Annotated in this window: 203 protein-coding genes, 1 tRNA gene and 1 riboswitch (2 of these 205 running past the window's edge); of the genes, 116 read left to right on the top strand and 88 right to left on the bottom strand. The window is 65.8% G+C overall.

Going from position 1 to position 228,329, the window contains the following annotated elements:
- The 7 genes from ACEN98_RS03585 to ACEN98_RS03615 form a co-directional block, all read left to right on the top strand.
- A protein-coding gene (locus ACEN98_RS03585; RefSeq protein ID WP_413381459.1) for a glutathione S-transferase family protein crosses the window boundary here: on the top strand, positions 1–540 show its 3' portion. The gene continues 69 nt to the left of window position 1, outside the view; 540 of the gene's 609 nt are visible here — the last part of the coding sequence; its start codon lies beyond the left edge, outside the window; it ends in the stop codon at positions 538–540.
- A gap of 4 nt (positions 541–544) precedes the next feature.
- A complete protein-coding gene (locus ACEN98_RS03590) occupies positions 545–1,558 on the top strand; it encodes a LacI family DNA-binding transcriptional regulator (RefSeq protein WP_413381461.1) in 1,014 nt (337 codons plus the stop codon).
- Between the two features lie 259 nt (positions 1,559–1,817).
- Positions 1,818–4,097 carry a TonB-dependent receptor domain-containing protein gene (locus ACEN98_RS03595; protein WP_413381463.1) on the top strand — a complete coding sequence of 760 codons (2,280 nt, stop codon included), beginning with the start codon at positions 1,818–1,820 and terminating at the stop codon, positions 4,095–4,097.
- Positions 4,098–4,103: 6 nt separating this feature from the next.
- A complete protein-coding gene (locus tag ACEN98_RS03600) occupies positions 4,104–5,879 on the top strand; it encodes an alpha-amylase family glycosyl hydrolase (RefSeq protein WP_413381465.1) in 1,776 nt (591 codons plus the stop codon).
- Complete coding sequence (locus tag ACEN98_RS03605; RefSeq protein ID WP_413381467.1) at positions 5,876–6,820, top strand: PfkB family carbohydrate kinase; 945 nt, start codon at positions 5,876–5,878, stop codon at positions 6,818–6,820. Before ACEN98_RS03600 ends, ACEN98_RS03605 begins: the two co-directional genes overlap by 4 nt.
- Entirely contained in the window at positions 6,817–8,193 is a 1,377-nt protein-coding gene (locus ACEN98_RS03610; protein ID WP_413381469.1) for an MFS transporter, read from the top strand. Before ACEN98_RS03605 ends, ACEN98_RS03610 begins: the two co-directional genes overlap by 4 nt.
- Positions 8,144–9,103, top strand: a complete 960-nt coding sequence (locus ACEN98_RS03615; protein WP_413381471.1) for a PfkB family carbohydrate kinase — start codon at positions 8,144–8,146, stop codon at positions 9,101–9,103. The genes ACEN98_RS03610 and ACEN98_RS03615 overlap by 50 nt, the downstream gene beginning before the upstream one ends.
- Positions 9,104–9,169: 66 nt before the next feature.
- Here the strand turns inward: ACEN98_RS03615 and bfr are convergent, their stop codons facing one another.
- The 3 genes from bfr to ACEN98_RS03630 form a co-directional block, all read right to left on the bottom strand.
- Positions 9,170–9,640, bottom strand: a complete 471-nt coding sequence (gene bfr / locus ACEN98_RS03620) for a bacterioferritin (protein WP_413340699.1) — start codon at positions 9,638–9,640, stop codon at positions 9,170–9,172.
- A gap of 81 nt (positions 9,641–9,721) precedes the next feature.
- Complete coding sequence (locus ACEN98_RS03625; protein WP_413340700.1) at positions 9,722–10,402, bottom strand: PepSY-associated TM helix domain-containing protein; 681 nt, start codon at positions 10,400–10,402, stop codon at positions 9,722–9,724.
- A gap of 128 nt (positions 10,403–10,530) precedes the next feature.
- Positions 10,531–10,749, bottom strand: a complete 219-nt coding sequence (locus ACEN98_RS03630; protein WP_036234554.1) for a bacterioferritin-associated ferredoxin — start codon at positions 10,747–10,749, stop codon at positions 10,531–10,533.
- Positions 10,750–10,993: 244 nt separating this feature from the next.
- Here ACEN98_RS03630 and ACEN98_RS03635 point away from each other — a divergent pair, with 244 nt between their 5' ends.
- From ACEN98_RS03635 to ACEN98_RS03645, 3 genes are read left to right on the top strand one after another with little or no spacing between them, the layout of a single operon-like run.
- Complete coding sequence (locus ACEN98_RS03635; protein WP_413340702.1) at positions 10,994–11,263, top strand: FeoA family protein; 270 nt, start codon at positions 10,994–10,996, stop codon at positions 11,261–11,263.
- A 10-nt stretch (positions 11,264–11,273) separates the two neighbouring features.
- The gene (gene feoB / locus ACEN98_RS03640) at positions 11,274–13,166 is read left to right on the top strand and encodes a ferrous iron transporter B (protein WP_413381473.1); all 1,893 of its coding nucleotides are present in this window, start codon (positions 11,274–11,276) and stop codon (positions 13,164–13,166) included.
- A gap of 2 nt (positions 13,167–13,168) precedes the next feature.
- Complete coding sequence (locus tag ACEN98_RS03645; protein ID WP_413381475.1) at positions 13,169–13,423, top strand: DUF6587 family protein; 255 nt, start codon at positions 13,169–13,171, stop codon at positions 13,421–13,423.
- A gap of 30 nt (positions 13,424–13,453) precedes the next feature.
- Here ACEN98_RS03645 and ACEN98_RS03650 read toward each other — a convergent pair whose 3' ends face one another.
- The 4 genes from ACEN98_RS03650 to ACEN98_RS03665 form a co-directional block, all read right to left on the bottom strand.
- Entirely contained in the window at positions 13,454–14,281 is an 828-nt protein-coding gene (locus ACEN98_RS03650; protein ID WP_413381477.1) for a DUF72 domain-containing protein, read from the bottom strand.
- Between the two features lie 28 nt (positions 14,282–14,309).
- Positions 14,310–14,882 (bottom strand): PEP-CTERM sorting domain-containing protein, encoded by a 573-nt coding sequence (locus tag ACEN98_RS03655; protein ID WP_413381479.1) that lies wholly within the window; start codon positions 14,880–14,882, stop codon positions 14,310–14,312.
- A gap of 109 nt (positions 14,883–14,991) precedes the next feature.
- A complete protein-coding gene (locus ACEN98_RS03660; protein ID WP_413381481.1) occupies positions 14,992–16,917 on the bottom strand; it encodes a CocE/NonD family hydrolase in 1,926 nt (641 codons plus the stop codon).
- 194 nt (positions 16,918–17,111) lie between these two features.
- Positions 17,112–19,028, bottom strand: coding sequence for a methyl-accepting chemotaxis protein (locus ACEN98_RS03665; protein ID WP_413381483.1), 1,917 nt, complete (start codon positions 19,026–19,028; stop codon positions 17,112–17,114).
- Positions 19,029–19,287: 259 nt separating this feature from the next.
- Here ACEN98_RS03665 and ACEN98_RS03670 point away from each other — a divergent pair, with 259 nt between their 5' ends.
- The 3 genes from ACEN98_RS03670 to ACEN98_RS03680 are packed head-to-tail and all read left to right on the top strand — an operon-like array spanning position 19,288 to position 21,137.
- Positions 19,288–19,956, top strand: a complete 669-nt coding sequence (locus ACEN98_RS03670; RefSeq protein WP_413381485.1) for a glutathione S-transferase family protein — start codon at positions 19,288–19,290, stop codon at positions 19,954–19,956.
- 7 nt (positions 19,957–19,963) lie between these two features.
- Positions 19,964–20,740, top strand: coding sequence for a 5'-3' exonuclease (locus ACEN98_RS03675; RefSeq protein ID WP_413381487.1), 777 nt, complete (start codon positions 19,964–19,966; stop codon positions 20,738–20,740).
- A gap of 13 nt (positions 20,741–20,753) precedes the next feature.
- Complete coding sequence (locus tag ACEN98_RS03680) at positions 20,754–21,137, top strand: response regulator (RefSeq protein WP_413381489.1); 384 nt, start codon at positions 20,754–20,756, stop codon at positions 21,135–21,137.
- A 3-nt stretch (positions 21,138–21,140) separates the two neighbouring features.
- Here the strand turns inward: ACEN98_RS03680 and ACEN98_RS03685 are convergent, their stop codons facing one another.
- Entirely contained in the window at positions 21,141–21,329 is a 189-nt protein-coding gene (locus tag ACEN98_RS03685; protein WP_413381491.1) for a hypothetical protein, read from the bottom strand.
- Between the two features lie 208 nt (positions 21,330–21,537).
- Between ACEN98_RS03685 and ACEN98_RS03690 the strand changes: the two genes are divergently transcribed.
- Positions 21,538–23,277, top strand: coding sequence for a putative bifunctional diguanylate cyclase/phosphodiesterase (locus ACEN98_RS03690; protein ID WP_413381493.1), 1,740 nt, complete (start codon positions 21,538–21,540; stop codon positions 23,275–23,277).
- Positions 23,278–23,373: 96 nt separating this feature from the next.
- On the opposite strand, the gene ACEN98_RS03695 is transcribed toward ACEN98_RS03690, so the two are convergent.
- From ACEN98_RS03695 to ACEN98_RS03705, 3 genes are all read right to left on the bottom strand, one after another.
- Complete coding sequence (locus ACEN98_RS03695) at positions 23,374–23,850, bottom strand: chemotaxis protein CheW (RefSeq protein WP_413338047.1); 477 nt, start codon at positions 23,848–23,850, stop codon at positions 23,374–23,376.
- Between the two features lie 122 nt (positions 23,851–23,972).
- The gene (gene mnmA, locus ACEN98_RS03700) at positions 23,973–25,082 is read right to left on the bottom strand and encodes a tRNA 2-thiouridine(34) synthase MnmA (RefSeq protein WP_413381495.1); all 1,110 of its coding nucleotides are present in this window, start codon (positions 25,080–25,082) and stop codon (positions 23,973–23,975) included.
- A gap of 4 nt (positions 25,083–25,086) precedes the next feature.
- The gene (locus tag ACEN98_RS03705) at positions 25,087–25,590 is read right to left on the bottom strand and encodes an NUDIX hydrolase (RefSeq protein WP_413338043.1); all 504 of its coding nucleotides are present in this window, start codon (positions 25,588–25,590) and stop codon (positions 25,087–25,089) included.
- Between the two features lie 246 nt (positions 25,591–25,836).
- On the opposite strand from ACEN98_RS03705, the gene ACEN98_RS03710 reads away from it, so the two are divergent.
- Genes ACEN98_RS03710 through ACEN98_RS03720 form a run of 3 tightly spaced genes read left to right on the top strand, consistent with a single transcriptional unit; the run spans position 25,837 to position 28,771 of the window.
- On the top strand, positions 25,837–26,949 hold the full coding sequence (locus ACEN98_RS03710) for a Re/Si-specific NAD(P)(+) transhydrogenase subunit alpha (RefSeq protein WP_413381497.1): 1,113 nt from the start codon (positions 25,837–25,839) through the stop codon (positions 26,947–26,949).
- Positions 26,950–26,963: 14 nt separating this feature from the next.
- Positions 26,964–27,317 carry an NAD(P) transhydrogenase subunit alpha gene (locus ACEN98_RS03715; RefSeq protein WP_413338040.1) on the top strand — a complete coding sequence of 118 codons (354 nt, stop codon included), beginning with the start codon at positions 26,964–26,966 and terminating at the stop codon, positions 27,315–27,317.
- Positions 27,314–28,771 carry an NAD(P)(+) transhydrogenase (Re/Si-specific) subunit beta gene (locus tag ACEN98_RS03720; protein WP_413381499.1) on the top strand — a complete coding sequence of 486 codons (1,458 nt, stop codon included), beginning with the start codon at positions 27,314–27,316 and terminating at the stop codon, positions 28,769–28,771. The genes ACEN98_RS03715 and ACEN98_RS03720 overlap by 4 nt, the downstream gene beginning before the upstream one ends.
- Before the next feature lie 71 nt (positions 28,772–28,842).
- On the opposite strand, the gene ACEN98_RS03725 is transcribed toward ACEN98_RS03720, so the two are convergent.
- The 4 genes from ACEN98_RS03725 to ACEN98_RS03740 are packed head-to-tail and all read right to left on the bottom strand — an operon-like array spanning position 28,843 to position 33,160.
- Entirely contained in the window at positions 28,843–30,027 is a 1,185-nt protein-coding gene (locus tag ACEN98_RS03725; RefSeq protein WP_413381501.1) for an FAD-dependent monooxygenase, read from the bottom strand.
- Entirely contained in the window at positions 30,020–31,369 is a 1,350-nt protein-coding gene (gene pepP, locus ACEN98_RS03730; protein WP_413381503.1) for a Xaa-Pro aminopeptidase, read from the bottom strand. The genes ACEN98_RS03725 and pepP overlap by 8 nt, the downstream gene beginning before the upstream one ends.
- Entirely contained in the window at positions 31,366–32,091 is a 726-nt protein-coding gene (murU, locus tag ACEN98_RS03735; RefSeq protein WP_413381505.1) for an N-acetylmuramate alpha-1-phosphate uridylyltransferase MurU, read from the bottom strand. The genes pepP and murU overlap by 4 nt, the downstream gene beginning before the upstream one ends.
- A 10-nt stretch (positions 32,092–32,101) precedes the next feature.
- Positions 32,102–33,160, bottom strand: coding sequence for an aminoglycoside phosphotransferase family protein (locus tag ACEN98_RS03740; protein WP_413381507.1), 1,059 nt, complete (start codon positions 33,158–33,160; stop codon positions 32,102–32,104).
- A gap of 312 nt (positions 33,161–33,472) precedes the next feature.
- Between ACEN98_RS03740 and ACEN98_RS03745 the strand changes: the two genes are divergently transcribed.
- From ACEN98_RS03745 to rsmA, 4 genes are read left to right on the top strand one after another with little or no spacing between them, the layout of a single operon-like run.
- On the top strand, positions 33,473–35,734 hold the full coding sequence (locus tag ACEN98_RS03745; protein WP_413381509.1) for an LPS-assembly protein LptD: 2,262 nt from the start codon (positions 33,473–33,475) through the stop codon (positions 35,732–35,734).
- A 46-nt stretch (positions 35,735–35,780) separates the two neighbouring features.
- On the top strand, positions 35,781–37,190 hold the full coding sequence (locus tag ACEN98_RS03750; RefSeq protein ID WP_413381511.1) for a peptidylprolyl isomerase: 1,410 nt from the start codon (positions 35,781–35,783) through the stop codon (positions 37,188–37,190).
- Positions 37,191–38,237: a 4-hydroxythreonine-4-phosphate dehydrogenase PdxA gene (pdxA, locus tag ACEN98_RS03755; RefSeq protein ID WP_413381513.1), complete on the top strand. Its 1,047-nt coding sequence runs from the start codon at positions 37,191–37,193 to the stop codon at positions 38,235–38,237.
- A 4-nt stretch (positions 38,238–38,241) separates the two neighbouring features.
- Positions 38,242–39,021 (top strand): 16S rRNA (adenine(1518)-N(6)/adenine(1519)-N(6))-dimethyltransferase RsmA, encoded by a 780-nt coding sequence (gene rsmA / locus ACEN98_RS03760; RefSeq protein ID WP_413381515.1) that lies wholly within the window; start codon positions 38,242–38,244, stop codon positions 39,019–39,021.
- 3 nt (positions 39,022–39,024) lie between these two features.
- Here the strand turns inward: rsmA and ACEN98_RS03765 are convergent, their stop codons facing one another.
- Positions 39,025–39,723 (bottom strand): anti-sigma factor family protein, encoded by a 699-nt coding sequence (locus ACEN98_RS03765; RefSeq protein ID WP_413381517.1) that lies wholly within the window; start codon positions 39,721–39,723, stop codon positions 39,025–39,027.
- Positions 39,720–40,208, bottom strand: coding sequence for an RNA polymerase sigma factor (locus tag ACEN98_RS03770; protein ID WP_413381518.1), 489 nt, complete (start codon positions 40,206–40,208; stop codon positions 39,720–39,722). The genes ACEN98_RS03765 and ACEN98_RS03770 overlap by 4 nt, the downstream gene beginning before the upstream one ends.
- A gap of 89 nt (positions 40,209–40,297) precedes the next feature.
- Between ACEN98_RS03770 and ACEN98_RS03775 the strand changes: the two genes are divergently transcribed.
- Both ACEN98_RS03775 and ACEN98_RS03780 read left to right on the top strand, forming a co-directional pair.
- Positions 40,298–41,572 (top strand): S8 family serine peptidase, encoded by a 1,275-nt coding sequence (locus tag ACEN98_RS03775; RefSeq protein ID WP_413381520.1) that lies wholly within the window; start codon positions 40,298–40,300, stop codon positions 41,570–41,572.
- Positions 41,573–41,666: 94 nt separating this feature from the next.
- The gene (locus ACEN98_RS03780; RefSeq protein ID WP_413381522.1) at positions 41,667–42,236 is read left to right on the top strand and encodes a hypothetical protein; all 570 of its coding nucleotides are present in this window, start codon (positions 41,667–41,669) and stop codon (positions 42,234–42,236) included.
- A 6-nt stretch (positions 42,237–42,242) separates the two neighbouring features.
- Here the strand turns inward: ACEN98_RS03780 and ACEN98_RS03785 are convergent, their stop codons facing one another.
- Positions 42,243–43,019 (bottom strand): hypothetical protein, encoded by a 777-nt coding sequence (locus ACEN98_RS03785; RefSeq protein WP_413381523.1) that lies wholly within the window; start codon positions 43,017–43,019, stop codon positions 42,243–42,245.
- 226 nt (positions 43,020–43,245) lie between these two features.
- Between ACEN98_RS03785 and ACEN98_RS03790 the strand changes: the two genes are divergently transcribed.
- Both ACEN98_RS03790 and ACEN98_RS03795 read left to right on the top strand, forming a co-directional pair.
- Positions 43,246–43,440 carry a hypothetical protein gene (locus ACEN98_RS03790; protein WP_413381525.1) on the top strand — a complete coding sequence of 65 codons (195 nt, stop codon included), beginning with the start codon at positions 43,246–43,248 and terminating at the stop codon, positions 43,438–43,440.
- A 20-nt stretch (positions 43,441–43,460) separates the two neighbouring features.
- Positions 43,461–43,631, top strand: coding sequence for a hypothetical protein (locus ACEN98_RS03795; RefSeq protein WP_413381527.1), 171 nt, complete (start codon positions 43,461–43,463; stop codon positions 43,629–43,631).
- A gap of 344 nt (positions 43,632–43,975) precedes the next feature.
- Here ACEN98_RS03795 and ACEN98_RS03800 read toward each other — a convergent pair whose 3' ends face one another.
- Together ACEN98_RS03800 and ACEN98_RS03805 are read right to left on the bottom strand one after the other, a co-directional pair.
- Positions 43,976–44,683 carry a hypothetical protein gene (locus ACEN98_RS03800; protein WP_413381529.1) on the bottom strand — a complete coding sequence of 236 codons (708 nt, stop codon included), beginning with the start codon at positions 44,681–44,683 and terminating at the stop codon, positions 43,976–43,978.
- Between the two features lie 23 nt (positions 44,684–44,706).
- On the bottom strand, positions 44,707–45,306 hold the full coding sequence (locus tag ACEN98_RS03805; protein WP_413381531.1) for a hypothetical protein: 600 nt from the start codon (positions 45,304–45,306) through the stop codon (positions 44,707–44,709).
- Positions 45,307–45,538: 232 nt separating this feature from the next.
- On the opposite strand from ACEN98_RS03805, the gene ACEN98_RS03810 reads away from it, so the two are divergent.
- Together ACEN98_RS03810 and hrcA are read left to right on the top strand one after the other, a co-directional pair.
- Positions 45,539–46,261 carry an HAD family hydrolase gene (locus tag ACEN98_RS03810; protein WP_413381533.1) on the top strand — a complete coding sequence of 241 codons (723 nt, stop codon included), beginning with the start codon at positions 45,539–45,541 and terminating at the stop codon, positions 46,259–46,261.
- Positions 46,262–46,321: 60 nt separating this feature from the next.
- Positions 46,322–47,335: a heat-inducible transcriptional repressor HrcA gene (gene hrcA / locus ACEN98_RS03815; protein WP_413381535.1), complete on the top strand. Its 1,014-nt coding sequence runs from the start codon at positions 46,322–46,324 to the stop codon at positions 47,333–47,335.
- A gap of 44 nt (positions 47,336–47,379) precedes the next feature.
- Here the strand turns inward: hrcA and fur are convergent, their stop codons facing one another.
- Positions 47,380–47,808, bottom strand: a complete 429-nt coding sequence (fur, locus tag ACEN98_RS03820; protein WP_036234473.1) for a ferric iron uptake transcriptional regulator — start codon at positions 47,806–47,808, stop codon at positions 47,380–47,382.
- 81 nt (positions 47,809–47,889) lie between these two features.
- Between fur and ACEN98_RS03825 the strand changes: the two genes are divergently transcribed.
- The 13 genes from ACEN98_RS03825 (at position 47,890) to ACEN98_RS03885 (ending at position 64,963) form a co-directional block, all read left to right on the top strand.
- Positions 47,890–48,507, top strand: coding sequence for an outer membrane protein assembly factor BamE (locus ACEN98_RS03825; RefSeq protein WP_082577466.1), 618 nt, complete (start codon positions 47,890–47,892; stop codon positions 48,505–48,507).
- A gap of 1 nt (position 48,508) precedes the next feature.
- A complete protein-coding gene (gene dapB / locus ACEN98_RS03830) occupies positions 48,509–49,318 on the top strand; it encodes a 4-hydroxy-tetrahydrodipicolinate reductase (protein WP_056123985.1) in 810 nt (269 codons plus the stop codon).
- A gap of 173 nt (positions 49,319–49,491) precedes the next feature.
- Positions 49,492–49,818, top strand: coding sequence for a barstar family protein (locus ACEN98_RS03835; RefSeq protein ID WP_056123988.1), 327 nt, complete (start codon positions 49,492–49,494; stop codon positions 49,816–49,818).
- 133 nt (positions 49,819–49,951) lie between these two features.
- On the top strand, positions 49,952–52,597 hold the full coding sequence (gene leuS / locus ACEN98_RS03840) for a leucine--tRNA ligase (protein ID WP_413381538.1): 2,646 nt from the start codon (positions 49,952–49,954) through the stop codon (positions 52,595–52,597).
- Between the two features lie 60 nt (positions 52,598–52,657).
- Entirely contained in the window at positions 52,658–53,128 is a 471-nt protein-coding gene (lptE, locus tag ACEN98_RS03845) for an LPS assembly lipoprotein LptE (RefSeq protein WP_413381540.1), read from the top strand.
- 15 nt (positions 53,129–53,143) lie between these two features.
- Complete coding sequence (gene holA / locus ACEN98_RS03850) at positions 53,144–54,160, top strand: DNA polymerase III subunit delta (protein ID WP_413381542.1); 1,017 nt, start codon at positions 53,144–53,146, stop codon at positions 54,158–54,160.
- A gap of 22 nt (positions 54,161–54,182) precedes the next feature.
- The gene (locus tag ACEN98_RS03855; RefSeq protein ID WP_413381544.1) at positions 54,183–55,448 is read left to right on the top strand and encodes a glutamate-5-semialdehyde dehydrogenase; all 1,266 of its coding nucleotides are present in this window, start codon (positions 54,183–54,185) and stop codon (positions 55,446–55,448) included.
- Between the two features lie 88 nt (positions 55,449–55,536).
- Complete coding sequence (locus tag ACEN98_RS03860; RefSeq protein ID WP_413338935.1) at positions 55,537–55,950, top strand: CopD family protein; 414 nt, start codon at positions 55,537–55,539, stop codon at positions 55,948–55,950.
- Between the two features lie 262 nt (positions 55,951–56,212).
- Entirely contained in the window at positions 56,213–57,421 is a 1,209-nt protein-coding gene (locus ACEN98_RS03865; RefSeq protein ID WP_413381546.1) for a THUMP domain-containing class I SAM-dependent RNA methyltransferase, read from the top strand.
- Between the two features lie 3 nt (positions 57,422–57,424).
- Positions 57,425–58,699, top strand: coding sequence for a multidrug effflux MFS transporter (locus tag ACEN98_RS03870; protein WP_413381548.1), 1,275 nt, complete (start codon positions 57,425–57,427; stop codon positions 58,697–58,699).
- A gap of 347 nt (positions 58,700–59,046) precedes the next feature.
- On the top strand, positions 59,047–61,158 hold the full coding sequence (locus ACEN98_RS03875) for an HDOD domain-containing protein (RefSeq protein ID WP_413385944.1): 2,112 nt from the start codon (positions 59,047–59,049) through the stop codon (positions 61,156–61,158).
- Between the two features lie 7 nt (positions 61,159–61,165).
- Positions 61,166–63,388, top strand: coding sequence for a putative bifunctional diguanylate cyclase/phosphodiesterase (locus tag ACEN98_RS03880; RefSeq protein ID WP_413381550.1), 2,223 nt, complete (start codon positions 61,166–61,168; stop codon positions 63,386–63,388).
- A gap of 6 nt (positions 63,389–63,394) precedes the next feature.
- The gene (locus ACEN98_RS03885; protein WP_413381552.1) at positions 63,395–64,963 is read left to right on the top strand and encodes a tetratricopeptide repeat protein; all 1,569 of its coding nucleotides are present in this window, start codon (positions 63,395–63,397) and stop codon (positions 64,961–64,963) included.
- 3 nt (positions 64,964–64,966) lie between these two features.
- Here ACEN98_RS03885 and ACEN98_RS03890 read toward each other — a convergent pair whose 3' ends face one another.
- From ACEN98_RS03890 to ACEN98_RS03900, 3 genes are all read right to left on the bottom strand, one after another.
- Positions 64,967–65,953, bottom strand: coding sequence for a bestrophin family protein (locus ACEN98_RS03890; RefSeq protein WP_413381554.1), 987 nt, complete (start codon positions 65,951–65,953; stop codon positions 64,967–64,969).
- A gap of 10 nt (positions 65,954–65,963) precedes the next feature.
- Complete coding sequence (locus tag ACEN98_RS03895) at positions 65,964–66,572, bottom strand: glutathione S-transferase family protein (protein WP_413381556.1); 609 nt, start codon at positions 66,570–66,572, stop codon at positions 65,964–65,966.
- A 90-nt stretch (positions 66,573–66,662) separates the two neighbouring features.
- Positions 66,663–67,499 (bottom strand): alpha/beta fold hydrolase, encoded by an 837-nt coding sequence (locus ACEN98_RS03900; protein WP_413381558.1) that lies wholly within the window; start codon positions 67,497–67,499, stop codon positions 66,663–66,665.
- Between the two features lie 168 nt (positions 67,500–67,667).
- Here ACEN98_RS03900 and ACEN98_RS03905 point away from each other — a divergent pair, with 168 nt between their 5' ends.
- From ACEN98_RS03905 to ACEN98_RS03920, 4 genes are all read left to right on the top strand, one after another.
- Positions 67,668–68,897, top strand: coding sequence for a putative DNA modification/repair radical SAM protein (locus ACEN98_RS03905; RefSeq protein WP_413381560.1), 1,230 nt, complete (start codon positions 67,668–67,670; stop codon positions 68,895–68,897).
- The gene (locus ACEN98_RS03910; protein ID WP_413385945.1) at positions 68,897–70,408 is read left to right on the top strand and encodes a UdgX family uracil-DNA binding protein; all 1,512 of its coding nucleotides are present in this window, start codon (positions 68,897–68,899) and stop codon (positions 70,406–70,408) included. Before ACEN98_RS03905 ends, ACEN98_RS03910 begins: the two co-directional genes overlap by 1 nt.
- A 115-nt stretch (positions 70,409–70,523) precedes the next feature.
- Entirely contained in the window at positions 70,524–71,543 is a 1,020-nt protein-coding gene (locus ACEN98_RS03915; protein WP_413381562.1) for a TraB/GumN family protein, read from the top strand.
- Between the two features lie 10 nt (positions 71,544–71,553).
- Positions 71,554–72,573 carry a TraB/GumN family protein gene (locus ACEN98_RS03920; protein ID WP_413381564.1) on the top strand — a complete coding sequence of 340 codons (1,020 nt, stop codon included), beginning with the start codon at positions 71,554–71,556 and terminating at the stop codon, positions 72,571–72,573.
- On the opposite strand, the gene epsC is transcribed toward ACEN98_RS03920, so the two are convergent.
- Positions 72,574–73,506 (bottom strand): serine O-acetyltransferase EpsC, encoded by a 933-nt coding sequence (gene epsC, locus ACEN98_RS03925; protein ID WP_413342610.1) that lies wholly within the window; start codon positions 73,504–73,506, stop codon positions 72,574–72,576.
- Between the two features lie 188 nt (positions 73,507–73,694).
- Between epsC and ACEN98_RS03930 the strand changes: the two genes are divergently transcribed.
- The 3 genes from ACEN98_RS03930 (at position 73,695) to ACEN98_RS03940 (ending at position 75,508) form a co-directional block, all read left to right on the top strand.
- Positions 73,695–73,768: transfer RNA gene (locus ACEN98_RS03930), tRNA-Gly, on the top strand.
- Between the two features lie 169 nt (positions 73,769–73,937).
- A complete protein-coding gene (locus tag ACEN98_RS03935; protein WP_413381566.1) occupies positions 73,938–75,092 on the top strand; it encodes a hypothetical protein in 1,155 nt (384 codons plus the stop codon).
- Positions 75,089–75,508 (top strand): hypothetical protein, encoded by a 420-nt coding sequence (locus ACEN98_RS03940; protein WP_413381568.1) that lies wholly within the window; start codon positions 75,089–75,091, stop codon positions 75,506–75,508. Before ACEN98_RS03935 ends, ACEN98_RS03940 begins: the two co-directional genes overlap by 4 nt.
- On the opposite strand, the gene ACEN98_RS03945 is transcribed toward ACEN98_RS03940, so the two are convergent.
- Together ACEN98_RS03945 and ACEN98_RS03950 are read right to left on the bottom strand one after the other, a co-directional pair.
- Entirely contained in the window at positions 75,509–76,171 is a 663-nt protein-coding gene (locus ACEN98_RS03945; RefSeq protein ID WP_413381570.1) for a tyrosine-type recombinase/integrase, read from the bottom strand.
- Between the two features lie 200 nt (positions 76,172–76,371).
- Positions 76,372–76,881, bottom strand: coding sequence for a hypothetical protein (locus tag ACEN98_RS03950; RefSeq protein ID WP_413381572.1), 510 nt, complete (start codon positions 76,879–76,881; stop codon positions 76,372–76,374).
- Between the two features lie 473 nt (positions 76,882–77,354).
- On the opposite strand from ACEN98_RS03950, the gene ACEN98_RS03955 reads away from it, so the two are divergent.
- The 3 genes from ACEN98_RS03955 to ACEN98_RS03965 all read left to right on the top strand — a co-directional run bounded on the left by ACEN98_RS03955 (position 77,355) and on the right by ACEN98_RS03965 (position 82,858).
- A complete protein-coding gene (locus tag ACEN98_RS03955; RefSeq protein ID WP_413381574.1) occupies positions 77,355–79,394 on the top strand; it encodes an ATP-binding protein in 2,040 nt (679 codons plus the stop codon).
- 134 nt (positions 79,395–79,528) lie between these two features.
- On the top strand, positions 79,529–80,071 hold the full coding sequence (locus ACEN98_RS03960) for a response regulator (protein WP_413381576.1): 543 nt from the start codon (positions 79,529–79,531) through the stop codon (positions 80,069–80,071).
- Between the two features lie 102 nt (positions 80,072–80,173).
- Positions 80,174–82,858, top strand: a complete 2,685-nt coding sequence (locus ACEN98_RS03965; RefSeq protein ID WP_413381578.1) for an EAL domain-containing protein — start codon at positions 80,174–80,176, stop codon at positions 82,856–82,858.
- A gap of 119 nt (positions 82,859–82,977) precedes the next feature.
- Here the strand turns inward: ACEN98_RS03965 and ACEN98_RS03970 are convergent, their stop codons facing one another.
- Positions 82,978–84,096 carry a succinylglutamate desuccinylase/aspartoacylase family protein gene (locus tag ACEN98_RS03970; protein ID WP_413381580.1) on the bottom strand — a complete coding sequence of 373 codons (1,119 nt, stop codon included), beginning with the start codon at positions 84,094–84,096 and terminating at the stop codon, positions 82,978–82,980.
- Between the two features lie 139 nt (positions 84,097–84,235).
- Between ACEN98_RS03970 and trmB the strand changes: the two genes are divergently transcribed.
- A complete protein-coding gene (gene trmB / locus ACEN98_RS03975; RefSeq protein ID WP_413385946.1) occupies positions 84,236–84,916 on the top strand; it encodes a tRNA (guanosine(46)-N7)-methyltransferase TrmB in 681 nt (226 codons plus the stop codon).
- 82 nt (positions 84,917–84,998) lie between these two features.
- Here trmB and recQ read toward each other — a convergent pair whose 3' ends face one another.
- The 3 genes from recQ to ACEN98_RS03990 all read right to left on the bottom strand — a co-directional run bounded on the left by recQ (position 84,999) and on the right by ACEN98_RS03990 (position 88,056).
- Entirely contained in the window at positions 84,999–86,819 is a 1,821-nt protein-coding gene (gene recQ / locus ACEN98_RS03980) for a DNA helicase RecQ (RefSeq protein ID WP_413381582.1), read from the bottom strand.
- Between the two features lie 22 nt (positions 86,820–86,841).
- Positions 86,842–87,675, bottom strand: coding sequence for an undecaprenyl-diphosphate phosphatase (locus tag ACEN98_RS03985; protein WP_413381584.1), 834 nt, complete (start codon positions 87,673–87,675; stop codon positions 86,842–86,844).
- A gap of 108 nt (positions 87,676–87,783) precedes the next feature.
- Positions 87,784–88,056: a YkgJ family cysteine cluster protein gene (locus ACEN98_RS03990; protein ID WP_413381586.1), complete on the bottom strand. Its 273-nt coding sequence runs from the start codon at positions 88,054–88,056 to the stop codon at positions 87,784–87,786.
- Between the two features lie 116 nt (positions 88,057–88,172).
- On the opposite strand from ACEN98_RS03990, the gene ACEN98_RS03995 reads away from it, so the two are divergent.
- The 6 genes from ACEN98_RS03995 (at position 88,173) to ACEN98_RS04020 (ending at position 94,161) form a co-directional block, all read left to right on the top strand.
- Positions 88,173–88,820, top strand: coding sequence for a TetR/AcrR family transcriptional regulator (locus ACEN98_RS03995; protein WP_413381589.1), 648 nt, complete (start codon positions 88,173–88,175; stop codon positions 88,818–88,820).
- Positions 88,821–88,984: 164 nt separating this feature from the next.
- Complete coding sequence (locus tag ACEN98_RS04000) at positions 88,985–89,638, top strand: protein-L-isoaspartate O-methyltransferase family protein (protein WP_413336964.1); 654 nt, start codon at positions 88,985–88,987, stop codon at positions 89,636–89,638.
- A 14-nt stretch (positions 89,639–89,652) separates the two neighbouring features.
- Positions 89,653–89,976, top strand: coding sequence for a rhodanese-like domain-containing protein (locus ACEN98_RS04005; RefSeq protein ID WP_413381592.1), 324 nt, complete (start codon positions 89,653–89,655; stop codon positions 89,974–89,976).
- A 41-nt stretch (positions 89,977–90,017) separates the two neighbouring features.
- Positions 90,018–91,337: a TolC family outer membrane protein gene (locus tag ACEN98_RS04010; protein WP_413336962.1), complete on the top strand. Its 1,320-nt coding sequence runs from the start codon at positions 90,018–90,020 to the stop codon at positions 91,335–91,337.
- Positions 91,338–91,499: 162 nt separating this feature from the next.
- Positions 91,500–92,825 (top strand): IS4 family transposase, encoded by a 1,326-nt coding sequence (locus tag ACEN98_RS04015; RefSeq protein ID WP_413380582.1) that lies wholly within the window; start codon positions 91,500–91,502, stop codon positions 92,823–92,825.
- 145 nt (positions 92,826–92,970) lie between these two features.
- On the top strand, positions 92,971–94,161 hold the full coding sequence (locus ACEN98_RS04020) for a hypothetical protein (RefSeq protein ID WP_413381595.1): 1,191 nt from the start codon (positions 92,971–92,973) through the stop codon (positions 94,159–94,161).
- Between the two features lie 6 nt (positions 94,162–94,167).
- On the opposite strand, the gene ribB is transcribed toward ACEN98_RS04020, so the two are convergent.
- The 5 genes from ribB to ACEN98_RS04045 form a co-directional block, all read right to left on the bottom strand.
- A complete protein-coding gene (gene ribB / locus ACEN98_RS04025) occupies positions 94,168–94,824 on the bottom strand; it encodes a 3,4-dihydroxy-2-butanone-4-phosphate synthase (RefSeq protein ID WP_413381598.1) in 657 nt (218 codons plus the stop codon).
- A gap of 114 nt (positions 94,825–94,938) precedes the next feature.
- Positions 94,939–95,082: riboswitch (FMN riboswitch) on the bottom strand.
- A 52-nt stretch (positions 95,083–95,134) separates the two neighbouring features.
- Positions 95,135–95,548: a lactoylglutathione lyase gene (gene gloA, locus ACEN98_RS04030; RefSeq protein WP_056124069.1), complete on the bottom strand. Its 414-nt coding sequence runs from the start codon at positions 95,546–95,548 to the stop codon at positions 95,135–95,137.
- A gap of 141 nt (positions 95,549–95,689) precedes the next feature.
- Positions 95,690–96,118 carry an OsmC family protein gene (locus ACEN98_RS04035; RefSeq protein ID WP_413381601.1) on the bottom strand — a complete coding sequence of 143 codons (429 nt, stop codon included), beginning with the start codon at positions 96,116–96,118 and terminating at the stop codon, positions 95,690–95,692.
- Entirely contained in the window at positions 96,115–97,437 is a 1,323-nt protein-coding gene (locus ACEN98_RS04040) for a PQQ-dependent sugar dehydrogenase (protein WP_413381604.1), read from the bottom strand. The genes ACEN98_RS04035 and ACEN98_RS04040 overlap by 4 nt, the downstream gene beginning before the upstream one ends.
- Positions 97,434–97,745, bottom strand: coding sequence for a hypothetical protein (locus ACEN98_RS04045; protein ID WP_413336958.1), 312 nt, complete (start codon positions 97,743–97,745; stop codon positions 97,434–97,436). Before ACEN98_RS04045 ends, ACEN98_RS04040 begins: the two co-directional genes overlap by 4 nt.
- A 108-nt stretch (positions 97,746–97,853) precedes the next feature.
- Here ACEN98_RS04045 and ACEN98_RS04050 point away from each other — a divergent pair, with 108 nt between their 5' ends.
- The 9 genes from ACEN98_RS04050 (at position 97,854) to ACEN98_RS04090 (ending at position 108,238) form a co-directional block, all read left to right on the top strand.
- Positions 97,854–98,750 (top strand): DUF3667 domain-containing protein, encoded by an 897-nt coding sequence (locus tag ACEN98_RS04050; protein ID WP_413381607.1) that lies wholly within the window; start codon positions 97,854–97,856, stop codon positions 98,748–98,750.
- Positions 98,751–98,894: 144 nt separating this feature from the next.
- Positions 98,895–99,797 carry an NAD kinase gene (locus tag ACEN98_RS04055; protein WP_413381610.1) on the top strand — a complete coding sequence of 301 codons (903 nt, stop codon included), beginning with the start codon at positions 98,895–98,897 and terminating at the stop codon, positions 99,795–99,797.
- 31 nt (positions 99,798–99,828) lie between these two features.
- Positions 99,829–101,493, top strand: coding sequence for a DNA repair protein RecN (recN, locus tag ACEN98_RS04060; protein WP_413336955.1), 1,665 nt, complete (start codon positions 99,829–99,831; stop codon positions 101,491–101,493).
- A 3-nt stretch (positions 101,494–101,496) separates the two neighbouring features.
- The gene (hemH, locus tag ACEN98_RS04065; RefSeq protein WP_413381617.1) at positions 101,497–102,600 is read left to right on the top strand and encodes a ferrochelatase; all 1,104 of its coding nucleotides are present in this window, start codon (positions 101,497–101,499) and stop codon (positions 102,598–102,600) included.
- 428 nt (positions 102,601–103,028) lie between these two features.
- Positions 103,029–103,580 carry a nucleotide exchange factor GrpE gene (gene grpE / locus ACEN98_RS04070; RefSeq protein WP_413381620.1) on the top strand — a complete coding sequence of 184 codons (552 nt, stop codon included), beginning with the start codon at positions 103,029–103,031 and terminating at the stop codon, positions 103,578–103,580.
- A gap of 92 nt (positions 103,581–103,672) precedes the next feature.
- On the top strand, positions 103,673–105,613 hold the full coding sequence (gene dnaK, locus ACEN98_RS04075; RefSeq protein ID WP_413381623.1) for a molecular chaperone DnaK: 1,941 nt from the start codon (positions 103,673–103,675) through the stop codon (positions 105,611–105,613).
- A gap of 259 nt (positions 105,614–105,872) precedes the next feature.
- Positions 105,873–106,994 carry a molecular chaperone DnaJ gene (dnaJ, locus tag ACEN98_RS04080; RefSeq protein ID WP_413336951.1) on the top strand — a complete coding sequence of 374 codons (1,122 nt, stop codon included), beginning with the start codon at positions 105,873–105,875 and terminating at the stop codon, positions 106,992–106,994.
- Between the two features lie 94 nt (positions 106,995–107,088).
- On the top strand, positions 107,089–107,751 hold the full coding sequence (gene can, locus ACEN98_RS04085; protein WP_413336950.1) for a carbonate dehydratase: 663 nt from the start codon (positions 107,089–107,091) through the stop codon (positions 107,749–107,751).
- A gap of 124 nt (positions 107,752–107,875) precedes the next feature.
- Complete coding sequence (locus ACEN98_RS04090; protein ID WP_413381626.1) at positions 107,876–108,238, top strand: nucleotide pyrophosphohydrolase; 363 nt, start codon at positions 107,876–107,878, stop codon at positions 108,236–108,238.
- Between the two features lie 10 nt (positions 108,239–108,248).
- On the opposite strand, the gene ACEN98_RS04095 is transcribed toward ACEN98_RS04090, so the two are convergent.
- The 3 genes from ACEN98_RS04095 to ACEN98_RS04105 form a co-directional block, all read right to left on the bottom strand.
- A complete protein-coding gene (locus ACEN98_RS04095; protein WP_413381629.1) occupies positions 108,249–109,868 on the bottom strand; it encodes a methyl-accepting chemotaxis protein in 1,620 nt (539 codons plus the stop codon).
- A 241-nt stretch (positions 109,869–110,109) separates the two neighbouring features.
- Entirely contained in the window at positions 110,110–110,469 is a 360-nt protein-coding gene (locus ACEN98_RS04100; protein ID WP_413381632.1) for a hypothetical protein, read from the bottom strand.
- Positions 110,470–111,924, bottom strand: a complete 1,455-nt coding sequence (locus ACEN98_RS04105; RefSeq protein WP_413381635.1) for an NAD-dependent succinate-semialdehyde dehydrogenase — start codon at positions 111,922–111,924, stop codon at positions 110,470–110,472.
- 257 nt (positions 111,925–112,181) lie between these two features.
- Here ACEN98_RS04105 and ACEN98_RS04110 point away from each other — a divergent pair, with 257 nt between their 5' ends.
- From ACEN98_RS04110 to ACEN98_RS04125, 4 genes are all read left to right on the top strand, one after another.
- Entirely contained in the window at positions 112,182–112,940 is a 759-nt protein-coding gene (locus ACEN98_RS04110) for a gamma-glutamyl-gamma-aminobutyrate hydrolase family protein (RefSeq protein ID WP_413381638.1), read from the top strand.
- A gap of 125 nt (positions 112,941–113,065) precedes the next feature.
- The gene (locus ACEN98_RS04115; protein WP_056124109.1) at positions 113,066–114,436 is read left to right on the top strand and encodes a glutamine synthetase family protein; all 1,371 of its coding nucleotides are present in this window, start codon (positions 113,066–113,068) and stop codon (positions 114,434–114,436) included.
- Positions 114,437–114,466: 30 nt separating this feature from the next.
- Complete coding sequence (locus tag ACEN98_RS04120; RefSeq protein ID WP_413381641.1) at positions 114,467–115,906, top strand: aspartate aminotransferase family protein; 1,440 nt, start codon at positions 114,467–114,469, stop codon at positions 115,904–115,906.
- A gap of 233 nt (positions 115,907–116,139) precedes the next feature.
- Positions 116,140–117,105 (top strand): IS110 family transposase, encoded by a 966-nt coding sequence (locus tag ACEN98_RS04125; RefSeq protein ID WP_413381644.1) that lies wholly within the window; start codon positions 116,140–116,142, stop codon positions 117,103–117,105.
- A 64-nt stretch (positions 117,106–117,169) separates the two neighbouring features.
- On the opposite strand, the gene ACEN98_RS04130 is transcribed toward ACEN98_RS04125, so the two are convergent.
- Positions 117,170–118,627 carry a sodium:solute symporter family protein gene (locus tag ACEN98_RS04130; RefSeq protein ID WP_413381647.1) on the bottom strand — a complete coding sequence of 486 codons (1,458 nt, stop codon included), beginning with the start codon at positions 118,625–118,627 and terminating at the stop codon, positions 117,170–117,172.
- A 138-nt stretch (positions 118,628–118,765) separates the two neighbouring features.
- Between ACEN98_RS04130 and ACEN98_RS04135 the strand changes: the two genes are divergently transcribed.
- A complete protein-coding gene (locus ACEN98_RS04135) occupies positions 118,766–120,250 on the top strand; it encodes an aldehyde dehydrogenase (protein WP_413381650.1) in 1,485 nt (494 codons plus the stop codon).
- A gap of 89 nt (positions 120,251–120,339) precedes the next feature.
- Here ACEN98_RS04135 and ACEN98_RS04140 read toward each other — a convergent pair whose 3' ends face one another.
- Positions 120,340–121,092, bottom strand: coding sequence for a LytR/AlgR family response regulator transcription factor (locus ACEN98_RS04140; RefSeq protein ID WP_413381653.1), 753 nt, complete (start codon positions 121,090–121,092; stop codon positions 120,340–120,342).
- A complete protein-coding gene (locus ACEN98_RS04145; protein WP_413381656.1) occupies positions 121,089–122,129 on the bottom strand; it encodes a sensor histidine kinase in 1,041 nt (346 codons plus the stop codon). The genes ACEN98_RS04140 and ACEN98_RS04145 overlap by 4 nt, the downstream gene beginning before the upstream one ends.
- A 233-nt stretch (positions 122,130–122,362) precedes the next feature.
- Between ACEN98_RS04145 and ACEN98_RS04150 the strand changes: the two genes are divergently transcribed.
- Positions 122,363–123,685 (top strand): glutamine synthetase family protein, encoded by a 1,323-nt coding sequence (locus tag ACEN98_RS04150; RefSeq protein ID WP_413381659.1) that lies wholly within the window; start codon positions 122,363–122,365, stop codon positions 123,683–123,685.
- 254 nt (positions 123,686–123,939) lie between these two features.
- Here ACEN98_RS04150 and ACEN98_RS04155 read toward each other — a convergent pair whose 3' ends face one another.
- Positions 123,940–125,508 (bottom strand): response regulator, encoded by a 1,569-nt coding sequence (locus tag ACEN98_RS04155; RefSeq protein WP_413336939.1) that lies wholly within the window; start codon positions 125,506–125,508, stop codon positions 123,940–123,942.
- 150 nt (positions 125,509–125,658) lie between these two features.
- On the opposite strand from ACEN98_RS04155, the gene ACEN98_RS04160 reads away from it, so the two are divergent.
- Positions 125,659–126,438, top strand: coding sequence for a DeoR/GlpR family DNA-binding transcription regulator (locus ACEN98_RS04160; protein WP_413381662.1), 780 nt, complete (start codon positions 125,659–125,661; stop codon positions 126,436–126,438).
- Positions 126,435–127,601 carry an MFS transporter gene (locus tag ACEN98_RS04165; protein ID WP_413381665.1) on the top strand — a complete coding sequence of 389 codons (1,167 nt, stop codon included), beginning with the start codon at positions 126,435–126,437 and terminating at the stop codon, positions 127,599–127,601. The genes ACEN98_RS04160 and ACEN98_RS04165 overlap by 4 nt, the downstream gene beginning before the upstream one ends.
- A gap of 44 nt (positions 127,602–127,645) precedes the next feature.
- Here ACEN98_RS04165 and thpR read toward each other — a convergent pair whose 3' ends face one another.
- Both thpR and panB read right to left on the bottom strand, forming a co-directional pair.
- Entirely contained in the window at positions 127,646–128,155 is a 510-nt protein-coding gene (thpR, locus tag ACEN98_RS04170; protein WP_413381668.1) for an RNA 2',3'-cyclic phosphodiesterase, read from the bottom strand.
- A gap of 1 nt (position 128,156) precedes the next feature.
- Positions 128,157–128,993 carry a 3-methyl-2-oxobutanoate hydroxymethyltransferase gene (panB, locus tag ACEN98_RS04175; protein ID WP_413336935.1) on the bottom strand — a complete coding sequence of 279 codons (837 nt, stop codon included), beginning with the start codon at positions 128,991–128,993 and terminating at the stop codon, positions 128,157–128,159.
- A 151-nt stretch (positions 128,994–129,144) separates the two neighbouring features.
- Here panB and ACEN98_RS04180 point away from each other — a divergent pair, with 151 nt between their 5' ends.
- Positions 129,145–130,362 (top strand): anion transporter, encoded by a 1,218-nt coding sequence (locus ACEN98_RS04180; RefSeq protein WP_413381671.1) that lies wholly within the window; start codon positions 129,145–129,147, stop codon positions 130,360–130,362.
- Positions 130,363–130,545: 183 nt separating this feature from the next.
- Here ACEN98_RS04180 and folK read toward each other — a convergent pair whose 3' ends face one another.
- From folK to ACEN98_RS04205, 5 genes are read right to left on the bottom strand one after another with little or no spacing between them, the layout of a single operon-like run.
- Positions 130,546–131,022 carry a 2-amino-4-hydroxy-6-hydroxymethyldihydropteridine diphosphokinase gene (folK, locus tag ACEN98_RS04185; protein ID WP_413381674.1) on the bottom strand — a complete coding sequence of 159 codons (477 nt, stop codon included), beginning with the start codon at positions 131,020–131,022 and terminating at the stop codon, positions 130,546–130,548.
- Positions 131,019–132,407, bottom strand: coding sequence for a polynucleotide adenylyltransferase PcnB (pcnB, locus tag ACEN98_RS04190; RefSeq protein WP_413336931.1), 1,389 nt, complete (start codon positions 132,405–132,407; stop codon positions 131,019–131,021). Before pcnB ends, folK begins: the two co-directional genes overlap by 4 nt.
- Entirely contained in the window at positions 132,400–133,074 is a 675-nt protein-coding gene (locus ACEN98_RS04195; protein ID WP_413381678.1) for an HAD family hydrolase, read from the bottom strand. The genes pcnB and ACEN98_RS04195 overlap by 8 nt, the downstream gene beginning before the upstream one ends.
- The gene (hda, locus tag ACEN98_RS04200; protein WP_413336929.1) at positions 133,071–133,763 is read right to left on the bottom strand and encodes a DnaA regulatory inactivator Hda; all 693 of its coding nucleotides are present in this window, start codon (positions 133,761–133,763) and stop codon (positions 133,071–133,073) included. The genes ACEN98_RS04195 and hda overlap by 4 nt, the downstream gene beginning before the upstream one ends.
- 33 nt (positions 133,764–133,796) lie before the next feature.
- On the bottom strand, positions 133,797–134,879 hold the full coding sequence (locus tag ACEN98_RS04205) for an AI-2E family transporter (protein WP_413336928.1): 1,083 nt from the start codon (positions 134,877–134,879) through the stop codon (positions 133,797–133,799).
- Between the two features lie 148 nt (positions 134,880–135,027).
- Between ACEN98_RS04205 and purM the strand changes: the two genes are divergently transcribed.
- The 4 genes from purM (at position 135,028) to ACEN98_RS04225 (ending at position 146,616) form a co-directional block, all read left to right on the top strand.
- Complete coding sequence (gene purM / locus ACEN98_RS04210) at positions 135,028–136,071, top strand: phosphoribosylformylglycinamidine cyclo-ligase (RefSeq protein ID WP_371767265.1); 1,044 nt, start codon at positions 135,028–135,030, stop codon at positions 136,069–136,071.
- A 7-nt stretch (positions 136,072–136,078) separates the two neighbouring features.
- Positions 136,079–136,672 (top strand): adenylyl-sulfate kinase, encoded by a 594-nt coding sequence (cysC, locus tag ACEN98_RS04215; RefSeq protein WP_413381682.1) that lies wholly within the window; start codon positions 136,079–136,081, stop codon positions 136,670–136,672.
- Positions 136,673–136,747: 75 nt separating this feature from the next.
- Positions 136,748–137,593, top strand: coding sequence for a sulfotransferase family protein (locus ACEN98_RS04220; RefSeq protein ID WP_413381685.1), 846 nt, complete (start codon positions 136,748–136,750; stop codon positions 137,591–137,593).
- Positions 137,590–146,616, top strand: a complete 9,027-nt coding sequence (locus ACEN98_RS04225; RefSeq protein ID WP_413381688.1) for an Ig-like domain-containing protein — start codon at positions 137,590–137,592, stop codon at positions 146,614–146,616. The genes ACEN98_RS04220 and ACEN98_RS04225 overlap by 4 nt, the downstream gene beginning before the upstream one ends.
- Before the next feature lie 70 nt (positions 146,617–146,686).
- Here the strand turns inward: ACEN98_RS04225 and ACEN98_RS04230 are convergent, their stop codons facing one another.
- The 4 genes from ACEN98_RS04230 to ACEN98_RS04245 are packed head-to-tail and all read right to left on the bottom strand — an operon-like array spanning position 146,687 to position 151,326.
- Entirely contained in the window at positions 146,687–148,750 is a 2,064-nt protein-coding gene (locus ACEN98_RS04230; protein ID WP_413381691.1) for a sodium:solute symporter family protein, read from the bottom strand.
- The gene (locus ACEN98_RS04235) at positions 148,747–149,058 is read right to left on the bottom strand and encodes a DUF4212 domain-containing protein (protein ID WP_413381694.1); all 312 of its coding nucleotides are present in this window, start codon (positions 149,056–149,058) and stop codon (positions 148,747–148,749) included. Before ACEN98_RS04235 ends, ACEN98_RS04230 begins: the two co-directional genes overlap by 4 nt.
- A complete protein-coding gene (locus ACEN98_RS04240) occupies positions 149,030–150,595 on the bottom strand; it encodes a sensor histidine kinase N-terminal domain-containing protein (protein ID WP_413381697.1) in 1,566 nt (521 codons plus the stop codon). The genes ACEN98_RS04235 and ACEN98_RS04240 overlap by 29 nt, the downstream gene beginning before the upstream one ends.
- The gene (locus tag ACEN98_RS04245) at positions 150,592–151,326 is read right to left on the bottom strand and encodes a response regulator (RefSeq protein WP_413381700.1); all 735 of its coding nucleotides are present in this window, start codon (positions 151,324–151,326) and stop codon (positions 150,592–150,594) included. Before ACEN98_RS04245 ends, ACEN98_RS04240 begins: the two co-directional genes overlap by 4 nt.
- A 189-nt stretch (positions 151,327–151,515) precedes the next feature.
- Between ACEN98_RS04245 and recA the strand changes: the two genes are divergently transcribed.
- From recA to ACEN98_RS04280, 7 genes are all read left to right on the top strand, one after another.
- Complete coding sequence (gene recA, locus ACEN98_RS04250) at positions 151,516–152,595, top strand: recombinase RecA (RefSeq protein ID WP_413381703.1); 1,080 nt, start codon at positions 151,516–151,518, stop codon at positions 152,593–152,595.
- Positions 152,596–152,603: 8 nt separating this feature from the next.
- On the top strand, positions 152,604–153,062 hold the full coding sequence (gene recX / locus ACEN98_RS04255) for a recombination regulator RecX (protein ID WP_413381706.1): 459 nt from the start codon (positions 152,604–152,606) through the stop codon (positions 153,060–153,062).
- 263 nt (positions 153,063–153,325) lie between these two features.
- Positions 153,326–153,883, top strand: coding sequence for a DUF2889 domain-containing protein (locus ACEN98_RS04260; RefSeq protein WP_413381709.1), 558 nt, complete (start codon positions 153,326–153,328; stop codon positions 153,881–153,883).
- Positions 153,884–153,970: 87 nt separating this feature from the next.
- Positions 153,971–155,140 carry an ADP-forming succinate--CoA ligase subunit beta gene (sucC, locus tag ACEN98_RS04265; RefSeq protein WP_056124707.1) on the top strand — a complete coding sequence of 390 codons (1,170 nt, stop codon included), beginning with the start codon at positions 153,971–153,973 and terminating at the stop codon, positions 155,138–155,140.
- 17 nt (positions 155,141–155,157) lie between these two features.
- Positions 155,158–156,039 carry a succinate--CoA ligase subunit alpha gene (gene sucD / locus ACEN98_RS04270; protein ID WP_056124704.1) on the top strand — a complete coding sequence of 294 codons (882 nt, stop codon included), beginning with the start codon at positions 155,158–155,160 and terminating at the stop codon, positions 156,037–156,039.
- 301 nt (positions 156,040–156,340) lie between these two features.
- Positions 156,341–156,778 carry a pilin gene (locus ACEN98_RS04275; protein WP_413381713.1) on the top strand — a complete coding sequence of 146 codons (438 nt, stop codon included), beginning with the start codon at positions 156,341–156,343 and terminating at the stop codon, positions 156,776–156,778.
- 89 nt (positions 156,779–156,867) lie between these two features.
- Positions 156,868–158,307: an O-antigen ligase family protein gene (locus ACEN98_RS04280; RefSeq protein WP_413381716.1), complete on the top strand. Its 1,440-nt coding sequence runs from the start codon at positions 156,868–156,870 to the stop codon at positions 158,305–158,307.
- Here ACEN98_RS04280 and ACEN98_RS04285 read toward each other — a convergent pair whose 3' ends face one another.
- The 8 genes from ACEN98_RS04285 to pqqA form a co-directional block, all read right to left on the bottom strand.
- Positions 158,308–159,024 (bottom strand): flagellar brake domain-containing protein, encoded by a 717-nt coding sequence (locus ACEN98_RS04285; RefSeq protein WP_413381719.1) that lies wholly within the window; start codon positions 159,022–159,024, stop codon positions 158,308–158,310. It abuts the gene before it with no gap.
- Between the two features lie 118 nt (positions 159,025–159,142).
- Positions 159,143–161,188: a prolyl oligopeptidase family serine peptidase gene (locus tag ACEN98_RS04290; protein WP_413385947.1), complete on the bottom strand. Its 2,046-nt coding sequence runs from the start codon at positions 161,186–161,188 to the stop codon at positions 159,143–159,145.
- 115 nt (positions 161,189–161,303) lie between these two features.
- On the bottom strand, positions 161,304–163,034 hold the full coding sequence (locus tag ACEN98_RS04295) for a methyl-accepting chemotaxis protein (RefSeq protein WP_413381722.1): 1,731 nt from the start codon (positions 163,032–163,034) through the stop codon (positions 161,304–161,306).
- A gap of 162 nt (positions 163,035–163,196) precedes the next feature.
- A complete protein-coding gene (pqqE, locus tag ACEN98_RS04300; protein WP_413381725.1) occupies positions 163,197–164,324 on the bottom strand; it encodes a pyrroloquinoline quinone biosynthesis protein PqqE in 1,128 nt (375 codons plus the stop codon).
- Positions 164,325–164,331: 7 nt separating this feature from the next.
- Positions 164,332–164,595 (bottom strand): pyrroloquinoline quinone biosynthesis peptide chaperone PqqD, encoded by a 264-nt coding sequence (gene pqqD, locus ACEN98_RS04305; RefSeq protein WP_413337305.1) that lies wholly within the window; start codon positions 164,593–164,595, stop codon positions 164,332–164,334.
- A gap of 11 nt (positions 164,596–164,606) precedes the next feature.
- The gene (gene pqqC, locus ACEN98_RS04310) at positions 164,607–165,296 is read right to left on the bottom strand and encodes a pyrroloquinoline-quinone synthase PqqC (RefSeq protein WP_413381728.1); all 690 of its coding nucleotides are present in this window, start codon (positions 165,294–165,296) and stop codon (positions 164,607–164,609) included.
- Positions 165,293–166,201 (bottom strand): pyrroloquinoline quinone biosynthesis protein PqqB, encoded by a 909-nt coding sequence (gene pqqB / locus ACEN98_RS04315; protein WP_413381731.1) that lies wholly within the window; start codon positions 166,199–166,201, stop codon positions 165,293–165,295. Before pqqB ends, pqqC begins: the two co-directional genes overlap by 4 nt.
- Before the next feature lie 47 nt (positions 166,202–166,248).
- Positions 166,249–166,323 (bottom strand): pyrroloquinoline quinone precursor peptide PqqA, encoded by a 75-nt coding sequence (pqqA, locus tag ACEN98_RS04320; protein ID WP_081984033.1) that lies wholly within the window; start codon positions 166,321–166,323, stop codon positions 166,249–166,251.
- Between the two features lie 191 nt (positions 166,324–166,514).
- Here pqqA and ACEN98_RS04325 point away from each other — a divergent pair, with 191 nt between their 5' ends.
- Entirely contained in the window at positions 166,515–166,907 is a 393-nt protein-coding gene (locus ACEN98_RS04325) for a VOC family protein (RefSeq protein WP_413381734.1), read from the top strand.
- On the opposite strand, the gene ACEN98_RS04330 is transcribed toward ACEN98_RS04325, so the two are convergent.
- From ACEN98_RS04330 to moaC, 4 genes are all read right to left on the bottom strand, one after another.
- Positions 166,904–167,308, bottom strand: a complete 405-nt coding sequence (locus ACEN98_RS04330) for a hypothetical protein (protein ID WP_413337301.1) — start codon at positions 167,306–167,308, stop codon at positions 166,904–166,906. The two genes, ACEN98_RS04325 and ACEN98_RS04330, sit on opposite strands and share 4 nt — an antisense overlap.
- 1 nt (position 167,309) lies before the next feature.
- Positions 167,310–167,834 carry a penicillin-insensitive murein endopeptidase gene (locus ACEN98_RS04335; protein ID WP_413381737.1) on the bottom strand — a complete coding sequence of 175 codons (525 nt, stop codon included), beginning with the start codon at positions 167,832–167,834 and terminating at the stop codon, positions 167,310–167,312.
- A gap of 13 nt (positions 167,835–167,847) precedes the next feature.
- Positions 167,848–168,339, bottom strand: a complete 492-nt coding sequence (locus ACEN98_RS04340) for an Hcp family type VI secretion system effector (RefSeq protein WP_413337299.1) — start codon at positions 168,337–168,339, stop codon at positions 167,848–167,850.
- A gap of 237 nt (positions 168,340–168,576) precedes the next feature.
- Positions 168,577–169,062 carry a cyclic pyranopterin monophosphate synthase MoaC gene (gene moaC, locus ACEN98_RS04345; RefSeq protein WP_413381740.1) on the bottom strand — a complete coding sequence of 162 codons (486 nt, stop codon included), beginning with the start codon at positions 169,060–169,062 and terminating at the stop codon, positions 168,577–168,579.
- Between the two features lie 96 nt (positions 169,063–169,158).
- Between moaC and ACEN98_RS04350 the strand changes: the two genes are divergently transcribed.
- Complete coding sequence (locus tag ACEN98_RS04350) at positions 169,159–170,754, top strand: M48 family metalloprotease (RefSeq protein ID WP_413381743.1); 1,596 nt, start codon at positions 169,159–169,161, stop codon at positions 170,752–170,754.
- A gap of 104 nt (positions 170,755–170,858) precedes the next feature.
- On the opposite strand, the gene ACEN98_RS04355 is transcribed toward ACEN98_RS04350, so the two are convergent.
- From ACEN98_RS04355 to ACEN98_RS04365, 3 genes are read right to left on the bottom strand one after another with little or no spacing between them, the layout of a single operon-like run.
- Positions 170,859–171,461, bottom strand: a complete 603-nt coding sequence (locus tag ACEN98_RS04355) for a DUF2946 family protein (RefSeq protein WP_413381746.1) — start codon at positions 171,459–171,461, stop codon at positions 170,859–170,861.
- Positions 171,462–171,464: 3 nt separating this feature from the next.
- Positions 171,465–172,466, bottom strand: a complete 1,002-nt coding sequence (locus tag ACEN98_RS04360; protein ID WP_413381748.1) for a YheT family hydrolase — start codon at positions 172,464–172,466, stop codon at positions 171,465–171,467.
- Positions 172,467–172,490: 24 nt separating this feature from the next.
- Positions 172,491–172,685: a zinc-finger domain-containing protein gene (locus ACEN98_RS04365; RefSeq protein WP_036236204.1), complete on the bottom strand. Its 195-nt coding sequence runs from the start codon at positions 172,683–172,685 to the stop codon at positions 172,491–172,493.
- A gap of 223 nt (positions 172,686–172,908) precedes the next feature.
- Here ACEN98_RS04365 and ACEN98_RS04370 point away from each other — a divergent pair, with 223 nt between their 5' ends.
- From ACEN98_RS04370 to ACEN98_RS04425, 12 genes are all read left to right on the top strand, one after another.
- Complete coding sequence (locus ACEN98_RS04370; RefSeq protein ID WP_413381751.1) at positions 172,909–173,652, top strand: AzlC family ABC transporter permease; 744 nt, start codon at positions 172,909–172,911, stop codon at positions 173,650–173,652.
- Complete coding sequence (locus tag ACEN98_RS04375) at positions 173,645–173,989, top strand: AzlD domain-containing protein (protein WP_413381754.1); 345 nt, start codon at positions 173,645–173,647, stop codon at positions 173,987–173,989. The genes ACEN98_RS04370 and ACEN98_RS04375 overlap by 8 nt, the downstream gene beginning before the upstream one ends.
- 40 nt (positions 173,990–174,029) lie before the next feature.
- Positions 174,030–175,235 (top strand): phosphoglycerate kinase, encoded by a 1,206-nt coding sequence (locus tag ACEN98_RS04380; protein WP_413381757.1) that lies wholly within the window; start codon positions 174,030–174,032, stop codon positions 175,233–175,235.
- A gap of 58 nt (positions 175,236–175,293) precedes the next feature.
- Entirely contained in the window at positions 175,294–176,742 is a 1,449-nt protein-coding gene (gene pyk, locus ACEN98_RS04385; protein ID WP_413337291.1) for a pyruvate kinase, read from the top strand.
- 160 nt (positions 176,743–176,902) lie between these two features.
- Positions 176,903–177,967 (top strand): class II fructose-bisphosphate aldolase, encoded by a 1,065-nt coding sequence (gene fba, locus ACEN98_RS04390; RefSeq protein WP_056124652.1) that lies wholly within the window; start codon positions 176,903–176,905, stop codon positions 177,965–177,967.
- A gap of 223 nt (positions 177,968–178,190) precedes the next feature.
- Entirely contained in the window at positions 178,191–179,087 is an 897-nt protein-coding gene (locus ACEN98_RS04395; protein ID WP_413337288.1) for a phosphoribosylaminoimidazolesuccinocarboxamide synthase, read from the top strand.
- Positions 179,087–179,593: a 5-(carboxyamino)imidazole ribonucleotide mutase gene (gene purE / locus ACEN98_RS04400; RefSeq protein ID WP_371767239.1), complete on the top strand. Its 507-nt coding sequence runs from the start codon at positions 179,087–179,089 to the stop codon at positions 179,591–179,593. Before ACEN98_RS04395 ends, purE begins: the two co-directional genes overlap by 1 nt.
- Positions 179,593–180,783, top strand: coding sequence for a 5-(carboxyamino)imidazole ribonucleotide synthase (locus ACEN98_RS04405; RefSeq protein ID WP_413381761.1), 1,191 nt, complete (start codon positions 179,593–179,595; stop codon positions 180,781–180,783). Before purE ends, ACEN98_RS04405 begins: the two co-directional genes overlap by 1 nt.
- A complete protein-coding gene (locus tag ACEN98_RS04410) occupies positions 180,780–181,805 on the top strand; it encodes an L-threonylcarbamoyladenylate synthase (protein ID WP_413381764.1) in 1,026 nt (341 codons plus the stop codon). Before ACEN98_RS04405 ends, ACEN98_RS04410 begins: the two co-directional genes overlap by 4 nt.
- Positions 181,806–181,914: 109 nt before the next feature.
- Positions 181,915–183,426 carry an alpha/beta hydrolase family protein gene (locus ACEN98_RS04415; protein ID WP_413381767.1) on the top strand — a complete coding sequence of 504 codons (1,512 nt, stop codon included), beginning with the start codon at positions 181,915–181,917 and terminating at the stop codon, positions 183,424–183,426.
- 196 nt (positions 183,427–183,622) lie between these two features.
- Positions 183,623–184,993 (top strand): SGNH/GDSL hydrolase family protein, encoded by a 1,371-nt coding sequence (locus tag ACEN98_RS04420; RefSeq protein ID WP_413381770.1) that lies wholly within the window; start codon positions 183,623–183,625, stop codon positions 184,991–184,993.
- Between the two features lie 178 nt (positions 184,994–185,171).
- Complete coding sequence (locus ACEN98_RS04425; RefSeq protein ID WP_413381773.1) at positions 185,172–185,849, top strand: OmpW/AlkL family protein; 678 nt, start codon at positions 185,172–185,174, stop codon at positions 185,847–185,849.
- Positions 185,850–185,912: 63 nt separating this feature from the next.
- Here the strand turns inward: ACEN98_RS04425 and ACEN98_RS04430 are convergent, their stop codons facing one another.
- Both ACEN98_RS04430 and ACEN98_RS04435 read right to left on the bottom strand, forming a co-directional pair.
- On the bottom strand, positions 185,913–187,106 hold the full coding sequence (locus ACEN98_RS04430; RefSeq protein WP_413381776.1) for an acyl-CoA dehydrogenase: 1,194 nt from the start codon (positions 187,104–187,106) through the stop codon (positions 185,913–185,915).
- A gap of 132 nt (positions 187,107–187,238) precedes the next feature.
- Complete coding sequence (locus tag ACEN98_RS04435) at positions 187,239–187,739, bottom strand: flavin reductase family protein (RefSeq protein ID WP_413337281.1); 501 nt, start codon at positions 187,737–187,739, stop codon at positions 187,239–187,241.
- A 106-nt stretch (positions 187,740–187,845) separates the two neighbouring features.
- Here ACEN98_RS04435 and msrA point away from each other — a divergent pair, with 106 nt between their 5' ends.
- Positions 187,846–188,385 (top strand): peptide-methionine (S)-S-oxide reductase MsrA, encoded by a 540-nt coding sequence (gene msrA / locus ACEN98_RS04440; protein ID WP_413381779.1) that lies wholly within the window; start codon positions 187,846–187,848, stop codon positions 188,383–188,385.
- Between the two features lie 25 nt (positions 188,386–188,410).
- Here msrA and ACEN98_RS04445 read toward each other — a convergent pair whose 3' ends face one another.
- Both ACEN98_RS04445 and pdxH read right to left on the bottom strand, forming a co-directional pair.
- A complete protein-coding gene (locus ACEN98_RS04445) occupies positions 188,411–189,625 on the bottom strand; it encodes a class I SAM-dependent methyltransferase (protein WP_413381782.1) in 1,215 nt (404 codons plus the stop codon).
- 38 nt (positions 189,626–189,663) lie between these two features.
- Positions 189,664–190,860 (bottom strand): pyridoxamine 5'-phosphate oxidase, encoded by a 1,197-nt coding sequence (gene pdxH, locus ACEN98_RS04450; RefSeq protein WP_413381785.1) that lies wholly within the window; start codon positions 190,858–190,860, stop codon positions 189,664–189,666.
- A gap of 100 nt (positions 190,861–190,960) precedes the next feature.
- On the opposite strand from pdxH, the gene tcdA reads away from it, so the two are divergent.
- From tcdA to cysK, 3 genes are all read left to right on the top strand, one after another.
- Positions 190,961–191,839, top strand: a complete 879-nt coding sequence (gene tcdA / locus ACEN98_RS04455) for a tRNA cyclic N6-threonylcarbamoyladenosine(37) synthase TcdA (RefSeq protein ID WP_413337277.1) — start codon at positions 190,961–190,963, stop codon at positions 191,837–191,839.
- A gap of 35 nt (positions 191,840–191,874) precedes the next feature.
- Positions 191,875–192,417, top strand: a complete 543-nt coding sequence (locus ACEN98_RS04460; protein WP_413337276.1) for an FKBP-type peptidyl-prolyl cis-trans isomerase — start codon at positions 191,875–191,877, stop codon at positions 192,415–192,417.
- A 151-nt stretch (positions 192,418–192,568) separates the two neighbouring features.
- Positions 192,569–193,501 carry a cysteine synthase A gene (gene cysK, locus ACEN98_RS04465; protein WP_413337275.1) on the top strand — a complete coding sequence of 311 codons (933 nt, stop codon included), beginning with the start codon at positions 192,569–192,571 and terminating at the stop codon, positions 193,499–193,501.
- 48 nt (positions 193,502–193,549) lie between these two features.
- Here cysK and ACEN98_RS04470 read toward each other — a convergent pair whose 3' ends face one another.
- From ACEN98_RS04470 to ACEN98_RS04490, 5 genes are all read right to left on the bottom strand, one after another.
- A complete protein-coding gene (locus ACEN98_RS04470) occupies positions 193,550–194,551 on the bottom strand; it encodes a cation diffusion facilitator family transporter (RefSeq protein ID WP_413381788.1) in 1,002 nt (333 codons plus the stop codon).
- Positions 194,548–194,865, bottom strand: a complete 318-nt coding sequence (locus tag ACEN98_RS04475; RefSeq protein WP_036236165.1) for an ArsR/SmtB family transcription factor — start codon at positions 194,863–194,865, stop codon at positions 194,548–194,550. Before ACEN98_RS04475 ends, ACEN98_RS04470 begins: the two co-directional genes overlap by 4 nt.
- 194 nt (positions 194,866–195,059) lie before the next feature.
- Positions 195,060–197,846 (bottom strand): M16 family metallopeptidase, encoded by a 2,787-nt coding sequence (locus ACEN98_RS04480; RefSeq protein WP_413381791.1) that lies wholly within the window; start codon positions 197,844–197,846, stop codon positions 195,060–195,062.
- Between the two features lie 15 nt (positions 197,847–197,861).
- Complete coding sequence (locus ACEN98_RS04485; protein ID WP_413381794.1) at positions 197,862–198,752, bottom strand: metallophosphoesterase family protein; 891 nt, start codon at positions 198,750–198,752, stop codon at positions 197,862–197,864.
- 2 nt (positions 198,753–198,754) lie between these two features.
- On the bottom strand, positions 198,755–199,237 hold the full coding sequence (locus ACEN98_RS04490) for a CinA family protein (protein WP_036236278.1): 483 nt from the start codon (positions 199,235–199,237) through the stop codon (positions 198,755–198,757).
- Positions 199,238–199,607: 370 nt separating this feature from the next.
- Here ACEN98_RS04490 and ACEN98_RS04495 point away from each other — a divergent pair, with 370 nt between their 5' ends.
- The 3 genes from ACEN98_RS04495 to ACEN98_RS04505 are packed head-to-tail and all read left to right on the top strand — an operon-like array spanning position 199,608 to position 204,740.
- A complete protein-coding gene (locus ACEN98_RS04495) occupies positions 199,608–200,150 on the top strand; it encodes a YfiR family protein (protein WP_413381797.1) in 543 nt (180 codons plus the stop codon).
- 4 nt (positions 200,151–200,154) lie between these two features.
- Positions 200,155–202,161: an ATP-binding protein gene (locus ACEN98_RS04500; protein ID WP_413381800.1), complete on the top strand. Its 2,007-nt coding sequence runs from the start codon at positions 200,155–200,157 to the stop codon at positions 202,159–202,161.
- Positions 202,158–204,740: an EAL domain-containing protein gene (locus ACEN98_RS04505; RefSeq protein WP_413381803.1), complete on the top strand. Its 2,583-nt coding sequence runs from the start codon at positions 202,158–202,160 to the stop codon at positions 204,738–204,740. The genes ACEN98_RS04500 and ACEN98_RS04505 overlap by 4 nt, the downstream gene beginning before the upstream one ends.
- 118 nt (positions 204,741–204,858) lie before the next feature.
- Here ACEN98_RS04505 and thiL read toward each other — a convergent pair whose 3' ends face one another.
- Complete coding sequence (gene thiL, locus ACEN98_RS04510) at positions 204,859–205,833, bottom strand: thiamine-phosphate kinase (protein WP_413381806.1); 975 nt, start codon at positions 205,831–205,833, stop codon at positions 204,859–204,861.
- A 9-nt stretch (positions 205,834–205,842) separates the two neighbouring features.
- Positions 205,843–206,778 carry an AraC family transcriptional regulator gene (locus tag ACEN98_RS04515; protein WP_413381809.1) on the bottom strand — a complete coding sequence of 312 codons (936 nt, stop codon included), beginning with the start codon at positions 206,776–206,778 and terminating at the stop codon, positions 205,843–205,845.
- Between the two features lie 112 nt (positions 206,779–206,890).
- On the opposite strand from ACEN98_RS04515, the gene ACEN98_RS04520 reads away from it, so the two are divergent.
- The 6 genes from ACEN98_RS04520 to ACEN98_RS04545 all read left to right on the top strand — a co-directional run bounded on the left by ACEN98_RS04520 (position 206,891) and on the right by ACEN98_RS04545 (position 214,685).
- Positions 206,891–207,439 carry a carboxymuconolactone decarboxylase family protein gene (locus ACEN98_RS04520; RefSeq protein ID WP_413381812.1) on the top strand — a complete coding sequence of 183 codons (549 nt, stop codon included), beginning with the start codon at positions 206,891–206,893 and terminating at the stop codon, positions 207,437–207,439.
- Positions 207,440–207,583: 144 nt separating this feature from the next.
- Positions 207,584–209,896, top strand: coding sequence for an NADP-dependent malic enzyme (locus ACEN98_RS04525; RefSeq protein ID WP_413381815.1), 2,313 nt, complete (start codon positions 207,584–207,586; stop codon positions 209,894–209,896).
- A gap of 363 nt (positions 209,897–210,259) precedes the next feature.
- Positions 210,260–211,303, top strand: coding sequence for a GDP-mannose 4,6-dehydratase (gene gmd, locus ACEN98_RS04530; RefSeq protein WP_413342770.1), 1,044 nt, complete (start codon positions 210,260–210,262; stop codon positions 211,301–211,303).
- Between the two features lie 10 nt (positions 211,304–211,313).
- Positions 211,314–212,246 (top strand): GDP-mannose 4,6-dehydratase, encoded by a 933-nt coding sequence (locus ACEN98_RS04535; protein ID WP_413385948.1) that lies wholly within the window; start codon positions 211,314–211,316, stop codon positions 212,244–212,246.
- A complete protein-coding gene (locus ACEN98_RS04540; RefSeq protein WP_413381818.1) occupies positions 212,243–213,508 on the top strand; it encodes a glycosyltransferase family 4 protein in 1,266 nt (421 codons plus the stop codon). Before ACEN98_RS04535 ends, ACEN98_RS04540 begins: the two co-directional genes overlap by 4 nt.
- A gap of 25 nt (positions 213,509–213,533) precedes the next feature.
- A complete protein-coding gene (locus ACEN98_RS04545) occupies positions 213,534–214,685 on the top strand; it encodes a glycosyltransferase family 4 protein (RefSeq protein WP_413345295.1) in 1,152 nt (383 codons plus the stop codon).
- Positions 214,686–214,763: 78 nt separating this feature from the next.
- Here ACEN98_RS04545 and ACEN98_RS04550 read toward each other — a convergent pair whose 3' ends face one another.
- The gene (locus ACEN98_RS04550) at positions 214,764–215,792 is read right to left on the bottom strand and encodes a two-component system response regulator (RefSeq protein WP_413381821.1); all 1,029 of its coding nucleotides are present in this window, start codon (positions 215,790–215,792) and stop codon (positions 214,764–214,766) included.
- Positions 215,789–219,145 (bottom strand): MHYT domain-containing protein, encoded by a 3,357-nt coding sequence (locus tag ACEN98_RS04555; protein ID WP_413381824.1) that lies wholly within the window; start codon positions 219,143–219,145, stop codon positions 215,789–215,791. The genes ACEN98_RS04550 and ACEN98_RS04555 overlap by 4 nt, the downstream gene beginning before the upstream one ends.
- A gap of 222 nt (positions 219,146–219,367) precedes the next feature.
- On the opposite strand from ACEN98_RS04555, the gene ACEN98_RS04560 reads away from it, so the two are divergent.
- Positions 219,368–220,108 carry a substrate-binding periplasmic protein gene (locus ACEN98_RS04560; protein WP_413381827.1) on the top strand — a complete coding sequence of 247 codons (741 nt, stop codon included), beginning with the start codon at positions 219,368–219,370 and terminating at the stop codon, positions 220,106–220,108.
- A 64-nt stretch (positions 220,109–220,172) separates the two neighbouring features.
- Here the strand turns inward: ACEN98_RS04560 and ACEN98_RS04565 are convergent, their stop codons facing one another.
- Positions 220,173–221,282, bottom strand: a complete 1,110-nt coding sequence (locus tag ACEN98_RS04565; protein WP_413381830.1) for a helix-turn-helix transcriptional regulator — start codon at positions 221,280–221,282, stop codon at positions 220,173–220,175.
- A gap of 95 nt (positions 221,283–221,377) precedes the next feature.
- On the opposite strand from ACEN98_RS04565, the gene ACEN98_RS04570 reads away from it, so the two are divergent.
- Both ACEN98_RS04570 and ACEN98_RS04575 read left to right on the top strand, forming a co-directional pair.
- Positions 221,378–222,427 (top strand): hypothetical protein, encoded by a 1,050-nt coding sequence (locus ACEN98_RS04570; RefSeq protein ID WP_413381833.1) that lies wholly within the window; start codon positions 221,378–221,380, stop codon positions 222,425–222,427.
- On the top strand, positions 222,402–223,796 hold the full coding sequence (locus ACEN98_RS04575; RefSeq protein ID WP_413381836.1) for a hypothetical protein: 1,395 nt from the start codon (positions 222,402–222,404) through the stop codon (positions 223,794–223,796). The genes ACEN98_RS04570 and ACEN98_RS04575 overlap by 26 nt, the downstream gene beginning before the upstream one ends.
- A 392-nt stretch (positions 223,797–224,188) precedes the next feature.
- On the opposite strand, the gene ACEN98_RS04580 is transcribed toward ACEN98_RS04575, so the two are convergent.
- From ACEN98_RS04580 to ACEN98_RS04600, 5 genes are all read right to left on the bottom strand, one after another.
- Positions 224,189–225,106: an XAC2610-related protein gene (locus ACEN98_RS04580; RefSeq protein WP_413381839.1), complete on the bottom strand. Its 918-nt coding sequence runs from the start codon at positions 225,104–225,106 to the stop codon at positions 224,189–224,191.
- 56 nt (positions 225,107–225,162) lie between these two features.
- Positions 225,163–225,774: a GAD-like domain-containing protein gene (locus ACEN98_RS04585; protein ID WP_413381842.1), complete on the bottom strand. Its 612-nt coding sequence runs from the start codon at positions 225,772–225,774 to the stop codon at positions 225,163–225,165.
- An 83-nt stretch (positions 225,775–225,857) separates the two neighbouring features.
- Entirely contained in the window at positions 225,858–226,463 is a 606-nt protein-coding gene (locus ACEN98_RS04590) for a GAD-like domain-containing protein (protein ID WP_413381845.1), read from the bottom strand.
- A gap of 84 nt (positions 226,464–226,547) precedes the next feature.
- Complete coding sequence (locus tag ACEN98_RS04595) at positions 226,548–227,153, bottom strand: GAD-like domain-containing protein (RefSeq protein ID WP_413381848.1); 606 nt, start codon at positions 227,151–227,153, stop codon at positions 226,548–226,550.
- A 14-nt stretch (positions 227,154–227,167) separates the two neighbouring features.
- Positions 227,168–228,329, bottom strand: the 3' portion of a protein-coding gene (locus tag ACEN98_RS04600) for a DUF6861 domain-containing protein (RefSeq protein WP_413381851.1). The gene runs 263 nt beyond the window's last position; the window shows 1,162 of its 1,425 coding nt (coding positions 264–1,425); its start codon lies off the right edge, out of view; it ends in the stop codon at positions 227,168–227,170.

The raw sequence follows: 228,329 nt of genomic DNA on the forward strand, positions 1-228,329 counted from the left end.
CTCGACTATCAGTTCGAGCTGGAAAACGTCTGGGCGCCGGAAACGAAGATCGCTGCGTCGAACCCGCTGGGCAAGGTGCCGTGCCTCGTGATGGAAGACGGCAGCACGATGTACGACTCGCGCGTGATCGCGGAATATCTCGATACGCTGACGCCCGTGTGCAAGCTGCTCCCCCCGAACAGCCGCGACCGCGCCAACGTCAAGGTGTGGGAAGCGCTCGCGGACGGCGTGCTGGACGCGGCCGTGCTGGCCTACCTGGAGCGCACGTGGCGCCCGGGCGAGCAGCAGAGCCAGGCCTGGTTCGACCGCCAGATGGGCAAGGTGCGCGGCGGTCTTGCCGTGATGTCCGAGAACCTCGGCGAACAGCCGTTCTGCATGGGGATCCATTACACGCTGGCCGACGTCGCCGTCGGCTGCACGCTCGGCTGGCTGTCGTTCCGCTTCCCGGACATCGACTGGCGCAGCGCGTATCCGAACCTGGCGCGCCTGTTCGACAAGCTGTCGGAACGGCCGTCGTTCAAGGACACCGTCCCGCACTGATACGATGTCCTCGTCGTCCCGGCGGTTGCAAATGGTCGACATCGCGCGCCTCGCGGGCGTGTCGACGTCGACCGTCTCGCGCGCGCTCAGCCACAGCCCCCTCGTCAACCAGGAAACGCGCGACCGCATCCTCGACCTCGCGCGTTCGCTGAATTACACGATCAACATCGGCGCGCAAAACCTGCGGCTGCAGCAGAACCGCACGGTGGCCGTCGTCATCCCGATCGACCAGTCCTCGCGCCAGCAACTGACCGACCCGTTCTTCCTGTCGATGCTGGGCGGCCTCGCGGACGCGCTCAGCGAACAGGGTTTCGACACGCTCGTTTCGCGCGTGGACGCCGACCAGGTCGACGCCGCCGCCGCCCCATTCGACGGCGGCCGCGCCATCGGCGTGATCCTGATCGGCCAGGGCCGCCACCACGCTGAACTCAACAAGATGGCCGCGCGCGGCGTGCCGTTCGTCGTCTGGGGCGCGCAGCTGCCGCAGCAGTTGTACACGACGGTCGGCGGCGACAACGTCACGGGCGGCCGTCTCGCGACGGAACGCCTGCTGGCGCAGGGCCGACGCCGCATCGCCTTCTTCGGCGACACCAGCTTGCCCGAAGTCGAGCAGCGCCACCGCGGCTACGTGGAGGCGCTGGCCGCGCACGGCCTCTCTCCCGATCCGCAACTGCACGTGGCCTCGTCGTTCCTGCCCGAGAGCGGCGGCCAGGCCGTGGCGGAACTGGCCCGGCGCGGCGTCGCGTACGATGCCCTGTTCGCCAGCAGCGACCTGCTCGCGATGAAATCCATCCACGCCATGCGCGAACTGGGCAAGGACGTGCCGGTCGACGTGGCCGTCGTCGGCTACGACGACATCGAGTTGTCCAGTTATTTCCACCCGCCGCTCACCACCGTCGCCCAGCCGCGCGACGTGGCCGCGCGCGCGCTCGTCGATGCGCTGCTCGTCCTCGTCGACGGCCGCAGCGCACCTTCCGTCCAGCTTCCCACCGAACTGATCGTCCGCGCCAGCGCCTGACCGGGCGCCGCCGCGACCTGCGTTGCATCCCCTTTTTTTTTGCAAACGATTGCAATCGAAGCGTAGGGTGGGCGCCCCCGTGCCCACGTAACGCCAAAGCGTCGCACAAGAGCGCGTGGACACGGGGTGCCCACCCTACGTTGATCTGTTGCAGCGTTTTTGCAACGTTATTGCAATCGTTTGCATTTTTCCAAAAATAGGGAAATAATGGCCGCGTGCCTGACAAGGTGCCAACAAATCGAATACAAACGGAGGAGACATGGAAGTTCGCATGAAGCACACGGCGCGTGCCGTGGCGCTGGCTTTGCTGCACCTGGGTGCGGCGTCCGCGCAGGAAGCCGCCGCGCCGGCATCGGCTACCGATGGCCTGAAGATGGAACGCGTCGTCGTCACCGGCACGCCGATCGGTTCGAGCAAGATGAAGTCGAGCGTCTCGGTCAGCACGCTGGAAGCGGACGCCATCCAGAACCTCGCGCCGACCAGCGCCGCCGAAGTGCTGCGCTCGATCCCGGGCGTGCGCTCGGAGTCGTCGGGCGGCGAAGGCAATGCCAACATCACCGTGCGCGGCGTGCCCATCTCCGCGGGCGGCGCGCGCTACGTGCAGATGCAGGAAGATGGCCTGCCGGTGCTGCAGTTCGGCGACTTCAACTTCATCACCCCCGACAGCTACATCAAGATCGACGGCACCCTCGACCACGTGGAAGCCGTGCGCGGCGGCTCGGCCTCGACCCTGGCCACCAACTCGCCCGGCGGCATCATCAATTTCATCTCCAAGGACGGTGCGCAGCAGGGCGGCAGCATCGGCCTGTCGCGCGGCCTCGATTACGACAGCACGCGCGTCGACTTCGACTACGGCGCGCCGGTCTCGGAGCGCGACCGCTTCTTCGTCGGCGGCTTCTACCGCCGCGGCGAAGGCATCCGCAACGCGGCCGGCAAGGACGAGCGGGGCGGCCAGCTGCGCGCGAACTTCACGCACGACTTCGACGGCGGCTACGTGCGCGTCTCGCTCAAGCACCTCGACGACCAGAGCCCGACGGCGCTGCCCGTGCCGGTCCTGGTGGGCAACGGCCACATCTCGGAAATCGCCGGCATCGACCCGCGCTATGCCTCGTTCTATTCGCCGTACTGGGTGCAGGACGTCTCCCTCACCAAGGGCAACGGCCGCGTCGCGAGCGACGTCAACGACGGCCTGTCCGTGAAGAGCAATGCGATCGGCCTGGAAGGCTCGTTCGACCTGGGCAATGGCTGGACCGTGACGGACAAGTTCCGCAAGGCGTCCAACAGCGGCCGCTTCGTGGGCGTCTTCCCGGCCGACAGCGGCACGGTGGGCAGCTATACCTTCGCGACGGGCCCCAGCGCCGGCCAGGCCTACAACGGCCGCGCCTTTAATGCCGTCGTCTTCAACACGTCGATCGACGACGCGGGCAACACGCTGAACGATGCGCGCCTGACCAAGACGTTTAAAATCGACGGCGCGAAGCTGAACGTGACGGCGGGCTGGTACTCGTCGCTGCAGAAGCTGGGCCTGACCTGGAACTTCAACCAGTACCTGATGCAGGCGACCGGCGACGACCCCGCGCTGCTGAAGACCGCGAGCACGACGCCGGGCTACGTGGGGCCGGCATTCGGCGGCTGCTGCTCGCGCGCCGTCGACGTCGAATACCGCACCAACTCGCCGTACGCGAACATCGGCTGGGAGCAGGGCACCGTCAATGTGGACGCCAGCGTGCGCCGCGACCGCCAGCATGCCGGGGGCAGCGCCAACATCGCCACCAATGCCGCGGCGTACCAGCCGGGTACCGTGCAGCATGTCGACTACGACATCGGCCACACCTCGTATTCGGTGGGCGGCAACTGGAGAATCACGCCGTCGCTGGCGCTGTTCGCCCGCACGAGCGAAGGCGTGGCGTTCAACGCCGACCGCATCCTGTTCGGCACCCCGCTGGACGGCAGCGCGCCGATCAGCATCAACACCGTGAAACAGCTGGAAGGCGGCGTGAAATGGCGCAGTGGCGGCCTGTCCACGTTCCTGACGCTGTTCCATGCCAGGACCCGCGAGAGCAACTACGAAGCGACGACGCAGCTGTCGACCGCGAACAGCTACGACGCGAAAGGCGCCGAACTGGAAGCGGCCTATCGCGTGGGCGACTTCCGCGTCAACGGCGGGCTCACCTTGACCAATGCGAAGATCACCGCGACGGCACCGGGCGGCGAAGCCACGATCGGCCACACGCCGCGCCGCCAGGCGCATGCCGTGTACCAGCTCACGCCGAGCTACGACCTGGGCGCGGCCAACTTCGGCCTGGCCGTCGTCGGCACCGGTAAAAGCTGGGGCGACGATGCGAACACGCTCGTCCTGCCCGGCTACACGGTCGTGCATGCGTTCCTGAATTACCAGCTGACGCCGAAGGTGCAGCTGTCCCTGAACGCCAACAACCTGTTCAACCGCATCGGCTACACCGAGATCGAAGGCGACGGCCATGCCGCCCGTTCGATCACGGGGCGCGCCGTGAAGGCCAGCGTCAAGTACGCGTTTTAAGGATCCATGAGCACGATGTCCCACTCCCTGCGCCGCCTGCTCGACGGGCTGCCTCTGGGTCGCCACGCCGACGCGCAGCGCCGTTTCACGCGCCACGAGGCCGTGCTGGCCGATCGCCTGCAACGCCTGTACGGCCACCTGCCCGGCCACGCCGGCTGGTTCGACAACCTGATGGCCGGGATCGGGCGCCTGATGGCCGCGCGCCCGGCCGCGCTGCAGGCGCTCGACGCCGCCCGCGAAGACGATCCGCGCTGGTTCTGCGCGCCGACGATGCTCGGCTACAGCGCGTACGTCGACCAGTTCGGCGGCAACCTGCGCGGCGTGAAGGAACGCATCCCGCACCTGCGCGACCTCGGCGTCACGTACCTGCACCTGCTGCCGTTCCTGCGTCCGCGCGCGGGCGAGAGCGACGGCGGGTTTGCCGTCGCGAGCTTCGACGAGGTCGACCCGCGCTTCGGCACGATGGCCGACCTGGAAGACCTGACGGCGGCGCTGCGCGAAGCGGGCATCAGCCTGTGCTCGGACCTGATCCTGAACCACGTGGCCGACGACCATCCGTGGGCGCTGGGCGCCCTGACCGGCGACACCGCCATGCGCGCCTTCTTCCACGTGCTGGACGAAGACAGGGCGCAGGCGTATGAACGTACGCTGGGCCAGGTGTTCCCGCAGGCGGCGCCCGGCAATTTCACGCATGTCCCGGCGCTGGGCGGCTGGGTGTGGACGACGTTCTACCCGTTCCAGTGGGACCTGAACTACGCCAACCCGGCCGTGTTCGAAGCGGTCGCGGCGGCGCTGCTGCGCCTCGCGAACCGCGGCGTCGACGTGTTCCGCCTCGACTCGACGGCCTTCCTGTGGAAGCGCCTCGGCACGGATTGCATGAACCAGCCGGAAGCGCACCTGCTGCTGCAGGCACTGCGCGCCATCGTCGACATCGCCGCACCCGGCGTGCTGCTGAAGGCCGAAGCGATCGTGCCCACGCGCGAACTGCCCGCGTACTTCGGTGACGCCGCAGCGCCCGAATGCCACCTCGCGTACCACAGCACCCTCATGACGGCCGGCTGGGCCGCGCTGGCCGAGGAAGACGCGGGCCTCGTGCGCGCGGTCGCCGCCGCCACGCCGCCGCTGCCGTCGGGCGCGAGCTGGCTGACCTATGTGCGCTGCCACGACGACATCGGCTGGAAGCACCTGCTGGCCGAAGCGGGCAATCTCGACCGCCTGGCCAAAGTCGCGCGCTTTTATAACGACGAGGTGAGCTATGCCGCAGGCGTCGGCTTCCAGGGCGGCCTCGCGACCAACGGCACGGCCGCGGCGCTGTCCGGCGCGGACGGATCCGAGGAAGGCTTGCGGCGCCTGCTGCTCGTGCACGGCCTCGCGCTGTGCTTCGGCGGGCTGCCCGTGCTGTACATGGGCGACGAGCTGGCGATGGCCAACGACGACAGTTATCTTGCCGACCCGGCGAAAGCGCACGACAGCCGCTGGATCCAGCGTGCGCCGTTCGACGAAGCGCGTCACGCGGCGCGTGACGACATCACGACGCCGGCCGGCCGCGCGTACGCGGGCCTGCGCCGGCTGATCCGGCAGCGCCGCGCGACGCCGGACCTTGCGGCCGGGACGCCGTGCACGGTGCTGCCCGCCGGCGATCCGGCCCTGCTGGCGCTGGCGCGCGGCGAGCGCTTCCTAAGTCTCTTCAATTTTTCCGGCCGCGCGCTGACCGTCGACCTGGCCGCGTACGGCCGCGCCGGCGCGGTGACGCTGGCGCCGTGGGATCAGGTGTGGCTATGATGACGCAACGTGTCAATGGAACCGTCGCCGTGTTCGGCGAAGCGCTGGTGGACGACTTCGGCGACCGCCAGGTGATCGGCGGCGCGCCGTTCAATGTCGCGCGCCACCTGGCCGCGCTGGGACAGGACGCCCTGATGCTCACCCGCGTGGGCCTGGACGAGAATGGTGCCCGCATGCGCGCGGAGTTCGAGCGCTTCGGCCTGCCGATGGCCGGGCTGCAGGTGGATGCGGCCTTGCCGACCGGCCGGGTGAGTGTGGAACGCCACAGCGACGGCGGCCACCGCTTCACGATCCTGCCGCACCAGGCTTATGATGCCATCGAGGCGGAGCCCGCGATGACGGCCATGACGGCCGCCGCGCCCGCGACGCTGTATTTCGGCACGCTGGCCCAGCGCGAGCCGGCATCGCGCGATGCGCTGGCGCGGCTCTTGGGCGCGACCGATGCCTGCCGCTACCTGGACCTGAACGTGCGGGAAGGGCAGGTGACGGAGCGGTGCGTGTTCGCGTCGCTGCACGCGGCCGACATCGTCAAGGTCAACGAAGAGGAGTTGCAGGATTTGTTCGGCTGGTACACCCACATGCGGCTCCCGACTGACGACATGGCATGCGCCGACGTGCGCCACGCGTGCGCGACCTTGCTGCGCGTGTTCAACCTGACGGGCCTGATCGTGACGCTGGGGCCGCGCGGTGCCGTGTATCTCGGTGCCGATGGCGCTTATCACTCAACCCCGGCGCCGGGAGTCCCCGTGCAGCTGGCCGATACGGTCGGCGCCGGCGACGCCTTCTCCGCCGTGTTCCTGCTGGGCCGCGCCCGCGGCTGGGCGCTTGATGCCACGCTTGCCCGCGCCAACGAATTCGCCGGCGCCGTGTGCGGCATCGTCGGCGCCGTCCCGGACGATCATGCGTTCTACCGTCCATTCATCGACCGCTGGGAGCCATGATGGCCAAGCCGCGCATGACGTTCTGGCAGATCGTCAACATGAACATCGGATTCTTCGGCATCCAGTTCAGCTTCGGGCTGCAGCAGAGCAGCATGAGCCCCATCTACAAATACCTCGGCGCCGACGAGGCGAGCCTGCCCTACCTGTGGCTGGCCGGTCCCGTCACGGGCCTGCTCGTGCAGCCGCTGATCGGCGCGATGAGCGACCGCACCGTCAGCCGCTGGGGCAGACGTACGCCATACTTCCTGATCGGCGCGATCCTGTGCAGCCTCGGCCTGCTGGCAATGCCGTACAGCCCGACGCTGTGGATGGCCGCGAGCCTGCTGTGGATCCTCGACTCCGCGAACAACGTGACGATGGAACCGTACCGCGCGTTCGTCAGCGACAAGCTGCCCGCGAGCCAGCACTCGCTCGGCTTCCTCACGCAGAGCGCATTCACGGGCCTGGGCCAGACGCTGGCCTACCTGACGCCGTCGCTGCTGGTGTGGATCGGGATGGACAAGGATGCCGTCAACGGCAGCCATATCCCGCAGGTCGTCGTCGCGGCATTCCTGATCGGCGCCGTGTGCTCGCTCGTGTCCGTGCTGTGGTCCGTGAAGACGACGCCGGAAGACCCGCTGCCGCCGCACGCGCTTGCCGCGCTGCGCGCCACGCCAGGCGGCTGGAAGCATACGCTGGCGGAGATCGGCGCCGCCGTGCGCGACATGCCGGTGACGATGAAGCAGCTGGCCCTCGTGAAGCTCTTCCAGTGGTACGCGATGTTCTGCTACTGGCAATTCATCACGCTGTCGCTGGCGCGCACCCTGTTCGGCACGAGCGACGCGGCCTCGCCGGGCTTTCGCGACGCGGGCCTGCTCAACGGCCAGATCGGCGCGTTCTACAACTTCATCGCGTTCCTCGCCGCGTTCGCGCTGGTGCCGTTCGCGCGGCGTCACGGGCCGCACGTCGTGCACGCCGTGTGCCTGCTGCTGGCCGGCGCCGGCATGCTCGCGATCCCCCACATCCACACGCCGGTGCTGCTGCTCGTGCCGATGGTCGGCATCGGCCTCGCGTGGGCCAGCATCATGGGCAATCCGTACGTGATCCTCGCGTCCAGCCTGCCGCCGGAACGCACGGGGGTCTACATGGGCATCTTCAACATGTTCATCGTGATCCCGATGATCATCCAGATCTTCACCCTGCCGCTGTACTACCACAGCTGGCTGGGCGGGAACCCGGAAAACGTGATCCGCCTGGCCGGCGCGCTGCTCGTTTGCGCCGCTTTCGCGATGCGCCTGGTGCGCTACAATGCCCCGGGTACGGTCGAACGGACGGAGATGGCGTATGGTGAAGTGGAACGGGATGGCGGTGGTGTTCGGCGAAGTGCTCGTTGAGGAAGGCGCGGGAGGGACTCTGGTCGTGGGCGGCGCCCCGTTCAACGTGGCGCGCCACCTGGCCGCCTTCATGGCACCGCCCCTCCTGATCACCCGCATCGGCGACGACCGCAACGGCGCCGCCGTGCGCGCCGAGTTCGAGCGCTTCGTGATCCCGGAAACGGGTCTGCAGATCGATACGATGGAAGAGACGGGCCGCGCCGTCGTCGAGCGCCAGGGGACGAGCCAGCGCCTCACCTTGCTGCCGCGCCAGGCCTACGATTTCATCGACCCCGCCTCCGCCGCAGCGAGTGTTTCCGGCGAGGTGGGAAGCAATGAGTACGACACCGTGTATTTCGGCACGCTGGCCCAGCGCGAAGAACGCTCGCGCCTCGCGCTGGCGGCCGTGCTGGACGCGACGCCGGCGGCCAAGCGCTTCCTCGACCTCAACCTGCGCATGGGCCACGCGACCGAACCGATCGTCACGAAGGCGCTGACGGCGGCCGACATCGTCAAGGTCAACGAGGAGGAATTGCAGGCGCTGTTCCAGTGGTATTTCCAGATCGGCCCGAACGACGCGGCGCTGTCGACGGAAGAGGTGCACGCGGCCTGCCGCGCGCTGATGGACCGGTTTGCGCTGGAGGCGCTGATCGTGACGCTGGGCCACCGCGGCTCCGTGTACTTCGGCGCGGACGGCAGCTACATCGCCACCCGCGACAACCCGGTGCCGCCGTTCGTGATCGACACGACGGGCGCGGGCGACGCTTTCGCCGCCATCTTCATGCTGGGCCGCGCGCGCGGCTGGCCGCTGGAGCTCATACTGGCGCGCGCCAACGAATTCGCCGGCGCGATCTGTGCGGTCAGCGGGGCGGTGCCCGGCGATATCGGCTTCTATGACAAGTGGGTCGCGCGCTGGCGCGACGCGGCCTGATTCAATCTGCCGGTCGACGCATGGCGGGCACGGGGTGCCCACCATTGCACGCGAATTGCCGACGTATTATTCGCCCATTTGCGATTGCAGGTAGTTCTGGATGCCGACCTTGACGATGAGGTCGAGCTGCGTCTCCAGCCACTCGATGTGTTCCTCGGTGTCCTCGAGAATCTCCAGCAGCAGGTCGCGCGACACGTAGTCGTGCGCCACCTCGGCGGCGGCGATGCCCTCCTTGACCGTGACCTGGGCCGCGCGTTCCAGCTTCAGGTCGCATTCCAGCATCTCCTGTACCGATTCGCCGATCAGCAGCTTGTGCAGCGCCTGCAGGTTCGGCAGGCCGTCCAGCATCAGGATGCGGTCGATCAGGCGGTCGGCGTGTTTCATTTCGCCGATCGACTCGTCGTATTCCTTCTTGCCCAGTTTCGCGAAGCCCCAGTGCCTGTACATGCGTGCATGCAGGAAATACTGGTTGACTGCGGTGAGCTCATTGGTCAGCTGTGCGTTGAGCAGCCGGATGATGTTGGGATCGCCCTTCATGGATTGCCTTTTCGTGCGGTTGTCGTCATAGCATCATAGCAAACCACGAGGCAGGCGGGCAGGGCATACGATGGAGGAGGGTCATATCGCCGCCAGTGCCAGGCCGCCCGCCGCCAGCAGCGACATAGCCCCGATCACGATGCCGACGGTGCGCCGCCGGTTGGTCAGCGACCACAGCACGACGCCGGACAGCGACAGCAGGATGATGGAGCCGGCAAGCGTGTCCACGAGCAGGATCCACGCGGCACTCATGCCTACGCCCTTGTGCAGGTTGACCAAGGTGCCGAAGACATTATTCTCGGCACGCTTGACGGTCACATAGCTGTTGCCGACCCAATATTCGGCTTGGACATTGCCCGACGGTGAAGTAAAACTGGCGCTCCAGCGCGCGGGTTGGATCAGCGACTTCTCGCCCCACGCGACGGGCCGCGCGGCCTCGGCTTTTACGCGCCCGGGTTCCGGCTCCAGCCGCAGCGAGCGCTTGAGCCAGGTCGCCAGCGCCTGTGGACTGCCGGGTGCCGGACTCGGCAAGGGAACCTGGACCGTGGACTCCTGCGCCTGGACGGCAGGAATTTTCATGACGGCACGGTGGTTGAGGAGGATGCCGGTGCTGCCGAACAGCAAGCCGAGCACGGCGCCCCAGAGACCGATCCAGCCATGCGTCTTGCGCAGCCATTTGACGATGACGGCGCGGCGCGTGGGCTGCGGAGGCGGCTGGACCGTAAAGGGCGCTTTCGGTGGGCGGAACGGGATTACGGGCATGGGAGTGAAATCCGGATGCGTCGGAAGTCACATATTACCAAGACCGGGTCGTGCATGGTCGGGTGCACGTACCGATTTTGGATAGCAATATCGGGCACCGCGGCGGCCCGCGCGGGAAGGTGTGTGGATCAGGCCACGATCCCGTCGGCGGGCGCGCGGCGCAGCTCGGTGACGACGGTCTTGCTTTCCAGGTGTTCGTGCATCACTTCGCGCGCATAGCTGACGCATTTGCCGCAGCAGGTGCCGACGCCCAGTTCCTTGTACAGGTCGGCCATCGACGTGAGGCCGAGGTCGACCGCCTGGCGGATTTCGCGGTCGGAGATGTTATTGCAGACACAGACGATCATGGGACGGTTCCGGTGGTGGATGCATCACAGGCCGTTGTTACTTGGTCTATAATGCGAATCATTCTCATTACCCTTCGTATTCTGCTCAAGTTGGATCGCGAATGCAAGCGTTTTTGTTGCGTTGTTGCGTTAAATGAAGGCTGAGAGAGCGGAAGTAGACAAACCGCAAATAGAAATAATTCGCATTTAGGTTTATGATGTACCCAACCGTAAAAGCATCGCCCCTTACTCCGGAAGCGACACCATGACTCTTGCTCCTACCCTGACCACGCTCGACAGCCTCAAGGCCGGCCAGAGCGGCACCGTGATCCATCTCGCGCCGAACGCGATCGGCAGCCGCGACGGCGGCATCGACGTGTCGCGCCGCCTGATGGAACTGGGTTTCGTGCCGGGCGAGCGCATCCGCATGCTCAAGCGCGGCCTGCCCGGCGGTCCGCTGGCGGTCAAGGTCGGCCAGTCGACGTTCGCCCTGCGCCGCTTCGAGGCAGCGCTGGTCTCGATCCAGCCGGAGTAATGGAACCGACATGGGAGCAGTAGATCAGCAGGTCCAGGCGGCCGCAAAAACGCCGCTCATCGCCCTGCTGGGTAATCCGAACTGTGGCAAGACCGCCCTGTTCAACCGCCTGACCGGCGCGCGCCAGAAGGTCGCGAACTACGCCGGCGTCACCATCGAACGCAAGGAAGGCAGCTTCACGCTGCCGGGCGGCCGCGCATTGCGCGTGCTCGACCTGCCGGGTGCCTACAGCCTGAACGCCCACACGCCCGACGAAGCGATCACGCGCGACGTCGTCGCCGGCCTGCGCGCCGGCGAGCAGACGCCGGACGCCGTCGTCTGCGTCGTCAACGCGACGAATCTGCGCCTGAACCTGCGCCTCGTCCTCGAGATCAAGCGCCTCGGCCTGCCGATGGTGCTGGCGCTGAACATGGTCGACGTGGCGAAGAAGCGCGGCATCGAGATCGACACGGCGCGCCTGTCGAACGAGCTGGGCATGCCCGTCATCGAGACCGTGGCCGTGCAGGCCGGCGGCGAGAAGGGCCTGCTGGCGGCGCTGGAAGCCATGCCGCTCGAGCTGCACGTCAAACCGAATCCGCTGTCCGCCATCGACGCCGTCCCGGTCGAGGAGACCCAGCGCGAGGTGCGCCGCATCATCGACGCGACGGTCAGCTTCGACAACGACAAGGGCAACCTGAGCGAGCAGATCGACCACGTCGTGCTGCACCCGGTGATCGGCCCGGTCATCCTCGCGGCCACGATGTTCCTGATTTTCCAGGCCGTGTTCAGTTGGGCCGCCGTGCCGATGGACCTGATCAAGAACGGGGTCGACGCCATCGGCCAGTGGGTCGGCGGTGCCATGGCCGATGGCCCGCTGCGCAGCCTGATCGTCGAGGGTATCCTGGGCGGCGTCGGCAGCGTGCTCGTGTTCCTGCCGCAGATTTTGATCCTGTTCCTGTTCATCCTCGTGCTGGAGGATTGCGGCTACCTGCCGCGCGCCGCGTTCCTGCTCGATCGCATGATGGGCGGCGTCGGCCTCTCGGGCCGCGCGTTCATCCCGCTGCTGTCGTCGTTCGCCTGCGCGATTCCCGGTGTGATGGCCGCGCGCACGATCCAGAATCCGCGCGACCGCCTCGTCACGATCATGATCGCGCCGTTGATGACGTGTTCCGCGCGCCTGCCCGTGTATGCGCTCGTGATCGCCGCGTTCATCCCGAACCGCGAACTGGCCGGCGGCATCAACCTGCAGGGCATGGTGCTGTTCCTGCTGTACGCTGCCGGCATCATCAGCGCGATGGCCGTCGCCTGGGTGTTCAAGCGCACGATGGGCGCCAAGGGCCACCAGCCGCTGATGCTGGAACTGCCGGCCTACCACTGGCCGCACCTGCACAACCTGGCGCTGGGGCTGTGGGAACGCGCGCGCATCTTCATCACCCGCGTCGGCACCGTGATCCTCACCCTGATGGTGCTCGTCTGGTTCCTGTCCAGCTTCCCGGGCGCACCGGAAGGCGCGACGCACCCGCCGATCTACTACAGCATCGCGGGCATGCTGGGCCGCGCATTGGCCGTCGTGTTCGAACCGATCGGCTTCGGCTGGCAGATCTGCATCGCGCTCGTGCCGGGCATGGCCGCGCGCGAAGTGGCCGTCGGCGCGCTGGGCACGGTGTACGCGCTGTCGGGCGGCGGCGAGGACGTGGCCAGCTCGCTGACGCCGATCATCGCCGCGTCGTGGGGCCTGCCGACCGCGCTGTCGCTGCTCGCGTGGTACGTGTTCGCGCCGCAGTGCCTGTCGACCCTGTCCGTCGTGCGCCGCGAAACGGGCAGCGTGCGTTACGCATTCCTGATGGCCGGCTACATGTTCGCGCTCGCGTACACGGCCTCGTTCCTGACTTTCCACATCGCACGGGCCGTGCTGGGGAGCTGATCATGATCCAGTACCTGGTCGTCGCAGTCATCGTCGCCGTCGCCGCGCTGTATGCGGCGGTCAAGTACCTGCCCAAGGCGTGGCGCGAAAAGCTCGTCTACAAGCTGTCGGGCGGCACCGGCAAGGGGCGTTTCGTGAAGTGGCTCGGCACGGATTCCAGCTGCGGCAGCGGGTGCGATACCTGCGGCACGTGCGAGACCGAGCCGCTGCCGGAGAAGGATGCAAAAGGGCGCAAGATCATCAAGATCCATTCGTAGGGTGGGCGGCCCTCCGCCCACGCGTTACGCCTACGATTCGCGCCAGCGCAGGTCCAGCATTTCCATCAACCGCTTCGCATCGAACGGCGCCCTGACCTTGATGTCGTTGTCGAAGTAGCAGTACACATCCCCATCCTGCGCCCAAGCGCGGATGCGCGCGGCCCAGCGTTCCAGCGATTCGTCCTCGTACCCGCTCGCATACAGTTCGTGCTCGCCGTGCAGGCGGATGTAGACGAAGTCCGCCGTCACGTCATCCACTTCCAGCCATTTGCCGGCCGTATCGGCCACCACCAGCGCCACGTTGTACTTGCGCAGCAGCGCGAGGAAGGCCGGGTCGCGGAAGCTCTCGTGCCGCACTTCGACGGCGTGGCGCAGCGGGCGCACGGCGTCGATGTCGAGCAGCGCGCGGCCAGCGAGCTTCTCGTCGTGGGCGCGCGCGATGGCAAGCGCATGGCCCGTGTCGTGCGGGAGCAGGGACAGGAAGTGTTCGACCTTGTCGGCATCGAAGCGCAGCTGCGGCGGGAACTGCCACAGGAACGGCCCGAGTTTTTCGCGCAGCGCGAACACGCCGGACGCGAGCACGTTGGCGAGCGGCGTCTCGATGCCGCGCAGCTTGAGCATGTGGGTGAGGAAGCGGTTGCCCTTCACGGCGAACATGAAGCCGGGCGGGGTCGCGTCGTACCACGCCGCATAGCTGGATGGGCGCTGCAGCGAGTAGAACGAGCCGTTAATCTCGATGGTGGGCAGGAAGCGCGACGCATATTCCAGCTCGCGCGCCTGCGCGAGGCCGGGCGGATAAAACACCCCGCGCCATGGTTCGTAACGCCAGCCCGAGATGCCGATGTAGATTGCGCCCATGCCCCCAGTCTAGGGCAAACCGCGGAAATCAGGCGCGCCGGCGGCGCCACAGTCCGATGCCGCTCAGGCCCGCCAGCAGCATCGCCCACGTGGGCGCTTCCGGCACGGCCGGCACCGATTCCGTGCCGGGCAGGGCGGCCGACATCGTGAATGTCGTGCCGTCCGTCCAGAGCAGGTGGTGTTCCGAACCGCCGTACGGGTTGAACTGGTAGTCGTAGACCATCTGCCCGGTCGTGACGAAGTGGCCGCCGCCGTTCAGGCCTTCCGGATCGCTGGAATATTCGCTGATGCCGAACGACAGGCCGCTCTCCGCGGAGAAGCGGAAGCTGTCGGCGTCGCAGTGGTAATAGGTATTGCTGCCCGCCGCGCAGGCCACGTAGTCCTTCGCGTCGACCAGCAGCGACGTCAGCTCGCCCCGTTCGAGGACACCGTCGCCGTTGGCGTCGACGCCGGTGAACGACCCGTCGATGCGCAGGTCGGGCAGGAAGGCGGCGGCTTCCTGGTCGTGGAAGCCGGTGTAGCTGAAGGCCCAGTGGGATGTCTGGGCGTGGGCGATTGTGCTGGCCAGCAGCAGGGCGCCGGCGGTGACGGGGAACTTCATGGGCAGGACCTCGGGAATCAACAAGCGCGACAGACGACAGCCTACCTTGCCGTCCACGAAAGTCCTATGGATTTAACATATGTGTCGCCGCTCAGCCACAGTGCATGAATTACTTCCCTGCCTGCACCACCGGCAGCTCGATCGCGCTCTCCAGCCCCGGCGCGTGATAGATGCGCTGCGTCGCCTTGCGATAATCGCCCGGCTTGGCGTAGAAGATGTTCGGCACGAACGTCTGCGGGTTGCGGTCGTACAGCGGGAACCAGCTGGACTGGATCTGCACCATGATGCGGTGGCCCGGCAGGAACACGTGGTCGACGTTCGGCAGCGCGAAGCGATAGCGCTCGGCCTTGTTCGCGGGGATCGCGGCCGGCTTGTCCAGGCCCTGGTAGTAGCGGCCGCGGAAGATGTCCATCGCGATCGGCAGCTGGTAGCCGCCCATCTCGGGCTGCGCCGCGACTTCGTCCGGGTACACGTCGATCAGCTTGACGACCCAGTCGCTGTCCGTGCCCGACGTCGACGCGTACAGGTCGACCATCGGCTGGCCGGCCAGCTGCAGCGGCGCGGTGAGCGGGGCGGTCGTGTAGGTCAGCACGTCCGGGCGGTCCGAATAGCTGCGCTGGTCCGTCACGAGCCACGGCTTCCACACGCTGGCGTCGGTCATGTGCACGGGACGGGGCACGAACGGCACCGGTTTCGCCGGGTCGGACACGTATTCGTCGAACGCGGCCGTCTTGTCGGCCTTGCCCTGCGCCTTCTCGAAGGCGAGGCCGAAGCCCGGCTTCAGGTACAGCGGCGTAGAGGCCGGCACGAGCGGCCACTGGTCGAGACGGCGCCAGCGATTGACGCCGGTCTGGTACGACCACACGGGCGGCGTGTCGAACGCGGGCGCGCCATCCTTCAGGTACTGGTTGAAGAACGGGAGCATGACTTCACGGCGGAATTCGCGCGCGGTGTCGCCCGTGAATTTCAGCGCGCCCAGCGTCGAGCCTTCGTAGTTGACGCCACTGTGGCGCCACGGGCCCACCACCAGCGAATTCAGTTTATCCTGCGGCTCGACGGCGGCATAGGTCGCATAGGCGCCGTAGATGTCTTCCTGGTCCCAGCGGCCGACGACGGTCATCGTCGGCACGGCCAGCGGACGCCTGGCGAGGATCTTGTCCAGTGCCTGCTCCTGCCAGTAGCTGTCGTAGGCCGGATGCTCGAACAGCTTCTTCGTGAAGTTCAGCTGGTCGACGCCGTAGAGGTGCGCGAAGTCGGACGTGGAGCCCGCGCGCAGCCAGGCGTCGTAGTCGTCGTTGATGCCGGTGACGATCTTCTCGCCTTCGCCGCGCGCCGCGTTCTGGCTGGCGATGTAGGCGAGGTTCGGGTTGCGGAACGCGCCGTTGTGGAACCAGTCGTCGCCGCGCCAGCCGTCGACCATGGGGCTCATCGGCACGGCGGCCTTCAGCGCGGGGTGCGGGTCGACGAGGGCCATCAGCACGGTAAAACCTTCGTAGGACGAGCCGACCATGCCGACCTTGCCGTTCGATTGCGGGATGTTCTTGATCAGCCAGTCGATCGTGTCGTAGGCATCGGTCGTGTGGTCGACTTGCGTGTTGTTCAGCGGGCCGCGCACCGGGCGCGTCATCACGTAGTCGCCTTCGGAACCGTACTTGCCGCGCACGTCCTGGAACACGCGGATATAGCCGTTCTCGATGAAGGCATCGTCGCCGTCGCCGAGAATCGACGTGATGTGCGGGCTCTTCATGCGGCCCGCGCGGCCCGACGCGTTGTACGGCGTGCGCGTCAGCATGATCGGCGCCTTGCCTTCCGCGATGCTCTTCGGGATCACGATCACGGTATGCAGCTTGACGCCGTCGCGCATCGGGATCATGACGTCCTGCTTGACGTAGTCGGCGTTCGGGACCGTCGTCTCGAATTTTCCGGCCGGGATATCCGGCGCCATCGGTGACGTCTGGGCGTGCGCGGCGCTGGCGAAGGCGGCGGCAAGCACGAGGGAAAGGACGGACAGGGACGGCAGGCGGTAACGCGGCATCGGATTGGTCTCCACGGGACGGTTGAGTGAGCAACCTTGGATAAAGATTGCAACAGAGCATGGTACCGAACCGTGGAAAAGTCTGCAAACGCGCCACCAAAACACCGGGGTCAGAGCCCTGTTTTTGGAAATTTCCCAAAAACGGGCTCTGACCCCGGTTTGAAGAAATGGCCGGTGGGAACCGGCCGGGAGGATCAGGCAGACAGGAGCTTGCGGCCTGCCGGTGCGGCGAGCGCGGGCGTGCTTGCGGCCAGCTTGAACGTGCTGACGACGGCATCCAGCTCGCGCGCCTGTTCCTGCAGCGCGGCCGCGGCGGCGGCGGCTTCTTCGACGAGGGCCGCGTTCTGCTGCGTCGCGTCGTCCATCTGCGCGATCGCCTGGTTGACCTGCGCGATGCCCGTACTCTGTTCCTGGCTGGACGCCGCGATGTCGCGCATCAGCACTTCCGCGCGGCGCACCGACGTGACGATCGCTTCCATCGCCTGGCCCGCGCCGTCCGCCAGCGCGCTGCCCGCGTCGACCTTGGCGACGGAGTCGAGGATCAGCTGGCGGATCTCTTTCGATGCCGCCGCCGAGCGCTGCGCCAGGGTGCGCACCTCGCCCGCGACGACGGCGAAGCCGCGGCCCTGTTCGCCCGCGCGCGCGGCTTCCACGGCTGCGTTCAGCGCGAGGATATTGGTCTGGAAGGCGATGCCGTCGATGACGCCGATGATCTCGGAAATCTTGCGCGAGCTTTGCGTGATGGCGCCCATCGTGCGCACGACTTCCGCCACGACGGCGCCGCCTTTCTCGGCCGACTGCGCCGTCTCGGACACGAGGCGGTTCGCTTCCATCGCATGCTCGGCGTTGTGGCGCACGGTGGTCGTCAATTCTTCCATCGCGGCCGCCGTCTCTTCGATGCTCGACGCCTGCGCTTCCGTGCGCGCCGACAGGTCCAGGTTGCCGCGTGCGATTTCCTCGGTCGCGCCGGCGATCACATGGCTGCTGTCGCGCACCTTGCCGATCGTGCCGCTCAGCGAGCCGACGAAGCGGTTGAACGCCTGCGCCAGCTTGCCGACTTCGTCCTCGCCGTCCGCCTGCAGACGGCGGCTCAGGTCACCTTCACCGTCGGCGATCTCGCCCAGCATGCCGGCCGCGCCCATCACCGGCGCCGAGATGGCGCCCGCGACGAACCAGATCGCGGCGAGACCGACGGCACCGCCGACGAGGGCCGCAACGATGGCGGACACCGCCGCCGTCTGTCCGATGTTGCCGAGCACTTCGGCCTCCGGCACCTCGGCCACGACGTACAGGTTCAGCTCCGGCACATACGACGAGGCGACGAACTGGCGGCCCGCCGGCGCGTCGTAGCGGCTCGACGCGAATGCCTGCTTGCCCAGCAGCGAACGTACGAGTGCGGGCGTGAAGCCGGGCTGCTTGTCGAGGGTGTGGTGGCCGTCGAGCAGGCTGCGGTCGCGGTGGACCAGCAGCGTGCCGTCGTTGCTCACCAGGTAGACGTAGCCGGATTTGCCGAGACGGTAGTTGCGGATGCTGTTCGCCAGCGCTTCGGCGGACAGGCCCAGGCCGGCGATCGCCAGCTTGCCGCCCGGCGTCTGCACGCGCGAGTCGATGAACAGCGTGTAGACGCCCGTGGTGCCATCCTTGTCGAGGTTGAGCGAATAGGACACACCGCTGTCGAGGAATTTCTTGAACCACGCATCCTTGTCCGACTTCTTGTCGATCGCGCGGTCGAACCCTTTTTCGGTGAAGTATTTCGACGTCGTGTCCGACACCCAGAACACGGAGGCCGCGTGGTTGGCCTCGAACAGGCGCTTGGACTGCGCGGTCCACGCGGCGAGGCCGTCGTCCGGATTGCCGGCGTCTTCCCACGCCTGCAGGAAGGTGTTGTTCGCCAGCGTCTGCGAGATCGCGGCGGGTTCCGCGATCTGGCGCTGGATGTCGTTGCGGATGGCGCTGACCTGGGCCGGCAATTCATTGTCGACGACGCGCTCGCGCATCTGCGCGCTCGTCATCGAAATGGACAAGGTGGAGGAAATGGCGATGAAGACGAGCAGGCACACGCCCATGCTGAGCACGAGCTTGCTGCGGATGCCGAGTTGACGAAAGTTCATGAGCGTGAATTGATTTGTGGAAAGTCACATGGAGTGTAATCAGGGAAGCGTTGGATGAAGCCCGTAATTCGTGAACTTCGTCAAATTTCATGCATTGACGCGGCATCGCTACAACGTTCTTTTATAGTCTTGCAAATGGTCTGGGAGCTGATCTTTCCAGACATATATGGGCTATCTTCCCTCGAGTATGTTGTCGGTTTGCTTCTTGTCGGCACGCAAGAATGCTAAGCTACCGCCTTTCCCATCCTGGTACACGCTGATGATCGTCGTCCATCACCTGAACAACTCGCGCTCCCAGCGCATCCTGTGGCTGCTGGAAGAACTGGGCCTGGACTACGAGATCAGGAAATACCAGCGCGATCCGAAGACGATGCTGGCGCCGCCCGAGCTGCGCGCCGTGCACCCGCTCGGCAAGTCGCCCGTGATCCAGGACGGCGACACGATCGTGGCCGAATCGGGCGCGATCGTCGAATACCTCGTCGACCGCTACGCCCCCGCATTGGCACCGCAGCCCGGCACGCCCGAGCGGCTGCGCTACACGTACTTCCTGCACTACGCGGAAGGCTCGGCGATGCCGCCGCTGCTGTTGAAACTCGTGTTCGACGAAGTGGAGAAGAGCCCGGCGCCGTTCTTCGTGCGCCCGATCGCCAAGGCCATCTCGAACAAGGTCAAGAGCAGCTACGTGCTGCCGCAGATCCGCCAGCACCTGGCGTACCTGGAGGGAGAATTAAGCAAGCGCACGTGGTTCGCGGGCGACGGGTTTTCCGCCGCCGACATCCAGATCAGCTTTCCGCTGGAAGCCGCAGCCGCGCGCGGAGGATTGGATGCACAATATCCGAACCTCGTCGCCTTCCTCGACAAGATCCACGCGCGCCCGGCCTACAAGCGCGCGCTCGAACGCGGCGGGCAATACGACTTTGTAAAGTAAGAGATACATGGCGAAGCTGCTGGCCATCGACGGCCTGAACATCGTGCGGCGCGTGTACGAGGCGAGTCCCGAGCCGGACTCCGACCTCAAGGCGAGCATCGCCCTGCGCCACGCGTTCTCGTCGTTCCGCAACCTGCTGGAAGCGCACGCGCCCACGCACGTGCTGGCCGCGTTCGACTACGGCGGCGCCACATGGCGGCACGCGCTGTATCCGCGCTACCGGGAAGGTCGGGCGCCCATGCCGGGCGTGCTGCGCGAGGCGCTGCCGGCATTCCACGACCGCCTGCGCAGTGTCGGGCTGCACGTGCTGATACTGCCCGAGGTCGAGGCCGACGACGTGATCGGCACGGGCGTGATGCGCTGGCTGGCGGAAGGGCGCGGCGACGCCGTCGTCGCCACCACCGACAAGGACCTGCACCCGCTGATCGCACACGGCGCGCTCGTGTGGGATCATTTCAAGGGCGAGTGGCACGACGACGCCTGGGTGCGCAACAAGTTCGGCGTCGCGCCCGAGCGCCTGCACGACCTGCTGGCGCTGATGGGCGACCCGACCGACGGCGTGCCGGGCGTGTCGAAGATCGGCATGAAGACGGCGGCGCGGCTGCTGAATGCGTACGGCGACCTGGACGCCGTCATGGCCGGCGCCGGCATCCTCAAGACGCCGCTGGGCGAACGCCTGCGCGCGGAGCGCGAGATCCTCGAGGTGTCGCGCAAGCTGGTACAACTGAAGACCGACGTGCGGCTGGGCGTCACGTGGAACATGCTGGCCTACGAGTCAGGCTGAAGAAAGGAAATCGATGCTCAAGGCGATCATCGTCGACGGCAGCGCGGTGGCGCGCGGCCTCCTCAACACGGTGCTGACGGATGGCGGCTACGACGTGGCCGGCCAGGCCCATACGGCGGCGGCCGGGTTCGCGCTCGCGCTCAAGCACCAGCCGCACATCTTCTGCATCGCGCGCGACCAGTTCGAGGATGGCCGGGACGCCGTCGACCAGCTGCGCGCGCAACTGCCCAAGACGCTGATCTTCATGGTCTCCGGCTCGCTCGACGCACCCGCCATCCAGGCCGCGGTCGCGGCCGGCGTGCACGGCTTCATCGTCAAGCCGTTCAAGGCCGACACGGTGCTGCGCACGATCCGCAATACCGTCATCTCCATCGTCAAGAAGCACCGCGGGCCTTGACCTTCAGGTGCGGCGCCGCAGCTCCTCCGCGGCGCTGGCCGCCGGTTCCTGCAATGCCCTGACTGCGCGCGCGCGCAGGCGGCGCGGCTCGCGGTCCAGCTCGCACAGCGTGCCGAGCGCATGGCCGCCCGCATCGGCCAGCGGCACGCCGGCGTAGAAGCGCACGTGCAGCTCACGGCATTCTCCTTGCATGTGTGTCACTCATCAATAAAATTGACGGATTTGATTTGTTGCTTTCCCGTGTATTCGGCAAGTATTTGATTATATGACTGAATTATTTGTTGACCGTAGGGAATTTGCCGATCAGAATCCAATGAATTAGTCAAATCCGTCAAATCACTGAAGGCAACCATGCCCCTGACCCCACCTCCGCCCGCGTGGCGAAGCCGCCCGTCTCGATGTGTTGCGCAAGCTGAACCTGCTCGACACGCCCCCGAGCGAGGCCTTCGACCGCATCACCCGCATGGCCGCCCAGTTGTTCGGGCTGCCCATCGCGGCCGTGTCGCTGACGGACAGCAACCGCCAGTGGTTCAAGTCGCGCGTGGGCGTCGAGCGCGACTCGATCCCGCGCATGAAGGCGCCGTGCGGGCAGGTGGCCGACGAGCGCGCGCTGCTGGTCATCGAGGACCTGCAGCTGGAAGCGTGCTATCACGACAGCGTGCTGACCGCGTCGGGCGTGCGTTTCTACGCGGGCGCGCCGCTCGTCACGCGCGACGGCTGGTGCCTGGGCGCGATGTGCGTGCTGGGCCCGAGCCCGCGCACGATCACGGACGCCGAGCGCGTGGCGCTGATCGACCTCGCGGCGATGGTGATGGAACAGATCGAGCTGCAGCATGCGCTGGGCCGCGTCGACGCCGTCAGCGGCCTGCCGAACCGCACGCAGTTCCTCGACGATTTCAAGGACCTCAACATGGACAGCCCGCGTGGCGAACACCGTCTCGCCGCGCTCGTGAACCTGGCGAGCCCGGAGCAGCTGGGCAACGCGATGCGCGCGATGGGGGCGTCCTACCAGGACGAGATCGTCGGCGAGGCCGTGCGCATGCTGGACTCGACGATCGGAAAAACGGGTACCGTGTACCACATCGGCGCGACGGAATTCGCCTTCGTCGCGCCGGCCGGCACCGAGCTGGATGGGTTCTGCGCGGACCTGGAAGATTGGCTGCGCCAGCGCGCGCAATCGGTGACGTCGCGCTTCGTGACGACGGCGACGGTGGGCATCGTGCCGTTCCAGATCGGCCCCACCGCGTGCGCGGACCTGCTGCGCAACCTGCACTCGGCGGCGCACCACGCGTTCGAGATGGACCGCGGCGTGTCCGTGTTCTCGCGGGAGCAGGACGCCGTGTACCGGCGCCGCTTCTGGCTCATCAACGAATTCGGCGCGGCGCTCGAGAACAGCGGCCAGCTGCGGCTCGTGTACCAGCCCAAGGTCGACCTGGACAGCGGTGCGTGCATCGGCGCGGAAGCGCTGCTGCGCTGGACGCATCCGACGTTCGGCGACGTGTCGCCGGCCGAGTTCATTCCCATCGTCGAGCAGACGTCGATGGTGCGCGCGACCACGCGCTGGGTCGTGGAGACGGCGCTGCGCCAGCTGGCGGCGTGGTGGGAAGCGGGTATCGAACTGCAGGTGGCCGTCAACGTGTCGGCCGTGAACCTGCTGGAGCCGGACTTCTGCGAGCGCATCGTCGACGGCCTGCGCCGCCACGGCCTGCCGGCATCGAGCCTCGCGCTGGAGATCACGGAGAGTGCGCTGATGAAGAACCCGCGGCTGGCCGAGGCCACCCTGCAGGCGCTGGATGCGGCCGGCGTGCGGCTCGCGATCGACGATTTCGGCACGGGCTACAGCAGCCTGGCCTATCTGCAAAGCCTGCCGGCGCAGGTGGTCAAGATCGACCAGTCGTTCGTGCGCGGTATCGAACGGGACGAGCGCAAGCGCTCACTGGTGGCGGCGATGATCAAGCTGTCGCACGACCTGGGGCACCGCGTGGTGGCGGAAGGCGTGGAGACGGCGGATGTCGTGGATGTGCTGAAGGAGGTGGATTGCGACGAAGCGCAGGGCTATCTGTATGCGCGGCCGCTGGCGCCGCAGGCGTTTGTGCAGTGGGTTGAGCGACGGGGGCAAGCTAACGCAATGCCAGCTTAAACCAACGTCGTCCCCGCGCAGGCGGGGACCCAATTTTGCATGCGTTTCGATACGCTTAAAACTTGGCCCCCCGCCTTCGCGGGGGCGACGGCATTTTTACGCCGCGTCCTTCGCAGCGGCCAGCAACCCCATCTCTTCCGACCCGAGCAGCTTGTCGATATCGAGCAGGATGAGCATGCGCTCGTCGACGGTGCCCAGCCCGCGCAGGTATTCGCCCGACACGGTGGCGCCCAGGTCCGGGGCCGGCTTGATCTGGTCCGGCGTCAGCGTGACGACGTCCGAGACGCTGTCCACCACCATGCCGATCGTGTGCTTGTTGATGTTCAGGACGATCACGACGGTGAACGCGTCATAGGTCGGCGCGCCCACGTTGAACTTGATGCGCATGTCGACGATCGGCACGATGCTGCCGCGCAGGTTGACGACGCCCTTCAGGTATTCGGGCGCGTTGGCGATGCGCGTGACGGCGTCGTAGCCGCGGATTTCCTGGACCTTCAGGATGCTGATGGCGTATTCCTCGCCGCCCAGGCGGAACGACAGCACTTCGGTCGCGTTGTTGATGTCTTCAGCCATGATATCTCTCGTTAATTTCCATGTGGCAATATAACGAGAGATTACGACATTTTTGTGTCAGATACGATGGACAAATGACAATCGCGCACAAAAATGCCGCAACTGCGGGATGAACGCAACAATCAGACGGCGCTCGCCGTATCGATGATGCCGCCGCCCAGGCAGACGTCGCCGTCGTACAGCACGGCCGACTGGCCCGGCGTCACGGCCCATTGCGGGTCGGTGAAGTCGAGCGCGAAGCGATCGAGGCCTTCCGGCGTCACCGTGCACGGCACGTCGGTCTGGCGGTAGCGCGTCTTGGCCGACAGTGGACGGGGCTCCGGAGGTTCGCCCGCGATCCAGCTGGCCTGGCCCGCGCCGAGACGCTCCGACAGCAGCCACGGGTGATCGTGGCCCTGCACGATGTACAGCGTGTTGGTGGCGATGTCCTTGCGCGCCACGAACCACGGCTCGCTCGTGCCGTCCGCATTCTTGTGCGACTTCAGGCCGCCGATGCCGATGCCCTTGCGCTGGCCCAGCGTGTAGAACGACAGGCCCACGTGCTCGCCCACGGTCTGGCCGTTATCGAGTTTCATCGGGCCCGGCTTGTGCTGCAGGTAGCGCCCGAGGAATTCGCGGAACGGGCGCTCGCCGATGAAGCAGATGCCGGTCGAATCCTTTTTCGCCGCGTTCGGCAGGTTCAGCTTTTCCGCGATCTTGCGCACTTCCGTCTTGGCGATCTCGCCCAGCGGGAACAGCGATTTCGACAACTGCGCCTGGTTCAGGCGGTGCAGGAAGTAGCTCTGGTCCTTGGTCGAATCGAGCGCTTTCAACAGCTCGAACTTGCCGGTCGAGACGTTCTGGCGCACGCGCGCATAGTGCCCGGTCGCGATCAAATCGGCGCCCAGCTTCATCGCGTGGTCGAGGAAGGCCTTGAACTTGATCTCGGCGTTGCACAGCACGTCCGGGTTCGGCGTGCGGCCGGCCTGGTACTCGCGCAGGAATTCCGCGAACACGCGGTCCTTGTATTCGGCGGCGAAATTGACCGCCTCGATGTCCACGCCGACGACGTCGGCCACGCTGGCCGCGTCGATCCAGTCCTGGCGCGTGGAACAGTATTCGGAATCGTCGTCGTCTTCCCAGTTCTTCATGAACAGGCCGACGACTTCATAGCCCTGTTCCTTCAACATCCAGGCCGCGACCGAGGAGTCGACGCCGCCCGACATCCCGATCACGACTTTCTTTTTGTGCATAGCTTCAGGTTACGTCCGGTTTGATGGTTAGCCCGCTGTTATACACCGAGTGGTCCGTGTACAGCAGGTCCAGCGGGGTGCGCTTGCCCGCCAGGTAATCGTCCACGCAGCGCAGTACGATGGGGCTGCGGTGGCGCTCCTGGCACGCGGCCAGTTCGTCGCGCGTGAGCCACAGCGTGCGCAGGATGCCGTGGTCCAGTGCCTGGTCGTACTGCCTGCCGGCCTTGCCGCAGAACGTGAAGCGCAAATACGTCACGTCGTGCCCGCGCGATTTCGAGTGGTAACGCGACAGATACATGCCGACGAGGGCTTCCGGGATGAACTCGTGCGCCGTCTCTTCCATCGCCTCGCGGATCACCGCCTGTTCAAGCGATTCGTGGGGGTCGAGGTGGCCGGCGGGCTGGTTCAGGCGGATGCCGTCGCTGGTTTCTTCTTCGATCAACAGAAAGCGGCCATCGCGCTCGATGATCGCGGCGACGGTGACTGACGGTCTGAAGGTATGGGTCATGCGCGTCCTTGTAGTGAGCCGACATTCTACCTTGATGGAACGTGCGTTGCTCGGGCGCACGCTGCGCCGCAACAGTTCGAGTCAAGGAAACTTATTGATATACGACAAAACGAGGCGAGATTTGTCTAGGTTGCAATGGTATGCGCTATGAAAATCGCTTATCTGTTTCTGAAAAACCACTATCTGTATTGATCGGGTGTATTACATGCTAGATTGTAGACAGTTAATTAACTACACGGAGGCATCATGAGAATTGGTGTGCCGGCCGAATCGAGGCCGGGCGAAACGCGTGTCGCAGCAACTCCCGAAACCGTCAAGAAGCTGGCCGCCCAGCACGAAGTCATCGTGCAGTCGGGCGCCGGCCTTCACGCTGCCGCGATCGACGATGCCTATGTCGCCGCCGGCGCCCGCATCGGTACGGCGGAAGACGCCCTCGGGGCCGACCTCGTCCTCAAAGTGCGCAGCCCGGATGCCCAGGAACGCGCGCTGATGAAACCGGGCGCCGCCCTCGTCGGCATGCTGAACCCGTTCGATACCGACAACCTGGCCGCGCTGGCCCAGCAGCGCTTGACGGCGTTCGCGCTCGAAGCGGCGCCCCGGATCACGCGCGCCCAGTCGATGGACGTGCTGTCGTCGCAGGCCAACATCGCCGGCTACAAGGCGGTGATGATGGCCGCCAACGCGTACCAGCGCTTCATGCCGATGCTCATGACTGCCGCCGGCACCGTGAAGGCGGCGCGCGTGCTGATCATGGGCGTGGGCGTCGCCGGCCTGCAGGCCATCGCGACCGCGAAGCGCCTGGGCGCCGTCATCGAGGCGTCCGACGTGCGTCCGCCCGTGAAGGAGCAGGTGGAATCGCTGGGCGCCAAGTTCATCGACGTCCCGTTCCTCACGGACGAGGAACGCGAGATCGCGAAAGGTGTCGGTGGCTATGCGCGCCCGATGCCGGCCGACTGGATGCGCCGCCAGGCGGAACTCGTGCACGAGCGCGCGAAGCTGGCGGACATCGTCATCACGACTGCGCTGATCCCGGGCCGCAAGGCGCCCGTGCTCATCGCGGAAGAGACGGTGCGCGCGATGAAACCGGGCTCCGTGATCGTCGACATGGCCATCGAACAGGGCGGCAACTGCCCGCTGACGGAACTCGGCAAGACGGTCGTCAAGCACGGCGTGACGATCATCGGCGAGCCGAACCTGCCGGCGCTGGTCGCGGCCGACGCGTCGGCCCTGTACGCGCGCAACGTGCTGGACTTCCTGAAGCTCGTGATCGACAAGGACGGGAAGCTCGTCATCGACCGCGAGGACGAGATCGTGCGCGCGGTGCTGGTCGCCATCGATGGCGACGTGTTACGCAAATAGAAGGGGGAGACGCCATGGAAATCAGCCATACCATCATCAACCTGATCATCTTCGTGCTGGCGATCTACGTCGGCTACCACGTCGTGTGGACCGTCACGCCCGCGCTGCACACGCCGCTGATGGCGGTGACGAACGCCGTATCGGCCATCATCATCGTCGGCGCCATGCTGGCGGCCGGCCTGACGGAAGGCCTGACGGGGCAAGTCGCCGGCACCATCGCCGTCGCGCTGGCCGCCGTGAACGTGTTCGGCGGCTTCCTCGTCACCCAGCGCATGCTGGAGATGTTCAAGAAGAAGGAACCGAAAGCGAAGGGGCTGCCTGCCGCGAAGGATGCCGCCGGCGCCGTCCATGCCAAGGAGGCCGCATGAACATGATCAGCATGAACGTCGTGACGCTCTTGTACCTCGTGGCGTCCGTGTGCTTCATCCAGGCCTTGAAGGGTTTGTCCTCGCCGTCGACCGCGCGCATGGGCAACGCGTTCGGCATGACGGGCATGGGCATCGCCGTCATCACGACCATCGCCCTGATGTTCAAGCTGAAGGAGCAGATGCAGACGGGCGGCATGGGCTTCGGCCTCGTGCTGCTGGGCGTCGTGGTCGGCGGCGCGATCGGTGCCGTGGCCGCGAAGCGCGTCGAGATGACCAAGATGCCGGAGCTGGTCGCCGCGATGCACTCGCTGATCGGCCTTGCCGCGGTGTGCATCGCCATCGCGGCCGTGTCGGAGCCGTGGGCTTTCAACATCGCCGCGCGCGGCGAAGGGCTCCCGTTCGGCAACCGGTTGGAACTCTTCATCGGCACGTTCGTCGGCGCCGTCACGTTCTCCGGTTCCGTGATCGCGTTCGGCAAGCTGGCCGGTAAATACAAATTCCGGCTGTTCCAGGGCGCGCCCGTGCGCTACCCGGGCCAGCACATGATCAACCTGGTCGTCGCCCTCGCCATCGTCGGCCTGGGCCTCGCGTTCTGCTTTTCGGACGGCGCCGCACCGGCATGGACGCCTTACATCGTGATGGCCGTGCTGTCGTTCATCCTGGGCGTGCTGATCATCATCCCGATCGGCGGCGCGGACATGCCCGTCGTCGTGTCGATGCTGAACTCGTACTCCGGCTGGGCGGCGGCCGGCATCGGCTTCTCGCTGAACAACTCGATGCTGATCATCGCGGGCTCGCTGGTGGGCTCGTCGGGCGCGATCCTGTCGTACATCATGTGCAAGGCGATGAACCGCTCGTTCTTCAACGTGATCCTGGGCGGCTTCGGCGGCGAGGCGGCTGCCAGCGACAGCGGCGGCGCGAAGGAACAGCGCCCCGTCAAATCGGGCTCGCCGGAAGACGCGGCGTTCATCCTGCAGAACGCGGAATCCGTCATCATCGTGCCGGGCTACGGCCTCGCCGTGGCGCGCGCCCAGCACACGGTGAAGGAACTGGTCGACAAGCTGACGGAACACGGCGTGCAGGTGCGCTACGCGATCCACCCGGTGGCGGGCCGCATGCCGGGCCACATGAACGTGCTGCTGGCCGAAGCGGAAGTCCCGTACGACCAGGTCGCGGAGATGGAAGACATCAACGGCGAATTCGGCCAGACGGACGTGGTGCTCGTGCTGGGTGCGAACGACGTCGTGAACCCGGCCGCGAAGGACCCGAAATCGCCGATCGCGGGGATGCCGATCCTCGAGGCCTACAAGGCCAAGAGCATCATCGTCAACAAGCGGTCGATGGCGTCCGGGTATGCGGGGCTGGACAACGATCTGTTCTACCAGCCGAACACGATGATGGTGTTCGGCGATGCGAAGAAGGTGATCGAGTCGATGGTGAAAGCCGTCGAGTAGGGTGGGCACCCTGTGCCCACGCGTGACGCATGCGTCCAAGTCGGCCGTCGCGTGGGCTCGGGGAGCCCACCCTACCGCCGCCCGAACATCATCAGTTCGGCCAGCAGCATCCGCGCTGGTTTGACGGTATCTAAAGCGGCCAATGCGAGCCCGAACAGCGGCTGCAGCGGCCCCGTGTTCGCGAACACGCGCGCCATCGCATCCGTCGTGCGGATGATGGCGCCGCGGTCGCGCGCACGTTCCTCGGCGAAGCGGAACAACGCGTCCGCGATGCCTCCGTCGTGCTCGATCCCGTGCGCCAGGGATCGAGCCAATAAGCGCGCGAGCACGGCCGCATCGCGCAGGCCGAGATTCAGTCCCTGGCCCGCGACCGGATGCAGCGTTTGCGCCGCGTTGCCGATCGCGACCGTGCGCGCCGAGAAGCGCGGATCCGCATTCAGCCCGAGCGGAAACGCCGCCCGTTCCGATGCGCGCGTAAAGGTGCCGAGACGTTCGCCGAACGCGTCGCCCAGCTGGCGCAGGAATTCAGGCTCGCCCAGGTCCAGCAACTGCTGCGCGCGTTGCGGCCGCACGCACCACACGAGCGCATATTGGTGGCCATCGGGGCCGTCCTGCGGCAGCAGCGCGAGCGGTCCTTCGTCCGTGAAGCGCTCGAAGGCGCGGTGCGGTATGCCCTGGCTGCACGACACGCGCGCGATGACCGCGGTCTGCACGTAGTCGCGCCGCCGGGTGCGTTCCGCCTGTTCGCCGAACACGCCGCCTTCGGCCTGCACGGCCACCTGCGCTTGGAGCTTGCGGCCATCGTCCAGGTCGAGCACGACGCCGTCGCGGTCTTCGACGAGCGCCGTCACGCGCACGGGGCGCAAGGTCTGCACGCCCGCGCGGTCGCAGGCGCGCACCAGCGCGTCGACGACGTCGCCGTAGCGCGCCACATAGCCCAGCGCGTCGACATCGTGTTCGGCGCGGTCCATCATGCTGCGGCCCAGGTGGCCGCGGCGCGACACGTGGATCTGGTGGATCGGCGTCGCGTGCGGCTGCACGTTGGCCCACGCGCCCACGTCGACGAGCAGCTGGCGGCTGCCCCACGACAGCGCGATCGAGCGCGGATCGGAGATCGCCTGGCCCAACGCCTTCGCATCGACGAGCGCGATGCGCTTCGGGTCGACCCCGCGGCGCGCCATCAATGCGGCCAGCGCGAGGCCGACCGGGCCGGCGCCGCAGATCGCGACATCGACGGACAGCGTGTCTTCAGCCATGCGTGGTCCCCACGATCGCTTCGATCTCGGCCACCGTCTTCGGCGCGGACGCCGTCAGCAAACGATAGCCGTCCCTGGTCACGACGACGTCGTCCTCGATGCGGATGCCGATGTGCCAGAAGCGTTCCGGCACGCCGTCGGCCGGGCGCACGTAGATGCCCGGTTCCACCGTCACGACCATGCCTTCCTGCAGCGGCCGCGAGGGCTTGTCGGCCTGCGTCACGTCGCGGTAGGCGCCCACGTCGTGCACGTCCATGCCGAGCCAGTGGCCCGTGCCGTGCATGTAGAACGGGACGTGGGCCTTGTCGGCAATGGCGTCGTCGACGGTGGCGTATTTCGTCTTGTCGATGAGGCCCAGGTCCAGCATGCCCTGCGCGAGCACGCGCAGCGCCGCTTCGTGGAAGGCGCCGTACGGCCGGCCCGGCGCGATGGCCTTGAACGCCGCGTCCTGCGCCGCCAGTACGAGCTCGTAGAGTGTCCTCTGGGCGTCCGTGAAGCGGCCATTCACCGGGAACGTGCGGGTGATGTCGGATGCGTAGCCATCCAGCTCGCAGCCGGCGTCGATCAGCACGAGATCGCCGTCCTGCATCTGCCGGTCATTGACGTTGTAATGCAGGATGCAGGCGTTCGGACCGGATGCCACGATGGGCGTGTAGGCCGGGAACTGGGCGCCCTGCTTGCGGAAGGCGTACAGCAGTTCCGCTTCCAGTTCGTATTCGAACATGCCGGGCTGCGCCGCGCGCATCGCGCGCGCGTGCGCGCCGCCCGAGATCTCTCCGGCGCGCAGCATCAGCGCCTGTTCGTCGGCGTCCTTGATCAACCGCATTTCGTCCAGCAGCGGCAGCAGGTTGACGACCGTGTCGGGCGCCGTCGTGCCGGTGCGGCCTTGCGCGCGCACGGCCTTGATCCAGCCGGCCACCTGCGCATCGAGCGCCGCGTTCGACGCCACCGCGTAGTACAGCGCGGGCGCGTTGGCGAGGATGCGCGCCATGTGCGTATCGAGTTCGCCGATGGGATAGGCGTCGTCGAAACCGAACGCCGTGCGCGCCGCTTCCGGGCCGTGGCGGTAGCCGTCCCAGATCTCGCGTTCGACGTTCTTCTCGCGGCAGAACAGGATGGCGCGGGCCGGCTTGTCGCCGTGCGCGGCGACGAGTACCAGCACGCTTTCCGGCTCCGCGAAGCCGGTCAGGTAGTAGAACGAACTGTCGTGGCGGTAGGGATAGTCGCTGTCGCCGTTGCGCAGGACTTCCGGCGCGGTGGGCAGCACGGCCACGCTGCCGGGCTGCATCTGCGCGGCCAGGCGCGCTCGCCGTTTCCCGTACTGTGCCGCGTAATCCATCATGCCCCGGCCTTCGCCACGGAGCCCGGTGGCGCGTTGAGTTCTTCGAGCTGGCGCACGGTGCCCACGTTGACCCATTGGCCATCGTAGATCTCGCCGCCCACGCGACCCTGGTCAATGAACTTGCGCATCAGCGGGCCGAATTTCAGGAACTCGCCCGCCTTGATCCCGTCAAACATTTCAGGACGATAGACGCCGATGCCGGCGAAATTCCACTTCGGGTTGCCGTCGTTGGACAAGGTGTACATCGTGAGGCCGAAGTCGCCGTCCGGGTTGTGCCACGGGTTCGGCGTCAGGTACAGCCAGGCGATGTCGCGCTTCTCGGTCGGAATGAGCTGGCCGACGGCGTCGTGGTCCTTCAGCACGTCCAGGACTTGCTCGAAGTCGAAGTAGGGCGCGTAGATGTCGCCGGAGACGGCCAGGAACGGTTCGTCGCCGAGCAGGTGCAGGGCGTTGGCGATGCCGCCGGCCGTTTCCAGCGGCGTCGGCTCGTGCGAGTAGACGATGCGCGCGCCGTAGCGGCTGCCGTCACCCAGTTCTTCCTCGATCATGTGGCCGAGGTGGGAATGGTTGATGACGATGTCCTTGATGCCGGCGCGCACGAGGTTCAGCACGTGCCAGGTGATGAGGGGACGGCCCCGCACCTTGAGCAGGGGCTTGGGGCAGGTGTCGGTCAGCGGACGCATCCGCTCGCCGCGGCCCGCGGCGAAGATCATGGCTTTCATCGGCTTGTCTTCAGAAGGTGTAGCCGACCTGCGGCGCCTTGTCCTCGAGCGCGTCGAGCAGGCGCAGGAGCGGCTTGAGTTCGGTGTAGCGGTTGGCGGTCTTGCGCACGTAATCGATTACCGTGGGCAGGTCGCCCAGGTAGTGGGATTTGCCGTCGCGGTAGTTCAGGCGGCAGAAGATGCCGAGGATTTTCAGGTGGCGCTGCAGGGCCATGTATTCGAAGTCGCGGTAGAACGCGTCGATGTCCGGATTGACGGGCAGGCCGACCTGCTTCGCGCTTTGCCAGTAACGCACGACCCAGTCCAGCACGAATTCCTCGTCCCACTGGATGTAGGCGTCGCGCAGCAGCGAGGCCAGGTCGTAGGTGACGGGGCCGTAGACGGCGTCCTGGAAATCCAGCACGCCCGGGTTGCCCTGGTCGAGGAACATCAGGTTGCGCGAATGGAAATCGCGGTGCATGTAGACCTGCTGTTGCGCCAGCACGTTCGCCGTGATCGCCTCGAACACTTTATCCAGCTGGGCGCGCTGGACGTCGTTCAGCCTGGCGCCCAGGTGGCGTTCGATGAACCACTCGGGGAACAGGTTCAGCTCGCGCAGGACGAACGCGCGGTCGAATTCCGGCAGCACGCCGGCCTGGCTGGTCATCTGGAACTTGATCAGGGCGTCGATGGCGTCCGAATACATGAACGGCGCGTTGTCGACGTCCAGGCGCTGCAAATAGGTCGTCGTGCCGAGGTCGGACAGCAGCAGGAAGCCGGCTTCCACACTGCGGGCCACGATGGCGGGCACGGTGACGCCGGCGTCGCGCAGCAGGCCGTCGACGTGGATGAACGCGGGCACGTTTTCGCGCTCCGGCGGGGCGTCCATGGCGATGAGCGTATCACCCAGCTTGTCGCGTAGCGCCGGCACAACATCGAGACGGAAGTAGCGGCGGAAACTCGCGTCGGCCGCCGCGGGGCGCAGGCTGGCGACGTCGACCAGGTCGAGCGGGACGAGCCATTCGGTCAGCTGGGCGAGGCGGGCATCCTTGTCGGAGGCGGAGGGAGCGTGTTGAGGCGAAGAAGACATGAAGCGTCCCGGTGAACGGGTTCGTGACTGGTTGGTAAGTTTGCCCATGCGCGGGCAGGGCGGTTCGGGTGTAATGATACGTCATTTGCACCCGCATCGGACCATCCGGGGCTAAGGAGGGAAAGATCCCATTGTTAAAATTGTATCTATCGGTAAAAATCATTTCCCTTTGAAAATCAAAGGGTTATGGTCCACCGTCGCGCTTCCAAAGTATTACCGTTGGGCCGACTAACGCGACCGTGCCGCACGAATTCCCCTATAATAAGGGATTCAATCCAAACAATCGCCCTCCATGGTGCAACGCGATCTTTCATGAGCTGGATGACGGCCCTACCATTCCCGCGGCGGCGAACTGCCGCCGCTGTGTCCGCCCTCGTGGCCGTGGCCGCGGGACCGCTGTATGCGCAAACGGCGACACCGGCTGCCCCCCGCACCGACGAGCAGGGTCTGCCGATCACGATGCGCGCCGAGTCGTTCAGCGGCCGCCCGGACCGCATCCTGAACATGGAGCGCAACGTCGAGATCACGCGCGGCGCCACCGGCGTCACGGCGGACACGGCGTGCTACCGCCGCGTCGAGGACGAGGTCACGGCCGAGGGTCACATCACGATGTGGCGCTTCGGCGACCGCTACAAGGGCGACGCCCTGCAGCTGAACCTGGAAACGGGTAAAGGCTGGGTGCTGCATCCCGAATACCGGCTGGTGATGAACAATGCGCAGGGCAAGGCGCAGCGCATCAACTTCCTGGGCGAGGACCAGGCCGTCGTCGTCGACGGCACGTACAGCACGTGCGAAGGCCCCGATCCGGACTGGTATCTTAAATCCAGCACGCTGCGCCTGGACCAGGGCCGCGACGTCGGCACGGCCGGCAAGACGATCATCTATTTCAAGGACGTGCCCATCATCGGCACGCCCGCGCTGTCGTTCTCGCTGTCGGGCGCGCGCCGCTCCGGCTGGCTGCCGCCGACGATCGGCGTCGGCTCCAAGGGTTCGGCCGAGCTGATGGTGCCGTATTACGTCAACATCGCGCCCAACCGCGACCTGACGCTGTTCCCGCGCTACATCTTCGCGCGCGGCCTGCAACTGGGCGCGACGGGGCGCTACATGGGCGAGACCGACCGCGGTCCGTACCACGGCGAGACGCACGTCGAATACCTCGCGAACGACCGCCTGGCGCACCGCAATCGCTGGTGGGTCGACACGCTGCACAACCAGTACCTGGACTCCAACTGGACGTTCGGCTGGAACGCGCACGCGGCGTCCGACAACGAATACCCGTCCGACTTCTCGCGCACCGTGGCCGCCAGCGCCGAGCGCCAGCTGCTGCGCGAACTGCGCACGGACTACTACGGCCAGTACTGGAACCTGACGGCGCGCGTGCAGAGCTACCAGGTGCTGCAGGACCCGGGCGCCGTCGCGAATCCGGACCTGACCGTGGCCACGCCGTACAACCGCCTGCCGACGATTAACTTCCACGCCGGCCGCTACGACGTGCTGGGCGGATTCGACTGGGCGGTGGACGCGGAGGCGACGCGCTTCACGCACCCGGACGACAAGCAGGTGCAGGGCGACCGCGCCAACATGGTGGCGCAGGTAAGCTATCCGTGGGTGCATCCGGGCTGGTTCGTCACGCCCAAGCTGATGCTGCACGCGACGCAGTACAACCTGACGCACAACGCAGTCGGCGCGGACGACAAGATCTCGCGCGTGCTGCCCACGTTCTCGCTGGACAGCGGCCTCGTATTCGAGCGCAAGACGTCGCTGTTCGGGCCGGACGGCACGCAGACGCTGGAGCCGCGCCTGTTCTACGTGCGCACGCCGTACAAGAACCAGGACGACATCCCCAACTTCGACACGGGCGTCGCCGGTTTCAACTACGCCCAGCTGTTCACGGAAAACCGCTTCGTCGGCGCCGACAAGGTGTCGGATGCGAATCAGCTGACGGCGGCGATCGTGTCGCGCTTCATCGAGTCCAACGGCGCCGAGCGCCTGCGCCTCGCGGTCGGCAGCCGCTATTACTTCAGCGATCCGCGCGTGCGCCTGAATTCGAACGAGCAAAGCAACCAGACCCGCTCGGACGCGCTGGTCGCGGCGTCGGGCCGCATTTCGGAATCGTGGACCTTCGACAGCGGCGTACAATACGATGCACAGGCGCGCAGCCTGTACAGCTCGAATGTCGGGGTGCAGTGGCAGCCGGCCCCGATGAAGGTGTTGAACCTCGAATACCGCTACCAGCGCGACACCTTCGGCATCGCCAACGGCTTCCGCAACGCCGACGTCTCGGGCCAGTGGCCGCTGTCGCAGCGGTGGTATGGTGTGACCCGGGTCAGCTACTCGGTGCGCGACCGCAAGCTGCTCGAGAGCCTCGTCGGGCTCGAGTACAAGGCGGATTGCTGGGTGTTCCGCATGGGCGCACAGCGCTTCGTGACCGCCGCGCAGAACGTCTCGACGACGAGCTTCTTCCAGCTCGAACTGAACGGCCTGTCGCACCTGGGCTTCGGTAATCCGCTGGAGACTTTCAACAAGAGCATTCCCGGCTACACCCGGCTGAACACCAACGTCGGCCGCCCCTGACCGGGCCATGGACAACTAGATACCTGAAATGAGTGCTTTCCTGAATATGCGTACTACCCGTCTGTCTCCGCTCCGCCCGCACCAGATCAAGCTCGCGGCGGTGCTGCTGTGCGCCCTCGCCACGGGCGATGTCCTGGCCCAGGCCAAGCCTGCAGCTCCGGCTGCGGCCCCTTCCACCAAGCCGGGCTCCGGCTTCCTGCCGCCGGCGTCCAGCAACGCCCACGTCATCGATTCCGTGTACGTGATCGTCAACGACGAAGTCATCACCAAGCGCGAAGTCGACCAGCGCATGGCCGAGATCGCGCAGCGCCTGAAGGCGCAGGGCGCCCAGATGCCGGCCGAGGAAGACCTGCGCCGCCAGGTCGTCGAAGCCATGATCACCGAGCGCGCCCAGCTGCAGCTGGCCAAGGAAATGGGCGTGCGCGTCGACGACACGACGCTCGACCGCGCCATCGGCCGCATCGCCGAAAACCAGAAGATGACCGTGCAGGACATGCGCAACGCGATGGAGAAGGACGGCCTGCCGTTCTCCCAGTTCCGCGAGCAGATCCGCAACGAGATCATGATGCAGCGCCTGATCGAGCACGAAGTCGACAGCAAGATCCAGGTCACCGACGCCGAGATCGACACGTACATGGCCGCCGAGAAGGCCGCCGCCGCCGACCGCGTGGAGATGGACATCTCGCAGATCCTCGTGCGCATCCCGGAAAACGCGTCGCCCGAACAGATCGCCGCCCGCAAGGCGCGCGCCGACGAAGTGGCGCGCCAGCTGCGCACGGGCGCCGACTTCGCCAAGATGGCCGCGACGTATTCCGATTCGCCGGACGCGCTGAAAGGCGGCTCCGTCGGCTGGCGCGACCCGGACCGCCTGCCTCCGATCTTCGCGAGCGAGCTGCACAAGCTGAAGCCGGGCCAGGTGACGCCGGTGATCCGCACCAACGTCGGCTTCCACATCATCAAGCTCGTCAACCAGCGCAAGCTGGCGGATGCGCAGAAGGCCGACCAGGCCGTCGTGCAGCAGACGCACGCGCGCCACATCCTGCTGAAGATCACGCCGACGCAGAGCGAGGACGACGCCCGCAAGAAGCTCACCGAGATCAAGCAGAAGATCGACAGCAAGCAGGCGACCTTCGAAGACATGGCGCGCCAGTACTCGAACGACGGTTCGGCCTCGAAGGGCGGCGACCTGGGCTGGCTGTTCCCGGGCGACGCGATGCCGGAATTCGAGAACCCGATGAACGCGCTGAAGCCGGGTGAAGTGTCGGACGTCATCAAGACCCCGCTGGGCCTGCACCTGGTCCAGGTCATCGAGCGCAAGTCGGAAGACGTGTCGAAGGAGAAGGAACGCGCGGCCGCGCGCCAGGTCCTCACCGACCGCAAGCGCCAGGAAGCGCTGGAAGACTGGAGCCGCCAGGTCCGCGACCGCGCGTACGTCGAGTTCCGCGAGGACAAGTAATTGGCCTCGAGTCCACGTCCCACGCTGGCGATCACGGTCGGCGAGCCGGCCGGCATCGGTCCGGAGATCTCGATCCGGGCCGCGTGGGCGCTGCGCGCCGACGCGCGCTGCGTGCTCGTGGGCGATGCCGCCTTCCTGTCCCTCACGGCGAGCCTGATCGACCCAGGCATCCGCCTGTCCGCGATCTCCACGCTGGCGCTGCGCCACAGCGGCCTGCCGCACTTCGGCCCGGACATCATCCCCGTCGTCGACGTGCCGCTCGACGCGCACGTCGTCCCGGGCAAGCTGGACGCCGCCAACGGCCGCGCCGTGCTGGCCACGCTCGATCTCGCGATCGAGGGTACGCAGGCCGGCTGGTGGGACGCCATCGTCACGGCGCCGCTGCAGAAAAGCACCATCAACGATGCGGGCGTCGCGTTTTCCGGCCACACGGAATACCTGGCCGAGAAGACGGAGACGCCCAGGGTCGTCATGATGCTCGCGGGCTCGCCCGGAGGCGATCAGCCTTACCTGCGCGTGGCGCTGGCCACGACGCACCTCCCTTTGAAAGACGTGCCGGCGGCGCTCACGCGTGACACCCTCACGCAGGTGCTGGACATCCTGCACGCGGACCTCGTGCGCAAGTTCGGCATCGCGGCGCCACGCATCCTCGTGACGGGCCTGAACCCGCACGCGGGCGAAAACGGCTATCTGGGCCGCGAAGAGATAGCCGTGATCACGCCCGTGCTGGAAGACGCCCGCACGCGCGGCATCGACGCGCGCGGCCCGTATCCGGCCGACACGCTGTTCCAGCCGAAGTACCTGCGGGACGCCGACGCGGTACTGGCGATGTACCACGACCAGGGCCTGCCCGTGCTCAAGTACGCGACGTTCGGCCGCGGCGTCAACATCACCCTCGGCCTGCCGCTGATCCGCACGTCCGTCGACCACGGCACGGCGCTCGACCTGGCCGCCAAAGGCCTCGGCGAGGCCGATTGCGGCAGCATGGAAGAGGCGATCCGCGTCGCCGTTTCGATGGTGCGCGCGCAACAGCAACAACCCGCATAAGACCATGAAACATGTAGCCCGCAAGCGCTTCGGCCAGAACTTTCTGACCGACGACCACGTCCTTCACGACATCATCGAAGGCATCAACCCCCGCCGCGGCGACGCCATGGTCGAAATCGGCCCGGGCCTGGCCGCGATGACGGCGCTGCTGCTCAAGGAGCTCGACCACATGCACGTGGTCGAACTGGACCGCGACCTCGTCGCGCGCCTGGAAAAAGCGTATCCGCGCGAGCGGCTGACCATTCACTCGGGCGACGCGCTGAAATTCGATTTCGGCAGCATCCCCGTCCCGGAAGGGAAGAAGCTGCGCGTGGTGGGCAACCTGCCGTACAACATCTCCAGCCCCCTGTTGTTCCACCTGGCCGATTTCGCCCACCTCGTCGAGGACCAGCACTTCATGCTGCAGAAGGAAGTCGTCGAGCGCATGGTGGCGGAGCCGGGCACGAAAGCCTACAGCCGCCTGTCCGTGATGCTGCAGTGGCGCTACGACATGGCCATGCTGTTCGTCGTGCCGCCGACGGCATTCGATCCGCCGCCGCAAGTGGATTCCGCCATCGTGCGCATGGTGCCGACGAAGCGCCAGCTGCCGGCCGACGCGGACACGCTGAGTGCCGTCGTGCAGAAGGCGTTCTCGCAGCGCCGCAAGGTGATCCGCAACTGCGTGGCCGGCATGTTCACCGAACAGCAGCTCGTCGACGCCGGCATCGATCCGGGCGCGCGTCCGGAGGCCGTGGGGCTCGAGCAGTACGTGGCGCTCGCCAACATCCTCAAGCCGCAGGCCTGACGCTTATCGGCCGGGCCGCCATCCGCGCGCCCGAGCCGCTTCTTCTCCCGCCGCGTCGAGCGGCTTGTCGGCGATGCGCGCGTCGATCGCGTCCAGCACGGCCGGCGGCAACGCACTGCCGGCCTGGCGGTAGCCGCCCGCCGCTTCCTTCTCCGCCTCGGCCAGCACGGGAATCTTCCACTGTCCGCCTTCCCGGCACGCGAGGCCGGCCGCCGCGCCCATGACGAAGCCGCGGCAATAGGCGCCGTCGCGGGCGGCGAAGCTGACGCCGACTTTCACCGCGCCCTCCGCCTTGCCGCCGACCTGGCGGTCCAGCGCGGCCGCGAGTTCTCCCTGCGCCACCACCTGGTTGCCGTTGCCGGCGATGGCCGGACCGCCGCCGCCGGGGATCATCCGGCCTGCCAGGACGCCGACGACGAGCGTGGCCGCCAGCGCGGCCCATTCCGGCCACGACCAGCGCCGCCGCTTGTCGCGCTCCACAGCCAGCGACACGACGGGTGCCGGCGGCTGCAACCGCGCGGGCACGGGTTCGTCGAGGATGCCGGCAAACGCGGCGGCCACGTCCGCGCGCAGGGCGCGGTGGCGCTCCACGGTGGCGGCGATGGCGGGATCGGTGCGCATCGCCTGTTCGATGGCGGCCCGTTCGGCGGGTTCGAGCTCGCCGTCGGCATAGGCCATCAGGGTGTCGTCGGAATACGTCATGGTGTCCTTCGTGTTGGGTCGGCGAGCAGTTGCTGCAGGGCGTCGCGGGCGCGCGCGAGGCGGCTCGTAAGCGTCCCGACGGGGATCTCGAGCACGTCGGCCGCTTCCTTGTACGGCAGGCCGTCGACAAGCACGAGGCCGACGACGAGCCGGTGTTCCTCGGACAGCAGACTGATCGCCTTCTGCAGCGCGAGCCGCTGCTGGTGCGCCTGCGCGGTGTCGTCGCCCACGTGTTCGCCTTCCTCCTCGGGCGCGAACAACTCGGCGCGCCGCGTCCGGCTGCGCACTTCGTCGATCCACGCGTTCTTGATGATCCGGAACAGCCAGCTGTCGAGCCGCGTGCCCGGTTCCCACTGCTCGCTGCGGCCAAGCGCACGCTCCATCGCGATCTGGACGAGGTCGTCCGCGTCTTCGCGATGATAGGTCAGCGCCCGCGCGAAGCGGCGCATGCGGGGCAGCAGGGCGGCGATGTCGTCGGCAAGCATGGTCTCTATGAGGTAAACGATCCGGGCGGGGATTTTCTTCCCGGCGCCGTTCGTTATTGGGGTATCGGCCAATCATATATGATCCACTCATGAGTCCCTTCGTAAATATGCGTGTTCTCGTGGCCCTGGCGCTCCTGTGCGGCACGGTCTCCGCGCACGCGCAGCTGGGCCTGCCCTCGCTGCCGCTGCCCAGCCGCATCGGCCCGCTGGGGCTGGACGGCGTGCGCCGCCCGGTCGACCGGTTGCTCGACCGCGCGCCGTTGCCGGATCTCGGCCACCTGCGCGTCGACACCGTCCGGCGCCTGCTGCGCGACCATCCGGACCAGTTGGAGGCCGACCCGCGCGGCGAGCCGGCATTGCGCGGCGAGGTGCTGGCCGGGGCGCCGTCCGAGGCGGCCTTGCAGGCGGCGCGTGACGCGGGCGCGGCGGTCGTGCGCGACGAGGTGTTGCCCGGGCTGGGCGAACGCATGGTGGTGCTGCGCCTGCCGGCCGGTGCGTCGACCGCGGCCATGGTCGAGCGCCTGCGCGCCATCGATCCCGGCGGCAGCTACGATTTCAATCATGTCTACACGGGCAGCGGGGCGCCGGGCGGCGTTCGCGCCGGAGCGGGAGACGCCGTGCGCATCGGCCTCGTCGACAGCGGCGTCGACGGCGCCCACCCCGTGTTCGAGGATGCCGCGATCACGCGCTGGGGCTGCGGCGGCCAGGTGATTCCCGCGCCGCACGGCACGGCGGTGGCGGCGCTGATGGTCGGGCGTTCCGACTACCTGCGCGGCGCGGCGCCGGGCGCGCGCCTGTACGCGGCCGACGTGTATTGCGGCAGCCCGGTGGGCGGTGCGGCCGACCGCATCGCCGCCGCGCTGGGCTGGCTCGACCAGCAGGAGGTCGGCGTCGTGAACATCAGCCTCGTCGGCCCCGCCAAATCGCTGCTGGCGCGGGCCGTCGCCGCGATGCAGGCGCGGGGGCACCTGCTCGTGGCCGCCGTCGGCAACGACGGGCCGGCGGCACAGCCGCTGTATCCGGCCAGTTATCCCGGCGTCGTCGGCGTGACGGGCGTCGACCGGCGCGGCCGGCCGCTGCCGGAAGCGGCACGGGGGCCGCAGGTGAAATTCGCCGCGCCGGGCAGCCAGATGGTCAGCGCCGCGCCGGGCACGCCGCCGTATCGCCAGGTGCGCGGCACGTCGTTCGCGGCACCCATCGTCGCGGCCCTGCTGGCGCAGCGGCTGCCCCGGCCGGACCGGGCCGGCGCCGCGCGCGCCGTGGACGCACTCGCGCGTGAGGCCGGCGCTGCCGTCGCGAACGACGAGACCGGGTACGGCATCGTCGGCGCGAGCCTGCGCACGGACCCGGCGGACCTGCGCTGAAAAATTTTTTGAAGGGATGGAAGAAATCGACGAGCCCATCCGTTTTCCCTGTATCGGCGGTGAGAGACACCGCCTCATCACAAGGAGAACAGTCATGAAAGCCAAGTCCATTACCCTCGTCCTCGCCCTCGGTCTCGCCACCCAGGCCCACGCGCAGCTGCTCGGCGGCCGGCTCGGCGGCTCATTGGGCGGCTCGCTGGGCGGCTCGCTGGGCGGCTCCATCGGCGGTATCAGCAGGATGAGCGGGATGAACGACATGGGCCGCGTGCACACGATGGGCGGCACGCTGCGCGACGAGACCGCTGGCCGCGCGAGCCGTGCCACTCCCCAGCCGGCAGCCGGGAGCGCACCTGCGCAGCGACCGGGCGTGCTGGCGGGCGCCGGCAGCCTGGCAGGAAATGCGGGCGCCGGAAGCTCGGCCCGCGCGGACGGCTCCGGCTCGGCCAGCGTGGATGCGAGTGCCGTCACCGGGGCACTCGGCGGTGCCGCCGGCGCGGCCCGTGGCGCGGCAGGCACCGCCCGCGGCGCCGTCGGCTCGGTGCGCGACACGGCATCGACCATGAACGGCAGCGTGGCCGTCGAAGGCAGCGCGGGCGGTTCAGCGGCGGGCAGCACGGGCGGCTCGGGTGCGAGCCAGGCATCCGGTACCGCGTCGCGCCAGTAAGACGCGTTACATGTCCCCTTGCCAGTACCGGCGCGCCTTGTCGAACACGCGCGCGCCGACCTTTCTTCCCATGTCCTGACCGGGCCCCGGTCCCGCCTGCGCCGCCAGGTCCGTGAATGTGGCGTCGTCCAGGATGTCGCTGCCCGTGAAGCGGCGCAGCGCCTCGGCGGCGGCAAAGGCGGCGCATACGCCGTCGCGCGCGGCGTCGTCCGCGTCGGCCAGCGCATTGGCCAGCACCAAGAACAGCAGCACGTCGCGGTCGTCGTCATGCCCGTCGCGGACGGACACGCGCTGCGCCACGTCGCACCACACCGCGACGAGCGCCAGCGGCCGTGCGGCGGCGGCCGGGCGGACCTCGGCCGGCATCAGCGCGAACGGCTGGTCGCGGTGGCGGACGTCGAGCAGCGCGGCCGCCTGCATGCGCCCGATGCCCTCGGGCGTGAACAGACCGTCATCCGTGCCCGCATCCGTGCCAGACCGGGCGTCCAGGCCGGCGAGTACGGCGTGGGCCGCATGCCCCATCGCGGCGGCCTGGCTGGCGGCGTCGCGTTCGGCCCGCGGCAGGCGCACGGCCACGCCATGCGCGGTCTGGCGGGCGTTATCGTCGTACGCCGCCCACGCGTTGTACATGCAGGTATGCACGAGGGCGAGCGCACGCGCGGGCTCATGTGCGAGTGCCACGGTGCCGATCGTTCCGAGTGCCAGCGCATTCCAGGCCCGCACCGTCGCCAGGGGCGTAGCCGCCCCGTTCGCCTCGAGTTCCAGGATGTTTTGCCGATCCATGTCGCCCCCTTTGTGCCCTCGAGAAGTATCGCCAGCGAATCCGGCCCGGCTGTTGAGCGTTCTCATGCGTCGGCTGCTCATGCGGCAACGCACCATCCGCTTTTTGGGCGCGCTTTTGATCCTTCCATCCCGTGTTTTTTGCGTTTCGTCGCACGCCGGTGGAAGGGGAGGGGGCGGTCGCCTACAGTGACACCATCGACGAAACAAACACACAAGGAGAGCCAAAATGAACGTCCTCAAACACATGGAAGCCATCTTCCTCGCAGCCGCCGTCCTCGTGGGCGTGACGAGCGCCGCGCACGCCGCCAGCGTCGCCAAACACGAGCGCTACGATGCGCAGGTAACGATCGAAGGCCAGCAGATGGCCGTCGTCAAAGTGACCGCGAAACGCCTCGCCGCCATCGACAAAGCCGCCAATTGAACACGTCAAGGATAGCCCCAATGAACATCCTGAAAAACATGGAAGCCATCTTCCTCGCGGCCGCCGTCCTCGTGGGTGTGACGAGCGCCGCGCACGCCGCCAGCGTCGCCAAACATGAGCGCTACGACGCGCAGGTAACGATCGAAGGCCAGCAGATGGCCGTCGTCAAAGTGACCGCGAAGCGCCCGTAACACCCGTAGTGGAAGCAGCTGCCGCCCGGCAGTGAAGACGCAGAACGCGCAGCTCGAGAGCGCCGTTCGGACCCGGCCCCGAGGCCAATCGCACCAGACAATACCGGCACCTCCGCCGGCACCCCGCAGACCTTGACCAGCCGCGACGGCATGCCGCCGCAGGGACGCTTGTTGCCGTATGGGCGAAAAAAAAGCCCGCTGTTGAGGCGGGCTTAAATCCAATTCTTTCTGAGGAGAGTTGGAGGAGACAGGTGCAATTATGCTGCGCTACAGCATATCAGTCCAATTTTTGTTTCGCATATTCGTTATAAGAATTTGCGATATCTCATCCATGCTCTCCGGGTTTAGTTATTGACGCAGGTCACGACCAGGTTGCCCACGCCGCCTGCCGCTTCCGCCGCATCGTCCATCGTGCCGCCGCCGAAGCCGTTCGCGCCGCCGGTAACGGTGCAGGTCTGGGCCGGGTTGGTGGGCTGGGTCAGGACGGTCACGCCATAAGTCGTGTTGTACGGAACCGAGTTCATGACGAGGGCCACGTCCGCGCCGGTCGGTTTCTGGTTGGCGTCCAGCGCGGGGTTGACGCCGATGGTGCCGGTCGTGCTGCCGTTCGCCAGGACGAGGCCGGTACCGGTCAGGCCCTTGACCGTGCCGCCGAGCGGGTAGGTGTTGATGGCGCAGACGAAGCGGATGTCGATCCTGGCCAGTTGGCCGGCCGTGCCGTATGGCAGGTATGGCGACGCCGCGCATTGCTGGTGTTTCGGCTGGGTGCCGCCCACCGGGGTGTGATTGGTGACGACCGCGCCTTTCGGGATCACTTCATAGACCTGGCCGTATTCGATCTGGTTCGGGAAGACGGCCGTGACGTCCTGGCCGGCCGTGGCCGGCGGATTGATGGGCAGGTCCTGGCCGTTCGTGCTCAGGACCAGGCCCGGGTATTGCAGGCCGCTGACCGTGATGTTGATCGGGAACGTGGCCTTGCCGCCACCGCCGCAGGCGGCCAGCGTGGCCAGGACCGCGAGGGCGAAGGCCGGACGCGCGAGGGAAAACTTCATGTGGGTCTCTCCAGATTCCAGATTTAAGCGCAGGTGACGGTGACGGTCGTGTCTTCGGTCGCGCCCATGGTGCCCGCACCCTTGCCGTTGCCGCCGCCGCTGACGGTGCAGGTCTGGCCGGCCGGCTGCTGCAGGACGGTGACGCCGTAGGCGCCGTCTTCGTTCACGCCGGCCATCGGCACGGTTGCGGTGCCCGCCGCGACCTCCTTGCGGTCGGCGCCATTGATGATCACGAGGCCGCTGGTCGTCAGGTTGACGATGCTCGCGGTCAATTTACGCTGGCGGATCTTGCAGTCCACGCGGATCTGCGCGATCGTGTAGTAGTTGGCGCGCGCCTTGCCGTTGGTGACGACGCAATCCGAGATCTTCTCGACGTTCGACGGGACGCTCTTGACCGTGATGTTGAACTGGTCGTCGGTCGAGATGCGGTTGTTGAACTGGAACGACTGGTAGGGCGTCGTCACGGCCAGGTCTTCGCCGTTATTCGTCAGCACCAGACCGTCCTTGGTGACGTTATAGACCGCGCCGGTCAGGTACAGGTCGCCGCTCCCGCCGCCGCAGGCGGACAGGCCCAGCGCGCATGCCAGCGCTACAACGCCGGCACGCAGGATCGAGCTCTTCATAAAATCTCCACAGTGGAATGGGTGGCGCGCGGACGCTGCGCCGGTACGGCCGAATAGAAAAATGCCCATCATTTTAGTGCATTTGGCAAGCGGCGGCCCTATTTGGCTTTGTATCACGGTGTAACCATGAGCCCGTGTCCGGCGCGCCATTGCTTTTCGGCGCTGCCCTCGTTATGCTTGGACCGCTCCTTTCCACTCTCCAAGCTTCGTTTCCGGAGCCGCAATCCCGACCATGAACACGCGCCGCGCCTGGCCCAAGGCCATCCTGTTCGACCTCGACGACACGTTGTGGCCCATCGCCCCCGTGATCCTGCAGGCCGAAGAGAAGCTGTTCGCGTGGCTGCGCGAGCACGCGCCGCGCGTGGCCGAGCGCTTCACCATCGACACCCTGCGCCAGGCGCGCCTGGAGCTGCTGGCGAAGAAGCCCGAATTTCACCTCGACCTCGGCAAGCTGCGCCATGCCGGCCTCGTCGACGCCTTCCAGCAGGCCGGCGAGGATGCCGCCAAGGTCGAGCACGCGATGGCGCAGTTCTTCGCCGCGCGCAATGCCGTGATCCCGTACGACGACGTGCTGCCGGGCTTGCTGAAACTGAAGAACCGCGTACTGATCGGGTCGATCTCGAACGGCAACGCCGACCTGCGCACGATCGGCCTGTCGCACCATTTCAAGGTGTCGGTGGCGGCGTCGGCGTTCGGCGTCGCCAAGCCGGATGCGGCGATCTTCCTGGCCGCCTGCAAGGAGCTGGGCGTGGCGCCCGAGGATGCGGTCTACGTCGGCGACGACGTGCTGCTCGACGTGCGGGGCGCCCAGCGCGCCGGCCTGCGCGCCGTCTGGATGAACCGCACGGGCTCGACGAAGCACATGGAGCACGAAGTGGTGCCGGATGCGATCGTGCGCGACTTCGACGAGTTGCTGGACTGGCTCACGCGCGAACACGAACAACAGCGCGGATAAAGCACAAGCACGCATCGAACGTGCATAATGACATAAATGAAACGAAATCCTGGCTAGACCATGCAACTCGATAACCGTGCACAAACCCTGTTGAAAGCCCTGGTCGAGCGCTACATCGCCGACGGCCAGCCGGTCGGTTCGCGCGCGCTGTCGAAGATCTCCGGCCTCGACCTCTCCCCGGCCACGATCCGCAACATCATGGCCGACCTCGAGGAAATGGGCTACGTCGCCAGTCCGCACACGTCGGCCGGCCGCATTCCCACACCGCGCGGCTACCGCCTGTTCGTCGACACGCTGCTCACCGTGCAGCAGATCGACGAGAACGCGGTCGAAGCCGGCATGCGCCTGCCCGCGCACCAGCCGCAGAAGGTGATCGCGAACGCGGCGCAGATGCTGTCGTCGCTGTCGCAGTTCGCCGGCGTCGTGCAGAGCCCGCGGCGCGAATCGGCGTTCCAGCAGATCGAATTCCTGCGCCTGTCGGAAAAGCGCATCCTGCTCGTCATCGTCGACCCGCGCGGCGACGTGCAGAACCGGCTGCTGCTGACCGATGTGGATTATTCGCCGTCCCAGCTGATCCAGTCCGCGAATTACCTGAACCAGCATTTCGCCGGCCTGTCGTTCGACCAGGTGCGCGCGCGCCTGACGGGAGAATTGCGCCAGCTGCGCGACGACATGGGCCGCCTGATGCAGGCCGCGGTGGAGGCGGGCAGCGAGGCGCTGGCCGAGACGGACGACATGATCATCGCGGGCGAGCGCAACCTGCTCTCGGTGGCCGATCTGTCGTCCAACATGAGCTCGCTACGCCAGATGTTCGAGATGTTCGAGCAGAAGACGGGCCTGATGCAGCTGCTCGATGTGTCCAGCAAGGCCGGCGGCGTGCAGATCTTCATCGGCGGCGAATCGAAGCTCGTGCCGATGGACGAGATGAGCGTCGTGACCGCGCCGTACGAAGTGAACGGCAAGATCGTCGGCACCCTCGGCGTGATCGGACCCACGCGCATGGCCTATGAGCGCGTGATCCCGATCGTCGACATCACGGCCAAGCTGCTGTCGAGCGCGCTGAGCCATTCATGAAGGTAGGGTGGGCACAGGGGTGCCCACCCTACCAGGTCGCGCTCTTAGTGCCGGTGCGGGCAATCCGTCTTCTGGCAGTGGCCGTAGATGGCCAGGGCGTGCTCGGCGATCTTGAAGCCGCGTTCGCTGGCGATCTTCTGCTGGCGGCTTTCGATCTCGTCGTCGTAGAACTCTTCCACGTGGCCGCAGTCAAGGCACACGAGGTGGTCGTGGTGCGAGCCGGCATTCAGCTCGTAGATCGCCTTGCCGGTTTCAAAGTGATTGCGGTTCAGGAGGCCGGCCTGTTCGAACTGGGTCAGCACCCGGTAGACGGTCGCCAGGCCCACGTCCATGTTTTCGTTCAGCAGGGTCTTGTAGACGTCTTCCGCCGTCAGGTGCCGCACCGCGCTGTTCTGGAAAATTTCCAGGATTTTTAGCCGAGGCAAGGTCGCTTTCAGGCCGCTGGCTTTCAGGTCGGTTGGATTGTTGCTCATGTTTTGTTACTCGGATATGGGCGGAGTGCTTTATGATATAGCGTTTTACAAGCTCCCGCCTCATCGATTTTAAGGTCAGATATGCGCACTAAAGCCGTTTTCCATCGTTCCCACGCACGGGCAGCGCTCGTGGCCGGCCTCGCCTGCATGACGCTGGCGCTGTCCGGCTGCGCGGCCTGGCGTAACCAGACCAAGCCGGCGGCGCCGGTGAGCACCGCCCCCGACGCGGTCGCCGCCGATGCCGGCAAGTCCGCGGCAATCGCGAATTCGGGCGCGCAGACGACGACCGTCACCAAGCTGCAGAAATTCCTCTGGATCTTCTCGCCGTACCGGCCGGACATCCAGCAGGGCAATTTCGTGTCGCAGGAAATGCTGAACCAGCTGAAGGTCGGCCAGACCCGCGACCAGGTGAGATTCATCCTCGGCAGCCCGCTGCTGCAGGACGCCTTCCACAAGGACCGCTGGGATTACCCGTTCTACCTTGCGCGCGGTAACGGCGAGCTGACCACCAGCCGCGTCACCGTCTACTTCAAGGACGACAAGGTCGACCACTTCGACGGCGGCAACCTGCCGACGGAACGCGAATACATCAATCGCCTGATCGGCATCTCGAAATACGAAACCAAGACCGAGCAGGAATCGCTGGACGAGCTCAAGCGCAAGCGCGACGAGGCTGCGAAAGGCGGCGGAGGACAATAACATGACCCAACTGAAAATCGCCGTTGCCGGCGCCAGCGGCCGCATGGGCCGCATGCTGATCGAAGCCATCGCCGCCGCGCCGGACGCCGTCCTCGCCGGCGCCCTCGACCGCGAAGGCAACCCGTTCATCAATTCGGACGCCGGCGCGTTTTCCGGCCAGCTGACCGGCGTCGTGATCCAGTCCGACCTGGCCAAGGGCCTGGCGGACGCCGACTTCCTGATCGATTTCACGCGCCCCGAAGGCACGCTGCAGCACCTGGAATACTGCGCCGCGCACGGCATCAAGATGATCATCGGCACCACCGGTTTCGATGACGCCGGCAAGGCCGCCATCCGCGCCGCCGCCGAGAAGACCGCGATCGTCTTCGCCCCGAACATGAGCATCGGCGTGAACGTCACGCTGAAGCTGCTGGAAATGGCGGCCAAGAATTTCTCGGAGGGCTATGACATCGAGATCATCGAGGCCCACCACCGCCACAAGGTCGACGCCCCGTCCGGCACCGCGCTCAAGATGGGCGAAGTGATCGCCGACGCGCTGGGCCGCGACCTGAAGGAATGTGCGGTCTACGGCCGCGAAGGCGTGACGGGCGAGCGCGACCCGTCGACGATCGGCTTCGCCACCGTGCGCGGCGGCGACATCGTGGGCGACCACACCGTGCTGTTCGCCGGCATCGGCGAGCGCATCGAGATCAGCCACAAATCCAGCAGCCGCGTCAGCTACGCCCAGGGCTCGCTGCGCGCCGCGCGTTATATTGCCGACAAAGCAACGGGACTGTACGACATGCAGGACGTGCTGGGTCTCAAGGCCTGATCCGAACTGGACGGCCCGGCTAGCGATCTGCTGGCATACTGACACCTACCTCCGTCGTTCCCGGACTGGCCGTCCGCCTTGGCGGGAACCTAAGTTGCGTGAGCGCGTGCAAACTTGGGCCCCTGCCTGCGCAGGGGCGACGTTGTTTTACGTTACCTGACAGGAGATTCCCCATGGCCACCGTCGAGCTCAACGGCGCCGCGATCACCGATGCGGAAAGCTTCCACGTCGAGAGCCAGCGTGCGTTCGGCTTCCCCGATTCGTACGCGCACACGATGGATTCCTGGGTCGATTGCCTGAGCTACCTGCGCGACGAGGACGGCATGAGCAGCGTCCGCCTGAAGAAGGACGAGGTGCTGCACATCGTCGTGACGCACTCGGAAGCCCTGCGCGAACGGGCGCCGGACGTGCTGGAAGAGATGGCGTTCTGCATCATCGGCATCAACGAGCGCTACGAGGACTATGGCGAGAAGGCGGCGCTGGAGCTCGAACTCCGGTAATTGCACGTCACGCGTGGGCACGGGGTGCCCACCTTACGGCAATGTGCGGATATCGTAGGGTGGGCACCCCGTGCCCACCACGCCGAACGACCGGTATAATGTTCTGCTCACCTCCTTCAGTCCGCAGAACATCATGCAAGAAAAATATAGTCCAGCCGAAGTCGAACAGGCCGCGCAGGCCTACTGGAAGTCGATCGACGCGTATAAAGCCGTCGAGAACGACCCACGTTTCCCGAAAGGCAAGTATTACGCCTGCTCGATGCTGCCCTATCCGTCGGGCAAGCTGCACATGGGTCACGTGCGCAACTATACGATCAACGACGTGATGTACCGCTATCTGCGGATGAACGGCTACAACGTGCTGATGCCGATGGGCTGGGACGCCTTCGGCATGCCCGCCGAGAACGCGGCGATGGCCAACAACGTGCCGCCGGCCCAGTGGACCTATTCGAACATCGCCCACATGCGCGGCCAGATGGAGTCGATGGGTCTCGCGATCGACTGGTCGCGCGAAATGACCGCGTGCAAGCCGGAATACTACAAGTGGAACCAGTGGATGTTCCTCAAGATGCTCGAAAAGGGCATCATCTACCAGAAGACCGGCACCGTGAACTGGGACCCGGTCGACCAGACCGTGCTCGCGAACGAGCAGGTCATCGACGGCAAGGGCTGGCGCTCGGGCGCGGTCGTGGAAAAGCGCGAAATCCCGATGTACTACGTGCGCATCACGGACTACGCCGACGAACTGCTGGACCACGTCGAGAACAAGCTGCCGGGCTGGCCGGAACGCGTGCGCATCATGCAGGCCAACTGGATCGGCAAGTCGACCGGCGTGCGCTTCGCATTCCCGCACGTGATCATGGACGAGCAGGGTGAGCTCATCAACGATGGCAAGCTGTACGTCTTCACGACGCGCGCCGACACGATCATGGGCGTGACCTTCTGCGCCGTCGCGCCGGAACACGCGCTCGCGCAGCACGCGGCCAAGGACAACCCGGAACTGCAGGCGTTCATCGCCGAGTGCAAGCAGGGTTCCGTCATCGAAGCCGACATGGCGACGATGGAAAAGAAGGGCATGCCCACGGGCCTGTTCGTCACGCACCCGATCTCCGGCGAGCAGGTGCCGGTCTGGGTCGGCAACTACGTGCTGATCACGTACGGCGACGGCGCCGTGATGGGCGTGCCGGCCCACGACGAGCGCGACTTCGGCTTCGCGCAAAAATACGACCTGCCGATCAAGCAGGTGGTGGCCGTGGAAGGCGAGACGTTCTCGCTGGACGGCTGGCAGGAGTGGTACGGCGACAAGGAGCGCGGCGTCGTCATCAATTCGGGCAAGTACGACGGCCTCGATTACACGTCGGCCGTCAACGCCGTCGCGGGCGACCTCGCGAACCTGGAGCTGGGCGACAAGAAGGTCACGTTCCGCCTGCGCGACTGGGGCATCTCGCGCCAGCGCTACTGGGGCACGCCGATCCCGATGATCCACTGCGAGAAGTGCGGCACGGTGCCGGTCCCCGAGAAGGACCTGCCGGTCGTGCTGCCGGAAGACTGCGTCCCGGACGGCTCCGGCAACCCGCTGAAGAAACACGAAGCGTTCCTGAAAGTCGACTGCCCGTGCTGCGGCGCGCCCGCACGCCGCGAGACGGACACGATGGACACGTTCATCGACTCGTCCTGGTACTACATGCGCTATACGTCGCCGGGTTCGAACGACGCGATGGTCGACCCGGCCCGCAACGATTACTGGATGCCGATGGACCAGTACATCGGCGGCATCGAACACGCCGTGCTGCACCTGCTGTACGCGCGCTTCTGGACGAAGGTCATGCGCGACTTCGGCCTCGTGAAATTCGACGAGCCGTTCGTCAACCTGCTCACGCAGGGCATGGTGCTGAACGAGACCTATTATCGCGAAGACGGCGCCGGCAAGAAGACGTGGTATAACCCGGCCGACGTGAGCCTCACGTTCGATGAGCGTGGTCGTCCGCAATCGGCGGTGCTGAAGGAAGACGGCCAGCCGGTCGTCATCGGCGGCACCGAGAAGATGTCGAAGTCGAAGAACAACGGCATCGACCCGCAGGCGCAGATCGAGCAGTACGGCGCGGATACCGCCCGCCTGTTCACGATGTTCGCCGCGCCGCCGGAGCAGACGCTCGAGTGGTCGGAATCCGGCGTGGAAGGCGCGAGCCGCTTCCTGCGCCGCGTCTGGGCCTTCGCTTATGCCCAGCGCGAGCGCGTGGCCGCCGCGCTGGCCGGCCAACAGGCTGGGACGCTGGACGACGCGCAGAAAACGCTGCGCCGCGAAGTGCACAAGGTGCTGCAGCAGGCGGACTATGACTTCAAGCGCATCCAGTACAACACGGTCGTCTCGGCCTGCATGAAGATGCTGAATACGCTGGAGTCAAGCAAGCTGGCCGAAGGTGCAGCGTCGGACGCGGTGATCACGGAAGGCCTGTCGATCTTCCTGCGCATGCTGAACCCGGTCGCGCCGCACATCACGCACGCGCTGTGGCAGGAACTCGGCTATGCCGGCAAATACGGCGACATCCTGAACGTGGCCTGGCCGGAAGTGGATCCGGCCGCGCTGGAGCAGGCCGAGATCGAGCTGATGATCCAGGTGAACGGCAAGCTGCGCGGTTCGGTGAAGGTGCCGAAGGAGGCCGACAAGGCCGCCATCGAAGCCGCCGCGCTGGCGTCGGAAGCCGCACAGAAGTTCGTCGAAGGCCTGCCTAAGAAGGTCATCGTCGTCCCCGGCAAACTGATCAACATCGTGGTGTAAGCCATGCGCGCCCTGACTAGGAAGTTGACGGTGCGTGCGGTTACGGTTGCGGCTCTGCTGGTGGCCAGTAGCCTAGCAGGCTGCGGCTTCCAGCTGCGCGGTTCGAACGGCAGCTACACGATGCCGTTCCACAGCATCTATCTCGGCTTCCCGGACACGTCCGCGCTGGGCACGGAACTCAAGCGCAACCTGCGCGCGACGGACCAGGTGGTCATCGCGGACAAGGCGGCGGATGCCGAAGCGCAGTTCGTGCTGCTGGGCGAGTCGCGCAACAAGTCCATCCTGTCGCTGAACAGCCTGGGCCGCGTGCGCGAATACCTGCTGACGTACACGATGTCGTTCACGGTGCGCGACGCGAAGGGTGCGGAACTGGTGCCGCCCACGCAGATCTCGCTGCGCCGGAACATGGCGTTCGACGAGACCCAGGTGCTGGCCAAGGAATCGGAAGAAGCGCTGCTGTACCGCGACATGCAGGCGGACCTCGTGCAGCAGATCATCCGCCGCCTCGCGTCGATCAAACCAGCCACTTGATTAAAAAGGAACACCATGCAGTTGCGGCCTGAGGCGCTCGACGGGCACCTCGCCAAGGGGCTCGCGCCCCTGTACGTGATCACCAGCGACGAGCACCTGCTCGCGCTGGAAGCGGCGGACAAGATCCGCCGTGCCGCGCGCGCGCAAGGGTATTCCGAGCGCGACGTGCTCACGGTCGAGCGCAACTTCAAATGGGGCGAGCTGCTCGCCGCCAACCAGGCCATGTCGCTGTTCGGCGACAAGAAGCTGATCGAGCTGCGCATTCCCGGCGGCAAGCCCGGCAAGGACGGCAGCGCCGCGCTGCAGAACTATGCGAAAGACCTGAATCCCGACAACCTCACGCTGGTCACCCTGCCGAAGCTGGACTGGCAGACGGCCAAGGCGTCGTGGGTGGCGGCGCTGCAGCAGGCCGCGGTCTACGTCGAGGTCCCGAACGTGGAACGCGCGCAGCTGCCGGGCTGGATCGGCACACGTCTGGCCGCGCAGAACCAGAGCGTGGACCGCCAGGGCCTGGACTTCATCGCCGACCGCGTCGAGGGCAACCTGCTGGCGGCGCACCAGGAAATCCAGAAGCTCGGCCTGCTGTACGAGCCGGGCAAGCTGACGTACGAGCAGGTGCATGACGCCGTCCTGAACGTGGCGCGCTACGACGTCTTCAAACTGTCGGAAGCGATGCTGGCCGGCGACCCGGCCCGCCTCGTGCGCATGCTGGAAGGCTTGAAAGGCGAGGGCGAGGCGCTGCCGCTGGTATTGTGGGCCGTCTCCGAAGAAATCCGTACGCTGCTAAAATTAAAGGCAGGGATGGCGCAGGGACGCCCGCTGGGCGCCCTGCTGAAGGAATACCGCATCTGGGGCCCGCGCGAGCGCATGATGGAACCGGCGCTGCGCCGGATCTCCCTGCCGACGCTGGAAGCGGCGCTGCAGCAGGCGGCGCAGGTCGACAGGATGGTCAAGGGCCTGCGCGCGAAGCAGTTCGCGGGCGATGCGTGGGATGCGATGCTGCAGCTGGCGTTGAAAGTCGCGTCGACATAACGAAATCACAGGAAGAAGCACGATGGATATCACCGAGACCATGCACACAATGGGCCGCCAGGCACGCGCGGCGTCGCGCGGCATGGCGCGCGCGGACAGCGCGACCCGCAACCAGGCCTTGCTGCTGATCGCCGCCGCCATCGAGCGCGACGCCGACCAGCTCCGCGCCGCCAACGCGCGCGACATGGAAGCGGCGGCCGCCGCCGGCCTGGAGCCGGCGCTGCTGGACCGCCTCGCGCTGTCCGACAAGGCGATCGCCACGATGGTCGACGGCCTGCGCCAGATCGTCGCGCTGCCCGACCCGATCGGCGAGATCACCGACCTGAAATTCCGCCCGACGGGCATCCAGGTGGGCCGCATGCGCGTGCCGCTGGGCGTCATCGGCATCATCTACGAAGCGCGCCCGAACGTGACGGTCGACGCGGCCGGCCTGTGCATCAAGAGCGGCAACGCCGCCATCCTGCGCGGCGGCTCGGAAGCCATCCACTGCAACCGCGCGCTGGCGGCCCTCGTCGCCGAAGGCCTGCGCGGCGCGGGCCTGCCGGAGCACGGCGTGCAGGTCGTCGAGACGACGGACCGCGCGGCCGTCGGCGCCCTCATCACGATGCCGGAATTCGTGGACGTCATCGTCCCGCGCGGCGGCAAGGGCCTGATCGCGCGCCTGATGAAGGAATCCACCGTCCCGATGATCAAGCACCTGGACGGCATCTGCCACGTCTACATCGACGCGAAGGCGGACATCGCGAAAGCGCTGCCGATCGCGATGAACGCGAAAACGCACCGCTACGGCACGTGCAACACGATGGAGACCTTGCTCGTCGCCCGCGCCATCGCGCCGACCGTGCTGCCGCAACTGGCGGAGCTGTACGCGACGAAGGAAGTGGAACTGCGCGCCGATCCGGAAGCGCTGGCGATCCTGCAGGGCTATCCGCATCTGACGCCCGCGACGGAAGAGGACTGGAGCACGGAATACCTGGCGCCGATCCTCGCCGTGAAGATCGTGGACGGCATCGACGCGGCCATCGAGCACATCAACACGTATTCCTCGAAGCACACGGACGCCATCGTCACCGAGGATTACACGGACGCGATGCGCTTCCTGCGCGAAGTCGATTCGGCCTCCGTGATGATCAACGCGTCGACGCGCTTCGCGGACGGCTTCGAATACGGCCTGGGCGCGGAGATCGGCATCTCGAACGACAAGCTGCACGCGCGCGGGCCGGTCGGGCTGGAGGGTCTTACGTCGCTGAAGTACGTGGTGTTCGGCCACGGAGAGATCCGCAAGTAGGGTGGGCTCCCCGAGCCCACGTGTAACGCCAACATACCGCAAACTTCACGCGTGGGCACAGGGTGCCCACCCTACGTAAAGGATCTGCATGTACCTCTGGATCAAAGCGCTGCACATCGTCTTCGTCGCCTCGTGGTTCGCCGGCCTGTTCTACTTGCCGCGCATCTACGTGAACCTGGCCCAGGAAAGCAACCCGGCCGTCGTCGAGCGCCTGCTCGGCATGGGGCGCCGCCTGTACCGTTTCACGACGATCCTGATGGTGCCGGCGCTGTTGCTGGGCCTGTGGCTGTGGCTGGGCTTCGGCATCAAGGGCGGCTGGCTGCATGCAAAACTGGCGCTCGTGATCCTCGTGATCGGCTACCATCATGCGTGTGGTTCGCTGCTGAAAAAGTTCGAACGCGGCGCCAATACGCGCAGCCATAAGTGGTTCCGCGTGTTCAACGAAGTGCCGGTTTTACTGTTGCTGGCAATCGTGATCCTGGTCGTCGTCAAACCGTTCTGACCTGAAGATTCAACCAGATTGATTGGCGGCCGGGCCTACATCCCCGGCCGCTTCGTTTTAGTCAGTCGGGGTCAGAGCCCACCCGTGAAAACCGGGCGCTGACCCCGAATGTTCTTTTTTAGTCAGTCGGGGTCAGAGCCCACCCGTGAAAACCGGGCGCTGACCCCGAATGTTCTTGTTTTAGTCAGTCGGGGTCAGAGCCCACCCGTGAAAACCGGGCTCTGACCCCGAATGTTTTTCAACTACGGATAAAGGGTACCCCATGACTTCCTATTTTTGCCCCTGCCCGCGCGGCATGGAACAGGCGCTGGCCGACGAGCTGGCCGAGATCGCACAGACCACCGGCAGCACGTCGCTGAAGGTGCACAACCAGGTGCCGGGCGGCGTCCACTGCTCGGGCACGGACACGGACGCGTACCGCATCAACCTGCATTCGCGCATCGCGTCGCGCGTGCTGCTGCGCATCGCCAACCGCACGTACGCCAACGAGAACGACATCTACGACCTCGTGCTGGAACAGCCGTGGGAAGACTGGTTCAGCGTCGACCACACGATCCGCGTCGACATCACCGCGATCAAGTCGCCGCTGACGAGCCTCGAGTTCACCACGCTGAAGATCAAGGACGCCGTCTGTGACCGCTTCCGCGACCAGTTCGGCCGCCGCCCGTCCGTCGACACGCGCACGCCGGACATGCGCATCATGGGCTTCCTCGACCAGCGCAACTTCACGATCTACCTCGACACGTCCGGCGAAGCGCTGTTCAAGCGCGGCTGGCGCGAGGAGACGGGCGACGCGCCGCTGCGCGAAAACCTGGCCGCCGGCCTGCTGCGCGTGGCCGGATGGAAGCCGGGCATGACGTTGTTCGATCCGATGTGCGGCTCGGGCACGATCCTGATCGAGGCCGCGCAGATGGTGCAGGGCATCCCGCCCGGCGCGCGCCGCCGCTTCGCGTTCGAGAAATTCAGGAACTTCAATGCCAGGGCCTGGCAGGAGATGAAGACGGCGATCAAGCCGAACCCGCTGCCGGCAGAGCCCACGATCTTCGGCTCCGACATCTCCGGCGACATGGTCGCGATGACGCGCCACAACCTGCGCTCGGCCGGCATCCTGTTCGAGGTGCCGCTGAAGCAGATCGAGGCGCAGCAGGTGCAGCCGCCCACCAGCCAGCCCGGCCTGCTGGTGACGAATCCCCCGTACGGCGAGCGGATCGGCGTGCGCGGCGATTCCACCATCCCGCAGGACGAGATGGCCGTCGGCTTCTACCAGCAGCTCTCCGCCACCCTGAAGCAGCGCTTCGCCGGCTGGACGGTATATCTGTTCACGGCCGACCTGGGCCTGCCGAAGATGCTGCGCCTGAAGGAATCGCGCAAGACCCCGTTCTTCAACGGCGCCCTCGAATGCCGCCTGTTCCGCTTCGACATGGTGGCAGGTTTCAACCGCCGCGACGCCGCAAAACCGAAAGAAGAATAATCAATGCTGCCCGAACCCGAACCGGACAATCTACCGAAAGACCCCGTCACCCCCATCCCGCTGCCGGCACCGCACAAGATCGCGATGCTGTCGGCGGGCGGCCTCGCCACCCTGCTGGCCGCGCTGTCGATGCTCGGCCCGTTCTCCGTCGACGCCTACCTGCCCGCGTTCCCCGCGATCCAGGCGTCGCTGCATGCGACCGGGCTGGAAGTGCAGCAGACGCTGACGGCGTACATGCTGGCCTTCGCCGCGATGTCGCTGTGGCATGGCGCGCTGTCGGACGCGTTCGGGCGGCGCAACGTGGTCCTCGTCGGATTGATCGTGTTCGCGGTCGGGACGCTCGGCTGCGCGTCCGCGCATTCCGTGCACTACCTGTGGATCTTCCGGATCATGCAGGGCGTATCGGCCGGTGCCGGCGTCGTCGTGGGCCGGGCGATCATCCGCGACCTGTATTCGGACGCGCCGGCCGCGCGGCTGCTGTCGATGGTGACGATGATCTTCTCGATCGCGCCGGCCATCGCGCCCGTGCTGGGCGGCTGGGTCGTGTCCGCGTTCGACTGGCGCTCGATCTTCCTCGGCCTGCTCGCGTTTTCCGTCGTGCTGTGGTGGGTGTGCTGGCAGCACCTGCCCGAGACGATGCCGGTGGAACGCCGCCAGCCGTTCAACCCGCGCTTCCTCGCGCGCAGCTACTGGGACATCTTCAGCTCGGTGCTGTTCCAGATGAAGTCCGGGATCGTCGCGTTCAACTTCGGCGGCATGTTTCTGTTCATCGCGGGCGCGCCGGTGCTGCTGCCCGTGCACCTGCACCTGGGGCCGTCGGATTTCGCGTGGCTGTTCGTGCCGGCCGTGAGCGGCATCTTCCTGGGCGCGCTGGTCGCCAACCGGCTGGCGGGCAAGATGACGTTCTCGCGCCAGATCGCGATCGGCTATATGTTGATGCTGGCGGCCGTCACCGGCTCCGTCGCCTACCACGCCGTGCTGCCGCCGGCGCTGCCGTGGACCGTGCTGCCGATGTTCTTCTATAACTTCGGCAGCTCGATCATCAACCCCAGCGCCACCCTGCTCGCGCTCGACCTGTTCCCGCACATCCGCGGCACGGTGGCGTCATGCCAGTCGTTCGTGACCACGTTGATGGGCGCGCTGGTCGCCGGCCTCATCGCGCCGGCGCTGACCCATTCCGTGCTGGCGATGGCGCTCGGCCAGGCCGCGTTTGCGCTGGCGTCGCTGGCATGCTGGATGACGTCGCGCCAATACCGCCGGTACAAGGCTCTCGCTTAAAAAGTAGTGGCGGTAATGATGGTGATCGTAAATAAATGCTAAATTTCGGGGACTTCTCTGTGCATTGTCAATACATTTCAGTTGAAATTTGATTCTAAAACGCGTCAAATTTCTTGGAAAGTATTGTTCCCGGTCAGAAATGTATATATGCTAAGATAAGTTTTTCATGCTTGGGATAACGATGTAAACATCGTGCTGTTCCAGGGACCGCAAGAACGAACACTGTGGCAGCCCCCGCAGGGGAGAGCGGCCATCACCCAAAAACCAAGTTGGCGGCCGTGCTTGAATCCATACATCAACCTGACCAGGACATCCGCAATCGCCTGCTGATCGCGCGCTTGCCGGCCATGCCCCAGATCCTCATCAAGCTGCTTGCACACCTGCAGGCGGACGATCTGGGCATGCCCGAACTGGCCGCGCTGGTTGCGAAGGATGCCGGCATGACCGGCAAGATCCTCACCGTCGCCAACAGCTCCGCCTACCACCGCAACAGCCGCCAGCCGAACCTCGAGCAGGCGATGGTGGCGCTGGGCACGGACATGATCAAGACGCTGGTCATCAGCGACTCCGTCTTCCAGACCTTCAACAGCTTCCCGAATTCCAGCGCCACCGACCTGCGCGCGTTCTGGAAGAACTCGTTGACGGCCGCCGTGCTGGCGCGCGAAACCGCACGCCGCATGAATTACGCGCAGCCGGAAGAAGCGTATCTCGCCGGCCTGCTGCACAACGTCGGCCGCCTGGCGCTGCTCGCGACGGCGCCGAAGGAATATGCCTTCAACTTCACGGCGCGCGACGACGAAGACCTGTGCGCCGTCGAACAGCGCACCCTGCAGATCACGCATGCGGAAGCGGGCGCCTGGCTGATCGAACGCTGGCAGCTCGATTCCTTCCTCGCCGATTCCGTGCTGTACCACCATGAGCCGAGCGAGCGCCTGGAAGCGGCGCATCCCCTGATCCGCATCGTGCGCGTGGCCCACGTGCTGGCCTGCCATGCGCACGACGATGCCCTCGTGGACGAGGCGCGCGCGCTGTGCGGTCTCGGTCCGGAAGCGCCGGACGAATTGCTGGGCCTCGCCGCGCGCCAGGTCGAGAAGGCCGCGATCCACCTCGGCATCGATCTCGCCGGCGCCGACGACCTGCCCGTGCCGGCCGCGTTCGCGCCGCCGCCGCCCGTCGATCCCGTGCAGCAGCGCCTGTCCGAGGAAGTGCGCAACCTGGTGCTCGTGTCCGAAGTGGGCCAGGCGTTCGCGCGCCAGCAGGGTGAATCGGGCCTGCTGGAAGCGATGACGCGCTCGGCGCGCATCCTGTTCGATTTCGAGAACGCCGTCGTCCTGCTGGAGAACCCGACCGGCCAGGCCCTCGTCGGCGCGCCGACCGCGAACCAGCAGCGCATCGCCGAATTCACGGTACCGCTGGCGAAGGGCGGCGCCGTCGCGCAGGCCGCGCTGGACCGCCGCCTCGGCTTCATCCGCCGCGATGGCCGTCCGCTCGGCCTCGCCGAAGAACAGCTGCTGCGCATGCTGGGCACGGAATCGCTCGTGTGCCTGCCGCTCGTCGCGGGCGCGCGCTGCCTCGGCGTGATGATCGGCGGCGTCGCGACGTGGCAGCTGCCGGCGTGCCAGAAGCGCGAGCGCTTCCTGCACGCGTTCGGTGCGCAGGCCGCCGGCGCGCTGGAGACGGCGATGTCGGAACGGGGCCACGCGCGCCGCCAGCTCGCCCACGTGGCGGAGGAATACCGCGAAGCGTCGCGGCGCGTCGTGCACGAAGTGAACAATCCGCTGGCTATCATCAAGAACTATTTGTCGGTCCTGGACAGCAAGCTCGAACGCCAGGAACCCGTCAGCGCCGAGCTGTCGATCCTGAACGAGGAGATCGACCGCGTCGGCCAGCTGGTGGGCAGCCTGACCGAGATCCAGCTGGGCGCCGCTACGTCGAAGGTCGACAGTGCGCCGGCGGCGGACGTCGCCCGCGTCGTGGACGACGTGCTGCGCCTGTTCCGCACGACGAATTTCATCCCGGCGAACGTGGAAATCGTCGTCAGCATGTCGGACGCCGAGAGCCGCATCGAGGGCGATCCGGACATCCTCAAGCAGATCCTCGTGAACCTCGTCAAGAACGCGATCGAGGCGCTGTCCGGCAGCGGCGGCCGCATCGAGATCGCCAACCGCGGCCACGTGAACCGCGAGCGCAGGCTGTACCTGGAACTGGTCGTCTCCGACACCGGTCCGGGCCTGTCGCGCGAGGTGCTGGCCAACCTGTTCTCGGCCGTGAAGAGCACCAAGGAGGGACCGCACCACGGTCTCGGCCTGTCGATCGTGCACAGCCTGGTCAAGAAGCTGAACGGGCATATCGCCTGCCGCAGCGGCACGACCGGCACCAGTTTTGAAATCCTGCTGCCGGCCCATGCCGGCGCCGGCGCCCCGGCCATACCGCCGGTGCGCGCGCTTGGATCCGTATAAGGTAACAATGAATCCATTCTCCGCCAGCGCCACGTCGTCCAGCCCCCACGACACGCAATCCTCGCTCGGCATCGACCAGCCCCGACTCCTGCTCGTCGACGATGAACCGCGCCTGCTCACCTCCCTGTACGAACTGCTGCAGGGCCGCGGCTACCAGCTCGTCACGGCCGCCACCGGAGGAGAAGCCCTCGCACACCTGGCGCGCCTGCGCTTCGATCTCGTGCTGCTCGACCTGCGCCTGCCCGACATCGGCGGCCACGAGATCATGGACTTCATCAACGAGAAGGGCATCGACGCCGACGTGATCGTGATGAGCGGCGAGGTCGGCATCGACGCCGCCATCGGCGCGCTGAAACGCGGCGCCTACGATTACCTGCGCAAGCCGTACAGCCGCGAGGAACTGCTCAAGACCGTCGCGAACGCCCTGAAGCAGCGCCGCCTGGAACAGGCCAACGCGCGCATCGCGAGCCAGCTGGAAAACTCGGAAAAGATGTACCGCTACCTGGTGGATTCGTCGCCGGACATCATCTACACGCTGAACCACGAAGGCAAGTTCACCTTCATCAACGACCGCGCCTACCAGCTGCTCGGCTACAAGCGCGAAGAACTCATCGGCCAGCATTACTCCATCCTCGTGCACGACGAAGACCTGGAGCGCGCGCGCTACGTCTTCAACGAGCGCCGGGTCGACGAGCGGGCCTCGCGCAACGTCGAGCTGCGCCTGAAGTGCCATGCGGGTGCCAACCAGGACCGCACCTTCAACAACACCTTGATGACGATCTCGCTGAACGCGATCGGCATGCACGTGCCCGACCAGGAAGTGAAACGGCTCGAGTTCTACGGCACGTACGGCGTCGCGCGCGACATCACGGACCGCAAGCGCGCCGAGGAAGTCATCTCGTACCAGGCCTACCACGACATCCTGACCGACCTGCCGAACCGCATCCTGTTCAAGGACCGCCTCGGCCTCGCCGTCATCCAGGCCAAGCGCAAACAGACGGAACTCGCCGTCATGTTCATCGACCTCGATCGCTTCAAGCTCGTGAACGATACGCTCGGCCACGTCAAGGGCGACGAGCTGCTGCAGCAGGCCGCGGGCCGTTTGAAAGAATGCCTGCGCAAGGGCGACACGCTGGCGCGCCAGGGCGGCGACGAATTCACGATCGTGCTGCCGGAACTGCGCGACCGCGACGACGCGCGCATGGTGGCCGACAAATTCCTCGAGGTGCTGCAGGAGCCGTTCGACCTGGACGGCCACGCCGTGCACATCTCGGCCTCGATCGGCATCGCGGTCTATCCGGTCCACGGCGAATCGATCGACGAGCTGCTGCGCCACGCCGACATCGCCATGTACCAGATCAAGGGGCAGGGCAAGAACGGCCACGCGTTCTACGACCCGTCGATGCAGGACGTGTCGCACCAGAAGATCGCGCTGGAACAGAGCCTGCGCCGCGCGCTCGAGAACAACGAGCTGGAGATGTACTACCAGCCGCAGATCGACGCCATCAGCGGCCGCATCGTCGGCGCCGAGGCACTGATGCGCTGGAACCATCCGACGCGCGGCATCGTGTCGCCGGGCGAATTCCTGCCGTTCGCCGAAGAGAACGGCCTGATGCTGCCGATCTCGGACTGGATGATCGGCGCGCTGTGCCGCGACATGCTGCAGTGGAAGAACATCGGCGGCAACCAGGTGCGGCTGTCGCTGAACCTGTCGCCGCAATACCTCGACCGCGGCGATTTCTACGAAAAGATGCGCAATGCGCTGCTGCGCTACGGGATCGCGCCGAGCCAGATCGAAGTCGAAATCACCGAGAACATCTGCATCCGCAACCCGCAGCACGCGATCGAGCAGCTCAACAAACTCGGCCAGCTGGGCGTGTCCGTCGCGATCGACGACTTCGGCACCGGCTATTCGTCGCTGGCCTACCTGCACCGCTTCCCGGTCCACACGATCAAGATCGACCAGTCGTTCGTCAAGGAGATCCACGACGAGCACGGGCACTATCCGGTCGTCCTGGCGATCATCTCGATCGCGCGCGGCCTGGGCCTGAACCTGATCGCGGAAGGCGTCGAGACGGACTCGCAGGCCCGCTACCTGCGCGCGAACGGCTGCCTGACGATGCAGGGCTATTTGTACCACCGCCCGATGCCGCTCGGCCGCTTCATCGACGTGCTGCGCGGGCAGACACTGCCGGCGGGCGTGTCGAACGTGCTCGCCTTCCAGGCCTGATGCGTCATGACCCCCAGCGAGACCGACGCTCGCCATACCGCTGAGTTCTTGCGGGTCAAGGCGCTCGCGGAGCGTGGCGTCGCCACGGCCCAGCACAGCCTGGGCTTCATGTACGTGAACGGCCAGGGCGTGCCGCGCAACTACGAGCAGGCCGTCGCGTGGTATCGCATGGCGGCGAGCAGCGGCCTCGAACAGGCGCAGTACAACCTCGGCGTGATGTACCAGAAGGGGCAGGGCGTGGCGCAGGACCTGGGCCAGGCGCTGTACTGGTACCGGCAGGCCGCGGAGCAGGGCTACGTGCAGGCCCAGTACAACCTGGGCTGGTTGTATGCGAAGGGACAGGGCACGCCGGCCGACGTGCATGAGGCGCTGCACTGGTTTAACAAGGCCGCCGAACAGGGCGATCCCGGCGCCCAGCACAATCTCGGCATGATGTACGAGGGCGGCAAGGGCGTCGCCCAGGACGTCGCGCTGGCCATCGAGTGGTACCGCAAGGCGGCCGAACAGAATTACGCGCGCTCGCAGTTCAATCTCGCACTCAGATACGACAGTGGCCAGGGCATCGCACGCGACGTGCAGCAGGCCATCCACTGGTTCCGCAAGGCCGCGGAGCAGGGCTATGCGCCCGCGCAGTTCAACCTGGGCCTCCGCTACGACAAGGGCCAGGACCTGCCGCAGGACAGCGAGAAGGCGGTCCTGTGGTACGGCCGCGCGGGCGAGCAGGGCCACGCCAGCTCGCAGTTCAACCTCGCGCTGATCCACGATGCCGGCCATGGCGTCGCGCGCGATCCGGAGCTGGCGCTCGCGTGGTTCCGGCGCGCGGCCGAGCAGGGACACGCGGGCGCGCAGGACAACCTCGGCCTGCGTTATGAACACGGCCAGGGCGTCGAGCAGGATTACGCGCAGGCCGCGCACTGGTATGTCCTCGCCGCGGAGCAGGGCTTCGCCGGCGCGCAATACCACCTCGGCCAGTTTTACGATGCGGGCCATGGCGTGGCGCAGGATCCTTCCATCGCACTGGACTGGTATCGCAAGGCTGCGGAACAGGGCCACCTGCGCGCGCAGTTCGATCTCGCCTTGCGCTACGAGAGCGGCAATGGCGTCACGCAGGACGAACGCGAAGCCGCGTACTGGTACCGCAAGGCGGCCGACCAGGACTACGCGCCCGCGCAGTACGCGCTGGGCCAACTCCTCGACCGCGACGACACGGGTACGGTCGATCCGCGCCAGGCGACGCTGTGGTACCGCAAGGCGGCCGAGCAGGGCCACGCGCTCGCGCAGTTCGCGCTGGGCCTGCGCCACGACAGCGGCCACGGCGCCGAGCGCGATTACGAGGCCGCGCACTTCTGGTACCTGTGCGCCGCGCGCCAGGGCCATGCGCGCGCCCAGTTCAACCTCGGCGTGATGTATGCGGCGGGGCAGGGCGTGCCGCTCGATCTCGTCGAAGCCTATGCATGGCTGCACCGCGCGGGTGCCGCGGGCATCGCGCCGGCCGCAAACTATATCCGGCGCATCGCCGCGCGCATGGAACCGGCACTGCTGGCGCAGGCCAACGGCTATATCGGCGCGGCGTAGATCCTAGAGCACGATGTGGCCGGCCGGCGGGGCGGGCGGCCGGTCGTGGGGCAGGCCATGGAGCACGCTCAACTCGGCTTCGATCGCCCGCGACAGGGACGTGATCGGCACATCGTTGGCGCTGCCTTCGAACGGATTCTCGGTGCTGGCGCCGACCTGGTCGAGTGCCAGGTACATCCATCCGATCAGCACGCTGAACGGCACGGCCAGCCACGCCATCTGCCCGTCCAGGCGCGCGAATTCCCGCACCGTACCCAGTGGCAGCAGCAGCGCGAACAGCCAGACGAACAGCGAATTGACGATCGCGTACTGGCGCGGATAAGGAAAATCCTTGAGGCGTTGTGCCCGCGCGTGCTGATCGATCAGGTCCTTCAGGGTCTTTTGCATCTCGGCGTATTGCAGCATCTGCAGCGCCTGGCCGTGGAACAGGTCGCGGATGGCGCGGCTCTGCAGGGACATGAGCGCGGCGGGAACGTCGGCGACGGTCAGGAGGTGCGCGACGGTGTCCGGCGGCAGATAGCGGGCCAGTTCGGCCTCGAGCGGCACGCTGCGTTCCGCCACGTCGAACATGCGCTCCCGGTATTCGGCATTCGGCGCGGCCGCGGCGGCCTCCCACACGCGCGGCGCGCGCAACTGGTAGCGGACGGTGGTCAGCCAGGCCAGGTGGCGGGTGACCAGCGCGGGGATCGCGCGCTCGTCGGTCGGAAAATCGCGGCAGATCAGGCCGCAGTGGCGGCTGGCGGCCGCGAGGGACGACCAGATCTGCTGGGCTTCGACCGTGCGGCCATAGCTCTGCGCATTCTTGAACCCGACGATGAAGGACGCGGCGGTACCCAGCAGCGCGAGCACGGGCCACGGCAGGGAAAGCCAATGCCAGCCGCCCAGCTGGTACAGGGCCACGACCGTGCCGGCGCACGCGGCGAGCGGGTAGACGTGGCGCCGGGTCCAGTGCGCGAACTCGAACAGCCCGTAGGACTTCCCGATGTGCATGGACGTCCGGTCAGGCTTCCTCGGCGCGCAGCGCGTCGCGCACCGCCGGATCGCGCGACATCCGCTCGTGGAACGCGGCCAGCGCATCCAGGCCCGCCATGTCGACGCCTTTCGCTTGTGCCCAGCGCAGCACGACGTAGAGGTAGGGATCGGCGATCGAACGCTGCCCCGTGAGCCAGTCGCGGTCCGCGAGTGCGCCGTCGAGGCGTTCGAGGTACGCCCGGACATGGCGGCGCGCGTTGGCCGCCAGCTGCTCGTCCAGGTCGCGTTCGTCGAGGAAGCGCTCCGGCGCGAACAGGGGTTTGAATGCCTTGTGGACGTCCGAATTGAGGAACGCCAGCCAGCGCATGACTTCGGCCCGGCCGCGCGGGCTGCCGTCGCCCGCCAGCCGCGCATGCGGATGGAGGTCGGCCAGGTAGCCGAGGATGGCGACGTTTTCCGTGAGGGCGAGGTCGTCGTGCACGAGCAGCGGCACGTTGCCGCCGGGGTTGCGCGCCAGGTAGGCGGGCGCCTTGATCGAGTCGAGCGTCATCGGCACGATCTCGTGCGGCACGCCGAGCCAGCAGAGAACGATCAGGTCGGCCAGCGAACAGGCGCCGCGCATGTGGTAGAGCTGCATGGTGTCTCCGGTGGTGTCGATAGCGGCGCCACTATCGCACGGGTCCATGCCGCGCATTGGTGCATTTTCGGCACCGGATTGCGTCCTGTCTTACACTGCCGGATTCAAGGCGAGCCGTCCGTCCTCGCGCAGCGTCCGTGCGAGGAAGGTATCGATCGCGACCGAGCTGGCCGTCGGCGCGCTCAGGTGCGGGCAGTGGCCCACGTTGTCGATGACCTTCAGCGTGCTGTGCGCCAGGTGCTCGTGCAGCCATTCGCCCACTTCGCGCGGCACGATCAGGTCGTCGCTGCATTGCAGGATCAGGGCGGGGACGGTGGAGCGTTCGACTTCGGCGCGGATGTCGGCCTGGAAGGTCACGCGCGCGAAATGCTTGGCGATGGCGGGATCGTTGCGGCAGAAGTTGCGCGTCAGTTCCGCGCCCAGTTCCGGACGATTGGGCGCGCCCATGATCGCGGGCGCCATCTTGCGCGACCAGTCGAGGAAGTTCGTCTCCATCGCCTGCAGCAGGCCGTCGATGTCCTCGCGGTTGAAGCCGCCGATGTAATCGCCGTCGTTGATGTAGCAGGGCGACGGGCCGACGAGAACCTGGGCGAGGAAACGCTCCGGCGCCGCCACCGACGCCAGCAGCCCGATCGACGCGCCGACCGAGTGCCCGACGACGACGGTCGGACCGGCCGCGCAGGCGTCGAGGATGTCCAGCAGGTCCGTCACGTGGCCCTGCAGGCTGGCGTACTTCGCGCGGTCGTAGGCTTCCCAGTCGGAGCGGCCGCTGCCCGTGAGGTCGTACAGCACGACGCGGAAGCGCTCCGCGAACGCCGGCGCCAGGAAGCGCCACATGGTCTGGTCGCAACCGAAACCGTGCACGAACACCATGGTGACAGGTCCAGAGCCGGTGACGTGGACGTTGTTGCGAAACTGTACAGACATGGTGAATCCTGGCCGAAGCATGTAACAATCCACTGATATTACCACTGTGAAACCACCGTCAGCGGCACACACATTGATCTAGCGCAAACCGCGCAACAGTGCGTTCGCGCACGGCACGGCCGGAGCGATTCGCGATATACTGTTTATATATACAGTATTTATTCCGCGATGGAACTCAAAGACAAGCTGGAGATCCTGGCCGACGCGGCCAAGTACGACGCCTCCTGCGCCAGCAGCGGCGCGCCCAGGCGCGATTCCGTCGACAAGGACGGGCTGGGTGCGACGAACGGCATGGGCATCTGCCACAGCTATACGCCGGACGGACGCTGCGTGTCGCTGCTGAAGATCCTGCTGACGAACTTCTGCGTCTACGATTGCCAGTACTGCGTGAACCGGCGCACGTCGAACGTGCCGCGCGCCCGCTTTTCCGTCGACGAGGTCGTGAAGCTCACGCGCGATTTTTATCTGCGCAACTACATCGACGGCCTGTTCCTCAGCTCCGGCATCATCCAGTCGAGCGACTACACGATGGAGCAACTGGTCGAGGTCGCGCGCCGCCTGCGCGAAGAGCACCAGTTCCGCGGCTACATCCACCTCAAGACGATTCCCGATGCCGACCCGCGCCTCATCGAACTGGCGGGCCGCTATGCCGACCGGCTGTCGGTGAACATCGAGCTGCCCACGCAGGACAGCGTGACGAAGCTCGCGCCGGAAAAGAGCGTCCACACGATCAAGCTGGCGATGGGTTCCATCCGCACGAAACTGGACGAAAAGGACGACCACCCCAAGGCGCCCACGTTCGCGCCGGCGGGGCAGAGCACGCAGATGATCGTCGGCGCGGACGCCAGCGACGACCAGACGATCCTGAATACCGCGCAGACGCTGTACGGCAGCTATAAACTGAAACGCGTGTACTACTCGGCGTTCAGCCCGATCCCGCACAGCCCGTCCAGCGTGCCGTCCGCGCCGCCGCCGCTGCTGCGCGAGCACCGGCTGTACCAGGCCGACTTCCTGCTGCGCGGCTACGGTTTCACGGCGAAGGAACTGATGCCCACGGCCGGCAACCTGGCGCTGGACATCGACCCGAAGCTGGGCTGGGCGCTCGCGAACCGCGACCACTTCCCGCTCGACCTGAACCGCGCGGACGAGACCATGATCGCGCGCGTGCCGGGCATCGGACTGCGCACGGCCAAGCGCCTGATCGACCTGCGGCGGCTGCGGCGCATCCGCTGGGAAGACCTGTCGCGCCTGCGCTGCAGCCTGAAAAAGCTGGCGCCCTTCGTGATCACGGCGGACTACAAGCCGGCGCAAGGCACCGCGTCGTCCGACCTGCTGCGGCGTAACCTGGCCGACGCCCCCCAGCAGATGAATTTGTGGCCGGAACTGCAGGCGGCGTGATGGCGGCGGATGCGCTGGTCCGGACAGGGCAGCCGGTGCAGGTCGAGACGTTCGCGGAGTGGCGCGAGGCCGCGCGCGAGTTGCTCGTCCACGGCATCCCGCCCGACCAGGTGACGTGGGGCGTGCCGCACATGGGCGACCTGCTGGCCGGCGGCGACCTGTTCACGGGTGCGCCGGCCCCCGCCGAGGCACCGCATAATCCCGTCATACCGCCGGACGAGCCAAGGAATGAGCCGCTGCGCCCCGCGCCGCACATCCCGCGTTCGCTGATGGAGATGCTGCAGTCGGCCGCCTGCTGCCGCGTGCCGGACCGCTGGGCCTTCCTGTACCGCGTGATCTGGCGCTGGCAGCAGGGCGAGCACGACGTGCAGTCGCCGGCCGACGAGGATGGCGCCCGGCTGCACGCGATGGTGAAGGCGGTCCGCCGCGAGGAACACGACATGCATGCCTACATCCGCTTCCGCGAACGTCCGGAAGAAGCCGGCCCGCCGCGCTTCGTCGCCTGGTACGAGCCGCGCCACGACGTGCTGCCCCAGGTGGCCGACCATTTCGTCTCGCGCATGGGCAAGGTCAGCTGGATGATCGCCACGCCGGAGGCGAGCGTCCTGTGGGATGGCCATACGCTGCACAACACGGGACCGCTCGTGCGCGATGCGGCCGACCTGGAAGACACGGGCGAAGCCCTGTGGCTGACCTACTACCGCAGCGTGTTCAACCCGGCCCGCCTGAACACGAACGTGATGCACCAGCATATCCAGTCGGACCGGTGGAAGAACCTGCCGGAGGCGAAGATCGTGCCGCACATGGTCAGCGAGGCGGCGCTGGGTGCGCGCAAGGTGGGCCAGTACGAGGCCGTCGGCCAACGCAAGGGCACGACGATCCCGATCGCCCCCGAGGATGCGCAACCGGAACGCCAGCAGCCGTCGAAACTGGACGAATGCCGGCGCTGCGAGCTGTGGCAGTTCGCGACGCAGGCCGTGGGCGGCGAGGGACCCAAGCGGGCGAAGATCATGTTCGTCGGCGAGCAGCCGGGCGACCAGGAAGACCTGGCGGGGCAGCCGTTCGTCGGCCCGGCCGGCAAGCTGCTGGACCGCGTGTGCGAGGCGGCCGGCGTCGACCGCGACACGATCTACGTCACCAACGCCGTCAAGCATTTCAAGTGGGAGCCGCGCGGCAAGCGGCGCCTGCACAAGACGCCGGTCCAGCGCGAGATCGAGGCCTGCCACTACTGGCTCGACAAGGAACTGGCGAGCGTCAAGCCGACCGTCATCGTGGCCCTCGGCGCCACCGCGCTGAAGTCGGTGCTGCGCACGGCCAACGTCACGCTCAAGAATTCGCTCGGCAAACCGCTGCGCCACGAAGGGCACTGGGTCGTCACGACGTACCACCCGTCGTATGTGCTGCGCGTGCCGGGCGAGGACGCGAAGCGCGAGGCCTTCGACGCGATGGTCGAGGGCATCAGGCTGGCGCACGAGCTCCTGGACCGCCCGGTCGACGTACCGGACGCGTGAACGTTGCTGTTGCGATATATGCATGTCAAAGATGTAACACTTCGTTGCCTCGATAGGCTAAGCTCATCGGTGGCGCTAAGCTTTTGCGCACACAACAACAACGATGGGATGCCCGATGAGCAAACGGTATGCATGTGCGCTTTACCTGAGTTTCCTGACCCTGCCGGTCCTGGCCCAGACCACGCCCGAGCCTGAACCCGCGCCCACCGCCGCCGAGGCCTTTGACACCGTCCCCGCGACGGTCGTGGTCGAAGGCCGCCGGCCTGGTCCCGGCGTCTGGAAAGTATCGAAGGGCGACCACGTGATGTGGGTGTTCGGCGTGTATTCCCCGCTGCCGCAGAAGATGGAGTGGGATGCGGCGCGCGTGGAACGTCTTGTCGGCAAGTCGCAGGAAGTGCTGACGCGGCCGGGTGCCCGCATGGAGGTCGGCTTTTTCAAGGGCCTGACGCTGCTGCCGACCGCGATCGGCATCGACAAGAATCCGGACGGCGCCACGCTGCACGACGTGCTCCCGGCGGACGTGTATGCGCGCTGGCAGGTATTGAAGGGCAAGTATATCGGCGATGACGACGGCATCGAGCGGCGCCGCCCGATCTTCGTCGCCGACACGCTGCTGAGCAAGGGCTTGTCGAAAAGCGGCCTGACCCAGAATACCGGCGTGGAAGAGCAGATCGAAAAGGCGGCCAGGCACAACAAGGTCAAGATCACGTCGACCACGCTCAGCATGGACGTCGACGATCCCCGCGCGCTGATGAAGGAATTCAAGAAGTCGCAAGTGGAAGACGTGGCGTGCTTCACCAAGACCCTGGAACGCCTGGAAGGCGATATCGACGCCATGCGCGTGCGCGCGAACGCCTGGGCCAATGGCAATATCGCCGAGATGTCGAGCCTCGATTACGCCGAGCGCGACAAGGCGTGCAACGACGCCATCTTCAACAGCCAGTTCGCCAAAAATTCTCCCGCATTCCAGCATCTTCCCGAGCGCATCCGTGCCAACTGGATGAAGGCGGCCGAGAAAGCATTGGCCGACAACACGTCGACGTTTGCGCTCCTGCCGATGAAGAACGTCATCGGTCCGCAGAGCTATCTGGCCGACCTGCAGGCGCAAGGCTATACGGTCGAGAGCCCGAAATAAGGAACACGCCATGACGAAGACAATCAACGGGTATGTGTTCTCGTTGGCTCTGCTGGTCCCGCCGGCGTTCGCGCAGAGCGTGGACCAGACCGCGCAACCCGCCGCCGCCGAGGCCGCCGGCGCCGTTCCCGCGACGGTCGTCATCGAAGGCCGCCGGCCCGGCCCCGGCGTGTGGAAGGTGTCGAAGGGAACGCACGTGATGTGGGTCTTCGGCACCTATTCTCCGCTGCCGCGGAACATGGAGTGGGATGCGTCGCGCGTCGAGCGCCTCGTGGCGAAGTCGCAGGAAGTCTTGATGCCGCCCGTCGCGAAAGCCCACATCGGTTTCTTCAGCGGGTTGACGGCGTTGCCCAGCCTCATCGGCATCAAGCGCAATCCGGACGATGCGGTGCTGCATGACGTGGTCCCGGCCGACGTCTACGCGCACTGGACGGTGCTGAAGGCCAAGTACATCGGCGAAGACGACGGCATCGAGCATTACCGGCCCGTCTTCGCCGGCGAGGAACTGCTGCTCGCCGGCCTCAAGAAAAGCGGCCTGAGCTATGGCAGCGAAGTGCTCGGCAAGATCGAGGACGTCGCGAAAAAGAACAAGGTCAAAATGACCGACTCGGGCTACGACGTCATGGTCGACGATCCGCGCAAGCTCGTGCGCGACTTCAAGAATTCGCAGGTGGCCGACCTCGTCTGCTTCACGAAGACGCTCGACACCCTGGACACCGATCTCGAAACGATGCGCGTGCGCGCGAATGCCTGGGCCAACGGCGATATCGCGGAGATCCGCGGCCTGAACTTCGCGGAGCGGCGGGATGCATGCCTGGACGCCGTCATGAACAGCTCGATCGCGAAGGACGCCGCGGCCCTGCGCCAGGTGCGCCAGCGCCTGCGCACGTCGTGGCTGAAGGCGGCGGAGAATGCGCTGGCCAGCAATGCCGCCACCTTCGCCGTGCTGGAGATCCAGGACATCCTCGGCCCGACGAGCTACCTGGCCGGCCTGCAGGCCAGGGGTTACGTCGTCGAAAGTCCGAGGTAACTACACCGGCTCGCCCGATATGTCCGATGCGCCCAGGTCGTCCTCGCGCGATGCGGCCTGGGCCACGCGGGCACCCGGCGGCACGTCATGCGTCAGCCAGACATTGCCGCCGATGACGGCGCCCTTGCCGATCGTGATGCGGCCCAGTACGGTGGCGCCCGCATAGATGACGACGTCGTCCTCGACGACGGGATGGCGCGGCAAGCCCTTCTGCAGGGTGCCGTCGACATTCGCGGGAAAGCGCTTCGCGCCCAGCGTGACGGCCTGGTACAGGCGCACGCGCTGGCCGATGACGGCCGTCTCGCCGATCACGACGCCCGTGCCATGGTCGATGAAGAAGCCGGCACCGATCGTCGCGCCCGGGTGGATGTCGATGCCCGTTTCCGCATGCGCCTGCTCGGCGATGATCCGTGCGAGCAGCGGCAGGCCGAGCCCGTACAGGCAATGCGCGAGGCGGTAATGGATCATCGCGTGGATGCCCGGATAGCACAGCAGCACTTCGTCGACGCTGCGTGCGGCCGGGTCGCCCTGGAAGGCGGCGATCACGTCGCTGTCGAGCAGGGTGCGGATGCCGGGCAGCGCGGCGCCGAACGCGCGGGTGGCCTCGAGCGCCTGCGGTTCGATGTCGGTATGGGTCAGGTGGCGCAGCGCGGCGCTGTAGCGCAGCTCGATGCGGACCTGGCGCAGCAGCGCGTGCAGGGCGGTGTCCAGCGCGTGCGCGACGTGGAAATCCTCGCTTTCCTGGCGCAGGTCGGGCGGGCCCAGGCGCAGCGGAAACAGCACGCCTTTCAGCTGCCCGACGATGGTCGCCAGCGCGTCGCGCGACGGAAACTCGATGCCGCGCACCTCGCCGGCCGGACGATGCGCCTGGCGCCATTGGCGGCGCGCCTCGTTCAGGTCGCGCACGATCGCGCCGATGTCGAAGTCGGCCATCAGTCGTGCTCCCGGAGGCGGTGTTGGTCGGAAAGAATTGGCCTCACGGTGCCTCCGCTGTGCTGATGGACGAGTGTTCAATATACGAGCCCATCCATGGGTGGCTCAACGAATTTTTCGACACAAGCTCATGTCGAAAAATGTCTAAGGTGACAAAGGAACGTGAACCCGCGTAGAATGCGGGCAACGCGGGTGTAGCTCAATGGTAGAGCAGAAGCTTCCCAAGCTTACGACGAGGGTTCGATTCCCTTCACCCGCTCCACTGAGAAACGGCCAAAAATCTGCTCTGGTCGCTCCACAAAATCCGCAGCGCTCCACAAAACGTTCGCAACCTTATTAAAACTTTGCGTAGACGAGCACACTTGGCAGTGTGATAATCGCAAGAAAGAACGCCACGGTTGACTTACGGCGACAATAGGGTAGGGGCAAAAATGAGCGAAAATCCGGTTCCAGACAACGTAAACGACTTTCAACTTAGGTATGTCGGTCCTAGGTTCGAAGGCACGCGTCTGCCGGTAGATGTGCTGAGCGACTTGCCTGCCTTCCGCGATCTGATTGTTTCTTTTGTGAAAAAGGGATGGCATGCGCAGCATGCCGACAAAGTCCGCCTACCGAAAGGGTTTGATCGAAGTCTGACATTCGATCTGGTTCGTCTGACTGATGGTAGCGCCGTTCCAAACTTAAACTGGAACCGGAGCCGCGCCCAAGCTTACCTTCCCGGCATGGTTGACCAGCTCGATGATTTGATGGCATCGTCTTTCAGCCAGTTTATACATCTCGTTGACGGGGCCGAGGACGGGGGTACAGCACCTGCACTAACGGCACAGCAAATACGAGCACTTAATAAACTGGGGTCGGGACTGCGCGATGATGAACGCATCGAGTTTTTAAACACCACTGGCTCAACAGGTACAGTGGTGTACCTAAACAACGAGAGACGTAAGCGTTTGATCACTCGTATAAAAGGTACATATGAAACGAGGGTCGAAGGGATTGGCATTCTCGTCCAAGCCAAAATTGTGCCTACATCATCTCAGGGAAATATTGTAGTTTCCATCGATAAATATGGCGATGTGGAAGTTTCCCGAGAAAAAAGCACGGTAACGGAGGAATTTGCTCCTTACCTCGGTTCAGAGGTGCAATACGACTTACAGATTGAAGTAGACCACAACGATGTCGTGCGCGGCGTGGTTTACGTGCATGATATCGGAGTTATTGATCCTAGTCAGAGTGCTGAGTTATTACGATGCCGTGAAAGGATAAAACAACTTGGAGAATTACCCGCTGGCTGGAACGATGGTGATGGGATAAAGATTTCCCAGTTGGCGCTGGATAATGCACAGCGTTTTCTTGCGAAACGCTCAAGTTGGTGCCACCTCTTTAAGGTTTTTCCAACTGATGAAGGCGGAATATCGTTTGAGTTGGAAAGTGCTGGCTGGGACTATACCATTGAGTTCATGCGCGACGGAAAAATCGAAATGTTTGGTATCGAACTAGATGGGGACGATACTCTTACACCTGTCGAGTACACAGAAATCGACCCGAATTTCCTCGAGGATTTCGATAAAAGAATCGGTGCACAATGAGCGATTACCTTAACGATCCTGACGAAGTTTTGTATCGTCATATTCATCCAGATTTTTTCCAAAAAGGTGAGCCTTCGGACAGTCGTTTTCGCCCGTCGAAACAAGATGCGAACAAGTTGTCTGTAGATCGCTCATCAGTGCATGATGAAGCTGCCTCGCATTACATTTATACGTATGGAGGAAGGAAGTCTGAGGCAATATTTGGGGTCAGCGTATCAGAGTTTAAGGCGCATAACATTTCATGCGTATCTGATCCTACGAAAGCGAAAGCAGCGACCGACACTTCCAAGGCGGAATTGGAAAATAAGGCTCATGCGTTGGCAGACTATAGTGCACATACCGAAGCCGAACAGAAATTGATCTCCAAAAAGCTTAAGCAACTAGCTTTAGCCAGAGGGAAGCTTTATCCTAAATAGCTATTTGGTTGGCGTCACTATCTTGCCCCGTCGCAGATAGTGGCGTTGAGTCGTTTTTACGCTCTCGTGACCCAGCAAGTCACGCGCAGCTTCCTCCCCGCAGCCATCCGCCGTGTCATCCGCCGCCTTTGCGCGTAGATCGTAGAACCGGAACTTCTTGATGTCCTTTGCCAGCTTCGGCTCGGCTTTGGCTGCGGCATCCTTGGCCCTGTCGAACTGCGAGCGCAGCGCCGGCGCGGTAAGGCGCTTCCCATGTTGATTCACGAGCAGCGCGGCTGTCTTTACCTTGTGTCCCGCCTTACGCGCCTCGATGCGCGTCAGCAGCGTCTCCAGCTCGCCGACGATCCTGATGCGTAACGGCTGCTTGGTCTTTTCCTGGGTGACGATGAGGTGCCCCTCGGCGATGTCATACTCAGTCATCTTAAGCGCGTCCGCTGGCCGTTGGCCCGTGAGGTACGCCAGATCCAATGCATCGCGCAGCGGGGCGCTGCCATTGGCCCATACGGCCTTGTACACGGCATCGCTGATATAAACGGTCCGCTTCTCCAGCGAATAGCCCTGTATGCCTTCGCACGGGTTCGGCAGGTCGGTATAGCCCCAGCCGCGGGCATGGTTCCACATCGTCGAGAACACGCGCTTGCATCGGTTTGCTGTGGTCTGCATGGTCGTCCAAGAACTGGCGGATGTGCATCGGCTTGATCTGGCTCAGCGGAGCTTCTGCGTCCGTTGGAAAATTCCTGATTTCGTTGGAAATTTCGCTATCCGAAAAATTTAGATTCGCATAAGTCTTTGAATCTAAATGAATTCTTGGGGTGGCTGATGGGACTCGAACCCACGACAACAGGAATCACAATCCAGTCCTCCTAATGCGCGAAGTCGTATAGCAGCGAAAGAGCATAGGCTGCAAAACCGACCGGCATTAGAAACTCGAACGCGGCCCGCGCGCGTGCAATCCAGTACGCGAACCAATAATTCCTCACGCCTCGATAATTCACTCTGGCCTCCGCGCGGGCGCCGTATATTCTTACCTTTTCCTCTTCCGTTTTTGCTGCTTCCCACTCTGCCTGCTGTGTATGGTAGTCGTGAAGCGTAAGTACCTCTTTACGCCGCCATGCCACATAATCGCTAAGTGCATACAACGAGAACGCGCAAACGTAGTAAATGACGACCAGAGCGTACATTTTCACGAACTCGGCCTGATGAATGTCTGAAAAATCAATTCCCAACACGCTTAATTTTTTTGGAACCAACGGCACGCGGACCAGAGCTACGCCGAGCATGGAGACCCCAAGGAGGGAGGTCCGCTCTTTCCTGGTGGTCTCTGTTAGCGGGTCGTAAGTGATCAGGTCTTTGTACAGCACCTCGTACGCCATCGGGCTTCTCCAGTGTGGTTGAAATCGCAAATTCGTTTCCGCAACCACTCTAACGGCCGTTGATTAAAAACGCAAAAATCTTGCTTTAGGAAAGCTTTACGCGGAAGGGACGTTCGTTATCTTATTGATTCGCAAAGAAATATCCCTAGACTTGAAAACTACCGACAGGAATTGAAGTGGGCTTCCGGTCGGGCAGAAAATCGCTCCACAAAGCAAACTAGGGCCTCGTGAATACTGTGGTTTAGAGCAGCAGTTTCCGGTATTTTGTGGAGCAGAAAAAGGGAGCAAGCCCGCATGGTTGAGCCATTTTTTAGGCGGCTTCCCAAGCTTACGACGAGGGTTCGATTCCCTTCACCCGCTCCATCCCTCGACATTCCCCTCACATGCACGCCTGCACGCGGCCGTCCCGCCGTGCGCGCCCTGCCGCAAGCCCTTATGGCACACTGGCGTTGTTGCTTCAACCAGTGTCAATCATGCAAGAAAACAGACAACTGTCTGACGAAAACCATGCCGGCGCCCTGATGTTCCTGAGCGGCGGCGGCGAAGTGGGCGCGATGATGCGTGCGCACGACTGGTCCACGTCGCCGCTGGGCCATCCGCGCACGTGGCCGCAGGCGCTGCGCACGGTCGTCGGGCTGATGCTGAACTCGAAATTCCCCATGTTCGTCGCCTGGGGGAAGGAACTCGCCTTCCTGTACAACGATCCGTATCGCGAGATCCTCGGCGACAAGCATCCGGCCGCGCTGGGCGGGCGCTTCCACGACATCTGGGCCGAAATCTGGCACGACATCCACCCGCTGATCGAACGCGCACTGCGCGGCGAGGCGACGTATGCCGACCGCCTGTATCTCGTGATGAACCGCCACGGCTACGACGAGCCGACCTGGTTCACGTTCTCGTATTCGCCGGTGCGCGACGAGAACGGGGCCATCGCCGGCATGTATTGCGCGTGCGTCGAGGTCACCGAGCAGGTGCTGGCCGAGAAATACCGCAACGAGGAAAACGAGCGGCTGCGCGGCCTGTTCTCGCAGGCGCCCGGGATCATGGCCGTGCTGCGCGGCCCCGAGCATGTGTTCGAGCTGACGAACCAGTCGTACATGCAGCTGGTCGGCCACCGCCCGATCGTCGGCAAGCGCGCGCGCGAGGCGCTGCCGGAAATCGTCGGCCAGGGCTTCCTCGAACTGCTCGACCGCGTGTACGCGACGGGCGAGCCGTTCGTCGGCCATGCGCTGCCCGTGCGCCTGCAGCGCGAGCCGGAAGGGCCGCTGGAAGAGCGCTACATCGACTTCGTCTACCAGCCGATCCGCGACGAGAACGGGGCCGTCAGCGGCATCTTCGTGGAAGGCAGCGACGTCACCGACCGCAAGCTCGTCGAGGACGAGCTGCGCGCCGCCAACCGCCAGAAGGACCAGTTCCTCGCGATGCTGGCGCACGAGCTGCGCAATCCGCTCGCGCCCATCATGACGGCGGCCCAGCTGCTGAAGCTCGGCCGGCTTGACGCCAGGAGCGTGGCCAACGCCAGCGAGATCATCGTGCGCCAGGCCGAGCACATGACGGACCTCGTCAACGACCTGCTGGACGTCTCGCGCGTCACGCGCGGCCTCGTCACGCTGGAGATGGAAGCGCTGGACCTGAACGTGATCGTGTCCGCCGCCGTCGAGCAGGTGCGGCCGCTGATGGACGCGCGCCGCCATGCGCTGACCCTGCAGCTGTCGGGCCAGCCGGCGCACGTGACGGGCGACCGCACGCGCCTCGTGCAGGTCATCTCGAACATCCTCAACAACGCCGCCAAGTACACGGCGCCGGGCGGCCGCATCGTGCTGGCCGTGACCGTGGACGACGAGCAGGTGACCGTGGCCGTGCGCGACAACGGCGTCGGCATCGCGCCGGAAGTCCTGCCGTACATCTTCGACCTGTTCACGCAGGCCGAACGCACGCCCGACCGGTCGCAGGGCGGGCTCGGGATCGGCCTGGCGCTGGTGAAAAGCCTCGTCGCGCTGCACGGCGGCACCGTGCATGCCCGCAGCGACGGCCTGGGACAAGGCAGCGAGTTCTCGATCTGCTTGCCGTGCGCGGCGCGCGCGCCGGCGGCGGCGGCCAACGATGGCGGCGGGGCCGCGGCGGGCGCGGCGCCGGACAATGGCAACCTGCGCGTGCTGGTCGTCGACGACAATGCCGACGCGGCCCAGATGCTGGCCGCGCTGCTCGAAGTGCAGGGCCACGCGGTCAGCGTCGAATACGATGCGCGCGGCGCGCTGGCGCGGGCGAGAAGCGAGCATCCGGACGTCCTGCTGCTCGACATCGGCCTGCCCGACATGGACGGCTACGAACTGGCGCGGCGCCTGCGCGCACAGCCCGAGAGCGCGGGCGCCACGCTCGTCGCCCTGACCGGCTACGGCCAGAATCAGGACCGCGAGGAGGCCCAGCAGGCCGGCTTCGACCATTACCTCGTCAAGCCGGCCGACCTGAACGAGGTCAACGAGGTGCTGGCCCGGGCGGAAGCGCGGCGCTGAACGTTCTTGCGTGCGCGTATTGCCGCGCGGAACAAGGAGCGCTATCCTAGGTGCATGCCCCCCTGCGTAGGTTGCGCGCCGGGGCGGCGTATTTTCGTACCATAGTCAACGCGGGCGAAAACGGGGACGAGCATATGTACGACACCATCGAAAAACGGCAGGAGATCAGCCTCCTCGAACGGCACGGCGGACAGGCCGCCACGCAGGGCGTGGGACCGGACAAGGGTGCCGCGTCGACGGCCAGGCCGCCGCATGCGGGGCCGGGGGCCGTGGCCGTCGACGCGGCCGGCGGCGCCGCGGCGCAGCCGGGCGTGCGGCGCGTGCTCGTCGTCGACGACAACGCCGACGCCGCCCAGACGGTGGCGATGCTGCTGGAGGTGCTGGGCCACGAGGCGTCCATCGAATACGACCCGCTGCAGGCGCTCGCCTGCGCGCGCGAACGGTCCTTCGACGCGTTCGTCCTCGACATCGGCCTGCCGGGCATGGACGGCCACGAACTGGCGCGCCAGATCCGCGCGCTGCCGCGTGCGGCCGGGGCGCTGTTCATCGCGCTCACGGGCTATGGCCAGCAGCAGGACCGCGACGCGTCGAAGGCCGCGGGTTTCCATTACCATTTCGTGAAGCCGGCCGACGTGGATGCGCTGGCGCAGGCGCTGGCGAAGGGCACGCCGGCCTGACGCGCGGCCGTGTCATCATCCCGTCACTTTCTTTTCTTACACTGCGAGTTGCTGAACAGTAACTGAGCGTGCATCCCCGCACGTCTTTCTGACGGAACCCGCATGTCCAAGTCCAGTGCGCACACCGCCCCGCGCACCCACCGATTCCTCGCGCTGCTGTGGCCCGCGCTGGCCCTGCTCGCCTGTGCCGCCCTCTGGACCGCCGCCATCCTGCACGCCGGCGCGGAACGCCGGCGCGCCGAGGAGCAGGCGTTCAAGGAGGCCGACGCGTATGCCGAAGCCTACGAGCAGTACGTCACCCGCTCGGTCGCCCAGGTCGACCAGATCACCATGCAGCTCAAGCACAGCTGGGAGCACGCGCGCGACCGCAGCCTGATCGAGAACATGCGCCGCGACGGCATGTTCACCGACGCCGCCTTCGTCAACGTGAGCGTGATCGGGCCGGACGGCGCGGTCCGCTCCTCGAGCCGCATCCACGCGCGCGGGCTGAATCTGTCCCGGGCCGATTTCTTCATCCAGCACCGCAACGCCATCTCGACCGCGCTGCGCATCGGCACGCCGCCGCCGGAACTGGACGAAGCGCGTGGCACCATCCTCTTCACGCGCCGGCTCGACACGCCCGACGACGGCTTCGACGGCGTGCTGCTGATGGCCGTCGACGCCGCGTATTTCACGTCGTTCGTCAGCTCGCCCACGCTGGGGCCCGGCAGCCTGCTGGCGCTCGTCGGCACCGACAACGCCTTGCGCGTCGAGCAGGACGCCAGCGGCATCGTGCGGACCATGGGCGCCGCCTCGCTGCTGCCCGCGAACGCCGACCGCTGGCCGGTGGCGCGCGGCGTGCAGCTGGTCGGCGGGCAGGGCGGCTTTGCCGACGGCGAGCCGCGCGTGCTGGGCTGGCGCCGCTCCGGCGCGTATCCGCTCGTGGCCCTCGTCGCGCTGTCGCATACGGCCGTGCTGGAAGCAGCCGACGCCTACTGGACGGACAGCCGCAACCACACGCTGGTGGCCACCGCCGTGCTGACCCTGCTGGCGCTGGGTGCGAGCATGCTGTCGCTGCGCGCGGCGGCGCGGGCGCGCGAGCGGGCCGAGATCCAGCGCGCCTACCGCACGGCCACCGACAGCGGCAACGACGGTTTCTACATGATCGCGCCGGTGCGCGACCGCAAGGGGCAGACGGTCGACTTCCGCATCGTCGACTGCAACGAGCGCGGCGCCTTCTTCTACGGCACGACGCACGCGCAACTCGTCGGCAGCCTGATTTCGCAGCTCCACCACGGCAAGTCCTTCGACGACCTGACCGCCAATTACCGTACGGCGCTGGCCGTCGGCTTCCACCAGGAAGACCGGCGCATGCCCGACAACAACCGGCTGAACATCCGCTGGGGCCATCGCCGCATCGTGCGCGTGGGCGACAACCTCGCCGTCACCCTGCAGGACATCAGCGAGCGCAAGGAACACGAATCCCAGCTCGCGCGCCTGGCCAACGAGGACAGCCTCACCGGCCTGCCGAACCGCCACTGGTTCCTGAACTTCGTGCCCGTGGCGCTGGCGCGCGCGGACGACGGCGACCACGGCGCGGCGCTGCTGTTCATCGACCTCGACGAATTCAAGCAGGTCAACGATACGCACGGCCACGCCGTCGGCGACCGCCTGCTCCAGCTGGCGGCCGAGCGCCTGCTGTCGCAACTGCGTCCGGGCGACAGCGTGGCGCGTTTCGGCGGCGATGAATTCGTCGTCTTGCTGAGCCCCTTCGACAGCGACCAGCAGGTGGCCATCGTCGCCACGCGCATCGTCGAAGCCTTCAGCAAACCGTTCCCGATCGCCGACGACCAGCACATGATCGGCGCCTCGGTCGGCATCGCCGTGTACCCGCGTGACGGTCTCGATGCGGCCACCCTGATCCGCCACGGCGACATCGCCATGTACGCGGGCAAGGCCGAGGGCAAGGGCCAGTACCGCTTCTTCGACCCCGCGCAGTCGAACATCCTCAAGACGCGCACCCAGCTGCGCCAGCGCCTGCTGGAAGCGATCGACAAGCGCCAGTTCGTGCTGCACTACCAGCCCCGCGTGGACACGCGCACGGGCGAGCTCCTGAGCATGGAAGCGCTGCTGCGCTGGGAGCATCCGCAGCTGGGCATGATCCGCCCGGACGAATTCATCCCGCTGGCCGAATCCAGCGGCCTGATCGTGCCGATCGGCGCCATCGTGATCGACCAGGCCTGCGCCCAGCTGGCGGCCTGGCGCGCGCACGGCGCCGTGCCGGTGCCGGTGTCGATCAACGTCTCGCCGAAGCAGTTCCTGCGCGGCAGCGTGCAGCGCGAGCTCGAAGACGCGCTGGCCCGCCACGCCGTGCCGGCCGGCCTGCTCGAAGTGGAGATCACGGAGTCCGCGATGATGGGCGACCAGGCCGAGATCCTCGCCGAGCTGGCCGCGATCCGCGCGCTGGGCGTCAAGCTGCACGTCGACGATTTCGGCACCGGCTACTCGTCGCTGTCGCAGCTGCAGCGCATGAAGATGGACGTGCTGAAGGTCGACCGCTCATTCACGGCCGAACTGGGACGCTCGCGCGAAGGCACCGTGTTCTTCCAGGCCATCGTGTCGATGGCGCACGCGCTCGGGATGGAAGTCGTGGCGGAAGGCGTCGAGAACGAGGAGCAGCTGCAGATCCTGCGGGCGCTGAAGTGCAACGAGGTGCAGGGGTATTTCGTTGCGAGGCCGCTGCCGGCGGCGGGCATCGGTCCGTTGCTGGCGCAGCGCTATCTGTTCAAGGAAGAGTTGGCAGCGTAGGACACGCGACGCTCGCTACGTCGTCCCCGCGAAGGCGGGGACCCAATTTTGCATGCCCCGCCACTGCGCATGAAACTTGGGCCCCTGCCTTCGCAGGGGCGACGGTGCATACGTTCCGGTCAGGCGCCCAGCAGACTGCCCGTCCGCGACGCCTCCGCCCCCGCGATCTTACAAACGTGCATCCCGCGCAGCAGGTGACGATGCGCCGTGCTCGCGAACAGCACCCCGGACTGCGTGCACCGCAAGGCCGTCGTCCTGCCGCTGACCGGATCGACGATGTCGGCCACGGCATCGCCGGCCCGCACCTGGTCGCCCAGTTTTTTCAGGAACACGAGCACCCCCGCATGTGGCGCGTGCAGCGGTTCCACGCCTTCCAGTGGCGTCGGTTCGCACAGCGGCGCCGGCAGCGGCGCGACGGGCAGGTCGACGACGCCCTCGCGCGCCAGGTATTGCAGTAGCGCGTGCGCGTCCCGTTCGGCCAGGTCGTAGCGCACGTCGTTCTCGCCGCGCAGCTCGACCGTCACGCCCACGCAGCCGGACGGGATCGGGAAGCGGTCGCCGAAGTGTTCCGCCAGTTCCCACCACACGCGGCTGCACGCTTCGTCGAACGGCTCGCCGCCGGATTCCGTCGCCAGCAGCACGGCGTGCGCGCCCATCAGCGCGGCCAGCGGTTGTACCCGCCCGGCGAGCGGCGTGCCCGTGTACATGTGCAGCACGGCCTCGTTGTCGCAGTGGAGGTCGAGCATGATGTCGGCGTCGATCGCCATGCCCAGCAGCGTCTTCTTGAGCTCTTCCGTCGCGCTCGATGGCAGCCATGCGGCCACTTCGCGGCGCGCGTGCTCGCGCACGAGGGCCGCGTTGGCGGCGGGATCCGCGCCGAGCTTGTCCTGCAGCGACGCCTTCAACGCCGCGGCCACGTGCCGGTACGAGCGGTTGAAATTGGTGCCGGTAGCGAGGTCGAAACGCCCGAACGGCGCGCCGTGGATCACCTGCGACAGCCCGATCGGATTCGCGGCCGGCACCAGGATGATCTCGCCGGTGACCTTGTTCTCCGCATCCAGCCGGTCGAGCTCACGGCGCAGCACGTGCGCGACGAGCATCGCGGGCACCTCGTCCGCGTGCAGCGAGGCCTGGATGTAGACCTTCCTGCCGCTGCCCGGCGTACCGTAGTGGAAGGAGGTCAGGCGGTAGGCGGCGACGTTGTCTTCGGTGGCGATCGGGTGGGTCTGCTGGCGCATCGGTGGCTCCTGGTTGCAACAGATGCATTATGTCCGAGATCGCGGCCGGAAAGCGCCGGGTTATAATGGCGCCCGTTTTTTCCTCATTCTTTCATTCCCCATGTCCGCCGATACGCCTACCAACGAGCAGGGCCGCCCGATGCTCTACGACCCGACCGACCGCCGCATCCGCAGTTTCGTCACCCGCGCCGGCCGCCTGTCGACCGGCCAGGCGCGCGCGCTGGAAGCGTATGGTCCGCATTACCTGATCGAGTACCGCAAGGCCCAATTCGATTTCCACGCCCCGTTCGGCCGCACCGCGCCGCTGATCCTGGAGATCGGCTTCGGCATGGGCGACACGACGGCGCACATCGCGAAGGCGATGCCGGACAAGGATTTCGTCGGCGTCGAAGTGCACACGCCGGGCGTGGGCAGCCTGCTGAAACTGGCCGGCGAACAGGACATCCAGAACCTGCGCCTCATCCAGCACGATGCCGTCGAGGTGCTGAACAACATGATCGCCGACGGTTCGCTGGCGGGCGTGCACATCTTCTTCCCCGACCCATGGCACAAGGCGCGCCACAACAAGCGCCGCCTGATCCAGCCGCCGTTCGTGCAACTGCTGTGCCAGAAGCTGGCGCAGGGCGGCTATATTCACTGCGCGACGGACTGGGAAGATTACGCGGTGCAGATGCTGGAAGTCCTGGGCGCGGAGCCGGCGCTGCGGAACACGGCCGAGGGCTATGCGGAGAAGCCGTCGTACCGGCCGCTGACCAAGTTCGAGAACCGCGGCCTCAAACTCGGCCACGGCGTGTGGGACCTCGTCTTCACGAAACGATAACGCGTGCATTTGGTGGGCACGGGGTGCCCACCCTACGGCACCGAGATATCGTAGGGTGGGCGCCCCGCGCCCACGCGTAACGTCAAACCATCTCGCTGATGATCCCGACGATCTCGTCGCCGTAGGACGTCAGCTTCTTCTCGCCGACGCCCGAGACGCCGCGCAACTGGTCGAGCGACACCGGCTTGACCTTGGCGATCTCGCGCAGGGTGGCGTCCTGGAACACGACGTAGGCGGGCACGCCGTGCGCGCGCGCCGTCTCGACGCGCCACCAGCGCAGCTTGTCGAAGATCGCCTGCTCGGACTTCGACAGCTCGACCTCCTCGTAGCTGCCGCGCGGCGTCGACGTGCGCTTGGGTTTCACGGGCTTCTGGTACTGGCGCAGCTGCACTTTCTGCTCGCCTTTCAGCACCGGCCGCGCCGCTTCCGTCAGCTTGAGTGAACTGAACGCGTCGTGGTCGACGGTGACGAGGCCCAGGGCGATCGTCTGGCGCACGATGGCGCGCCATTCCTGCTCGCCGCGCTCGGCGCCCACGCCGAACACGGTCAGCTTGTCGTGGTGCCACTGGACGATGCGCTCGGAGCTCACGCCGCGCAGCACGTCGATCACGTGGCCGGCCGCGAAGCGCTGGTCGACGCGGTAAATGGCCGACAGCAGCTTTTGCACGGGCACCGTCGCGTCGAACGACGTCGGCGGAATGAGGCACGTGCCGCAATTGCCGCATGGGCCGGAGCGCTCGCCGAAGTATTCGAGCAGGCGCATGCGCCGGCAGCTGAGCGTCTCGCACAGGCCCAGCATCGCGTCGAGCTTCGACGACAGCACGCGCTTGAAATTCTCGTCGGCCTCGGACTCGTCGATCATCCGGCGCTGCAGCACGACGTCCTGCAAACCGTAGGCCATCCACGCATTGGACGGCAGCCCGTCGCGGCCCGCGCGGCCCGTCTCCTGGTAATAGCCCTCGAGCGATTTCGGCAGGTCGAGGTGGCAGACGAAGCGCACGTCCGGCTTGTCGATGCCCATGCCGAACGCGATGGTGGCCACCATCACGATGTTGTCTTCACGCAGGAAGCGCGCCTGGTTGTCGGCCCGCAGCGAATACTCCATGCCCGCGTGATAGGGCAGGGCGCGGATGCCGTTCTCGTTCAGGAATTCCGCCGTCTCCTCGACCTTCTTTCTCGACAGGCAGTAGACGATGCCCGAGTCGCCCGGGTGTTCCGCCGTGATGAAGTCGAGCAGCTGCTTGCGGCCGTTCGTTTTTTCGACGATGGAATAGCGGATGTTCGGGCGGTCGAACGACGACACGAATTGCCGCGCCTCTTCCAGCTGCAGGCGCTGGGCGATTTCCGCGCGCGTGAGCTGGTCGGCGGTTGCCGTCAGCGCGATGCGCGGCACGTGCGGGAAGCGCTCGTGCAGGATCGACAGGCGGATGTATTCGGGCCGGAAGTCGTGGCCCCATTGCGACACGCAGTGCGCCTCGTCGATGGCGAACAGCGAGATGTGCGCGGACTCGAACAGTTCCAGGCAGCGCGGCGTCATCAGGCGTTCGGGTGCCACGTAGACGAGGTCCAGTTCGCCGGTGCGCACCATCCGTTCGATGCGCAGGGTCTCTTCGAACGTCTGCGTCGAGTTCAGGAACGCGGCGCGCACGCCCACTTCGGCCAGCGCGTCGACCTGGTCCTGCATCAGCGCGATCAGCGGGGAGACGACGACGCCGACGCCGTCGCGCAGCAGCGCGGGAATCTGGTAGCACAGCGACTTGCCGCCGCCGGTGGGCATCAGCACGAGCGCATCGCCGCCGGACGCCACATGCTCGACGATGTCGGCCTGCTGTCCGCGGAAGGCGGGATAGCCGAAGACCGTCTGCAGGACCTGCAGCGCGCGTTGCTCGATGTCGCTCGTCATGATGGTACTTGCTGCTCTCGAATTATTCGGCCCAGACCACCCAGCCGAAATGGGCGGTGATCAACACGACCACACCGAACACGATACGGTACCAGGCGAAGCCCGTGAAGTCGTGCGTGCTGATGAAGCGCAACAGCCAACGGACGCACAGGAAGGCGGAAATGAACGCCGCCACGCCGCCGATCAGGAACAGCGGCAGGTCGGACGCGTGCAGGTCGTGGCGCGCCTTGAAGACGGAATACACGGTCGCGGCCAGCAGCGTGGGAATCGCGAGGAAGAACGAGAACTCCGTCGCGGCCGTGCGCGACAGGCCGAACAGCATGCCGCCGATGATCGTCGCACCCGACCGGCTCGTGCCCGGGATCAGCGCGAAGCACTGGGCGCAGCCGACCTTGAACGCGTCGACGACGGTCATGTCGTCCACGGTCTGGACGCGGTGCGCGCCCGGCAGCACCTTGTGGCGGCGCTCCGCCCACAGGATCACGAACGCGCCGACGATGAACGCGAGGGCCACGGGCACCGGCGCGAACAAATGCGCCTTGATCGCCTTGCTGAACAGGAAGCCCAGCACGGCCGCCGGCAGGAACGCGACGATCAGGTTGATGACGAGCTTTTGCTGGCGCGGATCGGACGTGATGCCACCCAGCACGGCGCCGATGCGCGCACGGTATTCCCACATCACGGCCAGGATCGCGCCGGCCTGGATGGCGATTTCGAACACTTGGGCCACTTCGCCCGTGAAATTGATCAGACTACCGGCCAGGATCAGGTGTCCGGTGGACGAGATCGGCAGGAATTCGGTGAAGCCCTCGACGAGGCCCATGATGATCGCTTTCAGGGCGAGAATGATATCCATTGGTGTGTGCGGTTCGGTAGGGTTGGGGACGCGTGCGCGGCAGATATTGCGCGGGCCGCAAGCTTACCATGAGGAAGGGGACTGCCGTCGAGTTACCGTGTCGCCATGTCAGGCTGTCAAGCGCTCCAGTTCGGCCAGGAAGAACATCGCGTGCTCGCGCGTGTCGCCGCACATCTCGCCCGACGGCGGCAGGCTGCCGCACACGCGCGGGCGGCCCGGCTGCCCGAAAATCTTGCAGCCGTCGTGCTCGTCCAGCTGCACGCAACGCACGCCCGCAGGCTTGCCGTTTGGCATGCCTGGAATCGGGGACGTGATCGACGGCGCGATGCAGCAGGCGCCGCAGCCGGGGCGGCAGGAAACGGGAGAAGGCGGGATATGCATGTAAAGACCGGGGACAGGCAAGCAGACAGTATACTACGGTGAAGGCGGCCGTTCTTGACTGGCCCTATCCCCAGGTCTATATTTGCTGACTCAATAGTTAGTTGTCGGACAGAAGCATGCCATGCCCTTTTGACACCAAGCCGCGCTGGGAGCGCCGTAAGGACGCGCGGCCCCAGGAGTTGCTGGAGGCGGCCATCGACCTGTTCGTCGAGCGTGGCTACGCCGCCACACGCCTGGAAGACGTCGCGCGCCGCGCCGGCGTGTCCAAGGGCACCTTGTACCTGTATTACGAGAACAAGGAAGAGCTGTTCAAGGCCGTCGTGCGCAGCAATATCGTGCCCGTGATCGGTGAGGCGGAGGCGTCCGTCGCCGAGTTCGACGGCCACAGTGCCGACCTTCTGCGCCAGCTGATCCACTCCTGGTGGCAGCGGCTGGGCGCGACCAAGGCCTCCGGCATCATCAAGCTCGTCATGGCCGAAGCGGACAATTTCCCGGAACTGGCCCGCTTCTACCAGGAAGAAGTGATCACCCGCGGCACCAATGCCATGGCGTCGATGCTCGAACGGGGCATCGCGCGCGGCGAATTCCGCAAGATCGACGTCAACACGATGACCCAGGTGCTCGTCGCCCCGATGCTCACCCTGATCATCTGGAAGCATTCGGTCGGCCCGTGCCCGCGTGCGGAGCTGGAGCCGCTGGCCTTCCTCGACACCTTCCTCGACATGGCGCTGCACGGCCTGCTGCCGGCCGCCCCCGCTGTTTGACCCCGTTTTCCTACGTCAAGACGCCGTTTTCCGGGGTTCATGCCCCGGAAACTGCAGACTGTCGCAATTTCCCCTGGCTACCAGCGGCATGTCGCTAAGATATGTTTGCTGAAGCCGTTCAACGATAAAATATCGGATTATTTATTTTCCCACCGAGTCTAAAGATGAATATCGAACAAGCCCGCTTCAACATGATCGAACAGCAGATCCGTCCGTGGAACGTGCTGGACCAGGATGTGCTCGACCTGCTGCACGTCGTCAAGCGCGAACAGTTCGTGCCGGCGGCGTACCAGAACCTGGCGTTCGCCGACGTCGAGATCCCGCTGCCGGGCGGTGACGCCATGCTGGCGCCGAAGTTCGAGGCACGCATCCTGCAGGAAACAGGTGTGAAGAAGCACGAGACCGTGCTGGAAATCGGTACGGGTTCGGGCTACATGGCCGCCCTGCTGGCGCACCGCGCCGCCAAGGTGACCACCGTGGAAATCAATCCGGAAACGGCGGAACAGGCCAAGAAGAACCTGGCCAATGCCGGCGTCCACAACGTGACCGTCGAAGTCGGCAACGGCGCCCAGGGCTGGGAAAAAGGTGCGCCGTACGACGTGATCGTGATCTCGGGCGCGCTGGAAGTGCTGCCGGAAGCGATCCTGAAGCAGGTGAAGGTGGGTGGCCGCATCGCCGCCATCGTCGGCCAGGCACCGGTGATGGAAGCCTCGATCATCACCCGTACCGGCGACAACGCCTACAGCACGGTCAAGGTGTTCGAGACCAACGTGCGCTACCTGACGGGCGCCCCGGTGCCGTCGCACTTCCAGTTCTGAGAGGCGAACGACGCATGCAGCACATTACCGCCCCCGAGTTGGCCGCCTGGCTGGCCGACTCGTCGCGTCCGCAGCCGCTGCTGCTCGACGTTCGGGAAAACTGGGAATTCGAGACCTGCCATATCGAAGGCTCGACCCAGATCCCGATGAACCTGATTCCAATCCGCGTGAGCGAGCTGGACGACGGCCAGGACATCGTCTGCGTGTGCCACCACGGCGCACGCAGCATGCAGGTGGCCGCCTTCCTGGAGCGCAACGGATTCAGCAACATTACCAACCTTACAGGCGGGATACACGCCTGGGCCGTGCAGGTCGACTCTTCGATGCCGAAGTATTGACTCTGCGTCCTTAACTATTGATGACTCCGACGGAGAAAGTAATGCAGAAGCCCCTCATCGCCGTACTGTTGGCCAGCGCGTTTTCGCTCAATGCCCAGGCGGCCGATCTGATCCAGGTGTACCAGCAGGCATTGGCGAACGACGCCACGTATGCCAGCGCCCGCGCGTCCGCCGCGGCGGGTCGCGAACGTATCACCCAGGGGCGAGCCGGCCTGCTGCCGACCGTCGGCATCAATGGCGACATCACCAAGAACAACAGCAGCACCGACCCGTGGAACAACGTACCGAGCCCCGGCAGCAACCTGCGCACCAACGAGATCCAGGTGACCCTGCAGCAGCCGCTGTTCCACTGGGACCGCTGGCAAACCTACCAGCAGAGCAAGCTGTCGCAAGCCATTTCCGAAGCACAGTTCGCCCAGGCCCAGCAGGACCTGATCACGCGCGTCGCGCAAGCGTATTTCGACGTGCTGGCCGCCCAGGACACGCTGGAATCCACGCGCGCGCAAAAAGTCGCCGTGACCGAGCAGCTGGCTTCCGCCAAGCGCAACTTCGAAGTCGGCACGCAGACCATCACCGACACCCATGAAGCCCAGGCCGCATATGACCTCGTGGTGTCGCAGGAAATTGCTGCCGTCAACGATCTGGAAACCAAGAAGACAGCGTTGCAAGCCATCATCGGCACGCCGCCGTCCACGCTGGCGACCTTGCGCACGGGCGTGTCCCTGACGGCGCCGCAGCCGATCAACGTCGACCAGTGGGTGTCCGCCGCCGAGAACCAGAACTACGCCGTGACCGTGGCCCAGCTGCAATTGGAATCGGCCAAGCGCGACATCTCGAAGAACCGCGCCGGCCACTATCCGACCGTGGACCTCGTCGCATCGTCGCTGCACCGCGACGTCAATGGCCAGACGATCCAGTCGGGCAAGACCACGAGCAACTCCATCGGCATCCAGTACAGCATCCCGATCTTCAACGGTTTCGCCGTGACGAGCAAGGTGCGCGAATCGATCGCGCTGGAAGACAAGGCCCGCAACGACCTGGAAGCGAACCGCCGCAACGCCGCGCTGGTGGCGCGCCAATCGTTCCTCGGCGTGAACAGCGGCCTCGCGCAGGTGAAGGCGCTGGAAGCGGCCGAAGTGTCGAGCAATTCCGCGCTGGAATCGAACAAGCTCGGTTACCAGGTCGGCGTGCGTATCAACATCGACGTGCTGAACGCGCAGCGCCAGCTGTACCAGACCCGCACCGACCTGGCGCGGGCGCGCTACAACACGATCCTGGCTGGCCTGAAGCTGAAGGCCGCGGCGGGTTCGCTGCGCGAGGAAGACCTGCAGCCGATCAACGCGTTGCTGCAGCAGCCTTGAACACCGGGGTCAGAGCCCGATTTTTGGCAATTTCCTGAAAACGGGCTCTGACCCCGGTTTGAAAAGACGGCGCTCGATGCGCTAATGCCGTTCAGTTAAGACTGAACGGCATTTTTATTTAATCGTTGTAAACGCCGGGCATCGCTGTTAACCTTCGTCGCCATGTTCGACGACACTCTGCATTTTCTGGCAAATCATCTTGAGGCTCCCGACTGGGCAAGGTTGGGGGAGCATTTGCCATACGAATGGATCGAGCAGGCCGTCATGAGCACGGAAGCGACGAGTATCCGACATCGTCGCCTGCCTGCCGAGCAGGTTGTATGGCTGATGGTGGCACTGGCTTTGTATCGGCACAAATCGATCAGCGAAGTGCTGGATGATCTTGGTTTGGCGCTACCGGACGCGCAGACGCCGTTCGTCAGCAAAAGCGCTGCGGCCCAAGCGCGCCAGCGCGTCGGACCTGAGCCCTTGAAGTGGCTATTCGAGCGCTCGGCAAGGCATTGGGTGACGCAGGACAGGAAGGCTTACCTGTTCAAAGGACTGCAGCTGTTCGCCATGGACGGGACGACCTTGCGCACGCACGACACTGCGGAAAATCGCAATCACTTTGGCGCCCAGAGTTACGCCAGCGATACGGTCGCCAGCTATCCGCAAGTGCGCGGTGTCACCCTCACGTCGCTGCCCACGCACCTGGTGCATAGTGCCGCGTTCGGCCCATACTCGACCAATGAAATGCTGTACGCAAAGCAGCTTGTCGAGGCTATTCCGGATGAATCGCTGACGGTCTTTGATCGAGGCTTTCTCTCGGCCGAAATCTTGTGCGGCCTGACAGGCAGCGGCGCCGAACGGCACTACATCATTCCAGCCAAATCGAACACCAAGTGGGAAGCGCTCGAAGCCGAAAGCGACGATATGCTGGTGCGCATGCGTGTGTCGCCCCAGGCCAGGGCCAAGTGCGCAGAATTGCCCGAGTTCTGGGAAGCGCGCGCGATCACCGTCGTCGACGCACAGGCGCGCAAACGCATCCTGCTGACCTCGCTGCGCGACCGTCGTCGCTACAAGCCAAGCGATATCGCCGCCTGTTACGACAAGCGCTGGGGGATTGAAACGAGCTACCGGGAGCTCAAGCAAACGATGCTCGGCACGGCACTGACGCTGCGCTCGAAAACAACGGATGGCGTATATCAGGAAATCTGGGGAACGCTTATCGCCTACAACCTGATCCGGCTCGAGATCGCCAAGGCTGCGCTGGCGGTGAAGTGCGAGCCGACCGAGGTCAGCTTCATCCGGGCATTCCACCTGATCCAATTCGAACTGCACTGGGCCGGCGTCACGAGATCGTATGGAAAATTGCCTGCGTCGATGAGACACTTGCGGGAAAGGCTGGTTAGCCTCCTGAAAGACGAACGGCCCGGCCGCAAATGCGACCGGGCCGTCAAGGCAACGCCAAAGCGTTATGCCGTCCGGAAGGTCAAGAAGCTAGCTTAACTGAACGGCATTAGCGCTCGATGCGCCGTTTTTTATTGCCCTCGAAAATCTCGCTTGAGACGCCCCAAGCAAGCTCCTCATTCATCGAACTCGCGCGACACGCACTCCTACACTCAAGCGTGAACCATTCGAAAGCGAGGTCGTCATGTTCCCGTTCTCCCGCGCATCCGCATCCGCCGCTGCGCTCGCATTCACACTGACGCTGACCGCCTGCGGCGGTGGCCACCATCACGGCAATCCGGGCGGGCCCGGGCCCGGTCCGGGTGACACGGGACCTACCTACGACGTCATCCCGATCGGCCTGCCGGGCGTCGCGTATGGCGAGGTCACGCGCCGCGGCATCGCGAACGGCGGCATCGTCGCCGGCACGTCGCGCGGCGCGGACGGCGTCGCGCACGCGTTCCTCTACGACGGCAGCAAGACGATCGGGCTGGGCACGCTCGGTGGCGATTTCTCCCAGGCCATGGCCGTGAACGCCTGCGGCCATGTGACGGGCTGGTCCACGACAAAGGCCGGCCTCGTGCATGCCTTCCTGTACGACGGCACCCTGCACGACCTGGGCACGCTCGGCGGCAGCGAATCCGCAGGCACCGTGATCACCCATTGCGGCCAGATCACGGGCTGGGCGGCGACGGCCGCCGGGCAGACCCACGCGTTCCTGTACGACGGCAAGAAGCTGAACGACCTCGGTTCGCTCGGCGGCAATTCGTTCGGAAACGGGCTGAACAACCTGGGCGTGGTGGTGGGCTATTCGTACGGCCCGGGCAATGCCTGGTTCCACGCCTTCCTGTACGACAGCCGCACGGGCGGACCGTTGGTCGATCTCGGCTCGCCGGTCGGCAATTCCGTGGCCGTCGACATCAACGATGCCGGCCAGGTCACGGGCTGGTTCCACAACGGCGAGGGGCCGATCGGGGCGTTCCTGTACGAGCTGGGCAAGATCCGCGACATCGGCACGCTCGGCGGCGCCGGCGCGGAAGCCGTTGCGATCAATGGTGCGGGCCTCGTCATCGGCATGTCCGCAACTGCCGATGGCAGCAACCGCGGCTTCGTCCACGACGGCACGACCATGACGAGCATCGGCGTTCTCCCGGGCGGCAATTTCTCGACCGCGGAGGCGATCAATGCGAGCGGCCTCGTCGTCGGTGCGTCCGCGACGGCGACCGAGGCGCATGCCGTGTCCTGGACCCGCAGGGACGGCCTCGTCGACCTGAACGACCGGCTCCATGCGCCGCCGGCGGGCCTCGTGCTCGTGCACGCGCTGGCGGTGGCCGACGACGGCTACATCGTCGTGCGCACCAACCAGGGCCTGGCGTTGCTCAAGCCCAGGAAGTGAGGCGGTCTACGCGGCTTGCTGCTCGTTGCGCGACCGCCAGGCGATCAGCTCGGCGATGGTGAGGATCGGAAAGCCGCGTTCGCGCGCGAAGCGTTCGATGGCGTCGCCGCGCATCATCGTGCCGTCCTCGTTCATCAGCTCGCACAACACGGCCGCCGGCTGCAGGCCGGCCAGCACGGCCAGGTCGACGGAACCTTCCGTGTGGCCCTTGCGGCCCAGCACGCCGGCCGGGTTGGCACGGAGTGGGAACACGTGGCCCGGACGCACGAGGTCGGACGGCTTCGCATCCGGCGCGATGGCCGCGCGGATCGTCGTCACGCGGTCCGCTGCGGACACGCCCGTGGTCACGCCGTCGCGCGCTTCGATCGAGACGGTGAACGGCGTGCCGTAGCGGCTGCCGTTATCCGCCGCCATCGGCGGCAGGTCGAGCGCGCGGACCTTGTCGGCCGACAGGCACAGGCAGACAATGCCGCTGCATTCGCGGATCATCAGCGCCATGGAAGCGACGGTCAGTTGTTCGGCCGCGACGATCAGGTCCGCTTCGTTCTCGCGGTCGAAATCGTCGAGCAGGATCACGGGAATGCCCGCACGGGTGGCATCGAGGGCGGCGGCGATGCGGCCGTCGAGATCCTGGCTATACAGCGTAAAAGTTTGGGTGGTCATTGAGACGCTCCTCGCAAAAAATTGGCACACAAAGGCGCAAAGCGAAAAACGCATCAGGGCAAAGCGAAACGACGCGCACGCCCATGCCTGGCGGCACAGCGTACGCATGATGACGCACATCTTCTTTCATCCGGACTATACCGTCGGCCCTGGCATCTCACCAGGTCTGCTGACCCTGCAACCGCAGGCGCTCGCGGGCTCGGCCATCGTGATGGCCATACCGCCGGTGGGGAATTTCACCCCGCCCCGAAGACGTATTAAATTGTCGCCCGTCGCGAAACGGGCGCGGTGATTGTAGCAGGGTGGGTAATTAGCTGCCGAGGCCGCCGCCGCCGGCGTTGTCGGCGCGCTCGATCAGTTCGACCTTGTAGCCGTCCGGATCGGTGATGAAGGCGATCACCGTCGTGCCGCCCTTGACCGGGCCCGGCTCGCGCGTGATGTTGCCGCCGGCCGCGCGGACCTGGTCGCAGGTTTTATAGATGTCGTCGGCCGAGATCGCGATGTGGCCGTAGGCCGAGCCCATGTCGTATTTGTCGACGCCCCAGTTATAGGTCAGCTCGAGTTCCGCATGGTCCGGATTGTTGCCGTAGCCGACGAAGGCCAGCGTGTATTTGTATTCCGGATTCTCGCTCGTGCGCAGCAGTTTCATGCCGAGCACCTTGGTGTAGAAATCGATGGAGCGCTGCAGGTCGCCGACGCGAAGCATGGTGTGCAGGAGGCGCATGGTTGTCCTTGTTGCTTTGTTGATTGGGAGGGAAAGCAGGAATTTTATGCGCTTGAAAGGATTTGTGCAGGCGGATGGTGGGCACGGGGTGCCCACCCTAGGTTGCCGTGTAGCGTGGGCTCCCCGAGCCCACGCGCTGCATCATGCCTGCAGCTTGGCGTCCAGCGTGATATCGGCATTGAACAGCTTCGAGACCGGACATCCTTCCTTGGCCTTGCGCGCCGCTTCCTGGAACGCTTCCTCGCTCGCGCCGGGAATCGTGGCGACGAGCTCCAGGTGCACGGCCGGGATCGCGAAGCCGCCGTCGGCCTTGTCGAGCGACACGGTGGCCGTCGTCTCCAGCTTCTGCGCCGTCATGCCGGCCTCGCCCAGCTGGGCCGACAACGCCATCGTGAAGCAGCCGGCGTGCGCGGCCGCCAGCAATTCTTCCGGATTCGTGCCCGCGCCATTTTCGAAGCGGGTGTTGAAGCCGTATTGTGCCTGGTCGAGGACGCCGCTCTGCGTGGACACGGTGCCCTTGCCATCTTTCAGTCCGCCGCTCCAGACGGCGCTTCCCTTCCGTTTGATCATTGTTTTGCTCCCTGGTTAGTGGCGGCCGGAGTGATCCGCCAGACAATGTTGCCGACGTCATCCGCCAGCAGGATGGCCCCGGTCCGGTCGACCGCGACCCCGACCGGGCGTCCGTACGCGTGCTCGTCCTTGCCGAGGAAGCCCGTCAGGACGTCCTGCGGCGGACCGCTCGGCTTGCCGTCGGTGAACGGCACGAACACGAGCTTGTAGCCGGAGTGCGGCTTGCGGTTCCACGAGCCGTGCTGGCCGATCAGCGCGCCGTTCCTGAATTGCGGCAAGAGATCTCCGTCGTAGAACGCCAGGCCCAGCGACGCGGTGTGCGCGCCCAGCGCATAGTCGGGCGGGATCGCTTTCGCGACGAGGCCGGGATTCTGCGGCTTGACGCGCGTGTCGACGTGCTGGCCGTAATAGCTGTACGGCCAGCCGTAGAACGCGCCGTCCTTCACGGCCGTCATGTAGTCCGGCACGAGGTCGTTGCCCAGTTCGTCGCGCTCGTTGACGACGGTCCACAAGGCCTTCGTCTGCGGCTGGAAGTCCATCCCGTTCGGATTGCGCAGGCCGCTCGCGTAGATGCGCGACTTGCCGCTGGCGAGGTCGTACTCCCAGATGGCGGCGCGGCCCTTTTCGATCTCCATGCCGTTCTCGGCCACGTTGCTGTTCGAGCCGACCGTGATGTACAGCTTCTTGCCGTCGGGCGAGGCGACGACGTTCTTCGTCCAGTGGTGGTTGATCCCCGCGGGCAGGTCGAGCACCTTGGTGCCCTTGGCCGTGATGCTCGTCGCGCCGGATTTATACGGAAACTTCCACAGCGCGTCGGCATTCGCGACGTACAGCTCGTTGCCGACGAGGGCCATGCCGAACGGCGACGTGAGGCCCTGCATGAACGTGGTCTTCGTATCGGCCGTGCCGTCCGGCTTGAAGCCGCGCAGCAGGATGATCTTGTCGGGCGACTCGACGCCGGCGCCCGCCTTCTTCTGCGCCAGTCCCTGCACCTTGGCGCGTATGCCTTTTTCCTTGGGTGCATTGCCGGGCTTGTTGCTCTCGGCGACGAGCACGTCGCCGTTCGGCAGCACGTACAGCCAGCGCGGATGGTCGAGGCCGGTCGCATACGCGGTGACGGCCAGGCCCGCTGCCGGCGTCGGGCGCGTGCCTTGCGGCCATGCGTCCGCCTCGGCGATGTTGATGGTCGGGATCAGCGATCTTTCGGGTGCCGGCAGGGCCGGATTCGGTCCCCAGCCGACGGGATACTGCTGGGCGTGCGCCATGCCGGCGCCCAGCAGAGGAAGGATCAGGAGCGCAAGCCTGGCACGTGGTGTCATCGGTTCTGCCCTCCGTCCGGAATGGTCGAATCGTGGTCGCGCATGTCGCGGTGGCGGTCGGGCTGCGGGTTGGCCTGGCCCGTGGCGCCCGGTGCTGGGTTCACGGCTTCGCTGGCGCCCGGAGTCGCGCGCGCATCGGTGTCGACGAGGCCTTGCTCGAGATCTTCCGCCGCCTGCTTCATGATGCCGCGCGGCCGGACGCCTTGCCCGTCGGGCGATTCGTCGCGCTCGTGCGGTTCGCGCTTGTAGCTCTGTTCCTCGATCTTCCGGTCGGTGTTCACGACGCGGTCTTTTTCTTCCTGCACCATAGCAACCTCCTTCGATTCAATTGATTAAATCCTAATCCTTCGAATCGAAGGCGGTCGCGCAATTGGAAGATGCTTTTTTGCAATGAACTGTTTAACATGCTGGTTCATATGACAAACCAATCTCACCACACCGCCAGCGACTGCCCGAACTGCGGGGCCACCGTGTCCGGTAATTTTTGCCACGAATGTGGCCAGGAAACGGTCCTGCATCCGCCCAGCACGCGCGAGTTCCTGCACGAGTTCATCGGCCATTACGTCGCGCTGGAAGGCAAGCTTTGGAAGTCGCTGCTGCTGCTTTTGTTCCGGCCGGGGCAGCTGACTTTGGAATACATCAATGGCCGCCGCGTGCGCTACATCCAGCCGCTGCGCCTGTACCTGACGTTCAGCCTGATTTTCTTCGCGGTCGCGAAATACGGCGGCCACGACCAGGTCCCGGCACCGGCCGGGCAGGGCCATGCGCCGGTGGCCGCGCACGGCCAGGCGGACAGGCAGGGCGGCCTGGTGCGCGAAGACGCGCCGGGTGAAATCGCCGAGGGGACGGTGGACCTGCGCAAGAGCATCGGCAGCGTCAACGAGCACTGGGGCGAGCAGGCGGACCGGTTCGCGCGGATGTCGCCGGCGGAGCGGGACAAGGTGATGCGGACGGCCTTCGGTAGCTACGTGCCGTATGCCGTGTTCCTGATGATGCCGCTGTTCGCGCTGTACCTCAAGATCCTGTATCTCGGATCGGGACGGCGCTACGGCGAACACCTGCTGTTCGCGCTACACGTGAATGCGTTCGCATTCCTGGCGCTGACCCTGCTGATGGTGGTGCCGGATATCGTCGGCATCGTCTCGTTCGTGCTGTGGGCGTGGCTCCTGCTCTACACCCCTGTCGCGATGCGGCGCGTGTACGGCGGCTCGCGCCTGGCGACCGGCGTGCGCTGGCTCGTGCTGATGGCGCTGCACGTGACCGGGGTCGGGGTGGCGATCGGCGCCGCGTTCGCATTCGGCATCCTGCATTGAAGCGGGCTCGACTGTCCGCTTGCCGGAAGTCCATTCGCCCAACTATACTGTGCGTTTGTACAGTATTTGCTGAGTTGCGATAGTGCAGAAGCCGGGCGAATCGGTTAATCTTCTGTCTCCCTAACACCTGCTGCCGAGAGTCGTATGTCCGTGACGCCTGAATCGCAACAAACCATCGCGCTCGTCGTACGGCACAACACGGCCGGGATCGACGAGCCCGTGCAGGCCATCGTCGACTTCCTGCAGGGGGCCGGCTATCGCGTCGTGTTCGAGCAGGAAACGGCGGGGCACGTGAAGGTCGTAGGCGTGGCCGCCATGACCATCGACGAGATCGGCGCGCACTGCGGCACCGCCATCGTCGTCGGCGGCGACGGCACGATGCTCGGCATCGCCCGCCAGCTCGCGCGCTACCGCGTGCCGCTCATCGGCATCAACCAGGGCCGCCTGGGCTTCATGACCGACATCCCCATCGACCGCATGCTGCCCGCGTTGGGCGAGATCCTCAGCGGCAAGGCCAAGGCCGAGGAACGCTCGCTGCTGGAGGCGCGCGTCGTGCGCGACGGCGTCGAGATTCACTGCTCCGTCGCCGTCAACGACGTCGTCGTCGCGCGCGGCTCGGGGGCCGGCATGGCCGAGCTGAAGGTCACGGTGGACGGCACGTTCATGTACAACCAGCGCTCGGACGGCCTGATCGTCTCGACGCCCACCGGTTCCACGGCGTACGCGCTGTCGGCCGGCGGCCCGCTGCTGCACCCCACCTTGGCCGGCATCGTGCTGGTGCCGATCGCGCCGCACGCGCTGTCCAACCGCCCGATCGTCGTGCCGAACACGAGCGATATCGTCGTCGAGATCATCAACGGCCGCGACATCAGCGTGAACTTCGACATGCAGACCTTCACCAGCCTGCAGCACGGCGACCAGATCATGATCTCGCGCTCGCCCAACACCATCACCTTCCTGCATCCGGAAGGGTGGAGCTACTACCACACCCTGCGCGAGAAGCTGCACTGGAACGAATATCCGTCCGGTGACGGCAAGCTCAAATAAATCCAGCATCCATCGGGAGACCTGTTTCTTCATGTTGCGCACACTGACCATCCGCGACTTCGTCATCGTCGATACGATCGAGCTCGAGTTCTCGAACGGCTTCACGGTGTTCACCGGCGAGACCGGCGCCGGCAAGTCGATCCTGATCGACGCGCTCCAGCTCGCGCTCGGCGGCCGCGGTGAGGCAAGCATGGTGCGCGAAGGCGCGGCCAAGGCCGACATCAGCGCCGACTTCGCGCTGACCCAGGCCGCGAGCATCTGGCTGGAACAGAACGAGTTCGAAACCGACGAAGGCGGCGCGCTGCTGCGCCGCGTGATCGACAACGCCGGCCGCTCCAAGTCCTACATCAACGGCATCGCGGCGACGGCCAGCCAGCTGCGCGAACTGGGCGAGCTGCTCGTCGACATCCACGGCCAGCACGCGCACCAGTCGCTATTGAAACTCGACGCCCAGCGCGCGCTGCTCGACAACCAGGTCGCCGTGCGCGACCCGGGTGCGACTGCGCAGGTGCAGGAAGTCGCGAGCGCGTATAAAGCGTGGAAGGCGCTGGCGCGCCAGCGCGAGGAATTCGAGACCAACGCGAAGAACGTGCTGCTGGAGCGCGAGCGCCTCGAGTGGCAGGTCGGCGAGCTCGATAAACTCGCGGTGAAGCCGGGCGAGTGGGCCGAGATCACGAATGAACACAGCCGCCTGTCGCATGCGGCGAGCCTGATCGAAGGCGCGCAGGAAGCGCTGAATGCGTTGTCGGAATCGGAACAGCCGATCCTGTCGCAGCTGTCGTCGCTGAACCTGAAGTTGTCCAAGCTCGCGGGTGTCGACGCGGACCTGCAGGCCGTGCTCGACTGCATGGAGCCGGCGCGCATCCAGCTGCAGGAAGCCGTGTACGCGCTGAACACCTATGTCGACAAGGTCGAGCTCGATCCGGACCGCCTGTCCCAGGTCGATGGGCGCATGGACGCCATCCACAGCACGGCCCGCAAGTTCCGCGTGACGCCGGAAGAACTGCCGGAAGAACACGCGACCCTGAAGGCCAAGCTGCAGCAACTGGCCGACGCGAGCGACGTGGACGGCCTGCGCAAGCAGGAAGAGAAGGCGAAGGCCGTCTACATGGCGGCTGCGCAAAAGCTGTCCGCGACGCGTGCGCAGGCGGCGCAGCGTTTGTCGTCGCAGGTGTCGGAAGCGATGCAGGAACTGTCGATGAGCGGCGGGCGCTTCGTCGTCGCGCTGAACCCGTGCGAGCCGGCCGTGTACGGCTGCGAGCAGGTCGAGTTCCTCGTGGCCGGCCACGCGGGCGTCGCGCCGCGGCCGCTGGCCAAGGTGGCGTCGGGCGGCGAACTGGCGCGTATCTCGCTGGCCATCTCCGTCATCACGGCGAACGCGACGACGGTGCCGACCTTGATCTTCGACGAGGTCGACACGGGCATCGGCGGCGGCGTGGCGGAAGTCGTCGGCCGGTTGCTGAAACGCCTGGGCCAGAGCCGGCAGGTGCTGTGCGTCACGCACCTGCCGCAGGTCGCGAGCCAGGCGAACCAGCACTTCCAGGTCGCCAAGGGCACGACGGATGGCGGCAAGACCGTGTCGCGCATCGACGTGCTCGACAACAAGGCCCGCGTGGAAGAGGTGGCGCGCATGTTGGGTGGCATCGAGATCACCGAGACCACGCGCAAGCATGCGCGCGAGCTATTGGCTTCCTGACCCATGGCATTCAACAAAGAACCGGTGCACGAGCACGGCACCGTCGCGAAGAATGCGATCGTCCTCGTCAACCTCGGCACGCCCGACGCGCCGACGCGGCCCGCGGTGCGCCGCTACCTGAAGCAGTTCCTGTCCGACCCGCGTGTGGTGGAGATTCCGCGCGCCGTCTGGAATTTGATCCTGCACTGCGCGATCCTGCCGTTCCGCTCGGGGCAGTCGGCAAAAAAATACGCGACGATCTGGAGTCGCGAAGGCTCGCCGCTGAAGGTCTACACGGAACGGCAGGCGAACAAGCTCCAGGCGCTGCTCGAACAGCGCGGCCACCACGACGTCGACGTGGCGATGGCGATGCGCTACGGCTCGCCCGCGCTGCCGGACGTGCTGGACGAATTAAAGGCGCGCGGCGTCGAGCGCATCGTCGTGCTGCCCGCGTATCCGCAATACTCCGGCACGACGACCGCGTCGATCTGGGACGCCGTCTTCGACCACTTCAAGAAGGTGCGCAACATCCCCGAACTGCGCCTCGTGAAGCACTACCACGACCACGAGGGCTATATCGATGCGCTGGCCGCGTCCGTGGAGACGTACTGGGAGACGCACGGCCGCGGCGAAAAGCTGGTGATGAGTTTCCACGGCGTGCCCAAGCGCACGCTGCTGCTCGGCGACCCGTACCACTGCGAATGCCACCGCACGGCGCGCCTGCTGGCGGCACGCCTGCGCCTGACGCCGGAGCAGTACATCGTGACGTTCCAGTCGCGCTTCGGCAAGGCCGAATGGCTGCAGCCGTACACGGCGCCGACCGTCCAGCAGCTGGCGAAGGACGGCATCAAGCGGATCGACGTCCTGTGTCCCGGTTTTACCAGCGACTGCCTGGAGACGCTGGAAGAGATCAACATGGAAGGCCGCCACGACTTCGAATCGAACGGCGGCCAGGATTATCACTACATTCCGTGCCTGAACGACAATCCGGCCTGGATCGTCGGGATGGCCGAGATTGCCGAACAGCACCTGATCGGCTGGCCGACGATGCTCACGCCCGTGCAACGCGAGGCGCAGCGTAGAGATGCGGAGACTGCGCGCGAGCACGCGGTGAAACTCGGCGCGTAGGGTGGGCGGCCCCGCCCACGCGGACGTATGCGGTTCGCCGGCGTCCGCGTGGGCACGGGTGCCCACCCTACGGCAGCCAACGCCGGGATGTTAGAATGCCACGTTTTGCGGCGCCGACCCGAGCTCCGCCAGGCAGATCGCAGCCAGCGCAAGCAGGGTGTAGATGAGCACGGCGCCGCTGATCAGATGCAGTTTCATGTTCTTTCCCATCGTGTCGATAGACGGATGTCTTAACGACACGATAGTAGAACGGCTGACTGTCGATGGTGACTACGAGCAAGTAAATCTTGTAACAAAAGAATACGCACATCTGCATATTAGTTCCGTGTCCCCTTGAAAATGTAGGCGAATGCCCAATATGGGGCGCTGTGTGACTGCAACAGTCGTCCAACCAATCAGCCAAGTCCTTGATTTCAGGAGTTTTTTCGATGCAAGACCAAGAAAACCAAGAGGTGAGCAATCAGCCGGAAGCCGCCGATGCGGCTGCACCCGCGGCAGCGCAGGCCGCACCGGCCAACGAGCCCGGCCTCGAAGAACAGCTGAGCGCCACCGAAGCCAAGCTGGCCGAGATGCACGATGCCTTCATGCGTGCCAAGGCCGAGGCGGACAATATCCGCCGCCGTGCCCAGGAAGATGTGAGCAAGGCCCACAAGTTCGCCATCGAAAGCTTCGCGGAGGCCATGGTGCCCGTGCGCGACAGCCTCGAGATGGCGCTGAAAGTCGAAGCGCCGACGGTCGAATCGATCAAGGAAGGCGTCGAGATGACCCTGAAGCAGCTCACCGCCGCGTTCGAGAAGAACCGCCTGGTCGAAGTGATGCCGCAGCCGGGCGACAAGCTCGACCCGAACAGGCACCAGGCCGTGGCCGTGGTGCCGTCCGACCAGGAAGCGAACACCGTGGTGGCCGTCCTGCAGAAGGGTTACATGATCGCCGACCGCCTGCTGCGCCCGGCCATCGTGACCGCCGCCGCACCGAAATAATGTTGCTGCAAGGCTGAATAAGCTCTTGAAACTACGCGACATTTCCCAATATTCGACACATCTGAAAACTTAGTACTAAAAAGGAAAATATTATGGGCAGAATCATCGGTATCGACCTGGGCACCACCAACTCCTGCGTGGCGATCATGGAAAATGGTCAGCCCAAGGTCATCGAAAACGCGGAAGGCGCCCGTACTACGCCTTCGATCATCGCTTATCAGGAAGATGGCGAGATCCTGGTCGGCGCGCCGGCGAAACGCCAGGCCGTCACCAACCCGAAGAACACCCTGTTCGCGGTCAAGCGCCTGATCGGCCGTAAATTCGACGAGAAGGAAGTCCAGAAGGACATCAGCCTGATGCCGTACACGATCACGAAGGCCGACAACGGCGACGCGTGGGTCGGTGTGCGCGACAAGAAACTGGCGCCGCCGCAGATCTCGGCCGAAGTGCTGCGCAAGATGAAGAAGACCGCCGAAGACTACCTCGGCGAAGAAGTGACGGAAGCTGTCATCACGGTCCCGGCGTACTTCAACGACTCGCAGCGCCAGGCGACCAAGGACGCCGGCCGCATCGCCGGCCTGGACGTCAAGCGCATCATCAACGAGCCGACCGCGGCCGCGCTGGCATTCGGCCTGGACAAGACCGACAAGGGCGACCGCAAGATCGCCGTGTATGACCTCGGCGGCGGTACGTTCGACGTGTCGATCATCGAGATCGCCGACGTGGATGGCGAGAAGCAGTTCGAAGTGCTGTCGACCAACGGCGACACGTTCCTGGGCGGCGAAGACTTCGACCAGCGCATCATCGACTACATCATCGACGAGTTCAAGAAGATCAACGGCCTCGACCTGTCGAAGGACCCGATCGCGCTGCAGCGCATCAAGGCTTCGGCCGAGCGCGCGAAGATCGAACTGTCGTCGTCGCAGCAGACCGAGATCAACGAGCCGTACATCGCCATGGCGAACGGCGCGCCGGTCCACCTGAACCTCAAGATCACCCGCGCCAAGCTGGAAGCGCTGGTCGAGGAACTGATCGCCAAGACCATCGAACCGTGCCGCGTCGCCATCAAGGATGCGGGCGTGAAGGTCTCGGACATCGACGACATCATCCTGGTCGGCGGCATGACCCGTATGCCGAAGGTGCAGGAAAAAGTTAAGGAGTTCTTCGGCAAGGATCCGCGCAAGGACGTGAACCCGGACGAGGCCGTCGCAGTCGGCGCCGCCATCCAGGGCTCCGTGCTGGCCGGCGACCGCAAGGACCTGCTGCTGCTGGACGTGACCCCGCTGTCGCTGGGTATCGAAACCCTGGGCGGCGTGATGACCAAGATGATCCAGAAGAACACCACGATCCCGACCAAGTTCTCGCAGGTGTTCTCGACCGCCGACGACAACCAGCCGGCCGTGACCATCAAGGTTTATCAAGGTGAACGCGAAATTGCCGCCGGCAACAAGGGCCTGGGCGAGTTCAACCTGGAAGGCATCCCGCCGGCACCGCGCGGCACGCCGCAGATCGAAGTGACCTTCGACATCGACGCCAACGGCATCCTGCACGTGGGCGCGAAGGACAAGGCCACCGGTAAGGAAAACAAGATCACCATCAAGGCCAACTCGGGTCTGTCGGAAGACGAGATCCAGAAGATGGTGAAGGACGCCGAGCTGAACGCGGAAGAAGACAAGAAGGTCAAGGAACTGGCCGAGTCGCGCAACCAGGCCGACGCGCTGGTGCACTCGACCAAGAAGTCCCTGACCGAATACGGCGACAAGCTGGACGCCGGCGAGAAGGAAAAGATCGAAGCCGCGATCACCGACCTGGAAGGTTCGATCAAGTCGGGCGACAAGGCCGAGATCGACGCCAAGGTGGCTGCGCTGTCGACCGCCGCGCAGAAGCTGGGCGAGAAGATGTACGCCGACATGCAGGCCCAGCAGGGCGCCGCGGGCGCGCAGGCTGGCGGCCAGCAGCCGGGTGCCGAGTCGGCCAAGCAGGAAGACGACGTCGTCGACGCCGACTTCAAGGAAGTCAAGGACGCCAAGTAAGGACGTCCTGGCGGGACGGACCTGATGCAAGGCCCGCCCCGCCGCCGCAACCCCGAGCCGAAGCGACCTCATGGTGCCCGGCTCGTTTTTTTGTGGTGTGTCCAACATCAGCGGGAGCGATTCGGCCGTTGTTTTTACGGCCGAGTCGCGCAAGCCCGACATGCTCACTGTATACTCGTATCCTTTTGGGCTGTGCGATCGCAGGTGTCAGCCTGGTCCGCCACAGTTCTTTTGTAGATAGACAGCAAGGTGCCGACAAATGGCAAAGCGTGATTTTTACGAGATCCTCGGCGTCGCGAAGACCGCTTCGGAAGACGAGATCAAGAAGGCCTATCGCAAGCTTGCGATGAAGTACCATCCGGACCGCAATCCCGACAACAAGGAAGCGGAAGAGAAGTTCAAGGAGGTCAAGGAAGCCTACGAGATGCTGACCAATCCGGAAAAGCGCGAGGCTTATGACCGCTACGGTCACGCTGGCGTCGATCCGAACGGCGGCATGGGCGGCGGCTTCGGTGCCGGCGGCTTCGGCGATGCGTTCGGCGACATCTTCGGCGACATTTTCGGCGGCGGCCGCGGCCGCAGTTCGGGCCCGCAGGTGTACCGCGGCGCCGACCTGCGCTATAACCTGGAAATTACGCTGGAACAGGCAGCCGCCGGCTTCGACACGACGATCCGCGTGCCGAGCTGGGACAAGTGCGACACCTGCCACGGCAGCGGCGCCAAGCCGGGCACGTCGCCCATCACCTGCACGACCTGCCACGGCCACGGCCAGGTGCGCATGCAGCAAGGCTTCTTCTCGATCCAGCAGACCTGCCCGAAATGCCACGGCAGCGGCAAGATCATCCCGGAACCGTGCGCATCTTGCGGCGGCGCCGGACGCATCAAGCGCAACAAGACGCTGGAAGTGAAAATCCCGGCGGGTATCGACAGCGGCATGCGCATCCGCTCGACCGGCAACGGCGAGCCGGGTACGAACGGCGGGCCGCCGGGCGACCTGTACGTCGAGATCCACATCAAGCCGCACACCGTGTTCCAGCGCGAAGGCGACGACCTGCATTGCGAAATGCCGATCTCGTTCAGCAAGGCTGCACTGGGCGGCGAGATCGAGGTGCCCACGCTGGGCGGCAAGGTTTCGTTCACGATCCCCGAAGGTACCCAGACCGGCAAGACCTTCCGCCTCAAGGGCAAGGGCATCAAGGGCGTGCGCTCGGGTTACTCCGGCGACCTGTTCTGCCACGTCGTGATCGAGACGCCCGTCAAGCTCACCGAGAAGCAGAAAGACCTGCTGCGCGAATTCGACCGCCTGACGAACGAAGGCGGTTCGAAGCACAGCCCGCAGAGCAAGGGCTGGATGGACAAGGTGAAGGACTTCTTCGAGTAAGATAGCGGATGGACCGCCGGGCGCGCGAGCCCCGGCGGTTTTTTTTGACCAGAATGTGGTCGATTAAACAAGTTTTAGAGCAAGGTAAAACGTCATGGCAAAGACCCCTACCGGCCTCACCGCCGCAGACCTCTTCGAACGCAACCGCCAATGGGCGGCGGCGATGATCCAGGAGGATCCTGATTTCTTCAAGGACCTGGCCTCCCAACAATCCCCGGAATACCTGTGGATCGGCTGCTCCGACAGCCGCGTGCCCGCGAATGAACTCGTCGGCATGGCGCCGGGCGAACTGTTCGTCCACCGCAACATTGCCAACGTCGTCTCCCACTCCGACCTGAACTGCCTGACGGTGCTGCAGTTCGCCATCGACGTGCTGAAGGTCAAGCACATCATCCTGTGCGGCCACTACGGCTGCTCGGGCGTGGGCGCGGCGCTGAACAACACCCGTGTCGGCCTGGCCGACAACTGGCTCGGCCACGTGCGCGACGTGCGCGACAAGCACGGCAAATACCTGGGCAATGTCGCCGGCACGGCCGCCACCAACCGTCTCGTGGAACTGAACGTGGCCGAGCAGGTCATCAACATCGCCCAGACCACGGTCGTGCGCGATGCGTGGGAGCGGGGCCAGGACATCACCATCCACAGCTGGGTCTACGGCGTGCATGATGGCCTGCTGCGCGACCTCGGCGTCACCGTCCGCAGCTACGACGAGATCCAGCCGAAGCTGGACAAGATCCTGCAGGGCTACCTCAAGTGACGGGCACGTCGAAACACCTACTGCGCGTTGCACTGCCGTTCTGCGATGCTCGCTGTACGACTCGTACAGCTGCGCTTCTCGAACAGCATTGCTGCCGCTCGCTACGGTTTTTCGAGGTGCCCTGATGCAGCCCGGCGGCGAACTTGACCAACTGCGCGCCATCGTGCGCCAGTTCGTCGAGGAGCGTGACTGGGACCAGTTCCACACGCCGAAAAACCTCGCGTCCGCGCTGACGGTGGAAGCGGCCGAGCTGCTGGAACACTTCCAGTGGCTGCAGCACGGCCGTGCGGACGAACTCGGCGCGGACAAGCTCGTGGAAGTGCGCCACGAGATGGCCGACGTGCTCGTCTATCTCGTGCGCCTGGCGGACAAGCTCGACGTCGACCTGCTCGCCGCCGTGCAGGAAAAGATGGTGCTCAACCGCGCCAAATACCCGGCCGACCAGGTACGTGGCGACGCGCGCAAGTATCACGAGTACAAGCGGTAGGCCGTGACGGTCAAGCCATCGCGATACGCACACGGTGGCTGGACGCGTGGGCGGCGGAGCCGCCCACCCTGCGCCCCGGTCCCTCGTCCGCCAGCCGGAACGTGCTGACCATCTGCTCCAGCTGACCCGACTGCACCTGGAGCGACTGCGCCGCCGCGGCCGCTTCTTCCACCAGTGCGGCATTCTGCTGGGTGACGGAATCCATTTCGCTCACGGCCTGGTTGATTTGCTGGATGCCGGCTTCCTGTTCCAGGCTGGCCGCGGTGATCTCGGCCATGATGTCCGTCACGCGGCGTACGCTGCCGACGACGTCTTCCATCGTCGCGCCCGCTTCGTGGACGAGGCGGCTGCCTTCGTTGACCTTGCTGACCGAATCGCCGATCAGCGTCTTGATTTCCTTGGCCGCGCTGGCCGAACGCTGGGCCAGGTTGCGCACTTCCGATGCGACGACGGCGAAGCCACGGCCCTGCTCGCCGGCACGGGCCGCTTCCACGGCGGCGTTCAGCGCCAGGATATTGGTCTGGAACGCGATGCCATCGATGACGCCGATGATGTCCACGATGCGGTTGGCGGATTCGTTGATCGATCCCATGGTCGTGACGACGTCGGCGACGACAACGCCGCCGCGCACCGCGACTTCGGATGCCGATTGCGCCAGCACATTCGCCTGGCGCGCATTTTCCGCATTTTGCTTGACGGTCGAGGTCAGCTCTTCCATCGACGATGCGGTTTCTTCCAGCGCGCTGGCCTGCTGCTCGGTGCGGCTCGACAGGTCGAGGTTGCCCGTCGCGATTTCGTCGGTGGCCGTGGACAGCGTCCGGGTGCCGTCGCGCACCTGGTGCACGATGGAACGCAGCGATTCGTTCATGGCCTTGAGCGCGGCCAGCAGCTCGCCCGTCTCGTCCTTCGTGTCCACCTCGATGCGGCTCGTCAGGTCGCCGGCCGCAACGGTCTTGGCGATGGCGATTGCCTGGCGCATCGGATGCGTGATCGAGCGCGTGAACAGCCAGCCGACGGCCACGGCGAGAAGGGTGGCGAGACCCGCCACGCCCCACAGCAGCATGCTCGCCTGTTCGTACCGGACCACGCCTTCCTTCTGGTCCTCCTCGTTGCGGGCAGTCTGGTAATCGACCATGTCGCCGATGGTTTTCTGCCAGGCCGCCACGGCCGGCACGACCTTCGTCTTGAGTTGCGCGAACGCTTCCTCGTTCTTGTTTTCCTTGCCGAGTTGCGTGGCCGTCGCGATCAGGGGCACGGCTGTCGCGCGGGCATCGGCGATCTTGTGCAGGAAGGTCTTGCCCTGCGGGCGTTTGACGAGATTTTCCAGGACCTGGTACGCGTGGTCGTAGTCTTTCCAGGCCGCGTCGACGCTTGCGGATTCGCGCGCGATGCTGGCGTCGTCTTCCGCCAGGATGACGTCGCGAATGCCCTGGGAAATGCGGCGCTGGGCGTCACGCATGCTGTTGGCGGTACTGAGCCGGGCATTGTTTTCGTCGACGACACGGCGCATCAGCGTGTTGATCGACGACATGTTGGTGAGTCCGGTCGCGGCCACGAGCAGCAGCAGCGCCACCATCAGGCCGAAGCCCAGGCCGAGACGCTGGCCGATTTTCAGATTGTTCAGCTTCATTGAATCTTTCTTTTTTTGAGAAGGCACACAACCGAGAGTCGGCGGTCAGGGGTGTCATTGAGAGGAACACGGTTCGAGGATGCGATCACAGCTTGCGGCGCGCTGACTCTTGCCGTGATTGCGTCGCCCAATGTAAGAGAGATAAGACTAAAATCTGAAGCGATTTTAGTAGGACTAGTCCTACAAGGCAATAAGTTGATTTCTTTGTGGAAATAGAACAACGGGAACAGAAAGGTGTGACTTACCGTTCTGTAAGGTAAAACGCGACCAGGCCGTCCACGTCATCGATGCCCAGGATGGCCAGTAGATGTTCGAGTTCCTGACAGAAGCAACGCCGTGTCCGGGGACGCTCGCCGGCAACCGCTTCCAGCGATTGCCGGATTTGCAGCATGGCCCAGAATCGCGTGGGATGGGCGCCGATGCCGCCGAGCAGCCGCTCGCCCAATCGGTCCAGTTCGGCCGCCAGCCGCGCATGCTCTGGCGCTTCCGGCCTCAGGTCGGCAAGCTTCGGCCCGGCACGCCAGGCGCGCAAGGCGTCCAGCGTGCGCGGCACGACGAACAGTGGCGCGTCCGTGATCCGCGCGGGCGGTCCGGACGGCATTCAGATCCCGCCCAGGCAGATGTACTTGATGACGAGATAGTCATCCATGCCGTACTTCGACCCTTCGCGCCCGAGCCCGGATTGCTTGACCCCGCCAAACGGTGCGACTTCGTTGGAGATCAGGCCAGCGTTCACGCCCACCATGCCGGATTCGATCTGCTCGGCCACGCGCCACACGCGGCCGATGTCACGGGCGTAGAAGTACGACGCCAGCCCATACTCCGTCGCGTTGGCCAGGGCGATCGCTTCCTCGTCGGTCTTGAAACGGAACAGCGGCGCCACGGGGCCAAACGTTTCCTCGTCCGAAATCAGCATCTGCGGCGTGACGTCGGCCAGCACGGTCGGCTCGAAGAAGGTACGTCCAAGCGGGTGGCGCTTGCCGCCGAGCAGCACACGGGCGCCCTTGCCGAGCGCATCGGCGATGTGGTGTTCGACCTTCTCGACGGCTTTTTCTTCGATCAGCGGTCCCTGGTTCACGCCCGGCTCCATCCCGTTGCCGACCTTCAGCTTCGCGACGGCGGCCGTCAGCTTTTCGGCAAACGCCTCATAGACGCCATCCTGCACGTAGATGCGGTTCGCGCACACGCAGGTCTGCCCCATGTTGCGGTATTTCGAGGCCATCGCGCCTTCGACGGCGGCATCGAGGTCGGCATCGTCGAACACGATGAACGAGGCGTTGCCGCCCAGTTCCAGCGACAATTTCTTGACCGTCGGCGCGCATTGTTCCATCAGCAATCGGCCGACCTGCGTGGAACCCGTGAAACTGAGCTTGCGCACGATGGGATTCGCGCACATCTCCGCGCCGATCGCTTTGGAGTCCCCGATCACGATCGAAAAGACGCCCTTCGGCACGCCGGCGCGCTCCGCCAGCACGGCCAGCGCGAGGGCGGAATAGGGCGTCAGCTCCGCCGGTTTCAGCACGATGGGACAGCCCGCCGCGAGCGCCGGGCCGACTTTACGGGTGATCATCGCGGCCGGGAAATTCCACGGCGTGATCGCGGCGCACACGCCGATCGGTTCCTTCGTGACGACGATCCGGCGGTCGCGCGCGGGCGATTCCAGCACGTCGCCCTCGATGCGCTTGGCCTGTTCGCCGAACCATTCCAGGAACGAGGCGGCGTACGCGATTTCTCCCTTCGATTCGGCCAGCGGCTTGCCCTGTTCGGCCGTCATGATGGCGGCCAGGTCGTCCGCGTTGTCCAGCATCAGGTCGTTCCACTTGCGCAGGACGAGGGCACGTTCGCGCGCCGTCTTCTTGCGCCACGCGGGCCAGGCCGCCTGTGCCGCATCGATGGCGCGCCGGGTTTCCTGTGCGCCCATGTGTGGCACGGTGCCGAGCGTTTCTCCGGTGGCGGGGTTGATCACGGGGACGGTCTTGCCGTCGTCGGCGTCGCACCAGGCGCCGTCGATGTACGCCTGCTGGCGCAGCAGGGAAGAATCATTGAGGTTCAGCATGGGTTCCTCGTTGTCATGTCGTTCGGGCGGGAACAACATAGCACGATGCTCGCCAAGGCCTCGTTTGTGTTGGCATCGTTCTTCAGTTGACGTTAAGCTTTTGCTACGGGTTACAACCGCGAACCCGCTCGACTAGCAGATCCCAGGAAGCGTTTGCAATGGGAACGCGGTTTCCTTGATCTGAAACAACGGCCACTCGCATTCGGACCACTTTGTACGTATGATGGTTCCTGTGCGCTCACTACAAGGTAGAGACCATGCGCCCGATCGTTTTCGTCCCCGCTTGCACCCGCGATTTCGGTGAACACCCGTACCACGCGGCCCAGCACAAGTATGTCGACGCCGTCGTCCTCGGTGCCGACTGCGCCCCGCTGATCCTGCCGTCGCTGGGGGAGGCGCTCGACCTGGAAACGATGCTCGCGCTGTGCGACGGGATCATGCTGACCGGCTCGGCATCGAACGTTCATCCCAGCTATTACTCCGAAGAATTGCTCGACCCGTCGCTGCCGCAAGACCCGGCACGCGACCAGACCACGTTGCCGCTGATCCGCGCGGCCGTGAAACGCGGCATCCCGATCATCGCAATCTGCCGTGGTTTCCAGGAAATGAACGTGGCGCTGGGCGGCAGCCTGTTTCAGGCGGTGCAGGCGGTACCCGGGCACTTCGATCACCGCGAGAATCCCGAACTGGGCATGGACGAGCAGTACGGCGACGCGCACAAGGTGCAGCTCGTCGAAGGCGGCATGCTGCACCAGATCATCGGTCTGCCGGAAATCCCCGTGAATTCCCTGCATGGCCAGGGCGTGAACGAACTGGCGTCGGGCCTCGTCGTTGAAGCGACGGCGGAAGATGGGCTCGTGGAAGCCTTCTCGGTGAAGGACGCGCCCGGTTTTACGCTGGCCGTGCAATGGCATCCGGAATGGCGCATCGTCCACAATCCCCATTCGATGAAGATGTTCGGCGCATTCGGCGCCGCCTGCCGCGCCTACAGATCAACGAAACGGACACCATCATGACCCCCGACGCGACATGGGCGGTCACGCCTGTCCCATAGCTTCCCTGATCTCTGCTCGATCCCACGCAGCCCGCGGGCGGCGCGTTTGCGCTCGCGTGCAATCCATTAACGGACAGAGGAAACATCATGGCTATCCGCGACAATTTTTCGTACAACGACATGGACGAGTGGCTCAACGGCAAACGAGTCACCGAAATCGAATGCCTGGTGCCCGACCTGACGGGCGTCGCGCGTGGAAAAATCCTCCCGCGCGTGAAATTCACCGAGGACCGCGGCATGCGCTTGCCGGAAATCGTGCTGGGCATGACCGTGACGGGCAATTCGCCGTCCGACGACGACGCGTTCGACCGCGCAATCTCCACCACCGACCGCGACATGATCCTGAAGGCCGACCCGGGCACGATCACGATGGTGCCGTGGGCCGTCGATCCGACGGCGCAGGTGATCCACGACTGCTATTTCTCCGACGGCAAGCTGGTTGATTTCGCGCCACGCAGCGTGCTGCGCCGCGTGCTGAAGCTGTACGAGAAAAAGGGGTGGAAGCCGCTCGTCGCGCCCGAACTGGAGTTTTACCTGACGGCGAAAAACATCGACCCCGACCTGCCGCTGGCCGCCCCGATCGGCCGCAGCGGGCGCTCCGAGACGAGCCGCCAGGTCTACAGCATCGACGCCGTCAACGAATTCGACCCGCTGTTCGAAGACATCTACGATTACTGCGACATGATGGGCCTCGACGTCGACACCCTGATCCACGAGATCGGCGCCGGTCAGATGGAAATCAATTTCCAGCACGGCGAACCGCTGGGCCTCGCCGACAAGGTCTTCTACTTCAAGCGCACCCTGCGCGAAGCGGCTTTGAAACACGACATGTACGCCACCTTCATGGCCAAGCCGATGGCTGGCGAGCCCGGCTCGGCGATGCACGTGCACCAGAGCGTCGTCGACGCGGAATCCGGCCGCAACATCTTCAGCAATGTGGATGGATCGCCGTCCGACCTGTTCCGCCACTACATCGGCGGCCTGCAGAAATACATGCCCTCCGCGATGGCGATCGTCGCGCCGTACGTCAATTCCTACCGCCGCATCGTGCGCCACACGGCCGCCCCGATCAACCTGCAATGGGGCGTGGACAACCGCACCGTGGGCTTCCGCGTGCCCGTGTCCGGCTCGCAGGACCGGCGCGTGGAAAACCGCGTGATCGGCGCCGACGCGAATCCGTATCTCGCGCTGGCCGTCACCCTGGCGTGCGGCTACCTCGGCATCCAGGAACAGCTGGAACCGACACCGATGGTCGAAGGCAGCGCCTACAAGATGAAGGTCGAGCTGCCGCAAGGCCTGTCCGAAGCGCTGACCCTGCTGCGCGGCGAAGACCGCCTGCGCGACATCCTCGGCGAGCGCTTCGTCGACGTCTATTCCGCGGTCAAGGAGCTGGAGCACCAGGAATTTATGACGGTCATTAGCCCGTGGGAACGGGAGCACCTGTTACTGCACGTATGACCATGCGACGACGACGACAAGGAGATCATCATGACTTTCGACACCATGGCATTCGAGGCAGGCCTGCGCGCGCCGGTCCGTGAGGACCATGACACCCGCACATTGCAACAGCTCGACAGCGCCCACTTCCTGCATCCGTTCACCGACCACGGTGCCCTGAGCGCGAAGGGCGCGCGCGTGATGGTGCGCGGCGAGGGCATTTATTTATGGGATTCCGACGGGCATAAAATTATCGACGGCATGTCGGGCCTGTGGTGCGTGAACGTGGGCTATGGCCGCACGTCCATCACGCAAGCCGTCTCACGGCAGATGGATGTTTTACCGTTCTACAACAGCTTCTTCAACACGACGAACGTGCCGGCCGTGAGGCTGGCGGAAAAGCTGGCGAGCCTGGCACCGCCCGGCTTCGAGCACGTGTTCTTCACGAGCTCCGGCTCGGAGGCGAACGACACCGCGCTGCGCATGGTGTGGCGCTACTGGCAGCTGATGGGGCAGCCGGACCGGCAGATCGTCATCAGCCGGCGCAACGCCTATCACGGCAGCACGATTGCCGGCGCGTCGCTGGGCGGCATGGCGGCGATGCATGGCCAGGGCGCGCTGCCGATCCCGCACATCCACCACATCGAGCAACCGCATTTCGGCGAGCACGGCCGCGGCTTGTCCGAAGCGGAATTCGGGCTGCTGGCCGCGGACTGGCTCGAACGGAAGATACTCGAATTGGGGCCGGACAAGGTTGCCGCGTTCATCGGCGAACCGGTGCAGGGCGCGGGCGGCGTCATCATCCCGCCGCAGACGTACTGGCCGCAAATCCAGCGGATCTGCGACAAGTACGGCATCCTGCTCATCTCGGACGAGGTCATCTGCGGCTTCGGCCGGCTGGGCACGTGGTTCGGCAGCGAGCGCATGGGCACGCGGCCGGATTTGATCCCGTTCGCGAAGGGCGTCACGTCCGGCTATGTGCCGCTGGGCGGGGTGCTGGTCGGAGAGCGGGTGGCGCGCGCGCTGATCGAGCGCGGCGGCGACTTCAACCACGGTTTCACCTATTCCGGCCACCCCGTCGCGTGCGCGGCGGCGCTGGAAAACCTGCGCATCATCGAGGACGAGAAACTGGTCGACAAGGTCGCGCGCGAGACGGGGCCGCATTTGAAAGCCGCGTTCGCGCGGCTGGCCGAGCATCCACTCGTCGGACACGCGGAGAGCATCGGCATGACCGCCGGCCTGAACCTCGTGCGCCGCAAGGGCGCGACGGTGCACGACTGCGAACCGTTCGCACGCGACCTGGCGGCGGGGATGGTGTGCCGGCAGCACATGTTCGACAACGGCGTCATCATGCGCGCCGTCGGGGACCGGATGATCGTCGCGCCACCGCTCGTGATGACTTGCACGCAGGTCGACGAGATGGTGGCGCGGATACGGGATTGCCTCGACCTGACGCTGAAGGATGTGACCGGACGGGGATGGATGGACTAACCGCGTGCGGGGTGGGCTCGGGGAGCCCACCCTTGTATTATCCTTCTGAGCAATTTGCTTACCTGAGGGGCACCTCAGGTTCTGAGCAGCTGGATGCCGAGCCCACCCTTTGGCACGAGCCAGTTTCGTAGATTTCGCACCAGCTGCTCTCCCTCGTTCGAAGATCGGACAGTATCTTTGGCCCGGCTAGCCGTGAGCCCGTATTTCGCAAGGTGGATCAGAAGAGGATATCGATGCAAGAGTGGTACCTGGGAATTGACGTTGCCAAGAAAAAGCTCGACTGCGCGCTGCGCCAACCGGACGGCAAGCACAAGCACAAGGTTTTCGACAATACGCCCAACGGATTTAAAGAGTTACAACAATGGATTTGCAGCTTTGACGTGCCCCAGCTTCACGTCTGCATGGAGGCTACCGGGGTGTACTGGGAAGCCGTCGCCGAGTATCTGGCGAACCATCGGTACGTGGTCAGTATCGTCAATCCGGTGCAGATCAAAGCGTTTGGTGCGTCGCGTCTTGTCAGGACCAAGACTGACAAGGTCGACGCGAAGTTGATCGCTGATTTCTGCAAGGAGAGTCGGCCGGAACCGTGGAAGGCCCCGTCTTTGCAAGAACAAGAGTTACGGGCCATGGTGCTGCGCCTGGACGCTCTTCAGGAGATCCGGACTCAGGAAAGTAATCGTCTCGAAGTGGCGCGTGAAGCCGTCAAGGACGGCATTACATCCCATATCGTCTGGCTTGACGAGGAAATCGCGCATCTCAGCAAGAAAATTCGCGATCACATCGACAGCGATCCCGATTTGAAGGACCGGAAAGCGCTGCTGGACAGCATTCCTGGCGTCGGTGAACGTACGATCGCATTGCTGCTGGCTTTTTCGCTCGCTCCAGGCCGGTTCGCGAACGCCCGACAGGTGACTGCCTATGCCGGGCTCGATCCGCGGCATCATGAGTCAGGCAGCAGCGTTCAAGGAAAGACACGCATCTCCAGGGTCGGTCACAATCTGATCCGGAAAGGCTTGTACATGCCGGCTATGGTCACGTTGTATCGAACGAACTGGGGAAAGCGCTTCCTCGCTCGTCTGTCCAGCGCTGGAAAAAAGCCCATGGTCATTATCGTCGCCATGATGAGAAAGCTGCTTCATGTCGCCTTCGGCGTGCTGAAGTCCGGACAAAAGTTCAATCCAGACCTGCACGCCGCTTGACCGGGATAACAGTATCTACGGCTAACCGCGTGCGGCGTGGGCACCCCGTGCGCACGCTATGCGATTACACGCTGAGCGCCGTCTTGTGCGGCTCGTGACGGTTCTTGAGGACCTGCGGCGCCAGCGAGCCGACGAACATGCCCGCGAACGCCGCCAGCAGGCCCGCCAGCTGGCCCGGGAAGACTTCGCCCAGCGGCGAGATCTGCGGGAAGAACACGATCCACGTGGCGATGCCGGCGACCAGCGACAGGATCGCGCCCTGCGTCGTCGCGCGCTTCCAGTACAGGCCGGTGACGAGCGGCACGAAGGCGCCCACGAGCGTCACCTGGTACGCGGACGACACGAGGTCGTAGATCGACGTGCCCTTCATCGCGATGGCGTAGGCCAGCACGAGCGAGGCGAACACGACGATGGTCACGCGCATCGCGAGCAGTTGCTGGCGGTCGCTCATGCCCGGGCGCAGGTTTTTCAGGATGTTTTCCGTGAAGCTCGTCGACGGGGCGAGCAGCGTGGCGGATGACGTGCTCTTGATGGCGGACAGCAGGGCGCCGAAGAACAGGATCTGCATGATCAGCGGCATCTTCGTCATCACGAACGTGGGCAGCACGCGCTGGTAATCGCTCTTGGCCAGTTCCAGCGCATCATTGCCCATCACGATCACGGCACACGCGACGACGAACATCGGCACGAACGCGAAGATGATGTAGCTGGCGCCGCCGATCACGGCGCCGGCGCGCGCGGTCGGAGCGTTCTTGGCGGACATCACGCGCTGGTACACGTCCTGCTGCGGAATCGAGCCCAGCATCATCGTCACGGCCGAGCCGACGAAGAAGGCGATGTCGGTGAACTTCGGCTCCGGCAGGAAGTGCCACAGGTTCGCGTTGTTGGCCATGTCGATGACGGCACCGGTGCCGCCGGCCAGCTTCGCCGAGAACACGGCGATGATGGACAGGCCGACCACGAGCACGATCATCTGGATGAAGTCGGTGATCGCGACGGCCAGGAAGCCGCCGATGACGACGTAGATCAGCACGGCGAGCGTGCCGACGATCATGCCGGCCGTCTCCGACATCGCGCCGCCCGTCAGCACGGAAAACACGAGGCCCAGCGCGGTGATCTGCGCCGCGACCCAGCCGAGGTAGGACAGGATGATCGCAGCCGAGCAAAAGACTTCGATGCCCTTGCCGTAGCGGGCGCGGTAGTAGTCGCCGATGGTCAGCAGGTTCAGTTTATAGAGGCGGGCGGCGAAGAACAGGCCGACGAGAATCAGGCAGGTGCCGGCGCCGAACGGGTCTTCCACGAGCGCGCCCAGGCCGCCCTGCACGAATTTCGCCGGGATGCCCATCACGGTTTCGGCGCCGAACCAGGTGGCGAACGTCGTCGTGATGACCATGATCAGCGGCAGGCTGCGGCCGGCGACGGCGAAGTCGGACGTGTCCTTGATCCGCGTGCCGGCCCAGACGCCCAGGCCGAGCGTGCCGAGCAGGTAGAGCACAACGGACGTAATCAGAATAGTGTTCATTAAATGCTCCGCGGCAGGCGATTAACTGAAATTACGGCGGGGAAAAATTCGCGATTATAGCGGCAGAAATCGGCATTTGGATCGATTTTGTTTGCTAGTATCGGCCTGACAACAAGTTGTAATCTTGATGGAGGCATTATGACCACGCCAGACTGGCATGAGCGTTCCAAAAGGGTGCATATCGATGGCCGCGCCGTCGTCGAGGGCCGGCGGATCGACGCCGCATCGGGCGCCCGTTTCGACAATATTTCTCCCATCGACGGCCGCATCCTGGGCGAGGTCGCCCGCTGCGACGCCGCCGACGTCGACGCCGCGGTCGCCAGCGCCCGCGCCGCGTTCGAGGACGGCCGCTGGGCGAGTAAAGCCCCGGCCGAGCGCAAGCGCACCCTGATCCGCTTCGCCGACCTGATGCTCGCGCACGAAGACGAACTGGCCCTGCTGGAAACCCTCGACATGGGCAAGCCCATCCGCTACAGCAAGAGCGTGGACGTGCGGCTCGCGCAGAACTGCATCCGCTGGTACGGCGAGGCCATCGACAAGATCTACGACCAGGTCGCGCCGAGCCCGCAGGACAGCCTGGCCCTCATCACGCGCGAACCGGTCGGCGTCGTCGCCGCCATCATCCCGTGGAATTATCCGATGCTGATGGCCGCGTGGAAGATCGGCCCGGCACTCGCGGCCGGCAACAGCGTCGTGCTGAAGCCGTCGGAAAAGGCGCCCCTGAGCTCCTTGCGGCTGGCCGAGCTGGCGCTGGAAGCGGGCGTGCCGGAAGGCGTATTCAATGTGCTGCCCGGCTACGGCGACGAGGCGGGCCGCGCGCTCGCGCTGCACATGGATGTCGACTGCATCGGTTTTACCGGTTCCACGCGCGTGGGCAAACAGATCCTGCAGATGGCGGGGCAGTCGAACCTGAAGCGGGCGTGGACGGAGCTGGGCGGCAAGTCCGCGAACATCGTGTGCGCGGACTGTCCCGACCTCGACGCGGCCGTCGCGGGCGCCATCGGCGCGATCTATTTCAACCAGGGAGAAAGCTGCAACGCGCCGTCGCGGCTGTTCGTCGAGGAATCGATCCGGGAAGCGTTCCTCGACAAGGCCCTCGCGTTGATCCCGCAGTACGCGCCGGGCGACCCGCTCGACGAGTCCACCGTGATGGGCGCGATCGTCGATTCGATCCAGATGAAGACGGTGCTGGGCTATATCGAGGACGGCAGGGCGGCCGGCGCGCGCCTGCTCGCGGGCGGCAACGCGGCACGCGCGGAGACCGGCGGTTTGTACATCGAACCGACGCTGTTCGACGGCGTGGAGTCCACGATGCGCATCGCGCGCGAGGAAATCTTCGGGCCCGTGCTGTCCGTGCTGTCGTTCACGGACCTCGACGAGGCGGTGCGCCAGGCCAACGCGACACCGTATGGCCTCGCGGCGGCCGTGTGGACGTCCGACATGAGCCGCGCGATCCGCACGTCACGCAAGCTGCGCGCGGGCACCGTGCACGTGAACCAGTACGACAACGACGACATCACGGTACCGTTCGGCGGCTATAAACAGTCGGGGAACGGGAGGGACAAGTCCCTGCACGCGTTCGACAAGTACACGGAACTCAAGACGACGTGGATCCAGGTCTGACCCGGTAGGGTGGGCACCCCGTGCCCACGCGTGACGTTCGCGTGATGCCGGCGTTACGCGTGGGCGGAGGGCCGCCCACCCTACCGGAGTCAGATCGCCATCTCGCGCAGTATCTTCGACGCTTCCCGGCTCGCCGTCAGCACGGCCCCGTCGCGCATCGTGATCTCGAGCTGCGACTGGTCGTCCGCGCGCATGGAATCCACGAAGTCGAGGTTCACGAGCGCCGAGCGGTGGATGCGGATGAAGCGGCCTGGGTCCAGCTGGGCTTCCAGTTCCGAGATCCCGATGCGCACGAGGAAGGTGTGGCCGCGCGCGGCGATCGCCGTGTATTTCGCATCCGCCTTCAGGTAGGCGATCTCGTTCACGGACAGCGGAAAGATGCGGCCGCGGTCGCGCACGAGGATGCGTTCGATGCGGCTGGGCACACGATCGACCGCCAGCGTGAGCGCGCCGCCGATGACGTCGGGCGCGGGGACGGACGATCCCGGCGTCTCCAGCAGGCGCGCGACGGCCGCGTCGAAGCGGGCGCGCGTAAAAGGTTTCAGCAGGTAGTCGACGGCATTCAGTTCGAACGCGGTCACGGCGTACTGGTCGTACGCGGTCGTGAACACGATGTCCGGCACGACGGTCAGGCGGCGCAGCACGTCCAGGCCCGTCATCTCGGGCATCTGGATATCCATGAAGACGATGTCGGGGCGGATGCGGGAGATCTGCGCGAGCGCGCTGGCGCCGTCCGCCGCTTCGCCCACGAGGCGCAGGCCCGCATGGGCATAGATGAAGTCGCGCAGGACGTCGCGCGCGAGCGGTTCGTCTTCCGCGATGAACACGGTCCGGGCATTCATGTGAATTCCTTGTCGTTGGCGGGCACGGGAATGGCCATCGTGACGACGAAGCCGGCGCCCGGCGCCGTGTCGATGGCGAGTCCCTCATCGGTGCCGTATTCCAGTTGCAGGCGGCGCTCGACGGTGCGCAGGCCCAGGCCGTTCGACGCGCGCACGCGGCCGATGTCGGCGCCGGGGCCGTCGTCGCCGACAGACAGCACGAGCCTGCCCGTGTGCGCGTCGAGCCGCGTGCGGATCAGCAGACGGCCCGGCCGGCTGTGCGGGTTGAACGCGTGCTTGATGCTGTTCTCGACGAGCGGCTGCAGCGACAGCGCGGGCAGCAGGTGGCTGGAGGCGGCATCGTCGAGCTCCCAGTCGACGTGCAGGCGCGCGCCGAGGCGCAGGCTTTCCAGCTCCAGGTAGTCGCGCACGAAGCGCAGTTCGTCGTCCAGCGTCACGCGGTCGTTGCCCGTCTTTTCCGTGTCCAGCACGTAGCGCAGCATGTCGGAAAACTGGAACAGCGCGGTCTCGGCGGCGTTCGGGTCCTTGCGGGTGAGGGCGATGATCGAGTGCAGCGTGTTGAACAGGAAGTGCGGATTGAGCTTGCTGCGCAGCGCGTTCAGCTCCGTCGCGACGAGCAGCGCGTGCGCCTGCTGCACGGCGACTTCCTGCCGGCGGCGCGCATCGTTGGCGCGGATCATGTGGAATGCGGTGGCGATGACGCCATAACCCATCATCGAATACAGCACGGGCCACACGTAGAACGACAGCGGCTGCGTCGTCTCGTAGAGGAGCCCCGGCAGCGCGTACGACAGGATGGCGTACGTCGGCGCGCCCACGCCGTGGATCAGGCAGCGCGTCGCGAACGGGACGTGGCGGCGTTCCATCCAGCCGCTGAGCGGCCAGTGCAGGGCGAGCACGAAGGCCTGGGGCACGATCCACAGCATCGGGATCAGGCCGCGCCAGTTGTAGCCGTGCTGGCTGGAGTCGGCGAGCCGCAGCACGACCGCGAGCAGCACCATGTACGCGAGCCAGGCGCAGGCGTAGTTACGCCACATGCGGGTGGTTTTCGGCTGTGTCGTGGTCGTCAGCTGTTCCATTCATAAAGTATGACGCAGGACGGCGCTTGGCGGAACGGCGATGACGCGAAGTGCGGTATCGCGGCAACTAATTGAGGAAATGAGGCGAAAACGGGGCCGCCCGACCCGCGCGCGGCCTAAAAATCGCCGATGCTATATTGACTCGCATCGAGTCAAGCGAGGGTGTGATGGATTCCGAAGCGCATAATCCGATGCGCGATTTTCTGCGCGAACACAATATCCACGAAGTCGAGTGCGTCATCGCCGACATGACGGGCATTGCCCGCGGCAAGATCCTTCCGAAAGACCTGTTCCTGGCGGGTGAGCACATGCGGTTGCCGAAAAGCGTGCTGCTGAACACGGTCCATGGCGAACAGCCGAACAACACGCCGTACGTCGGCTCCATCGATCCCGACATGGTCTGCGTGCCCGACCCGGCCACGATCCGCGTCGTGCCCTGGGCGACGGAGCGCGTCGCGCTCGTGATCCACGATTGCACGAACTTCGACGGTACCCAGGTCGACCTCGCCCCGCGCTCCGTGCTGCGCCGCGTGCTGGGCCTGTACGCCGAACGGGGCTGGCGGCCCGTCGTGGCGCCCGAAATGGAGTTTTATCTCGTCGCGCGCACGACGAATCCGCACGAGCCGTTGAGTCCGCCTACGGGCCGCAGCGGCTTCACGGAGCAGGGCCGGCAGTCGTATTCGATCGATGCCGTCAACGACTTCGATCCGTTCTTCCTGGAACTGTCGGCGTTCTGCAAGCAGCACGAGCTCGGTGTCGAGACGCTGATCCACGAGGCCGGCGCCGGGCAGATGGAAATCAATTTTACGCACGGGGACGCGCTGGAGCTGGCCGACCGCGTGTTCCTGTTCAAGCGGGCCGTGCGCGAAACGGCGCTGCGCCACGGCATCTTTGCCACGTTCATGGCCAAGCCGATGGAGACGGAGCCGGGGAGCGCCATGCACGTGCACCAGAGCATCGTCGACGCGGACGGCCGCAACATCTTTTCCAACGACGACGGGTCGGAGAGCGCCCTGTTCCGCCACTTCATCGGCGGGCTCGAACGCTACGTGCCGGCGGCGACACTCCTGTTCGCGCCGCACGTGAATTCCTACCGGCGCCTGTCGCGCTTCCAGTCGGCGCCGATGAACGTGCACTGGGGCTACGACAACCGCACGTGCGGCATCCGCATCCCGAACTCGAGCCCGGCCAGCCGCCGCGTGGAAAACCGCGTGCCCGGTGTCGACGTGAATCCGTATCTCGCGATGGCGGCCACGCTGGCCTGCGGCTTCCTCGGCATGGTCGAAGGGCTGGAACCATCGGCGCCAACGCCCGAGAGCGCGGAGCACATCCACGGCGACCTGCCGCGCAATCTCGAGGATGCGATCCTGCAGCTGCGCGGGTGCCCGGCGCTGGCCGACATGCTGGGCCCCTTGTTCGTGCAGGCGTTCTGCGAAGTGAAGGAGCTGGAGTTCGCGACGTTTTCGCGCGTGATCAGTTCGTGGGAGAGAGAACACCTGATGTTGCTGGTTTGATCGGGGATGGTGGGCACAGGGTGCGCACCCTACGATGCGGCCGTTACCGTAGGGTGGGCGGCCCCCGCCCACGCGTAACGTTGCGTCACACGCAGGGCAGTGCCGTAGGGTGGGCGGCCCCCGCCCACGCGTAACGTCGCGTCACAGGCAGGGCAGTGCCGTAGGGTGGGCGGCCCCCCGCCCACGCGTAACGTCGCGTCACACGCAGGGCAGTGCCGTAGGGTGGGCGGCCCCCGCCCACGCGTAACGTTGCGTCACACGCAGGGCAGGGTGATCGTCAGCCGCGTGTGCCCGTCGCCCGTCTCCATGGTGGCGTCGCCGCCCTGGACCTCGGCCATCAGGCGGATCGAATAGGTGCCGAGGCCCATGCCGCCCTGCTTGCCGGCCGTGGCGTACTTGTCGAAGAAGCGGCCGCGCATGGTCAAGGGAACCTCGCCCTCGTTGTCGATCACGACGTGCAGGCTGCCGGGCCCCGGCGCCACGTCGACCTTGATCGTGCCGCCCGGCGGCGCCGCCTCGGCCGCGTTCTTGAAGGCGTTCGAGAACATCGAATAGCACAGCAGCGATTCGCCCAGGCAGACGGTGTCGCCCGGTGCGGCGAAGCGGATGGCGATGCGGCGGTCCGTGAACGCGAGCTCGGTCTGCTGCGCGACGCGCGACAGCAGCGCTTTCATGTCGAACGGCTGCAGCGCCGGCTGGTACTCGCCCTTTTCCATCTTGTGGATGTCGAGCGTGCGGTTGATCATGTCGAGCGCGTGATTGGCGGCCATCTCGATCATGTGCGCATGTTCGCGGTGCGCATCCAGCAGGTCGCCCGCGAGCAGCGCCTGGCTCGCGTGCAGGGTGACGGCGATGGGGCTCTTGAGGTCGTGGCGCGTCATCCGCTCCACGTCTTCGCGCAGGTGCGCGTTCTCGATCAGCAGTTCGTTCTGGCGCTTCAGGTCGCCCATCGCGGTGGCCAGCGCCAAATGTGTCGCGATGCGCGCCTTCAGGATCGTCGGGTCGGCGGGCTTCGACACGTAGTCGACCGCGCCCAGGCGCAGGCCGCCCACGATATCGTCGACGGCGTCCTTCGCGGACAGGAAGATGATCGGGATGTGCGCCGTCTTCGGATCGGCTTTCAGGTGGCGGCACGTCTCGAAGCCGTCCATCACGGGCATCATGATGTCGAGCAGGATGATATCGATGGGGAAGGCGGCCGCGATCTCCAGCGCCTTGCGGCCGCTGATCGCCACCTTGATCGCGTACTCGTCCTTCAGCGCGCCGGCCAGCACCTCGATATTGGTCGGCACGTCGTCCACGATCAGCACCGTGCAGCGCTTCAGGCGCTCGGCCAGCGGGGCCTGCAGGCCGATGACGTCGGCCTGGACGGGCGTCGGCTTCAGCACCGGCGGCGGCGCGGAATCGGGCCGCGGTACGGGTTCCGGCGCAGGCTCGGACTCTTGCACCGTGCCGATCATCGCCATGAACTTGCTGGCGAAGCTGTGCACGGTGAACGGCTTGATCATGTACGCGTTGACGCCGGCCCGCAGCGCGCTGCGCACGGAAGCGGGATTCGCCTCGGCCGTCAGCATCATGAACGGCGTCTTCGCATAGCGCGCGTCGTGGCGCATCCAGTGCAGCAGGTCCAGGCCGCTCATCACCGGCATGCCCCAGTCGCCGATGACGATGTCGATCGTCTGCTTGCGCATGAGGTCTTGCGCGGTCTTGCCGTTCTCGGCCTGGAACACGTTGGAAAAGCCGAGTTCCGTCAGCACCTGGCGCACGGCGGTGCGGATCAGGAGATAGTCGTCGACGATCAGGATGGCGGCGGACTTATGCATATTGTTCTGATAATGAATGCAGCGAGTGTAGCAATGATTAGGCCGCCAACCAACCGCCAGGTCGCCCGCATGCATGAACATGCGTGTTTTTATTGATTATTGCTGGTTTGTGCGTAAACGTGTAAAGTGTGGGCATTCAAGGAGAAACATATGCAACTGGCGGAAGAACGACGGCAACACATCGTCGACACGGTCGAGCAGCAGGGCAAGGTGCTGGCGGCCGAACTGGCGCAGCGGTTCAATACATCGGAAGACACGATCCGCAGGGACCTGCGCGACCTGGACGCGGCGGGCCTCTTGCGCCGCGTGCACGGCGGCGCGATGCGGCGCACGCAGCCGGTGCCCAGCTTCGGCCAGCGCGTCGATGCCGACGAAGCGCGCAAGGAGATGCTCGCGCGCGCGCTGGCCGACAGCGTGCAGCCGGGCGACACGGTGCTCGTCGATGCCGGCACGACCAATCTCGCGTTCGCGCGCCAGCTGGAAGACGGCCGGGCCGCGACCATCATCACCAACAGTCCGCAGATCGCCCTTGGCCTCGGCCATTTGCGCAGCACGCGCGTCGTGCTGCTGGGCGGGGTGTATTCGGCCCACGTCGGCGCCGTGATGGGCGCGCAGACGCTGGCCGAGATCCAGCGCCTGCGCGTGGACGTGTCGGTCGTCGGCGTGTGCAGCGTCGAGGCCGAGCGTGGCCTGGGCGCGAGCGACCCCGAGGAAGCCATCCTCAAGCAGGCCATCCTGGCCGCGGGCAGCCGGCGTGTCGTCGCCGCGCTGAACGAGCGGCTGGAAGCGCCGGCGCCGTTCCCGATCGCGCCGCTGGCGGACATCGACCGCCTCGTGCTGGAAGCGGATGCGGCACCCACCGTGGTCGCGCGCCTGCGCAAGGGCGAGCGCGCACCTGAAATCGTACTGGCAGCAAGGAGCCGCGCATGAGCCGCATCGACGACACACGATCCCTCCAAAGGGCGCCGGCCGCCAGCGTGAACGCCGCGCGCTGGTCCGTGTCGACCATCTTCCTGCTGAACGGCGCCGGCATCGGCGTGTGGGCCGCGCACGTGCCGCTCGTGCAGGCGCGTGCCGGTATCGACACGGGCGTGCTCGGCTTCCTGCTGCTCACCATCGCGGGCGGCGCGATCTCGGCGATGCCGCTGTCCGGCTGGATGGCGGGACGCTGGGGCACGCGCGCCGTCGTCGTCGGCAGCGGCCTGCTGTTCGCGCTGACGAGCGACATCCTGATGAACGTGAGTGGCCTCGTGCCCCTGTTCCTCGCGGCGTACGCATTCGGCGCCAGCAACGGCGTGCTGGACGTGGCGATGAATGCCAACGCCAGCGAGGTCGAGGCGGCGCGCGGCATCCCGACGATGTCGTCGTTCCACGGCTTCTACAGCCTCGGGGGCCTGATCGGCGCGGCGCTCGGCGGCCTCATGATCGGCGCGGGCCTCGGCGACGGCCGCGGTGCCATGATGGTGAGCGCCGCCATCTTCGCCGCCGTGGTGTCGTGCGGCGGGCGTTTGCTGGTCGTCCCGCCGGCGCCGCATGCGAGCCATTTCGCCTTGCCGCGCGGGCCCGCGCTGTTCCTCGGTTTATTGGCCCTGCTGTGCTTCGCCATCGAGGGCGCGCTCGTGGACTGGAGCGCGCTGCTGCTGAAGGAGCGCACGCAGGTCGATGCGGCGACGGCGGCGCTCGGCTACTCCGCGTTCTCGGTGACGATGGCCGCCTGCCGTTTCGCGGGCGACCGGCTCGTGCTGCGTTTCGGTCCGCTGCGCGTGATGATCGTCGGTGGTCTGGGCATGTTCGCGGGCCTGATGCTGGCCGTGGCCAGCACGCAGTTCTGGCTGTCGGCGCTGGGCCTCGCGCTGATCGGCCTCGCCGCGGCGAACGTCGTGCCGCTGATCTTCGCGGCGGCCGCGCGCATGCCCGGGATGTCGGCCGGCGGCGGCCTCGCGACGGTCGCCACGCTCGGTTACGCGGGCCTGTTGATGGCGCCGCCGCTGCTCGGGGCGATTGCGGCGCACACGAACATCGCCGTGGCGCTGGGCATCCTGTCGTTGTCGGGGATCGTGATCGCGGCGAATGCGCGGATCGTGAAGCCGTAGGGTGGGCACCCCGTGCCCACGCGGACGCCGACACATGGCAAACGTCACGCGTATTCTCGTAATACGGTGTATGTGCCGGAACGCGATTCGACCAACGCGTATCGCTCGACCCGCCAATCGATCGCTGGACCGGCGGCGGGGATGACCGCGCCGTTCGCGCGCCGCGCCATCGTCACGTGCGGGCGATAGGCGCGGGCTTCCGGCGTCAGTCCCAGCGCCACTAAAGCGTCGGAAAGCCGCGCATGCAGGTCCAGCAACCCTTGCGGTTCGCTGAGCGGCTCGATCCACGCGATGCCGCTGCGCTGCAGCGCGGCGCGGCCGAACTGCAGGTCGAACGGTTCGAAAGGCACCTGGAAGCCGTCCAGGAAGTCGGGCAGCCGCGCGGTGGGCTGGTTGCCGAGGAAGTGCAGGGTCACGTGCAGTTTATCCGTGTGGACAGGCGTCGCGCCGCGCGGCCACGTCCACGCGTCGCGCCACGCGCGCAACTGGTCACGCACGGGCTCAATCGGCCACAGGGCCAGGAAGAGGCGGGCGGTGTCCGGCTGCGCGCTCATCTCAGAAGCAGTGTTCCGGCGCCGGGAAGCTGCCGTCCTTCACGGCCGCGACATAGGCCTGCACGGCGGCGTCGATGCTCGTCTGGCCTTCCATGAAGTTCTTCACGAAGCGCGCCTTGCGGCCCGGGAAGACGCCCAGCAGGTCGTGCATGACGAGCACCTGACCTGAGCAGTCCGGACCCGCGCCGATGCCGATCGTCGGCACCTGCAGGATGCCCGTCACTTCCTTGCCCAGCGCCGCGGGCACGGCTTCCAGCAGCACCATCGCGGCGCCGGCTTCCTGCAGCGCCAGCGCGTCGCGCTTGAGCTGCTCCGCGCCTTCGTCCGTCTTGCCCTGCACCCGGTAGCCGCCCAGCTGGTGGACGAATTGCGGCGTCAGGCCGATGTGGGCGCAGACGGGGATGCCGCGCTCGGTCAGGAAGCGGACCGTTTCGGCGAGCCACTCTCCGCCTTCGATCTTGATCATCTGGGCGCCCGCGCGCATCAGGGCGGCGCAGCTGTCGTAGGCCTGCTGCAGGGTGCCGTAGCTGCCGAACGGCAGGTCGGCCAGCACGAACGCATTCTTGCGGCCGCGTACGACGGACGCCGTGTGGTAGGCCACGTCGGCCACCGTCACGGGCAAGGTCGAGTCGTAGCCGGCGCACACCATGCCCAGCGAATCGCCGATCAACAGGATGTCCACGCCGCAGCGGTCCATCAGCGACGCGAAGCTGGCGTCGTAGCAGGTGAGCATGGCGATCTTCTCGCCGGACGCGCGCATCGCCAGCAGCGAGGGCAAGGTCACGGCCTTGCGTACCGGTGCTTCGTTCGTCGAGGTTCCGCCCAGGTAAGCGCTCATAGTATTCCTTTGCAAATCAAAATAAGCCGTGCCGGAGGATCGCCCCGACGTGCCACGCGTCCGGGCAGGCATGCGGTCACAGGCGTGCCCGGTATCGTTTGTTAAGATGCGCGATCTTACCCGAAAACGCCGCCGGCATTCGTGCAACCCCATGGCCACAACAATCCTCATCATCTTCCTCATCGTCTATCTTGGCATGATCCTCGGCGGCCTGCCGTTCCTGCGCCTCGACCGGACCGGCGTCGCGCTGCTCGGGGCGATTGCGCTCATCAGCATCAATGCGCTGACGCTGGAGCAGGCGGTGGCATCGATCCATTTGCCGACGATGGCGCTCCTGTTCGCGTTCATGGTCGTCTCCGCGCAGATGCGGTTGGGGGGATTCTACGACTGGGTCACGCAAAGACTGGCGGGGCTGGCGCTGAGCCCCGCCAGCCTGCTGGGCGTGCTGATAGGCGTGTCTGCCGCGCTGTCGGCCGTTTTCAGCAACGACATCGTCTGCCTCGCGATGGCGCCGCTGCTCGTCGACGCGTGCCGCCAGCGCCAGCTCGCGCCGGTCCCGTATCTGCTGGCGCTCGCGTGCGCCTCCAACATCGGCTCGGCCGCGACCCTGATCGGCAATCCGCAGAACATGCTGATCGGCCAGACGATGCGGCTGTCGTTCGACGGTTACTTCCTCGACGCGATCCTGCCCGTCGCGCTGGGCCTCGCCGCCTGCTGGGTGCTGATCGCCTGGCAGACGAAAGGGCGCTGGAAAGAGCGCGCAGCCGCCGCCGAATCCCAAGCCGCAACGGTGCCTTTCGATGCGTGGCAGACGACGAAGGGCCTGCTGATCGCGGGCGCGCTGCTGGTGGCGTTCCTCGTCGCGCCGTGGCCCCGTGAGCACATGGCGCTGATCGGCGCGGGCATCCTGTTGATGAGCCGCCAGCTGCGTTCGCAGAACATGCTGGGCCTCGTCGACTGGGAATTGCTCGTGCTGTTCATGAGCCTCTTCGTCGTGAACGCCGCGTTCCAGGGCACGGGCTTCACGGCGCATGCGATTGCCTGGCTCGCGTCGCTCGGCGTGCGGCTCGACCAGCCGGGCTCCCTGTTCGCCGCCACGTTCGTGCTCTCGAACCTGGTCTCGAACGTGCCCGCCGTGATGCTCCTGATGCCAGTCGTGCACCATCCGCTGGGCGGCGTCATGCTGGCGCTGGTGAGCACCCTGGCCGGCAACCTGCTGATCGTCGGCAGCATCGCGAACATCATCGTCGTGGATGCGGCGGCGCGGCGCGGCATCGTCATCGACTGGCGGCGCCACGCGCGCGTGGGCGTGCCGGTCACGTTGATGACGCTGGCCGTCTCCGGCGTCTACCTGGCGCTGCGCTTCTGAACGGTTGGATGCCAGGTCCCGGACGGGGCGGCGAGATCCGCATGCGCGGCCTGGGCAGCGGCTAGACGCAGATCCTGCTCGACGGTGAACCGGCGCCGAACGGTTTCATGCTCGATTCGCTGGCGCCGGAGCTGGTGGAGAGCATCGACATCCGGCGCGTGGGACTGGAAACGCGGTTGTGATTCAGCCGAGCCGTTCGATCGCCTGGTCCGCGACCTGCGCGCGCAACGCGCTCACGGCACCGCGGCCGGGGATGACCAGATCGGGCGCGACGTCGGCCAGCGGCGCGAGCACGAACGCGCGCTCGTGCATGCGGGGGTGAGGGACGACCAGCGTGGGCGCATCGTCGATGACCTGGTCGCCGTAGAGGAGCAGGTCGAGGTCCAGCGTGCGCGGCGCGTTGCGGTAGGGCCGCTCGCGGCCGTGCGCCTGCTCGATGGCGAACAGGGCCCGCAGCAGGGCGTGTGCGTCGAGGTTGGTGTCGAGCATTGCCACGGCGTTGACGTAGTCGTCGCCCGAGGAATCGATCGGCGCCGTGCGGTACAGCGGCGACGTCTGCAGCAGCCTTGCGCCCGGCAGGCGCGACAGGCGCTCGATCGCATCGAACACGTTCGCGCGCGCGTCGCCCAGGTTGGCGCCGATGCCGACCCAGGCGATCATTCGCCGCCTGCCGCCCGCTGTGCCTCCGCCGATGCGTCTGCAGGTGCCGCACCTTCGCCTTCCGCGCGGCGCGGGCCGCGGCGGCGCGGGCGTTTCTTCTGGCTGGACGGCTGGACGTCGCGCGCGGAATTGACCAGGCGTTCGCGCTCGGCGATGTCGCCGGCGTAGAACGTCGCCCACCAGTTGCCGATCTCCGCATCGAGCTCGCCCGATTCGCAGCGCAGCAGCAGGAAGTCGAAGCCGGCGCGGAAGCGCGGGTGCTCCAGCAGCTTATACGGGGTCTTGCCGGTGCGGCGCTCGAAGCGCGGCTGCATGGCCCAGATGTCGCGCATGTCGGTCGCGATACGGCGCTGCAGGGCGAGATTGTCGGTCTGGTTGTCGAGGACGTCGTCCGCCGCGAGGTGCAGCGCGGGGATCGGCGATTCGCCGGCGGCGCGGTACGCATTCCACTTTTCCAGCACCTGGTGCCACAGCAGCGACGCGAACAGGAAGCCCGGCGACACGCCCTTGCCGGCTTTTACGCGCGTGTCCGTGGATTCGAGGGCCAGGGTCACGAACTTCATGCCGATCGGCTGCTCCAGCACGACGTCCAGCAGCGGCAGCAGGCCGTGGTGCAGGCCGGACGAGCGCAACTCCTTCAGGCAGGCCAGCGCGTGGCCGCTCATCAGGAGCTTCAGCATTTCGTCGAACACGCGCGCGGCCGGCACGTTGTTGATCAAGGGGGCCATCACGGGGATCGGGGCGCGGGTCGCCGGCTCGATCGTGAACTGCAGCTTGGCCGCGAAGCGCACGACGCGCAGCATGCGGACCGGATCTTCGCGGTAGCGCGCTTCCGGCTGGCCGATGATGCGCAGGACCTTGGCGCGGATGTCCTCGATGCCGCCGTGGTAGTCGAGCACCGACTGCGTGGCCGGGTCGTAGTACATGGCGTTGATCGTGAAGTCGCGGCGCTCGGCATCTTCGTGCTGCGGACCGAAGTTGTTGTCGCGCAGGACGCGGCCATGTTCGTCCTTCGGCGCGTTGTCGCTGCCCTTGCCGCGGAACGTGGTCACCTCCAGCAGGTCCTGGCCGAACATCACGTGCACGATCTGGAAGCGGCGTCCGATGATGAAGGCGCGCCGGAACAGCTTTTTCACTTCCTCGGGCGTCGCGTCGGTGGCGATGTCGAAGTCCTTCGGCTTCACGCCCAGCAGCAGGTCGCGCACGGCGCCGCCGACGACGAACGCCTTGAAGCCGGCTTCCTGCAAGGTCTGCGTGACGCGCACCGCGTTGTTCGACACGAGCTTCGGATCGATGCCGTGCTGCTCCGGCCCGAGGATGACGGGTTCGGTCGGGTCGCGCTCGTCTTTGACGCCCAGGATTTTGCGGATGAATTTTTTAATCATTGAAAAGGTGCAGTGAAGTCCAGCCGAGGGCGTTGGCGTGTTGGTTCAGTTTCTCGCTCGGGTTGGTCGCCACCGGGTGCGAGACGACCGACAGCAGCGGGATGTCATTGTGCGAATCGCTGTAGAACCAGCTGCGCTCGAAACTGTCGAACGGGCGCCCCAGGCCGTCCAGCCACGCGTGCATGTGCACCACCTTGCCGTGGCCCTGCGTGGGCGTGCCGGCCAGCTTGCCGGTAGGGTGGCCGCGCTCGTCCAGCTCGGGGCGCGCGGCGATCAGGTGCTCGACGCCGAATTCGCGCGCGATCGGCGCGGTGACGAACGCATTGGTCGCCGTGATGATCGCCACGAGGTCGCCCGCGTCCTGGTGCTTGCGCACGAGGTCGAGCGCCTTCGGACGGAGCGCCGGGCGGATCACCTCCCGCATGTACTGCGCCTGCAGGTCTTTCAAATGGGCCGGGTCGAAGGCCGCCAGCGTACCGAGGGCGAATTCGAGGTATTCGACCGGGTCGAGCGTGCCGGCGTTGTACTGCGCGAAGAAGGCGTCGTTGCGGCGCTGGTGTTCGGCGGCGTCGACGACGTTCTCACGCACGAGGAACTGGCCCCATTCGTAGTCGGAGTCGATCGGCAGGAGGGTGTGGTCGAGGTCAAACAGCGCGAGGTCGTTCATTCTTTTGGTTCGGAGTGTGGACTGCCGGGATTGCCCTGAAGCAAGAGATCACGCAGCAGCGGCACCGTGACCGGACGCTGGGTCTCGAGCGAATACTGGTCGAGCGCATCCAGCATGGTCGACAGGGAGCGCATGTCGCGCTTGAAATGGGACAGCAGATAGGGTAACACGCTGGCGGACAGCGTCAAACCGCGGGCCTCGGCGGCCTGCGTGAGGGCGGCGATCTTCTGGTCGTCGGACAGGCCGTGGATCTGGTACACGAGACCCCAGCCCATGCGGGTCCGCAGGTCTTCGCGCACCGGGAGCACGGCCGGCGGCACCGGCCCCGTGCAGACCATGTAGGCGCCATGCTCGCGCACCTGGTTGAACAGGGCGAAGGCGTCGATCTGGCGTTCGGGCGACAGCTGGTCGACGTCGTCGACGAGGTACAGGCTCACGTCTTGCGTCAATACGAAGTCATCCGCGCCGCTCGTCGCCGCGATGTAGCGCGCGCCGTCGGTGGCGGCGAGGCCCTGCAGCAAATGCGTCTTGCCGGCGCCCGTTTCTCCCCACAGGTAGCAGAAATGCTCGCGCGATGCGCGCTGGGCGAACTGGTGCATCAAGTGCGCCATTTCGGCATTTTCCCCTATCTGGAAGGTGTCGAGGCTTTGCGCCGGCTCGGCGCCCAAGTCGAGCACCAGCTGTTTCATGGCTCGGTTCTCTTCATGTCGTGTGCGTAGGAACTAGGCATTATAAAAGCTGCTGCGCAGATAGTGGCGTTTCAAGTGACGGAAAGCCACCATCAGCACGGCCGACGCCGGCAACGCCAGCAGCACGCCCACGAAGCCGAACAGCTGGCCGAAGGCGAGCAGGGCGAAGATCACGGCCAGCGGATTCAGCCCGATGCGCTCGCCCACGAGGCGCGGCGTGAGGAAAAAACCCTCGATGACCTGGCCCGCGCCATAGATCACCGCGACGGCGATCACGCCGCTCCAGTCGGAAAACTGCAGGATGGCGGCCGTCAGCGCCAGCACGAGCCCCAGGCCGTAGCCCAGGTAGGGGATGAAGACGAGCAGGCCCGTCAATATGCCGACCGGCAGCGCCACCTCGAAGCCGGCCAGCGCCAGCGCGGCCGAGTAATACAGCGCCAGCACGAGCATCACGAGCAGTTGCCCGCGCAGGTACTGGGCCAGCAGCGCGTTGACTTCCTGGGCCATGCCCACCGTCTGGCGCACCCAGCGGCGCGGGACGGCGTTTTCCAGTTGCAGAAGCAGGCGGTGCCAGTCCAGCAGCAGGTAGAACAGCACGACGGGGATCAGGATCGCCGTGGCGACCCAGCCGAGCAGGGCGCTGCCGCCCACGCGCGCGGACGCGAGCACGGTCGTCCAGATCTCGTCGCTGGACGTCATGATCTGCTGCGTGAGGATGGTGCGCAGGCTGCTGCCGTCCAGCTTGATATGGATCCCGAGCTGCGCCAGGCGGGGCGACAGGATGGTGTCGATGCGGGCCAGCGCGTCCGGGATCTGGGCCTGCAGCAGCGGCAATTCCGTGCGCAGCACCGGCACGACGATCAGCACGAGGGCGGTGACGGACGCCAGGAACGCGAGGATCACGACGACGACGGCGAGCGAGCGCGGCAAATGGAACTTGCCGAGACGCGTGCGTTCGAGCCGGTCGACGGCGCCGTTCAGGGCGTAGGCGAGGATGGCGGCGGCGATGAACGGGGTGAGGATGGGGCCGAGAGCGTACAGCAGCAGACCGCAAGCGAGCCAGAGTGCCAACCAGAACGCTGACTGTTTTTGCTCCGGGCTGAGGGAAAAAGGCATCTAATTGTTGTTCTTGACCGTTAAAACGGTGCCGCGGCAGGCCGTTTTGATAAAATAATGGATTGACCGACTGGCTACCACCGGTGCACGCTGTTAAATGCCCAGTTGTCAACCGCCTACTATTTTACCGCCTCCGCTGCCAAATACCATGAGCCAACCATCTAATGTTTCTCTCTCCTACCGCGACGCTGGTGTCGATATCGATGCCGGCGACGCCCTGGTCGAAGCGATCAAACCTTTTGCCAAGCGCACCATGCGCGAAGGCGTGCTCGGCGGCATCGGCGGTTTCGGTGCGCTGTTCGAAATCAGCAAGAAGTATAAAGAACCGGTCCTCGTGTCCGGCACCGACGGCGTCGGCACCAAGCTGAAACTGGCGTTCGAACTGAACCGCCACGACACGGTCGGCATCGACCTCGTCGCCATGAGCGTCAACGACATCCTCGTGCAGGGCGCCGAGCCGCTGTTTTTCCTGGATTACTTCGCTTGCGGCAAGCTGGACGTGCCGACCGCGACCGCCGTCGTCAAAGGCATCGCCACCGGCTGCGAACAGGCCGGCTGCGCCCTGATCGGCGGCGAAACGGCCGAAATGCCGAGCATGTACCCGGACGGCGAATACGACCTGGCCGGCTTCGCCGTCGGCGCCGTGGAAAAATCGCAGATCATCGACGGCACGAAAATCGCCCCGGGCGACGTCGTGCTGGGCCTGGCTTCGTCGGGCATCCACTCGAACGGCTATTCGCTGGTGCGCAAGATCATCGACGTGTCGAAGCCGGACCTGGAAGCCGACTTCCACGGCAAGAAGCTGTCCGACGCGCTGATGCAGCCGACCCGCATCTACGTGAAGCCGCTGCTGGCGCTGATGCAGGCGATGGAAGTGAAGGGCCTCGTGCACATCACGGGCGGCGGCCTCGTCGAGAACATCCCGCGCGTGCTGCAGGATAACCTGACGGCCGTGCTCGACAGCAAGGCGTGGACCCTGCCGCCGCTGTTCCAGTGGCTGCAGCAGCACGGCGGCGTCGCCGACGCCGAGATGCACCGCGTGTTCAACTGCGGCATCGGCATGACCGTGATCGTGTCGAAAGAGAATGCCGACGCGGCCGAAGCCCAGCTGAAGGCGGCCGGCGAGACCGTGTACCGCATCGGCGAGATCCGCGCGCGTGGCGAAGGCCAGGCGCAGACGATCGTCGAATAAGTCTTTCATGACCCAGCCCGTCGGTGCCGCGGAGCGGCGGCACCGCGCCGGCCACGACGGCGCGGTGGTGTGGATCACCGGGCTGTCCGGCGCCGGCAAGACGACGCTGGCGCTGGCCCTCGAGCGCGCCCTGTTCGACCGGGGATGCACCGTGTTCGTGCTGGACGGCGACAAGGTCCGGCACGGCCTGTGCGCCGACCTCGGCTTCTCTCTCCCCGAACGCTCCGAAAACATCCGTCGCATCGGCGAGACGGCGCGCCTGTTCTACGAGGCGGGCCAGATCGTGATCGTTTCCGCCATCTCCCCTCTGCGCGCCGACCGCGCCCGCGCCCGGGCCCTGATTCCGGCCCCGTATTTCATCGAAGTCCATTGCCACTGCCCGCTCGCCGTGTGCGAGGCGCGCGACCCGAAAGGCCTATACCGCAAGGCGCGCGCGGGCCTGCTGCCGGAATTCACCGGCATTTCCTCGCCCTACGAGGCACCGGATGCGCCCGAGGTGCTCGTCGACAGCGCCGCGTCATCGGTCGCGCAGGAAGTCGGACGCATCCTGGCCGAGCTGGAACGCCGCGCCATTGTTGCGAATTCGGTGCAAGGCGCTTAACAATTTATTGCTTCGGTTATAAATTTCGTTCATCATTTCTGGGTGTCAACAGTTGGCCGATGCCCGGGTGGTGCCATGACGTACCAGACGTTCCACTTCATTTCCGGCCTGCCGCGGTCGGGCTCGACGCTGTTGTCGGGCATCCTCCTGCAAAATCCCCGTTTCCACGCCGGCATGACGAGTCCCGTCGGTTCGTTGTGTACGGCCGTCCTGGGCCAGGTCAGCGCCGGCAGCGAGTTCGCGCCGGTCGTCGGCCGCGACAAGCGCAAGGCGCTGCTGCGCGGCCTGTTCGACGCTTACTACGGCGACGTCGGCCGGCCCGTCGTGTTCGACACGAACCGCAACTGGTGCGCACGCATGCCGCTCGTGCGCGACCTGTTCCCGCAGGCGAAGGTGATCGCGTGCGTGCGCAACGTCGCGTGGATCATGGACAGTTTCGAGCGTATGTACCGCGCCGATCCGTACGAGCACACGCGCCTGTTCGGCGCGGCCGGCGCGCGCGGCACCGTGTACAGCCGCCTCGAAGGCCTCGCCCAGCACGACCAGACGGTCGGCCATGCGTGGTCCGGCCTGCGCGACGCGTTCTACGGCGAGCACGCGGCGTCGCTGCTGGTGGTCGACTATGAATTGCTGACGCGCGCGCCGGCCAAGGTCATGCGCCTCGTCTACGACTTCCTCGGCGAGCCGTATTTCGAACACGACTTCGACAACGTCGAGTACGACGCCGAGGAATTCGACGCCCAGCTGGGCGCGCCCGGGCTGCACAAGGTGAAGGCGCAGGTGAAATTCACGCCACGTCCGACCGTCATCCCGCCCGACCTGTTCGACAAATTCAACCAGATGTCCTTCTGGAACGACAAGGCGGGCAGCGCCGCCAACGTCATCGCCGTCCAGAACGCCCAACCAGGAACAACGTCATGACCTCCAATGCCCACGACGCCGACCTCGGCGACCTGACCATCGCCCGTCCGCGCGCGGAAATCGTCTTCATCGAAGACAACGTGGCCGATCTCGGCACCTTGCTGGGCGGCATCGGGCGCGGCAAGGACGTCGTGATCCTGGATTCCGGCCAGGACGGCCTGCACCAGATCGCGCAGGCGCTGGCGGGGCGCAGCGGCATCGACGCCGTGCACATCGTGTCGCATGGCGCGGCCGGCACGCTGAACATGGGGACGCTGACGCTGGATGCGGCCACGCTGAACGCGCACGCCGCCGACCTGCACGCCATCGGCAACAGCCTGCGCGCGGGCGGCGACATCCTGCTGTACGGCTGCGATACGGGCGCGGACGCCGGGTTCGTCGACCGTCTTGCGCTCGCCACGGGGACCGACGTTGCCGCCTCGTCCAACCCGACGGGCAGCGCCGCGCTGGGCGGCGACTGGAACCTGGAAGTGCGCGCGGGGCAGGTGGAGACGCCCAGCCTCGTCACGCCTGAACTGGCGGCCGCGTACCAGCAGGTGCTGGCGCTGTCGAACAAGACCGTGAGCTTTTCCACGGACGCGAATTTCATCAGCAGGCCGGATAGCGTGTACGACGGCGCCAATGGCGACGTGGTCTACAAGGTCGATGGCAACATCAATTACCAGCTGCGGATCGATGCGGCCAGCACGGCGGTGGCGGCCTACGGCATCTCGACGGGCTATGTGAACATCGCCGGGCAGCCGACGTCGTACCAGGAACAGAAAGTCACGTTGTCGTTCGATACGGGACAGGTCTTCACCGTGGGTTCTGTCCAGCTCGGCAATTTCAGGAATGCGGCGGAGGCGCAGACGCTCACATTTACGGCGTACGCCGCCGACAACCACAAGATGGGCACGCAAACGGTCTTTGTGCGCACGGACGTGGACTGGACGACGCTGGACCTGAGCGGCTTCCAGGACGTCAAGAAGCTCACGATCACGACCACGGACAACGACGGCTTCCTGAAATTCGTCGCGCTGGACAACCTCGCCTTCAGCGCCGTGCACGCTCCCGTCGTCGCGCCTGCAGTGACGATGGTCGACGCGAGCACCGCCGACGGCGCCTACCGGGCCGGCCAGACGGTCCGCGTCGCCGTGACGTTCGACCAGGCGATGACCGTCGACCTGGCGGGCGGCGCGCCGACGCTCACGCTGGAAACCGGCACGACGGACCGGAAGGCCGTGTATGCCGGCGGCAGCGGCACCGATACGCTGCTGTTCGACTACACGATCCAGGCCGGCGACACGAGCACCGATCTCGAGTACACGAGCACCGCCGCCCTCGCGCTGAACGGCGGCACCATCAAGGGGGCCGGCAGCGGCCTCGATGCGACCCTGACCCTGCCCGCGCCCGGCGGCATCGGCTCGCTGGGTGTGAATGCCGCGATCGTGATCGACACGACCGCGCCGAACACGCCGTCGACACCGCAGTTGGCGCTGGCTTCGGACACCGGCACATCGAACAGCGACCATGTCACCAACGACACGACACCGACTTTCACCGGCACGGCGGAATCCGGCTCGACGATCACGGTGTGGGACGGCGGCGACATCATCGACAGCATCACGGCCAGCGGCGGCACATATTCGTGGACGCCGGCGACTCCGCTGGCGAACGGTACCCACGCGATCGCCGTCTCGTCCACGGACGCCGCCGGCAACGTCAGCGCGACGTCGGCCGGCAATGGGATACAGATCGACACGGTCGCGCCCACGGTGACGGTCACGAGCGACACGTCCGCGACCCTGAAGGGTGGCGACACCGCCACGGTCACCTTCACGTTCAGCGAGGACCCGGACGCGACGTTCACGGCGGCCGACGTCGTCGTCAGCGGCGGCACGCTGGGTGCGCTCTCCGGCACGGGCACGACGCGCACCGCGACATTTACGCCGACCGCGAACACGAACAACGGCACGGCCAGCGTCGCCGTGACGGGCTCGTCCTACATCGACGCCGCCGGCAATTTCGGCGGCACCGGCACGGCCCTGCAGATCGCGTACGACACCCTGGCCCCGACGCTGACGATCACCAGCGACAAGGCGACGCTGGCGGCCGGCGAGACCGCCACGATCACGTTTACGTTCAGCGAGGATCCGGGATCGACGTTCACGGCAGACGACGTTACCGTCAGCGGCGGCCAGCTGTCCGCGCCGTCCGGCAGCGGCACGACGCGCACGGCGACCTTCACGCCGGACGCGAACACGGACGGCGGCACCGCCAGCATCACGATCGGCGCCGGCAGCTATGCCGACGCGGCGGGCAACACGGGCGGCGCGGGGACGACCCCGTCGCTTCACTTCGACACGCTGGCGCCGGCGGTGCCGCTGGCGCACCTCTCGCTGCTCAGCGACAGCGGCGCCGTTCCGGTCGACGGCGTGACCAGGGTCGTTACGCCGACCTTCGAGGGCTTCACCGAAGCCGGTGTCACCATCACGTTGTACGATACCGACGGCACCACGGTGCTGGGCAGCACGGTCGCCACCAACGGCATCTGGTCGATCACGACGTCGACGCTGAGCGAGGGCGCACACACGATCACCGCCAGGGCGAGCGATGCCGCCGGCAACGCGAGCGCCGCATCGCTCGGCACGCAGGTCACGATCGACACGACGGCACCGGACGCGCCGTCGATACCGACGCCGGGCGCCACCACGACCAGCGACACGACCCCGACATTCACGGGCACCGCCGCGGCGGGCGCCATCGTCGACCTGTTCGATACCGACGGCACCACGGTGCTGGGCTCGACCGTTGCCGACGGCAACGGCGCCTGGAGCATCACGGCCACGACGATGGACGAGGGCACGCACACGGTGACGGCCAAGGCCACGGATCTGGCCGGTAACACCAGCGCCGCCTCGCCGGCGCAGGGCGTCACGATCGACACCAGCGCGCCGGCCGCATCGGCGGCGCCGGTGCTGGACGCCGCCAGCGACACGGGCAGTTCGCACAGCGACGGCATCACGGCCGCCACCACGCCGACCTTCACGGGAACGGCCGAGGCGGGTGCCACCGTCGACCTGTACGAAGGCAGCACGCTGCTGGGCAGCGCCGTCGCCACCGGCGGCACCTGGAGCATCGCCAGCGCGGCACTGGGCGCGGGCCAGCACACGGTGTCCACAATCGTGACCGATGCCGCCGGCAACGCCAGCGGCGCCTCGGCCGGCCTGACCTTCACCATCGACCTGACCGCGCCCACGACCACCGTGGGCGGCATCGCGTTCTCGGCCGATCATGGCGCATCGGGCACCGACTTCATCACGGACACGGCCGCGCAGAGCATCAGCGGCACCTTGAGCGCCGCGCTGCAGACCGGCGAGCAAGTCCAGGTCTCGCTCGACAACGGCGCCAGCTGGACGGCGGCGCAGGTCAACGGCACGGCCTGGTCGCTGGCGGCCACGCTGGCCGGCAGCGGCACGCTGCAGGCGCGCGTGGTCGACGCCGTCGACAATGCCGGGCCGGTGGCTTCGCAGGCCTATGTGCTGGACACGGCGGCGCCGACGGTGACGATTACCAGCGACGCCGCCGCGCTCAAGGCCGGCGAGACCGCCACCGTCACGTTCACGTTCAGCGAAGACCCGGGCGCGAGCTTCACCTGGGACGGCACGCAGGGCGACGTCGTCGTCAGCGGCGGCACGCTGTCCGCCATCGCCGGTTCGGGCCTGGTGCGCACGGCGACCTTCACGCCGGACGCCAGCACGGACGGCGGCACCGCCAGCATCACGATCGGCGCCGGCAGCTATGCCGACACGGCGGGCAACACGGGCGGCGCGGGGACGACCCCGTCGCTTCACTTCGACACGCTGGCGCCGGTGGTACCGCTGGCGTACCTGTCGCCGCTCAGCGACAGCGGCGCCATTCCGTTCGATGGCGTGACCAGGGTCGTGACGCCGACCATCGACGGTTTCGCCGACGCCGGTTCCACCGTCACGTTGTACGATACCGACGGCACCACGGTGCTGGGCAGCACGGTCGCCACCAACGGCATCTGGTCGATCACGACGTCGACGCTGAGCGAGGGCGCACACACGATCACCGCCAGGGCGAGCGATGCCGCCGGCAACGCGAGCGCCGCATCGCTCGGCACGCAAGTCACGATCGACACGACGGCACCGGACGCGCCGTCGATACCGACGCCGGGTGCCACCACGACCAGCGACACGACCCCGACATTCACGGGCACCGCCGCGGCGGGCACCGCCGTCGACCTGTTCGATACCGACGGCACCACGGTGCTGGGCTCGACCGTTGCCGACGGCAATGGCGCCTGGAGCATCACGGCCGCGACGATGGACGAGGGCACGCACACGGTGACGGCCAAGGCCACGGATCTGGCCGGTAACACCAGCGCCGCCTCGCCGGCGCAGGGCGTCACGATCGACACCAGCGCGCCGGCCGCATCGTCGACGCCGGTGCTGGACGCCGCCAGCGACACGGGCGTATCGAACAGCGATGGCATCACGGCCGCCACCACGCCGACCTTCACGGGAACGGTCGAGGCGGACGCCACCGTCGACCTGTACGAAGGCAGCACGCTGCTGGGCAGCGCCGTCGCCACCGGCGGCACCTGGAGCATCACGAGCTCGGCACTGGGCGCGGGCCAGCACACGGTGTCCACGATCGTGACGGATGCCGCCGGCAACGCCAGCGGCGCCTCGGCCGGCCTGACGTTCACCGTCGACCTGACCGCGCCCACGACCACCGTGGGCGGCATCGCGTTCTCGGCCGATCACGGCGCATCGGACACCGACTTCATCACGGACACGGCCGCGCAGACCATCAGCGGCACCTTGAGCGCCGCGTTGCAGACCGGCGAGCAAGTCCAGGTCTCGCTCGACAACGGCGCCAGCTGGACGGCGGCGCAGGTCAACGGCACGGCCTGGTCGCTGGCGGCCACGCTGGCCGGCAGCGGCACGCTGCAGGTGCGCGTGGTCGACGCCGTCGACAATGCCGGGCCGGTGGCTGCGCAGGCCTATGTGCTGGACACGGCGGCGCCGACGGTGACGATTACCAGCGACGCCGTCGCGCTCAAGGCCGGCGAGACCGCCACCGTCACGTTCACGTTCAGCGAAGACCCGGGCGCGAGCTTCACCTGGGACGGCACGCAGGGCGACGTCGTCGTCAGTGGCGGCACGCTGTCCGCCATCGGCGGTTCGGGCCTGGTGCGCACGGCGACCTTCACGCCGGACGCCAGCACGGACGGCGGCACCGCCAGCATCACGATCGGCGCCGGCAGCTATGCCGACACGGCGGGCAACGCCGGCGGCGCGGGGACGGCCCCGTCGCTTCACTTCGACACGCTGGCGCCGGATGCGCCGTCCGCGCCGCAACTGGCGGCGTCCACCAGCGACGTGACGCGCGACACCACGCCGACCTTCACGGGCACGGCCGAGGCGGGCGCCACCGTCACCTTGTACGACACCGACGGCACCACGCTGCTGGGCAGCACGGTCGCCACCAACGGCACCTGGTCGATCGATGCGGCGGCGCTGGGCGAAGGCGCGCATACCGTCACCGCCAGGGCGACCGACGCCGCGGGCAATGCCGGCGCGGTGTCCTCCGGTACCACCTTCACCGTCGACACGACGGCGCCGACCGTCACGATCGGCAGCGATGCGAGCGCACTGAAGGTGGGCGAGACCGCCACCATCACATTCACGTTCAGCGAAGACCCGGGCGCAAGTTTCGCCTGGGACGGCACGCAGGGCGACCTCGTCGTCAGCGGCGGCACGCTGTCCGCCGTCAGCGGCACGGGCCTGGTGCGTACCGCGACCTTCACGCCGGACGCGCACGTGAACGGCGGTACGGCCAGCATCACGATCGCGGCCGGCACCTACGCCGACCGGGCCGGCAACGACGGCGCGGCGGGATCGCTCCCGGCGCTGCACTTCGACACGCTGGCGCCGGCCGCATCGTCGGCGCCGGTGCTGGACGCCGCCAGCGACACGGGCGTATCGAACAGCGACGGCATCACGGCCGCCACCACGCCGACCTTCACGGGTACGGCCGAGGCGGGCGCCACGGTCGACCTGTACGAAGGCAGCACGCTGCTGGGCAGCGCCGTCGCCACCGGTGGCACCTGGAGCATCGCCAGCGCGGCACTGGGCGCGGGCCAGCACACGGTGTCCACGATCGTGACGGATGCCGCCGGCAACGCCAGCGGCGCCTCGGCCGGCTTGACGTTCACCGTCGACCTGGCCGCGCCCACGACCACCGTGGGCGGCATCGCGTTCTCGGCCGATCATGGCGCATCGGGCACCGACTTCATCACGGACACGGCCGCGCAGACCATCAGCGGCACCTTGAGCGCCGCGCTGCAGACCGGCGAGCAAGTCCAGGTCTCGCTCGACAACGGCGCCAGCTGGACGGCGGCGCAGGTCAACGGCACGGCCTGGTCGCTGGCGGCCACGCTGGCCGGCAGCGGCACGCTGCAGGCGCGCGTGGTCGACGCCGTCGACAATGCCGGCCCGGTGGCTTCGCAGGCCTATGTGCTGGACACGGCGGCGCCGACGCTCACGATGGCCAGCGACGCGAACCCGCTCAAGGCGGGCGAGACCGCCACGATCACGTTCACGTTCAGCGAAGATCCCGGCGCGACGTTCACGGCGGCCGATGTCGCCGTCAGCGGCGGCCAGCTCTCCGCGTTGTCCGGTAGCGGCACGGTCCGCACGGCCGTGTTCACGCCGGATGCGAACCTGGACAACCAGACGGCGAGCATCACGGTCGCCGCCGGCAGCTACATCGACGCGGCCGGCAATGCGGGCGGTGCGGGCACGCCGGTGAGCATCTACTTCGACACGCTGGTGCCGGGCGCGCCGCCTGCTCCCATGCTGAGCGCCGCCAGCGACGCCGGCAGCTCGGCCACGGACACCGTCACGAACGTGGCCGCGCCGACCCTCGAGGGCATGGCGGACCCGCATGCCGTCATCCTCGTGTACGAAGGCGACGCGCACGTGGTGGGCGCCACGATCGCCGACGCCACCGGTGCCTGGAGCGTCAGGATCGACGCGCTGGCCGACGGCGACCACATCCTGCGTGCGGTGCAGTCCGACGCCATCGGGAACGTGTCGCCGTTCGGCGCGCCGCTGGTCATCACGGTCGACACGCACGCGCCGTCCGCGTCGGCGGCCCCGCTGCTGGCTGCCGCCAGTGACAGCGGCACGGCCGGCGACCGCATCACGAAGGTCACGACGCCGACGTTCAGCGGCACCGCCGGAGGCCTGTCCCGGGTGACGCTGTACGACACCGACGGCACCACCGCGCTCGGTTCGACGCAGGCCGATTCCCACGGCAACTGGTCCCTCGCGGCGTCCCCGCTGGCCGACGGCACGCACGTGCTGACCGTCAGGCAGGTCGACGTGGCCGGCAACGAATCGGCCGCCAGCCCGGCCCTGACGGTGACGGTCGACGCGACCGCACCGGCGGCGCCCGCGGCCCCGCAGCTGCAGGCGCAATCCGATACGGACTCGGTCGGCGACGGCGTCACGTACGCGGTGCCGGTCCTCGAGGGCAATGCGGCGGCGAACGACCTCGTCACCCTGTATGACGGCACGACCGTGGTGGGCACGACCCATGCGGACGCGAACGGCCACTGGAGCATCGCCGCCCAGGCGCTGGGCCTCGGCCGGCACACGCTGAGCGTGACCGATACGGATGCCGCGGGCAACGTGTCCGCGGCGAGCGGCAGTTTCGCCCTGACGGTCGAGGAAGCGCCGGTGCCGATGGTGGATGGCGTGCGCGTGGTGACGGTGCCGGTCGCGCTGCCGGGCGGCGCGTCCGGCAGCCAGGTCCAGGTCCCGATCGTGAGTGCCGGCCGCGTCGAGCAGACCGGTGCGGCCGCCACGGCGGACATTCCGCTGGCCGGCGGTACCGACCTGCTGATGGCCCACGTGGGCATCGGTTACGGATTGACCGCCAGCGGCGGCGCCAATACGACGGTGGCAAACGGCGGCGCCGGCCTGATCGCCGCGATCCAGGCGACCACGTCCGGCGGCGACCTCGTCCACATGAGCGGCAACGGCCAGAGCTACCTGGCGCAACTGCAGGCGAGCCAATCGCTGCTGGTCCAGACCATCGCGCCGGTCAGCAGCCAGGAGGCGCCGGACGGGGTCCTGACCCTGAGTGCCGCGAGCAGCGCGGAGCAACAAGTGGCACTCGTGATCCAGACCGGCGGCCTCGCGCCTGGCGCCACCATCGCGCTGCAGAACGTCAATTTTGCGGCGATCGTCGGCTCTGCCAATGTCGTGGTCCAGGGCGGCACGCAGATGCTGACCGGCGACGCGGCCAGCCAGCACATCACGCTGGCGTCCGGCGGCGACACGCAGGTGTTCAGCGGCGGCGGCGACGATACGCTCGGCTTCGGTGTACCGGCGGCGCGGGCGGCGAGCGCCAGCGGCGCGGCCCACGCGAATGCGGCATCGGCGCCGGCCACCACGGTCCTGCACGGCGGCACGGGCAGCGACACCGCGACGTTCGCCGGCGCCCGTGCCGACTTCGACGTGGAAGCCCACAACGGCTACCTGGTGGTGAGCAGCAAGGCTGCGCCGGCGGCAAAGGCGCTGGTCGTCAACGTCGAGCAGCTGCAGTTCAGCGACGCCACCGTCAAGGTCGAGGACAGCGGCGCCATGGATATGCTGGCCAGCATCTACCAGACCGCGCTCGGGCGCCAGGCCGATATGTACGGCATCGAGTTCTGGGCCGACGCGCACCAGGCGGGCGTCAGCTGGGGCAGGATTGCGCTGGACATCATCCGTTCGCCCGAGTACACGGCCAGTCACGACGCGTTCAACGGCAATGCCGAGCACGATGTCGGCATGCTCTACAAGGCCTTGTTCGACCGCGCTCCCGACGCGCCGGGCCTGGCGTTCTGGACCGAAGCGATGCGCAATGGCGTCAGCCTCGAGCATATCGCCACGGAGTTCGTGGAATCCGTCGAGATGATCGGCCACCAGCGCGCGGCCACCGACTGGGATTTCATCGTGTAAGCATTGCGCAAGCGATGAACAACGGGCGCCGCGTGGCGCCCGTTGTCATTGGATCGTCGACGATGCGTTTTTATTCCGGCGCCCGGATATGCGCCACGAGCCCGCCGCTCGCGCGCGGCGGCGCCCTGGTGACCAGGCTGACGACGACCAGCGCCAGCGCCCCCGCCGGCACGCCGAACACGCCCGCGGAGATGGGCGCGATGTGGAACCAGACCGCATCGAGGCTCCCGCCCAGCATCGGATTCGTGTGCAGCATGTAGTAGATGCAAACGAGGAAGCCGGTCGCCATGCCAGCGATCGCGCCGGCGAAATTGGCCCGTTTCCAGAACACGCCTGCCACCAGCGCGGGGAACATGGTCGACCCCGCGAGCGAGAACGCGGCGCCGACGAGCGACAGGATGTCGGCCGGCTTTTGCGACGCGACGTAGGCCGCGATGAACGCGACGGCCAGCAGCAGCAGCTTGGAGATCGTCACGCGCTTCTGCGTGGAGGCGCCCGGGTCGACGATCTTGAAGTAGATGTCGTGCGACAGCGCGTTCGAGATCGCGAGCAGCAGGCCGTCCGCGGTGGACAGCGCCGCCGCCAGGCCGCCGGCCGCCACCAGCCCGGAAATCACGTACGGCAGGCCGCCGATCTCCGGCGTGGCCAGCGTGAGCACGTCGCCGTCGATCGCGATCTCGGCCAGTTGCACGATGCCGTCGCGGTTGACGTCGACGATGCTGATCAACGGATTCGCCTTGTCGACGTTGGCCCAGTACGAGACCCAGGTCGGCAGGGAATCGAAGTTCGTGCCGACGAGGGCCGTGTAGATGTCGTACTTGGCCAGCACGGCCAGCGCGGGCATCGTCAGGTAGATCAGCAGGATGAAGAACAGGGTCCAGAACACGGATACGCGCGTCTCGTGCACGGACGGCGTCGTGTAGGACCGCATCAGGATGTGCGGCAGCGCCGCGGTGCCGAACATCAGGCAGAACACGAGCGATAGAAAATTGTTGCGGCGGATGTCCGATTCTTCCCGCGTCTTGCCGGGGAACGGTTCCGCGTGCGGTTCCGGCGGCTGGGCGCGCGCCAGGTTGGCGGCGCGCAGTTCGGTCCACACGCGCGCGGCTTCGTCCGCCGTGCGCGGATAGTCGAGCAGCTCGCGTTCCGCGCTGCGCACTTCGGTCAGCGGCGCGTTGCGGCCGCGCGCCTTGTCCAGCCGGCGCTGCGCCTCGATCTTGCCCGCTTCCCAGGAGTGGGGCAGCGCGGCGATGCGCGCCGCGTAGTCGTCGGCGCGGGCGCGGAAACGGCCGCGCACTTCGGCCTCGCGCGGATCCGCCGCCAGCTGGGCTTCGCGCGCGGCCAGCTTGGGCAGCACGGAGCCGTACGCGACCTGCGGCACCGGGTTGCCCGCGAATTTCATCGACAGCCAGATCGTCGGGATCAGGAAGGCGACGAGGATGATGATGTATTGCGCCACCTGCGTCCACGTGATGGCGCGCATCCCGCCGAGGAACGAGCACACGAGGATGCTGGCGAGGCCGAGGAAGATGCCGACCGAGAAATCGACGCCCGTGAAGCGCGACGCGATCAGGCCGACGGCATAGATCTGCGCGACGACGTACGTGAACGAGACGACGATGGTGCCGCCGACCGCGAGCGCGCGCACGATGCTGCCCTGTCGCGTGCCGGTCTCGCCGCCGTAGCGCGCGGCGAGGAAGTCGGGGATCGTGTATTGGGCGAAGCGGCGCAGGTAGGGTGCGATCAGCAGGGCGACGAGACAGTAGCCGCCCGTCCAGCCCATCACGTAGGCGAGGGCGTCGAAGCCGTGCAGGTACAAGGTGCCCGCGAGGCTGATGAAGCTGGCCGCCGAGATCCAGTCGGCCGCCGTCGCCATGCCGTTGAACAGCGCCGGCACCCGCCGCCCCGCCACGTAGTATTCGGACACGTTCGACGTGCGGCTGACGACGCCGATGATCGCGTACAGGACGATCGTCGCGAACATGTACAGGTGGCCGATCCACTGGCGCGGCATGCCCTCGTGTTCCAGGATCGCGAGCGCGCCCAGGAACAGCGCGAAGCACAGCGTGAACCACAGGTAGTAGCGGGCGAGGCGGCGGAAATAGCTGCGGGTCCTGGCGGCCGTCCCAGTCATGAACGGCCCTCCAGCATGCGTTGGAAATCGCGGTCGAGGATGCGCATGCGCCAGGCGTACGCGCCGATGATGGCGAGGTACGTGAGCGACGCGCCCTGTGCCGCGAGGTAGAACGACAGCGGCCAGCCGAACACGGACAGGTGCGCCAGGTCGCGCGCGAAGAACACGGTGCAGAAGCTCGTCGCGAGCCACAGCGCCAGCAGCAGCGCGATCAGGCGGCGCGCACGCGCCCAGTGCGCGGCGCGCGCGGCAACGATGGCCTGGCGCTCGCGGTCGGGGTCAGAGGAAGGGGCGGTCTCGGTCGGCATCGGGGACAAGCGTGACGGTGGGCGGGAAGGTCAGCCGGAACAGGCTGCCCGGGAATTTCTTGTGCGTGCTGCGCGGGTTGTTGAAGATCTCGATGTCGGCGCCGTGCTGCTGCGCGATCTCGCGCACGATGGCGAGACCGAGGCCGGAGCCGGACGCGCTCGAGCCGAGGATGCGATAGAAACGTTCGAACACGCGGTGGCGTTCGGCGGGCGCGATGCCGGGGCCCGTGTCCTCGACTTCCAGCAAGGCCTGGTTGCCGTTGCCGATGTTCGTGCCGCGCACGCGCACGGTGACGCTGCCGCCCGGCGGCGTGTAGCGCAGCGCGTTGTCGATCAGGTTCGACAGCAGCTCGCGCAGCATCATGGCGCTGCCGTCGATCTCCGGCGGGTCGCCGATGACTTCGTAGCCGAGGTCGATCTCGTGCGCGAACGAGGCCTGCACCCAGTCCTGCACGACGTCGCGCGCCAGGGCGGCAAGGTCGAGCGGTTCCAGCGTCTGGCCCGCGTGCGGCTGGTTTTCCGCGCGGGCCAGCGCCAGCAACTGGTTCACGAGGCGCGTGGCCGATTCCGAACTCGTGGCCAGCTGCTCGAGCGAGCGGTGGATCTCGTTCGGATCGACCTGGCGCAGCGCCAGCTCCGACTGCATGCGCATGCCCGCGAGCGGCGTCTTCATCTGGTGCGCGGCGTCGGCGATGAAGCGCTTCTGCGCGTCGATCGTGTGCGCGAGGCGCGCCAGCATGTCGTTCAGGGAGCCCACGAGCGGCGAAATCTCTTCCGGCACCTGGCGCGAATCGATGGGCGACAAATCGTCCGGCGGGCGCGCGCGGATGCGTTCCTGCAACTGCGCGAGCGGCGACAGGCCCCGCGACAGCGCGAACCAGACGAGGGCCAGGATCACGGGCAGGATGATGAACTGCGGCAGGATCACGCCCTTGATGATCTCGTTGGCCAGCTGCGCGCGCTTGTCGAGCGTTTCCGCCACCTGCACGAGCGCGAGGCGCGGTTCCTGCGTGGCGTCCAGCAGCGGCTGCAGATTGACCCAGGCATAGGCGATGCGCACCGGCGTGCCGTGCAGCGTCTCGGTGCGGAAGTGCACGCGGCCGCTGCGCTCGGCGTCGTCGGGGTTCGGCGGCGGCAGGTCGCGGTCGCCGTCGACGAGCTCGCCGCGCGGGCCGCTGATCTGGAAATACACGCTGTCGACGTCGTCCGCACGGAGAATGTCGCGCGCGGTGCCGCCCAGGCGCGCGACGACCTTGCCGTCGACCTCCTTGACCTGCTGCGCGAGCACCGTGACGCTGTCTTCCAGCGCGTGGTCGAACGGTTGATTCGCGATCGACTTCGCGACCAGGTACGTGATCGCGATGCTCATCGGCCACAGCAGCAGCAGCGGGGCCAGCATCCAGTCGAGGATTTCGCCGAACAGCGAGTGCTGGATGCTTTCTTCCGGTTCCGGCCTGGGCGGGACGTAGAGGTCGTCGACCGGTTCCGTGACGGCGAGCGGATCCGGTCCGGCCGCGCGCCGCTTGAACCGCTTCACTTCTGGCCGTTGGCCGCTTCGGCGCTCTTGCGGGCGCTGTCGCGGGCGCTGTCGCGGTTATTCTCGGAAAAGCGCTCGAGGCAATAGCCGAGGCCGCGCACGGTGGCGATGCGGATGCCGCCCGTCTCGATCTTCTTGCGCAGGCGGTGCACGTAGACCTCGATGGCGTTGTTCGACACTTCCTCGCCCCATTCGCACAGGTGGTCGACGAGCTGTTCCTTCGACACGAGACGGCCCGTGCGCGCCAGCAGGATTTCCAGCAGGCCCAGCTCGCGCGCGGACAGGTCGAGCATCTGGTCGTTGATGGTCGCGCTGCGGCCGACCTGGTCGTACACGAGCGGGCCGTGGCGGATGACGGTCGAGCCGCCGCCCTGGCCGCGCCGGGTGAGGGCGCGCACGCGCGCTTCCAGTTCGGACAGCGCGAACGGCTTGGGCATGTAGTCGTCGGCGCCGGCGTCGAGGCCGCCCACGCGCTGCTCGATGGAATCGGCGGCCGTCAGGATCAGCACCGGCAGCAGCGAGCCGCGCGCGCGCAGGCGGCGCAGCACGTCCAGGCCGGACAGCCTGGGCAGGCCGAGGTCGAGGATCAGGAGATCGAACTCCTGGGTCGACAGCGCCGTGTCCGCGTCCTGGCCGTTCTTGACGCAATCGATCGCGTAGCCGGACTGGCGCAAGGAGCGCGTCAGCCCATCGGCCAATACGCTATCATCTTCGGCTAGTAAAATACGCATCTTTTCCCCCGGCTTTCGTTGTTCGACCCCGCTTACCCGCGTATTGTGTGTGAAGTTTCGCAACATGTCGAATGGGGCAGGCGATGGTAAATATCGCTTGCCAAAACCACTGGGATTTTATACAGTACTTCCTATTGAAATCGCGCGAGCGGCCCACACCTTGGTTCACTCTAGGACAGAAAGAAAGTTATGGACGACAAAAAATCCGCAGTAAATGCAGCCGAGAAGGGCAAGGCGCTGGCAGCAGCCCTCGCGCAGATCGAAAAGCAATTCGGTAAAGGCTCGGTGATGCGCATGGATACCAATGCGCCCGTCGAGGAAGTGCAAACCGTCTCGACCGGCTCGCTGGGCCTGGACATCGCACTCGGCGTCGGCGGCCTGCCGCGTGGCCGTATCGTCGAGATCTACGGGCCGGAATCGTCGGGCAAGACGACGCTGACCCTGCAGACCATCGCCCAGATGCAGAAGCTGGGTGGCACCTGCGCGTTCATCGACGCCGAGCACGCGCTGGACGTGACCTATGCGCAAAAGCTGGGCATCAAGCTGGACGAGCTGCTGATCTCGCAGCCGGACACGGGTGAACAGGCGCTGGAAATCACGGACGCCCTCGTGCGCTCGGGCAGTGTCGACATGGTGGTCATCGACTCGGTGGCGGCGCTGACGCCGCGTGCCGAAATCGAAGGCGACATGGGCGACTCCCTGCCGGGCCTGCAGGCCCGCCTGATGTCGCAGGCGCTGCGCAAGCTGACCGCATCGATCAACCGTACGAACACCCTGGTGATCTTCATTAACCAGATCCGTATGAAGATCGGCGTCATGTTCGGCAGCCCGGAAACGACGACCGGCGGTAACGCGCTGAAGTTCTACGCCTCCGTGCGTCTGGACATCCGCCGTACCGGCTCGATCAAGACCGGCGACGAGGTGATCGGTAACGAAACCAAGGTCAAGGTTGTCAAGAACAAGATCGCGCCCCCGTTCAAGGAAGCGCACTTCGACATCCTGTACGGCGAAGGCACGTCGCGCGAAGGCGAGATCATCGACCTGGGCGTGGACAACAAGATCGTCGAGAAGTCGGGTTCGTGGTACAGCTACGGTGGCGAGCGTATCGGTCAGGGCAAGGACAATGCCCGTATCTTCCTGAGGGAGCGTCCGGCACTGGCACGCGAAATCGAGAACAAGGTCCGCGCCGCCCTCGGCGTGCGCGAACTGCCGCCGGCCCCGGCCGGCAGTGCTGCGGTCGTGCCGGCAGCCATCGGCGACGACGAGTAATCGTCCTGATGCCGCGCCAGCAGCTGAGCCTCAAGGCTCGCGCGTTGAAGTATCTGTCGACGCGCGAGCACAGCCGGCTCGAACTGGCGCGCAAATTGTCCCGCTATGCGGAGGAGGGCGACGACGTCGAAGCCCTCCTCGATTTCCTTGAAAAGAACAACTGGCTGTCGCAGGAGCGGTTTGCCGAATCGCTGGTTCACCGGCGAGCCGGACGCTACGGTAACGCCCGGGTGCTCGCCGAACTGCAGCAGCATGGCGTCAATGGCGAAGCGTTCGACGAACTCAAGTCCGAATTGAAGGAATCCGAAACGGCACGGGCGCGTGACGTCTGGCGCCGCAAGTTCGGCAGGGTTCCGCAGGACGCCGAAGAACGCAGCAAACAGATGCGCTTCCTGATGCAACGCGGCTTTTCCCAGAGTGCGGTGCGTGCCGCGCTGAAGGGCGGCGACGACGAGGACGACCTCTGATCTCATCGTTGTGAATGTCCCACTGTCGTCTTGGTTATGATGCGAGCTTGCGCTTTCGGCATCACAACTTCGCAACATCTCCCCTTATCTTCCCTGCAAAAACCCTTCTGTAACCGGGGAGACGGTGCACAGCCCGTTACCCTGTGCTAAACTTTCATGGTTTAAGCAGCGCCGCAAGAGCGGTTGTTGCCGTAGAAGCTGCGGCAACGTGCATCAGGCACAACGGCTGCAAATTTTTTCGCCGCATTCCGGCATTGGTGTTTATGCCCCTGTCTCCTCCCGCTCCGCGTAAGCCAAGGCACACGCGCGCCATTACCGTCGAAGCGTTCGCGCGCGACGATGGCCTGTGGGACCTCGACGCGTGCATCCGCGACACCAAGACGCATGACATTGCCCTGCCTTCGGGGGCCCGTCCGGCCGGCCTGCCGGTGCACGAACTCAAACTGCGGGTGACTATCGACCGCGACATGAACATCGTCGACGCCGAAGCCGCGTCCGATGCCGTACCCTATCCCGGTTTCTGCGACACCATCGCCCCTGCGTATAAAAAGCTCATCGGCTTGTCGCTGCTGAAACATTTCCGATTGCATCTGAAGGACCGCCTGTCCGGGGTACTCGGCTGCACCCACCTGACCGAACTCGCGCAAGTCCTGCCCACCGCGGCAATCCAGGCCTTCGCCGATGACGCGATGGCCAACCGCCCGGCCGATGCTTCGGCCGGGCGGCCTTACGAACTGGACCGCTGCCACGCGCTGCGCCTCGACGGCCCCGCCGTCGAAACGTATTACCCGCGCTGGTCGCTCAAGGCGGTGCCGGGGTAGTGTTGTCCGGAGTAGACTCCGGATTTGTCGCTTTATTTTTCAACCGTATTTCTAAACTACATCAGTAACAGAAGAAGGGAAGCCAGCATGAAAATCCATGAGTATCAGGGCAAAGAGATCCTCCGAAAATTCGGAGTGACCGTTCCGCGCGGCATTCCATGCCTGTCGGTCGACGAGGCTGTCAAAGCAGCTGAAGAGCTGGGCGGTCCGGTCTGGGTGGTCAAGGCCCAGATCCATGCTGGCGGCCGCGGCAAGGGCGGTGGCGTGAAAGTCGCCAAGTCGCTGGAACAAGTGCGCGAATACGCGAACCAGATCCTGGGCATGCAGCTGGTGACCCACCAGACCGGTCCGGAAGGCCAGAAAGTCCGCCGCCTGCTGATCGAAGAAGGCGCCGACATCAAGAAAGAACTGTACGTGTCGCTGGTCACCGACCGCGTCACCCAGAAAGTCGTGCTGATGGCCTCGTCGGAAGGCGGCATGGACATCGAAGAAGTTGCACACAGCAACCCGGAAAAGATCCACAACGTCGTGATCGAGCCGAGCGTCGGCCTGACCGATGCGGATGCCGACGACATCGCCCGCAAGATCGGCGTGCCGGAAGGCTCGATCGCCGCTGCGCGCGCGAACCTGCAAGGCCTGTACAAAGCGTACTGGGAAACCGACGCATCGCTGGCTGAAATCAACCCGCTGATCCTGACCGGCGACGGTAAAGTGATCGCCCTGGACGCCAAGTTCAACTTCGACTCGAACGCCCTGTTCCGCCACCCGGAAATCGTCGCCTACCGCGACCTGGACGAAGAAGATCCGGCCGAAGTCGAAGCATCGAAATTCGACCTGGCGTACATCTCGCTGGACGGTAACATCGGCTGCCTGGTGAACGGCGCCGGCCTGGCCATGGCCACCATGGACACCATCAAGCTGTTCGGCGGCGAGCCGGCCAACTTCCTGGACGTCGGCGGCGGTGCAACCGCCGAGAAGGTCACCGAAGCCTTCAAGATCATGCTGAAGAACCCGGGCCTGAAAGCCATCCTGGTCAACATCTTCGGCGGCATCATGCGCTGCGACGTGATCGCCGAAGGCGTGATCACCGCATCGAAGGCCGTGTCGCTGCAAGTGCCGCTGGTCGTCCGCATGAAGGGCACCAACGAAGACCTGGGCAAGAAGATGCTGGCCGACTCCGGCCTGCCGATCATCTCGGCCGATACCATGGAAGACGCAGCGAAGCAGGTCGTTGCCGCCGCTGCTGGCCAAGCCTAATTCGCAAAGGAAATAACATGTCGATTCTGATTAACAAAGACACCAAAGTCATCACCCAAGGTATCACCGGCAAGACCGGCCAGTTCCACACCCGCATGTGCCGCGACTACGCGAACGGCCGTGAAGCCTTCGTCGCAGGCGTGAACCCGAAGAAAGCCGGTGAGGACTTCGAGGGTATCCCCATCTTCGCGAGCGTTAAGGAAGCCAAGCAGAACACCGGCGCGACCGTGTCGGTCATCTACGTTCCGCCGGCAGGCGCCGCTGCCGCCATCTGGGAAGCCGTCGAAGCCGAGCTGGACCTGGCAATCTGCATCACCGAAGGCATCCCCGTCCGTGACATGATGGAAGTCAAGGACCGCATGGCCAAGGCCGGTTCGAAGACCCTGCTGCTGGGCCCGAACTGCCCGGGTCTGATCACGCCGGACGAGATCAAGATCGGCATCATGCCGGGTCACATCCACAAGAAAGGCCGCATCGGCGTCGTGTCCCGTTCGGGCACGCTGACGTATGAAGCCGTCGGCCAGCTGACCGCACTGGGCCTGGGCCAGTCGTCGGCAGTCGGCATCGGTGGCGACCCGATCAACGGTCTGAAGCACATCGACGTGATGAAGATGTTCAACGACGATCCGGACACGGACGCCGTCATCATGATCGGCGAGATCGGCGGCCCGGACGAAGCCAATGCTTCGTACTGGATCAAGGACAACATGAAGAAGCCGGTCGTCGGCTTCATCGCCGGCGTCACCGCGCCGCCGGGCAAGCGCATGGGCCACGCCGGCGCGCTGATCTCGGGCGGTGCAGATACCGCCGACGCCAAGCTGGAGATCATGGAAGCCTGCGGCATCAAGGTCACCAAGAACCCGTCGGAAATGGCTCGTCTGCTGAAGGCGATGCTGTAATCCTGCGGTTTCGGATCCGATGACACGGGACGCTTCGGCGTCCCGTTTTTTTTGTGCTGACAATTTTCGTCGTAACTCAACAAAAACGGTCGGGGTGACAATTTTCGCCATGCCGGCGTGACAAAAATTGTCATGCGGCAATGCAAAAAGTACGCGAAAACCCACAATTCGATGGCACTGTGCTAACGATTCTGTACGGAAACGAGCTGGCACGCCCATTGCATAGTGTAAGGGCAGAAGCAAGCAGTAACCAGATACGCAGTACCCCTTAATTTTGCAGTGCCCCACCTGGAGAGACATCATGAAAGCACCGAAAATCGTCAAGAAAGCCCAAGCCGGCTTCACCCTGATCGAACTGATGATCGTTGTCGCGATTATCGGTATCCTGGCCGCCGTCGCTATCCCGGCTTACCAGAACTATGTTGCCAAGTCGAAGTTCACGGCTGCGCTGGCTGAAGTGTCGGCTGGTAAGACCGGTTTCGACGTGAAACTGAACGAAGGCGCAACCATTTCCGCTCCGGAACAAGTTGGCCTCGCGGCCAAAGCGACGCCGACCTCGAACTGCGAGTTCGACGCGACGGGCTCGACCCTGCTCTGCAAGATCCAGGGCGGCCCGTCCACCGTGCAAGGGAAGACGATTACGCTGACCCGTGGCGACGACGGCGCATGGTCGTGCAAATCGACTCTGGACGCGGCTGACATTCCGAAGATCGCTGGCACGTCCTGCACCGGCAGCTAATCTGTCCTGACTCAACCGACATAGCGTCAAGGAGCCGCCCAGTGTAAGCCGGGCGGCTTTTTTTATTACCGGATCGAACGAGGTCTAGCGTGCTTACGACGGGAACCCATCCATCGGCGCTGTTGCGGACGCGCTTCACGGCGCTGCTGTGCCTGGCCCTGTTGGCCAATTTCATGATGGTGGCCGGCCACGATCATCAGCGCCTCGTCCAGATCGGCACCGTGCTGCTGGGCGGCAGCATCGCCCTCGTCGAGCGCAAGACCCTCTCCAGCCTGTTTTCCGGACGCCCCGGCATGGCGCTGGCTGCGTTCTTCCTGCTCGGCATCCTGAGCACCGCGGCGGCCTTCTCGCCGCGCTTTGCCGCCTTCGAAGTCGCGAACCTGTTTTTGCTCTACGTGCTGGCCGCCATGGTCGCGGCCGAGATCGCGCGCAACGGACAACCGGCCCTCCTGCTCGTCCTCCGCTGCCTGGGCGTCATGTGCGCGTTCTATGTCTTCCTGTTCATCGTCGCGTATGTCGGTGGGCTCAGCCTCGGTATCCCGCTGGCCCTGGACGACTTCACGACCAACTTCAGCAACATCCGTTTTTTCAACCATACGCAGACCTCGACGTTGCCCCTGCTGATCCTGCTGTGCTGCCTGACGCCGCGTGCGTCCAGGTTGCGCTGGCTGTGGATGGCGGTGGCGACGTACTGGTGGATGGCGTTGTATGCCACGGCGGGCCGCGGCACGCTGGTGGGCATGATGGCCGGTTGCGCCGTCGCCGCCGTGCTGGCGCGGCGCCGCGCCGCGCCGTACCTGCGCCACGTCGCCACGACGGCGGCACTGGGCCTGGTCGCGTACTTCTTCTTCCTGACCGTCGTGCCGGCGTTGCTCGGTGCCGCCGGCATGAGTTCGTTTTCGTCCGCGTTCCAACGCACGGCCGCCGATCCGGCGTCCGGCCGCATGCTGCTGTGGCGGCTTGCCGCCGCGCTGATCGAACAGCATCCGTGGCTTGGCGTCGGACCCATGCATTTCGCACACCATGCGGGTTATCTGCACATCGGTGCCCATCCGCACGACTGGCTGTTCCAGGTTGCCGTCGAATGGGGATTGCCCGCCCTTGCGTGCCTGCTTGCCGCCATCGCGTACGGGCTGCGCGCCCTGCTGCGATCTGGCGCGCGCGTCCGCGACGACGACGGCGTCAACCAGGCCATCTTCGCCGCGCTGCTCACGGGCGCCGTGGCGATCCTCGTCGACGGGCTCGTGTCCGGCATTTTCGTGATGCCGCAGAGCCAGCTCGCCGTCGCGTTGTATCTCGGGTGCGCCATCGGCTGGCACCGGATCGTCGGCCCGGCGCTCACCGCCGCATCAGGCGGCGTCCGCTATGGCATAAGTGCGCTGTGCATCGTCGCGGCAATGGTGGGGGTGGTCGCCGGCGCAGGGCCGGATGCCGGCGCCAGGCTGCGCAGCGAGGATCCGACGCCGGCGCAGCAGGCGCTCAACACGGGCTCGCAATGGCCCCGCCTGTGGAAAGCCGGCTACTTCTGATCAGACGATCTTCTGGCGATCCGCCAGCAACGCCTCGTACGTCAGGTTCTGCACCAACGTATAGTGCGCCGGATTCAGGCTGATGAACTGCACACCGTAGGCAAACCCTTCAGCCTGTTCCGCACCGCCGGTCAGCGCGCTAATGTTGCGCACGGCCGCGCGCGCGCGTACACGGACTTCCTGGTTATTGGGCGGAGCCTGCAGCAGGAACTCCAGATCGAACTCGTCTTCGTCCTGCGGCAGGCTTTTCTGCGCTTCGATGCGCGCGCCATTCACGCTCAGGTTCGTAAGAAGGCATTCCGCAACCAGCACGGCGCTGTTGGCGGTGAAAATGCGTGCGGGAATATCCACCTTGACCCGCATCGCCGTGCGCAGGCTCGTGCCCTGGATCGTGCGCGGGAACGAGATGTGGGCATACAACAACGGCCGGCCGAACACGCGCTCGACCGTACATGCGAACGAGCACACGTGGATGCCCGAGAATACGCGCATCGTCACGCGCTCGCCCTCGACCAGGGCGATCGGCGCGCCGTTGTCCATCGGGATCTTGACGATCAGGTATTCGTCCTTCGACCAGCCGATCAGCGTGGAGAAGTGCTGCACGGGTTTCAGGCGCCGGTGCGTGATGAATTGCAAGCGCATGCCGACCTGCAGGTTCATCGATTCGAATTCGAATTCCTGGGGTTTGAGTTCGCGGTCCGCTTGCGGGTCGTTCATGATGTTTTCATCTTCGTAAGCGACCAATAGTAGCACTGGGGCAATTCTTTGGAAACGAAAAAAACGCCTGTACGTACAGGCGTTTTTTTCGTCATCCAGGCAAGACTACTGCGCGGATTTACTGCTTCAGGTGTTGGTCCAGCCAGCCGATCACGGTGTGATGCCACAGCACGGAGTTGGCCGGCTTTAGTACCCAGTGGTTCTCGTCCGGGAACACGAGCAGCTTGCTGTCGATGCCGCGGCGTTGCAGCGCCGTGAACGTGGACAGGCCCTGGGTCGTCGGGATGCGGAAGTCGAGGTCGCCCTGCACGACGAGCATCGGCGTCTTCCACTTGTTCACGTGCAGCACCGGGTTGAAGCGCTCGTGCTTGTCCGGTACGGCGAAGTACGGACCGCCGTTTTCCCAATCGGTGAACCATTGTTCTTCAGTGGAATACGCCATGCCGCGGGTGTCGAACACGCCGTCGTGGTTGACGATGCACTTGAAACCATCGGACCAGTTACCCTCGATCCAGTTCATCATGTAGCCGCCATACGACGCGCCCAGCGCGCACGCGTGCGAACGGTCCAGCCAGGCGTACTTCGCCGTCGCCGCGGCCAGGCCTTTCTTGAGGTCCTCGAGCGGCTTGCCGCCCCAGTCGCCGCTGATGGCGTCCGTGAATTTCTGGCCGTAGCCGGTCGAGCCGTGGAAATCGATGAACACGGTCGCGTAGCCCGCGCCCGCGTACACCTGCGGGTTCCAGCGGTAGCTCCAGCCGTTGCCGAAGCTGCCCTGGGGGCCGCCGTGCACGAGGAAGGCGATCGGATATTTCTTGCCCGGCTCGTAATCCCACGGCTTCATCACGTAACCATGGACGGTGTCGCCGTTCGCGCCCTTGAACGAAAACTGTTCATAGTCGCCCCAGCGTACGTCGGCCAGCTTCTCCTCGTTCACATGGGTCAATTGCTTGGATTGCGTCGTGCCCAACTGCATGCCGAACAATTGCGCGCCCGATGCGAGGTTCGTTTGCGTGAAAGCGACGGTATTGCCGCGCACGTCGAAGCCGCCGATGGAACCCTTGTCAGTCAGCGGCGACACTTTGCCGCTGGCCACGTCGATCGCAAACAGGCGGTGCTGGCCGATGTCCTCGGCGTCCGCGATGAGCGTCTTGCCGTCGGCCGTCCACTGGATACTGCCCGGCGAGCGGTCCCAGCTGTCGGCCACGTTGCGCTTCTTGCCGGTGGCGAGATCGAGCAGCACGATGTGGTAGCGGTCCGCCTCGAAGCCGGGACGGGTCATGGCCAGGTAGGCGAGGGTGCGGCCGTCCGGCGAGAACACCGCTTTCGTATCCCAGGCGTTATTGTCGGCAGTCAGGTTGCGGGGCGTGCCGCCCGTGGCGGGGACGGTGTACACGTCGAAGTTCGTCGACCACGCCTCGGTCTTGCCTGCGATGCGGACCGAGAACACGACGGTCTTGCCGTCCGGGCTGAAGCGGAATTCCTCGCGGTCGCCGAACGGTTTCGACGGCACGTCGCCGTCGAGCGCACCCGACAGGCTGACCGGCGTGCCGTTCACGCGGCCTGATGTATCCAGCGGTGCAGCGTACAGCACGTTGTTGCGGCCGTCCGACCACGTGTCCCAGTGGCGCACGAACAGGCGGTCGTAGATCTTGCCGCTGGCCTTGTCTTTCTCTTTCGCGTCCACGCGCGCCTTCGTGCAGGCGAGGTCGGCGCAGTCGCGGAACACGGCCATGCTGAGCAGCATGCGGTCGCCCGTCGGCGCGACGCGGAAGGCGTCCACGTCGAGCGGCAGATCGGTCACGCGGACCGCGTCGCCGCCGGCCGCCGGCACGCGCCACACCTGGCCCGAGCCCGACCGGGATGACAGGAAATAGATCGCGTCGCCGTTCGGCGACCATTCCGGATCCGTGCTGCTGGCGGCATCCGACGTCAGGCGTTGCGGCGCCGGATTGGCGGCGCGCAGGTCGACCAGGTAGAGGTCGGTATGGCCGCGGTTCTTGCCCATGTCGGTCGTGCGCACCGTGTAGACGACGCGGCCGCCGTCCGGCGACACCGCCGGGCTGCCGACGCGTTCCATCGTCACCAGGTCTTCGACCGTGAATCCGCGCGGTGCGGCCGTCGCGCCCAGCGCCGTGCCCGTCAGGGCGGCGGCCAGCGCCAGCATACGTAATTTCATCCTGTCCTCTCGCTTGTGGCTTGTGAATACACGGCTGCGCCTGTTGGCTCAGCCGGTGAAAGGCAGCAATTTACCACGCGAAAGATGGAGCAGGGAACGGGCCTTAGAACTCTTCCCACTCGTCCGCAGCGGCCGACGCCTTCGCGGGCGCGCGTGCCGGCGCCGGCTTGACGACAGGTGCCGGCTTCGGTGCCGCCAGCGTCGCGGCACGTTTCGCGGCACGGACCGGCGCCGCCGGCGCCGCCGGTGCGGCCGGTGCAGTCGCCTTTACACGGTCGTCGAGGCGGAACACGCTGACCAGTTCCGCCAGCTTGCCCGCCTGGTTCTGCAGGGCTTCCGACGCGGCCGCGGCTTCCTCGACGAGGCCCGCGTTCTGCTGGGTCACGTTGTCCATCTGGCTGATCGCCTGGTTGATCTGCTCGATGCCGCTGGTCTGCTCCTGGCTGGCGGCGCTGATCTCGGCCATGATGTCCGTCACGCGCTGGATGCTTGAGACGACCTCGTGCATCGTGCTCCCGGCCTGGTCGACGAGCCTGGTGCCGATCTCGACCTTGTCGACGGAGTCGCCGATCAAGCCCTTGATTTCCTTGGCCGCGGCGGCCGAGCGCTGGGCCAGCGTGCGCACTTCGCCCGCCACGACCGCGAAGCCGCGGCCCTGTTCGCCGGCACGCGCGGCCTCGACCGCCGCGTTCAGCGCCAGGATGTTCGTCTGGAACGCGATGCCGTCGATGACGGTGATGATGTCCACGATCTTCTTCGACGAATCGTTGATCGAGCCCATCGTCTGCACGACCTGCGCCACGACGTCGCCGCCCTGGCCGGCCACGGTCGACGCCGTCTGCGCAAGCACGTTGGCCTGGCGCGCGTTGTCGGCGTTCTGCTTCACGGTCGACGTCAGCTCTTCCATCGACGATGCCGTTTCCTCGAGCGAGCTGGCCTGCTCTTCCGTGCGCGACGACAGGTCCAGGTTACCGCTCGCGATTTCGGCGGAGGAGGAAGCGATGGCGTCCGTGCCCTGGCGCACCTCGCTGACGATGCGGGCCAGGCGGTCGCGCATGGATTTCATCGCGAACAGCAGGCTCGTCTCGTCGCCGGCGCGCAGTTGCACGTCGGTGCCCAGGTCGCCGGCGGCGATGCGGCCTGCAACTTCGGCTGCGTAGGCGGGCTCGCCGCCCAGCTGGCGCGTGAAGCTCCGGGTGGTCAGGATACCGAAGCCGGCGCCGAGCAGGGCGCTGAGCGCGACCAGCACGAGCAGCGTGGCGCGGCTGTCTTCATATGCGTTCTTGTTGCTCAGATTGGTTTCCTGGGCCATCGCTTCCTTGTTCTGGGCCAGATCCGCCAATTTGGCGTCGAGGTCTTGCGACTTCGGCAGCATCGTCCCGAACAGGTAGTCGACGGAATCGCGCTTCGTCTCGAGCGGCTCCGCTTTCACGCGCTTGACCAGGTCCGCGATCATGCCGTCGAAGTCGCGCAGCTGGGCGTCGGCTTCGGCAAAGATGCGCTTGCCTTCGTCCGAATGGAACAGCGGACGCGCCTTGTCGAGGTTTTCCTGCAGCTGCTGCCTGTACTTGTCGGCGTTGGCCAGCATCGTGGTGCGCTGGTCGTCGGTCGACGCCAGCATGGCGCTGCGCAGCGAACGGCCGAGGGAGACCTGGTTCAGATCGGCTTCCTTGACGTAGGAAATGCCCAGCAATTCCTTCTGATACATGCGCTTGGCGCGCTCGTTCATCTGGGTCATGTTATAGATCGCAATGCCGGCGACGATGGCGCCGAGCACGACGACGGCAAGAAAACCAAGGGTCAGCCGGGTCGCGACCTTCATTTGCTTGAACATGGCACATCTCCTGATGATGAGTTCAGGTAAATGTTAATTGATGTGCGGAAATAATTTGTGAGAATTCGGGTCCGTATGTACGATCTGGCGTGTTTTTCCAACACTTACTTGAATGCTTGCTTAGTTCGATATCTGTTCAATAAAAGATCGTTGAGTAGAGACCTATTTCTTGGGATTTTTCCGGAACACGATCGGTTGCGCCGGCTGCCACACGGCGTCTTGCTGTGTTCGCTGCGCATGCATGACGATCGCCTGCACGTCGCCATGCCGCGCCGACTTCGCGCACACCGGGTCCGCGTTTGCGGCGTCGCCCGTCAGCGCATGCGCCTGGCAGCGGCAGCCGCCGAAGTCCTTCGCCTTGTCGTCGCACGTGCGGCACGGATCCTTCATCCAGGCATCGCCGCGGTAGCGGTTGAATGCGTCGCTGTGGTACCAGATGTCCTTCACGCGCGTGTCGCGCACATTCGGAAAATCGATGCCCGGCAATGTGCGGGCCGCGTGGCAGGGCAGGGCGGTACCGTCCGGTGCGATGCCGAGGAATACGCCGCCCCAGCCGTTCATGCACGCCTTGGGCCGCGCCTCGAAATAGTCGGGCACGACGAACAGGATGCGCATTCTGTTGCCGATCCGCGCGCGGCATGCATTCACGACGCTTTCCGCACGCGCGACCTGCTCCCGCGTCGGCATCAGCTGGTCGCGGTTGACGAGCGCCCAGCCGTAATACTGCGTGTTGGCCAGTTCCAGGTACTCGACGCCCATCTCGAGGGCCATGGCGATGATCCGCTCCACGTGGTCGAGATTGAAGCGGTGCAGCACGACGTTCAGCACCATCGGATAGTCGTACTGCTTGATGAGCCGGGCGACGCGCGCCTTCAGGTCGAACGTGTTCGTGCTCGACAGGAAATCGTTCAGCTCGCGCGTCGAATCCTGGAACGACAGCTGGATGTGATCGAGGCCCAGTTCCTTCATGCGCGCGAGACGCGATTCGGTGAGGCCGATGCCGGACGTGATCAAATTCGTATAAAACCCCAGCCGGCGGCCTTCGCCGACCAGTTCTTCGAGATCGTCCCGCAGCAGCGGCTCGCCGCCCGAGAAGCCGAGTTGCGCGGCGCCGAGCTGGCGTGCCTGGCGCATTACGTCGAACCATTGCTCGGTCGTCAGTTCGGTGCGGTCGTTGGCGGAATCGACCGGGTTGTAGCAGAACGGGCAGTGCAGCGGGCAGCGATAGGTCAGCTCGGCCAGCAGCCACAGCGGCGGCGCGATGACGGGACGGAAGGTCGGGGCGTTCATGATGGGCTCACACGATCCAGCCGCGCTCGCTGGCGACGCGCAGGAAATCGTCGACGTCCTCGCGCAGGCCGCCGCAGTTGAACGCCTGTTCGAGCTCGCCGACGATGGCCGGCACGGTACGGGCGCCATCGCAGCGCTTCAGGATCTCGGCCGCGCTCTGGCTCAGCTTGACCATCCCTTCCGGATACAGGAGCACGTAGTTGCCTTGCGCCTCTTCCCACTGCATGCGGAACAGGCGCGACAGGGCGGGTTGATCGGGAACGGTGTGCATGACTTGCCTCCTCAGGGATAGGCCTTCTCGATGGCGTCGAGCATGGACCACAGGATGTCGAGCTTGAATTGCAGGATCTCGAGCGCGCGTTCCTGCTGGGCGCGGGTGGTGAAATGGCCGAGCGTCACTTCCAGGCCGTGCTCGACGTCGCGCTCGGCGAGCGAGATGCGGCTGCGGAAATACTGCAAGCCATCGGGATCGATCCATGCGTAATGCGTCGGCCAGTTGGCCAGCCGGTCCTTGTGGATCTTCGGCGCGAACATTTCCGTCAGCGACGAGCAGACGGCTTCCTGCCACGGCGCCTGGCGCGCAAAATTGACGTACGCATCGACCGCGAAGCGCACGCCGGGCACGACGTGCTTGTGCGACCACAGCGCGTCGCGCGTGAGCCCGACGGCTTCGCCGAGCCGCACCCACGCCTCGATACCGCCTTCGTTATCGCCCCAGCCGTCATGGTCGAGGATGCGGCGCACCCACCGGCGCCGCGTGGCGCGGTCCGGGCAATTGGCGATGATGGCGCCATCCTTTTGCGGGATATTGACCTGGTAATAAAACCGGTTGGCGACCCAGCCGCGGATCTGGTCCGGGCCCAGCAGGCCGTCGTTCATGTTGACGTTGAACGGATGGTGGATGTGGTAGCCGGCACCCCGTGCGCGCAATTGCGCCTCGAACTCGTCGCGGCTCCATGCTTCGGTACTCATATCGTGATCTCCATGCCGTCGAACGCGACCTCGATGCCGTGGCGCGCGAGCAGGGCGCGCTCTTCCGAGTCTTCGTCAAGGATCGGATTCGTGTTGTTGATGTGGATGAGCACCTTGCGCCGCGCTCCAATCCCGTCGAGGACGGCGATCATGCCCCCGTCGCCGGACTGCGGCAGGTGGCCCATGTCGGCCGCCGTTTTTTGGGAAAACCCCAGCGCGATCATCTCGTCCGCGTGCCAGAACGTGCCGTCGACGAGGACGCAATCCGCTGTCTGCAGCGCGATGTCCACCTGCGCATCGATTGCGCCAAGGCCAGGTGCGTAGAACACGGATTTGCCTGTGTGCGTGTCTTCGATCAGCAGGCCGATGTTGTCGCCCGGGTGCGGATCGTTGCGGTGGTCGGAATACGGCGGCGCCTTGCTGTTCAGTGCGAGGGGCGTGAAACGGATGCCGTCGATGCCGGGCACGTGAAGGCCGTCTTCGATCGGCAGCGCATGCCAGCGCACGCCGCAATAATGCGACAGCACGGGAACGAGCGGCAGACCCTGGTTGAGTTCGCGCCAGACCTGTGCGGTGCAATAGAGGGGCAGCTCTTTCCCTTCGCGCAGCATCAGGAGGCCGGTGACATGGTCGATCTGCGCATCCATCAGCATGACGGCGGCGATGCCCGTATCGCGCTGGCCGCGTGCCGGCTGCAGGGCCGGTGTGGCGCGGATCTGCGCGAGGAGGTCCGGCGACGCGTTGATCAGCACCCAGTCGGTCCCGTTGGCCGACACGGCGATCGACGATTGCGTGCGCGCCGTCGCGCGGAGGGTACCGTTACGCAGGCCAGCGCAATTGCGGCAATTGCAGTTCCACTGCGGGAAACCGCCTCCGGCTGCGGAGCCTAATACGACGATGTTCATGACGTGGGTCCGGTAAGCCCGCGGCGCTGCCGCGGGCATGGGCTGCATTAGCGATTCGCGATGTACATCGTGATTTCGAAGCCGAAACGCCAGTCGATGAATTCGGGTTTGGTCCAGGCCATGGTTGTCTCCTTGATCGTTGGATGGGTTATGAATGCGCGGCGCGCAGTCAAGGAGGAATTCGCAATATCCATGCCACATGGCCGGCGCGGTCTCGCCGGGGCAGGCCTGTGTCAAAGATGAACAGTTGTATTGCACGACGATACATCTGTGACAGAATTGTTCAGTTTCGTGTGAACACTGGGAGACGCGGATGGACGAACGATACAAACCGGATGGCTATAACGCGGTATCGCCGTATTTGCTCGTGAAGGATGTGCGCGCCATGCTCGATTTCCTCGCCCACGCGTTCGGGGCGACCGAGCTGCGGCGCCAACCGGACGCCGACGGCGGGATCCGGCACGCGGAAGTCAGGATCGGGGATTCCGTGGTGATGATGGGATGCCGGCCGGGGGCGGAGCTGATCGCCTCGGTGCATGTGTATGTCGAGGATGTCGACCGGGTCTATGCGCGGGCGCTGGACCGTGGCGCAACCAGCCTGTCTGAGCCGCGCGACCAGCCGTATGGGGACCGGACGGCGGGGGTGCAGGATGCGCAGGGGAATTACTGGTGGATCGGGACGCGGTTGCGTGGGAGCGGTAGCTAGCAACTCACGGTTCCGACGCTGTCCCCAGTTCGAAGGTCGAGACCGATCCAGCATCGATAGGGGCCATCTTTCGTTCCCTTGTCCTGCGCGGTGTAGCTGCAATGAAGGCCTTTTTTTTCCCGCATCCGGTCGCCCGGTTCTCCGGTACATGTTTCGGGCAGGTCCGGACCAATGGAATCGAAAATGTCTTTCGCAGACTTGCCATCGACGAGAACTGTCAGCTTGCGATCGCTCGCCGTGGCCGGCGTGCGATCTGAAACGATGCCGGAATGGACCTTGTAGATTGCCCCTTGCAGTGGTTTCCAGAGACGGTACGGATCGGAAGACGGGGCGGCAGCATGGGCGAGCGACAGCGCGATCGCCGTCGCGCCCAAGGTCAGTAAGGTTATCGTTTTGCGCATGTCAGCCCCGTAGCTTCACATGAAAATGATGGTCGTGATTCGTGGCCTTTCTGACGAACGGGATATCAGGGCCGTTAAACAATACAAAAGCGGCTGGAGCAAATGTTCTGAACATCTCGATCAGCTTTGCGGTGCCTTGTTTGTCATACTCCGCATCCCACCAGAACACCGGAAGTTCGAGACCGTCCTTGCGTAGCGGCCGCACATCAACCTCCAGCCCGCTCATGTGTGAGTTGTGATCCGGGGTTCTCCTGCCGTCCGGGAGGCTGATGTCTCCGATACCGATACGTCGCTTATCGATGGCCTGCCACTCCAGCGCCACACGAAGCACGGCCGTCATCATGATCGGGTGAGCGTACTGATAGGCGCCTTTGGCCGGCTTCTTGTAGAGATCACCATACGCATAGTAGCCCGAGTCCATAGGCGCTTGTGGAAGCATGAAGAAGCCGCGCGAATCCTGCGTCGGGCGAGGACGGATCGGGTCGGGGCACTTGTCGTCGTCTTCGGTCGTCCATTCGGTAGGCATGGCGTAGCCTCCGTCAGGCGCATTTGTTACAAGCCAAATCCCAACCGCCCGTGGTCGATCCACCAGCGCCGCCGCCGATTTTCTGCTGCGTGTACGACCATTTGATCTTGGAGAAGCGCAGTCCGATTTCGTCATGCAGGATGCCGCCCCCATGCACCATTTGCTCCATGTTGGCGATCATGACGTTTTCTAACTCGACTTGGTAATACTTGACGCGGGCGCCATCGCCATCAGCGCGCATGAACTCCAGCTTGGCCTTCGGGATCGTTTTTCCCATCGAACAAGTCTGCATCAAAACGGGTGAGGCGAGGTCCGCAAGCTTACTGATTGCGAGGGTGCGGTGCTCGCAGCGTTCCGCAGTATGGCCGCCTCCTGTGGATGCGGTTGCGCTACGGGGCTGTGTGACGCCCCATTGGGCCGAAGTCAGCTCGATCCATCCTTGGTGTGCAGAGTCTGCTGACTCGCCCTTGATTCCATCGATACTCAGATAAACGTCAGTAGCCATGCTTCTCTCCGGTACAAGTTGAGGGAAGCGAATATTTTCGACCGGGCCGCTGGCGCCGTCATTGGTAACTGTCAAGTGAAGTGAAGGGGAAAAATCAAGTCTCAAGAATGGGGTTTCTGGAATTTTCTTTGATTATTAAACGGGCGCCCGTGCGGACAAATCTTCTGTCGTTGACCGGCTCTTGAAGAGTGGCCAGTTTCGGATGGGCATATAACCCAACGAGTCTATACACATTAATCACACCGCCGCCGTCCAGTCGCCCGACTTGCCGCCATGCTTCTCCAGCACCCGCACATTGCTCATGACCATCCCCCGATCCGCCGCCTTGCACATGTCATAAATGGTCAGCAAGCCGACCTGCACCGAAGTGAGCGCTTCCATCTCGACCCCGGTCTTGCCGTAGGTCTCGACCTGCGCCCGGCAATGCACGCTGTTGTTCGCCGCGTCGATCTCGAAATCGACGGCGACCCGCGTGATGGCCAGCGGATGGCACAAGGGGATGAGGTCGCTCGTCCGCTTGGCCGCCATGATGGCCGCGATGCGCGCCACACCCAGTACGTCGCCCTTCTTGGCCGAGCCCGACGTCACCAGTGCCAGGGTGGCCGGCTGCATGCGGATGGTGCCGGCGGCGACGGCGATGCGGTGGGTCGCGTCCTTGGCGCCGACGTCAACCATGTGGGCTTGTCCGGTGGCGTCGAAGTGGGTCAGGGGGGAGGTTGTCATGTTGTCGAGGGAACGAAGTAACAAAATATGGCCCAGCAGTAGCAAAGGCCGGGAAGCGGTTATCATAGCATCGTGAAACCTAACCCGATTTCAGCGATGTTGCAGCTTTCACCAAGGTGGCCGTGGCGCCGTGTCGCGGCGTCCGTCGGCCTGGTCGTGGCCGCCGCCGGCGCGCTTGCCGCCCCTACCGTTCCCGTCCTCCACGGCGGCGCCGATACGACCGGATTGCCGACACTCGGCGATACCGCGCGTGCCGACTTGTCGCCCTTCCTCGAGCGCAAGCTGGGCGAGGAGATCATGAACGACATCCGGCGCGATCCCGATTACCTGGACGACGACGCGATCATCGAGTTCCTGAACAATTTCGGCGAAAACCTCGTGTCGTTCGCGCCCGGCGCGCGCGGGGAGACGAATGCCGATTTCTTCTTCTTTGCCGTGCGCGATCCGATGATCAACGCGTTCGCGCTGCCCGGCGGCTTCATCGGCGTGCACTCGCAGTTGCTGATCTCGGCGCAGAGCGAGTCGGAACTGGCGTCCGTGCTGTCGCACGAGATCGGCCACGTGCAGCAGCGCCACATCGCGCGCATGATCGGCCAGCAGAAGCAGGATGCGCTGTTGCCGCTGGCCGCGCTGCTGCTGGCGGCGCTCGTCGGCAAGGCCGGCGGCGGGGCCGATGCGGCGATGGGCGTCATGCTGGGCGGGCAAGGTCTCGCCATCCAGCGCCAGCTGAATTTCAGCCGCGACGCCGAACGCGAGGCGGACCGCGTCGGCTTCCAGACGATGCGCGCGGCCGGCTACGACACGTCGGGCATGGTGGCGTTCTTCAAGCGCCTGCAGAGCACGACACGCGTCTATGGCGAGGCGCCCGCCTGGCTCAGCAGCCACCCGCTGACGGGCGAGCGCATCGCCGACATCCAGGCGCGCATCCGCGACAATCCGAAGCCGATCCATATCCGTCCGGACAGCATCGAATTCCACCTCGTCCGCGCCCGCGCGCGCGTGCTGCAGGACGAAAGCCAGAAGGGGCGCGACGAAGCGAAATCCACGTTCGACAGCCAGCTGGCCCAGCCGAACACGCAGCAGCAGACGGCCGCGATGTACGGCCTGTCGTTCCTCGCGCTGAAGCAGGGCGACCTGAAAGGGGCGCAGAGCTGGCTCGACAAGGCGAAGGCATCGACGAAGCCCCGCCCCGGCGTGTTTTCGAGCGAGCGCAGCGGTACCGATGGCAGCGCCATGTTCGCCGCCCTCGGCACCGAGATCAAGCTGGCGCCGGGGCAGCCGCCCGCCGTCGTCCACCAGGCCGTGCAGGATGCGGAAGCCGCGTACCAGAAATTCCCGCTGTCGCGCATGCTGGCACGCCAGTATGCCGACGCGCTGATCGCGGACGGCCAGCTGGACAAGGCGGCCCAGTTCCTGCGCGACCAGGTGCAGCAATACCGCGAAGAGCCCAAGCTGTACGACCAGCTCGCCAAGACCTATGCGGCCCAGGGCAAGATCGCGCTGCAGCACATGGCGCTGGCCGAATCGTATGTGTTGTCGGGCGCGTTGCCGGCGGCCGTCGACCAGCTCAATCTCGCACGCAAGGCGAAGGATGTGTCGTTCTACGACCAGGCCGTGATCGATGCGCGCGAGCGCGAGCTGAACGAGCGGCAGAAGGACGAGAAGAAAGAGAAGAAGGACAAGGACCGGTAACCCAAAACCACGTCGCCCATGCGAAGGCAGCGGCCGAATTCTGCGTGAGCGACCTGCGCAAAAATTCGGTGCCCGCCTTCGCGGGAACGACGTTCACATATTATCTATTTTTGCCCTTGCAGCAAGTCCGGCCGCCGCACGAACCCGAAGCGTGCCGGCACCTCGTCCGCCGTCAGCCGTCCCACCGCAATACGCCTGTCCTGCCAGCGCAGCGCCAGCTCTCCGGCGCCGCCTTCCAGCCACGCCATCACGTCGTCGTCCGACGCAGGACGGCCATCCAGCTCGAACGCCTGCAGCAAGTGCGCCACGTCGCGGTCGTCCACCTGGGCCACCGTCCGGCCCGCACGCAGCACGATGCCGCCGGCTTCCGTCATGAACGCTTCCTCCGGCGCGCCCAGCGGTTGTCCGGTGTGCAGCACGAGGCCCTGCGCCGGATCCGTGCGCGCGATGAAGGGCGTCGTCTCGAGGTTGATGTACACGCGCTGCGGACCGTTCTGGAAATACCAGCAGCCGCGCTCGTCCGATAAATAATTGCGGGCGATGAAGCCGACCAGCGCGGCGTTCGTCAGCTTGTCGCCGGGGGCGCCCGCGCGCTGGGCCGCCTCGTCGCGCATGCGCCACGCGCCGCGCGCATCCAGTGCCAGCCAGCCGTAGCAGTACGGCACGTTCGGCCACTTGGCCATTGCCTGTTTTACGATGTCGTCCATGGTTCAAGCTTCGCACAGCCGCGCGGGCGCGGGCGCGCGCATGGCCGTGTCGTCGAAAAATGTCAGGATGCGTTGCGGCAGCCCGTCGAGCCGCCCTGGGAAGGGTCCGACGGAAAAGCCGACGTGACCGCCCGTCGCGGGATACTCCAGGGTCACCGCGTGTGCAGCAGTGCGCGGCAGGTGCCGGCCGGGCAGGAACGGGTCGTTCTGCGCATTCAGAACGAGTGTCGGCACGACGATGTCGTGCAGGACGTGGCGGGCGCTGGCGCGGTGCCAGTAATCGTCCGTGTCGCGGTAACCGTGCAGCGGGGCGGTGACGACGTTGTCGAAACTATATAAATCGTTCGCGGCGAGCAGGCGGTCGCGGTCGAACAGGCCGGGAAAGCGTTCCAGCTTGGCCAGTGCCTTTGGCTTCAGGGTCTGCAGGAACATGCGCGTGTACAGGCGGTTGAAGCCGGCCGACAGCGCGGCGCCGCCGGCCGCCAGGTCGAGCGGGGCGGAGATGGCCACGGCGGCATCGACGATGCCCGCGCCATGGCCCTGTTCACCGAGCCAGCGCAGCAGCGCGTTGCCGCCCAGCGAGACGCCGGCCACGTAGAACGGCCCGGGATGGCGGGAGCGCAGGCGGCGGATGATCCAGTCGAGTTCTTCGGCGTCGCCGGAGTGGTAGAAGCGGGGCGCGAGGTTCGGTTCGCCCGAGCAGCCGCGGAAATGCGGGATCGCGCCATGCCAGCCGCGCGCTTTGGCGGCCGCCATCAGCGACCGCGCGTAATGGCTGTCCGACGACCCTTCGAGGCCATGGAACAGCAGTACGCAGGGAGAAGCAGGGGAAGCGCCGTCGACGAGGTCGACGTCGATGAAATCCAGGCCGCAGGGGGTGTTCCAGCGTTCGCGCCGGTAGGCGACGGCCGGCTTGCGGATGCAGACGGCGGGATAAATCGTCTGCAGGTCACCGCCCGGCAGCCACCACGGCGCCTGGTAGCCTGCTGCGCCCGGTTGGTTCACGGCAAGCTCCCGGACAGAAGGGAATCAGTGATGCGCCAGCACGGTGCCCGGCTTCAGGCGGTACTGGGTGCCGCAGTACGGGCACTTGGCGTTGCCGTCATGATCGAAGTCCAGGAAGACGCGCGGGTGGGACGACCACAGCGGCATGGCAGGGTTCGGGCAATAGGCCGGCAGGTCCTTGGCTTCCAGTTCCACGACCGGGATGGTCTTGTCGTTCATTCATTTCTCCGTCAGCAAATAGGCAGGAAGTACAACATTCCCAAAACCACGATTCTAACGGATTCGACCTGATTGCCGGAATGGTCCGGTAGAATAGCGATCTTAATACTGTCGAGTAGAATTTCCGACAGGGAAATCTACGCGCATTTTCACGCCCTCGTTTCATGTCCGAACGCAGCCTGTCCGCCATGCTTGTCGACCGCTTTTGTTGCAGGAACGCGACATGAGCGGAGTGCGTATGGAGAGCGGCAACGATGTCGACGTTCACGACCCCGTCGCCTGGCGCGAGGGTTTCCAGGTTGGCCTGCCCACGCTGTTCGGCCTCGGCGCATGGGGCATCGTGGTCGGGGTCGCGATGGTCAAGAGCGGCCTCACGGTGCTGCAAGCCAGCGCCATGACGCTGATCGTGTATTCCGGCTCGGCCCAGCTCGCATCGCTGCCGCTGATCGCCACCGGCGCACCCATCGGCGTCATCTTCGCCACCGCCTTCGTCGTCAACCTGCGGTTCGTCATTTTTTCCGCACTGCTCGCCCCCCATTTCTCGCACTTGCCGGTGGTGCAGCGTTTTTATCTTGGCCATATCTCCGGCGACCTGACCACCGCGCTCTTCCTGCAGCGCTACCCCCGCACGGCGCCCGAACGGGGCAAGCTGTCGTTCCTGAAGGGCTTGCTGTATCCGAGTTGGGTCGCGTGGCAGGTCGGCACGTTCATCGGCATTTTCCTGGGTAGTGCCGTGCCGACGGAATGGCAGCTGGGCTTTGCCGGCACGCTCGCCATCCTGTGCATCCTCGTCCCCCTGGTCATGAACAGCGCGGCCCTGTGCGGCGTGCTGGTGGCGGGCATCGTGTCCGTGCTGGCGCATGGCCTGCCGTACAAGCTGGGGCTGCTGCTTGCGGTTCTCGTCGGCATGGTCACCGCCATCGCCATCGAGGAAACGCAGGAACGCCGCAAGGTCCGCCATGGCTGACTGGGAAATCTGGACCGTCATCGTGGTGCTGAGTGTCGCCACCGCGTGCTGCCGCAGCGCCTTGTGGATGGTGGGCCACCGCGTAACGATTCCCCGGCGGGTGCAGGAAATGCTGCGCTATGCGCCCGCCTGCGCGCTGGCCGCGATCGTCGCGCCCGATTTCATGCTGGGGCCGCAGGGGGAGGTCGAGCTGGCCGTCACGAACCCGAAACTCCTGGCCGGTATCCTCTCGCTTGCCTACTACCTGTGGCGGCGGAACATGTTGCAGACCATCGTTATTGGCATGGTGGTATTTACTGTGCTGCGCGTTTCTGGTGTTTTCCATGGGGTCGGCTAAGGTAAAATAGCGTTTTTTAAACATTCCAAGATTGTTGACAATGGCCGTTCTCAATTTCACCCGCTTGCAAGACCTGATCGACCAAGACGCGCTGAAAGGCAAGCGCGTCTTCATCCGCGCCGACCTGAATGTCCCGCAGGACGACGCCGGCAACATTACGGAAGACACGCGTGTGCGTGCTTCGGTTCCCGCGATCCGCGCTGCGCTTGATGCGGGTGCGGCCGTGATGGTCACGTCGCACCTGGGCCGTCCGACCGAGGGCGAGTTCAAGCCGGAAGACAGCCTGGCGCCGGTCGCCAAGCGCCTGTCCGAGCTGCTGGGCCAGCCGGTCGAACTGAAACAGAACTGGGTCGATGGCGTCGACGTCGCGCCGGGCCAGGTCGTGCTGCTGGAAAACTGCCGCGTCAACAAAGGTGAGAAGAAGAATTCGGACGAGCTGGCGCAGAAGATGGCCAAGCTGTGCGACATCTATGTGAATGACGCCTTCGGCACCGCGCACCGCGCCGAAGCGACCACGCACGGCATCGCGAAGTTCGCGCCCGTGGTTGCCGCCGGTCCGCTGCTGGCGGCCGAGCTGGATGCGCTGGGCAAGGCGCTGGGCGCACCGCAGCGTCCGCTGTTGGCGATCGTCGCCGGTTCCAAGGTGTCGACCAAGCTGTCGATCCTGCAGAGCCTGGCCGACAAGGTCGACAACCTGATCGTGGGCGGCGGCATCGCCAACACGTTCATGAAGGCCGTGGGCCTGAACATCGGCAAATCGCTGGCGGAAGCGGACCTGGTCGGCGAGGCGAAAACCATCATCGACAAGATGGCCGCCCGTGGCGCGACCGTGCCGATCCCGGTGGACGTCGTGTGCGCGAAAGAGTTTTCGCCGACCGCCGCCGCGACCGTCAAGGACGTCAAGGACGTGGCTGACGACGACATGATCCTGGACATCGGCCCGAAGACCGCGGCCCAGCTCGCCGAACAGATCGCCAAGGCCGGCACCATCGTCTGGAACGGCCCGGTCGGCGTGTTCGAGTTCGACCAGTTCGCCGAAGGCACCAAGACCCTGGCCCAGGCCATCGCCGCATCGAAAGCCTTCTCGATCGCGGGCGGCGGCGACACCCTGGCTGCCATCGCAAAATACAATATTGCCGACCAAGTCGGCTATATCTCGACCGGCGGCGGCGCCTTCCTCGAGTTCCTCGAAGGTAAGACGCTTCCGGCGGTGGAGATCCTGCTGCAGCGTAGCGCTGCGAAATAACACCTCACGGTCACCGGCGCAGCCCACGGGCTGCGCTTTTCACTTCAAGGATAGATCAATGTCTCGTGGTACCAAGATCGTCGCAACCATCGGCCCCGCTTCCTCCGACTTCGATACGCTCGTCCGCATGATCCGCGCGGGCGTGGACATCGTGCGCCTGAATTTCTCGCACGGCCGCGCCCAGGACCATATCGACCGTGCCAACCTGGTGCGTCGCGCCGCGGCCGAGTGCGGCCGCGAAGTGGCGATCATGGCCGACATGCAGGGCCCGAAGATTCGCGTCGGCAAGTTCGAAGAAGGCAAGATCCTGCTGAACAACGGTGACCGCTTCATCCTGGACGCGCGCTGGGGCGAGAACGGCGAGCTGGGCAACCAGGAACGCGTCGGCCTCGACTACAAGGCACTGCCGAACGACGTCCGTCCGGGCGACACGCTGCTGCTGAACGACGGCCTGATCGTGCTGATCGTCGAGCGCGTGGCCGGCAGCGAGATCCACACCATCGTCAAGGTCGGCGGCGACCTGTCCAACAACAAGGGCATCAACCGCATGGGCGGCGGCCTGACGGCGCCGGCGCTGACCGCGAAGGACATGGAAGACATCAAGACCGCGATGACCTTCCAGGCCGACTACCTGGCGATCTCGTTCCCGAAAACGGCGACCGACATGGAAATGGCGCGCCAGCTGGCGAACATCGCCGGCGAGCCGTTCGGCCACAAGCCGATGATGATCGCGAAGATCGAGCGCGCGGAAGCAATTCCCGTGCTGCAAGAGATCCTGGACGCCTCCGACGGCATCATGGTCGCCCGCGGCGACCTCGCCGTGGAAGTGGGCAACGCGGCCGTGCCGGCGCTGCAGAAGCGCATGATCCGCATGGCGCGCGATTGCAACAAGCTGGCGATCACCGCCACGCAGATGATGGAATCGATGATCGTCAACGCCGTGCCGACCCGCGCCGAAGTGTCGGACGTGGCCAACGCCGTGCTGGACGGCACCGACGCCGTGATGACGTCGGCCGAGACCGCCGCCGGCAAGTGGCCGGTCGAGACGGTCGAGATGATGTCCGCGATCTGCGTCGAAGCGGAACGCTCGGAATACAACAAGCTGGAAGCCGACTTCCTGAACGTGCAGTTCACCCGCATCGACCAGTCGATCGCGTACGGTGCCCTGTTCACCGCGCACCACCTGCGCGTGAAGGCGATCGTGGCGCTGACCGAGTCCGGTTCGACCGCGCTGTGGATGAGCCGCCACCGCGTCGACACCCCGATCTTCGCCCTGACGCCAAGCGTCACCACCCAACGCAAGGTTGCGTTGTATCGTAACGTGCATGCGTACCACCTGACGCAGCGCGGCGACAGCAGTGCCGTCCTGAAACAGGCGGAAGACTTGCTTGTGGCCAACGGCATCGTCAAGAAGGGCGACACGATCGTCGTCACGTGGGGCGAGCCGATGGGCCAGGTCGGCGGTACGAACGCGCTCAAGATCGTTCGCGTCGGTGAATTCAATTAAGAGGGAGCTCAACACCTGAGCGCGCGGCCGCAACCGCGGCCGCGCCAGACTGTCGAACGGATGATGTGCATGGCTGACGCGCCTTTGCGCGAGGCCAGACGCACGCACGCGCAGAAGGTGTGAGACCGGAAAGGTTTCTTTATTCCTATGGAGCTAAACCATGGCACTCGTATCAATGCGTCAACTGCTGGACCACGCCGCCGAACACGGCTACGGCCTCCCGGCGTTTAACGTCAACAACCTGGAGCAGGTCCAGGCCATCATGGCCGCGGCCGACCAGACCGGCAGCCCGGTGATCATGCAGGCTTCGGCCGGCGCCCGCAAATATGCCGGCGAAGCCTTCCTGCGCCACCTGATCGACGCCGCCGTCGAAGCCTACCCGCACATTCCCGTCGTCATGCACCAGGACCACGGCCAGTCGCCGGCCGTCTGCATGGCCGCGATCCGTTCGGGCTTCACGTCCGTCATGATGGACGGCTCGCTGGAAGCGGACGGCAAGTCCGTCGCCTCGTACGACTACAACGTCGAAGTGTCGAAGGAAGTGGTGAAATTCGCGCACTCGATCGGCGTGACCGTCGAAGCGGAACTGGGCGTGCTCGGTTCGCTGGAAACGATGAAGGGCGACAAGGAAGACGGCCACGGCGCCGACCGCACCATGACCCGCGAAGAGCTGCTGACCGACGTGGCACAGGCCGCCGACTTCGTCGCGCGCACCCAGTGCGACGCGCTGGCCATCGCCATCGGCACCTCGCACGGCGCCTATAAATTCACGCGCAAGCCGACCGGCGACATCCTCGCCATCGACCGCATCAAGGAAATCCACGCGCGCATCCCGAACACGCACCTCGTGATGCACGGTTCGTCGTCGGTCCCGCAGGAACTGCTGGCGATCATCCGCGAATTCGGCGGCGACATGAAGGAAACGTATGGCGTGCCGGTCGAGGAAATCCAGGAAGGCATCAAGCACGGCGTCCGCAAGATCAACATCGACACGGACATCCGCCTGGCGATGACGGCCGCGATCCGCAAATACCTGTTCGAGAATCCGTCGAAATTCGACCCGCGCGACTACCTGAAGCCGGCCCGCGAAGCTGCGACGCAGATCTGCAAGGCACGCTATATCTCCTTCGGCTGCGAAGGCATGGCGGCCAAGATCAAGCCGATTCCGCTGGAGAAAATGGCGGAGCGCTACAAGGCTGGCGAACTGGCGCAGATCGTCCAGTAAAGGCATTACGCGTGGGCGGAGGGCCGCCCACCCTACGGTCGCGGTATCTCGTAGGGTGGGCACCCTGTGCCCACGCGCAGCGCCGGCATACCGCATCCATCGCCGCTTTTGACGACGATGACGTAAGAATCACGTAAAATATCGCTTTGGCACCGGCTCTCACTGGCCTTCGCCCATCCGACCGGCCTCTTCGCCGGTTTCGCTTTATCAAGATATCCCCTCTATGAAAAGCCTCTACCAATCCACTATTTCCTCCCTGCCATTGCTGGGCCATGGCAAGGTCCGTGACAACTACGCCGTCGGCGACGACAAGATCCTGATCGTCACGACCGACCGCCTGTCGGCCTTCGACGTCGTCATGAACGAACCGATCCCCGGCAAGGGCATGGTGCTGAACCAGATGAGCGATTTCTGGTTCGAAAAACTCGGCCACATCGTGCCGAACCACTTGACCGGCGTGGCGCCGGAATCCGTGGTCGCACCGGAGGAAGTGGAGCAGGTCAAAGGCCGCGCCGTCGTCGCCAAGCGCCTGAAGCCGATCCTCGTGGAAGCCGTCGTGCGCGGCTACATCATCGGTTCGGGCTGGAAGGATTACCAGGCGACCGGCTCCGTCTGCGGCATCCAGCTGCCGGCCGGCCTGCGCCAGGCCGACAAGCTGCCCGAGCCGCTGTTCACCCCGGCCGCGAAAGCCGACCTGGGCGAGCACGATGAGAACATCAGCTTCGCCGACATGGAACAGCGCATCGGTTCCGAACTGGCGAATAAAATCCGCGACATCAGCATCCAGCTGTACAAGACCGCCGCCGACTACGCGGCCACGCGCGGCATCATCATCGCCGACACCAAGTTCGAATTCGGCCTGGACGAGAACGGCGTGCTGCACCTGATGGACGAAGTCCTGACCGCCGATTCCTCGCGTTTCTGGCCCGCGGATTCGTACGCGCCGGACATGTCGCCGCCGTCGTTCGACAAGCAGTTCGTGCGCGACTACCTGGAAACGCTGAAGGACTGGAACAAGGCCCCGCCGGCGCCGGCGCTGCCGCAGGACGTCATCGAAAAAACCCAGGCCAAGTACTTCGAAGCCATCGAACGCCTGACCGGCGAGAAGCTGAAGGTTTAATGATGGCGGATCAGAACAAGCCGCTGGTCGGGGTAATCATGGGTTCCAGCTCCGACTGGGACGTGATGCAGCACGCCTGCGCCATGCTGAAGCAGTTCGGCGTGCCGTTCGAAGCGCAAGTGATCTCGGCGCACCGCATGCCGGACGAGATGTTCGCGTACGCGGAATCCGCCCGTCGCCGCGGCCTGCGCGCCATCATCGCCGGTGCCGGCGGTGCGGCGCACCTGCCGGGCATGGTCGCCGCGAAAACGGTCGTGCCCGTGCTGGGCGTGCCCGTGCCGTCGAAATACCTGCGCGGCGAAGACTCGCTGCTGTCGATCGTGCAGATGCCGAAGGGCGTTCCTGTGTCGACGTTCGCCATCGGCGAAGCCGGCGCCGCGAATGCCGCGCTGACCGCGATCGCCATCATCGCCACCACCGACGACGCCCTGGCGGGCCAGCTTGAACAATTCCGCCAGCAACAGACCGCCGCCGCCAAGGCCATGACCCTGCCTGTGAACGACTGATGAGTACTACGAAGTCACTAGCCTATCTGCCGGAAGCCGCGGAACCCGCGTGGCTCGGCGTGATGGGCGGCGGCCAGCTGGGCCGCATGTTCGCCCACGCCGCGCAGGCGATGGGCTACCGCGTGGCCGTGCTGGAGCCGTCGGCCGACTGCCCGGCCGGCCAGGTGGCCGAACGCCTCGTCGAGGCCGGCTATGAAGATGCGGCCGGCCTGGATGCGCTGGCCGCGCAATGCGTGGCCGTCACGACGGAATTCGAAAACGTCCCGGCCGCCAGCCTGTCGCGCCTCGCGCAGCAGGTGTTCGTCGCGCCGAACGCGCACGGCGTGTCCGTCGCCCAGGACCGCATCGCGGAAAAATCCTTCTTCGTCGCCTGCGCGACTAAATCCGGCGTGATGCCGGCGCCGCACAAGGTGATCGCGAGCGATGCCGACATCGACGCGATCGCCGAGGACCTGCTGCCAGGCATCCTGAAAACGGTGCGCATGGGCTACGACGGCAAGGGCCAGGTGCGCGTGCGCACGCGCGAGGACGTCCGCGCGGCATTCGAGGCAATGGGCCGCGTGACCTGTCTGCTGGAAAAGATGCTGCCGCTCGCGTACGAGGTGTCCGTGCTGACGGCGCGCGGGGCGGATGGCCAGTCGGTCGTCTACCCGATCGCGGAGAACGTGCACCGCGACGGCATCCTGTTCACCACGACCGTGCCGGGCCCGAACGTGTCCGACGAATGCGCGCGCAAGGCGCAGGATGCGGCGCGTGCCATCGTGGCCGAGCTCGGTTACGTCGGCGTGCTGTGCATCGAATTCTTCGTGCTGGCGGACGGTTCGCTCGTCGTCAACGAGATGGCGCCGCGGCCGCACAACAGCGGCCACTACACGATCGACGCGTGCATCACGAGCCAGTTCGCGCAGCAGGTCCGTGCGATGGCGAAACTGCCGCTGGGCGATGTGCGCCAGCATTCGCCGGCCGTCATGCTGAACATCCTCGGCGACGTGTGGTTCGAGGGCGAGACCGTCCGTGAACCGGCGTGGGACCGGGTGCTCGCGCTGCCCGGCGCCAACCTGCACCTGTACGGCAAGACGGACCCGCGCCGCGGCCGCAAGATGGGCCACGTGACGTTCGTCGCGCCGACGCTGCAAGAGGCGCAAGCAAACTTTGCGCAGGCCTGCGCCATCCTCGGGATCGCGCCGTGACCGATGTGATCAAGGCCGCCGCGCGCGCGCTCGAGGCCGGCCGCCTCGTCGCGCTGCCGACCGAGACCGTGTACGGCCTCGGCGCCGACGCGGAGAATCCGGCTGCCGTCGCCGCGATCTATGCCGCCAAGGGCCGCCCGCAGGATCACCCCGTGATCGTGCACGTGGCGCCTGGCGCCGATCTCGACTACTGGGCCACCGATATCCCGTCGGAAGCGCGCCAGCTGGCCGACGCCTTCTGGCCCGGTCCGCTGACGATGATTTTAAAACGCGCGCCGCACATTCCGGACGCTGTCTCGGGCGGCCAGGACACCGTCGGCATCCGCTGCCCGTCGCACCCGGTTGCCATCGAACTGCTGCAGGCGTTCAAGGGCGGGAAGGGCGGCATCGCGGCGCCGTCCGCGAACAAATTCGGTGCCGTCAGCCCGACGACCGCGCAGCACGTGCGCGACGAGTTCGGCGACGACATCGGAGAACACGGCCGCATCGCGTTCGTGCTGGATGGCGGCCCGAGCGAGGTCGGCATCGAATCGACGATCGTGGATCTGTCGCGTCTCGCCACGCACGGCCCCGTGCTGCTGCGTCCGGGCCATATCTCGGCGGATGCCATCGCGGCCGTGATCGACCAGGTGCCGGCCCGTCCGGATGCCGCGGCACCGCGCGCCTCGGGCACGCTGGAATCGCATTACGCGCCGCACACCCCGGTCGCGATGCAGGACACGGCGACCCTGGCCGAGACCTTGTCCAGGTTGCAAGGGGCGGGACGCAAGGTCGCCCTGATCCATTACGCCGACTTGCCGGCCACGCACGCGGCCGTCCGCCTGCCGAATTCTCCGGAAGGCTTTGCGCATGCGTTGTATGCGGCGCTGCGCGCGATGGATGGCACGGGCGCCGACGTCATCCTCGTCGAGGCGCCGCCGCAGGACGGGCCATGGCTGGGTGTCAACGACCGCCTGCGCCGCGCCGCGCATGGTTCGACCGGCATCGTGCACGGGTTGATAAACAACACTACCGCGCTGTAATCAGTCGGGAATCTTCCCAAAAACGCCTGTCCGGTGCATGCTACTCGGCAATCCCGGCCCGCCTTTCTGCGCGGGCCTTTTGCCTTGATCAGTGAGTCGAAGGACATCCATGCGTTCCCTCTTAACCCTGGCCTGCAGCCTTGGGCTGGGCTATTTGCTTGCCGCTTGCAGCGGCGGCACCACCGCCGGCGGCACGCCGACCGGCGTCGCGAATCCTGAACCGCTGCCCGTCGCGACGCGCGGCAGCCTCGTGGGGCAGGCCGCCTCCGTGGCCGTCAGCGTCGGCGGTGCGAGTCTCACCACATTGACTCCGACCGTGCTGGCCGGCTTCCTCGAATCGGCCCAGCAGGGCACCTTGGCCGTCGCGGGACAGCCGCAGTGCTCGGTCTCCGTGTACAAGGTCCACTACAACACCATCGGCGGCGCCGGCGAAGCGACGGACGGCAGCGCCGCCGTCTTCGTGCCCACCGGCGGCGGCGCATCGTGCAGCAACTCGCGGCCAGTCGTGCTGTACGCGCACGGCACCTCGTTGCAGAAATCCTACGACATGGCCGACATCGCCAACAACACGGAAGCGCGCCTCGCGGCGGCCGTGTTCGCGGCCCAGGGCTTCATCGTCGTCGCGCCGAACTATACGGGCTACAGCGGTTCGTCGCTGGGCTACCACCCGTACCTGGATCGCGTCGCGCAGGCCGCCGACATGATCGACGCGCTGCGCGCCGCACGCACGTCGTTCGGGGCGATCGGCGCCAAGGATTCCGGCAAGCTGATGGTCACCGGCTATTCGCAAGGCGGCTATGTCGCGCTGGCCACGCAGCGCGCCATGCAAGACCTGGGCACGAACGAGTTCACGTTGACGGCGGCGTCCGGCATGTCGGGTCCGTATGCCATCGCCCGCTTCGGCGACGACCTGTTCGGCGGCGCACCGCGTAGTGGTGCCACCGTGATCGTGCCGATGATCATCAACGCGGGCCAGCATGCGAGTGCCGCGCTGTACGCGACGCCGTCGGATGTTTACGAGACGCAGTACGCCGCATCCATCGCCGACCTGGTGCCGGGCAGCCTCGGCAGCGGTGACCTCGTCGACCAGGGCAAGCTGCCCGAGTCAGCCCTGTTCGCCGCGGATTCGCAGCCGCAGACGCCCGGCTACACGGCATATTTCGGCGCCAACAACCTGATCCGCACGGCGTACCGCAGCGGCTACCTGGCCGATCTCGCCGCGCACCCGTGCGACCAGAGTGCGACGTCGCCGCTGGCCTGTACTCCGGCTCACAACCTGCGTAAATGGCTCGTGCGCAATGACCTGCGCAGCTATATGCCCAATGCACCGACGATGCTGTGCGGCGGCCACGACGACCCCGTCGTGCCATTCTTCAACACGACGTCGGCCGCGAGCTATTTCAGCGCGCGCGGCAGCAGGATCACGCTGCTCGACATCGACGATACCCCAAGCCTGAACGACCCGTACCGCTCGGCCAAGGCAGGCTTCGTGGCGGCCAGGACGATCCTGCGCGCGGCGTCGGGCGACGGTGCCGTCGCGTCGGCCTATCACGCGGGTCTCGTGGCGCCGTTCTGCATGGCGGCGACGCGTGATTATTTTCAGATAACATTGTCACATTAAGACATGAATTCACCGGCGGCATTGCTATAATCGGCCGCGCTGCCGGCCTCGTCTCCCAGCCGTCGCAACAGGGTGTTGTTGCCGGCGCACGACAAAGCTTTTCGCTATACAACGATGCCGAACACTGGCATATTAGTTGGCACACGAATAGCACGGCCGTTCGTTGCAAAAGAGAAAAATTTCTTTAGGAGACACAATGCGTAAGACCTCATTCGCGCTCGCGCTGTTGACCGCTGCCGTCCTGACGGCTTGCGGCGGCAGCAGTACCAGCCCTCGCGGCGGCGACCAGACCCCGGTGACCAAATTCAGCGCACAGGTATCGTTCGGCGACAGCCTGTCCGACGTTGGCTCCTATGCCGTCGGTGGCGTCAAGGCGCTGGGCGGCGGCAAGTTCACGATCAACGGCGACAACACGTCGATCAACGCTGACCTGACGGGCAAGAACTGGACCGAATTCGTCGCAGCCCAGCTGAAGCTGCCGGCACCGTGCGCGGCCCAGACCGGCCTGCAGGGCGACGCGACCAAGGGCTTCGCCGTGCCCGTTACGTTCAACACCAATTGCCTCAATTACGCGCAGGGCGGCTCGCGCGTGACGAATCCGATCGGCCCGAACAACAAGGCCGTGAACCCGACGCTGGGCCTGACCACCGTGCCCGTGGTGACGCAGATCGAGAACCACCTGGCCAAGAACGGCGGCAAGTTCAGCGGTACCGAACTCGTGACCGTGCTGGCCGGCGGTAACGATATCCTGTTCCTGCTGGGCCAACTGTCGACGAACGCCACCGCCGCCGGCACCGCCGCCGGTTCCCAGGCCTTCGCCGTGTCGCTGACGACCCAGCTGGCCGCCGGTGCGACGAACCCGGCCACCGCGGCCCAGGCGATCGGCCTCGCCATCCAGACGGAAGCAGCGCGCGCGGGCCACACCGACGCGTCCGTCGTGCAAGCCGCCGTCACCGCCGCCGTCATGGCCGGCAACACCGCCGCCGCGCAGGCGACCGTGTACGGTCCGATGGTCGCCAAGGCCCAGGCCGACGCCACGGCCGCCGGCCAGAAGGCGGGCGCCGACTACCTGACCGCCAACGCCGCGGGTGTCGTCACCGCGATGGCGACGGCCGGCGCCGAGCTGGGTGTCCTCGTCAAGACGCAGATCGTCGCCAAGGGCGCGAACTACGTCGTCGTGAACAACCTGCCGGACGTGGCGTCGACGCCGTCGGGCAAATCGCAGTCGGCCGCCGTCCAGGCGCTGATCGTGAAAGCCGTCGACGCCTTCAATGCGCAGCTGAAGGCCGCTGTCGCCAGCGAGCCGAAAGTGCTGTACGTCGACCTGTGGACCATCAGCCACGACGAGGTGATCAACCCGGCCCCGTACGGCCTCACCAATACGTCGACCCCGGCCTGCGGCCAGAACGCGCTGGGCACGACGTCGCTCGTCTGCAATGCGAAGAACGTGATCGCAGGCGACGTCAGCCGCTACATGTTCGCCGACGACGTGCACCCGACGCCGTTTGAGAACTGGCTGATCGCGCGCTACGTCCTCGAGCAGATGGCCGTGAAGGGCTGGCTGTAATCGTCACGAAGGGGACCTCGAAAAATCGTCGCGAGCGGCCGCAATGTCGGGCGCGAAGCGGAGCTGTACGAGGAGTACAGCGAGCATCGCAACCCGACAGTGCAACGCGCAGCAGGTTTTTCGACGTTCACGACAGGCCCGTCCGCGGGCGGGCCATCAATAAGAATCAGGAGATAACATGAAAGTAAGTTCCAACGTCGTGAAACTGCTGGTCGCCGCGGGTGCGCTGGCCGTGGCGGGCAGCGCCGCGGCACAGGCCAAGGGGAAGTGGGCCGTGTCGCTGGGCGCCATCGAGATCGAACCGAAGGTAGAAAGCGGCGCGATTTCCGCCCCGGCCCTGCCGAATTCGCTGGGCGACGTCGGCAAGGACACGGAACCGGTGGCGATCATCAACTACGGGATCACCGACAACATCACCGCCGAATTCACGATCGCGAAGCCGTACAAGCACAGCATCTACGGCGCAGGCGCCATCGCCGGCACGGGCGAGCTGGGCACGGCGCATGCCTTGCCGCCGACGTTGTTCGCGCAATACCGTTTCTTCTCGCCGAACGCGGCGTTCCGTCCTTACGTCGGCCTGGGCGTGACCTATGCCTACTTCTACAAGGAAACCGGTTCGTTCCGCCTGACCGCGCTGACGAACCCGGGCGGTTCGGCCACGACGTTTAGCATCGACAACAAACTGACTTATTCGGGCCAGATCGGTGCCGTCTGGAACTTCAACGAGAAATGGTTCCTCAACGCCGCACTCGTGAAGACCCGCCTGCGGACCGACGTCCACTTCTCGACGGGGCAGAACCAGCACATGAAGCTGGACCCGAAGTCGACCGTGCTGACCCTGGGCTACAAGTTCTGAGCGCGTTTCGCGCAATAAAAAACCCGCCGTGTTCGGCGGGTTTTTTTTCGTGCACCGGGGCGATCAGAACGCCGCGATACCGGTCTGCGCGCGGCCCAGGATCAGCGCGTGGATGTCGTGCGTACCTTCGTACGTGTTGACGACTTCCAGGTTGACGAGGTGACGCGCCACGCCGAACTCGTCGCTGATGCCGTTACCGCCCATCATGTCGCGCGCCATGCGTGCGATGTCGAGTGCCTTGCCGCACGAATTGCGCTTCATGATCGACGTGATCTCGACCGCGGCCGTGCCCTCGTCCTTCATGCGGCCCAGACGCAGGACGCCCTGCAGGCCCAGCGTGATTTCCGTCTGCATGTCCGCCAGTTTTTTCTGGATCAGCTGGTTGGCGGCCAGCGGCTTGCCGAATTGCTTGCGGTCCAGCACGTACTGGCGCGAACGGTGCCAGCAGTCTTCCGCGGCGCCCAGCGCGCCCCAGGCGATACCGTAGCGGGCCGAATTCAGGCACGTGAACGGACCCTTCAGGCCGCGCACTTCCGGGAACGCGTTTTCTTCGGGGCAGAACACCTCGTCCATCACGATCTCGCCCGTGATCGACGCGCGCAGGCCCACCTTGCCATGGATGGCCGGCGCCGACAGGCCTTTCCAGCCCTTTTCCAGCACGAAGCCGCGGATCTTGCCTTCGTCATCCTTCGCCCAGACGACGAACACGTCGGCGATCGGCGAGTTCGTGATCCACATCTTCGAGCCGGACAGCGAGTAGCCGCCGTCGACCTTGCGCGCGCGCGTGACCATCGAGCCCGGGTCGGAGCCGTGGTTCGGTTCGGTCAGGCCGAAGCAGCCGATCCACTCGCCGGTGGCCAGTTTCGGCAGGTATTTCTGCTTCGTTTCTTCATTGCCGAATTCGTAGATGGGCACCATCACGAGCGACGATTGCACGCTCATCATCGAGCGGTAGCCGGAATCGACGCGCTCGACTTCGCGCGCGATCAGGCCATAGCTGACGTAGTTCAGGCCGGGGCCGCCGTATTGCTCGGGGATGGTCGGGCCCAGCAGGCCGAGCTCGCCCATCTCGCGGAAGATGGACGCGTCGGTGGTTTCGTGACGGAAGGCTTCGAGGACGCGCGGCAGCAGCTTGTCCTGGCAATAGGCCGCGGCGGCGTCGCGCACCATGCGTTCTTCGTCGAGCAACTGCTCGTTCAGCAGCAACGGATCATCCCAATGGAACTGGGCTTTGCGGGGCGTATCGGAACGGCTCATGGGGCTCCTGTCTCAATCTTTGTAAGAATGTGGCGGGCGAATGGATGGCCGCCCGGGACGAGCCATTATAGAAACCCCGTCCCGTCACATCTTTTCAAACTGCGACAGGCATTTTCATTTTTCAAACAAGGATCAGGTGCTGCCGAACCGCCCGCCATGGAACAGCAGGGCGGACTGTGGATGCACGGCGCAGTCTTCCACTTCGCCCACGAAGATCACGTGGTCGCCTTCCGGGTAGCGGCTCCGGTTGTGGCATTCGAACCAGGCGGAGACGCCCTTCAGGATCGGCAGGCCGGTGCGCGACAATTCGTACTCGACGCCTTCGAACGGATCCTGGCCACGGCGCGAGAACCGGCGCGCCAGCTCTTCCTGGCCGGCGGACAATACGTTGATGACGTAGTGCGAATTGCCGGTGAAGATGGGCAGGCTGTTGGCGACGTTCGACAGGCTCCACAGCACCAGCGGCGGCTCCAGCGATACGGAATTGAAAGAGGACGCGGTCAGGCCGCGGAATTTGCCGTCGCCCAGGCGGGTCGTGATGACGGTGACACCGGTCGCGAATTGGGACAGGGCCTGGCGAAAATGGGCGGAATCGAAACCGCGCGTGGTGGCGCGAGGTGAGCTGGTGTTCATGCGCGCATTATGCCATCAATGGCCGGCGGTCCCCCGAGCCTGCACGACCGCGCACTTTCGTTTACAGTGAAACCATGAACAACTATTTATCCCTCGAGGAGTCAGCATGAGCCAGCAATCAGCAACCGAAGTGGCCATCCTGGGCGGCGGGTGTTTCTGGTGCCTGGAAGCGGTTTACCTGGAAGCGCGCGGTATTCTCCGCGTGGAATCGGGCTATATGGGCGGCGAGATTCCCGCGCCGACCTACGAGCAGGTGTGCGCGGGCACGACGGGCCACGCGGAAGTGGTGCGCCTGGAATTCGATCCGAACGTGATCGGTTATCGCGACATCCTGGAAATCTTTTTCACCATCCACGACCCGACGACGCCGAACCGCCAGGGCAACGACGTCGGCACGCAATACCGTTCGGTGATCTTCTTCACGTCGCCGGAACAGGAAGCGACGGCGCGCAAGGTAATGGCCGAGATGGCCGCCGTGTGGGATGCGCCGATCGTCACGCAGGTGCTGCCGGCCGAGCAGTGGTACAAGGCCGAGGACTACCACCAGAATTATTTTGCGCAGCACCCGTTGCAGGGGTATTGCGCGTTCGTGGTGGCGCCCAAGGTGGCCAAGTTCCGCAAGGTGTTCACGGATCGGGTGAAGTGATTTATGCCGGGGGCATCAATCACGGCTAGCGATACATGTACCGCCGCGACCACGGAATCAGGTCCGGTTCTTCGCCCGCCTTGCCGCACACGATCTGGTACAGGCTGATCCAGTCGTGTGCGAAGCCGTACGCGCAGCCGGCCAGGTAGACGTGCCAGATGCGGAACGTCTTTGGATCGCACGTCGCCCGGATGCGGTCGGCATTGTTCTCGAAATTCTCGGTCCACAGCGCGCACGTGCGGGCATAGTGGCGGCGCAGGTTTTCCACGTCGCGGACCTCGAGTCCGCCTTCCTGCATCGTGCGGATGACGGTGGACAGATGCGCCAGCTCGCCGTGGGGGAACACGTATTTGTCGATGAACTCGCCACTGCCGTGCGGGCTGTTGCGCTGCTCGACATCGGTCGTGGTGATGCCGTGGTTCATCACGACACCGCCCGGCGCCAGTAGCTTGCTGATGCGGCGGAAGTATTCCGGTAAATTGTCCACGCCCACGTGCTCGAACATGCCGACGCTCGTGATGCGGTCAAAACTGCCCGCGACGTCGCGGTAGTCCTGCAAGCGGATCTCGACACGGTCCTGCAACCCGGCCTGCGCCACGCGCTCGCGCGCCAGCTCGTACTGGCGTTCGGACAGCGTGACGCCGACGCAGCGCGCCCCGAACTTGCTGGCCGCACGGATCACGAGCGCGCCCCAGCCGCAGCCGATGTCGAGCAGCGTCTGGCCCGGCTGCACGCCGATCTTGGTGAGGATGTGGTCGATCTTCTTTTGCTGGGCCGTGGCCAGGTCCTCGTCGCCGTTTTCGAAATAGGCGCAGGAATACACCATGGCCGGGTCGAGGAACAGGCCGTAGAACTCGTTGGAGACGTCGTAGTGGTAGCGGATTGCCTCGGCATCCTTCTCGCGCGTGTGCGGCGAGACGAGGCGCAGGGCGGCGCTGGCGACGCGGCTCGCGCGCGCCGGCTTGCCCGTCGATTCCGCGAGGGCGGAACCCACCTGGATCATGTCGGCCGCGCGTCCTTCGATCTCGAGCGCGCCTTCGACATAGGCCTCGCCGAGGTTGCCCAACGACGGCGCAAGGAGGTAGCGCAGGCCGCCCGGGTTCGGGACGCGGATTTTCACGCGTGGTTGCTCAGGGGACAGGTCCACCTGCGCGCCGTTCCATAATTCCACGCGCAGAGGCAGGTTGAATTTACTGCGTATGCCTGAGGTCCAGGCGGAAAGCTTCAGTTGATCGAACACGCGTCTTCTCCGGCTGATCCTGAACCGGATGCACCGGGTCAGGGTTGCAAACGTTGCCGCGTCCAGCTGCCATCTTCCTGCCGCGTGTAGACGATGCGGTCGTGGAAGCGTGAACGCCGCCCCTGCCAGAACTCGATCCGTTCCGGCACCAGGCGAAAACCGCCCCAGTGTTGTGGCCGTGGCGGTGCTTCGCCATACTGACGCGCCACTTGCTCGTAGTGTTCTTCGAGGGCGGCACGGTTTGCGATCGGCTCGCTTTGTTCGGACGCGATCGCCGACAGCCGGCTTTTCAATGGTCGGCTGTTGAAATACTTATCGCTTTCCTCGGCACTCGTGCGCTCAACTCTGCCTTCGATCCGCACTTGCCGTTCAAGTTCACTCCAGAAGAATAGCAGAGCTGCAAAAGGCTTGCTTGCCAGCTGCCTGCCTTTCTGGCTGTCGTAATTCGTGTACCACGTGAAGCCGCGCGCATCGAATTGCTTGACGAGAACAATGCGCGACGTCGGCCGCCCATCTTCGCCCACGGTGGCCACGCTCATCGCGTTCGGCTCGTTCACTTCGGCCTTCAGCGCCTCCTCGAACCAGCGCGTGAACTGGTCCATCGGGTCGTCGGCGACGTCGCTTTCGTCCAGGCGGGCCTGGCCGTAATCCTTGCGCAGGTCGGCGACTTGTTCGCCGATCGAAGGTGCCGGGGCCACCGCCTGTTCGAGGCCGCGGCGCTGGCGCATCGCGCCGCCCAGGCGCGCCATCTGATCCGGACCAAAGAGGCGCAGCGCCATCGGCGCGACGATGCCTTCTTCGCGTTCCATATGGCCGTGATAGCTCTGCACGAAGCGGCGCACGATCGAAGCCGACAGCTGCGTGCCGCTGCCGTCCGCGATGCCCGCCAGTTGCTCGTGCAGGTCTTGCCACATTGCATCCATGTCCTTGTGTTCCTGCAGGATCATGGGCGCGAGCGCCTGCAGCGTGGCCGCATCGTCGCCCTTGGCGACCGCGAGCAGCATCGGCAGCAGGTCCTGTTCCTCGTCTTCGTGGTGCAGGTGGGCGGCCTTGTCGAAGTATTTCAGTACGGCCGTAGCCGCCTGGCGCGCCTGCTCGTCGGCGCCGTGTTCGGGCAGGTGGGCGAGCAGTTTTTCCATGGTCGCAAGCTGTTTGCGGATGCGGCCGTGGCAATGCTTGAGGACGGCGACGGGTTGGTCGAAGTCGGGAGCGGGGTCGGCAAGAAGGTTGTTCATGATCGCTGTTGTGGACTTGCAGAATGCGGGAAATTTTTTGATTGACTGAAAGTTATTTTAGAGCAATGAGCGCCATTCCGTCCGGTAAAATGAAGGGATCATGACTACGATTTCCACCTCCCTCTTCGATGACGTCGACTTCGAGCGGCGCTTCGGCGGCATTGCCCGCCTCTACGGCGAGCGTGCACTGGAACGGTTCCGTGCGGCGCACGTTTGCGTGGTCGGCGTCGGCGGCGTCGGCTCCTGGATCGTCGAGGCGCTGGCCCGCAGCGCCGTCGGCCGGCTCACGCTCATCGACCTCGACAACGTGGCCGAATCCAACATCAACCGGCAGATCCAGGCCCTGTCGACCACGGTCGGCATGCCCAAGATCGAGGCGCTGAAACAGCGCATCGCGCTCATCAATCCGTACTGCCAGGTCGATCTCGTCGAAGACTTCATCGATCCGGACAACATTCCGCAGATGATCGGCACCGACGGTTTCGACTACGTCGTCGACGCGATCGACAGCGTCAAGGCCAAGGCCGCGCTGATCGCGTACTGCAGCCAGCATGCGATCCCGCTGATCGTCATCGGCGGCGCCGGCGGCCAACTGGATCCGACCAAAATCGAAGTGCGCGACCTCGCCCGTACCGAGCAGGAACCGCTGCTGAAGAAAGTGCGCAAGATCCTGCGTGCCCGCTACGGCTTCGCGCGCGGCGAAAAGAACAAGTACCACATCGACGCCGTGTTCTCGATGGAACCGCTGCGCTACCCGCAGTCCGGCGACGGCGACGCCTGCGAAGTCGACGCGAACAGCATCACGGGCCTGAACTGCGCCGGCTTCGGCTCGAGCATGGTCGTCACCGCGACGTTCGGCATGGTCGCGGCCGGCCACATGTTGCGCAAGATGGCGGAGGAGGCGAATGCCGTGCCGGTGCCGGATCATGTAACCGAATCCGTCGACGCTGTGCAACCCGAGGAGGCCTTGTTATCATAGGATCAGTTTTTTACTGATTCGTGAAAAGAGGCTCCATGATCCGTCGTATCGCCCTCGCGAGCCTGCTGCTGGCGGCCGTCGCCGCCAACGCGCAGGACGCATCCCAGCAGGCCGGCGACGGCCTGCAAGGTCCCAAGGACCCGGCCCAGGCCACCGCCAACGCGGCCCATCCCGGCAACCCGAACAATCCCGTCGACCCGACGCCCGCTGGCCAGGAACAGCAAGGGCCGAAGGTGCAGGTCGTCGACCACGTGATCGGCAAGGGTGCCGAAGCCAGCGTCGGCAGCACGGTCGTCGTCAACTACACGGGCTGGTTCTACAAGCCGCTGGCCGCCAGGCAGCGCGGCCGCAAATTCGACTCGTCGCTGGACGCGGGCCGCGAACCGCTCGAGTTCCAGCTCGGCGCGCGCCAGGTCATCAAGGGCTGGGAGCAGGGCGTGCAGGGCATGAAGGTGGGCGGCAAGCGCACGCTGATCATCCCGAGCGAACTCGCGTACGGCAAGCGCGGCGCAGGCGGCGGTTCCATTCCGCCGGATTCCGACCTGATCTTCGACGTCGAACTCCTGAAGGTCAAGTAAGGGAACCTCGAAAAACCGTCACGAGCGGCAGCAATGTCGGTTGAGAAGCGCAGCTGTACGCTAGTACAGCGAGCATCGAAGACCGACAGTGCAACGCGCAGTAGGTTTTTCGATGTTTTCTTAAGTCAAAACTCATCAACGGGAGAACTGCATGCGTATCGCGAACGACGTGACGGAACTGATCGGCAATACCCCCTTGGTGCGGATCCGCCGCCTGGCGCAGGGCGCCGGCGCCGATCTCACCGCCAAGCTCGAGTTCTACAATCCGGCCCACAGCGTGAAGGACCGGATCGGCTGGGCCATGATCGAAGCGGCCGAGCAGGCCGGCAAGATCGGCCCGAACACCATCATCGTCGAGCCCACCAGCGGCAACACGGGCATCGCGCTGGCAATGGTGTGCGCGGCGCGCGGCTACCGCTGCCGCCTCGTCATGCCGGAAACGATGAGCAACGAACGGCGCATGCTGCTGCGCGCCTACGGCGCCGAACTGGTGCTCACGCCGGGGCCGGAAGGCATGCTGGGCGCCATCCGCCGCGCCGAGGAAATCGTCGCGGCCGACCCGAACTGCTTCATGCCCCAGCAGTTCAACAATCCCGCCAACCCGGAAGTCCACCGCCGCACGACGGCCGAGGAAATCTGGCGCGATACCGACGGCAAGGTCGACATCCTCGTGGCCGGCATCGGCACGGGCGGCACGATCACGGGCGTGGCCGAAGTGATCAAGGCGAGGAAGCCGTCGTTCCAGGCCATCGCCGTGGAACCGGAAGCGTCGCCGATCCTGTCGAAGGGCACGAAGGGCCCGCACCCGATCCAGGGCCTCGGCGCCGGCTTCATTCCGGACGTGCTGAACACGAAAGCCTACGACGAAGTCATCACCGTCAAGAACGAGGATGCTTTCGAGACGGCTCGTGCGGCCGCGCGCGAGGAGGGGCTGCTGGTCGGCATCTCGTCCGGCGCTGCCCTGTGGGCCGCGATCCAGGTCGCCAAACGGCCGGAAAATGCGGGCAAGCTGATCGTGACGATCATTCCGTCGTTCGGCGAGCGCTATCTCAGTACGGCGTTGTACGCGAACCTGGCCGGCTGATCAGGCTTTCCATGTAAAAACGGCCCGCTTGCATGCGGGCCGTTTTATTTAGTGTGCGTGTGAGTGACCGTGATGATGGTCATGATCATGATCGTGATCGTGATCGTGATCGTCATGCGCCTCCGGCCCATCGTGCAGGCAGCAACTGCTGTGCTTGGTCGTCCCTTGCTCCACCTGCAGCGTGCAGTGATGGATGGCGAAATCCTCGCGCAGGTGCCCGACGATCTCGTCGATGGCCGCATCGCCCGGATAGCCGCCCGGCATCACGAGGTGGGCCGTGAGGGCCGTTTCCGTCGTGCTCATCGCCCAGATGTGGACGTCGTGCACTTCGGTCACGCCGGGTTGCGCGGCCAGGAAGGCCGTGACGCCCGTCGCGTCGACACTGGCCGGCACGCCCGCCAGCACCATCTGGATCGATTCCTTGAGCAGCGACCACGTCCCCACGACGATCACGACGACGAGCACGAGGCTGACGACCGGGTCGAGCCACGACCAGCCCGTGTAGATGATCACGACGCCGGAGATGACGACGCCAAGCGACAGCAAGGCATCCGCCGCCATGTGCTGGTAGGCGCCGCGCACGTTGATGTCGTCCTTGCTGCCGGCCACGAACAGCCAGGCCGAGAAGCCGTTGATCAGCACGCCGACGAGGGCGACGATGGACACCGTCGTGCCGGCCACCGGTTCCGGATGGGCGAAGCGATGCACGGCTTCCCATGCGATGGCGCCGCAGGCCACCATCAGCAGCAGGGCGTTGGCGAGGGCGGCCAGGATGGTCGTGCCGCGCATGCCGTACGTGAAACGGCGCGTGGGCGCGCTCTTCGTCAGCAGCGCGGCGCCCCAGGCGAGGCCGAGACCCAGCACGTCGGACAGGTTGTGGCCGGCATCGGCCATCAGCGCCGTCGAGTTGGCGATGAAGCCGTAGATGAATTCGATGGCGACGAACGCGGTGTTCAGGCCGATCGCGATGCCGAACGCGCGGCCGTTGTCGCCCGGCGTCGGGTGATGATGGTGGCCATGTCCATGGCCGTGGGAATGGTGGTGACTCATGCGTCCAGTCCGGTGGTGGGTTCGGCGATGTGTTCGAACATATTGGAAAGCAGGCCGCTGATGTGGGCATCGGCGGCCGCATAGAACACCTGCTTGCCCTGGCGCTCCGCCTTGACGATGCGGGCCGCGCGCAACAGGCGCAAGTGGTGGCTGACCAGCGAACTGGACAGGTTCAACGCGCCGGCGATATCGCCCACGGCCGTCGGCTGCGCCAGGCAGGCGAGCACGATCCGCAACCGCGTGGGGTCGCCCAGCAGGTGGAACAGGTCGGCGAGTTCGTCGACCGCATTGTCGATGTCGGGTGGGATGCTCATGCTTAACGTTTGAAGAACTGTTCACATGTTAAGCGCATAGACGTGGCGGGCGCAAGGGATATCGTACCGACGTGGCGAAGGTGTAATGAAGACTCGCGCGTTTGGCGGGCTCGGGGCGCCCACCCTACGAATCGAGCGGCGCACGGGTAGAGTGGGCACCCCGTGCCCACGCGGAAGTTGGTGTTACCGGAGCGTTACGGCACCTGCCCATCCACGTCCCGCACCTCCGGCTGCCCCAACCCAAGCTTCTGCAACTGCGGCAGAATCGCCGCGCGATCCCCGACGGCGATGACTTTCAGCTGATCAGGCTTCAGGTATTTCTGCGCCGCCGCCTGCACCTGCGCCGCCGTCACGGCGCGGAACCGGTCGGGCAGGGTGCGCCAGTAATCCGCCGGCAGGTCGAACACGAAAGTCTCGGCCAGGCTCGCCCCGATGCCGCTGTTCGTTTCGAACTGTCCCGGCAGCGAATACACCTGCGAGTCGCGCGCGCCCGCCAGTTCGGCCGCAGGCAGCGGCTTGGCGCGCATGCCGTTCACTTCCCTGAAGATCTCGGAAATGGAAGCCCCCGTGACATCCGTGCGCACGCTGCCCGCGATGGTGAACGGGCCCGGTGTGCGGTCGTAGCGGAACGCCGAGAACACGCCGTAGCTGTAGCCCTTGTCTTCGCGCAGGTTGAGGTTGATGCGGCTCGAGAACAGGCCGCCCAGCGCCGCGTTCATGACCTGCATGGCCGGATAGTCCGGCGTCCTGCGCGCGGCCGCGATCGTCGTCACGCGCAGCGCCGTCTGCGGCGTGCCCGGCTTGTCGACGACGACGAGGCGCGCCTTGGTGCCGGCAGGATCGCCGACCGACGTCACGGCAGCATCGGCGCGTTCCCAGCCGCCGAAGCGGGCCGTTGCCAGCGTGCGCAACTCGTCCGCCGTGATGTCGCCGGAGACGACGAGGGCCGCATTGCCCGGCAGGTAGTGGCGGCGCCAGAAGCGCACGAGGTCTTCGCGCGTCGTCGCGCGGATCGCCTGTTCCGTGCCCAGCTGGCCGTAGCCGTACGGGTGATCCGGGCCGTACAACGCACCGGCCGCGGCGACGACGGCGACGAGGGCGGGATCGTCGCGCTGCTGCGTCAGTTCGCCGATGCGGGAGGCGCGCTGGCGTTCGACTTCCGCGGTCGGGAAGGCCGGGTGCAGCACGACGTCGGCCAACACGTCCAGCGCCTGCGGGAACGTGGAACGCAGCGCGAGCAGCGACACGGTCGACGCGTCCGCCGTACTCCCGCTGCCGAGGAAGGCGCCGAGCTGCGCGATCTCGTCGGCGATGCGCGGCGCGCTGCGGGTGGCCGTGCCTTCGTCCAGCATCTGCGCCGTGAAGCCGGCGAGGCCCGGCTGGTCGGATGGATTGGCGTCGGAGCCGCTTTTCACGACCAGTTCCGCCGCCACGAGCGGCAGCGCGGGGTTCGGGTGGACGATGACCGTCAGCCCGTTCGGCAGCTTGAACGCGTCGCCCTGCGGCAGCGTGAAGCGCGGCGCCGGTCCCGGTTTCGGCGGCGTGCGGCGCCACGCCTCGTCGCGGTTGATGCCGGCGGCGCGGTCGATCTTGCCGGTCTTCGAGACTTGGGGCGGTGGCGGCGCCGGCACGTCGGGGCCGAGGTCCGGCTTGCCCGGCACGCCGGCGACGATCACGCGCGCGTTCGGCTGCAGGTAGGCCTGCGCGACGCGGCGCACGTCGGCGGCGGTGACGCGGCGCAGGCGCTCGATGTCCTTCGGCAGGTAGCCCGGGTCGCCCGTGTACTGGTTGTACTGGTTGATCTGGTTCGCGAGGCCCGTGCCGCCCAGCTTCTCGATCGACGTCAGCATCGCCGTCTCGATCGTGTTGCGGGCGCGTTCGACTTCCTGCTCGGACGGTCCCGTGTCGCGCAGCGCCTTGAGTTCCGCATCGATCGCCGTCTCCAGCTCGGACGGTTCGTGGCCCGGGCGCGCGGTCGCGTCGACGATGAAGGTCGACGTCAGCGCGTTGGAATTCTGCGCGGCCGCCGCTTCCTGCGCGATCTGCCGTTCGTACACGAGGGTTTTATACAGGCGGCTCGACTTGCCGCCCGCGAGGATCTGTGCCGTCACCGCCAGCTCGGCGTCGCCCGGCTGGAAGGCCGGCGGCGTGAGCCACGCCATGTACAGGCGCGGCAGCTCCACGCGGTCCGGCACCGTGATGCGGCGCTCGCGCGCGATGGCGGGTGTCGCGACCTTCGGATGCACGACGGGCGGACTCTTTTTGAAGCTGCCGAAGTATTTGGCGACGAGGGCGCGCGTCTTGGCCTTGTCGATGTCGCCGGCGATCACGATGCTGGCGTTGTTCGGGCCATAGTAGCGTTTGAAGAAATCGCGCACGTCGGCCAGCTTCGCGTTCTGGATGTCGGCGTGCGAGCCGATGACGGCGGCGTAATACGGGTGCGTCTTCGGGAACAGCGCGTGGTTCAGCGCTTCCTCGACGACGCCGTAGGGGCGGTTCTCGACGCTCTGGCGGCGCTCGTTGCGCACGACGTCCTGCTGGTTCGACAGCGCCGCCTGATCCAGCACGTCGAGCAGGTAGCCCATGCGGTCGGCGTGGACCCACAGCGCGAGTTCGAGCTGGTTCGACGGTACCGTGTCGTAGTAATTGGTGCGGTCGTAGTCCGTGCTGCCGTTGCTGTCGGTGGCGCCGGCGCCTTCCAGCAGGCGGTCGGCGAGGCCGCGCGGCAGGTGCCGCGTCCCGGCGAACATCATGTGCTCGAACAGGTGGGCGAAGCCGGTGAGCCCTGGCGCCTCGTTGGCGGGGCCGACGTGGTACCAGATGTTGACCGCAACGTTGGGCAGGCGGTGGTCCTCGACGAGGATCACTTCCAGGCCGTTGGGCAGCGTCGTCTTGTCGTAGCGGACCTCGGGCACCTCGGCCGCTGCCACCGGCCCTGCGAGGAGGAGCAGCAGGGAAAAACAGGAGAGGAGGCGTGTCATGCGGGCTCCGTTGTTTTAATGACAGGCGGCGCTGCCGCGGTCGGGTGGGGCGATGCTGAAGGACGCGAGCCGCGTCGACTCGACGAATTCCCAGCCGTACCCGCCCGCGTACAGGCGCAGGCGCAGCACGCCGGTGCGGTTGCTGTCGCGGACTTCGCTGTGCGCGACGGTGAACAGGAACGGCGTCGGATACGCGCCGCCGGTGCCGACGACGAACTGGCGGATGCCGTGCGTCGGGTCGAGCCGGCCATCCGCATCCTGCGGGGCGAAGCGTTCGTAGTCGTGGTCATGGCCGGACAGCACCAGCTCGGCGCCGGCCGCGTACAGCAGCTGCCAGGCGTCGCGCATCTTCGGGATGCTGCCGTGGCCGCCCGAGCTGTACAGCGGATGGTGCCAGTAGGCGAGCGTGCAGCGCGCGGGGTGGGCGGCGAGGTCGGCGCGCAGCCAGTCCAGCTGGGCCGCGTGCTGGGCCGGGGCGACGTTGCTGTCCAGCGAGATGATGTGCCAGGTGCCCAGCTCGAAGCTGTAGTAACCGCGGCCGGCGCGCGCCCCCCACCAGTCGAAATAGGGCTTCGCGCCCGGCGTGTAGTACTCGTGGTTGCCGGGTGCGGGCCACGTGCGGTCCTTGAAGCGGCCCCACGTCGGCGCATAGCAGCCGGTGAACTCCTTCATGGCGCCGCGCGGATAGGTCAGGTCGCCCAGCGCCAGCACGACGGCCAGCGGGTCCTGCGCGAGGCCGGCGGCGACGGTGGCGGCCGTGTCGGCCGCGCCCGAATACGCCGGATCGCGGTATGCACAGCGCGCGATGTCGCCGGCCGCGTACACGGTGATGCCCTGGTCCGGGCTTGCTGCGGCCGCGTTCAAGGAAGCGGCCGCCAGGAGCGCGGCCGCGGCCAGACGGCGCATCCTTACTCGAGCAGCCGCAAGAGGCCGGCCAGCGCGTGCGCCACCGTCTGCTCGCGGACCGCGTGGCGGTCGCCGGAGAATACGAGGCGTTCGGTGTACGTCGTGTCGCCCTTCGACCAGCCGAAGCACACCGTGCCCACGGGCTTGCCGGGCACGGCGCCGGTCGGGCCGGCGATGCCGGTCGTGGACACGGCCACGTCGGCGTTGCTGTTGGCGACCGCGCCCTCGGCCATCGCGCCCGCGACTTCCTCGCTGACGGAACCGAATTGCGCGATCAGCGCGGCCGGCACGTCCAGCATCTCCGTCTTGGAGGCGTTCGAATACGTCACGAAACCGCATTCGAACCAGCCGGTCGAGCCGGGGATTTCCGTGATGGCCTGGGAGACGCCGCCGCCGGTGCAGGATTCGGCCGTGGCCAGCAGCAGGTTCTTGGATTCGAGTGCCCGGCCTACACGGGTGGCCAGGTCGATGATGTCGTTCGTCACGTGTCGCTCCTCCTTGTAATGGCGGTAGCAGAGAACCGCCAGGTCTCCAGGATCCAACCGAGTGCGCCGCCGTGTGCCGGTCGCGGAAACGTTCCGCTGCGCGCTCGCGTCCATTCTAGCGCGCCTTCCCGCCCTGCGGCATCGGAATCTTAACGAAAAGCCATTCTTGCGGTTATGCCTTTAGCGTCCTTACAAACGCAAATGTCTTTACCGCTGTAAATGACAGGCCCCGTTCCGTGCGACATCGTCCCCGGTCGTGCTGCTATCCTGCTCGCCTTGCGGGCTGGCCCGCTTGTTGTTCATTGACCGAACCAGGACCTCGCATGCCGCTCGACCGTTTCGCGCATGACCATCCGGGGCCGGCATACTCATGATGGTCTTTTCACGCGCAGCCGCGCGGCCTGTCCGCCGGGCGGCGCTGTGCCTGCTGATCCTCGCGGGTGCCGCCCACGCCGGCACAGGCCCCCTTGGCGCGCCTGAGCACAAGCTCAAGGCGGCCTACCTGTACCGTGTGGCCACGTTCGTCGACTGGCCGGACGCCGCGTTCGCGCACGCCGGCAGTCCGTTGCTGGTCGGCGTCGCCGGTAACGACGCGCTGGCCATCGAAGCCGCACAATTCATGACGGGCCGCCTCGTGCATGGCCGCGCGCTGGCGGTCCGGCGCGTCGACCCGCGCGCGCTGCCGCCCGGCCTGCACGTCCTGTACGTGGCCGCGTCGCCCGCGCGCGGCCGGTTGCTCGCGGCCGTGCGCAGCCAGCCCGTATTGACGGTGTGCGACGGCGTCCCCGCACCCGGTTGCGTCGTCGGACTCGTGGCGGACGGGGACCGCCTGCGGCTGCGCATCGACCGGCTCGAAGCGATGGCCGCGCAGCTGCGCATCAGCGCGCGCCTGCTGGCGCTGGCGACGTGGTGATGCCATGATCCGTCCGCGCCGCTCCATCCGCGAAAAACTCGTCACGATCGTGATGTCGACGACGCTCGCCGCGCTGGCCGTGTCCGTCGGCACCGTCGTCGTCTACGACCTGCGCAGCTATAAACACGCGCTGCTGACCGACCTCGCGACGCAGGCCGAACTGGTGGGGCACATGACGTCGGCCGCGCTGGCCTTCGACGACGCGCGCCTCGCGCGCGAGAACCTGGCCCTGCTGCGCAGCCGGCCGTCGGTGCGCGCCGCCGCGATCTACGACGAGAAGGGCGCGCTGTTCGCGACCTATGTGGCGCCCGGCGCGGACAGCACGTTCCCGGTGCGGCCCGCGAAGGGCGGCCGGTCCGTGCATGCGGGCGGCACGGCAACCTATGTCGGGCGCGGCGACGAACTGGTGCTGTACAAGCCGATCAGCGAAAACGGCGACCTGCTCGGCACCGTCTACCTGCGCTCGGAAAACCAGCTGATGGAACGCATGCGCGACTACCTCGTCATCTGCGCGTGCGTGACGGTGCTGGCCCTGTTCACCGCGTGGCTGCTCGTGCGCCGCCTCGGCCACACGATCACGACGCCCATCGATGCCATCACCCGCATCGCGCGCGAAGTCGTGGCGCGGCGCGACTATTCGCGGCGCGCGCCGCGCATCAGCGAGGACGAGGCGGCGGAACTCGTCGACTCCTTCAACGCGATGCTGACCGAGATCGAGCAGCGCACGCGCGCGCTCGAAGACTCGAACCGCGAGATCGCGCGCCTGAACGAAGGCCTGGAAGCGCGCGTGCAGGAACGCACGGCCCAGCTGGAGCTCGCCAATTCGGAACTGGGACTCGCGATCGACGAAGCGCGGAATGCCAACCAGGCCAAGTCCGCGTTCCTGTCGTCGATGAGCCATGAGCTGCGCACGCCGCTCAACGCCATCCTCGGCTTCGCGCAGATCCTGGCATCGAAGGACATGCCGACGACGCCGGAGCAGAAGCTCGAATTCTCCGGCCATATCCTGAAATCCGGCCGACACCTGCTCACCCTGATCAACGAGATCCTCGACCTGGCCAAGGTCGAGGCAGGGGCCGTGAGCCTGTCGATGGAACCGGTGCTGCTGGCCGAGGTGCTCGCCGAATGCGAGGGCATGATCGCGCCGCTGGCCGCCGCGCGCGGCGTGCGCGTGCTGTTCCCGGAGGCGCCGGCGGCGCGCCTGCTGGCCGACCGTACGCGCCTGAAGCAGGTCCTGCTGAACCTGTTGTCGAACGCGGTGAAGTACAACCGCGACGGCGGCGCCATCGTCGTCGATTGCGCGCAACCGGCGCCGCAGCGCCTGCGCCTGTCGGTGCAGGACACGGGCATGGGCTTGAGCCCTGAACAGGTCGCGGGCCTGTTCCAGCCCTTCAACCGCCTGGGCCAGGAAGCAGGCACGCAGGAAGGCACGGGCATCGGCCTCGTGGTGACGCGCCGCCTCGTCGAGCTGATGGGCGGCGAGATCGGCGTGACCAGCAGCCCCGGCGTGGGCAGCGTGTTCTGGATCGAGCTGGCCGTCGCCGGTACGGATGGCGCGTCGCCTGCCGCCCCGCCTGCCGCGCGGTCGGTGCCCGTCCGGGCGGACGGCACCGGACCCGGAGAGCCGCATACGGTGCTGTACATCGAAGACAATCCGGCCAACCTGAAGCTCGTGCAGGAGATCGTGCGCTTCCGGTCCGACCTGCGCCTCGTGAGCGCGCCGGACGGCCACTTCGGCCTGTCGCTCGCGCGCAGCCAGAAACCCGACGTCATCCTGATGGACCTGAACCTGCCCGGCCTCTCCGGGTTCGAGGTCCTGGCGCAGCTGCGCCGCGAACCCGAGACCGCGCGGATCCCGGCCATCGCGGTATCCGCCAACGCCATGCGCGCCGACATCGACCGCGCGCTGGCGGCCGGCTTCACGTACTACCTGACCAAGCCGATCGACATCGGCCAGTTCAACGAGGCCATCGACGCCGTACTGTCAGCCCGAATGAGGACGACCCCATGATTTCCGCCACCGACATCCGCCACGCGCACATCCTCGTCGTCGACGACGAACCGGTGAACGTGCAGCTGCTCGAGTTCCTGCTCAAGACCAGCGGCTACGAGCACGTCGCCAGCACCACCGACCCGCGCCAGGTCGCCGCGCTGCACCTGCAGCATCGCTACGACCTGATCATCCTCGACCTGCAGATGCCGCACATGGACGGCTTCCAGGTGATGGAAGCGTTGAAGCCGATGGAGCGCGAGTCCTGGCTGCCCGTGCTCGTGGTGACGGCGGAGCCGGACAAGAAGCTGGCCGCGCTGGAAGCGGGCGCGCGCGACTTCATCGGCAAGCCGTTCGACACGGTGGAGGTCCTGACGCGCATCCGCAACCTGCTCGAAGTGCGGCTGTTCCACAAGGAGTCGCAGGACTACGGCGCGCGCATGGAGCGCACGGTGCGCGAGCGGACGGCCGAGCTGCAGCGCTTCCGCGGCGCGATGGACGCGACCACCGACGCCATCTTCCTCGTCGACGCGCGCACGATGGCGATGGTCGACGTCAGCGACGGCGCCTGCCGCATGCTGGGTTTTTCGCGCGAGGCGCTGCTGCGCATCGATCCGGTGGCGCTGGGCCTCGCGGAACGCGCTCAGCTCGAACGCTATGCGGACCCGGCGTCCACGTCGCGCGAGCACGACATCGTCGAGACGGAGCTGCTGCGCGCGGACGGGCAGGGCGCGGTGCCGGTCGAGATCAGCTGGCAGCTGCAGCAGCAGGACAACAGCCACCGCATCCTGATCGCTGTCGCGCGCGACATCAGCGAGCGCCTGCAGGCCGCGCAGCGCCTGAAGCACATGTCGAACTACGACAGCCTGACCGGCCTGCCGAACCGCAGCCTGTTCTTCCACACGCTGCGCGACGCCATCGAACTCGCGCAAGACAAGAACTGGCGTATCGCCGTGCTGTTCATCACGCTCGACCGCTTTAAAATCGTCAACGACTCGCTCGGCCCCGCGCTGGGCGACGAGCTGCTGCGCCAGTTCAGCACGAGACTGGTGCGCTGCGTACGCCTGCGCGACACGATCGGCCGGCTCGGTGGCGACGAGTTCGCGCTGATCCTGACGATGACGCGCGAGCAGACGGAGGACGAAGCGGTCAGCGTCGCCAACGAGGTGCGCGAGGCGCTGCGCGCCCCGTTCGACCTGAACGGCCAGCAGGCCGTGCTGACGGCCAGCATCGGCATCGCGATGTACCCGGACGACGCCACGGACCCGGGCACGCTGGTGAAATACGCGGACGTGGCGATGGTGCGCGCGAAGGAGGCGGGCCGCGACGGCTACCGCTTCTTCACGGCCGGGATGAACGTGCAGGTGCTGGCGCGGCTCGACCTCGAACTGGCGCTGCGCGCGGCCATCGACGGCGAGCAGTTCGAGCTGCACTACCAGCCCAAGCTGGACCTGAACACGGGCCGCGTGACCGGCGTGGAGGCGCTGCTGCGCTGGCGCCGTCCCGGCGTCGGCCTCGTGTACCCGGCCGAATTCGTGCCCGTCATGGAAGACACGGGCATGGTCGTGCGCGTGGGCGCGTGGATCATCGACGAGGCCTGCCGCCAGATCGCCGCGTGGAATGCGGAGGGCGTGCGCGACGTACGCGTGGCCGTCAACGTGTCGAGCCGCCAGTTCGTCGAGGGCGACCTGGAAGGCGACATCCGCGCGGCGCTGGCGGAGCACCGCGTGGATCCGGGCCTGCTCGAACTGGAGCTGACGGAAAGCGCGCTGATGTCGAACTTCGAGCACACGGTGCAAGTGCTGGAGCGCTTGAAAGCACTGGGCATCCGCATCGCCATCGACGATTTCGGCACCGGCTATTCGAGCCTCGCGTACTTGAAGCGCTTCCCGATCGACAAGCTGAAGATCGACATCGCGTTCGTGCGCGACATCACGACGAACCCGGACGACGCCGCGATCGCGCTGGCCATCATCAGCATGGCGCACAGCCTGCACATGCAGGTGATCGCGGAGGGCGTGGAATCGCGCGCGCAGATGGCGCTGCTGCGCCGCCACCGCTGCGACGAGATCCAGGGTTTTCATTTTTCGCGCGCGCTGCCGCCGGCCGACCTGGCCCGGCTGGTGCTGGAGAACCGCGCCCAGCCGACGCGCCCGGCGGAGGACGACCGCAACGTCCAGACGCTGCTGCTGGTGGACGACGACGTCAACGTGCTGGCCGCGCTGCACCGGCTGTTCAGGCGCGACAACTACCGCGTGCTGACGGCCGCGTCGCCGGCCGAGGGCTTCGAATTGCTGGCGCTGTACCACGTGCAGGTGATCCTGTGCGACCAGAAGATGCCCGTGATGAACGGCACCGAATTCCTCAGCAAGGTCAAGGAGATGTATCCGGACACGATGCGCATCATCCTGTCCGGCTACACGGGCGTGGAGACGGTGCTCGATTCGATCAACCGGGGCGCCATCTACCGCTTCTACACGAAACCGTGGAACGAGACGGAATTGCGCGACAACGTGCGGCTCGCGTTCCGCCAGTACTGGCTCACGCACGGTCCGTACGATGACCGCAAGACGCCGCGCGGGGACGAGGAAGCGGCGTGAACGCGTGGGCACGTTTCATTTGAGGCCCCCGGCCTCAAATGCCCACCCTGCCGGCTACGCGACATCGTAGGGCGGGGTAATTGATGCCAGCGGCATCAATTACGAGCCCGCGCGAAAGCTAGCCCGGGCTGAAGTGATCCCAGCCGGCCAGCCGCAGATCGAGATCTGTGCCGTCCGCATCGACGAGACGCAAGCCCCGTTCGGAAGTGATCGACCCCACCCGCGTCACCGCCGTCCCGCTGGCCGCGCCGGCGGCCACGATCGCATCGCGCTGCGCCACCGGCGCCGTGAAGCACAGTTCGTAATCGTCCCCGCCGGCCGCGGCGAAGCGGCGGCGTAGTCCGATCGGCTGGCGGGCCAGCGCCGGGCCGGCCGGCAGCGCGTCCACGTCCAGCACGGCGCCCACGCGCGACGCGGTCAGGATGTGCTTCAAATCGCCCACGAGGCCGTCCGAGATGTCCAGCGCGGCATGCGCGAGGCCGCCTTCCGCGAGCAGGCGCCCGAGCGCCACGCGCGGCGTGGGCGCGTGCATGCGCTGGCCGGTGGCGGCGTGGTCGGCGGCATCCAGCGCGACCTCGCTGCGGCGCGCGGCCAGCCACAGGCGCGCATCGCCCAGCGTGCCCGAGATCCAGATGTCGTCGCCCGCGCGCGCGGCGTCGCGCCGCAGTGCCTGGCCGGGCGCCAGCTCGCCGAAGATCGTGATGCACACGTTCAGCGGGCCCTTGGTCGTGTCGCCCCCGACCAGCTCGCAGCCGTGGGCGTCGGCCAGCGCGAACAGGCCGCGCGAGAAGGCGTCGAGCCAGTCGGGTTCCGCCGCCGGCAGCGACAGCGCCAGCGTGAAGCCGAGCGGCCGCGCGCCCATCGCGGCGAGGTCCGACAGGTTCACGGCGAGACACTTGTGCCCGAGCGTGAACGGGTCGGCGCCGGCAAAGAAATGGCGGTCCTCGACCAGCATGTCGGACGAGATGGCCAGCACCTTGCCGGGCGTGGGGGACAGCAGCGCGCAATCGTCGCCGATGCCCAGGAAGGTGTTGGGACCGGGCGCGCGGTCGCGCTGGAAGTAGCATTTGATGAGATCGAATTCGGAGAGCATGCCGCGATTCTAATCCGTGACCGTCGCCACGTGGGCCGCGCGCCGGTAGCCGCCAGGTCCGATCCCGTAGTGGCGCTTGAACACGCGATTGAACGCCGCTTCCGACTGGTAGCCGACGGCCAGCGCGACGTCGCCGACGGCGCCCTCTCCCTGCAGCAGGGCGCGGGCGGCGCGCGCCATGCGCAGCTGGGTCAGCATGTCGGCCGGCGGCATGCCGCACAGGCGCGCGAACAGGCGGGCGAACGTGGCGCGCGACATGTGGCACGCCTCGGCCAGGTCTTCCACCTTCCACGGCCGTTCGGGCGATTCCAGCATGCGGGCGAGCGCGTTGCCCAGGCGGCGGTCGGCCAGGATGGCGAACAGGCCGGGCGCCTCGTGACCGGTTCCGGCCAGCCAGGCGCGCAGCAGCAGCGCGAACAGGGCGCCCGACAGCTGGGCGACGACGATGTCGCCGCCGGGCCGCACCTGCGTCGTCTCGTGCTGCAGCAGCCGCACGAGCGCGTGCAGGCCGGGGAAGTCATCGGCGCGGCTGGCGCGCACGACCATCACGTCGGGCAGGGCGCGCGCGAGGGCCTGGCGCGCGGCGCCGTCGAACACGAAGCTGCCGCACAGGATCGCCGTGGCGGGACCATTGCCTTCGTTGCCCTTGCGTTGCAGCGGGCCGTCGGCGCCGAGCGATCGCACCGGGGCGGCGTCCGCGGCCGGCCCGGCGTGCAGGCGGTGCGCGCTGCCGCCGGGGAAGACGACGACGTCGCCCGTCGCAAGGTCCAGCGTGTCGTGGCCGGGGACGTCGACGCGCGCGCCGCCCTCGACGATCACGTGGAACGGCGCCACGCCCGGCGTCGCGGCGGGTTCGTCCAGCACCCAGGGCGCCGCGAGTTCGCAGCGGATGTCGAGGGAGGTGCGGATCGTGTACAGCGACAGCAGGCGGCTCAGGGTATCCATGTCTTTATCAGATGAGACGATTGGGCAAATTATCGCAGCATCCGGGCATTCATCGTGCTGGTCCAGAGGCCTAGACTTCTTTCCACACCAACCCACAACGAAAGGAAAGATCATGAGCCGTCTTAACGCACTGGGTACCAACGCCACCGGCCGTACCGCCGAACTCTTTACCGCCATCAAAGCGAAACTGGGCAAGGTCCCGAACGCGTACGACACGATCGGCAGCAACAGCGCCGTGGCCCTGGAGGCGCTGCTGGGCTTCGATGCGAAGCTGGCCGACACGAGCCTGTCGAAAAAAGAGATCGAGGTGATCAAGCTGGCCGTCAGCGAAGTGAGCGGTTGCGATTATTGCCTGGCCGCGCATACGCTGATGGGCAAGATGGCCGGCCTGAGCCCGGAGGAAATCCTCGCCGCAAGGAAGGGTAACGTCAACGGCAACCCGGGCGGCGATGCGAAACTGGACGCGCTGTCGACGTTCGTGCGTGAAGTGGCGGGCACCCGCGGCACCGTGCCGCAGCCGGTGGTGGATGCGTTCAAGGCGGCCGGCTACACGGATACGCAGGTGGTGGACACGATCTTCGCGATCAGCAGCATCACGTTCACGAACCTGCTGAACCGCATCAACGACACGGTGGTGGACTTCCCGAAAGCGCCTGCCTGAAGCGGAACGGGGCGGGAAGCGGAGGCAGGTGCCATGCTACCTGCCTCCGGTCACGACTGTCGATACCAAGAAATACGTAGACGGTTCGCGGTGACACTCTGCTAAAATCGGAGACCCCCGGTTAGTTCAGGAAGGCTGCAAAGCATGGATTCGTCAATCGATAAAAAAGAAGAACTACGTCAACAACTGCGGGCTGCCGCGCTCGAGTACCACCAGTTTCCCTCTCCCGGCAAGATCGCCGTCACCCCGACCAAATCCGTCCTGAACCAGCGCGACCTGGCTTTGGCGTACTCGCCGGGCGTCGCCGCGCCCTGCGAAGAAATCGTCAAGGACCCCGCCAGCGCCTATAAATATACGGCGCGCGGCAACCTCGTCGCGGTCATCTCGAACGGTACCGCCGTCCTCGGCCTCGGCAACATCGGCCCGCTTGCCTCGAAACCGGTCATGGAAGGCAAGGGCGTGCTGTTCAAGAAGTTCGCCGGCATCGACGTGTTCGACATCGAGATCAACGAAACCGATCCGGACAAGCTGATCGAGGTGATCGCCGCGCTGGAACCGACGTTCGGCGGCGTGAACCTCGAGGACATCAAGGCGCCCGAGTGCTTCTACATCGAGCGCAAGCTGCGCGAGCGCATGAAGATCCCGGTCTTCCACGACGACCAGCACGGCACCGCGATCATCGTCGGCGCCGCCATCCTGAACGGCCTGAAGGTCGTCGGCAAGGATCTCAAGAAGTGCAAGATGGTCGTGTCCGGCGCGGGCGCCGCGGCGCTGGCCTGCCTCGACCTGGCGGTCGACCTCGGCTTCCCGATCGAGAATATTTACGTGACCGACCTCGCCGGCGTCGTCTACAAGGGCCGCACCGAGCTGATGGACCCGGACAAGGAACGCTTCGCCCAGGATACGCCGGCCCGTTCGCTGTCCGAGATCATCCCGGACGCCGACATCTTCCTGGGCCTGTCCGCCGGCGGCGTGCTCAAGCCGGAAATGGTCGCGAAGATGGCGCCGAACCCGCTGATCCTGGCGCTCGCCAACCCGAACCCGGAAATCCTGCCGGAAGACGCGAAGGCCGTCCGCGACGACGTCATCATCGCCACCGGCCGTTCGGACTACCCGAACCAGGTCAACAACGTGCTGTGCTTCCCGTACATGTTCCGCGGCGCGCTGGACTGCGGCGCAACGACGATCACGCGCGAAATGGAAATCGCCGTGGTGCACGCGATCGCCGACCTGGCCCACGCGGAACAGTCGGACATCGTGGCATCGGCCTACGGCATCTCGAACCTGTCGTTCGGTCCGGAATACCTGATCCCGATGCCGTTCGACCCGCGCCTGCTGACGCACATCGCGCCGGCCGTCGCCAAGGCGGCGATGGATGGCGGCGTCGCCACCCGTCCGATCGCCGACCTGGCCGCGTACGCCGAGAGCCTGCAGCAATTTGTCTACCGCAGCGGCAGCTTCATGAAGCCGCTGTTCCAGATCGCCAAGAGCGCGCCGGCCGAGCGCAAGCGCATCGTCTTCGCCGAGGGCGAGGAAGAGCGCGTGCTGCGCGCGGTGCAGGTCGTTGTCGACGAGAACCTGGCCCGCCCGATCCTCGTCGGCCGTCCGGCCGTGCTGGAAAAGCGCATCGAGAAATTCGGCCTGCGCCTGAAGCAGGGCAAGCACTTCGACGTCATCAACCCCGACTTCGACGAGCGCTACCGCGATTACTGGCAGTCGTACCACCAGATGGTGATGCGCAAGGGCGTCACGGAAGACCTCGCCAAGCTGGCGATGCGCCGCCGTCACACGCTGATCGGCGCGATGATGATCCACAAGGGCGACGCCGACGGCATGATCTGCGGCACCTACGGCACGACCGACGTGCACCTGCAGTACATCGAGCAGGTGCTGGGCAAGCGTGCCGGCAGCAACGTCTATGCGGCGCTGAACTTCATCATCACGCAGGAACGCCAGATCGCGATGGTCGACACGCACGTCAACGAGAATCCGACCGCGGAAGAGCTGGCCGAGATCACGCTGATGGCGTCCGAGGAACTGGAGCGCCTGGGCATCACGCCGCGCGTGGCGCTGCTGTCGCACTCGAACTTCGGCACGTCGAACAGCGCGTCGGCCAGGAAGATGCGCGCCGCGTTGGGCCTCATCCAGCAAAAGGCCCCGAACCTGGAAGTCGACGGCGAGATGCACGGCGACACGGCCCTGGACACGAAGCTGCGCGCCAAGATCATGCCGCAATCGACGCTGAAGGGCGACGCCAACCTGCTCGTCATGCCGAACATCGAAGCCGCGAACATCGCCTACAACGTGGTCAAGACGGCGGCCGGCAGCGGCGTCGCCATCGGTCCCGTGCTGCTGGGTTGCGCGCGTCCGGTGCACATCCTGACCCCGTCGGCCACCGTCCGCCGCATCGTCAACATGACGGCGCTGTGCGTCGTCGACGCCGTCTCGGAGCGTTGATACGACACCTTTGTGTTGTAGATTTGCCACCTGTGACGAAATGACTCAAAAGGGCCCATTGCGGCCCTTTTGTCATTGAAATGTAGAAGTTCCCGACATTTCGTGAATATGTAATAAAGCTTGAGGGACTCGTAACAATGCGTAATCACGCGACGTGTTTGCGGGCTTTCAGGCGATAATAGACGAGTACATATTGCTTCTTTTGCACGATTTCTTTTGTGCAAGGGCCCAAGCACCACTCTGTTACAATGCGGGGTTGTTGGAAAATTATCTGGTCCGCGCCAGCGCGGCCGACGACCCGCATGCCGACCCGCCTCGGCTGTTGCGGCGGCCGCTACGGACCACCACTGGATCACCAAGAACATGCAAACAACAAAAAAGGCCCTGATCACCGGTATTACCGGGCAGGATGGAGCCTATCTGGCACAATTGCTCCTGGAAAAGGGCTACTCCGTGACCGGCACTTTTCGCCGGTCCAGCTCGGTTAATTTCTGGCGCATTGCCGAACTCGGTATCGAGCAGCATCCGAACCTGAACCTCGTCGAATACGACCTCACCGATCTCTCCTCGAGCATCCGCCTGATCGAATCCACCCGTCCGGACGAGGTGTACAACCTGGCCGCGCAGAGCTTCGTCGGCGTCTCGTTCGATCAGCCCGTGACCACCGCCTCGATCACCGGCATCGGCGCCGTCAACCTGCTGGAAGCGATCCGCATCGTCCACCCGAAAGCGCGCTTCTACCAGGCCTCCACGTCGGAGATGTTCGGCAAGGTGCAGGCCGTGCCGCAGGTCGAGTCGACCCCGTTCTATCCGCGCAGCCCGTACGGCGTCGCCAAGCTGTACGCCCACTGGATGACCGTGAACTACCGCGAGTCCTATGGCATCTTCGGCAGCTCGGGCATCCTGTTCAACCACGAGTCGCCACTGCGCGGCCGCGAGTTCGTCACCCGCAAGATCACGGATTCCGTCGCCAAGATCGTCCTGAACAAGCTGGACGTGCTGGAACTGGGCAACATGGACGCCAAGCGCGACTGGGGCTATGCGCGCGAATACGTGGAAGGCATGTGGCGCATCCTGCAGGCCGACGAGCCCGATACGTTCGTGCTGGCCACCAACCGCACCGAAACGGTGCGCGACTTCGTCACCATGGCTTTCCGCGGCGCCAACCTCGACGTCGAGTGGAAAGGCAAGGGCGAGCAGGAAACGGGGCATTGCGCCCGCACCGGCAAGCTGCTCGTGCGCGTGTCGCCGAAGTTCTACCGTCCGGCCGAGGTCGACCTGCTGATCGGCGACCCGTCCAAGGCGCAGCAAGAGCTGGGCTGGAAGGCCGAGACGTCGCTCGAACAGCTGTGCCAGATGATGGTCGACGCCGACCTGCGTCGCAACGAGACCGGTTTTTCGTTCTGACATGAACCGCATGGTCACGGAAGACCTCGTCCGGATGGTTGAGCCCAGGGAAGGCGAGGACAAGCGCGCCCTCATCACCGGCCTGCGCGGCTTCACTGGCTACTACATGGCGCGCGAGCTCACCGCCGCGGGCTATCACGTGTTCGGCACAGTGTTGCCGGGCAGCGAGACCGGACCGGACATCTTCACCGTCGACCTGACCGACCGCGCCGCGCTGGCCGCCGTCATCGAACAAGTGCGGCCGGACGTGGTGGTCCACCTGGCCGCCATCGCGTTCGTGGCCCACAACGACGCCGAGCAAATGTACCGCGTCAACGTGGTCGGCACCCGTAACCTGCTGGAAGCGCTGGCGCACGGCGCGCACAAGCCGTCCAAGGTGCTGCTCGCGTCGTCCGCCAATATCTACGGCAACGCCGCGGTGCCCGTGATCGACGAATTCGTGCCGCCCGCGCCGGCGAACGACTACGCCGTCAGCAAGCTCGCGATGGAATACATGGCGCGCCTGTGGATGGACAAGCTGCCGATCGTGATCGCGCGGCCGTTCAACTACACGGGCGTCGGCCAGAACGAGAACTTCCTGCTGCCCAAGATCGTGTCGCACTTCCGCAAGGGCGCGCGCCGCATCGAGTTGGGCAACCTGGCGATCGCGCGCGATTTTTCCGACGTGCGCACGGTGGCGAAGAGCTACCGGCGCCTGCTCGCGGCGGCACCCGCCGGCGAAGTCTTCAATGTCTGCTCCGGCCGCTCGCACTCGCTGGAGAGCCTGATCGACATGATGAGCGACATCGCCGGCTACCGCATCGAAGTGCACGTCAACCCCGCCTTCGTGCGCGCCAACGAGGTGCTCACGCTGTCCGGCAGCAACGCCAAGCTGGCAGGCACGATCGGTACGATCGAGCCCACGCCGCTGGTCGACACGCTGCGCTGGATGTACCAGGCATGAACAGGGTGCCGACCGGCCTGGACACCACCATGATCGAACTGGGCCTCCCTAAACGACGACCGGACGGCACGCCCGCCCTGCAGGACCGCCTGCGCGCGCTCCCCGGTTCCGCCGAGGCCGCCAACGATGCGCTCTTGCAGCCGGACCTGCGCATCGGCATCGGCACGACCATGATCGAGCCGGCCTTCACGGGCGGGCACCTGGACGGCATCGGCGTCTATACGCAGGCATTGCTGCGCCACCTGCCGCACGCCGGCTGCGCGATGCGGCCGTATTCCTGGCCGCGCCTGCGCAGCGCCGGGCCCGTGACGAAGGGCGAAGCGTTGCCCCGTACCTTCGAACGCGCGTCCTTCGTCGACCTCGTGACCCCGGACGCGCACCGCGTGCACATGCCCGTCGACGTGTTCCACGTGACCGACTACCGCGTCGTGCGCATGGATTGCCCCGTGGTCGCCAGCCTGCACGATGCGCTGCCCGTGAAACATCCCGAGTGGTGCAATCCGCGCATGCGTGGCCTGAAGAACTGGCTGCAGCGCAAGGCCGCGCAAAAGGCCGACCACGTGATCGCGCTGTCGCACTTCGCCATCGACGAACTGGTCGACTGCTTCGGCATCGACGAGCGCCGCATCACCGTCGTGCCGTGCGGCGTGGATGAAGAATGGCTGGCACCGCCGCCGGCGCATGCCGTGGCGATGACCCTGCAGGCCAACGGATTGCGTCCGGGGTATTTCCTGTTCGTGGGCACGCTGCAGCCGCGCAAGAACGTCGAGCGCCTGCTGGACGCCTACCTGTCGCTGCCGCCCGCCGTGCGCGCGGAGCGCCAGCTCGTCATCGTCGGCAGTGCCGGTGCGCGCTCGGAAGACCTGCTGCGCCGCATCGCCGCCGCCGTGCAGGACGGGGCGAACGTCGTCTGGCTGAACCGGCTCACCGACAACACCGAACTGCGCCACGTGTACGCCGGCGCGGGCGTGTTCGTGTTCGCGTCGCTGTACGAAGGCTTCGGCATCCCGGTCGTCGAGGCGTTCGCGTCCGGCGTGCCGGTCGTCGCGTCGAACACGACGTCGCTGCCGGAAGTGACGGCCGGCGCGGCGCTGGAGGTCGATCCGCTCGACACCGGCGCGATCGCCGACGCCATGCTCGCGCTGGCGCGCGAACCCGCCGTGCGGGCGCGCTGCATCGCGGCCGGGCGGGCGCGCGCCGCCCAGCTGACCTGGAACGCGACGGCGCGCCAGACCGCCGCCGTCTACCGCTCTTTACTCTGACCAGACTGCCTCCATGTCCCAGCCCATGCGTGTCCTGCACTTCTACAAGACCTATTTCCCCGATTCGGTCGGCGGCGTCGAACAGGTCATCCGTCAGATGTGCGTGGGAACAGGGCGTCTGGGCATCACGAACCAGGTGTTGTCGCTGTCGCGCGACCGCCGCCTGGAACCGTTCGACTACGAAGGCCATACGGTGCACCGCGTGCCGCTGAACTTCGAGGTGGCGTCGAACGCGGTGTCGGTGCAGGCGATCGGCAAGCTGGCGCGCATGGCGGCGGAAGCCGACGTCGTGCACTACCACTTTCCGTGGCCGTTCATGGACCTGGCGCACTTCATCGCCCGCATCGACAAGCCGACCGTCGTCACGTACCACTCCGACATCGTGCGCCAGAAAGCGCTGCTGAAGCTGTACCAGCCCCTGAAGCACCGGTTCCTGGAAAGCGTCGACACGATCGTCGCGACGTCGCCCAACTACCTGGCGTCGTCGGCCGTGCTCGACCGCTACCGCGACAAGACGCGCGTGATCACGTTCGGCCTCGACAAATCCAGCTATCCGGAACCGGACCAGGCCCGCCTGGACCACTGGCGCGCGCGGGTCGGCCCGAAATTCTTCCTGTTCGTGGGCGTGCTGCGCTACTACAAGGGCCTGCACATCCTGCTCGACGCCGTGGCCGGCACGGATTACCCCGTCGTGATCGTCGGCGCGGGTCCGATCGAGGCGGAACTGAAGGCGCACGCCGAGCGCCTGGGCCTGAAGCGCGTGCAGTTCGTCGGCGCCGTGGACGACCTCGACAAGGCGGCGCTGCTCAAGCTCTGCTACGCCGTCGCCTTCCCGTCGCACCTGCGCTCGGAAGCCTTCGGCATCTCGCTGCTGGAAGGCGCGATGTACGGCAAGCCGATGATCTCCAGCGAGATCGGCACGGGCACCACGTACATCAACGTGCACGGCGAGACCGGCCTGGTCGTGCCGCCGTCCGACCACGAGGCGCTGCGCGCCGCGATGACGCGGCTGTGGCACGATCCGCAGATGGCGCAGGAGATGGGCCAGCGCGCGGAGGCGCGCTACTGGCAGCTGTTCACGTCGGCGCAGATGGCCGACAACTATGCGCGCCTGTACCAGGAACTGGTGGCGCGCCGGGCGGATGTGCGACTGGCTGCCGCGCCGCGTCTGGGCTAAGGTCACGCGTGGGCACGGGGGGCCCACCCTACGGTTCCCGTAGCGCGTAGGGTGGACTCCCCGAGCCCACCATGCATATCACGCCGCCACCGCGATCGGTGCCGGCGCCGGCACCGCGTCCTGCTCCGCCCACCGCTCGCGGATCGCGCGGATCGCCGGCATCTGCGCGAGAAACAGGTCGACCAGCTCCGCATCGAAGTGCTTGCCCTTCTGCTTGACGAGGAAGTCGAGCGCCTCTTGTTCCGTCCACGCCTTCTTGTACGGCCGGATCGACGTCAGCGCGTCGAACACGTCGGCGATGGCGCAGATGCGGCCTTCGAGCGGAATGTCCTTGCCGGCCAGGCCGTTCGGATAACCGCTGCCGTCCCATTTCTCGTGGTGCGTGAGCGCGATATTGCGCGCCAGCGCCAGCACGCCGTGGTCGTGGTGGCCGATGATCTCGGCGCCGATGCGCGCGTGGCTTTGCATGATCTTCCATTCGTCCGGATCGAGCGGTCCGGGTTTCTGCAGCACGCGGTCGGGAATGCCGATCTTGCCCACGTCGTGCATCGGCGCGGCGTGCAGCAGGTCGTCCGCTTCCGCTTCCGTCATGCCGGCCGCGAGGCCCAGGATGCGCGCGAAGTGGCTCATGCGGATGACGTGCAGGCCCGTCTCGTTGTCCTTGTATTCGGCGGCCAGGCCGAGGCGCTGAACGATCTCCAGGCGCGACGCGCGCAATTCTTCCATGCGCACGAGCGACAGGTGGGTGCGCACGCGGGCGCGCACGATCGGCGGGCTGACGGGCTTCGTGATGTAGTCCACGGCGCCGGCCTCGAAGCCTTCCACCTCGTCGCTCGTGTCGTTGAGCGCGGTGACGAAGATGACGGGGACGGCGGCCAGCGCCGGATCGGCCTTGAGGGCGGCGCACACTTCGTAGCCGCTCATGCCGGGCATCATCACGTCGAGCAGGACCAGGTCGGGCGTTTCTTCGCGCGCCAGTTCGAGCGCGCGTGGGCCGTCCTTGGCGAAACGCAGGCGGTAGTGGTCTTGCAGGATCTGGCGCAGCAGCTGCAGGTTGCTGGCCTCGTCGTCGACCGCGAGGATCAGCGGTTGGTTGACGGTGGTCATTCGATGGTCTCCTGTGCCGGCTCGTCGATGGCGGCCAGCACGGTGTCAAGTTGTTGCAGGGCGAGGTCGAAGTCGAAATCGGAAATGGCGGCGTGGACTTGCGCGACGCGGGAGGCGAGCGGATGGCCGCTCGTGGCGGCGGCGAGGCCCGCCAGCGCGGCGTCGTCCAGGCCGCCGCGCTTGAGCGCGTCGCGCAGCACGTTGGCGGCGCGGCGTGCGCGGTCCAGGTCGGCCACGGGGCGGGCCGCCTGCGGCTTGGCGGCGGCCGGCTGGGGCAGGGCGGCGCGGATCGCGTCCAGCGCGGCGTCGAGCAGGCCGCAGAGGTCGTCCAGCGACGCTTCCAGCGTGGGCTCGGCGGCGGGATACAGCTTGCCGCTGTCGCCGTCGACGAGGCCTTCCAGCTTGGCCAGCGCATCGGCCAGCAGTTCCAGGCCGAGGTTGGCGGCGACGCCGCGCACCTTGTGCGCGTGCATGCGCAGCGCGCGGTAGTCGGCCGCCGTGGCGTGGGCCGCGAGCGTGGCGCCGAGGCCGTCGTGCTGGGCGGCGAAGTGGGCGAGGGCTTCCAGCCACGCGTCTTCCTTGTCGCTCCAGCGGCGCAGGCCGGCGTGGCGGTTGAGGGTCTGGCGTTCCTGCGCCGGCAGGTCGTCCGCTTGGTGGCCGGGGCCGAGGCCCAGCACACGCGCGATTTCGTGCGACAGCGCGAACCAGTCGACCGGCTTGGTCGCGAAGCCGTCCATGCCCGCCTCGACGCTGGCGCGGCGGTGCTCGGCCAGCACGCTGGCGGTCATGGCGATGACCGGCACGCGCGTCCGGCCGCCGGCGGCTTCCTGTTCGCGGATCATGCGCGTGGCGGTGAGACCGTCCAGCGTCGGCATCTGGAAATCCATCAGGATGACGTCGAAGCGCTCGCGGGCCGCGATCTCGACGACGGCGGCACCGTCGCCCACGGCCGTCATCGTGTGGCCGCGGCGCGCCAGCAGCAGTTGCAGCAGTTCCTGGTTCTGCGGCACGTCGTCCGCCACCAGCACGCGCAGCGGCGGCAGGGCGGCGGCCGTGCGCACGCGCGGCTGCTGCGGGGCGAAGCGCGCCAGTACGAGCGGCAGCACGACGTGGAACGTCGTGCCGCGGCCTGGTTCGCTCTCGGCCCAGATGCGGCCGCCCATCAGCTCGACGAGCTGCTTGCAGATCGTGGTGCCGAGGCCCGTGCCGCCGAAGCGGCGCGTCATCGACGCGTCGGCCTGGGTGAACGGTTCGAAGATGGCGGCCAGGCGCTCCGGCGCGATGCCGATGCCGGTGTCGCTGATCGTGAAATGCAGGTGTTCGTCCTTCAGGTCGGCGCGCAGGGTGACGCTGCCCTGTTCCGTGAACTTGATCGCGTTGTCGAGCAGGTTGGTGAGCACCTGGCGCACGCGCAGCTCGTCGCCGCGCAGGCAGGTCGGCAGCGCCGGATCGTAATGGATGTCGACGTGCAGGCCCTTGGCGCGCGCGTTGGCGGCCAGCGTCGACGACAGCTCGTCGATCAGCGACAGCAGGTTGTAGTCGTTCTGTTCCAGCTCCACCGCGCCTTTTTCCAGCTTGGCGGTGTCGAGGATCTCGTTGAGGAGGCGCAGCAGGGCGCGGCCCGAGCTGCGGATCGTGTCCAGGTGGCGGCGCTGGTCGGCGTTCAGTTCGCCGTCCAGCAGCACGTCGGTGAAGCCGAGGATGGCATTCATCGGCGTGCGGATCTCGTGACTCATGTTGGCGACGAAGCTCGCGCGCGCCGCGGCCGCCTGTTCGGCGTTTTCCTTCGCCACGCGCAGCGCGTCTTCTATCTCGCGCCGCTCCGTGATGTCGAGGATGACGCCGTCCAGCCAGCACAGCTCGCCCGCCTCGTTGCGCACGCCGGTGCCGTTTTCCCACATCCAGCGGGTGCTGCCGTCCGCATGCAATAAACGGTACTCGACGAGGTACGGCCGGTCCTCGCGCAGCGCGGTGGCGATCGTTTCCGACACGCGCACGCGGTCGGCCGCGTGGATCAGCGGCGCGAACGTGCGGCGCGGCGCCGCGCCCAGGAAGTCGCGGCCCGGATAGCCGGTAATGCGCTCGACGGCGTCGCTGATGAACAGCATCGGCGCCTCGCCTTCGATCAGGCTGCTGCGATACGAGATGCCGGGGATGTTGCCGATCAGCGAACGGAACTGCTGCTCGCTGGCGCGCAGCGCCTGCTCCATCTTGCGCCGGTCGCTGATGTCGGTGATGAAGCAGACGAACAGGTCCTGCCCGTCCAGGCGCGCATGGCCGAGGGCGCGCCGGATCGGCACGATGCTGCCGTCCTTGCAGCGGCCCGTGACGTCGGCGCCGCGCGCGCCGGGGCTGATCTGGCCCGTGCGCAGCGAGTGCAGCAGGCCGACTTCCTCGGACGCGGTTTCGTTGCCGATCACGAGGCGGATGTTGTGGCCGACGATCTCGTCGCGGCGCCAGCCGAAGATGCGTTCGGCCGAGGCATTGAATTCGCGGATGGTGCCCTGGCGGTCGACCGTGATCACGCCGTCGACGGTGGTGGTGAGCAGTGCCCGCATCCACGCCTCGCTGCGCGACAGTTCGCGGAACAGCTGGCGGTAGCGCAGCAGGCCGTTGGCGGCCAGCACGAAGACGGTGAACGCGACGGTGATCAGCGTGATCGCCAGTGCGAGGAAGGTGCTGGTCGTGTGGGTCGCCGGCGTTACCGTGTGGCCGACGAAGCGCGCCGCGGCCATGCCCGTGTAATGCATGCCGGCGATGGCACAGCCCATCACGATGGCGGCCAGGAGCAGGCGGCGTTGTTCGCTCAGCCGGTGCGACAGGCTGGACAGGCCGAAGCGCACCCACAGGGCCAGCGTCGCCAGCACGACGGCGACGACGATCGACAGGCCGAACATGAGCGGGTCGTAGCGCAATTCCAGGCCCATCTGCATGCCGGTCATGCCCGCGTAGTGCATGACGCCGATGCCCGCGCCGACGATCACGCCGCCGGCCAGCAGGCCCCAGCCGCCCAGGCGCTCGCGCGCGATCAGGGCCAGCGCCACGAACGAGGCGCCGATGCTCGGCAGGCTGGAGAGGATGGTGGCGGACGGGTCGTAGTCGACCTCCGTGCACAGGTCGAACGCGAGCATGCCGATGAAGTGCATGGCCCACACGCCGGCGCCGAGCGCGAGGCTGCCGGTGGCGAGGATGATCCAGCGCTGGGCGCGATTGGCGGCGGCCTGGCCGGCGATCTGCAGGCCCATCCAGGATGCGAAGATGGCGACGAGGATGGACAACGCGACGAGCTTCGGCGTGTACAGCCCGTAGCTCAGCAGCGACGGATCGGAAGGAAGCGTGAACACGGACAGCATGGCGTGTGATTTTTGGTGAGAATGGCCCAAGTATGGCACTTTCACCACTGAAAGTCTTGCCTGTAAGAATTAAATGCCGAACGAGCCGGAAAAATGTCGCAAATACGCTACCGGTAAGCAGTCAATATTGCCGGCTTGTTACGCGTTGCCGCGTTCTCGATGTTGCTGCTATGCTAGTTAAACGGGTTGTCCGCCGGGGACGCCCGCACTGGGTGCGAACGTATGAAAACGACAGTTCTTGCCGCATTGCTGGCGGTAGCCTGCGCGTGGGCGTGGGCGGAGCCGGCGCCGCGGCTGTACCTGACCACCGAGACCTCGGCACCGTACAGCATGCGCGAAGGCGACCGCGTGACGGGGATCGGTACCGACATGGTGCGCGAAATCATGGCCCGCTCCGGCATCGCCTATTCGATCGACCTGCTGCCCTGGAAGCGCGCCTACACGGCCGCGCTGGAACGCAAGGACGCCTGCGTCTATTCGACCACGCGCACGCCCGAGCGCGAACCGCATTTCAAATGGATCGGACCGATCGGCGAGGCCGAATGGGTCCTGATGGGCCGCGCCGGCCGCCGCTTCGACGTCCGCACCCTGGACGACGCGCGCGCCTACCGCGTGGGCACCTACAACGGCGACGCGCGCGACCAGTTCCTGCGCGCGCGCGGCTTCAACGTCGACCCCGCGCCGAACGACCTGATCAATCCCCGCAAGCTCATGATGGACCGCATCGACCTGTGGGCCGCCAGCATCCGCCGCGGCAGCCTCACGCTCGACCGCCTGGGCTACACGGGCAAGGTGGTCCCCGTCCTCGTGTTCAACCGCATCCGCGTCTACCTGGCCTGCAACCGCGCCGTGCCGGATGCGCTCGTCGCGCGCATGAACGGCTCCCTGGAAGCCATGGAACACGACGGGACCTCGCGCGCGATCGTGCACAAGTACGACGACTGGGGCGTGAAGTCGCGCTGACCGTCCGTGCGGCCGGGATCGGGCGGGCGATCGACATGCCGGTCAAGGCTGCCTGGCCGTTCCGTCAGTCGCCCTGTTGCAAGGCGAGCGCCTCGGCCAGGAAGGCGCATATCTCCTGTTTGAGATCGTCCGGCGCCAGCACCTTGGCTTCGCGGGCCATGCTTTGCAACATGCGGCGCAGCGTCGACGTATTGGCCACGGTGGCCATCAATTCCCGTTGTCCGGCCGTGTTGAGGAAGATGGTTTGGTCGTCGGACAACGGCATCTCTTCCAGTGTGCGCGCGAAGACGTCCGCGTTCTCGCCGCCAGCGAAGCGCAGGTGCAGGGTGATACGGCCCTTCGACCACATCTCCAGCGTGCCGCGCGCGAGCGCCTCGTCCAGCGTGGGCACCCTGATGTTGCGCGCGACCGGATCGTCCAGGGCCACTTCCCGCATGCGGTGAAGGTGGAAACTCTTGACCGTCATCGCCGCTGGATCCTTGGTGACCTCGGCCTCGTCGACCGCCAGCAGGCGCAGCGTACGGTCATGGATCACGAGGCCGACGGGATACACGCGATGCGTCCTGTTCACCTCGGACCTGGCCGCGCGGTAGACCAGACGCAGCATCAGGTTCTTCATCAAGGCGTCGTTGACGGTCTGCAGATGCGCCGGAGCTACCTTGCCAGGTCCCATCGGCCGGCCGTCCGGCAGGCGGCGGATCTTGTCCTGGTAGGCGATGGCCTGCCGATGCGCGTCGGTCTGGTGCAGATGCCGCTGTTTCCGTTCGATCGTCGCGACCTGCTCGTCCAGCGCCCGGCGCGCGTCGCGCGGCAGGAACGGCCCCAGTTCCTGGCGGGCGAAGCTGGCCACCAACGCGTCGACGGCCGTCACGGATTTGAACAGAGGGATCTTGCTGTGCGCGGTGGTGAACCATTCGTTGACCCTTCCGTCGTCCGCGCTGGGACGGGACTCCACCTCGAGGCCGAACTGTCGCCGCCACGGACCCTGCGGGTCGGCGAGGTCCCGCAGGTCACGTTCGAACGTGCGCCGATCCACCGCGAAGGCGTCGCCCAGCCTGGTGATGAGCTGGTCGACTGTCGCCCCCTGTCCGGTACCGTGCCCGGGCAGAAGGGGCAACAGGTCGATGATCGCCAGCCTGCGGGCCAGCTGCCGTTCGGTGGAATCTCTGGGCATGGTTTCCGGCGTATTTTGTCGCTAATCCGTCGCACTATAGCGGTACCGGTGCCGGGCAACAAGCCGCGGGAATCGCCTATCGAAAGGAGAACGCATTGAAGCAGACGACGATCACGCAGGCGACGAGCGCGCCACGCCTGTTGCGCGAACTGACGGAGCTGGGCAATCTCGTGTTCGGCATGTTTGCCGGTCCGCACGTAATCGTCCGGCACTGGCCAGTGTATTACCGCGTGTACGTCGAAGTCGACGGGCTGTGCCGTGAAGTCAACCGGCTGGCCGGGCACCTCGCGCGCGGGTTTATCCACGCCGACGACACGGTCGACGCGGACAGGATCGCGGATGCGAATGCGTGCTTCGCCCGCATCGACGGACACGTGCGCACGACGGTGGCGCTACTCGCGGACGTCGTGCGCGACCGGCTCGTGATTCCCGGCAATCCAGCGCTGGTACAAATCGCGGACCGCCATTTCGCGCCGGAGAGCCAGTGGTACCGCGGCGTGCAGGCGCACTACCGGTCCGGATGCGTCGCGCCGGACGGACGCACGCTGGCGCGCACCGTTCTGCCGATCGATCCAGATCCGGCCCGGTGGGGTGGGGACGAGGCTTCCATCGAACAGCAGCAGTTCGAGCTGGCGCCGGCGTATGTGCGCACGCTGAATGACCGCACCATCCGGCAGGTGCAGACGGCTCTGAACCAGGTGTACGCCGCACTCGGCGGGTGCTTCGTCCAGCGGTGTCCGTCGGTGGGCGCCTTGCTGCATCCGCGTTCGACGCCCGGGCCCGCATCCATGGGTTTCTTCTACAGCGCCAGGACCCTGCACGAGGAGCATGAACCGGTGAGGGAGCTGCCGGGTGGCCTGGCCGTGTACGTCAGCCGCGACCATACGTTCGCGACAATCGGCACGCGCGGGATCCGGCCGGCGGACGGGACGCCGGGGCTGATCATCCACGTAACCGTCGACATCGCGGAAGAGGATCCGGCGAAGCGGTCGGCGCGCTTCATTCCCGCGCAATCGCATCACAACGGCGAATACACCGCAGCCAGTGCGGATGAACTCAGGACTTTGCTCTTCCGCGCATTGATCGACGCCGGCCTCGTGCCCCCGGGCGCCAGGTTCGATGACGAGCGCTGGCGTTATTTTTGACCGATACGCGCGCTCGACCCGCATTGCTATAATTTGGACCGTAGTTTCTTTAAAGAAAGCTTTTCGCATGAACAGAAACGCATTTATCGCGTCGTCGGACGTCGCCGCATTCACGGACTGGCTGGCTGAACACTACCGTAACCTGTCGATCCGGCTCGACATCAAATCGTCGCGCTTCGTCCCCGGCGGCATCCGTACGGACGTATCCGGGCTGGACTTGCTGCGGCATTACCGCTGGCGTACGAAGGGCAGCGAAACAGGCAACTGGCAGGAAACGCGGGATTACCTGCACGAGCTGGGCGATGCGTTGAAGCGGGCCATCGCCGGCCGCAACGAGGACGAGGTGCTGGACGCCTGCCGCCGGGTCCTCGCTTGGGGTGGCAACCGTAACGATGCAAAAGGCGCCATGCCGTTTCTGAAAGCGTTGCATGCGGAGGGAAAGCTGGCGGAATACCTGGGCACGTCGAGCCGCGCATTCGCGCTCGACGTCGCCGTCGTTGACGCCAGTCGGCCGCAGGCTGTGAAGATGAATTCGATGCTGACCAAGGTCCACGCGCTCGCATCGCACGATGGATTGCCGATTTACGATTCGCGGGTCGCGGCGGCGATCGCTGCGCTCGTCGAGTTGTGGCGCCGCTCGCAGGGCAAGGCCGGCGCACCGCTGCCATCCGAACTGGCCTTTCCGGCGATACCGTCCGACCGCTCCGTGCACAGCCTGTTCGCGGATGCGCAGAGCCCCGGCGTGCTGTCGTACGCGCCCGCCGCCGCCGCCGCGACGGCCGCTGACTGGTGCGGCGCAAAGATCCGGCTTGGCTGGCTGATGACCGCGCTGTCGGAGAAGGCGCCCGGGCTGTTCGCGGGAGAGGCGGCAAAAGACCGCATGCATGCGTTCGAGGCGAGCCTGTTCATGATCGGCTACGACGTCAGCTGCCTGAAGGAGAACGCGCCGGGTGCGGGCAACGACGAGCGGCAACGCAAGCACATCCAGCGGGCGGGCGCAGCACGGCTCAGGCGCGATCATGCGGGTTTGCCGCGCACGCTGATCAGCACGCTGAACGGCAAGACACCCAACATCAGCTACGCGGGCAACGTCCACATCGGGTTTTCGGGTGACTGGAGCGAGACGCCGTTCACCATCGACAGCGACTTCCTGCAGGATTTGCTGAACGATTTTCCAGCGGGCGCGGAAGCTGGTCTCGGTGCCAACATGACCGGCGATGTCGAGCCCGACACGCTTGGCTACTGGATCAATCAACACTACCCGGCCAAGTCGCGCAGGCTGGCTTCCGTGCTGGCGCCGATTCTGGTTGCCGAAGGCTGCGTGGAATCCATCACCGGCGTATACCCGATCCGCCTGCGTTTTCTCTGAACGCAGTGACTCCGGCGGGCGCCGCGCAATCAGGAGCGGACTGCTGATTCAAACTTCGGCGCGCAAAAACCGCGTTCCCGGAGGGGGAAATGCGGGTTCTTGGACTTTGCGGGACTACTACGGATGAGTAGGTGGTGCTCCGGCCGAATCGATGAGTGCGCTGGAAGCCGCGTGGCTGCGGGTTTTCTTGGCGGGCTCATCTGTGGCATGGATTCACGCGTGGATACAAAGTCGGTTAGGGTATGGGTGTGGTTTTCGAATGCGGAATCCCGCTGATCGCTTTGACCTTTGTCGCGGATTTTGGTTCACTGTCGTTTCTAGGCAAATGCGTGTAGCGGCGTGAAGGTCTGCATTACGACGTCGACTGAAGCGCATCACTACTTCGCGCGCCGTCAGTCTTCCTTGACCTTGCATTGCGACACTGGATATTTTTTCGTGCTGGTCTTCGCTGTCTCGGGTTCGCCGGACACTGTGGTTTCCTCAATCAGGCAATATTTGCCGCCCGCGTATTTGTAAACATTCATACCTTTAGACTTTGACCCGCCGCTCCACTCCTCGATGATTTCATTGGTGCTGTACCGTGTGTGCGTGACGTTAATGTCGCGCAGCGACGCCGGCGCGTCCACGTAGCGGTGTTGTGCCGGGTCGTACAGCCAGTAGAGTTGTTCTCCATTCTCGACTGGTACCGCGAGATCGGGATAACCGTCGAAATTCAGGTCGCGGTTGTCGTACCGGAGATTCGGGAGCGATGTGAAGATGTTGGCGTCGGCCGGGAGCGATTGCGTCAGCTTCTGGTCGCGATAGATGTCGATTCCCTTCAACTTCATGTCGCCGTTCGTACGCGCGACACGGGCGACGATCCTGATGTTGTCCGGTGCCCCGACGGCTGTCGCTGCAAATTCCAGGCTCTTGCCGTCCGGCGAACGCCACGTCCCAGAAAAGACGTTGCCCGCGATTTTGCCATCGAACTTGCCCGTCACCTTATCCTTGAATTTTTCGACCAGCGTCACGCCGCCAGTGGCAGTCGCATTGCCGTTCAGATCAATCCAGCGCGGTGCTTCGTTGGCGCCTTGTTTCACGTAGGCGTAGGCGCCCTCGACAGTTGCCCCCTGCTGTGACAGCACCATCAGGATGCGCTTGTTGGACAGGGTCCCTTCGTAGCGTGTCGCCGGCTTGTGGACAGCGTTCAGCGCGACGCTCTCCGTCTTCGACCGTTCGTTTGCCGCGAAGGCGGACGGCATGTTCAAGAAGGCGCCGGCCACGGCCAAGCACGCGAAGCGTTTCTTCATGTTGTCGACTTCGTCTTTCATTTAGAAGAATGGACTGGACCAAAGGCCGATCACACGGCCGGACGGCGCCCGCCCGATCAGATTCCGGTTTCGGTCACGTAAAGAGGTTCGATCTGCGCTAGGATGACGAGGTGCTCGACCGCCTTGACCTTTTTCAGGTTGGCTAGCGTGGGCGCGCCTCCGAGCGCCAATGCGGGAACGAAGCCGTACATTTCGTCGTGTGCCAGACGGCCCAACTGCTTGAGCGCCGGCGCGAATAGTCCTTCGACGTCGTTAGTGTCGCGCCACAGCGAACCAAAGAAGACGCGCATTTGGAAATCCCGATCGACGTCGTTGTCAGCCGCCGATGAGAAACCGCATGACGCAGGCGCAAAGATACGCAGCGTGTCACCGGTTTTCTCGCCCCACAGGTACAGCGTGCCGAACGCACTGTGGGCGATGACGTGATACGCGTCTCGTTCCATGAACGGCGTATCGCCGATCCATGCTTCGAGCGCAGGTTCGTATTCCTGAGGATTCACGGTCCAGAATAACCCATCCGCATAGCCGCACCAGCCGTACTCGTCCCAGTACGCTAACAACTGGTCCGGCAGTTTGCCGCGATAGCGCGCGATCGTCGCCGGCGGTACGTAGCGCTTATCGATCGCCGGTCCAAACTCTGCCAGGAAGCAGGCGAAATCTTCATCCATGTCAAGGGTCCTTTGGCGGGAAGCGGCTGCGCCATCACGGCCTGGACTGAGGCCGGTCACGCGGCCGGACAGCGCCCGCCCGATCACATTACGGTTACGTCAAGCGGCGCAAGCTGTGCAAGGAGGGCGAGGTGCTCAATCGCCTTGACCTTGCGCAGGTTGGAGAGCGTTAGAGCGCCACCCAGCGCGAGTGCCGGAACGAAGCCGTACATTTCGTCGTGCGCGAGGCGCCCTAATTGCTGCAGGGCCGGCGCGAACAGGCCCTCGACGTCAATGCCCTTGCGCGACATTCCCCCAAAGAACAAACGCATTTCGAAATCGCGGTCGATGTCGTTGTCGGGAGGCGATGCGAAACAGGTCGAGGCTGGCGCGAATATGCTGAGTGTGTCCCCGGTCTCTTCGCCCCAGAGGTAAAGCTTGCCGAAAGCGCTGCGTGCGATGACGTGGTAGGCGTCCTGCTCCATGAACGGGGTCTCGCCGATCCATGCCTCCAGCGCCGGCTCGTACTCCTGGGGATTCACGGTCCAGAATAACCCATCCGCATAGCCGCACCAGCCGTACTCTTCCCAGTACGCCAGCAACTGGTCAGGGAGCTTGCCGCGGTAACGATCAATCGTCGCAGGCGGCACGTAACGCTTATCGATCGCCGGTCCAAACTCTGCCAAGAAGCAGGCGAAATCTTCGTCCATGTCGAGTTTCCTCTGGTGGGAAGCGGCTGCGCCATTGCGGGCCAGGACTGATACCAGTCACGTGGCCGGACGGCGCTCGCCCGATCAGATTTCAGTTACGTGAAGCGGCGCTAGCTGTGCGAGGATGACGAGGTGCTCGACCGCCTTGACCTTGCGCAGGTTGGTGAGCGTTGGAGCGCCACCGAGCGCGAGCGCCGGAACGAAACCGTACATTTCGTCGTGCGCGAGGCGCCCCAGCTGCCGCAAGGCTGGCGCAAACAAGCCTTCGACGTCGTTCGTGCGGCGCCACAATCCTCCAAAGAACAGGCGCATGGCGAAGTCACGATCGATGCTGTCATCCGGCATAGACGAAAAGCCGCGCGACGCCGGCGCGAAGATGCGCAGCGTGTCGCCGGTTTGTTCGCCCCACAGATAAAGCGTGCCGAACGCACTGCGGGCGATGACGTGATACGCGTCCTGTTCCATGAACGGCGTATCGCCGATCCACGCTTCGAGCGCAGGCTCGTATTCCTGAGGATTGACGGTCCAGAACAACCCATCCGCATAGCCACACCAGCCGTACTCGTCCCAGTACGCTAACAACTGGTCCGGCAGTTTGCCGCGATAGCGTGCGATCGTCGATGGCGGCACGTAGCGCTTATCGATTGCCGGTTCAAACTCTGCCAAAAAGCTGGCGAAATCTTCGTCCATGTCCAAGCGTTCCCTTATTTGCAGCGTTCAAGTTTTGCGTTCATCTTCATCGTCGCGCGTAGCGATGCCGGCACGCGCTCGGCGGCCTTGTCCAATTCCGCCAGCCGGGTCGTCTTGTTACCAGGCTCTCCAGTCAGCGCCTTCCATTGTGCTCCGATACGCGAATTGATCGAGCGGTCGCCGAATCCGGCGATCACATCCCTCCCGCCAGCGACCATGTCCGGATTATGCAGTGCGGCGAGCGTTTTCATTTGGTCCGCCGCCATTTCCACTGCCTTGGCTCGCGCTGCGTCGGACGACAATCCCTGTACGCGCAACTGCCTGAGGAACTTGGCTTCCAAGCCGCCCTCATGGGTTGTACGTGCCGTGCGCGCGACATTCGGATCGCGCACGGCCGTACCCGATTCAAACGCGTCGCGACCATCGAGGTAATCGGCCACCGTCATGGCGTTGAGTCCGGTCTCCTGCCCGGCCAACTGGCGGTCGAATTCAGGAAAGCGTGTCGACGGCAACCCGTTGGTCTTGAAACATGGCACCTTCGCCGTCGGCATCAGGAGCGGGCGAGGGCCCTCGCTCTCGCGTCGTCCGTCACGCGGCCGCGATGGCGGCGGCTCCTGCGCCGTCCCGTGATGACCGCCAGCGCCTCCATGGGTCGCCTGCAGCGCCGGTTGGCGGCGCAGCCGTTCTTCGTTCTGCTCGACCCAGGCCGCGACGCGCGGACCGAGCCGGGGGCTGCGCTCGATTTCGTTCAGCAGGACCGCCCGGTCAGCCTTCCCTCGCGACATATACGCCGTCATGACGGACAGGATCGCCATCATCACGATCAAGTGGCCGTTGGCGAGGTCGAACGCTGCCGCGGCCGTATCGCCGCGCACGCCCAAGCCCAGGCGCGAGCGGTCGTCCTGCCGCTCGGGGCCCCATGCCTCCGCGATTCCCTTCTGGTACTGCCGCAGCGCGGCGGGTATCGCCTCTGCGATGCCTTCCACCAGGGACTTCAGGCCCAGCACGCTCAAAATGAGGCCGCCGACGTAGCTACCCGCGGCGGCGCCGGCGGCAGCGCCCGGTACTGCACCGATGCCGCCGAAGAAGGCGCCGCCGACACCGCCGATGAATCCGCCGATAACGGTCGAACCACCGTAGATCAGTGCCAGGTCCTGGCACGCCGACACGAGGATG

This window comes from Massilia sp. CT11-137 (assembly GCF_047302885.1).
GTDB classification, from domain to species: Bacteria; Pseudomonadota; Gammaproteobacteria; order Burkholderiales; family Burkholderiaceae_D; genus Telluria; species Telluria orientalis.

Coding starts and splice junctions, on each gene's coding strand:
- ACEN98_RS04425 (WP_413381773.1), top strand. CDS start 185,172: ATGAAAGTAAGTTCCAACGTCGTGAAACTGCTGGTCGCCGCGGGTGCG.
- ACEN98_RS04155 (WP_413336939.1), bottom strand. CDS start 125,508: ATGCATAAGTCCGCCGCCATCCTGATCGTCGACGACTATCTCCTGATC.
- ACEN98_RS04145 (WP_413381656.1), bottom strand. CDS start 122,129: ATGTGGCGTAACTACGCCTGCGCCTGGCTCGCGTACATGGTGCTGCTC.
- ACEN98_RS03610 (WP_413381469.1), top strand. CDS start 6,817: ATGATGGCCAAGCCGCGCATGACGTTCTGGCAGATCGTCAACATGAAC.
- recN (WP_413336955.1), top strand. CDS start 99,829: ATGTTGCGCACACTGACCATCCGCGACTTCGTCATCGTCGATACGATC.
- hemH (WP_413381617.1), top strand. CDS start 101,497: ATGGCATTCAACAAAGAACCGGTGCACGAGCACGGCACCGTCGCGAAG.
- ACEN98_RS04580 (WP_413381839.1), bottom strand. CDS start 225,106: ATGAAAGACGAAGTCGACAACATGAAGAAACGCTTCGCGTGCTTGGCC.
- ACEN98_RS04005 (WP_413381592.1), top strand. CDS start 89,653: ATGCAGCACATTACCGCCCCCGAGTTGGCCGCCTGGCTGGCCGACTCG.
- ACEN98_RS03950 (WP_413381572.1), bottom strand. CDS start 76,881: ATGGCGTACGAGGTGCTGTACAAAGACCTGATCACTTACGACCCGCTA.
- ACEN98_RS04370 (WP_413381751.1), top strand. CDS start 172,909: ATGAGCGGAGTGCGTATGGAGAGCGGCAACGATGTCGACGTTCACGAC.
- ACEN98_RS03825 (WP_082577466.1), top strand. CDS start 47,890: ATGCGCACTAAAGCCGTTTTCCATCGTTCCCACGCACGGGCAGCGCTC.
- ACEN98_RS03775 (WP_413381520.1), top strand. CDS start 40,298: ATGAGTCCCTTCGTAAATATGCGTGTTCTCGTGGCCCTGGCGCTCCTG.
- ACEN98_RS03915 (WP_413381562.1), top strand. CDS start 70,524: ATGAGCAAACGGTATGCATGTGCGCTTTACCTGAGTTTCCTGACCCTG.
- ACEN98_RS04485 (WP_413381794.1), bottom strand. CDS start 198,752: ATGCGCCGTCTGGCCGCGGCCGCGCTCCTGGCGGCCGCTTCCTTGAAC.
- ACEN98_RS03835 (WP_056123988.1), top strand. CDS start 49,492: ATGGCCACCGTCGAGCTCAACGGCGCCGCGATCACCGATGCGGAAAGC.
- ACEN98_RS03710 (WP_413381497.1), top strand. CDS start 25,837: ATGAGAATTGGTGTGCCGGCCGAATCGAGGCCGGGCGAAACGCGTGTC.
- ACEN98_RS03750 (WP_413381511.1), top strand. CDS start 35,781: ATGCGTACTACCCGTCTGTCTCCGCTCCGCCCGCACCAGATCAAGCTC.
- ACEN98_RS04475 (WP_036236165.1), bottom strand. CDS start 194,865: ATGAGCATCCCACCCGACATCGACAATGCGGTCGACGAACTCGCCGAC.
- ACEN98_RS04335 (WP_413381737.1), bottom strand. CDS start 167,834: ATGCCTACCGAATGGACGACCGAAGACGACGACAAGTGCCCCGACCCG.
- ACEN98_RS03605 (WP_413381467.1), top strand. CDS start 5,876: ATGATGACGCAACGTGTCAATGGAACCGTCGCCGTGTTCGGCGAAGCG.
- ACEN98_RS03810 (WP_413381533.1), top strand. CDS start 45,539: ATGAACACGCGCCGCGCCTGGCCCAAGGCCATCCTGTTCGACCTCGAC.
- trmB (WP_413385946.1), top strand. CDS start 84,236: ATGCTCTACGACCCGACCGACCGCCGCATCCGCAGTTTCGTCACCCGC.
- ACEN98_RS04120 (WP_413381641.1), top strand. CDS start 114,467: ATGACTTTCGACACCATGGCATTCGAGGCAGGCCTGCGCGCGCCGGTC.
- ACEN98_RS04165 (WP_413381665.1), top strand. CDS start 126,435: ATGAGCCGCATCGACGACACACGATCCCTCCAAAGGGCGCCGGCCGCC.
- ACEN98_RS04380 (WP_413381757.1), top strand. CDS start 174,030: ATGGCCGTTCTCAATTTCACCCGCTTGCAAGACCTGATCGACCAAGAC.
- ACEN98_RS04365 (WP_036236204.1), bottom strand. CDS start 172,685: ATGAACGACAAGACCATCCCGGTCGTGGAACTGGAAGCCAAGGACCTG.
- ACEN98_RS03865 (WP_413381546.1), top strand. CDS start 56,213: ATGACTTCCTATTTTTGCCCCTGCCCGCGCGGCATGGAACAGGCGCTG.
- ACEN98_RS03885 (WP_413381552.1), top strand. CDS start 63,395: ATGACCCCCAGCGAGACCGACGCTCGCCATACCGCTGAGTTCTTGCGG.
- ACEN98_RS03990 (WP_413381586.1), bottom strand. CDS start 88,056: ATGCATATCCCGCCTTCTCCCGTTTCCTGCCGCCCCGGCTGCGGCGCC.
- ACEN98_RS03645 (WP_413381475.1), top strand. CDS start 13,169: ATGATCCAGTACCTGGTCGTCGCAGTCATCGTCGCCGTCGCCGCGCTG.
- ACEN98_RS03795 (WP_413381527.1), top strand. CDS start 43,461: ATGAACATCCTGAAAAACATGGAAGCCATCTTCCTCGCGGCCGCCGTC.
- ACEN98_RS04105 (WP_413381635.1), bottom strand. CDS start 111,924: ATGCTGAACCTCAATGATTCTTCCCTGCTGCGCCAGCAGGCGTACATC.
- ACEN98_RS03770 (WP_413381518.1), bottom strand. CDS start 40,208: ATGCTTGCCGACGACATCGCCGCCCTGCTGCCCCGCATGCGCCGCTTC.
- ACEN98_RS03790 (WP_413381525.1), top strand. CDS start 43,246: ATGAACGTCCTCAAACACATGGAAGCCATCTTCCTCGCAGCCGCCGTC.
- msrA (WP_413381779.1), top strand. CDS start 187,846: ATGAGCCAGCAATCAGCAACCGAAGTGGCCATCCTGGGCGGCGGGTGT.
- ACEN98_RS04195 (WP_413381678.1), bottom strand. CDS start 133,074: ATGAACGACCTCGCGCTGTTTGACCTCGACCACACCCTCCTGCCGATC.
- gmd (WP_413342770.1), top strand. CDS start 210,260: ATGCAAACAACAAAAAAGGCCCTGATCACCGGTATTACCGGGCAGGAT.
- ACEN98_RS04505 (WP_413381803.1), top strand. CDS start 202,158: ATGATTTCCGCCACCGACATCCGCCACGCGCACATCCTCGTCGTCGAC.
- ACEN98_RS03870 (WP_413381548.1), top strand. CDS start 57,425: ATGCTGCCCGAACCCGAACCGGACAATCTACCGAAAGACCCCGTCACC.
- ACEN98_RS04090 (WP_413381626.1), top strand. CDS start 107,876: ATGCAGCCCGGCGGCGAACTTGACCAACTGCGCGCCATCGTGCGCCAG.
- hrcA (WP_413381535.1), top strand. CDS start 46,322: ATGCAACTCGATAACCGTGCACAAACCCTGTTGAAAGCCCTGGTCGAG.
- ACEN98_RS03695 (WP_413338047.1), bottom strand. CDS start 23,850: ATGGCTGAAGACATCAACAACGCGACCGAAGTGCTGTCGTTCCGCCTG.
- ACEN98_RS04565 (WP_413381830.1), bottom strand. CDS start 221,282: ATGCCCAGAGATTCCACCGAACGGCAGCTGGCCCGCAGGCTGGCGATC.
- ACEN98_RS03860 (WP_413338935.1), top strand. CDS start 55,537: ATGTACCTCTGGATCAAAGCGCTGCACATCGTCTTCGTCGCCTCGTGG.
- ACEN98_RS04420 (WP_413381770.1), top strand. CDS start 183,623: ATGCGTAAGACCTCATTCGCGCTCGCGCTGTTGACCGCTGCCGTCCTG.
- purE (WP_371767239.1), top strand. CDS start 179,087: ATGATGGCGGATCAGAACAAGCCGCTGGTCGGGGTAATCATGGGTTCC.
- ACEN98_RS04405 (WP_413381761.1), top strand. CDS start 179,593: ATGAGTACTACGAAGTCACTAGCCTATCTGCCGGAAGCCGCGGAACCC.
- ACEN98_RS03945 (WP_413381570.1), bottom strand. CDS start 76,171: ATGCAGACCACAGCAAACCGATGCAAGCGCGTGTTCTCGACGATGTGG.
- cysK (WP_413337275.1), top strand. CDS start 192,569: ATGCGTATCGCGAACGACGTGACGGAACTGATCGGCAATACCCCCTTG.
- ACEN98_RS04350 (WP_413381743.1), top strand. CDS start 169,159: ATGTTGCAGCTTTCACCAAGGTGGCCGTGGCGCCGTGTCGCGGCGTCC.
- pqqD (WP_413337305.1), bottom strand. CDS start 164,595: ATGCACACCGTTCCCGATCAACCCGCCCTGTCGCGCCTGTTCCGCATG.
- ACEN98_RS03600 (WP_413381465.1), top strand. CDS start 4,104: ATGAGCACGATGTCCCACTCCCTGCGCCGCCTGCTCGACGGGCTGCCT.
- fba (WP_056124652.1), top strand. CDS start 176,903: ATGGCACTCGTATCAATGCGTCAACTGCTGGACCACGCCGCCGAACAC.
- pcnB (WP_413336931.1), bottom strand. CDS start 132,407: ATGATTAAAAAATTCATCCGCAAAATCCTGGGCGTCAAAGACGAGCGC.
- ACEN98_RS04340 (WP_413337299.1), bottom strand. CDS start 168,339: ATGGCTACTGACGTTTATCTGAGTATCGATGGAATCAAGGGCGAGTCA.
- ACEN98_RS04180 (WP_413381671.1), top strand. CDS start 129,145: ATGGCCACAACAATCCTCATCATCTTCCTCATCGTCTATCTTGGCATG.
- ACEN98_RS03590 (WP_413381461.1), top strand. CDS start 545: ATGTCCTCGTCGTCCCGGCGGTTGCAAATGGTCGACATCGCGCGCCTC.
- ACEN98_RS03900 (WP_413381558.1), bottom strand. CDS start 67,499: ATGTCTGTACAGTTTCGCAACAACGTCCACGTCACCGGCTCTGGACCT.
- ACEN98_RS04355 (WP_413381746.1), bottom strand. CDS start 171,461: ATGGACGACATCGTAAAACAGGCAATGGCCAAGTGGCCGAACGTGCCG.
- thpR (WP_413381668.1), bottom strand. CDS start 128,155: ATGAGCGCGCAGCCGGACACCGCCCGCCTCTTCCTGGCCCTGTGGCCG.
- ACEN98_RS04020 (WP_413381595.1), top strand. CDS start 92,971: ATGTTCCCGTTCTCCCGCGCATCCGCATCCGCCGCTGCGCTCGCATTC.
- epsC (WP_413342610.1), bottom strand. CDS start 73,506: ATGGCCGACTTCGACATCGGCGCGATCGTGCGCGACCTGAACGAGGCG.
- ACEN98_RS04245 (WP_413381700.1), bottom strand. CDS start 151,326: ATGCGTATTTTACTAGCCGAAGATGATAGCGTATTGGCCGATGGGCTG.
- ACEN98_RS04430 (WP_413381776.1), bottom strand. CDS start 187,106: ATGAGCCGTTCCGATACGCCCCGCAAAGCCCAGTTCCATTGGGATGAT.
- ACEN98_RS03720 (WP_413381499.1), top strand. CDS start 27,314: ATGAACATGATCAGCATGAACGTCGTGACGCTCTTGTACCTCGTGGCG.
- tcdA (WP_413337277.1), top strand. CDS start 190,961: ATGACTACGATTTCCACCTCCCTCTTCGATGACGTCGACTTCGAGCGG.
- ACEN98_RS04585 (WP_413381842.1), bottom strand. CDS start 225,774: ATGGATGAAGATTTCGCCTGCTTCCTGGCAGAGTTTGGACCGGCGATC.
- ACEN98_RS04095 (WP_413381629.1), bottom strand. CDS start 109,868: ATGAAGCTGAACAATCTGAAAATCGGCCAGCGTCTCGGCCTGGGCTTC.
- pqqB (WP_413381731.1), bottom strand. CDS start 166,201: ATGAACATCGTCGTATTAGGCTCCGCAGCCGGAGGCGGTTTCCCGCAG.
- ACEN98_RS04540 (WP_413381818.1), top strand. CDS start 212,243: ATGAACAGGGTGCCGACCGGCCTGGACACCACCATGATCGAACTGGGC.
- folK (WP_413381674.1), bottom strand. CDS start 131,022: ATGATCGCCTGGGTCGGCATCGGCGCCAACCTGGGCGACGCGCGCGCG.
- mnmA (WP_413381495.1), bottom strand. CDS start 25,082: ATGCACAAAAAGAAAGTCGTGATCGGGATGTCGGGCGGCGTCGACTCC.
- ACEN98_RS03910 (WP_413385945.1), top strand. CDS start 68,897: ATGGCGGCGGATGCGCTGGTCCGGACAGGGCAGCCGGTGCAGGTCGAG.
- feoB (WP_413381473.1), top strand. CDS start 11,274: ATGGGAGCAGTAGATCAGCAGGTCCAGGCGGCCGCAAAAACGCCGCTC.
- ACEN98_RS03725 (WP_413381501.1), bottom strand. CDS start 30,027: ATGGCTGAAGACACGCTGTCCGTCGATGTCGCGATCTGCGGCGCCGGC.
- ACEN98_RS03805 (WP_413381531.1), bottom strand. CDS start 45,306: ATGAAGAGCTCGATCCTGCGTGCCGGCGTTGTAGCGCTGGCATGCGCG.
- ACEN98_RS03965 (WP_413381578.1), top strand. CDS start 80,174: ATGTCCAAGTCCAGTGCGCACACCGCCCCGCGCACCCACCGATTCCTC.
- ACEN98_RS03800 (WP_413381529.1), bottom strand. CDS start 44,683: ATGAAGTTTTCCCTCGCGCGTCCGGCCTTCGCCCTCGCGGTCCTGGCC.
- ACEN98_RS04330 (WP_413337301.1), bottom strand. CDS start 167,308: ATGCGCAAAACGATAACCTTACTGACCTTGGGCGCGACGGCGATCGCG.
- pepP (WP_413381503.1), bottom strand. CDS start 31,369: ATGATGGATTACGCGGCACAGTACGGGAAACGGCGAGCGCGCCTGGCC.
- ACEN98_RS03880 (WP_413381550.1), top strand. CDS start 61,166: ATGAATCCATTCTCCGCCAGCGCCACGTCGTCCAGCCCCCACGACACG.
- ACEN98_RS03635 (WP_413340702.1), top strand. CDS start 10,994: ATGACTCTTGCTCCTACCCTGACCACGCTCGACAGCCTCAAGGCCGGC.
- fur (WP_036234473.1), bottom strand. CDS start 47,808: ATGAGCAACAATCCAACCGACCTGAAAGCCAGCGGCCTGAAAGCGACC.
- ribB (WP_413381598.1), bottom strand. CDS start 94,824: ATGACCACCCAAACTTTTACGCTGTATAGCCAGGATCTCGACGGCCGC.
- pqqE (WP_413381725.1), bottom strand. CDS start 164,324: ATGAACGCCCCGACCTTCCGTCCCGTCATCGCGCCGCCGCTGTGGCTG.
- ACEN98_RS03890 (WP_413381554.1), bottom strand. CDS start 65,953: ATGCACATCGGGAAGTCCTACGGGCTGTTCGAGTTCGCGCACTGGACC.
- ACEN98_RS04235 (WP_413381694.1), bottom strand. CDS start 149,058: ATGCCGACCGAGACCGCCCCTTCCTCTGACCCCGACCGCGAGCGCCAG.
- cysC (WP_413381682.1), top strand. CDS start 136,079: ATGACCCAGCCCGTCGGTGCCGCGGAGCGGCGGCACCGCGCCGGCCAC.
- ACEN98_RS04150 (WP_413381659.1), top strand. CDS start 122,363: ATGCGCGATTTTCTGCGCGAACACAATATCCACGAAGTCGAGTGCGTC.
- pyk (WP_413337291.1), top strand. CDS start 175,294: ATGTCTCGTGGTACCAAGATCGTCGCAACCATCGGCCCCGCTTCCTCC.
- ACEN98_RS04035 (WP_413381601.1), bottom strand. CDS start 96,118: ATGATCAAACGGAAGGGAAGCGCCGTCTGGAGCGGCGGACTGAAAGAT.
- thiL (WP_413381806.1), bottom strand. CDS start 205,833: ATGCTCTCCGAATTCGATCTCATCAAATGCTACTTCCAGCGCGACCGC.
- ACEN98_RS03670 (WP_413381485.1), top strand. CDS start 19,288: ATGATCGTCGTCCATCACCTGAACAACTCGCGCTCCCAGCGCATCCTG.
- panB (WP_413336935.1), bottom strand. CDS start 128,993: ATGAGCGCTTACCTGGGCGGAACCTCGACGAACGAAGCACCGGTACGC.
- ACEN98_RS04290 (WP_413385947.1), bottom strand. CDS start 161,188: ATGCTGGCGCTGGCCGCCGCCCTGACGGGCACGGCGCTGGGCGCGACG.
- gloA (WP_056124069.1), bottom strand. CDS start 95,548: ATGCGCCTCCTGCACACCATGCTTCGCGTCGGCGACCTGCAGCGCTCC.
- ACEN98_RS04550 (WP_413381821.1), bottom strand. CDS start 215,792: ATGACCACCGTCAACCAACCGCTGATCCTCGCGGTCGACGACGAGGCC.
- dapB (WP_056123985.1), top strand. CDS start 48,509: ATGACCCAACTGAAAATCGCCGTTGCCGGCGCCAGCGGCCGCATGGGC.
- ACEN98_RS04535 (WP_413385948.1), top strand. CDS start 211,314: ATGGTCACGGAAGACCTCGTCCGGATGGTTGAGCCCAGGGAAGGCGAG.
- grpE (WP_413381620.1), top strand. CDS start 103,029: ATGCAAGACCAAGAAAACCAAGAGGTGAGCAATCAGCCGGAAGCCGCC.
- ACEN98_RS04495 (WP_413381797.1), top strand. CDS start 199,608: ATGATGGTCTTTTCACGCGCAGCCGCGCGGCCTGTCCGCCGGGCGGCG.
- dnaK (WP_413381623.1), top strand. CDS start 103,673: ATGGGCAGAATCATCGGTATCGACCTGGGCACCACCAACTCCTGCGTG.
- ACEN98_RS03935 (WP_413381566.1), top strand. CDS start 73,938: ATGAGCGAAAATCCGGTTCCAGACAACGTAAACGACTTTCAACTTAGG.
- ACEN98_RS03995 (WP_413381589.1), top strand. CDS start 88,173: ATGCCATGCCCTTTTGACACCAAGCCGCGCTGGGAGCGCCGTAAGGAC.
- ACEN98_RS04525 (WP_413381815.1), top strand. CDS start 207,584: ATGGATTCGTCAATCGATAAAAAAGAAGAACTACGTCAACAACTGCGG.
- ACEN98_RS04125 (WP_413381644.1), top strand. CDS start 116,140: ATGCAAGAGTGGTACCTGGGAATTGACGTTGCCAAGAAAAAGCTCGAC.
- ACEN98_RS04135 (WP_413381650.1), top strand. CDS start 118,766: ATGACCACGCCAGACTGGCATGAGCGTTCCAAAAGGGTGCATATCGAT.
- ACEN98_RS04560 (WP_413381827.1), top strand. CDS start 219,368: ATGAAAACGACAGTTCTTGCCGCATTGCTGGCGGTAGCCTGCGCGTGG.
- ACEN98_RS04515 (WP_413381809.1), bottom strand. CDS start 206,778: ATGGATACCCTGAGCCGCCTGCTGTCGCTGTACACGATCCGCACCTCC.
- ACEN98_RS03905 (WP_413381560.1), top strand. CDS start 67,668: ATGGAACTCAAAGACAAGCTGGAGATCCTGGCCGACGCGGCCAAGTAC.
- hda (WP_413336929.1), bottom strand. CDS start 133,763: ATGAAACAGCTGGTGCTCGACTTGGGCGCCGAGCCGGCGCAAAGCCTC.
- ACEN98_RS04110 (WP_413381638.1), top strand. CDS start 112,182: ATGCGCCCGATCGTTTTCGTCCCCGCTTGCACCCGCGATTTCGGTGAA.
- ACEN98_RS04055 (WP_413381610.1), top strand. CDS start 98,895: ATGTCCGTGACGCCTGAATCGCAACAAACCATCGCGCTCGTCGTACGG.
- ACEN98_RS03780 (WP_413381522.1), top strand. CDS start 41,667: ATGAAAGCCAAGTCCATTACCCTCGTCCTCGCCCTCGGTCTCGCCACC.
- ACEN98_RS04160 (WP_413381662.1), top strand. CDS start 125,659: ATGCAACTGGCGGAAGAACGACGGCAACACATCGTCGACACGGTCGAG.
- moaC (WP_413381740.1), bottom strand. CDS start 169,062: ATGACAACCTCCCCCCTGACCCACTTCGACGCCACCGGACAAGCCCAC.
- ACEN98_RS04100 (WP_413381632.1), bottom strand. CDS start 110,469: ATGCCGTCCGGACCGCCCGCGCGGATCACGGACGCGCCACTGTTCGTC.
- ACEN98_RS04555 (WP_413381824.1), bottom strand. CDS start 219,145: ATGCTGTCCGTGTTCACGCTTCCTTCCGATCCGTCGCTGCTGAGCTAC.
- ACEN98_RS03615 (WP_413381471.1), top strand. CDS start 8,144: ATGGTGAAGTGGAACGGGATGGCGGTGGTGTTCGGCGAAGTGCTCGTT.
- ACEN98_RS03625 (WP_413340700.1), bottom strand. CDS start 10,402: ATGCCCGTAATCCCGTTCCGCCCACCGAAAGCGCCCTTTACGGTCCAG.
- ACEN98_RS04395 (WP_413337288.1), top strand. CDS start 178,191: ATGAAAAGCCTCTACCAATCCACTATTTCCTCCCTGCCATTGCTGGGC.
- ACEN98_RS04285 (WP_413381719.1), bottom strand. CDS start 159,024: ATGAACGACCCGCAAGCGGACCGCGAACTCAAACCCCAGGAATTCGAA.
- ACEN98_RS04325 (WP_413381734.1), top strand. CDS start 166,515: ATGGACGAACGATACAAACCGGATGGCTATAACGCGGTATCGCCGTAT.
- ACEN98_RS03715 (WP_413338040.1), top strand. CDS start 26,964: ATGGAAATCAGCCATACCATCATCAACCTGATCATCTTCGTGCTGGCG.
- ACEN98_RS03940 (WP_413381568.1), top strand. CDS start 75,089: ATGAGCGATTACCTTAACGATCCTGACGAAGTTTTGTATCGTCATATT.
- ACEN98_RS03665 (WP_413381483.1), bottom strand. CDS start 19,028: ATGAACTTTCGTCAACTCGGCATCCGCAGCAAGCTCGTGCTCAGCATG.
- ACEN98_RS04010 (WP_413336962.1), top strand. CDS start 90,018: ATGCAGAAGCCCCTCATCGCCGTACTGTTGGCCAGCGCGTTTTCGCTC.
- ACEN98_RS03785 (WP_413381523.1), bottom strand. CDS start 43,019: ATGGATCGGCAAAACATCCTGGAACTCGAGGCGAACGGGGCGGCTACG.
- murU (WP_413381505.1), bottom strand. CDS start 32,091: ATGAAAGCCATGATCTTCGCCGCGGGCCGCGGCGAGCGGATGCGTCCG.
- ACEN98_RS04470 (WP_413381788.1), bottom strand. CDS start 194,551: ATGAGTCACCACCATTCCCACGGCCATGGACATGGCCACCATCATCAC.
- ACEN98_RS04595 (WP_413381848.1), bottom strand. CDS start 227,153: ATGGACGAAGATTTCGCCAGCTTTTTGGCAGAGTTTGAACCGGCAATC.
- ACEN98_RS04000 (WP_413336964.1), top strand. CDS start 88,985: ATGAATATCGAACAAGCCCGCTTCAACATGATCGAACAGCAGATCCGT.
- recQ (WP_413381582.1), bottom strand. CDS start 86,819: ATGACGAGCGACATCGAGCAACGCGCGCTGCAGGTCCTGCAGACGGTC.
- ACEN98_RS04045 (WP_413336958.1), bottom strand. CDS start 97,745: ATGGTGCAGGAAGAAAAAGACCGCGTCGTGAACACCGACCGGAAGATC.
- rsmA (WP_413381515.1), top strand. CDS start 38,242: ATGAAACATGTAGCCCGCAAGCGCTTCGGCCAGAACTTTCTGACCGAC.
- ACEN98_RS04205 (WP_413336928.1), bottom strand. CDS start 134,879: ATGCCTTTTTCCCTCAGCCCGGAGCAAAAACAGTCAGCGTTCTGGTTG.
- ACEN98_RS04260 (WP_413381709.1), top strand. CDS start 153,326: ATGCCCCTGTCTCCTCCCGCTCCGCGTAAGCCAAGGCACACGCGCGCC.
- ACEN98_RS04040 (WP_413381604.1), bottom strand. CDS start 97,437: ATGACACCACGTGCCAGGCTTGCGCTCCTGATCCTTCCTCTGCTGGGC.
- leuS (WP_413381538.1), top strand. CDS start 49,952: ATGCAAGAAAAATATAGTCCAGCCGAAGTCGAACAGGCCGCGCAGGCC.
- ACEN98_RS04545 (WP_413345295.1), top strand. CDS start 213,534: ATGCGTGTCCTGCACTTCTACAAGACCTATTTCCCCGATTCGGTCGGC.
- ACEN98_RS03675 (WP_413381487.1), top strand. CDS start 19,964: ATGGCGAAGCTGCTGGCCATCGACGGCCTGAACATCGTGCGGCGCGTG.
- ACEN98_RS04480 (WP_413381791.1), bottom strand. CDS start 197,846: ATGACACGCCTCCTCTCCTGTTTTTCCCTGCTGCTCCTCCTCGCAGGG.
- ACEN98_RS04225 (WP_413381688.1), top strand. CDS start 137,590: ATGACCTCCAATGCCCACGACGCCGACCTCGGCGACCTGACCATCGCC.
- pqqC (WP_413381728.1), bottom strand. CDS start 165,296: ATGAGTACCGAAGCATGGAGCCGCGACGAGTTCGAGGCGCAATTGCGC.
- ACEN98_RS04140 (WP_413381653.1), bottom strand. CDS start 121,092: ATGAATGCCCGGACCGTGTTCATCGCGGAAGACGAACCGCTCGCGCGC.
- ACEN98_RS04130 (WP_413381647.1), bottom strand. CDS start 118,627: ATGAACACTATTCTGATTACGTCCGTTGTGCTCTACCTGCTCGGCACG.
- dnaJ (WP_413336951.1), top strand. CDS start 105,873: ATGGCAAAGCGTGATTTTTACGAGATCCTCGGCGTCGCGAAGACCGCT.
- ACEN98_RS04575 (WP_413381836.1), top strand. CDS start 222,402: ATGACGAGCGCTGGCGTTATTTTTGACCGATACGCGCGCTCGACCCGC.
- ACEN98_RS04115 (WP_056124109.1), top strand. CDS start 113,066: ATGGCTATCCGCGACAATTTTTCGTACAACGACATGGACGAGTGGCTC.
- pdxH (WP_413381785.1), bottom strand. CDS start 190,860: ATGAACAACCTTCTTGCCGACCCCGCTCCCGACTTCGACCAACCCGTC.
- sucD (WP_056124704.1), top strand. CDS start 155,158: ATGTCGATTCTGATTAACAAAGACACCAAAGTCATCACCCAAGGTATC.
- ACEN98_RS03685 (WP_413381491.1), bottom strand. CDS start 21,329: ATGCAAGGAGAATGCCGTGAGCTGCACGTGCGCTTCTACGCCGGCGTG.
- ACEN98_RS04415 (WP_413381767.1), top strand. CDS start 181,915: ATGCGTTCCCTCTTAACCCTGGCCTGCAGCCTTGGGCTGGGCTATTTG.
- sucC (WP_056124707.1), top strand. CDS start 153,971: ATGAAAATCCATGAGTATCAGGGCAAAGAGATCCTCCGAAAATTCGGA.
- ACEN98_RS04275 (WP_413381713.1), top strand. CDS start 156,341: ATGAAAGCACCGAAAATCGTCAAGAAAGCCCAAGCCGGCTTCACCCTG.
- ACEN98_RS03650 (WP_413381477.1), bottom strand. CDS start 14,281: ATGGGCGCAATCTACATCGGCATCTCGGGCTGGCGTTACGAACCATGG.
- ACEN98_RS03655 (WP_413381479.1), bottom strand. CDS start 14,882: ATGAAGTTCCCCGTCACCGCCGGCGCCCTGCTGCTGGCCAGCACAATC.
- ACEN98_RS04590 (WP_413381845.1), bottom strand. CDS start 226,463: ATGGACGAAGATTTCGCCTGCTTCTTGGCAGAGTTTGGACCGGCGATC.
- holA (WP_413381542.1), top strand. CDS start 53,144: ATGCAGTTGCGGCCTGAGGCGCTCGACGGGCACCTCGCCAAGGGGCTC.
- ACEN98_RS04220 (WP_413381685.1), top strand. CDS start 136,748: ATGACGTACCAGACGTTCCACTTCATTTCCGGCCTGCCGCGGTCGGGC.
- recX (WP_413381706.1), top strand. CDS start 152,604: ATGCCGCGCCAGCAGCTGAGCCTCAAGGCTCGCGCGTTGAAGTATCTG.
- ACEN98_RS03740 (WP_413381507.1), bottom strand. CDS start 33,160: ATGTCTTCTTCGCCTCAACACGCTCCCTCCGCCTCCGACAAGGATGCC.
- ACEN98_RS03875 (WP_413385944.1), top strand. CDS start 59,047: ATGCCCCAGATCCTCATCAAGCTGCTTGCACACCTGCAGGCGGACGAT.
- recA (WP_413381703.1), top strand. CDS start 151,516: ATGGACGACAAAAAATCCGCAGTAAATGCAGCCGAGAAGGGCAAGGCG.
- ACEN98_RS03680 (WP_413381489.1), top strand. CDS start 20,754: ATGCTCAAGGCGATCATCGTCGACGGCAGCGCGGTGGCGCGCGGCCTC.
- ACEN98_RS04460 (WP_413337276.1), top strand. CDS start 191,875: ATGATCCGTCGTATCGCCCTCGCGAGCCTGCTGCTGGCGGCCGTCGCC.
- ACEN98_RS04375 (WP_413381754.1), top strand. CDS start 173,645: ATGGCTGACTGGGAAATCTGGACCGTCATCGTGGTGCTGAGTGTCGCC.
- ACEN98_RS04520 (WP_413381812.1), top strand. CDS start 206,891: ATGAGCCGTCTTAACGCACTGGGTACCAACGCCACCGGCCGTACCGCC.
- ACEN98_RS03855 (WP_413381544.1), top strand. CDS start 54,183: ATGGATATCACCGAGACCATGCACACAATGGGCCGCCAGGCACGCGCG.
- ACEN98_RS04015 (WP_413380582.1), top strand. CDS start 91,500: ATGTTCGACGACACTCTGCATTTTCTGGCAAATCATCTTGAGGCTCCC.
- ACEN98_RS03895 (WP_413381556.1), bottom strand. CDS start 66,572: ATGCAGCTCTACCACATGCGCGGCGCCTGTTCGCTGGCCGACCTGATC.
- purM (WP_371767265.1), top strand. CDS start 135,028: ATGAGCCAACCATCTAATGTTTCTCTCTCCTACCGCGACGCTGGTGTC.
- ACEN98_RS03660 (WP_413381481.1), bottom strand. CDS start 16,917: ATGCCGCGTTACCGCCTGCCGTCCCTGTCCGTCCTTTCCCTCGTGCTT.
- ACEN98_RS04230 (WP_413381691.1), bottom strand. CDS start 148,750: ATGACTGGGACGGCCGCCAGGACCCGCAGCTATTTCCGCCGCCTCGCC.
- ACEN98_RS03985 (WP_413381584.1), bottom strand. CDS start 87,675: ATGGATATCATTCTCGCCCTGAAAGCGATCATCATGGGCCTCGTCGAG.
- ACEN98_RS03630 (WP_036234554.1), bottom strand. CDS start 10,749: ATGATCGTCTGTGTCTGCAATAACATCTCCGACCGCGAAATCCGCCAG.
- ACEN98_RS03595 (WP_413381463.1), top strand. CDS start 1,818: ATGGAAGTTCGCATGAAGCACACGGCGCGTGCCGTGGCGCTGGCTTTG.
- ACEN98_RS03745 (WP_413381509.1), top strand. CDS start 33,473: ATGAGCTGGATGACGGCCCTACCATTCCCGCGGCGGCGAACTGCCGCC.
- ACEN98_RS04435 (WP_413337281.1), bottom strand. CDS start 187,739: ATGAACACCAGCTCACCTCGCGCCACCACGCGCGGTTTCGATTCCGCC.
- ACEN98_RS03765 (WP_413381517.1), bottom strand. CDS start 39,723: ATGACGTATTCCGACGACACCCTGATGGCCTATGCCGACGGCGAGCTC.
- ACEN98_RS03970 (WP_413381580.1), bottom strand. CDS start 84,096: ATGCGCCAGCAGACCCACCCGATCGCCACCGAAGACAACGTCGCCGCC.
- ACEN98_RS03920 (WP_413381564.1), top strand. CDS start 71,554: ATGACGAAGACAATCAACGGGTATGTGTTCTCGTTGGCTCTGCTGGTC.
- ACEN98_RS03705 (WP_413338043.1), bottom strand. CDS start 25,590: ATGACCCATACCTTCAGACCGTCAGTCACCGTCGCCGCGATCATCGAG.
- can (WP_413336950.1), top strand. CDS start 107,089: ATGGCAAAGACCCCTACCGGCCTCACCGCCGCAGACCTCTTCGAACGC.
- ACEN98_RS04500 (WP_413381800.1), top strand. CDS start 200,155: ATGATCCGTCCGCGCCGCTCCATCCGCGAAAAACTCGTCACGATCGTG.
- ACEN98_RS03955 (WP_413381574.1), top strand. CDS start 77,355: ATGCAAGAAAACAGACAACTGTCTGACGAAAACCATGCCGGCGCCCTG.
- ACEN98_RS03960 (WP_413381576.1), top strand. CDS start 79,529: ATGTACGACACCATCGAAAAACGGCAGGAGATCAGCCTCCTCGAACGG.
- ACEN98_RS04050 (WP_413381607.1), top strand. CDS start 97,854: ATGACAAACCAATCTCACCACACCGCCAGCGACTGCCCGAACTGCGGG.
- ACEN98_RS04295 (WP_413381722.1), bottom strand. CDS start 163,034: ATGTTCAAGCAAATGAAGGTCGCGACCCGGCTGACCCTTGGTTTTCTT.
- bfr (WP_413340699.1), bottom strand. CDS start 9,640: ATGAAGGGCGATCCCAACATCATCCGGCTGCTCAACGCACAGCTGACC.